The 230686-nt window shown below is 59.8% G+C and carries 192 protein-coding genes, 1 tRNA gene, 1 other RNA gene and 5 pseudogenes (2 of these 199 cut by a window edge); 105 read left to right on the top strand and 94 right to left on the bottom strand.

Annotated elements, in window-relative coordinates; all coding sequences use genetic code 11:
* The 5 genes from HV782_RS10400 to HV782_RS10380 all read right to left on the bottom strand — a co-directional run.
* Positions 1-1964, bottom strand: partial view of a non-ribosomal peptide synthase/polyketide synthase gene (locus HV782_RS10400; RefSeq protein ID WP_186744744.1) — the beginning only. The gene continues 10357 nt to the left of window position 1, outside the view; only the first 1964 of its 12321 coding nucleotides appear in the window; its start codon is at positions 1962-1964; the stop codon falls past the left edge of the window.
* Positions 1965-1977: 13 nt separating this feature from the next.
* The gene (locus HV782_RS10395; RefSeq protein WP_186744746.1) at positions 1978-9807 is read right to left on the bottom strand and encodes a non-ribosomal peptide synthetase; all 7830 of its coding nucleotides are present in this window, start codon (positions 9805-9807) and stop codon (positions 1978-1980) included.
* Complete coding sequence (locus HV782_RS10390) at positions 9804-13205, bottom strand: non-ribosomal peptide synthetase (protein WP_186744748.1); 3402 nt, start codon at positions 13203-13205, stop codon at positions 9804-9806. The genes HV782_RS10395 and HV782_RS10390 overlap by 4 nt, the downstream gene beginning before the upstream one ends.
* A gap of 176 nt (positions 13206-13381) precedes the next feature.
* Positions 13382-14365 carry a TauD/TfdA family dioxygenase gene (locus HV782_RS10385; RefSeq protein ID WP_123463522.1) on the bottom strand — a complete coding sequence of 328 codons (984 nt, stop codon included), beginning with the start codon at positions 14363-14365 and terminating at the stop codon, positions 13382-13384.
* Between the two features lie 39 nt (positions 14366-14404).
* Positions 14405-15145: a thioesterase II family protein gene (locus HV782_RS10380; RefSeq protein ID WP_123463524.1), complete on the bottom strand. Its 741-nt coding sequence runs from the start codon at positions 15143-15145 to the stop codon at positions 14405-14407.
* A 233-nt stretch (positions 15146-15378) separates the two neighbouring features.
* On the opposite strand from HV782_RS10380, the gene HV782_RS10375 reads away from it, so the two are divergent.
* The 3 genes from HV782_RS10375 to HV782_RS10365 all read left to right on the top strand — a co-directional run bounded on the left by HV782_RS10375 (position 15379) and on the right by HV782_RS10365 (position 18778).
* Entirely contained in the window at positions 15379-16179 is an 801-nt protein-coding gene (locus tag HV782_RS10375; RefSeq protein WP_186744750.1) for an SDR family oxidoreductase, read from the top strand.
* Complete coding sequence (locus HV782_RS10370) at positions 16172-17998, top strand: glycoside hydrolase family 15 protein (protein WP_186744752.1); 1827 nt, start codon at positions 16172-16174, stop codon at positions 17996-17998. The genes HV782_RS10375 and HV782_RS10370 overlap by 8 nt, the downstream gene beginning before the upstream one ends.
* A gap of 390 nt (positions 17999-18388) precedes the next feature.
* Positions 18389-18778 carry a hypothetical protein gene (locus HV782_RS10365; RefSeq protein WP_123463529.1) on the top strand — a complete coding sequence of 130 codons (390 nt, stop codon included), beginning with the start codon at positions 18389-18391 and terminating at the stop codon, positions 18776-18778.
* A gap of 111 nt (positions 18779-18889) precedes the next feature.
* Here the strand turns inward: HV782_RS10365 and HV782_RS10360 are convergent, their stop codons facing one another.
* On the bottom strand, positions 18890-19894 hold the full coding sequence (locus HV782_RS10360; protein ID WP_186744754.1) for a GlxA family transcriptional regulator: 1005 nt from the start codon (positions 19892-19894) through the stop codon (positions 18890-18892).
* Positions 19895-19983: 89 nt separating this feature from the next.
* Between HV782_RS10360 and inhA the strand changes: the two genes are divergently transcribed.
* From inhA to HV782_RS10345, 3 genes are all read left to right on the top strand, one after another.
* A complete protein-coding gene (gene inhA / locus HV782_RS10355; protein ID WP_186744756.1) occupies positions 19984-20670 on the top strand; it encodes an isonitrile hydratase in 687 nt (228 codons plus the stop codon).
* 230 nt (positions 20671-20900) lie between these two features.
* A complete protein-coding gene (locus HV782_RS10350; RefSeq protein ID WP_128614661.1) occupies positions 20901-21692 on the top strand; it encodes a CPBP family intramembrane glutamic endopeptidase in 792 nt (263 codons plus the stop codon).
* A 102-nt stretch (positions 21693-21794) separates the two neighbouring features.
* The gene (locus HV782_RS10345; RefSeq protein ID WP_123463537.1) at positions 21795-23360 is read left to right on the top strand and encodes a methyl-accepting chemotaxis protein; all 1566 of its coding nucleotides are present in this window, start codon (positions 21795-21797) and stop codon (positions 23358-23360) included.
* A 256-nt stretch (positions 23361-23616) separates the two neighbouring features.
* Here the strand turns inward: HV782_RS10345 and HV782_RS10340 are convergent, their stop codons facing one another.
* Together HV782_RS10340 and HV782_RS10335 are read right to left on the bottom strand one after the other, a co-directional pair.
* Positions 23617-23982, bottom strand: a complete 366-nt coding sequence (locus HV782_RS10340; RefSeq protein ID WP_128615233.1) for a DUF6124 family protein — start codon at positions 23980-23982, stop codon at positions 23617-23619.
* Between the two features lie 1239 nt (positions 23983-25221).
* Positions 25222-25923: an alpha/beta family hydrolase gene (locus HV782_RS10335; RefSeq protein ID WP_186744758.1), complete on the bottom strand. Its 702-nt coding sequence runs from the start codon at positions 25921-25923 to the stop codon at positions 25222-25224.
* A 94-nt stretch (positions 25924-26017) separates the two neighbouring features.
* On the opposite strand from HV782_RS10335, the gene ccoN (HV782_RS10330) reads away from it, so the two are divergent.
* From ccoN (HV782_RS10330) to hemN, 16 genes are all read left to right on the top strand, one after another.
* Positions 26018-27442, top strand: a complete 1425-nt coding sequence (ccoN, locus tag HV782_RS10330; RefSeq protein WP_186744760.1) for a cytochrome-c oxidase, cbb3-type subunit I — start codon at positions 26018-26020, stop codon at positions 27440-27442.
* A 10-nt stretch (positions 27443-27452) separates the two neighbouring features.
* Entirely contained in the window at positions 27453-28061 is a 609-nt protein-coding gene (ccoO, locus tag HV782_RS10325; protein ID WP_003223389.1) for a cytochrome-c oxidase, cbb3-type subunit II, read from the top strand.
* A 3-nt stretch (positions 28062-28064) separates the two neighbouring features.
* Positions 28065-28262: a cbb3-type cytochrome oxidase subunit 3 gene (locus tag HV782_RS10320; RefSeq protein ID WP_102358145.1), complete on the top strand. Its 198-nt coding sequence runs from the start codon at positions 28065-28067 to the stop codon at positions 28260-28262.
* Positions 28259-29215 carry a cytochrome-c oxidase, cbb3-type subunit III gene (gene ccoP, locus HV782_RS10315; protein WP_186744762.1) on the top strand — a complete coding sequence of 319 codons (957 nt, stop codon included), beginning with the start codon at positions 28259-28261 and terminating at the stop codon, positions 29213-29215. The genes HV782_RS10320 and ccoP (HV782_RS10315) overlap by 4 nt, the downstream gene beginning before the upstream one ends.
* A gap of 500 nt (positions 29216-29715) precedes the next feature.
* Positions 29716-31158: a cytochrome-c oxidase, cbb3-type subunit I gene (gene ccoN, locus HV782_RS10310; RefSeq protein WP_123463551.1), complete on the top strand. Its 1443-nt coding sequence runs from the start codon at positions 29716-29718 to the stop codon at positions 31156-31158.
* Positions 31158-31766 carry a cytochrome-c oxidase, cbb3-type subunit II gene (gene ccoO / locus HV782_RS10305; protein WP_064116879.1) on the top strand — a complete coding sequence of 203 codons (609 nt, stop codon included), beginning with the start codon at positions 31158-31160 and terminating at the stop codon, positions 31764-31766. The genes ccoN (HV782_RS10310) and ccoO (HV782_RS10305) overlap by 1 nt, the downstream gene beginning before the upstream one ends.
* Positions 31767-31771: 5 nt before the next feature.
* Positions 31772-31957 (top strand): CcoQ/FixQ family Cbb3-type cytochrome c oxidase assembly chaperone, encoded by a 186-nt coding sequence (locus HV782_RS10300; RefSeq protein WP_003175465.1) that lies wholly within the window; start codon positions 31772-31774, stop codon positions 31955-31957.
* Positions 31954-32937 (top strand): cytochrome-c oxidase, cbb3-type subunit III, encoded by a 984-nt coding sequence (gene ccoP, locus HV782_RS10295; RefSeq protein WP_123463553.1) that lies wholly within the window; start codon positions 31954-31956, stop codon positions 32935-32937. Before HV782_RS10300 ends, ccoP (HV782_RS10295) begins: the two co-directional genes overlap by 4 nt.
* 528 nt (positions 32938-33465) lie before the next feature.
* Positions 33466-33720 (top strand): type II toxin-antitoxin system Phd/YefM family antitoxin, encoded by a 255-nt coding sequence (locus tag HV782_RS10290; RefSeq protein WP_177490565.1) that lies wholly within the window; start codon positions 33466-33468, stop codon positions 33718-33720.
* On the top strand, positions 33720-34139 hold the full coding sequence (locus tag HV782_RS10285; protein WP_123463557.1) for a type II toxin-antitoxin system VapC family toxin: 420 nt from the start codon (positions 33720-33722) through the stop codon (positions 34137-34139). Before HV782_RS10290 ends, HV782_RS10285 begins: the two co-directional genes overlap by 1 nt.
* Positions 34140-34681: 542 nt before the next feature.
* The gene (ccoG, locus tag HV782_RS10280) at positions 34682-36097 is read left to right on the top strand and encodes a cytochrome c oxidase accessory protein CcoG (protein WP_123463559.1); all 1416 of its coding nucleotides are present in this window, start codon (positions 34682-34684) and stop codon (positions 36095-36097) included.
* A gap of 11 nt (positions 36098-36108) precedes the next feature.
* Complete coding sequence (locus tag HV782_RS10275; RefSeq protein WP_123463561.1) at positions 36109-36648, top strand: FixH family protein; 540 nt, start codon at positions 36109-36111, stop codon at positions 36646-36648.
* Positions 36649-36969: 321 nt separating this feature from the next.
* Positions 36970-39420, top strand: a complete 2451-nt coding sequence (locus tag HV782_RS10270) for a heavy metal translocating P-type ATPase (RefSeq protein WP_186744764.1) — start codon at positions 36970-36972, stop codon at positions 39418-39420.
* A gap of 22 nt (positions 39421-39442) precedes the next feature.
* Positions 39443-39655 (top strand): cbb3-type cytochrome oxidase assembly protein CcoS, encoded by a 213-nt coding sequence (gene ccoS / locus HV782_RS10265; RefSeq protein WP_128615624.1) that lies wholly within the window; start codon positions 39443-39445, stop codon positions 39653-39655.
* The gene (locus HV782_RS10260) at positions 39648-40331 is read left to right on the top strand and encodes a sulfite exporter TauE/SafE family protein (protein WP_123463569.1); all 684 of its coding nucleotides are present in this window, start codon (positions 39648-39650) and stop codon (positions 40329-40331) included. Before ccoS ends, HV782_RS10260 begins: the two co-directional genes overlap by 8 nt.
* A gap of 132 nt (positions 40332-40463) precedes the next feature.
* A complete protein-coding gene (gene hemN / locus HV782_RS10255) occupies positions 40464-41846 on the top strand; it encodes an oxygen-independent coproporphyrinogen III oxidase (protein ID WP_128615625.1) in 1383 nt (460 codons plus the stop codon).
* Here hemN and HV782_RS10250 read toward each other — a convergent pair.
* Positions 41843-42325 carry a hypothetical protein gene (locus HV782_RS10250; RefSeq protein WP_123463573.1) on the bottom strand — a complete coding sequence of 161 codons (483 nt, stop codon included), beginning with the start codon at positions 42323-42325 and terminating at the stop codon, positions 41843-41845. The genes hemN and HV782_RS10250 overlap by 4 nt on opposite strands.
* A 154-nt stretch (positions 42326-42479) precedes the next feature.
* Here HV782_RS10250 and fnr point away from each other — a divergent pair, with 154 nt between their 5' ends.
* Both fnr and HV782_RS10240 read left to right on the top strand, forming a co-directional pair.
* The gene (gene fnr / locus HV782_RS10245) at positions 42480-43214 is read left to right on the top strand and encodes a fumarate/nitrate reduction transcriptional regulator Fnr (RefSeq protein ID WP_025110355.1); all 735 of its coding nucleotides are present in this window, start codon (positions 42480-42482) and stop codon (positions 43212-43214) included.
* Between the two features lie 78 nt (positions 43215-43292).
* A complete protein-coding gene (locus HV782_RS10240) occupies positions 43293-43841 on the top strand; it encodes an adenine phosphoribosyltransferase (RefSeq protein WP_027921719.1) in 549 nt (182 codons plus the stop codon).
* Positions 43842-43976: 135 nt separating this feature from the next.
* Here the strand turns inward: HV782_RS10240 and HV782_RS10235 are convergent, their stop codons facing one another.
* The 5 genes from HV782_RS10235 to dnaX form a co-directional block, all read right to left on the bottom strand.
* Positions 43977-45125, bottom strand: a complete 1149-nt coding sequence (locus tag HV782_RS10235; protein ID WP_186744766.1) for an acyl-CoA dehydrogenase family protein — start codon at positions 45123-45125, stop codon at positions 43977-43979.
* 206 nt (positions 45126-45331) lie between these two features.
* On the bottom strand, positions 45332-45934 hold the full coding sequence (gene recR / locus HV782_RS10230; protein ID WP_186744768.1) for a recombination mediator RecR: 603 nt from the start codon (positions 45932-45934) through the stop codon (positions 45332-45334).
* A gap of 66 nt (positions 45935-46000) precedes the next feature.
* On the bottom strand, positions 46001-47035 hold the full coding sequence (curA, locus tag HV782_RS10225) for an NADPH-dependent curcumin/dihydrocurcumin reductase (protein ID WP_186744771.1): 1035 nt from the start codon (positions 47033-47035) through the stop codon (positions 46001-46003).
* 194 nt (positions 47036-47229) lie between these two features.
* Complete coding sequence (locus HV782_RS10220) at positions 47230-47568, bottom strand: YbaB/EbfC family nucleoid-associated protein (protein WP_003223337.1); 339 nt, start codon at positions 47566-47568, stop codon at positions 47230-47232.
* Positions 47569-47635: 67 nt separating this feature from the next.
* Positions 47636-49714 (bottom strand): DNA polymerase III subunit gamma/tau, encoded by a 2079-nt coding sequence (dnaX, locus tag HV782_RS10215; protein WP_186744773.1) that lies wholly within the window; start codon positions 49712-49714, stop codon positions 47636-47638.
* A gap of 145 nt (positions 49715-49859) precedes the next feature.
* Here dnaX and HV782_RS10210 point away from each other — a divergent pair, with 145 nt between their 5' ends.
* The gene (locus tag HV782_RS10210; protein ID WP_123463582.1) at positions 49860-50609 is read left to right on the top strand and encodes a substrate-binding periplasmic protein; all 750 of its coding nucleotides are present in this window, start codon (positions 49860-49862) and stop codon (positions 50607-50609) included.
* 130 nt (positions 50610-50739) lie between these two features.
* Here HV782_RS10210 and HV782_RS10205 read toward each other — a convergent pair whose 3' ends face one another.
* From HV782_RS10205 to HV782_RS10175, 7 genes are all read right to left on the bottom strand, one after another.
* Positions 50740-51237 (bottom strand): hypothetical protein, encoded by a 498-nt coding sequence (locus HV782_RS10205; RefSeq protein ID WP_186744775.1) that lies wholly within the window; start codon positions 51235-51237, stop codon positions 50740-50742.
* A 119-nt stretch (positions 51238-51356) separates the two neighbouring features.
* An RNA gene (gene ffs, locus HV782_RS10200) (signal recognition particle sRNA small type) lies at positions 51357-51453 on the bottom strand.
* Positions 51454-51599: 146 nt separating this feature from the next.
* Positions 51600-52763, bottom strand: a complete 1164-nt coding sequence (locus HV782_RS10195; protein ID WP_186744778.1) for a zinc-binding metallopeptidase family protein — start codon at positions 52761-52763, stop codon at positions 51600-51602.
* Positions 52764-52877: 114 nt separating this feature from the next.
* Positions 52878-55235 (bottom strand): NAD-dependent DNA ligase LigA, encoded by a 2358-nt coding sequence (gene ligA, locus HV782_RS10190; protein WP_186744780.1) that lies wholly within the window; start codon positions 55233-55235, stop codon positions 52878-52880.
* Between the two features lie 86 nt (positions 55236-55321).
* Positions 55322-56185, bottom strand: a complete 864-nt coding sequence (gene zipA, locus HV782_RS10185) for a cell division protein ZipA (protein WP_123463590.1) — start codon at positions 56183-56185, stop codon at positions 55322-55324.
* A gap of 306 nt (positions 56186-56491) precedes the next feature.
* A complete protein-coding gene (smc, locus tag HV782_RS10180) occupies positions 56492-59980 on the bottom strand; it encodes a chromosome segregation protein SMC (protein ID WP_123463592.1) in 3489 nt (1162 codons plus the stop codon).
* A gap of 2 nt (positions 59981-59982) precedes the next feature.
* The gene (locus HV782_RS10175; RefSeq protein WP_123463594.1) at positions 59983-60642 is read right to left on the bottom strand and encodes a GntR family transcriptional regulator; all 660 of its coding nucleotides are present in this window, start codon (positions 60640-60642) and stop codon (positions 59983-59985) included.
* A gap of 268 nt (positions 60643-60910) precedes the next feature.
* On the opposite strand from HV782_RS10175, the gene xdhA reads away from it, so the two are divergent.
* The 4 genes from xdhA (at position 60911) to guaD (ending at position 67048) form a co-directional block, all read left to right on the top strand.
* Entirely contained in the window at positions 60911-62365 is a 1455-nt protein-coding gene (xdhA, locus tag HV782_RS10170) for a xanthine dehydrogenase small subunit (protein WP_186744782.1), read from the top strand.
* Positions 62358-64757 carry a xanthine dehydrogenase molybdopterin binding subunit gene (xdhB, locus tag HV782_RS10165; protein WP_186744784.1) on the top strand — a complete coding sequence of 800 codons (2400 nt, stop codon included), beginning with the start codon at positions 62358-62360 and terminating at the stop codon, positions 64755-64757. The genes xdhA and xdhB overlap by 8 nt, the downstream gene beginning before the upstream one ends.
* Before the next feature lie 115 nt (positions 64758-64872).
* Positions 64873-65730: a xanthine dehydrogenase accessory protein XdhC gene (gene xdhC, locus HV782_RS10160; RefSeq protein ID WP_186744787.1), complete on the top strand. Its 858-nt coding sequence runs from the start codon at positions 64873-64875 to the stop codon at positions 65728-65730.
* Positions 65731-65743: 13 nt separating this feature from the next.
* A complete protein-coding gene (gene guaD, locus HV782_RS10155; RefSeq protein ID WP_123463600.1) occupies positions 65744-67048 on the top strand; it encodes a guanine deaminase in 1305 nt (434 codons plus the stop codon).
* A gap of 155 nt (positions 67049-67203) precedes the next feature.
* On the opposite strand, the gene HV782_RS10150 is transcribed toward guaD, so the two are convergent.
* Complete coding sequence (locus HV782_RS10150) at positions 67204-67968, bottom strand: GntR family transcriptional regulator (RefSeq protein ID WP_186744789.1); 765 nt, start codon at positions 67966-67968, stop codon at positions 67204-67206.
* Positions 67969-68237: 269 nt separating this feature from the next.
* Here HV782_RS10150 and HV782_RS10145 point away from each other — a divergent pair, with 269 nt between their 5' ends.
* On the top strand, positions 68238-69428 hold the full coding sequence (locus tag HV782_RS10145; protein ID WP_186744791.1) for a benzoate/H(+) symporter BenE family transporter: 1191 nt from the start codon (positions 68238-68240) through the stop codon (positions 69426-69428).
* Positions 69429-69684: 256 nt separating this feature from the next.
* Here HV782_RS10145 and HV782_RS10140 read toward each other — a convergent pair whose 3' ends face one another.
* Positions 69685-70029, bottom strand: a complete 345-nt coding sequence (locus HV782_RS10140) for a YggL family protein (protein ID WP_186744795.1) — start codon at positions 70027-70029, stop codon at positions 69685-69687.
* A gap of 234 nt (positions 70030-70263) precedes the next feature.
* Here HV782_RS10140 and dacB point away from each other — a divergent pair, with 234 nt between their 5' ends.
* Positions 70264-71724, top strand: coding sequence for a D-alanyl-D-alanine carboxypeptidase/D-alanyl-D-alanine endopeptidase (dacB, locus tag HV782_RS10135; protein WP_186744797.1), 1461 nt, complete (start codon positions 70264-70266; stop codon positions 71722-71724).
* A 140-nt stretch (positions 71725-71864) separates the two neighbouring features.
* On the opposite strand, the gene HV782_RS10130 is transcribed toward dacB, so the two are convergent.
* Together HV782_RS10130 and rlmKL are read right to left on the bottom strand one after the other, a co-directional pair.
* On the bottom strand, positions 71865-74246 hold the full coding sequence (locus HV782_RS10130; RefSeq protein ID WP_128614965.1) for a sensor domain-containing diguanylate cyclase: 2382 nt from the start codon (positions 74244-74246) through the stop codon (positions 71865-71867).
* Between the two features lie 145 nt (positions 74247-74391).
* Positions 74392-76662 carry a bifunctional 23S rRNA (guanine(2069)-N(7))-methyltransferase RlmK/23S rRNA (guanine(2445)-N(2))-methyltransferase RlmL gene (gene rlmKL, locus HV782_RS10125; RefSeq protein WP_123463612.1) on the bottom strand — a complete coding sequence of 757 codons (2271 nt, stop codon included), beginning with the start codon at positions 76660-76662 and terminating at the stop codon, positions 74392-74394.
* Between the two features lie 530 nt (positions 76663-77192).
* On the opposite strand from rlmKL, the gene rmf reads away from it, so the two are divergent.
* Complete coding sequence (gene rmf, locus HV782_RS10120) at positions 77193-77408, top strand: ribosome modulation factor (RefSeq protein ID WP_003223300.1); 216 nt, start codon at positions 77193-77195, stop codon at positions 77406-77408.
* Positions 77409-77646: 238 nt separating this feature from the next.
* Here rmf and HV782_RS10115 read toward each other — a convergent pair whose 3' ends face one another.
* Positions 77647-78666 carry a quinone-dependent dihydroorotate dehydrogenase gene (locus HV782_RS10115; protein WP_186744799.1) on the bottom strand — a complete coding sequence of 340 codons (1020 nt, stop codon included), beginning with the start codon at positions 78664-78666 and terminating at the stop codon, positions 77647-77649.
* A 225-nt stretch (positions 78667-78891) separates the two neighbouring features.
* Here HV782_RS10115 and HV782_RS10110 point away from each other — a divergent pair, with 225 nt between their 5' ends.
* The 8 genes from HV782_RS10110 to cobA all read left to right on the top strand — a co-directional run bounded on the left by HV782_RS10110 (position 78892) and on the right by cobA (position 91246).
* A complete protein-coding gene (locus HV782_RS10110) occupies positions 78892-80103 on the top strand; it encodes a CmpA/NrtA family ABC transporter substrate-binding protein (RefSeq protein ID WP_186744802.1) in 1212 nt (403 codons plus the stop codon).
* Positions 80104-80118: 15 nt separating this feature from the next.
* Positions 80119-80694, top strand: coding sequence for an ANTAR domain-containing response regulator (locus HV782_RS10105; protein WP_123463618.1), 576 nt, complete (start codon positions 80119-80121; stop codon positions 80692-80694).
* A gap of 980 nt (positions 80695-81674) precedes the next feature.
* Positions 81675-82886, top strand: a complete 1212-nt coding sequence (locus HV782_RS10100) for a nitrate/nitrite transporter (protein WP_186744804.1) — start codon at positions 81675-81677, stop codon at positions 82884-82886.
* 7 nt (positions 82887-82893) lie between these two features.
* Positions 82894-84564, top strand: coding sequence for a bifunctional protein-serine/threonine kinase/phosphatase (locus HV782_RS10095; protein ID WP_186744806.1), 1671 nt, complete (start codon positions 82894-82896; stop codon positions 84562-84564).
* Between the two features lie 422 nt (positions 84565-84986).
* A complete protein-coding gene (gene nirB / locus HV782_RS10090; RefSeq protein WP_123463624.1) occupies positions 84987-87440 on the top strand; it encodes a nitrite reductase large subunit NirB in 2454 nt (817 codons plus the stop codon).
* The gene (gene nirD, locus HV782_RS10085) at positions 87437-87754 is read left to right on the top strand and encodes a nitrite reductase small subunit NirD (RefSeq protein WP_128616017.1); all 318 of its coding nucleotides are present in this window, start codon (positions 87437-87439) and stop codon (positions 87752-87754) included. Before nirB ends, nirD begins: the two co-directional genes overlap by 4 nt.
* On the top strand, positions 87754-90465 hold the full coding sequence (locus HV782_RS10080; protein ID WP_186744808.1) for a nitrate reductase: 2712 nt from the start codon (positions 87754-87756) through the stop codon (positions 90463-90465). Before nirD ends, HV782_RS10080 begins: the two co-directional genes overlap by 1 nt.
* Positions 90466-90478: 13 nt before the next feature.
* Positions 90479-91246, top strand: a complete 768-nt coding sequence (gene cobA, locus HV782_RS10075; protein WP_128616019.1) for a uroporphyrinogen-III C-methyltransferase — start codon at positions 90479-90481, stop codon at positions 91244-91246.
* 62 nt (positions 91247-91308) lie between these two features.
* Here the strand turns inward: cobA and HV782_RS10070 are convergent, their stop codons facing one another.
* The 8 genes from HV782_RS10070 to ppsA form a co-directional block, all read right to left on the bottom strand.
* A complete protein-coding gene (locus HV782_RS10070) occupies positions 91309-92358 on the bottom strand; it encodes an OmpA family protein (RefSeq protein ID WP_128616020.1) in 1050 nt (349 codons plus the stop codon).
* A 107-nt stretch (positions 92359-92465) separates the two neighbouring features.
* Entirely contained in the window at positions 92466-93056 is a 591-nt protein-coding gene (gene sigX, locus HV782_RS10065) for an RNA polymerase sigma factor SigX (RefSeq protein WP_011333251.1), read from the bottom strand.
* Positions 93057-93143: 87 nt separating this feature from the next.
* The gene (locus HV782_RS10060) at positions 93144-93968 is read right to left on the bottom strand and encodes a mechanosensitive ion channel family protein (protein WP_123463635.1); all 825 of its coding nucleotides are present in this window, start codon (positions 93966-93968) and stop codon (positions 93144-93146) included.
* A 2-nt stretch (positions 93969-93970) separates the two neighbouring features.
* A complete protein-coding gene (locus tag HV782_RS10055) occupies positions 93971-94219 on the bottom strand; it encodes a CrfX protein (RefSeq protein WP_128616021.1) in 249 nt (82 codons plus the stop codon).
* 63 nt (positions 94220-94282) lie between these two features.
* Positions 94283-95278: a divalent cation transporter CmaX gene (gene cmaX / locus HV782_RS10050; protein ID WP_123463639.1), complete on the bottom strand. Its 996-nt coding sequence runs from the start codon at positions 95276-95278 to the stop codon at positions 94283-94285.
* Between the two features lie 25 nt (positions 95279-95303).
* Positions 95304-95795, bottom strand: coding sequence for a ribonuclease E activity regulator RraA (gene rraA / locus HV782_RS10045; protein ID WP_128616022.1), 492 nt, complete (start codon positions 95793-95795; stop codon positions 95304-95306).
* 226 nt (positions 95796-96021) lie between these two features.
* Entirely contained in the window at positions 96022-97011 is a 990-nt protein-coding gene (locus HV782_RS10040; protein ID WP_123463643.1) for an alpha/beta fold hydrolase, read from the bottom strand.
* Between the two features lie 99 nt (positions 97012-97110).
* Entirely contained in the window at positions 97111-99486 is a 2376-nt protein-coding gene (gene ppsA / locus HV782_RS10035) for a phosphoenolpyruvate synthase (RefSeq protein ID WP_186744811.1), read from the bottom strand.
* 174 nt (positions 99487-99660) lie between these two features.
* Between ppsA and ppsR the strand changes: the two genes are divergently transcribed.
* Positions 99661-100479, top strand: a complete 819-nt coding sequence (gene ppsR / locus HV782_RS10030; protein ID WP_123463647.1) for a posphoenolpyruvate synthetase regulatory kinase/phosphorylase PpsR — start codon at positions 99661-99663, stop codon at positions 100477-100479.
* Between the two features lie 121 nt (positions 100480-100600).
* Here the strand turns inward: ppsR and HV782_RS10025 are convergent, their stop codons facing one another.
* Positions 100601-102010 carry an aminotransferase-like domain-containing protein gene (locus tag HV782_RS10025; RefSeq protein WP_186744813.1) on the bottom strand — a complete coding sequence of 470 codons (1410 nt, stop codon included), beginning with the start codon at positions 102008-102010 and terminating at the stop codon, positions 100601-100603.
* Between the two features lie 91 nt (positions 102011-102101).
* Here HV782_RS10025 and HV782_RS10020 point away from each other — a divergent pair, with 91 nt between their 5' ends.
* Positions 102102-103022, top strand: a complete 921-nt coding sequence (locus HV782_RS10020) for a DMT family transporter (protein ID WP_186744815.1) — start codon at positions 102102-102104, stop codon at positions 103020-103022.
* Positions 103023-103055: 33 nt separating this feature from the next.
* Positions 103056-103808, top strand: coding sequence for an alanyl-tRNA editing protein (locus tag HV782_RS10015; RefSeq protein ID WP_186744817.1), 753 nt, complete (start codon positions 103056-103058; stop codon positions 103806-103808).
* Positions 103809-104001: 193 nt separating this feature from the next.
* Here the strand turns inward: HV782_RS10015 and prpD are convergent, their stop codons facing one another.
* From prpD to HV782_RS09985, 6 genes are all read right to left on the bottom strand, one after another.
* Positions 104002-105486, bottom strand: a complete 1485-nt coding sequence (gene prpD, locus HV782_RS10010) for a 2-methylcitrate dehydratase (protein ID WP_186744819.1) — start codon at positions 105484-105486, stop codon at positions 104002-104004.
* Positions 105487-105675: 189 nt separating this feature from the next.
* On the bottom strand, positions 105676-106866 hold the full coding sequence (gene prpF / locus HV782_RS10005; RefSeq protein ID WP_186744821.1) for a 2-methylaconitate cis-trans isomerase PrpF: 1191 nt from the start codon (positions 106864-106866) through the stop codon (positions 105676-105678).
* Positions 106867-106919: 53 nt separating this feature from the next.
* A complete protein-coding gene (gene acnD / locus HV782_RS10000) occupies positions 106920-109514 on the bottom strand; it encodes a Fe/S-dependent 2-methylisocitrate dehydratase AcnD (RefSeq protein ID WP_123463660.1) in 2595 nt (864 codons plus the stop codon).
* A 206-nt stretch (positions 109515-109720) separates the two neighbouring features.
* Positions 109721-110848 (bottom strand): bifunctional 2-methylcitrate synthase/citrate synthase, encoded by a 1128-nt coding sequence (gene prpC, locus HV782_RS09995; protein WP_128615305.1) that lies wholly within the window; start codon positions 110846-110848, stop codon positions 109721-109723.
* A 146-nt stretch (positions 110849-110994) separates the two neighbouring features.
* Positions 110995-111888 carry a methylisocitrate lyase gene (gene prpB, locus HV782_RS09990; protein ID WP_123463664.1) on the bottom strand — a complete coding sequence of 298 codons (894 nt, stop codon included), beginning with the start codon at positions 111886-111888 and terminating at the stop codon, positions 110995-110997.
* Positions 111885-112607: a GntR family transcriptional regulator gene (locus tag HV782_RS09985; protein WP_174377155.1), complete on the bottom strand. Its 723-nt coding sequence runs from the start codon at positions 112605-112607 to the stop codon at positions 111885-111887. The genes prpB and HV782_RS09985 overlap by 4 nt, the downstream gene beginning before the upstream one ends.
* 336 nt (positions 112608-112943) lie before the next feature.
* On the opposite strand from HV782_RS09985, the gene rloA reads away from it, so the two are divergent.
* The 4 genes from rloA to pabB all read left to right on the top strand — a co-directional run bounded on the left by rloA (position 112944) and on the right by pabB (position 118619).
* Positions 112944-113480 (top strand): retropepsin-like aspartic peptidase RloA, encoded by a 537-nt coding sequence (rloA, locus tag HV782_RS09980; protein WP_007916436.1) that lies wholly within the window; start codon positions 112944-112946, stop codon positions 113478-113480.
* Between the two features lie 5 nt (positions 113481-113485).
* Positions 113486-115021, top strand: a complete 1536-nt coding sequence (gene rloB / locus HV782_RS09975; RefSeq protein ID WP_123463666.1) for an osmotic stress tolerance membrane protein RloB — start codon at positions 113486-113488, stop codon at positions 115019-115021.
* Positions 115021-116007: an alpha-L-glutamate ligase-like protein gene (locus HV782_RS09970; RefSeq protein ID WP_123463668.1), complete on the top strand. Its 987-nt coding sequence runs from the start codon at positions 115021-115023 to the stop codon at positions 116005-116007. The genes rloB and HV782_RS09970 overlap by 1 nt, the downstream gene beginning before the upstream one ends.
* Before the next feature lie 1268 nt (positions 116008-117275).
* Positions 117276-118619: an aminodeoxychorismate synthase component I gene (gene pabB, locus HV782_RS09965; protein WP_186748742.1), complete on the top strand. Its 1344-nt coding sequence runs from the start codon at positions 117276-117278 to the stop codon at positions 118617-118619.
* A gap of 87 nt (positions 118620-118706) precedes the next feature.
* On the opposite strand, the gene thrH is transcribed toward pabB, so the two are convergent.
* A complete protein-coding gene (thrH, locus tag HV782_RS09960) occupies positions 118707-119324 on the bottom strand; it encodes a bifunctional phosphoserine phosphatase/homoserine phosphotransferase ThrH (RefSeq protein ID WP_123463671.1) in 618 nt (205 codons plus the stop codon).
* 163 nt (positions 119325-119487) lie between these two features.
* Between thrH and HV782_RS09955 the strand changes: the two genes are divergently transcribed.
* The 3 genes from HV782_RS09955 (at position 119488) to HV782_RS09945 (ending at position 123122) form a co-directional block, all read left to right on the top strand.
* The gene (locus HV782_RS09955) at positions 119488-120222 is read left to right on the top strand and encodes a phosphoadenylyl-sulfate reductase (RefSeq protein ID WP_003223260.1); all 735 of its coding nucleotides are present in this window, start codon (positions 119488-119490) and stop codon (positions 120220-120222) included.
* Between the two features lie 578 nt (positions 120223-120800).
* Complete coding sequence (locus HV782_RS09950) at positions 120801-122339, top strand: NCS1 family nucleobase:cation symporter-1 (RefSeq protein WP_123463673.1); 1539 nt, start codon at positions 120801-120803, stop codon at positions 122337-122339.
* Between the two features lie 54 nt (positions 122340-122393).
* Complete coding sequence (locus tag HV782_RS09945; RefSeq protein ID WP_186748743.1) at positions 122394-123122, top strand: aspartate/glutamate racemase family protein; 729 nt, start codon at positions 122394-122396, stop codon at positions 123120-123122.
* Between the two features lie 131 nt (positions 123123-123253).
* Here HV782_RS09945 and HV782_RS09940 read toward each other — a convergent pair whose 3' ends face one another.
* The gene (locus HV782_RS09940; RefSeq protein WP_128614917.1) at positions 123254-124180 is read right to left on the bottom strand and encodes a LysR family transcriptional regulator; all 927 of its coding nucleotides are present in this window, start codon (positions 124178-124180) and stop codon (positions 123254-123256) included.
* A gap of 126 nt (positions 124181-124306) precedes the next feature.
* Between HV782_RS09940 and HV782_RS09935 the strand changes: the two genes are divergently transcribed.
* A complete protein-coding gene (locus tag HV782_RS09935) occupies positions 124307-125053 on the top strand; it encodes a 3-oxoacyl-ACP reductase family protein (RefSeq protein WP_186748744.1) in 747 nt (248 codons plus the stop codon).
* A gap of 74 nt (positions 125054-125127) precedes the next feature.
* Here HV782_RS09935 and HV782_RS09930 read toward each other — a convergent pair whose 3' ends face one another.
* Positions 125128-125823 carry an HAD-IA family hydrolase gene (locus HV782_RS09930; protein WP_123463679.1) on the bottom strand — a complete coding sequence of 232 codons (696 nt, stop codon included), beginning with the start codon at positions 125821-125823 and terminating at the stop codon, positions 125128-125130.
* Positions 125824-126070: 247 nt separating this feature from the next.
* Between HV782_RS09930 and HV782_RS28800 the strand changes: the two genes are divergently transcribed.
* Both HV782_RS28800 and HV782_RS09920 read left to right on the top strand, forming a co-directional pair.
* The gene (locus HV782_RS28800) at positions 126071-130858 is read left to right on the top strand and encodes an RHS repeat protein (protein WP_217890345.1); all 4788 of its coding nucleotides are present in this window, start codon (positions 126071-126073) and stop codon (positions 130856-130858) included.
* Positions 130848-131162, top strand: a complete 315-nt coding sequence (locus HV782_RS09920; protein WP_186747603.1) for a contact-dependent growth inhibition system immunity protein — start codon at positions 130848-130850, stop codon at positions 131160-131162. Before HV782_RS28800 ends, HV782_RS09920 begins: the two co-directional genes overlap by 11 nt.
* Positions 131163-131409: 247 nt before the next feature.
* Here the strand turns inward: HV782_RS09920 and HV782_RS09915 are convergent, their stop codons facing one another.
* The 11 genes and pseudogenes from HV782_RS09915 to HV782_RS09865 form a co-directional block, all read right to left on the bottom strand.
* Positions 131410-131586 (bottom strand): hypothetical protein, encoded by a 177-nt coding sequence (locus HV782_RS09915; protein ID WP_186747601.1) that lies wholly within the window; start codon positions 131584-131586, stop codon positions 131410-131412.
* A gap of 121 nt (positions 131587-131707) precedes the next feature.
* Complete coding sequence (locus tag HV782_RS09910) at positions 131708-132133, bottom strand: glycine zipper domain-containing protein (protein ID WP_123467331.1); 426 nt, start codon at positions 132131-132133, stop codon at positions 131708-131710.
* Between the two features lie 133 nt (positions 132134-132266).
* Positions 132267-132635: a bacteriocin gene (locus HV782_RS09905; RefSeq protein WP_123467333.1), complete on the bottom strand. Its 369-nt coding sequence runs from the start codon at positions 132633-132635 to the stop codon at positions 132267-132269.
* Between the two features lie 322 nt (positions 132636-132957).
* On the bottom strand, positions 132958-133146 hold the full coding sequence (locus tag HV782_RS09900; RefSeq protein ID WP_123467335.1) for a hypothetical protein: 189 nt from the start codon (positions 133144-133146) through the stop codon (positions 132958-132960).
* 322 nt (positions 133147-133468) lie between these two features.
* Positions 133469-133789 (bottom strand): YbjQ family protein, encoded by a 321-nt coding sequence (locus HV782_RS09895; RefSeq protein ID WP_186747613.1) that lies wholly within the window; start codon positions 133787-133789, stop codon positions 133469-133471.
* 105 nt (positions 133790-133894) lie between these two features.
* The gene (cysC, locus tag HV782_RS09890; RefSeq protein ID WP_186747599.1) at positions 133895-134506 is read right to left on the bottom strand and encodes an adenylyl-sulfate kinase; all 612 of its coding nucleotides are present in this window, start codon (positions 134504-134506) and stop codon (positions 133895-133897) included.
* 110 nt (positions 134507-134616) lie between these two features.
* Positions 134617-136080 carry a hypothetical protein gene (locus tag HV782_RS09885; protein WP_186747597.1) on the bottom strand — a complete coding sequence of 488 codons (1464 nt, stop codon included), beginning with the start codon at positions 136078-136080 and terminating at the stop codon, positions 134617-134619.
* 335 nt (positions 136081-136415) lie between these two features.
* Entirely contained in the window at positions 136416-136655 is a 240-nt protein-coding gene (locus tag HV782_RS09880) for a hypothetical protein (protein WP_186747595.1), read from the bottom strand.
* 479 nt (positions 136656-137134) lie between these two features.
* Positions 137135-138571, bottom strand: coding sequence for a DUF8370 family protein (locus HV782_RS09875; RefSeq protein ID WP_186747593.1), 1437 nt, complete (start codon positions 138569-138571; stop codon positions 137135-137137).
* 175 nt (positions 138572-138746) lie between these two features.
* Entirely contained in the window at positions 138747-139751 is a 1005-nt protein-coding gene (locus HV782_RS09870; RefSeq protein WP_225931085.1) for a phage portal protein, read from the bottom strand.
* 11 nt (positions 139752-139762) lie between these two features.
* Positions 139763-140086, bottom strand: a pseudogene (locus HV782_RS09865) (phage terminase large subunit family protein); the annotation flags it as partial.
* Here HV782_RS09865 and HV782_RS09860 point away from each other — a divergent pair.
* Positions 140077-140982 (top strand): annotated as a pseudogene (locus HV782_RS09860) (contractile injection system protein, VgrG/Pvc8 family); the annotation flags it as partial. The pseudogenes HV782_RS09865 and HV782_RS09860 overlap by 10 nt on opposite strands.
* A 33-nt stretch (positions 140983-141015) precedes the next feature.
* Here the strand turns inward: HV782_RS09860 and HV782_RS09855 are convergent.
* From HV782_RS09855 to HV782_RS09835, 5 genes are all read right to left on the bottom strand, one after another.
* Positions 141016-141459, bottom strand: a complete 444-nt coding sequence (locus HV782_RS09855; RefSeq protein WP_186747589.1) for a hypothetical protein — start codon at positions 141457-141459, stop codon at positions 141016-141018.
* Positions 141460-141653: 194 nt separating this feature from the next.
* Positions 141654-141842: a hypothetical protein gene (locus tag HV782_RS09850; protein WP_186747587.1), complete on the bottom strand. Its 189-nt coding sequence runs from the start codon at positions 141840-141842 to the stop codon at positions 141654-141656.
* A 468-nt stretch (positions 141843-142310) separates the two neighbouring features.
* Entirely contained in the window at positions 142311-143699 is a 1389-nt protein-coding gene (locus HV782_RS09845; RefSeq protein WP_186747584.1) for a KAP family P-loop NTPase fold protein, read from the bottom strand.
* Between the two features lie 407 nt (positions 143700-144106).
* The gene (locus tag HV782_RS09840) at positions 144107-144619 is read right to left on the bottom strand and encodes a zinc ribbon domain-containing protein (RefSeq protein ID WP_186747582.1); all 513 of its coding nucleotides are present in this window, start codon (positions 144617-144619) and stop codon (positions 144107-144109) included.
* A gap of 104 nt (positions 144620-144723) precedes the next feature.
* Entirely contained in the window at positions 144724-145053 is a 330-nt protein-coding gene (locus tag HV782_RS09835) for a helix-turn-helix domain-containing protein (protein WP_186747580.1), read from the bottom strand.
* An 85-nt stretch (positions 145054-145138) separates the two neighbouring features.
* Between HV782_RS09835 and HV782_RS09830 the strand changes: the two genes are divergently transcribed.
* The 5 genes and pseudogenes from HV782_RS09830 to HV782_RS09810 form a co-directional block, all read left to right on the top strand.
* Positions 145139-145351, top strand: a complete 213-nt coding sequence (locus HV782_RS09830) for a DNA-binding protein (protein ID WP_095189087.1) — start codon at positions 145139-145141, stop codon at positions 145349-145351.
* Between the two features lie 29 nt (positions 145352-145380).
* Positions 145381-145854 (top strand): YmfL family putative regulatory protein, encoded by a 474-nt coding sequence (locus HV782_RS09825; RefSeq protein ID WP_186747578.1) that lies wholly within the window; start codon positions 145381-145383, stop codon positions 145852-145854.
* Positions 145851-146141, top strand: a complete 291-nt coding sequence (locus HV782_RS09820) for an Ogr/Delta-like zinc finger protein (protein ID WP_038979812.1) — start codon at positions 145851-145853, stop codon at positions 146139-146141. Before HV782_RS09825 ends, HV782_RS09820 begins: the two co-directional genes overlap by 4 nt.
* Positions 146138-146551, top strand: a complete 414-nt coding sequence (locus tag HV782_RS09815) for a hypothetical protein (RefSeq protein ID WP_225931065.1) — start codon at positions 146138-146140, stop codon at positions 146549-146551. The genes HV782_RS09820 and HV782_RS09815 overlap by 4 nt, the downstream gene beginning before the upstream one ends.
* Positions 146467-146787, top strand: a pseudogene (locus HV782_RS09810) (site-specific integrase); the annotation flags it as partial. The gene HV782_RS09815 and the pseudogene HV782_RS09810, both read left to right, overlap by 85 nt.
* Before the next feature lie 169 nt (positions 146788-146956).
* Here HV782_RS09810 and HV782_RS09805 read toward each other — a convergent pair.
* Together HV782_RS09805 and HV782_RS09800 are read right to left on the bottom strand one after the other, a co-directional pair.
* Positions 146957-147235 carry a hypothetical protein gene (locus HV782_RS09805; protein ID WP_202894577.1) on the bottom strand — a complete coding sequence of 93 codons (279 nt, stop codon included), beginning with the start codon at positions 147233-147235 and terminating at the stop codon, positions 146957-146959.
* Positions 147236-147459: 224 nt separating this feature from the next.
* A tRNA-Ser gene (locus HV782_RS09800) sits at positions 147460-147549 on the bottom strand.
* 295 nt (positions 147550-147844) lie between these two features.
* Here HV782_RS09800 and HV782_RS09795 point away from each other — a divergent pair.
* The 3 genes from HV782_RS09795 to HV782_RS09785 all read left to right on the top strand — a co-directional run bounded on the left by HV782_RS09795 (position 147845) and on the right by HV782_RS09785 (position 150579).
* Positions 147845-148534, top strand: coding sequence for a crotonase/enoyl-CoA hydratase family protein (locus tag HV782_RS09795; RefSeq protein ID WP_123467342.1), 690 nt, complete (start codon positions 147845-147847; stop codon positions 148532-148534).
* Between the two features lie 217 nt (positions 148535-148751).
* Entirely contained in the window at positions 148752-149474 is a 723-nt protein-coding gene (locus HV782_RS09790) for a 1-acylglycerol-3-phosphate O-acyltransferase (RefSeq protein WP_123467344.1), read from the top strand.
* 133 nt (positions 149475-149607) lie between these two features.
* Positions 149608-150579, top strand: coding sequence for a magnesium and cobalt transport protein CorA (locus HV782_RS09785; protein WP_123467346.1), 972 nt, complete (start codon positions 149608-149610; stop codon positions 150577-150579).
* 102 nt (positions 150580-150681) lie between these two features.
* Here the strand turns inward: HV782_RS09785 and HV782_RS09780 are convergent, their stop codons facing one another.
* The 3 genes from HV782_RS09780 to HV782_RS09770 form a co-directional block, all read right to left on the bottom strand.
* Positions 150682-151404, bottom strand: coding sequence for an amidotransferase (locus HV782_RS09780; protein WP_186747576.1), 723 nt, complete (start codon positions 151402-151404; stop codon positions 150682-150684).
* Positions 151405-151498: 94 nt separating this feature from the next.
* Entirely contained in the window at positions 151499-153643 is a 2145-nt protein-coding gene (locus tag HV782_RS09775) for a 3-hydroxyacyl-CoA dehydrogenase NAD-binding domain-containing protein (protein WP_186747574.1), read from the bottom strand.
* Between the two features lie 24 nt (positions 153644-153667).
* Complete coding sequence (locus HV782_RS09770; protein ID WP_123467352.1) at positions 153668-154873, bottom strand: acetyl-CoA C-acetyltransferase; 1206 nt, start codon at positions 154871-154873, stop codon at positions 153668-153670.
* Between the two features lie 586 nt (positions 154874-155459).
* Between HV782_RS09770 and HV782_RS09765 the strand changes: the two genes are divergently transcribed.
* Complete coding sequence (locus HV782_RS09765; protein ID WP_186747608.1) at positions 155460-156281, top strand: c-type cytochrome; 822 nt, start codon at positions 155460-155462, stop codon at positions 156279-156281.
* Positions 156282-156395: 114 nt separating this feature from the next.
* Here the strand turns inward: HV782_RS09765 and HV782_RS09760 are convergent, their stop codons facing one another.
* From HV782_RS09760 to HV782_RS09715, 10 genes are all read right to left on the bottom strand, one after another.
* On the bottom strand, positions 156396-157205 hold the full coding sequence (locus tag HV782_RS09760) for a transglutaminase family protein (protein ID WP_123467354.1): 810 nt from the start codon (positions 157203-157205) through the stop codon (positions 156396-156398).
* Complete coding sequence (locus tag HV782_RS09755) at positions 157202-158152, bottom strand: alpha-E domain-containing protein (RefSeq protein ID WP_123467356.1); 951 nt, start codon at positions 158150-158152, stop codon at positions 157202-157204. The genes HV782_RS09760 and HV782_RS09755 overlap by 4 nt, the downstream gene beginning before the upstream one ends.
* 12 nt (positions 158153-158164) lie before the next feature.
* Positions 158165-159574 carry a circularly permuted type 2 ATP-grasp protein gene (locus HV782_RS09750; protein WP_186747572.1) on the bottom strand — a complete coding sequence of 470 codons (1410 nt, stop codon included), beginning with the start codon at positions 159572-159574 and terminating at the stop codon, positions 158165-158167.
* A gap of 534 nt (positions 159575-160108) precedes the next feature.
* Positions 160109-160456, bottom strand: a complete 348-nt coding sequence (locus tag HV782_RS09745) for a ribonuclease E inhibitor RraB (protein WP_003223226.1) — start codon at positions 160454-160456, stop codon at positions 160109-160111.
* Between the two features lie 210 nt (positions 160457-160666).
* Positions 160667-160900, bottom strand: a complete 234-nt coding sequence (locus HV782_RS09740) for a hypothetical protein (RefSeq protein ID WP_123467361.1) — start codon at positions 160898-160900, stop codon at positions 160667-160669.
* A 175-nt stretch (positions 160901-161075) separates the two neighbouring features.
* Positions 161076-161951, bottom strand: a complete 876-nt coding sequence (gene speE, locus HV782_RS09735; protein ID WP_123467364.1) for a polyamine aminopropyltransferase — start codon at positions 161949-161951, stop codon at positions 161076-161078.
* 237 nt (positions 161952-162188) lie between these two features.
* Positions 162189-162380, bottom strand: coding sequence for a PLDc N-terminal domain-containing protein (locus HV782_RS09730; protein WP_003223221.1), 192 nt, complete (start codon positions 162378-162380; stop codon positions 162189-162191).
* 71 nt (positions 162381-162451) lie between these two features.
* The gene (locus HV782_RS09725) at positions 162452-162982 is read right to left on the bottom strand and encodes a hypothetical protein (protein WP_186747570.1); all 531 of its coding nucleotides are present in this window, start codon (positions 162980-162982) and stop codon (positions 162452-162454) included.
* A 196-nt stretch (positions 162983-163178) separates the two neighbouring features.
* Positions 163179-163697 carry an ankyrin repeat domain-containing protein gene (locus tag HV782_RS09720; RefSeq protein WP_123467368.1) on the bottom strand — a complete coding sequence of 173 codons (519 nt, stop codon included), beginning with the start codon at positions 163695-163697 and terminating at the stop codon, positions 163179-163181.
* 96 nt (positions 163698-163793) lie between these two features.
* The gene (locus HV782_RS09715; RefSeq protein ID WP_186747568.1) at positions 163794-165632 is read right to left on the bottom strand and encodes a long-chain-acyl-CoA synthetase; all 1839 of its coding nucleotides are present in this window, start codon (positions 165630-165632) and stop codon (positions 163794-163796) included.
* A gap of 388 nt (positions 165633-166020) precedes the next feature.
* Between HV782_RS09715 and HV782_RS09710 the strand changes: the two genes are divergently transcribed.
* Entirely contained in the window at positions 166021-166299 is a 279-nt protein-coding gene (locus HV782_RS09710; protein ID WP_123467373.1) for a DUF3509 domain-containing protein, read from the top strand.
* A 95-nt stretch (positions 166300-166394) separates the two neighbouring features.
* On the opposite strand, the gene mtnC is transcribed toward HV782_RS09710, so the two are convergent.
* The 5 genes from mtnC to aroC form a co-directional block, all read right to left on the bottom strand.
* Entirely contained in the window at positions 166395-167078 is a 684-nt protein-coding gene (mtnC, locus tag HV782_RS09705) for an acireductone synthase (RefSeq protein WP_186747566.1), read from the bottom strand.
* Between the two features lie 4 nt (positions 167079-167082).
* On the bottom strand, positions 167083-167628 hold the full coding sequence (locus HV782_RS09700) for a 1,2-dihydroxy-3-keto-5-methylthiopentene dioxygenase (protein WP_186747564.1): 546 nt from the start codon (positions 167626-167628) through the stop codon (positions 167083-167085).
* Positions 167629-167719: 91 nt separating this feature from the next.
* Complete coding sequence (locus HV782_RS09695; protein WP_123467377.1) at positions 167720-168346, bottom strand: methylthioribulose 1-phosphate dehydratase; 627 nt, start codon at positions 168344-168346, stop codon at positions 167720-167722.
* A complete protein-coding gene (locus HV782_RS09690) occupies positions 168343-169488 on the bottom strand; it encodes an MFS transporter (RefSeq protein WP_186747562.1) in 1146 nt (381 codons plus the stop codon). The genes HV782_RS09695 and HV782_RS09690 overlap by 4 nt, the downstream gene beginning before the upstream one ends.
* 34 nt (positions 169489-169522) lie before the next feature.
* Positions 169523-170614, bottom strand: a complete 1092-nt coding sequence (aroC, locus tag HV782_RS09685) for a chorismate synthase (protein WP_003223202.1) — start codon at positions 170612-170614, stop codon at positions 169523-169525.
* Positions 170615-170744: 130 nt separating this feature from the next.
* On the opposite strand from aroC, the gene HV782_RS09680 reads away from it, so the two are divergent.
* Together HV782_RS09680 and HV782_RS09675 are read left to right on the top strand one after the other, a co-directional pair.
* Positions 170745-171698 (top strand): alpha/beta hydrolase, encoded by a 954-nt coding sequence (locus HV782_RS09680; protein WP_186747560.1) that lies wholly within the window; start codon positions 170745-170747, stop codon positions 171696-171698.
* A 99-nt stretch (positions 171699-171797) separates the two neighbouring features.
* Positions 171798-172589, top strand: a complete 792-nt coding sequence (locus HV782_RS09675; protein ID WP_186747558.1) for a hypothetical protein — start codon at positions 171798-171800, stop codon at positions 172587-172589.
* Between the two features lie 125 nt (positions 172590-172714).
* Here HV782_RS09675 and prmB read toward each other — a convergent pair whose 3' ends face one another.
* Entirely contained in the window at positions 172715-173623 is a 909-nt protein-coding gene (prmB, locus tag HV782_RS09670) for a 50S ribosomal protein L3 N(5)-glutamine methyltransferase (protein ID WP_123467384.1), read from the bottom strand.
* A 239-nt stretch (positions 173624-173862) separates the two neighbouring features.
* Between prmB and HV782_RS09665 the strand changes: the two genes are divergently transcribed.
* The 3 genes from HV782_RS09665 (at position 173863) to HV782_RS09655 (ending at position 175535) form a co-directional block, all read left to right on the top strand.
* A complete protein-coding gene (locus HV782_RS09665; protein ID WP_003223193.1) occupies positions 173863-174453 on the top strand; it encodes a cysteine hydrolase family protein in 591 nt (196 codons plus the stop codon).
* Between the two features lie 130 nt (positions 174454-174583).
* Entirely contained in the window at positions 174584-174904 is a 321-nt protein-coding gene (locus tag HV782_RS09660) for a hypothetical protein (protein ID WP_003223191.1), read from the top strand.
* Between the two features lie 73 nt (positions 174905-174977).
* On the top strand, positions 174978-175535 hold the full coding sequence (locus HV782_RS09655) for a Smr/MutS family protein (RefSeq protein WP_123467386.1): 558 nt from the start codon (positions 174978-174980) through the stop codon (positions 175533-175535).
* Positions 175536-175969: 434 nt separating this feature from the next.
* On the opposite strand, the gene HV782_RS09650 is transcribed toward HV782_RS09655, so the two are convergent.
* A complete protein-coding gene (locus HV782_RS09650) occupies positions 175970-176299 on the bottom strand; it encodes a DHCW motif cupin fold protein (protein ID WP_127646917.1) in 330 nt (109 codons plus the stop codon).
* Between the two features lie 367 nt (positions 176300-176666).
* Between HV782_RS09650 and HV782_RS09645 the strand changes: the two genes are divergently transcribed.
* Positions 176667-177323 carry a hypothetical protein gene (locus tag HV782_RS09645; RefSeq protein WP_186747556.1) on the top strand — a complete coding sequence of 219 codons (657 nt, stop codon included), beginning with the start codon at positions 176667-176669 and terminating at the stop codon, positions 177321-177323.
* A gap of 103 nt (positions 177324-177426) precedes the next feature.
* Complete coding sequence (locus HV782_RS09640) at positions 177427-178569, top strand: HNH endonuclease (RefSeq protein WP_186747554.1); 1143 nt, start codon at positions 177427-177429, stop codon at positions 178567-178569.
* A 227-nt stretch (positions 178570-178796) separates the two neighbouring features.
* On the opposite strand, the gene umuC is transcribed toward HV782_RS09640, so the two are convergent.
* On the bottom strand, positions 178797-180074 hold the full coding sequence (umuC, locus tag HV782_RS09635; RefSeq protein ID WP_186747552.1) for a translesion error-prone DNA polymerase V subunit UmuC: 1278 nt from the start codon (positions 180072-180074) through the stop codon (positions 178797-178799).
* Positions 180067-180492, bottom strand: coding sequence for a LexA family protein (locus HV782_RS09630; RefSeq protein WP_186747542.1), 426 nt, complete (start codon positions 180490-180492; stop codon positions 180067-180069). Before HV782_RS09630 ends, umuC begins: the two co-directional genes overlap by 8 nt.
* Positions 180493-180591: 99 nt before the next feature.
* On the opposite strand from HV782_RS09630, the pseudogene HV782_RS09625 reads away from it, so the two are divergent.
* A pseudogene (locus tag HV782_RS09625) lies at positions 180592-180961 on the top strand (SOS response-associated peptidase family protein); the annotation flags it as partial.
* Positions 180962-181079: 118 nt separating this feature from the next.
* Here HV782_RS09625 and HV782_RS09620 read toward each other — a convergent pair.
* Together HV782_RS09620 and HV782_RS28570 are read right to left on the bottom strand one after the other, a co-directional pair.
* The gene (locus tag HV782_RS09620) at positions 181080-181415 is read right to left on the bottom strand and encodes a hypothetical protein (RefSeq protein WP_186747540.1); all 336 of its coding nucleotides are present in this window, start codon (positions 181413-181415) and stop codon (positions 181080-181082) included.
* A gap of 282 nt (positions 181416-181697) precedes the next feature.
* A pseudogene (locus tag HV782_RS28570) lies at positions 181698-181910 on the bottom strand (phage late control D family protein); the annotation flags it as partial.
* A gap of 249 nt (positions 181911-182159) precedes the next feature.
* Here HV782_RS28570 and HV782_RS28560 point away from each other — a divergent pair.
* From HV782_RS28560 to HV782_RS09600, 4 genes are all read left to right on the top strand, one after another.
* Positions 182160-182540: a hypothetical protein gene (locus tag HV782_RS28560; protein WP_264082517.1), complete on the top strand. Its 381-nt coding sequence runs from the start codon at positions 182160-182162 to the stop codon at positions 182538-182540.
* Between the two features lie 47 nt (positions 182541-182587).
* A complete protein-coding gene (locus tag HV782_RS09610; protein ID WP_225931084.1) occupies positions 182588-183331 on the top strand; it encodes a tyrosine-type recombinase/integrase in 744 nt (247 codons plus the stop codon).
* Positions 183332-183353: 22 nt separating this feature from the next.
* Entirely contained in the window at positions 183354-183899 is a 546-nt protein-coding gene (gene folE, locus HV782_RS09605) for a GTP cyclohydrolase I FolE (RefSeq protein WP_019826593.1), read from the top strand.
* A gap of 103 nt (positions 183900-184002) precedes the next feature.
* Positions 184003-184374: a glutathione S-transferase N-terminal domain-containing protein gene (locus HV782_RS09600; RefSeq protein WP_123467388.1), complete on the top strand. Its 372-nt coding sequence runs from the start codon at positions 184003-184005 to the stop codon at positions 184372-184374.
* A 103-nt stretch (positions 184375-184477) separates the two neighbouring features.
* On the opposite strand, the gene HV782_RS09595 is transcribed toward HV782_RS09600, so the two are convergent.
* Positions 184478-185644 (bottom strand): aminotransferase-like domain-containing protein, encoded by a 1167-nt coding sequence (locus tag HV782_RS09595; RefSeq protein WP_186747538.1) that lies wholly within the window; start codon positions 185642-185644, stop codon positions 184478-184480.
* A gap of 82 nt (positions 185645-185726) precedes the next feature.
* Between HV782_RS09595 and HV782_RS09590 the strand changes: the two genes are divergently transcribed.
* The 5 genes from HV782_RS09590 to HV782_RS09570 all read left to right on the top strand — a co-directional run bounded on the left by HV782_RS09590 (position 185727) and on the right by HV782_RS09570 (position 194373).
* Entirely contained in the window at positions 185727-186173 is a 447-nt protein-coding gene (locus HV782_RS09590) for a MarR family winged helix-turn-helix transcriptional regulator (RefSeq protein ID WP_128616531.1), read from the top strand.
* Positions 186174-186488: 315 nt separating this feature from the next.
* Positions 186489-187838 carry an NCS2 family permease gene (locus tag HV782_RS09585; protein WP_027613339.1) on the top strand — a complete coding sequence of 450 codons (1350 nt, stop codon included), beginning with the start codon at positions 186489-186491 and terminating at the stop codon, positions 187836-187838.
* A gap of 89 nt (positions 187839-187927) precedes the next feature.
* Positions 187928-188557 carry a LysE family translocator gene (locus HV782_RS09580; protein ID WP_186747536.1) on the top strand — a complete coding sequence of 210 codons (630 nt, stop codon included), beginning with the start codon at positions 187928-187930 and terminating at the stop codon, positions 188555-188557.
* A 206-nt stretch (positions 188558-188763) separates the two neighbouring features.
* Positions 188764-192282: a calcium-binding protein gene (locus tag HV782_RS09575; protein WP_186747534.1), complete on the top strand. Its 3519-nt coding sequence runs from the start codon at positions 188764-188766 to the stop codon at positions 192280-192282.
* Between the two features lie 183 nt (positions 192283-192465).
* Positions 192466-194373, top strand: coding sequence for a hypothetical protein (locus tag HV782_RS09570; RefSeq protein WP_186747531.1), 1908 nt, complete (start codon positions 192466-192468; stop codon positions 194371-194373).
* A gap of 143 nt (positions 194374-194516) precedes the next feature.
* Here HV782_RS09570 and uraH read toward each other — a convergent pair whose 3' ends face one another.
* Positions 194517-194870, bottom strand: coding sequence for a hydroxyisourate hydrolase (gene uraH, locus HV782_RS09565; RefSeq protein ID WP_003223171.1), 354 nt, complete (start codon positions 194868-194870; stop codon positions 194517-194519).
* Between the two features lie 431 nt (positions 194871-195301).
* Here uraH and puuE point away from each other — a divergent pair, with 431 nt between their 5' ends.
* The 8 genes from puuE to HV782_RS09525 all read left to right on the top strand — a co-directional run bounded on the left by puuE (position 195302) and on the right by HV782_RS09525 (position 203436).
* Positions 195302-196228 carry an allantoinase PuuE gene (gene puuE, locus HV782_RS09560; RefSeq protein ID WP_003223169.1) on the top strand — a complete coding sequence of 309 codons (927 nt, stop codon included), beginning with the start codon at positions 195302-195304 and terminating at the stop codon, positions 196226-196228.
* Complete coding sequence (uraD, locus tag HV782_RS09555) at positions 196225-196740, top strand: 2-oxo-4-hydroxy-4-carboxy-5-ureidoimidazoline decarboxylase (protein WP_186747529.1); 516 nt, start codon at positions 196225-196227, stop codon at positions 196738-196740. The genes puuE and uraD overlap by 4 nt, the downstream gene beginning before the upstream one ends.
* A gap of 87 nt (positions 196741-196827) precedes the next feature.
* Entirely contained in the window at positions 196828-197823 is a 996-nt protein-coding gene (alc, locus tag HV782_RS09550; RefSeq protein ID WP_128616521.1) for an allantoicase, read from the top strand.
* Between the two features lie 121 nt (positions 197824-197944).
* The gene (locus HV782_RS09545) at positions 197945-198448 is read left to right on the top strand and encodes an ureidoglycolate lyase (RefSeq protein WP_016773758.1); all 504 of its coding nucleotides are present in this window, start codon (positions 197945-197947) and stop codon (positions 198446-198448) included.
* Positions 198449-198499: 51 nt separating this feature from the next.
* Positions 198500-199810 carry a urate hydroxylase PuuD gene (locus HV782_RS09540; RefSeq protein WP_186747527.1) on the top strand — a complete coding sequence of 437 codons (1311 nt, stop codon included), beginning with the start codon at positions 198500-198502 and terminating at the stop codon, positions 199808-199810.
* 168 nt (positions 199811-199978) lie between these two features.
* Entirely contained in the window at positions 199979-201337 is a 1359-nt protein-coding gene (locus tag HV782_RS09535) for a nucleobase:cation symporter-2 family protein (RefSeq protein WP_186747525.1), read from the top strand.
* A gap of 155 nt (positions 201338-201492) precedes the next feature.
* Positions 201493-202278, top strand: coding sequence for an outer membrane protein OmpK (locus HV782_RS09530; protein WP_186747523.1), 786 nt, complete (start codon positions 201493-201495; stop codon positions 202276-202278).
* Positions 202279-202650: 372 nt separating this feature from the next.
* The gene (locus tag HV782_RS09525; protein ID WP_123467415.1) at positions 202651-203436 is read left to right on the top strand and encodes an outer membrane protein OmpK; all 786 of its coding nucleotides are present in this window, start codon (positions 202651-202653) and stop codon (positions 203434-203436) included.
* A 137-nt stretch (positions 203437-203573) separates the two neighbouring features.
* Here HV782_RS09525 and HV782_RS09520 read toward each other — a convergent pair whose 3' ends face one another.
* Together HV782_RS09520 and HV782_RS09515 are read right to left on the bottom strand one after the other, a co-directional pair.
* Entirely contained in the window at positions 203574-204746 is a 1173-nt protein-coding gene (locus HV782_RS09520) for a patatin-like phospholipase family protein (protein WP_186747521.1), read from the bottom strand.
* 36 nt (positions 204747-204782) lie between these two features.
* Positions 204783-205715 (bottom strand): lipid A biosynthesis lauroyl acyltransferase, encoded by a 933-nt coding sequence (locus HV782_RS09515; RefSeq protein WP_123467419.1) that lies wholly within the window; start codon positions 205713-205715, stop codon positions 204783-204785.
* Positions 205716-205832: 117 nt separating this feature from the next.
* On the opposite strand from HV782_RS09515, the gene minC reads away from it, so the two are divergent.
* The 8 genes from minC to HV782_RS09475 all read left to right on the top strand — a co-directional run bounded on the left by minC (position 205833) and on the right by HV782_RS09475 (position 213885).
* Positions 205833-206570, top strand: coding sequence for a septum site-determining protein MinC (gene minC, locus HV782_RS09510; protein ID WP_038367080.1), 738 nt, complete (start codon positions 205833-205835; stop codon positions 206568-206570).
* 169 nt (positions 206571-206739) lie between these two features.
* Positions 206740-207552: a septum site-determining protein MinD gene (minD, locus tag HV782_RS09505; protein WP_096822931.1), complete on the top strand. Its 813-nt coding sequence runs from the start codon at positions 206740-206742 to the stop codon at positions 207550-207552.
* A complete protein-coding gene (gene minE, locus HV782_RS09500) occupies positions 207552-207806 on the top strand; it encodes a cell division topological specificity factor MinE (protein WP_003223146.1) in 255 nt (84 codons plus the stop codon). The genes minD and minE overlap by 1 nt, the downstream gene beginning before the upstream one ends.
* Positions 207807-207897: 91 nt before the next feature.
* Positions 207898-208533, top strand: a complete 636-nt coding sequence (locus HV782_RS09495; RefSeq protein ID WP_007960625.1) for an RluA family pseudouridine synthase — start codon at positions 207898-207900, stop codon at positions 208531-208533.
* 116 nt (positions 208534-208649) lie between these two features.
* Positions 208650-209939 carry a M18 family aminopeptidase gene (locus HV782_RS09490; RefSeq protein ID WP_123467421.1) on the top strand — a complete coding sequence of 430 codons (1290 nt, stop codon included), beginning with the start codon at positions 208650-208652 and terminating at the stop codon, positions 209937-209939.
* A gap of 137 nt (positions 209940-210076) precedes the next feature.
* Positions 210077-210253, top strand: a complete 177-nt coding sequence (locus tag HV782_RS09485; protein WP_177490707.1) for a hypothetical protein — start codon at positions 210077-210079, stop codon at positions 210251-210253.
* 77 nt (positions 210254-210330) lie between these two features.
* Positions 210331-212484, top strand: coding sequence for a mechanosensitive ion channel family protein (locus HV782_RS09480; protein ID WP_123467423.1), 2154 nt, complete (start codon positions 210331-210333; stop codon positions 212482-212484).
* A gap of 66 nt (positions 212485-212550) precedes the next feature.
* Positions 212551-213885, top strand: a complete 1335-nt coding sequence (locus HV782_RS09475; protein WP_186747518.1) for an amidohydrolase — start codon at positions 212551-212553, stop codon at positions 213883-213885.
* Positions 213886-214383: 498 nt separating this feature from the next.
* Here HV782_RS09475 and HV782_RS09470 read toward each other — a convergent pair whose 3' ends face one another.
* Positions 214384-215097: a UTRA domain-containing protein gene (locus HV782_RS09470; RefSeq protein ID WP_123467427.1), complete on the bottom strand. Its 714-nt coding sequence runs from the start codon at positions 215095-215097 to the stop codon at positions 214384-214386.
* A 351-nt stretch (positions 215098-215448) separates the two neighbouring features.
* On the opposite strand from HV782_RS09470, the gene HV782_RS09465 reads away from it, so the two are divergent.
* From HV782_RS09465 to HV782_RS09440, 6 genes are all read left to right on the top strand, one after another.
* The gene (locus tag HV782_RS09465) at positions 215449-216516 is read left to right on the top strand and encodes an ABC transporter substrate-binding protein (RefSeq protein WP_123467429.1); all 1068 of its coding nucleotides are present in this window, start codon (positions 215449-215451) and stop codon (positions 216514-216516) included.
* 176 nt (positions 216517-216692) lie between these two features.
* Complete coding sequence (locus tag HV782_RS09460; RefSeq protein WP_123467431.1) at positions 216693-217499, top strand: alkaline phosphatase family protein; 807 nt, start codon at positions 216693-216695, stop codon at positions 217497-217499.
* Positions 217500-217504: 5 nt separating this feature from the next.
* Positions 217505-218341 (top strand): ABC transporter permease, encoded by an 837-nt coding sequence (locus HV782_RS09455; RefSeq protein ID WP_177490697.1) that lies wholly within the window; start codon positions 217505-217507, stop codon positions 218339-218341.
* On the top strand, positions 218328-219128 hold the full coding sequence (locus HV782_RS09450; protein ID WP_186747516.1) for an ABC transporter permease: 801 nt from the start codon (positions 218328-218330) through the stop codon (positions 219126-219128). The genes HV782_RS09455 and HV782_RS09450 overlap by 14 nt, the downstream gene beginning before the upstream one ends.
* Positions 219125-220114: an ABC transporter ATP-binding protein gene (locus HV782_RS09445; protein WP_186747513.1), complete on the top strand. Its 990-nt coding sequence runs from the start codon at positions 219125-219127 to the stop codon at positions 220112-220114. Before HV782_RS09450 ends, HV782_RS09445 begins: the two co-directional genes overlap by 4 nt.
* Before the next feature lie 111 nt (positions 220115-220225).
* Entirely contained in the window at positions 220226-220879 is a 654-nt protein-coding gene (locus HV782_RS09440; RefSeq protein WP_128616332.1) for an HAD family hydrolase, read from the top strand.
* Positions 220880-221022: 143 nt separating this feature from the next.
* Here the strand turns inward: HV782_RS09440 and HV782_RS09435 are convergent, their stop codons facing one another.
* Positions 221023-221985, bottom strand: coding sequence for a zinc-binding dehydrogenase (locus HV782_RS09435; protein WP_123467439.1), 963 nt, complete (start codon positions 221983-221985; stop codon positions 221023-221025).
* A 138-nt stretch (positions 221986-222123) separates the two neighbouring features.
* Here HV782_RS09435 and HV782_RS09430 point away from each other — a divergent pair, with 138 nt between their 5' ends.
* A complete protein-coding gene (locus tag HV782_RS09430; RefSeq protein WP_186747511.1) occupies positions 222124-224208 on the top strand; it encodes a carboxy terminal-processing peptidase in 2085 nt (694 codons plus the stop codon).
* A gap of 134 nt (positions 224209-224342) precedes the next feature.
* Entirely contained in the window at positions 224343-226133 is a 1791-nt protein-coding gene (locus HV782_RS09425) for a bifunctional diguanylate cyclase/phosphodiesterase (RefSeq protein WP_186747509.1), read from the top strand.
* A gap of 19 nt (positions 226134-226152) precedes the next feature.
* On the opposite strand, the gene HV782_RS09420 is transcribed toward HV782_RS09425, so the two are convergent.
* Positions 226153-226569, bottom strand: a complete 417-nt coding sequence (locus tag HV782_RS09420) for a hypothetical protein (protein WP_186747507.1) — start codon at positions 226567-226569, stop codon at positions 226153-226155.
* Positions 226570-230686, bottom strand: the 3' portion of a protein-coding gene (locus HV782_RS09415; protein ID WP_217890344.1) for an RHS repeat-associated core domain-containing protein. The gene runs 665 nt beyond the window's last position; the window shows 4117 of its 4782 coding nt (coding positions 666-4782); its start codon lies off the right edge, out of view — the gene reads right to left on this strand; it ends in the stop codon at positions 226570-226572.

Raw genomic sequence — 230686 nt, 5'->3', positions numbered from 1 at the left:
GAGGTGTAAATCACGTAGGCCAGATTGTCCGGCGTGGTCAGGCACCGCGGGTTGACGTCGTTGCCAGAGGCTGGCGCTTGATGCAGATCGAGGCACGCCAGGCCCGGCGGCACCGGCAATTGCGCCAGCAGGTGACCCTGGGTCAGCAGCAACTCGATGCCGCTGTCTTCGATCATGTAGGTCAGACGGTCGTCGGGATAGCCCGGGTCGAGCGGCACATACGCGCCACCGGCCTTCAACACCGCGAGGATGGCCACGATCATGTCCAGCGAACGCTCGACGGCGACCCCCACGCGCACGTCCGGGCCTACGCCACGGGCGAGCAACGCATGCGCCCACTGGTTGGCGCGGCGATTGAGTTCGGCGTAGGTCAGGCATTGCCCGGCGAAGGTCACGGCGATCCCGTCAGGATGACGCTCGGCCTGCGCTTCGATGGCTTGATGGATGCACTGTTCGGGCGTTTGCGCGACCCGCACCGGGTTCCACTGCGCGAGCAACTGTTGCTGCTGGCCGGCATCGAGCATCGGTAGCTGGCCAATGCGCTGGTTCGGTTCGGCGACAATGGCCTGCAACAGCGCAGTCCAGTGTTGCGCCAGACGCTCGATGGTCGCCGCGTCGAACAGATCGGTGGCGTACTTGAGCACCGCTTCGATGCCGTGCGCCTGTTCGGTGGTGTTCAGGGTCAGGTCGAACTGCGCGGTCTGGCTCTGCCATTCCAGCGGCTCGATGTTCAAGCCGTTGAGGCGGGTTTCGACGCTGGCGCGGCGTTCGGCCTGGTGGTTGAACATCACCTGGAACAACGGGCTGTGACTGAGGCTGCGGCCCGGCTCCAGCGCTTCGACCAATTGCTCGAACGGCAAGTCCTGATGGGCCTGCGCTTCCTGCGCGGTCTGTTTGACCTGACGCAGCAATTCGACAAAGGGCATCTGCCCGTCAATGTCGGCCTTGAGCACCTGAGTGTTGACGAAGAAGCCGATCAGCCGCTCGATCTCGACCCGGCCTCGGTTGGCACTCGGCACGCCGACCCGGATGTCGGCCTGACCGCTGTAACGGTGCAACAAGGCCTGGAACGAAGCCAGCAAGACCACGAACAGGGTGACGTTCTCTTGTCGGGCGAAGGCTTTGAGCGCGTTGCTCAGCGCCGGGTCGAGAATCAGGTTGTGGCTGGCGCCGGCAAAGCTTTGCTCGATCGAGCGCGGACGATCCATCGGCAGTTCCAGCACCGGTTGCTCGCCGCCGAGCTTGTCTTGCCAGTAGGCCAGTTGCCGCGCCTGCTCACCGGCCTCCATCCACTGCCGTTGCCACAGGGCGTAGTCGGCATATTGAATCGGCAAGGCCGGCAGGCCGGCGTCGTGACCGAGGTTGAAACCGGCATAGAGCTGCACCAGTTCCTCGATCATCACTTGCAGCGACCAGCCATCGGAGACGATGTGGTGCAGGGTCAGCACCAGCACATGCTCATTCGGGGTGACTTGCAGCAAGGCTGCGCGCAACAGCGGGCCGTGCTCCAGGTCGAAGGTTTGCTGGCTCTGGGTCTGCACGAACGCCTGGATCGAGGCATCCGGGTCGTTGGCCAGCTCAGCGCCCGGCTGATGGATCTCCAGTGCAAAGGGTCCTGCCGGCAGGACCACTTGCAACGGTTGCCCGGTTTCCTGAGTGAACACCGTGCGCAAGGTTTCGTGTCGTTCGATCAGCGCCTGGACGCTGCGCTCCAGCGCGCTGACATCCAGCGGGCCCTGCAAACGCAGGGCCGTCGGAATGTTGTAGGCGGCGCTGTGCGGCGCCCACTGCCAGAGGAACCACTGGCGCTGCTGAGCATAGGACAGCAGCAACGGCTCTTCAGCCGTGCGCTTGAAAACCGGGGCAATGTCAAAGAGGTTGACGCCTTTCTGCTTGAGCAGAACCGCCAGAGCCTTTCTTTGCTTAGCCGAAAGTTGTCCTACCGACTCGATTAACTCTTGCACGCGTTTTTCCCTCTCAAGAAATCAGTTTTTCCAGATCATCGAGGGATAGACGTTTGAGGGCCTCCAGGGATTTAGCCAATTCATCCTGAACGGGCGACATTTCGACGCGCAAGGCCTCGATCCGCGCACAGAACGCCTTGAGGGTGTCGGTTTCGAACAGTTCCTTGAGCGGCACCTTGTCGCCCAGACGTTCCTTGATCCGGGTGACCACCAGTGTGGCCAGCAACGAGTGCCCGCCGAGCTGGAAGAAGTTGTCCGCGAGGCCCACGCGCTCGACCTCCAGCACCTCCTGCCAGACCGCCGCCACGTCCCACTGCAGATCGCTCTGCGGCGCCTGATAGTGCTGCTGTGTCGGGCTGTCACCCAGCGCCATCAGCGCCTTGCGATCGAGCTTGCCGTTGGGGGTCAGCGGGACGGCGTCGATCAGGTGCAAGTGCCCCGGCACCATGTGCGCCGGCAAGCACGCGGCGAGTGCGCTGCGCAGGCGTTCGGCCAAGGCCGGTTGCCCGGCCACCGCCTGCGCCGCGACGACGTAGGCATGCAGGTGTTTGCCGGCGGCACCGTCCTGGGCGAGCACCACGGCCTCACGGACTTCGCTCTGCTCCAGCAAGCGCGCTTCGATTTCGCTGAGTTCGATACGGAAGCCGCGAATTTTCACCTGATGGTCGGCGCGGCCGATGTACTCGATGTTGTCGTCACTGCCCTGGCGCACCAGATCGCCGGTGCGGTACAGCCGTTCGCCGTTGCTGGCATACGGGTTCGGCACAAAGCGTTCGGCGGTCAGCGCGGCGCGCATCAGGTAGCCACGGGTCACCCCGGCACCGCCCAGGTACAGCTCGGCCGGCACACCTGCCGGCAGTACTTGCAGTTGAGTGTCGAGCAGATAGGCCACGGTGTTTTGCAGCGGCCGACCGATGTTCGCCTGCCCGTGCGGCGTGCGCAGGGTGAAGGTCGAATAGGTGGTGTCTTCCGAAGGCCCGTAGAGGTCATAGACCTGTTGCACCGACGTGCTCGCGTACAAACTGTCCACCAGACTTTGCTTGAGCGGTTCGCCCGCCAGATTGATGGTCGCCACCGACCGCGGAATCTGCCCGGCCCGTTGCAGCGCGGCAATCGCCGACGGCACGGTGTTGATCAGCGTGACCTGTTCGCGCGCCGGCAGCTCGGCCAGCGCCAGCGCGTTGTCCGCCAGCACCAGGCACCCCCCGCAGGCCAGGGTGACGAAGATTTCCCAGACCGACAGGTCAAAGCAGATCGACGTCGACGCCAGCACGCCACGCAGTTGCTCTGCGCGATAGACCCCGGCCGACCACTGAATCAACGCCGACAGGTTGCCGTGGGTAATGGCCACGCCTTTCGGTTTGCCGGTGGAGCCGGAGGTGTAGATGACGTACGCCAGATTCTGCGCGGTGACATTCGCCAGCGGTGCGGTAGCCGGGAGCGCATCCAGTGCACCCTCTTCCACCAACAGCACCTGCGCGCTCAAGGTTTCAGGCAGCAGCGCCAGTGCGGCCGGCTCGGTAAGCAGCACGGCGGCGCGGCTGTCGTCGAGCATGTGCAGCAAACGCTCCTGCGGGTAATCCGGGTCGAGTGGTACATAGGCGCCACCGGCCTTGAGGATTGCCAACAGGCCGACGAGCATGTCCGGTGTACGACGCATGCACACGCCCACGCGAACTTCCGGCCCCACGCCCAACGCTTGCAGCTTGTGCGCCAGTCGATTGGCCCGGGTATCGAGGCTCTGGTAGTCGATGTGTTGCTCGGCAAACACCACAGCCTGCGCGTGTGGCTGGCGCTGCACCTGCGCGGCAATGTGTTCCAGCACCGTGCGCGCATCTGGCGCCGTGGCGGCGGCCTTGCCCCATTCGATCGCTGCTTCGCGTTGCGGCGCTGCCAGCAGGTGCAGCGCACCCAGCGGCTGGGTGGCATCGGCGAGGAACTGCGTCAGCAGGCTTTCCAGTTGCGCGCTCAACGCGTTGATCGTCGTCGCAGCGAAACCGGCCCGGTCGTAACTGATGCCCAGGCTCAGCTCACGCCCGGTGACCGCCACCAGCGTCAACGGGTAGTTGGTCTGTTCCTGACGACGGATCGCCGAGAACGTCAAACCGGTAGCCGGGCCCTGTTGCAGGGCTTCGGCCATCGGGTAGTTTTCGAACACCAGGATGCTGTCGAACAGCGCCCCGTTACCCACACCGGCCCAACGCTGAATGTCGTAAAGCGGGGTGTGCTCATGCTCGCGCAGCGCCAGATTGAGGCCCTGCACCTGTTGCAGCCACTGGCTGACGACGATCTCTGCGGACGGCGCCGCCACCACCGGCAAGGTGTTGATGAACAGACCGATCTGTTGTTCGACGCCCGGCAAGTCGGTCGGACGTCCGGCCACCGTGGCGCCGAAGGCGACGTTGACCTGCCCGGTGTAACGCTGCAACAGCACCAGCCACGCCGCTTGCACCAGGGTGTTGAGGGTGACTTTCTGCTCGCGGGCGAAACGGTTGAGGTCCGCCGTCAACGCCTCGCTGAAGACGTGCTCGTGATCGGTATAACCTGCGGCAAGCGCTTGCCCGCCCGCCACGGCACTGGCCAGACGTGTCGGCTCGTCGAGATCGGCCAGTGCCGCCGTCCAGAATTCGCGACTGGCCTGCTGATCGCGCTGGCCGAGCCATTCGATGTAATCGCGATAGCGTCCCTGTGACACGGCCGGGGTCATACCGGCGTAGCGTTGCAACACTTCGCCGAACAACTGCGAAGTGCTCCAGCCGTCCATGAGGATGTGATGGCAGGTGTAGATCAGGTGATGCGTGGCCTCGTCCGTGCGCACCAGCGTCACCCGCAACAGCGGCGCCCCGGTCAGGTCGAACCCGCTGGCGAGGTCGTCGCCGGCCAGTTGATCCAGCGCTGTGCCAAGGTCAGCACGACCGCGCCAGTCCTGTGTGCTCCATGGCATCTGCGCAGTTTGACGCACCACTTGCACCGCAGCGGCGGCATCCTGTGGCCAGACAAAAGCCGTACGCAGGATTTCATGGGCATCAACGGTGTGCTGCCAGGCCTGACGGAAGCGCTCGGCGTCGAGATGCTGCACATCGACGCGCAATTGGTTGGTGTACGCCGGACTGTCCGGATCGTTGACGCTGTGGAACAGAATGCCCTGCTGCATCGGCGACAACGGATACAGATCGACGATGTCGCGGGCCGGGATCGGCAGTGCCGACAGTTGTGCCTGAGTCAGCGTTGCCAGGCTGAAGTCCGACGGCGTGACAGCGGCCTCGCCACTGTCGCAGCAATGTTCGATCAAACGTTCCAGCTCGCGACGATAGGCCTCGGCCAGCGCCTCAATGGTTTCTGCGCGATACATGCCGGTGCCGAAGGTCCAGGTCAATTCCAGCTCACCGCCGTAGACCTGACCGTCAACGCTCAGCCAGTTACCCAACGGTGCCGCCGCGTCCTGATTGGCGCCGGTGCTTTCACCACTCGGCACGAACAATGCGCCTTCTTCGGTGTTGAACGCGCCGTCGAACTGGCCAAGATAGTTGAAGGTCACACGCGGCTCAGGCAATGCCTGCAACTCGGCGCAACGGCTCAGGTAACGCAGCACGCCATATCCGATGCCTTTGCCCGGCACCGCACGCAGTTGTTCCTTGATTGCGCACAGGGACGCACCGGGCGTCGCCTCAGGTGTCAGGCGTACCGGGAACAGGCTGCTGAACCAGCCGACCGTGCGGCTCAGATCAACATCGTCGAACAGGTCTTCGCGACCGTGTCCTTCAAGCTGCACCAATACCGAAGGCTGCTCGCTCCAGTCGCACAATACCCGCGCCAGTGCGGTCAGCAGCAGGTCGTTGATCTGCGTGCGATACGCCGCCGGCGCCACTTTCAGCAGCTTGTGGGTCAGTGCCTGACTCAGGCGCGAGCTGGCCCGGGCCGCTTGCGCACGCGTCTGGTGCTCTTGCAGGAAGTCTCGCGGCAGCGTTGCGTCGCTCGCCTCCAGGGTCTGGCGCCACCAGGCACCTTCAGCAGCCAACGCCTCGCTCTGCCCGTAACGGTGCAGATGCTCGGCCCAGCTGTGCAGCGAGCTGCTTTTACCCGGCAAGACCAGCGGCGTGCCCGCCGCCAACGCGGCGTAAGCGTGCTGCAGATCTTCCAGCAGAATGCGCCACGACACGCCATCCACCACCAGGTGATGGATGACCAGCAACAGACGTTGTTCAGCGTTCGGCAGGTTCACCAGGACCGCGCGCAGCAAGCGCCCCAGTTGCAGATCCAGGCTGCGCTGGGCTTCGTCGGCGAGTGCCGGCAACGACGCCAGACTGTCCAGCTCGCGCACCCACAGCAATTCAGGATCGCGCTGGCTCTGCGGTAATGCCTGCCAGGTATCGCCCGACAGCTGGAAATTCAGCGCCAACCCATCGTGCTGTTCGACCAGTGCCGCCAGTGCTGTGCGCAGATGCGTGGCGTCGAGCGGCGTGGTCGGCTGCAACATCACCGACTGGTTCCAGTGCTGACGCCGGGCAATCTCCGTCTCGAAGAACCGCGCCTGAATCGGCAACAACGGCAATGGCCCGCGCGCTGCCGGCGCCGCAGTCGTAGCGGGTTTCGCTTCAATCAGTCTGGCCACCGCGGCCAATTGGCCAATGGTCTGTTTTTCGAACAGTTGCTTGGGGCTCAGCTTGATACCCTGGCGTTTGGCCCGGGCAATGATTTGCAGACTGAGGATCGAATCACCGCCCAGTTCGAAGAAGTTGTCGCTGCTGCCCACGCGCTCCAGCTTGAGCACCTCGGCCCAGATCGCCGCCAGCTTCTCCTCGACCTCACCCACCGGCGCGACGAACTGCTGCGTGACCAGCCCCGGCACCGGCAAGGCGCGCTTGTCGAGTTTGCCGTTGGCGGTCAGCGGCAGTTGCGCCAGCAGCACAATCTGCGCCGGCACCATGTACTCCGGCAGGCACGCCTGCAATTGCTCGCGCAGCCCCTGCGCCTGCAGGCTCACACCCGCCACCGGCACACACCACGCCAGCAGTTGCAGCCGCGCCGGGTCATCATCCAGAGCCAATGCCAACACCGCAGCCTCACTGACGCCGTCGAGGCCGAGCAGCACCCGCGCGACTTCCGCCGGTTCCACGCGATAACCGCGCACCTTGACCTGATCGTCGGTGCGGCCGATGAATTCCATGGCCTGTTGACGATTACGCCGCACGCGGTCGCCGCTGCGGTATACCCGCGAACCCGGCGCGCCGAACGGATCGGGCAGGAAGCGTTCGGCGGTCAATCCGGGCTGGTTCAGATAGCCCTGCGCCACGCTGTCACCACCGATGTACAACTCGCCGGCCACCTGATCAGCGACGCTGTTGAGCACATCGTCGAGCACGTAAACCTGCGCGCCCGTCAGCGCCGTGCCAACCGGAACACAGCGCGCATCGGCCGCCAGTTCGCCAACTTCGTGGGTCAACACACCGACCGTGGTTTCACTCGGCCCGTAGTGGTTGATCACGCGGCAGCCCGGTTTGAGCTGACGCACGCGCTCCACCAGAGCTGGCGAGCAGGCTTCGCCGCCGACGATCAACGCGTGTTGCGGCAACACATCGGCGGCCCGGGCAGCTTGTAACAGTGCGGCCAGATGCCCCGGGACGATTTTCAGCATGCCCACGCGGTGAGTGGCCATGTATTCGGCAAACCGGTCCGGGTCGAAACCCAGTTCTTCCGGCAACACGTGCAACAGGCGCCCGGAACACAACGCGCCGAACAGCACGGTAAAGCCCAGGTCGGCGGCGATGGTCGAGACCAGCGCCATGCTGCTGTCCGGCGTCGGTGCCAGGCGTTCCAGCACACCGCGCACGTAACTGCCCAGCGCCCCGTGGCTGACCAGCACACCCTTGGGTTGCCCGGTGGAACCGGAGGTGTGGATCACATAGGCCGGTGACTGCGCGAACAGGCTCACGGCCGGGCTGACGTCCGCCATCGCCTGCCATTGCGTGGGTGCATAAGCGAGCCCCTGACATCCATCCACCGCCAATGCGGACACCCGCGCATCCCCTTCAGCGCACAGCAGCAGCCGCGCCCCGGCACTGCCGAGCATCTGCTGCAGCCGCGCGTTCGGCGCCTTGACGTCAAGCGGCATGTACACCGCGCCGGCCTTGAAGATCGCCAGCACGCAGGTCAGCCAGTCCAGCGAACGCTCCATCAACACCGCCACCGGCTCGCCGATGTTCAGCCCCTGCGCCAGCAGATGATGGGCCAGACGATTGGCCGCCTGATCCAGCGCCTGAAAACTCATGCTCTGATGCAGGTCACGCGCAGCCAGGGCCTCGGGCTGCTGCGCGACTTGTCGATCCCACAGGTGCAACACCGACAGCGCCGGTTCGCCGGGTGCAGCAAGCACCGCTGGCGCCAACGGGGCGACGCTGTGCAACGGCGCTTGCGGCGCTTCCAGCAACTCACTGAACAGGCCGAGCAAGGCCGGCACAAAACCGGCAACAGTCTCTGGACGATAGAGGTCGCTGGCATAAGTCATCTGCCCGTGAATCAAGGTGCCGTCATCGGTGATGTCCAGCGCCAGATCGAAGTGGGTGCCGTCCTTGTCCAGCGGGTATTCCGCCACGCTCAGCCCCGGTAGCGTCATCGAGCGTTGCTTCTGCATGCCGACGTTCTGGTTGAACTTGGCCTGGAACAGCGGGTTGTGACCGAGGGTGCGCTCGGCGACCAGTTCGTCCACCAGTTGCTCGAACGGCAACTCCTGATGCGCCTGGGCACCGAACGCCGCTTCGCGCACCCGCGCCAGCAAGTCGGCGAAGCTGCCGCGCTCATCCACTTCGCAACGCAGCACCTGGGTGTTGACGAAGAAACCGATCAGCCCTTCGACTTCGGCGCGGCCACGGTTGGCATTCGGCACGCCAACACGGATGTCGCGCTGCCCCGCGTGGCGCGAGAGGAACAGCGAGAACCCCGCCAGCACCAGCATGAACAGACTGATGCCCTGGCTGCGGGCAAAGGCGTTGAGTTGCAGGGACAACTGCGCGCCAAAATCGAAACTCAGGGTCTGCCCTGCAAAACTTTGCGTCAGGGGCCGGGCGTAGTCCGGCGCCACTTCCAGCAGCGGCTGTTCTTCACCGAGTTGCTGGCGCCAGTACTCGAGTTGCCGCTCGCCCTCGCCGGCTTCCAGCCAGCGTCGCTGCCAGATTGCGTAGTCAGCGTATTGCAGCGGCAGAGCGGGCAATTGTGGCTCGCGCGCCAGGCTGAAGGCCTGATAGCACTGGACGAATTCCTTGACCATCACGTCCATCGACCAGCCGTCGGAGACGATGTGGTGCATGCTCACCACCAGCACGAATTGTTCATCGGCTACTGCAAACAGGCTGGCGCGCAGCAACGGCCCGTGGCGCAAATCGAACGGCCGCGCCGTGACGGTTTGTACCTGTTGCGCCAGGGCCGCCTCGCGCTCCGACACCGGCAAACCGGTGAGGTCGATGCGCTCCAGCGCAATGGGTTGCTGATCGAGAATCACCTGATACGGTTGATCGCCTTCGGTATGGAACACCGTGCGCAACACTTCATGGCGCATGACCAGATGATCGAAGGAACGTTGCAGCGCCGCTTCGTCCAGGCGCCCGTTCAGACGCAGGCCGGCGGCCATGTTGTACGCGGCGCTCTGCGGTTCGAGCTGCCAGAGAAACAGCAGGCGTTGCTGGGCGAACGACAACGGAATCGGCGTGACCTCGTGCCGGCTGACCGGCAGCGGCAACAGGCTGAAGTCCTTGCCTTCCTCACGCAGTCTGGCCAGAAACTGTCGACGCTGTTCCAGCGGCAAACCGACGAACCTTTTCGCGATGCGTTCCGCCATGGTGCCGCTCATACTTCCTCTCCTTCCAAAGCATTCATGAACTGATCCATGTCGGACCAGTCGTCGTCCGTTGCACCGCCGGCCTGTTGTGCCAGCAGCGCCGCCAGATCGGTCAGTAACGGTTTTTCGAACAGGCTGCGCAGCGGTAACACCACGCCCAATTGAGTCTTGATGCGCGCAATCACTTGCGCGGCCAGCAGCGAATGGCCACCGAGTTCAAAAAAGTGATCATCCAGACCGACCCGCGGCACCTGCAGGACCTCGGCCCAGATCCGCGCCAGACACTGCTCGGTCTCCGTTTGTGGCGCGCGATAGTCGCCCTGCAACTGGCTGGCATCCGGCGCCGGCAAGGCTTTGCGGTCGAGCTTGCCGCTCGGCGTCAGTGGCAGGTTCGGCAACAGCAGCAAGTGCCCCGGCACCATGTAATCCGGCAGGTGGCTTTGCAGCGCGGTGCGGATCTGCTGACGGAATGCCGATTGGCTGGCGGCGCCCGCCAGCACGGCCTGCTCGCCAACCACGTAGGCCACCAGTTGCTGACCGCCGCTGAGCGGCACCGCCAGCACCACGGCTTCACGAACGCCTGCGCACTGTTGCAGGCGTGATTCGATTTCGCCCAGCTCGATGCGGAAGCCACGGATCTTCACTTGATGGTCGACCCGGCCGACATACTCCAGCGCACCGTCAGCGCGCAGTCGGGCGCGATCACCGGTGCGATACAGGCGCTGGCCATCAGCAAACGGGTCTGCGATAAAGCGCTCGGCACTGAGCATCGGCTGACGGTGATAACCACGGGCCAGGCCCGGGCCACCGATGTACAACTCACCCACCGCGCCTTGCGGCAACAGGTTCAAGTCATCATCGAGCACGTACAGCCGACGGGCCTCCAGACCGTGGCCGATCGGAATGCCGCGCCACGACACGGCATCCGCCGTCAGCGCCGTGCAGTCATGAATAGTCGAGACGACTGTGGCTTCGGTCGGTCCGTAGGTATTGAGCAAGCGCACATGGCCCAAACCGGCCCGTTGCCACAGGCGCAAACCGTCCACCGCCATCGCCTCGCCACCGACGTGAATCTGCCGCAGTGCGCCGAAACCGGCCGGCGGCTGCGCCGCGTATTCCTGCACCAGCCAGTACCAGTAGGCGGCCGGCAGGTCGGCCAGGGTGATGCCGTGATCGACAATCACCTGACGCAACGTCGCGCTGTCCCACAACGGCGCATCACGCAACACCACAGCGGCGCCATGACACAGCGGCGGGAAGAACTGCTCGACGAAACCATCGAAGCTGCTGGTGGCGAATTGCAGGACGCGGTCGCCTTCGTGCAAGTCGCTGTAGTCGATGGCGCGAGCGATGAACTCGCTCAACGCACCGTGACTGACCGCAACACCTTTCGGTCGCCCGGTGGAGCCGGAGGTGTAGATCACATAGGCGAGGTGCTGCGCGTCAACGGTCACCGACAGATTGTCGGCGTGGTCACTGTCGTCCAGTTGCTCCAGGCACAGGCAATCGACGCCCCCCAGATCCGGCAGGCTGGCGAGGTTTTCGTGATCGCTCAGCAGCAGTTTCAGGCCGCTGTCATCCAGCACATGGCGCAGGCGTTCGGCCGGGGTTTGCGGGTCCAGCGGCACATAGGCGCCGCCGGCCTTGAGCACGGCCAGCAAGGCCACCGCCAGTTCCAGCGAACGCCCCAACGCCACGCCGACCAGCACGTCCGGCCCGACACCACGCGCACGCAACTGATGCGCCAGGCGATTGCTGCGCGCATTGAGTTCGCTGTAGGTGAGTGACGGTGACGGCGTCGTGGCGAGGAGTACCGCCGCTGCCTGCGGCGTGCGCGCCACTTGCGCCTCGAACAGGGTCTGCACGCTGGCGAAAGCGGGTTCGCTCGCCGTGGCCTGAATCAGCTGTGCGCGCTCGACCTGCGCCAGCAGCGCGACGTCGCCGATCAATTGCTGCGGGTCGCGGCAGACGGACAGCAGAATATTGCGCCAGTGTCCGGCCATCGCGGCGATGGTCGCGGCATCGAAAATATCGGTGGCGTAGGTGAAGGCGGCGAACAGTTGCTCGCCCTCCTCGCGGGTGTCGAGCATCAGGTCGCTGGTGGCGGCATGTTGCCGACCGCTGCCGGCCAGTTGTTCTTCAGTCAGATAGCCGACCTGCAAACCCGACTCCAGTTGCACGTGCTGCAAGTCGGTCACCAGCGGCTGGTGGTTGAACATCACCTGGAACAGGGGGTTGTGGCTTTGGCTGCGCGCCGGTTGCAGAGCTTCGATCAAGGCGTCGAACGGCAACTCCTGATGGACCTGGGCACCGAGGGCGGCTTCACGCAGGCTTTGCAACAGCTCGGCGAAACGGGTTTGCGCGGTGACTTCGCTGCGCAGGATCTGCGTGTTGACGAAGAAGCCGATCAGCCCTTCGGTTTCACTGCGGGTACGGTTGGCAATCAGGCCGCCGACGCGAATGTCGGTCTGGCCGCTGTAGCGATGCAACAAGGTCTTGAACGCGGCCAGCAACACCACGAACAGGGTCACGCCCTGACGCTGGGCAAGGCTTTTCAATTCCTGGCGCAGCGCGGCATCGATCACCGTTTCCAGACGTGCCCCCTGATGACTCGATTGCGCCGGATAAGCACGGTCAGTGGGCAATTCCAGCACCGGATGTTCGTCGCCCAGTTGCCCGCGCCAGTACTCCAGTTGCCGCTCACGCTCACCCGCCTCCAGCCAGCTGCGCTGCCACAGGGCGTAATCGCGGTAGTGCACGATCAGTGCCGGCAGCGACGGTTCGCGCCCCGCCACCAGCGCGTCGTAGGTGCGCATGAACTCGTCGATAAGAATGTTCATCGACCAGCCATCGGCAATGATGTGATGCAAGGTCAACAGCAACACGTGTTCCTGCTCGGCCAGACGCAGCAGGCGCAGGCTCAGCAGCGGGCCGTGTTCCAGATCGAACGCCTGGGTGGCTTCGGCCATCATGTGTTGTTGCGCCAGCGTCCAGCGCTGGTTTGCAGGCACCGCAGTCAAATCGGTAAGTCTCAGTGTCAGCGCCTCGGGCTCGGCGACTCGCTGAAAAGCACGCTCCCCTTCCTGACCGAACGTGGTGCGCAGGCATTCATGCCGCGCCGCCAACAGACTGAAGGCCTGCTCCAGCGCCTGCGCTTGCAACTCGCCCGTCAGGCGCACGGCCATCGGCAGGTTGTAGGCGGCACTGTGCGGGTCCAGTTGCCAGAGAAACCACATCCGCTGCTGGGCGTAGGACAGGCCGTCACGCTCGGCAATGCCCTCACAGTGGGTCATGGGAAGCTGCGCAAAGTCGATGCCTTCGCGGGCCATGCCGGCGAGAAACAAACGGCGTTTGTCCTGGGGCAGTTCGATAAAGCGGCGGGCGAGTTTCTGTGCGTCTGCGGCATTCATGCATGGGGTCCTTGCTGATCGGCGGCGTGACCAGGAGACCCGGTCGTATCAACAAGAACGAATGACCAACGCGATGATTTAGCGCAGCGGCTGCCCGGCGCCCCACCGCCCAGACAAAAATGCCGAAGCCGGTCCAGGACCGGCTTCGGCAGCTTATCGGCAATCACTCGATTGGCTCAGAGCGGGCCCTGTGAATGCCCCTCGGCCATCGCCACGATGACTTTGCGCGGCCCGACGAAGGGCGAGCGCGCATGCGCCGAGAGCATGTTGTCGAGCATCAGCACATCGCCTTCCTGCCACGGAAAACTGATCGCGCATTCGTCGAGCACCGCACGGATCTGCGCCAGCACCTCGTCTTCGATGGCCGAGCCGTCGCCGTAATAAACGTTACGCGGCAAGTCTTCTTCATCGACGATGTCCAGCAGGCTTTCGCGCACTTCCGCTTGCAGGTTGGAGATGTGGAACAGGTGCGCCTGATTGAACCAGACGTGATCGCCGGTCACCGGGTGCACCGCCACCGCCTGACAGGTCTGACGGGTGCGCAACTCCCCGTCATCCTTCCATTCGCAAACAATGCCGTGAGCCTTGCAGTAAGCCTCGACGACCTCGCGATCTTCGGTGTTGAACACATCTTCCCAGGCTACATCCAGGCCATTGCCGAAATTGCGCACATACATCAGGCCTTTGCTGACGAAGCGCTCACGGATCGCCGCCGGTATGCGCCGATAGACTTCACGACTATCGGCAATCGGCGTTTCGCCACCGGATTTCGCCGCGATCATGCTGTAGAACCAGATCTTCATCGGCCAGTCGCGGGAATACGCCTGCTCGTTGTGCAACGGGATGCTCTGGTGCGCCGGGTACTCCGTCGAGGTGTACACCCCTTGAGTAACGTTGGTGCGCGGCGTCGAACCGAACTCGTAGTTCAACAACGGATGGCCAAAACTGGCGGCGAACTGGCGAAACTGTTCGGCACCGTTCAGGCGAAATCCACGAAACAGCACCCCGCCATCGCGCAGCAAATGCTCATCCACCAATGCTTTCAATTCGTCGAACACCGCCAACAGGTCGGTTTGCGCGTCGCTCGCCTCCACCAACAATGGCAGGCGTCCCCGTTGCGGCAGCAGCGGCCGAACGGAAAATTCCACAGCAACAGCCATGACTGGCCTCCTGTAATCACTCGATAAGGGCGCCGTGCGTTATAGCGCCGGGGCCGTCGCTTGGGCATGACGCCGGTGATGGACTTCCAGATGCGTCTTGATCGTGCGGATGACCCGGGCTTCGTGCTCATGAATGAAGAAATGCCCGCCGGTCATCATGTCCACGGAAAAACTGCCCTGGGTTTCCTTGCTCCAGCCAATCAGTTGCTCGGTGGTCGCGCGGTCTTCCTTGCCGCCCAGCACGTGCACCGGGCAATTGAGCGAGGGCCGCTGCGCCGGCGTAAAGCGTCCGCACATCATGAAATCGGCACGCAGCACGGGCAACGTCAGACTCATCAGCTCTTTATTGGCCAGCACTTCTTCGCTGGTGCCCTGAAAGGTGCGCAACTGCTCGATCAGCTCTTCGTCGCTGCGCGCTTCGGCGAACCCACGGTCGTAGTCGCTGCGCATCGTCGGCGCGGCGGTGCCGGAAGCGAACAGCGCCACCGGTTCCGGTGCGCCGAGTTCGCGAAAGGCGTGGGCCATCTCGCAGGCCAGCAGCGCGCCGAGGCTGTGCCCGAACAGCGCATAAGGCGTGTGCAGACCGGGCTTTTGCTCGCGGGCCAGCTGGCGCGCCAGGGCGCGCATGTCGATTTGCAGGGGTTCGTCGAAACGGGCACCGCGCCCGGGCAGTTCTACCGGTTGCAAGTGCAGCCACGACGGCAATTGACGCCGCCAGCGGCTGTAGACCATGGCGCTGGCGCCCGAATAGGGCAGGCACAGCAGTGTCAGCTTTGTCACCGCGTTTACCTCAATGGGTTATCTGTAAAAGAGAACGGATGAGGCGTCGCGCGAATTAGTCCGCCCTTCGCGAGCAGGCTCGCACAGGGGATTTGTGTGCGTCGCAGCCCCCTTGCAGGAGCGGGCCTGCTCGCGAAGAGGTCAGCCCATTCGACGCAGCATCTTGCGTCGAGTGAACTCTCGTCGCTTACCACCGGTCAGCTAATTAAGCCCTCAACCCAGGCCCCTCCCCTATGCACATTTCTCTCGCCGGTCAGGTAGCCCTGATCACCGGCGCCAGCTCCGGCATCGGCCACGCCGCCGCCAAGGCCCTGGCCGCCGCCGGGGCTGCGGTGGTCATCAACTACAACCGCCAGGCCGAGCCCGCCGAAGCCCTCGCCCGGCAGATCGTCGCCGACGGTGGCCAGGCCATCGCGATTGGCGCCGATGTGTCGAAGGAAGACGAGGTCGAACGGCTGTTCGCCCAGACCCTCGACGCCTTCGGCTCGCTGGATATTCTGGTGGCCAACTCGGGTATGCAAAAAGACGCCGCCGCCGTGGACATGACCCTGGATGACTGGAACGCGGTGATCGGCGTCAACCTCACCGGCCAGTTTCTCTGCGCCCGTGCCGCGTTGCGAATCTTCAATCGCCAGGGCATTCGCCGGGGCGTGTCCCGCGCCGCCGGCAAGATCATTCACGTGAGTTCGGTGCACCAGCGCATTCCGTGGGCCGGGCACGTCAACTATGCGGCGTCCAAGGGCGGCGTCGACCAGTTGATGCAGACCCTCGCCCAGGAAGTCAGCCATCAGCGCATTCGCATCAACGGCATCGCGCCGGGGGCGATCCGCACGGCGATCAACGCGGAGGCCACCGAGGGCGACGCGGCGCAGGCGTTGCTCAAACTGATTCCCTACGGCCGCATCGGCGATGTCGAAGATGTTGCCAACGCGGTGGTATTCCTTGCCTGCGACGCCTCCGACTACATCGTCGGCACTACCCTGTTCATCGACGGCGGCATGAGCCTCTATCCGGAGTTTCGCGGCAATGGCTGAGCATCACCTGGAACGACAAAGCCCGATCGACGCCCACGGCATCATCGGCGACATGCGCACCGCAGCACTGGTCAACGACAAGGGCAGCGTGGATTTTTTCTGCTGGCCGGAGTTCGACAGCCCGTCGATTTTCTGTTCGCTGCTCGACAGCCCTGACGCCGGGATTTTCCAGTTGACGCCGGACTTGCCCGACGCCCGACGCGAACAGATTTACCTGCCGGACACCAACGTGCTGCAAACCCGCTGGCTCAGTGAACGGGCGGTGGTTGAGGTCACCGATCTGCTGCCGGTGGCCGACAACCAGGACGACTTGCCGCTGTTGATGCGCCGGGTGCGGGTGGTCAGTGGTGAGGCGACCTTCCATGTGCGTTGTGCCGTGCGTCACGACTACGCCCGCGCCAAGACCCGCGCACAGATGGACCGGCAAGCCGTGGTGTTCAGCGCCGAGGGGCAACCCTCGATGCGGCTGACCTCGGATCAAGCGCTGCACATCGAGAACGATGCGGCGCTGGCCTCCTTTACCTTGAAGCACAACGAGCACGCCGAGTTCCTCCTCGGCGGCGCCGACGACCCGCGCTTTGAACAAGGCGCCGCGCAACTGTGCATGGAGCGCACCTTGAGCTTCTGGCGCGGCTGGATCGGCCAGTCCAACTATCGCGGCCGCTGGCGGGAGATGGTCAACCGCTCAGCCCTCGCGCTGAAGCTGCTGACATCGCGCCAGCACGGCGCAATTCTGGCGGCGGCGACCTTCGGTCTGCCGGAAACCCCCGGCGGCGAACGCAACTGGGATTACCGCTACACGTGGATACGCGACGCATCGTTTACCGTTTATGCCTTTATGCGCCTGGGCTTTGTCGACGAAGCCAATGCCTACATGGGCTGGCTGCGTGGGCGGGTCAGCGATTGCTGCGGCCAGCCAACCAAACTCAACATTCTGTATGCCATTGACGGTCGTCAGGAACTGCCCGAAACCGAACTCACTCACCTGTCCGGCCATGGTGGAGCGCAACCGGTGCGTATCGGCAATGGTGCGTATGAGCAGATTCAGCTGGATATCTTTGGCGAATTGATGGACGCGGTGTATCTGGTCAACAAGTATGGCGACGCCATTTCCCACGAAGGCTGGAACCACGTGCGCGAAGTGGTCGATCAAGTGTGTGAGACATGGCAGACCGCTGATGTAGGCATTTGGGAAATGCGCGGTGAACAACATCACTTTCTGCATTCGCGGCTGATGTGCTGGGTGGCGCTGGATCGGGCCATTCGTCTGGCTTCGAAACGCTCGTTGCCGGCGCCGTTTGCGCAATGGGATCAGACCCGGCAGGCGATCTACGCCGATATCTGGGGCAACTTCTGGAATGAGGAGCGCGGGCATTTCGTCCAGTACAAGGGCGGAACGGCGCTGGACGGTTCGATGCTGCTGATGCCGCTGGTGCGCTTTGTCAGCGCCAAGGACCCGCGGTGGCTGTCGACCCTTGAGGCAATCGAAAAGACCTTGGTGCGCGACGGCATGGTTTATCGCTATCGCAACGACGATGCCAACATCGACGGTTTGACCGGCACCGAAGGCGCGTTTGCCGCCTGTTCGTTCTGGTACGTCGAATGCCTGGCCCGCGCCGGCCAGGTGGAAAAGGCCCATCTGGAGTTCGAACAACTGCTGCGCTATGCAAACCCGCTGGGGCTGTACGCCGAAGAGTTCGACAGCAAGGGCCGGCATCTGGGCAACACTCCTCAGGCGCTGACGCATCTGGCACTGATCAGTGCGGCGAGTTTTCTTGATCGGCGTTTGAGTGGGGAGAAGAGTGTTTGGCAGCCGTAATTTCGTCAGTCTCTGTAGGAAATATGCCGAACTTCAGCGCTTCGCCGGGCTAACCCCTACACAGAAATAAACAGAATCAGATCCCCTCTGGTGAGGGGATTTATCCCCGACGGGCTGCGAGGCGGCCCGGCTCTTTGCCCGCTCGTTTCTTCAGCAGTACCGCATTGCATGGCTTTGCGACTGCTGCGCAGCCGATCGGGGATAAATCCCCTCGCCACAGTTTGTGTAGTTTTTTCCGACTTCGTCTAAACAACACCCAGGTAAATCCCTCCCCGTAACCTGCACTTACACCCTGAAATACCCTGTTGCCAGCTGTTACATCCACCCCTACCATCCACCGCAACGGGCACAGCGGAGCTGTCCAATAAAACCCGAATTCAAGGAACCAGAATGACCCAGCACGTCCACCGCACCATCGGCACGCCCCTGCGCAGCGGCCTGACCCGCACCCAACTCTGGGAAGCCGCCGACCAAGGCCTGATCAAATGCTGGGAAATCGGCCGCCAGCGCGCCACCCGCTTCCCCGACCTCGCGCAAAAATGCCTTGCCGGCGAACTGCCGGTGCTCGGCTGGAAAGGCGGCGTCAGTCGCAGCCTGAAGAAAAACGAAAAATTCGGCTCGCTCAAATACCTCGCGCAGTGGCAAGGATTGCGTGGCGAGGATCTGGATATTGATCTGGGTGAAGAGCGTTCGCTGACCTGCTCGCGAACGAAGATGCGGGTGACGTTTACTCCGGATCGGGCGAAGTATTTCAATCAGCTCGCAGAGGCCGAGGCCTGATTCCGCAAGTGGGTAGCGCTTGTGGCGAGGGAGCTTGCTCGCGCTGGACTGCGCAGCAGGCCCTGTAAAATTCGCGGCGCGTCGCGACTCAGCGCAAGCCCTCGCCACGTTTCAGACTCGTCCGATCACATCAGTGTCGATTGATGAATCTGCTGATGCATGCACCGAAAACCGCTCCCGATAAGCCTGCGGCGTCACGCCAATTGCCCGCAAAAAACTGCGCCGCAACGTTTCTTCACTGCCAAACCCGCAGTTGGCCGCGATGCGTTTGACCGGCAGGCCGGTGTCGCTGAGCAGGCGTCGGGCGGTTTCGACACGAATCAATTCAATCGCCCGTGCCGGGGTCTGGCCGGTGTCGGCGCGGTAGTGGCGGACGAAACTGCGCTCGCTCATCCCGGCCTGTTCGGCCAGGGTCGGGATGCCGAGGTCGCAGGTGAGGTGTTCGGCGATCCACGCGTGCAGTTCATCAAAGCGATTGCCTTGATTTTGCAGCGACAGGGTTACGCTGAATTGCGATTGCCCGCCCGGGCGTTTGAGGAACACCACCAGATGCCGCGCCACGTCCAGGGCGATGTCGCGGCCCAGATCTTCCTCGACCATTGCCAGGGCCAGATCAATGCCGGCGGTGACGCCCGCCGAGGTCCAGACCGGGCCGTCGTTGATGAAAATCGGATTGGCTTCGACCTGCAACTTCGGGTGCTGCTGCGCCAATTGTTCGCAACGGGTCCAGTGCGTCACGACGCGGCGCCCGTCGAGCCAGCCACTGGCCGCCAACAGAAACGCGCCGGTGCACACCGAGGCGACGCGCCGGCATTTGGCCGCGTGTTCGCGCACCCAATCCACCAACAACGCGTCCTCAGCCGCCGGGTAAATGCCCCAGCCACCGGCGATGATCAAGGTATCGCTGGCCTGCTGCGGCAAAGGTTCGGCCAGCACCGCCAGCCCCGCCGAGGACATCACCGCCCCGCCCGCACTGGCAATCACCGACGGCGCATAGGGCAAGGGCAAACCGCGTTGGCGAGCGAGGTCGTTGGCCGAGGCGAACACCTGCAACGGCCCGGTGACGTCGAGGATCTGCATGTTGGCAAACGCGAGTACGTGAATGGCTTTGGGCATTTGGCGTAATTCGTGGGGTGATTGGCGTATACGCCAGAACCTACGCGCCTACAGTGAAGCCGTCCACCCCTTTTCATGGAGCAAGAACAATGACGCTGCAGATCGGTTTTCTGTTGTTCCCGCAAGTTCAGCAACTTGACCTGACCGGGCCGTACGACGTGCTCGCCTCGTTGCCGGGCGTGCAAGTGCATCTGATCTGGAAGGATTTGATGCCCGTTACCGCCAGCACCGGTCTGCTGCTGAAACCGACCACCACGTTCGAGGATTGCCCGGATCTGGATGTGATCTGCGTGCCAGGCGGTGGTGGCGTCGGCGCGTTGATGGAGGATGAGGTAACGCTGGCCTTCATCAAGCGTCAGGCTGCGCAGGCGAAGTACGTGACATCAGTGTGCACCGGTTCGCTGGTGCTCGGCGCGGCGGGCCTGCTGCAAGGCAAACGTGCGACCACGCATTGGGCGTATCACGATCTGCTGCCGACACTGGGCGCGATTGCGGTGAAGGATCGGGTGGTGCGTGACGGTAATCTGTTTACCGGCGGCGGGATCACGGCGGGGATTGATTTCGCCCTGGTGCTGGCGGCTGAACTGTTCGATGCCGACACGGCGCAATTGGTGCAGTTGCAGCTGGAATATGCGCCGGCGCCGCCGTTCAATGCCGGTAGCCCGGACACCGCGCCGGGGGCGATTGTCGATGAAGCTCGCCTGCGTGCCGCGCCATCGCTGAAGTTGCGCACGGAAATCACCGAGCGCGCGGCGGCGAAACTCAATCTGCACTGATTCCCAGCCATCCACAAAATCCTGTGGGAGCTGGCTTGCCAGCGATAGCGGTGGTCCAGTCGATGAGGATGTCGGTTGTGCAGGCCTCATCGCTGGCAAGCCAGCTCCCACAGGTAACGGGGCTGGACACAGGTTTTTGTGCTGCCCCGGTTTCCCCTTTCACCTTCACTTGTCCCCACGCCCCCACCCGTGTAGAAAGCCCTTCCACATATTCTGCACAGGGACTTTCCATGAAGGCGTTGCCATGGCTCTATCTGGCACTTCTCAGCCTCGGTTACGGGTGGGCGCTGAGCTACGGACAGCTCGGCTGGCTGGCGCTGATCAGCATCGGCCTTCTGTTATTTGCCGGATTTGCCGTGCGCCAGCAACAGGTACCGGTGGCGCGGTTTCTCGGTCATGGTCTGTTTATCGTCCTCGCCCTGTCGCTGGCCCTGCACTGGTTACCGGGTTTCTACAATGGTCGCGCCATCGACCCGCAGCGCTTCACCGACAACGCCGTGCCGTTTGCGATGTACCTGAATCTGGACAAACCGCTGATTGGTTTCTGGTTGTTGCTGGTCTGTCCGTGGATTGTCGCGCGGCGGTCGTTGCGCCTGACCGTATACGCCACCCTCCTCGCCCTGACCCTGAGCGCCATCCTCGCCCTCGGCGGCGCGCTGTTGCTTGGCGTCATCACTTGGGCGCCAAAGTGGCCCGACCCGGCATGGCTGTGGGTGTTGAACAACCTGCTGCTGGTGACACTGGTCGAAGAAGCGCTGTTTCGCGGCTATATACAGGGCGGGCTCAGCCGGCGCTTCCAGCACCTGCCCTACGGCGACAACCTCGCCCTGTTGCTGGCCTCGCTGCTGTTCGGCCTGGTGCACGCCGGTGCCGGCTGGACCTGGGTGTTGCTGGCGGGTCTGGCCGGTGTCGGCTATGGTCTGGCCTACCGCTTTGGCGGGCTGGGTGCGGCGATCGCCACGCACTTCGGGCTGAACCTGCTGCACTTTGCGCTGTTCACCTATCCGATGCTGGCGGGTTGAAGCAAGGCCCGTTTTGCGACGCCGTACTTATTACTGAAAAAAAACTTCAATAATTTCCTGACATCGCCGACAACCTTTCAAAGCCTTGCGGATTGAAAAACCATGCGTAACAACCAGCCCATTACACAACGCGAACGGACTTTCCCGGCTCAGCAGCGGTTGATCTCCACAACCGACGCCAAGGGCGTGATCACCTACTGCAACGACGCTTTCGTCGAGATCAGCGGGTTTTCGCGTGAAGAACTGATCCGTGCGCCGCACAACCTGGTCCGTCACCCCGACGTCCCGGCTGCGGTGTTTTCGCACATGTGGGGCACACTGAAACAAGGCTTGCCATGGATGGGCATTGTCAAGAATCGCTGCAAATCCGGTGACCATTACTGGGTGAACGCCTACGTGACACCGGTGTTCGATGGCAGTCAGGTGATCGGTTACGAGTCGGTGCGGATCAAACCCACCGCCGAACAGATCCGCCGTGCCGAAGCGCTCTACCAACGCATCAACCAGGGCAAGTCGGCGATCCCTTCCAGCGATAAATGGCTGCCGGTGCTGCAAGACTGGCTGCCGTTCATTCTGGTCAGCCAACTGAGCTTCGTGATCGGCGCGACCCTCAACTCGCACTGGGGCTTCGCCCTGGCGGCCGGTTTGTCGGTACCGCTGGGCCTGATGGGCCTGCAATGGCAGCAACGCGGGCTCAAGCGCCTGCTGCGCCTGGCCGAGCAGACCACTTCCGACCCGCTGATCGCGCAGATGTACACCGACAGCCGTGGCGCCCAGGCGCGTCTGGAAATGTCGATCCTCAGCCAGGAAGCGCGCCTGAAAACCTGCCTGACCCGTCTGCAGGACACCGCCGAACACCTGACCGATCAGGCCAAACAGTCCGACGCCCTGGCGCACAACAGCTCCAGCGGCCTGGAACGCCAGCGCGTGGAAACCGAACAGGTCGCCACCGCCGTCAACCAGATGGCCGCGACCACTCAGGAAGTGGCGAGCCACGTGCAGCGCACTGCTGACGCGACTCAGGAAGCCAATCGCCTGACCGGTCGCGGTCGTGACATTGCCGGCGAGACTCGCGAAGCCATTCAGCGTTTGTCGGTGGTCGTCGGCGAAACCGGCCTGACCGTGACCCAACTGGCCAAGGACAGCGACGAAATCGGCGGCGTAGTGGATGTGATCAAAGGCATCGCCGACCAGACCAACCTGCTCGCCCTCAACGCCGCCATCGAAGCGGCCCGTGCCGGCGAGATGGGCCGTGGTTTCGCGGTAGTGGCTGACGAAGTTCGCCAACTGGCGCAACGCACCAGCGAATCGACCGGGCAGATTCACGCCCTGATCGCTAAGTTGCAGCAGACGGCTTCGAGTGCCGTGCAAACCATGGAAGCCGGGCATCGCCAGGCTGAAGAAGGTGTAGCGCGGGTGCTGGAAGCGGATCAGGCGTTGGTCGGGATCAGTGAAGCGGTGGCCAACATCACCGACATGACCACGCAGATTGCTGCCGCGACCGAAGAGCAAAGTGCGGTGGCTGAAGAGATCAGCCGCAACATCAGCAATATTTCGGAACTGGCGGATCAGACTTCCGAGCAGGCGCATAACTCGGCGTTGTTGAGTGAAGAGCTGACCAAGACGGCGAATACGCAGTACTCGTTGGTGGAGCGGTTTAACCGCTGATTGAACTGGCGATAACAAAAAACCCGGAGGGCGAGAGCTTCCGGGTTTTTTGTTGTGTCAGTGAATATTTCCCCCTCACCCCAGCCCTCCCGAAACGTCGGACCGCCCCAAGGGGCGCGGGGGAAAGGGAGCCGATCTCTGTGCATTTCAGAATTTGAGTTCGACTCGGTATCTCAAGTCGGTGTACCTCGCACATTCTCCTCGGTCAGTCCCCTCTACCTCTGGGAGAGGGTTAGGGTGAGGGCAGGCCCCATAACTACTGAGGCAACTTCAGCTTATCCAGCAGTCGATTGACCAACAGCTCGTTGAGCATGATCACCTGTTGCAGCGCCAGCAGCGGTTTGCGCTCCGGGCCGCCGATTGAGTTGGCGATGTTGCCGGCCATGGCGTGGGCGTAAGAAAGCGACTCGCTCGCCTCGACCAGCAGGGTTTCGTCGTCCAGAGTGGGGTCGACGAGATAGACGGGGCGAAACTTGGGCGAGCTTGGCGGGGCCGCCAGGTCTTCAGGTTTGAGGTAGTAGTCGAGGGCGCGGTCGGTTGCTTCTTTGACCTTTTGCGAGCTGAGCGCGGGGTCGTGGGGGATTGGGTCTGTGGGTGGTGGGTTTGGTGTGATTTTGAACATGGATGAAGTCTCGTATCGAAATTAATAAAAGCCATCACCCTCGCTACCAAACGATGGGTGGCGGCCATGCGCGGGTTGGTAGACCGGTCGATACGGAAACCCGGCGCTCACGAATGAGCCCCACGCATGTCCACCATAAAAACGCAGCCGCAAAAAGAGGCTGAATAAGGTGGCGCCATACGGCGGTACCGAAGCGGGCTACCAAACCCGATCACTGATTTTCAGTGACAGGGAAACGATACCGCCCGCCCCATAGCCGCGTAAGCCGGCGGATTCTGGCGTACGCGTAGGTAACGGCGCAAGGTGTTGTAGGCTCGATGGCGTAACGTGTTGTGTGATTTAAACGTGCTTGCGCAATCATGTTTACGCACAGGAAATGCTGGACAGTGATCGCTTCCAGTTCTTTATCGTGTCAGCAGAATCGCCCCTCACCCTAACCCTCTCCCCGAGGGAGAGGGGACTGACCGAGGTGTTTGGGCAAGGTACACCGACGTGCGATACCGCGTTGAACTCCAGCTTTGAAAAGCACACATATCGGCCCTTCTCCATCCCAGAGAAAGGTGACTGATCGAGGTGTTTGGGAGAGCTACGCCGACGTGAAATACCGCGTTGAACTCAGATTCTGAAACAGATCAAAAGCCCCTCACCCTAACCCTCTCCCCGAGGGAGAGGGGACTGATCGAGGTGTTTGGGAGAGCTACGCCGACGTGAAATACCGAGTCGAACACAGATTTTGAAAAGCCCACAAATCGGCTCCCTCTCCCTCGGGAGAGGGCTGGGGTGAGGGGTAAATCCACCACAAATCCAAAGCCGAATACCCGTGCTCTTCACCACTCAATAGGCCGAGTGTCAGCTCGCCTGCTTTTGATCTTGATCCTCGGGCGACATCGGAAGGCTGAGTGGAGGGATTGATCCGGGGGTGGGAGCGCAGCGACCGTTTGGCGCAGCCAAACACATCGAGAGGAGGTGCAGCGCAGCAAACCGGAGGCGATGCGCCCGGATCAGTCCCGGAGCGAAGGAACCCCGAGCCCCAGCGAGCGGGCCGCACGTAGGAGCAAGCCTTTTTGGTTACTTTTTCGGCGTCTGGAAAAAGTGACCCGCCGTAAGGGCGGAACCCTAAGTAGCCGTTACCGCAGCAATGGATATGTACCCAAAACGAAGAACTGCAGCGCATCCAAGATCCATCCCCCTCACCCCAGCCCTCTCCCCCATGGGGGCGAGGGGAAAGGGAGCCAATCTTTATGCAGTTCGGAGTCTCGGTGAATCCTTGAGAAACTCGGCCACCTGCTGCGCAGCGCTAGCCAAATGCTGTTCATGGGTAAACCCAGAAACCTTCAACGGCTTCAAATCATGATCCCCAGCCACCAGCCACGCCACCTCAATACTCGGTGACAAGCTGTAAGCCTCAACCGCCTCACGATTGCCCAACGCATCCCGCTCCCCCTGCACAATCAAAGTCCGCGTCTGCAAAGAAGCCAAATGCTCAACCCGAGGCTTCTCCGGCTTCCCCACCGCATAAAACGGATAGCCCAGACACACCAACGCATCAGCCCCCAACTCATCAGCCAGCAGACTCGCCATCCGCCCGCCCATCGACTTCCCGCCAATGGCCAAAACCCCAGCGACATGACGCCGCACCTCGGCATACACCTCACGCCAACATTCCTGCAGCTTCGCAGCAGGATTCGGCGGCCGTTTAACCCCGTCCACCCGCCGCTGCGCCATATACGGAAACTCAAACCGCAACACATTCACCCCAAGCCCGGCAAGACGCCCAGCCATGTCATTCATCCAGTCACTGTCCATCGGCGCGCCCGCCCCATGCGCCAGGATCAACGTCGCCGAAGCCTTACCCGTGGCGGCATCCCACAACCATCCATGATCACGCACACACTGCGCCCATTGATCCCCGTCAATACTGGCCTTGTGCTGTTTGTCCATGCTTGCCTCGCTTTTAGTCTGCCTATAACTCCAGACGAAGGATTCGCGGCGTTCTCGCGCGCGCTCACTTCGGCTGAACCGTGGATGGGGAACCATGAACACTTCTATCAGTACCGCCTACAACTACAAGGTGGTCCGCCAATTCGCCATTATGACGGTGGTGTGGGGCATCGTCGGCATGGGCCTCGGGGTTTTTCTCGCGGCCCAATTGGTCTGGCCTGAACTCAACTTCAATTTGCCCTGGACCAGTTTCGGCCGTCTGCGCCCGCTGCACACCAACGCGGTGATCTTCGCGTTCGGTGGCTGTGCGCTGTTCGCCAGTTCGTTCTACTCGGTGCAACGCACCTGCCAGACCCAATTGTTTGCGCCGAAAATCGCCGCATTCTGCTTCTGGGGCTGGCAACTGGTGATCCTCCTGGCCGCGATCAGCCTGCCACTGGGTTACACCAGTTCCAAGGAATACGCCGAGCTGGAATGGCCGATCGACATCCTGATCACCATCGTCTGGGTCGCCTACGCCATCGTGTTCTTCGGCACGATCATGCAGCGCAAAACCAAACACATTTATGTGGGCAACTGGTTCTTCGGCGCGTTCATCATCACCGTGGCAATCCTGCACATCGTCAACAACCTTGAGTTGCCGGTGAGTTTCACCAAGTCCTACTCGGTGTACGCCGGTGCAACCGACGCGATGGTGCAATGGTGGTACGGCCACAACGCCGTGGGCTTTTTCCTCACCGCCGGTTTCCTCGGGATGATGTACTACTTCGTGCCGAAACAGGCCGAACGTCCGGTGTATTCGTATCGCCTGTCGATCGTGCACTTCTGGGCGCTGATCACCCTGTACATCTGGGCCGGCCCGCACCACTTGCACTACACCGCGCTACCGGACTGGGCGCAGTCGCTGGGCATGGTGATGTCGCTGATTCTGCTGGCACCGAGCTGGGGCGGCATGATCAACGGCATGATGACCCTCTCGGGCGCCTGGCATAAGTTGCGCAGCGACCCGATCCTGCGCTTCCTCGTGGTGTCGCTGGCGTTCTACGGCATGTCGACCTTCGAAGGGCCGATGATGGCGATCAAGACCGTCAACGCCCTCTCCCACTACACCGACTGGACCATCGGCCACGTGCACGCCGGCGCTCTGGGTTGGGTGGCGATGATTTCCATCGGCGCGCTGTACCACATGATCCCGAAAGTCTTCGGCAAAGAGCAGATGCACAGCATCGGCCTGATCAACGCGCACTTCTGGCTGGCGACCATCGGCACCGTGCTCTACATCGCCTCGATGTGGGTCAACGGCATCGCCCAGGGTCTGATGTGGCGCGCAGTCAACGAGGACGGCACGCTGACCTACTCCTTCGTCGAAACCCTGGTGGCCAGCCACCCAGGCTTCATCGTGCGACTGGTGGGCGGCGCGATCTTCCTCAGCGGCATGTTCCTGATGGCTTACAACACCTGGCGCACCGTGCGGGCCTCGCATCCTGCTGACGTCGTTGCTGCCGCGCAGATGGCCTGAGGAGTCCGCCATGAAACACGAAACGATTGAAAAGAACGTCGGCCTGTTGATGCTGCTGATGGTGTTTGCCGTGAGCATCGGCGGCTTGACCCAGATCGTCCCGCTGTTCTTCCAGGACGTCACCAACAAACCGGTGGAAGGCATGAAGCCCTACACCGCGCTGCAACTGGAAGGCCGCGACATCTACATCCGCGAAGGCTGCGTCGGTTGCCACTCGCAGATGATCCGTCCGTTCCGCGCCGAGACCGAGCGCTACGGGCACTACTCGGTTGCGGGCGAAAGCGTGTGGGATCACCCGTTCCTGTGGGGTTCGAAGCGTACCGGGCCGGATCTGGCCCGGGTCGGTGCGCGCTACTCGGATGACTGGCACCGCGCGCACTTGTACAACCCGCGCAACGTCGTACCGGAATCGAAAATGCCGGCCTATCCGTGGCTGGTCACGCAGGCAGTCGACAGCAGCCACACCGAAACCAAGCTCAAGACCATGCGTACCCTCGGCGTGCCGTACACCGACGACGACATCAGCGGCGCGGTCGCCAGCCTCAAGGGCAAGACCGAAATGGACGCGCTCGTTTCTTACCTGCAAGTGCTCGGCACTGCGATCAAGAGCAAGAGGTGAGCCATGGTCATTGAAATGAGTGCAGGCCTGATTCGCGGCCTCGGTACGGTTGTGGTGTTCGTCGCCTTCGTCGGCCTGACGTTGTGGGTGTTCAACCGCAAACGCACCCCGGAATTCGCCGAAGCGCGTCTGCTGCCGTTCGCCGACGAGCCGCAACCCGACACTACCCCCGCATCTGAAACAAGGAGTACCCGGCCATGACCACCTTCTGGAGTACGTGGATCTGCGTACTGACCATCGGCAGCCTGATCGGCCTGACGTGGCTGCTGATCGGCACTCGCCAGGGCGAGACCAAGGGCAGCGTCGACCAGACCATGGGCCACAGCTTCGACGGCATCGAGGAGTACGACAACCCGCTGCCGCAGTGGTGGTTCATGCTGTTCGCCGGCACGCTGGTGTTTTCCGTGGGCTATCTGATCCTGTATCCGGGCCTGGGCAACTGGAAAGGCATCCTGCCCGGCTACGAGGACGGCTGGACCGGCGTCCACGAGTGGGAAAAGGAAATGAACAAGGCCGACGCCAAATTCGGGCCAATCTTCGCCAAATTTGCCGCGATGCCGGTGGAAGAAGTGGCGAAGGACCCGCAGGCGCTGAAAATGGGTGGCCGCTTGTTCGCCTCCAACTGCTCGGTGTGCCACGGCTCCGATGCCAAGGGCGCGTTCGGTTTCCCTAACCTGGCCGACAGCGACTGGCGCTGGGGCGGCAGTGCCGAGACCATCAAGACCACCATCATGGGTGGGCGGATGGCGGCAATGCCGGCCTGGGGCGAAGTGCTCGGTGAGGCGGGGGTGAAGAACGTCGCCGCTTACGTGCGCCACGAACTGGCCGGCCTGCCATTGCCGGCGGACAGTAAAGCTGATCTGCAAGCCGGACAGCAGGCGTTCAGCACCACTTGCGTAGCCTGTCATGGGGCAACCGGCCAAGGCACTGAAGCCATGGGTGCGCCGAATCTGACGCACCCGGCCGGGTTTATCTATGGCACCAGCCTGACCCAACTCGAGCAGACCATTCGCCATGGCCGCCAGGGCCACATGCCGGCGCAGAACGAGTTGCTGGGCAACGATAAAGTGCAATTGCTCGCCGCATATGTATACAGCCTCTCAAAAGATCGTGAGCAATTGAGCGACAAGCTTCAAGCTGAAAGCTCAAAGTAAAATCAACAGCACTGTATACAATCCTGCAAGCGACTTGAACCATCTTGTCGCTTGCAGCTTTCAGCTCGCAGCTGCTTCTTTTTGTCGCACCCCTTAACACCCTCGCCTTTCGAATCCCCCGAATCGGGTCTACGCTTGCTCGATGCGGACTGGCCCGTGCCGGTTCCAGGTCGACCCTGAGCGATGTGTTCGACAAATCGCCTGACTGACAGGGCGCAAAGCCCGGTAGATACCGGCTGTCGCGTCGATGACCGTCCGTCACCCGATCACTGCGTTCGAACACACCCCGTTACAACTGACCTGAACCCCTCACTTTTTTTCGTCCGCTGCGACATTTTGTCCAAGGCCAATTTTGTCCTTACGCGGCGTATGGAAAGGCCGCAGAATCAGCGTTGGAAAGCATTGACCCAGGTCATGGCGCGTTGCAATGACCCCCTGCTCTCTGCATACTTGCGGCCGATTTTAATCCTAATAAAACACCTAAACCGTGGAACCTTAGAATGAGCACAGCAATCAGTCCGACTGCTTATAACTATAAGGTAGTCCGCCAGTTCGCCATCATGACGGTGGTCTGGGGGATCCTTGGCATGGGGCTCGGTGTCTTCATCGCCTCGCAACTGGTCTGGCCGGAGTTGAACTTCGGTCTGCCGTGGACGAGCTTTGGACGCCTGCGCCCGTTGCACACAAACCTGGTGATTTTCGCCTTCGGTGGTTGTGCACTGTTTGCCACTTCCTACTATGTCGTGCAGCGAACCTGCCAGACGCGACTGATTTCCGACAGCCTCGCGGCCTTCACCTTCTGGGGCTGGCAAGCGGTGATCGTCGGCGCGATCATTACCTTGCCGCTGGGTTACACCACCACCAAGGAATACGCGGAACTGGAATGGCCGCTCGCCATTCTGCTGGCGATTGTCTGGGTCACCTACGGGCTGGTGTTCTTCGGCACCATCACCAAGCGCAAGACCAAGCACATCTACGTCGGTAACTGGTTCTACGGCGCGTTCATCGTCGTGACCGCGATGCTGCACATCGTCAACCACGCGTCCTTGCCGGTCAGCTTCTTCAAGTCCTACTCCGCCTATTCGGGCGCGACCGACGCGATGATCCAGTGGTGGTACGGCCACAACGCGGTGGGTTTCTTCCTGACCACCGGCTTCCTCGGGATGATGTACTACTTCGTGCCGAAACAGGCCGAACGTCCGATCTACTCCTATCGTCTGTCGATCGTGCACTTCTGGGCACTGATCACCCTGTACATCTGGGCCGGCCCGCACCACCTGCACTACACCGCACTGCCGGATTGGGCACAATCGCTGGGCATGGCCATGTCGATCATCCTCCTGGCGCCAAGCTGGGGCGGCATGATCAACGGCATGATGACCCTGTCGGGCGCCTGGCATAAGCTGCGCACCGACCCGATCCTGCGTTTCCTCGTGGTGTCGCTGGCGTTCTACGGCATGTCGACCTTCGAAGGGCCGATGATGGCGATCAAGACCGTCAACTCGCTTTCGCACTACACCGACTGGACCATCGGCCACGTACACGCCGGCGCCCTCGGTTGGGTAGCGATGATCTCGATCGGCGCGATCTACCACATGATTCCGAAACTGTTCGGCCGTGCGCAGATGCACAGTGTCGGTCTGATCAACGCGCACTTCTGGCTCGCGACCATCGGTACCGTGCTGTACATCGCTTCGATGTGGGTCAACGGCATCACTCAGGGCCTGATGTGGCGTGCGATCAACGACGACGGCACCCTCACCTACTCGTTCGTTGAGGCGCTGCAGGCCAGCCACCCTGGCTACATCGTCCGTGCCCTGGGCGGTGCGTTCTTCGCCAGCGGCATGTTCCTGATGGCTTACAACGTCTGGCGCACCGTGCGCGCCTCGAACCCGGCTGAAGCCGAAGCCGCTGCCCAGATCGCTGTCGTTGGAGCTCACTGATGAAGCATGAAGCTGTCGAGAAGAATATTGGCCTGCTGGCCTTCTTCATGGTCATCGCCGTCAGCGTTGGCGGCCTGACCCAAATCGTTCCGCTGTTTTTCCAGGACGTCACCAACAAGCCGGTCGAAGGCATGAAGCCGCGCTCGGCGCTGGAACTGGAAGGCCGCGATGTCTACATCGCCAACGGTTGTGTCGGCTGCCACTCACAGATGATCCGGCCGTTCCGCGCCGAAACCGAACGCTATGGCCACTACTCGGTTGCCGGTGAAAGCGTCTGGGATCACCCGTTCCTGTGGGGTTCCAAACGTACCGGTCCGGACCTGGCCCGTGTGGGCGGTCGTTACTCCGATGACTGGCACCGTGCGCACTTGTACAACCCGCGCAACGTGGTGCCTGAGTCGAAAATGCCGGCTTACCCGTTCCTCGTGGAAAACAAGCTCGACGGCAAAGACACGGCCAAGAAAATGGAAGTGTTGCGCACGCTCGGCGTCCCTTACACCGACGAAGACATCGCCGGTGCCAAGGATGCCGTGAAGGGCAAAACCGAAATGGACGCGCTGGTGGCCTACCTTCAAGGCCTGGGCACCATCATCAAAAGCAAACGGTGAATTCGATGGATATCGGGATGATTCGTGGCCTCGGCACCGTTGTCGTGATGGTGGCCTTTATCGGTCTGGCCTTGTGGGTATTCAGCCCCAAGCGCAAGTCGGAGTTTGAAGACGCGACCTTGCTGCCTTTTGCGGATGATCCCGAAGCCATCAAGCACGTCGAGCAAGCTTCTAGGAGTAACAAAGAATGACTACATTCTGGAGTCTGTACGTCACAGTCCTCAGTCTCGGTACGATCTTTTCCCTGACCTGGCTGCTGCTGTCGACCCGCAAGGGCCAGCGCAGCGAACAGACGGACGAGACCGTCGGGCACTCCTTCGACGGGATCGAGGAGTACGACAACCCGCTGCCGAAATGGTGGTTCATGCTGTTCGTCGGCACCATCGTCTTTGCCCTGGGCTACCTGGTGTTGTACCCGGGCCTGGGCAACTGGAAAGGCCTGCTGCCGGGCTACAACTACCTCGATAACGACAAGCAGACCGCGTTCGCCAACGGCCAGACCGGCTGGACCGGCGTGCACGAGTGGGAAAAGGAAATGGCCCGCTCGGACGCCAAGTTCGGTCCGATCTTCGCCAAGTTCGCGGCGATGCCGATCGAAGAAGTGGCCAAGGATCCACAGGCACTGAAGATGGGTGGCCGTCTGTTCGCCTCCAACTGCTCGGTGTGCCACGGTTCCGACGCCAAGGGCGCTTACGGTTTCCCGAACCTGACCGACGCCGACTGGCGCTGGGGCGGTGAGCCGGAAACCATCAAGACCACCATCATGGGCGGTCGTCACGCGGTGATGCCGGCCTGGGCTGAAGTCATCGGTGAGCAAGGTGTTGCCGACGTAGCAGCATTCGTCGTGACCAACCTGGATGGCCGCAAACTGCCGGAAGGCACCAAGGCTGACCCGGCCAACGGCGGCAAACTGTTCGCCGCCAACTGCGTGGCCTGCCACGGTCCGGCCGGCAAAGGCACCCCCGCCATGGGCGCGCCTGACCTGACCCATCCGGGCGCGTTCATCTACGGCTCGAGCTTCGCGCAACTGCAGCAGACCATCCGTTACGGCCGTCAGGGTCAGATGCCTGCGCAGGAACAACTGCAAGGCAACGACAAGGTTCACCTGCTGGCGGCGTATGTTTACAGCCTGTCCCACGGCGAAAAAGCACCCGAAGCGAACGCCGAGTAAGGCAAACGCTTGAAGCAAAAAAAGGCCCCGCCAAGTTGATTGGCGGGGCCTTTTTTCATGCTGGCATTCATGCCTTGAGACATTTGCTCAATAGACCTGAGCAGCGCTGCCCTGTAGGTTTTTGCCACGCCGATGAGCCACATCGGGTCAACCTTCAAGGATGAAGCCTACATGTCAAAAAATGACGAAAGCACAGTACCAAAACGTTTGCAGCCCCACCCTGATCAGGAAGAAACGCCGGTGAAAACGCCTGTGGCGCCCGCACGCTCACCCTCACCAAACCCCGTAGGTCGCCCAGGTAACAGTGGAGGTATGGACGGTCTCGGCGGCGGCAGGTTGCCCTGACAACGGCAGCAAAACACAGCGAATATTCGTCCAACATCCAGCGCCCTGCCCTCTGGAAGAGGCGCTTTCGCCGGTGCCGTTATGACAGTGAACAACCGATCGTGCGCAATCCACCTTTTCGATTGCTGTACAAACTCCAAAGTAGTAACGTTTCTACACCAGAATCACCGGAGGCCGAACATGATGGCCATCACGACTATTTCCAGCCGCGAATTCAACCAGGACACCAGTGCTGCCAAAAAAGCCACGCATCAGGGTCCGGTCATCATTACCGATCGTGGCAGGCCTGCCCATGTACTGCTGAGCATCGAGGAGTATCAGAAACTGACCGGCAGCCAGACCAGCATCGTCGATTTGCTGGTCATGCCGAATGCGCCTGAAATCGAGTTCGAACCCGAGCGCGTCGTCATCACTCCTCGTAGCGTGGACCTGTCTTGATGTTTCTACTCGATACCAACGTAGTTTCAGAGCTGCGAAAACCCCAGGCCGACAAACAGGTGGTGAGATGGGCAAACAGCGTCACCCCGGCCAGCCTGTATTTATCGGCAATCACGGTGCTGGAACTGGAAACCGGCATCCTGCGTATCGAGCGCCGCGACCCGGCACAAGGAGGGATGCTGCGTAACTGGCTCGAGCGTCACGTCAAACCCGCATTCTCGGGAAGAATCCTGTCAGTCGATACCGCCGTCGCCACCCGATGCGCACAGTTGCATGTGCCTGATCGCAGCAATGAGTGCGACGCCTTGATCGCCGCCACCGCGCTTGTACATGGACTAACACTGGTCACCCGCAACGTTGCCGATTTTCAACCCAGCGGCGTTCATCTGATCAACCCATGGGCCGCTGCCAAAAACTGATCATGCAAAGCCCCACCGGATCACTGGCGGGGCTTTTTCATGGGCATTTGGCAAAGGCTCAACGCGATGGTGTCGATCAGCGTTCGATTGCGCCATTGGCTGTTCTTCACCAGATAGGCCTGCAGTCGCTTACGGTCCTCGGTAACACACGCGATCAGGTAGGTTTGGAAACGTCGTCGGGTTCAGTGGATGAGCAATCCGGGTGGTCTATGTCGGCTCGTTGTTGAGTTGAACCCAATGAACTTCGCCAATGTTCTTTGAATAGGCGAGGTTTCCCGCCATGACCAAAAACGGTGATGTCAGCGTTGATCATCAATAGCATTAGCCGTCGGGCCAAAACCGACCATACTCAACAAGTCAATTGACCTGCATCATGCTTTGTTGCATTCGCTACACCATTCAGGTTTTTTACCCAACGCGACCAAAGGTCGCACCCTTGAGCCAGAGCGACAGGCGTATCATTGCGCCACTGCTTTACCCCCTTTTGACCTTGGTTGGCACGTATCGACCGAGGCATTTTTCCACTGCCGTGGGATGCAATGATGAGTAACCAGATTCCGGTACACGACGTCACGCCACCGAGCAAGAACGCGAACAACAGCGTCGATCTTTACGCCTCACGAGAAAAAATCTACACCCGCGCCTTCACCGGCCTGTTTCGCAATCTGCGGATGATGGGCGGCGCCGCGCTGTTCCTGCTGTACTTCGGCACGGTCTGGCTGAGTTGGGGCGGCCATCAGGCGGTGTGGTGGAATTTGCCCGAGCGCAAGTTCTTCATCTTCGGCGCCACGTTCTGGCCTCAGGACTTCATTCTGCTTTCCGGCCTGTTGATCATTGCCGCATTCGGGCTGTTCTTCATCACCGTGTATGCCGGTCGTGTGTGGTGCGGCTACACCTGCCCGCAAAGCGTGTGGACGTGGATTTTCATGTGGTGCGAGAAGGTCACCGAAGGCGACCGCAACCAGCGCATCAAGCTCGACAAGGCGCCGATGAGCGCCAACAAATTCGCGCGTAAATTCGCCAAACACGCGCTGTGGTTGTTGATCGGTTTTGTCACCGGCATGACCTTCGTCGGCTATTTCTCGCCGATCCGCGAGCTGGTGTTCGAGTTCTTCACCGGTCAGGCCGATGGCTGGTCGTACTTCTGGGTCGGCTTCTTCACCCTCGCCACTTACGGCAACGCCGGCTGGCTGCGCGAACAGGTGTGCATCTACATGTGCCCGTATGCACGCTTCCAGAGCGTGATGTTCGACAAGGACACCCTGATCGTGTCCTACGATCCGCGTCGCGGCGAAAGCCGTGGGCCGCGCAAGAAAGGCGTCGACTACAAGGCCCAGGGCCTGGGCGACTGCATCGACTGCACGATGTGCGTTCAAGTCTGCCCGACCGGTATCGACATCCGTGACGGCCTGCAGATCGAATGCATCGGCTGCGCCGCGTGCATCGACGCCTGCGACGCGATCATGGACAAGATGGACTATCCACGCGGGCTGATCAGCTACACCACCGAACACAACCTGTCTGGCCAGAAAACCCATAAACTGCGGCCACGCTTGATCGGCTACGCGGTGGTGCTGCTGGCGATGATCAGCCTGTTGGTCACTGCGTTCTTCATGCGTTCGCTGGTCGGTTTCGACGTCAGCAAAGACCGCGTGCTGTACCGCGAAAACGCCGAAGGCCGGATCGAGAACGTCTACAGCCTGAAGATCATGAACAAGGATCAGCGCGACCACACCTACGTGCTGGAAGCCGCCGGCCTGCCGGATCTGCGCCTGCAGGGCCGACGCGAGATCAAGGTGCCGGCCGGGGAGATTTTCAGCATGCCGGTCGAACTGTCGAGCGCACCGGAACAATTGCCATCGAGCACCAACGAGGTGAAATTCATCCTCAAGGACGCCGATGACGACAGCGTCCACGTTGAAGCCAAGAGCCGATTCATCGGCCCACAAATCCGTTGAGAGAACTGAACATGCCCGCCGCAAACGCCACAAGTCCCTGGTACAAGCACCTTTGGCCATGGATCATCATCGGGATTCTGGCCTGTTCGGTGACGTTGACCCTGTCCATGGTAACCATCGCGGTAAACAACCCGGACAACCTGGTCAACGACAACTATTACGAGGCCGGCAAAGGCATCAACCGCTCGCTGGACCGTGAACTGTTGGCGCAGAACCTGAAGATGCGTGCTGCCGTGCATCTGGATGACGTCACCGGCGAAGTTGATCTGCGCCTCAGCGGTGACAGTCAACCGAAGACGCTGGAATTGAACCTGATTTCGCCGACCCAGCCGGAGAAGGATCGCAAGATCGTCCTGACCCGCAGTGAAACTGAGACCGGGCGTTACATCGGCCAGTTGGGTGACAAGGTTGAAGGCCGACGGTTTGTCGAGTTGCTCGGCAGTCAGGATGATCACGTGTGGCGCATGTTCGAAGAAGAGCTGGTCAGCCATGACAAGGAGCTGTTGCTCGGCGACGAACCCTTGCAAGGCGCCGAAGACCTGAAGAAATGAATCAACCTCAGAAGCCCCTCACCCTAACCCTCTCCCCGAGGGAGAGGGGACTGATCTCGAGCGTTTGCACACTTTGCGTATGCCAGTAACGATGTCGGCGACTGAATCCGTTCTTCCGGTTCGCACCGATCGGCGTCTTCTCCCCGAGGGAGAGGGGACTGATTTCGAGCGCTTGCACGCTTTGCGGATGCCAGTAACGATGTCGGCGACTGAATCTGTTCTTCCCGCTCACACCGATCGGCTCCCTCTCCCCCCGGGAGAGGGCTGGGGTGAGGGCAAGCGGACAACTCCAATGCAAGGGTTTGCCCCCTCGACGATGCCATGACCACCCCACTCCCCTGCTACCACTGCGCCCTGCCCGTCCCGTCCGGCAGCCGCTTCACCGCTGTCGTGCTCGGGGAGTCCCGCGAGTTCTGCTGCCCGGGCTGCCAGGCGGTGGCCGAAGCCATCGTTGCCGGCGGCCTCCAAAGTTATTACCAGCACCGCAGCGAAGCCTCGGCCAACCCCGAAGCGCTGCCGGTGCAACTGACCGATGAACTGGCGCTGTACGATCGCACCGACGTGCAAAAGCCGTTCGTTCGCCATGAAGGCGAACTGGCCGAAACCACCCTGTTGATGGAAGGCATCAGTTGCGCCGCCTGCGGCTGGCTGATCGAGAAACACCTGCGCACCCTGTCGGCGGTGGCCGAGGCACGGCTGAATCTGTCCAACCATCGCCTGCATGTACGCTGGGCCGACGCGCAATTGCCGCTGAGCCAGATCCTCGCCGAACTGCGGCACATCGGTTATGCCGCTCACCCGTATCAAGCCGACCGCGCCAGTGAACAACTGGCCAGCGAAAACCGTCTGGCCCTGCGTCAGCTCGGGGTCGCCGGCCTGCTGTGGTTCCAGGCGATGATGGCGACCATGGCGACGTGGCCGGAATTCAACATCGACCTCAGCCCCGAGCTGCACACGATCCTGCGCTGGGTCGCGCTGTTCCTCACCACGCCGATCGTGTTCTACAGCTGCGCGCCGTTCTTCAAAGGCGCGATGCGCGATCTGCGCACCCGTCACCTGACCATGGATGTCTCGGTGTCGCTGGCCATCGGCAGCGCCTACATCGCCGGGATCTGGACCTCGATCACCGGGGTCGGCGAACTGTATTTCGATGCGGTCGGAATGTTCGCACTGTTCCTGCTCGCCGGGCGTTACCTGGAACGCCGCGCCCGCGAACGCACCGCGGCGGCAACGGCACAACTGGTCAATCTGCTGCCGGCCTCGTGCCTGCGCCTCGACGATAACGGCCAGAGCGAACGCATTCTGCTCAGCGAGTTGCGCCTGGGCGACCGGGTGCTGGTGCAGCCGGGTGCGATCCTGCCGGCCGACGGGAAAATCCTCGACGGCCAGTCGAGCATCGACGAATCGCTGCTGACCGGCGAATACCTGCCGCAACCGCGCACCTTGGGCGATGCGGTCACCGCCGGCACCCTGAATGTCGAGGGCGCACTGACCGTCGAAGTGCTGGCGCTGGGTCAGGACACGCGGCTGTCGGCCATCGTCCGCCTGCTGGATCGCGCCCAGGCCGAGAAACCACGACTGGCGGAAATCGCCGACCGCGCCGCGCAATGGTTCCTGCTGTTGTCGCTGCTTGCGGCGGCAGCCATCGGTCTGTTGTGGTGGCAACTGGATGCATCGCGGGCCTTCTGGATTGTCCTGGCCATGCTGGTCGCCACGTGCCCGTGCGCGCTGTCGCTGGCGACGCCAACCGCCCTCACCGCCGCTACCGGCACCTTGCACAAACTCGGCCTGCTGCTGACACGCGGGCATGTGCTGGAAGGCCTCAATCAGATCGACACGGTGATTTTCGACAAGACCGGTACGTTGACCGAAGGCCGCCTGGTACTGCGTTCGATCCGGCCACTGGCAGCGCTGGACAGCGATCAGTGCCTGAGCCTCGCCGCGGCCCTGGAAAACCGTTCCGAGCACCCGATTGCCCGCGCGTTCGGCCGCGCCCCGCTGGCCGCTGAAGAGGTGCACAGCGCACCGGGACTCGGCCTCGAAGGCCTGGTCGGCGCACAGCGTCTGCGCATCGGTCAGGCTGAATTTGTCTGCGCCCTCAGCGGCGCCGCGCTGCCAGCCATGCCGAGCGAACCGGGGCAATGGCTGCTGCTCGGCGATGTTCAGGGGCCGCTGGCCTGGTTCGTTCTCGACGACCGCCTGCGTGATGACGCGCCGGCCCTGCTCGCTGCATGCAAGGCCCGCGGCTGGCGCACGCTGCTGCTGTCCGGCGACAGCTCGCCGATGGTCGCCAGCGTCGCCGCCGAACTGGGCATCGACGAGGCACGCGGTGGCCTGCGCCCGGACGACAAGCTGCAGGTGCTGCAACAGTTGCATAAAGAGGGGCGCAAGGTGTTGATGCTGGGGGATGGCGTCAATGACGTGCCGGTCCTCGCCGCCGCCGACATCAGCGTGGCCATGGGCTCGGCCACCGATCTGGCGAAAACCAGTGCCGACGCGGTGCTTCTGTCCAATCGTCTCGACGCCCTGGTGCAGGCCTTCACACTGGCGCGCCGGACCCGTCGGGTCATCATCGAGAACCTGCTGTGGGCCGCGCTGTACAATGGCCTCATGTTGCCGTTCGCCGCCCTCGGCTGGATCACTCCGGTGTGGGCGGCGGTCGGTATGTCGATCAGTTCGTTGACCGTGGTGCTCAATGCCCTGCGCCTGACTCGCCTGCCGAGTGCGCCGGCCACCCGCCTCACGGCGCAAACCCGTCCGTTGCCGGCCTGAGCCGCGCGGACCTGGAGTACCGATGCCAGCTCTTTACGTGATGATCCCGGCCGCCCTGCTGATCGTGGCCATCGCCGTGTACATCTTCTTCTGGGCGGTGGACAGCGGCCAGTACGACGACCTCGACGGTCCGGCGCACAGCATCCTGTTCGACGATCAGGACCCGAACCACACCGCGGCGGTGGACGAAGCCAACGCGCACAAACCGGACGACAAGGCGCCACCTCATGCTTGAACTGGCGCCCCTGCTGGTGTCGGCACTGATCCTCGGCCTGCTCGGCGGCGGCCATTGCCTGGGGATGTGCGGCGGTTTGATGGGCGCGCTGACGCTGGCGATTCCCAAGGAACAGCGCAGCCGGCGTTTTCGCTTGCTGCTGGCGTACAACCTTGGACGAATCCTCAGTTACGCAACGGCCGGGTTGCTTATCGGGCTGGCCGGCTGGGCCGTGGCCAATAGTCCTGCCGCGTTGTTTATGCGGGTGCTGGCCGGGTTGCTGCTGATCGCGATGGGCTTGTATCTGGCGGGATGGTGGAGCGGCCTCACCCGTATCGAAAGCCTCGGCCGTGGGTTGTGGCGCTACATTCAACCGGTGGCCAACCGCTTGTTGCCGGTGTCGAGCCTGCCTCGTGCACTATTGCTCGGCGCCTTGTGGGGCTGGCTGCCCTGCGGGCTGGTTTACAGCACGTTGCTGTGGTCGGCGAGTCAGGGCAATGCGCTCGACAGTGCGCTGTTGATGCTGGCGTTCGGGCTGGGGACATGGCCGGTGTTGCTCGCCACGGGGCTGGCGGCGGAACGGGTGACCGCGCTGCTGCGCAAGCGCAGCGTGCGCATGGCCGGCGGTTTGCTGGTGATTGTCTTCGGTATCTGGACCTTGCCGGGGCCGCATCAGCATTGGCTCATGGGCCACTGACCTGTGGCGAGGGAGCAAGCGCCCTCACCACAAAAGCGGTGACTCCTCGCACCCGTTGATGCAAATCAAGAGCCCTCTCGCCGCACCTCGATAGACTCGCCACACTGCCAGCCTATCCGGGGGAATGCCCGCATGCTCGACGCCATTCGTTGGGACACTGATCTGATCCGCCGCTACGACCTGGCGGGGCCGCGCTACACCTCGTATCCGACGGCCGTGCAATTTCACAGTCAGGTCGGCACGTTCGATCTGTTCCATGCCCTGCGCGACAGCCGCAAGGCCCTGCGCCCGTTGTCGCTGTATGTGCACGTGCCGTTCTGCGCGAACATTTGCTACTACTGCGCCTGCAACAAGGTCATCACCAAGGATCGCGGCCGTGCCCTGCCGTACCTGCAACGTCTGGAGCAGGAAATCCAGTTGATCGCCTGCCACCTCGACCCGGCACAAAAGGTCGAGCAACTGCACTTTGGTGGCGGCACGCCGACCTTTCTCAGCCACGACGAACTGCGGCAGTTGATGGCGCACCTGCGCAAGCACTTCAATCTGCTGGATGACGACTCGGGCGATTACGGCATCGAAATCGACCCGCGCGAAGCCGACTGGTCGACCATGGGCCTGCTGCGCGAACTGGGGTTCAACCGGGTCAGCATCGGCCTGCAAGACCTCGACCCGGCGGTGCAGCGCGCGGTCAATCGCCTGCAAAGCCTTGAAGAAACCCGTGCAGTGATCGACGCGGCGCGCACCCTGCAGTTTCGCTCGATCAACATCGACCTGATTTATGGCTTGCCGAAACAGACCCCGGAGAATTTCGCCCGCACGGTCGAGGAAGTCATCAGCCTGCAACCGGACCGGCTCTCGGTGTTCAACTATGCGCACCTGCCGGAACGCTTCATGCCGCAGCGGCGCATCAACGGCAACGAGCTGCCGAGCCCGGCGCAGAAACTGGAAATGCTGCAGCGCACCATCGAACAACTGACCGCCGCCGGTTACCGCTACATCGGCATGGATCACTTTGCCCTGCCCGACGATGAACTGGCGATTGCCCAGGAAGAAGAAACCCTTCAACGCAACTTCCAGGGCTACACCACCCACGGTCACTGCGACCTGATCGGGCTAGGGGTTTCCGCGATCAGTCAGATTGGCGACCTGTACTGCCAGAACAGCAGCGATCTCAGCCACTACCAGAACACCCTCGCCGCCGCGCAACTGGCGACCAGCCGTGGCTTGGTGTGCAACGCCGATGACCGTCTGCGCCGCGCAGTGATTCAGCAGCTGATCTGCAACTTCAGCCTGGTATTCGCCGATATCGAGCAGCCATTCAACATTGATTTCCAGGGCTATTTCGGCGCGCTGTGGCCACAACTGCAAGGCATGGCCGACGATGGCCTGATCAGCCTGCAACGTGAGCGGATCGACGTCCTGCCAGCCGGACGTCTGTTGGTGCGCTCGGTGTGCATGGTCTTCGACGCCTACCTGGAACACCAGAACCGTCAGCGCTTCTCGCGGGTGATTTAGTTTTTCATCAGCAGCGCGGCGGTTTTCATGGTCTGCTCCGGGGTCAGGTTCGACTGGTTCATGACCTTGGACAGGGACAGGTTGGCGGTGATCAAACCGTTGTTCAGTGCCGCGATGGCGCCTTTGAGCGCGGCGAGTTTGGCGAGTTTCACTTCGGTGGACAGGGTCTTGTCGGCCATGACCGCTTTGATCCGCGCATTTTTTTCGGCGATCTGTTGTTGCAACTGGCGGATCATCTTCAGCAATTGCTGAATGTTCTCCGGCAGGCCGCTCTCTTCGATGTCGCGGTTATCGCCGCCGGCGCCGGCGGACTTTTCGATGGCGGCACCGGACAGCGACACTTTGATGCCTTCGACCAAGGTCGGGGTTGCCAATAGCGAGGTGCCGGCCTCCTGTTCGTCGCCGGTCGCGGCTCGCGAGGTGTCCAGCAACGACGCTACGCCACTGCTACCGGGGTTAAGCGTGCCAATGGCGGCCATCGACGGGTTCCTTGTATGCGCGTTGATACCTGATTATCGGCTGCAGGTGCTGCGGCTTTATGGCTGCAGGACAAAGTCGCCTCAGACTGGCCTGAATGTCCTCCCGTGAGTTACCCTTACGGCTTATGTGTGTTTTCCCACAAGGATTTAAGAAATGTCTGAGCCAGTAAAACTGCGCGCTCACAACCAGGCCCATTGCAAGGATTGCAGCCTGGCCCCTCTTTGCCTGCCACTTTCTCTGAATCTGGAAGACATGGATGCGCTGGACGAAATTGTTAAACGCGGTCGCCCGTTGAAAAAAGGCGAGTTCCTGTTCCGCCAGGGCGACACGTTCGATTCCGTTTATGCAGTACGCTCCGGCGCCTTGAAGACCTTCAGCCTGAGCGACACCGGCGAAGAACAGCTGACCGGCTTCCACCTGCCGAGCGAGCTGGTTGGCCTGTCCGGCATGGACACCGAGAAGCACCCGGTGTCCGCCCAGGCGCTGGAAACCACCTCCGTCTGCGAAATTCCTTTCGAACGCCTCGACGAATTGGCCCTGCAGCTGCCGCAGTTGCGCCGCCAGTTGATGCGCGTGATGAGCCGGGAAATCCGCGACGATCAGCAAATGATGTTGCTGCTGTCGAAAAAAACCGCCGATGAGCGCATCGCGACGTTCCTGGTCAATCTGTCGGCACGCTTCCGCGCCCGCGGCTTCTCGGCCAATCAGTTCCGCTTGAGCATGTCGCGCAATGAAATCGGCAACTACCTGGGGCTGGCCGTGGAAACCGTCTCGCGGGTATTCACGCGCTTCCAGCAGAACGAACTGATTGCTGCCGAAGGCAAAGAGATTCATATCCTCGACCCGATCCAGCTCTGCGCCCTGGCCGGCGGCTCGCTCGAAGGCTGATCGCGACCCGCGGCCGAGCGAACCGTTTCAGCCGCGGGTATACTGCGCCGTTTGCAGCCCTGCCAGGACACCTCGACGATGGTCTTCGACTCCTTCGACATCAAATCCTTGATCCGCCCCGTGATCGACTTCCCGAAACCGGGCGTGATCTTTCGCGACATCACCCCGTTGTTCCAGTCGCCAACGGCCCTGCGCCTGGTGATGGACAGCTTCGCCCACCGCTATGTCGAAGCCGACTTCACCCACATCGGCGCGATGGACGCCCGTGGTTTTCTGATCGGTTCGGTACTGGCCTATCAACTGAACAAGCCGCTGGTGCTGTTCCGCAAGCAAGGCAAGCTGCCGGCGGACGTGTTGGCCGAAGGTTATGCGACGGAGTACGGCGAAGCGTTCCTCGAAGTGCATGCCGACAGCCTGTGCGAGGGTGATTCGGTGGTGATGTTCGATGACCTAATCGCCACCGGCGGCACGCTGATTGCGGCGGCCAACCTGATTCGCCGGATGGGGGCGCGGGTGCATGAGGCGGCGGCGATCATTGATTTGCCGGAGCTTGGGGGTTCGCAGCGACTTGAGGACATGGGCATCCCGACGTTCTGCCTGACGCAGTTTGCCCTGACTGACAAGTAAGCGGCGCCCCCACTGACGCCATTGCTGGCAAGCCAGCGCCCACAGTGATTTCAGTCGTTCACAAATATTGTGTACGCGCCAAAACCCTGTGGGAGCTGGCTTGCCAGCGATGGCGCCAGCGGCTTCACCAACAATTCAAAGCCCCATCTGCTTGCTGATGATTTCGTTCATCACCTCCCGCGTCCCGCCGCCAATCGACAAGATGCGGTTATCCCGATACAGCCGCTCCACCAGGCTCTCGCGCATATAACCCAACCCGCCAAGAATCTGCACCGCCTCGGTGGTGATCCGGTCCGACGTGTCCGTGGCAAAATTTTTTGCCATGGAAATCTCCTTGATCACACTCTGCCCCGCCGCCATCTTCGCCGCCTGCAGATAGGTGAACTCCCGCGAGACCTCCAGCGCCGTGGCCATTTCGGCGAGGCGATGCTTGATCACTTGAAACTTGCCGATCGGTTTACCAAACGCCTCACGCTCGCGCGCCCACTTCAGGGCCTCTTCCAGCGCCAGCTGTGAGGTCATGTTGGCCATCAGTGCCAACGCCAGGCGCTCGCTCTGGAAGTTGCCCATGATGCAGGCGAAGCCCATGTTCTCGGCGCCGATCAGGTTCGCCAGCGGCACGCGACAATCGTCGAAAAACAGTTCAGCCGTGTCCGACGCCCACCAGCCCATTTTCTTCAGTTGGCGGCCAACGGTGAAACCGGGCGTGCCCTTCTCGATCAGCAACAGGCTGATACCGCCGAAACCCGGCGCGCCGGTGCGCACCGCCACGGTGTAGAAATCGGCGCGCACGCCGCTGGTAATGAACGTCTTGCAGCCGCTGACGCGGTAGAACTCGCCGTCACGCACAGCACGGGTTTGCAGGTTGGCGACGTCGGAGCCGCCACCGGGCTCGGTGATGGCCAGGGCGCTGATTTTCTCGCCGCTGAGCACCTGTGGCACCACGCGATCACGGACTTCGGGCCGCGCCCATTTGACGATCGGCGGCAAGCCGATATCCAGCGAACCCAGCCCCGCCACCAGGCCGCCAGAGCCACAGCGCATCAACTCCTCACTGGCGGCGACCTTGGCGAACAGATCGCCTTCGTGGCTGCCACCCAGCGCTTCGGGATAACCGATGCCGAGAATCCCCGCCGCCCCGGCCTTCAGGTACAACTCACGGGGGAAGCTTTCGGCTTCTTCCCACGCATCAATATCCGGCAGGATCTCGCGTTCGACAAAACGTCTGACGCTGTCGCGGACCATTTGGTGGCTGGGGTCGAAGTATTCGTGGAAGGCAGGCATGGGCAAACTCCACTAGAGGGTTCGCCGAACTTAACCGAGCGCTTGCTTGGTTTTCAACAAGATTGTGCAAACCAGGGAAACCGGGGGGTCATTGCTGGCACGCCAGCGCCCACAGGTCCGGAGATGTTCACCCTGTTTGGTGATCAACACAAATCACTGTGGGAGCTGGTCCGCCTGCGATGAGGCCAGATCAGGCCATACAAATATCAGAGGGAAATCGGCTTACGCCCGGCAAACGAATGCGCCAGCGTCCCGCCATCGACCAGCTCCAGCTCACCACCCAACGGCACGCCGTGAGCAATGCGCGAAGCGATCAGGCCTTTGTTGGCGAGAAGCTGCGCGATGTAATGCGCCGTGGCTTCACCTTCCACCGTCGGGTTGGTGGCGAGGATGACCTCGGTAAACGTGCCCGCCTCTTCAATTCGCGTTATCAATTGCGGAATGCCGATGGCCTCAGGCCCAAGGCCATCGAGCGGCGACAGATGCCCCTTGAGCACGAAGTAGCGTCCACGGAACCCGGTCTGTTCGACCGCGTAGACATCCATCGGCCCTTCGACCACACACAGCAAGGTGTCATCGCGGCGGGTATCGGCGCATTGCGGGCACAGATCGTCTTCGGTCAACGTGCGGCACTGGCGGCAATGACCGACCCCTTCCATGGCCTGGCTCAGGGACTGGGCCAGGCGCGTACCGCCGCTGCGATCACGCTCGAGCAACTGCAACGCCATGCGCTGGGCGGTTTTCTGACCCACACCCGGCAAAATTCGCAGGGCGTCGATCAGTTGGCGAATCAAAGGGCTGAAGCTCATGGGTAAAAAGTCCGACAAAACAACGAGACGCGGTTTATACCCGCGCCTCTGGCCAGCGTCAAATACTCAGTCTGTGGCGACCTTCACCACCAGTTTGCCGAAGTTGCGCCCTTCCAGCAGACCGATAAACGCCTCGGGCGCCTGCTCCAGGCCCTCGACCACGTCCTCGCGGAACTTCACCTTGCCGTCGCGCACCCACGGCACCATGTGGCTGATGAATTCCGGCTGACGATCACCGTAGTCATCGAACACGATAAAGCCCTGAATGCGCACACGCTTGGTGAGCAACGTGCGTTGCAGCAGCGGCAGGCGATCCGGGCCTTGCGGCGCTTCGGCAGCGTTGTAACCGGCAATCAGCCCGCACAACGGAATGCGCGCCTTGGGATTGAGCAGCGGCACCACCGCGTCGAAGACATGACCGCCGACGTTTTCGTAATAGATGTCGATGCCTTGCGGGCACGCCTTCGCCAGCTGTTCGGCAAAGTCCGGCGCCTTGTGATCGATGCAGGCGTCGAAACCCAGTTCCTCGACCACGTATTTACACTTCTCGGCCCCACCGGCCACACCGACCGCACGCAGGCCTTTGATCTTCGCCACCTGGCCGACCACCGAGCCCACGGCGCCGGAGGCGGCGGCCACCACCAGGGTTTCCCCCTCTTTCGGCTGACCGATGTCCATCAGCCCCATGTACGCGGTCATGCCCGGCATGCCGAGCACACCGAGGGCCATCGACGGGCCCGGCAGCCCGGCAGGGATCGGGATGATGTTGCGTCCGTCACTGATGCTGTGGCTTTGCCAGCCTGTGGCGCCGACCACCAGATCGCCCTTGTGGAATTTCGGATGACGCGAGTCCTCGACACGGCTGACAGCGCCACCGGTCATGACTTCGCCGATTTGTACCGGAGCGGCGTAGGACGGGGCGTCGCTCATACGTCCGCGCATATAGGGGTCAAGCGACAGGTACAGGGTTTTCAGCAGGATCTGGCCATCTTCGAGGTCGGGCAACGCTTCGCGCTCCAGGCGGAAGTTTTCCGGGGTCGGCGCGCCCACAGGACGAGAGGCAAGGACAAAACGTTGATTGAGGGTAAGAGGGTCGGACATGTCAGCGTCTCCTGTGAATGATGAATTCCGGGGTATAGGGAGCAGACCGTTGTGGCAATAGCAGGTTCGATGTTTCTGCTGTGAACCTGGGGCGAGGGAGATCACAAGACGCGCACTCCAGGAGGCGCCAGAAACAAAAATGCCAAGCGCAATGCCTGGCATTTTGTGTAGCTCATCTGCCGCCGTATGGCGAATCAGAATGGCAGTTTCATACCGGCTGGCAGGTTCATGCCAGCGGTCATGCTGCCCATTTTTTCCTGGCTGTTGGCTTCAATCTTGCGCACGGCGTCGTTGACGGCGGCAGCAACCACGGCTTCCAGCATCTCCTTGTCGTCTTCGCTCAGGCCTTCGACCAGGCTTGGGTCGATGCTCACGCTTTTCACGTCGTGACGACCGGTCATCACCACGGTGACCATATCGCCACCGGCTTTACCGGTGACTTCGGCGTTGGCCAGTTCTTCCTGCATCTTGGCCATTTTTTCCTGCATCTGCTGCGCCTGCTTCATCAGGCCGGCCATGCCACCTTTCATCATGGGAATCACCTCAAAAGTACTTGGATCAAAACAGCGTCCGCCCTGTGCGGCCGGACGCCTTCAGTTATTAGCCTTGGGGGACCAAAGCGTCGACAGGTTCAATAGTATCGTGTCGCACCACCGCGCCGAACTGCTGGACCATCTGCTGGATGAACGGATCACCGTGGATCGACTCCTCCGCCTCGCGCTGACGGTTGGCCCGGCGACGCGACGCAGCCTGGGCCGGGGTTTCCTGCTCGGGCTTGATCAGCTCGATGGTCAGGCTCAGCGTACGACCGTGAAACTGGTTCAATGCATCGTTCAGGCGCCGCTGTTGCGTGGCATTGAACAGTGCACTGTGCGCCGGGTCCAGGTGCATCAGCCAGTGATCGCCATCGACGGCGATCAGTGTGCAGTTGGCGGCGATGCTGCCGGTCATGCCAGAGATCGGCAATTGCGGGAACAGCTCCAGCCATTGCAGTGCAAGACCGGTGGCCGGCGCTGCCGCAGGTTCCGGCTCGGGTTCCGGCGCTGGCTCAGCAGCGTGTTCGCTGGCCAGTTCGTCGAGGTAACTGTAGGCCGAATCCATGTCCGGCTCGATGTAATCCTCGTCCAGCGGCGGCTCGTCGTCCAGGTCCATGCCCGGGGTGGCGGCATCGACGTCGGCAACCGACGGCTCGGGAATCGGCGCAGCGGCCCATTCCGGCGCATCCGGGACCACGCTGTCCGGAGTCGGCAGTGGCATCGGCGGCAACTCGGGCTGCTCGGCAGCGGTTTCCAGTACCGGTTCGACGGCGGGTTGCTGCACGGGCTCTGGCTCGGCTTCAACCGGGTCGTTCCACGGCAGGTCGACCACCGCTGCGGCGATGACCGGCTCAGGTTCTGGCTCGGCAACCACGACAGGCGCAACTGGTGCAGCTTCCGGAACCGGTGCCGGGGCCACCACGGGTGTCGGAGCCGGCGCAACAGCCGCAGCGACTACCGGCGCAGGCTTGGGCGCGGCAGCCACTGAGTTTGCGGAATCAACTGTGGCCTGGCTGATCCCCACTGGCTTTAGCGGTTGCCTCGGGGCGTCCGCCGTGTCCGCCGGCCGGAAGGCCAGCATCCGCAGCAGCACCATCTCGAAACCGCCACGCGGGTCCGGCGCCAGCGGCAAATCGCGGCGGCCGATCAGGCCCATCTGGTAATAGAACTGCACGTCTTCGGCAGGCAATGCCTGGGCCAGCGCCAATACACGATCGCGGTCGCCATGACCGTTATCGACGCCTTCCGGCAGCGCCTGGGCGATGGCGACGCGGTGCAGCACGTTGAGGATTTCCGAGAGCACGCCGTTCCAGTCCGGGCCTTGCTCGGCCAGGTGCCGCACGGCCTCGAGCAGCGCCTTGGCGTCGCCTTCGATCAAAGAATGCAGGACGTCGTAGACCTGACCATGGTCCAGCGTGCCGAGCATCGCCCGCACGTCGGTGGCCAGGACCTTGCCCTCACCGAAAGCGATGGCCTGATCGGTCAGGCTCATGGCGTCTCGCATCGAACCGTCAGCAGCGCGACCGAGCAACCACAAGGCATCGTCTTCGAACGGCACGTTCTCGGCGGTCAGAACGTGGGTCAAATGCTCGACCACGCGCTCCGGTGTCATGTTCTTCAGGGAGAACTGCAGGCATCGCGACAAAATCGTTGCCGGAAGTTTCTGCGGGTCCGTGGTCGCCAGGATGAACTTGACGTACGGCGGCGGCTCTTCGAGGGTTTTCAGCAGCGCATTGAAGGAATGGCTGGAGAGCATGTGCACTTCGTCGATCAGGTAGACCTTGAAGCGCCCGCGGCTCGGCGCGTACTGCACGTTGTCGAGCAGTTCGCGGGTGTCTTCGACCTTGGTGCGGCTCGCGGCGTCGATCTCGATCAGGTCGACGAAACGGCCCTCGTCGATTTCCCGGCACACCGAGCACTCACCGCAGGGGCTGGAAGTGATACCTGTCTCACAGTTCAGGCATTTGGCAATGATCCGCGCAATTGTGGTTTTACCCACCCCCCGCGTCCCGGTGAACAGGTAGGCGTGGTGCAGCCGCTGGCTGTCCAAGGCATTGATCAGAGCCTTGAGCACATGGGTCTGGCCGACCATTTCGCGGAACGAGTGCGGACGCCATTTACGTGCAAGAACCTGATAACTCATCGAAAACCGTCGCAACGAAGGAAGCTGAAGCGGCTAATGCTAGCGGAGCAAGGGCAAAATTGCATCCGGTGTGCTCGTCTAATATGGCTAAGCTGCATGAGCAGAGGCTTTTATCGGCTCGGGATGGGGAATTACCGGAGCGTTTATGCGTTGGGCCTTGGCGGCTTTGTTGGGAATCAGCCTGAGCACGTCCGCAGCGGAGCCCCCGCTGCGCTTCGCCATGCCCGACAGCTGGGCCATGCCGATGGTGCAATTGGAACACGGCCGCCCGACCCAGGGCATTCTGTACGACCTCATGCTCAGCCTCGCCACTCAGGTCGGCGTGCCGGCGCAATTCCATGTCCTGCCCCGCGCCCGGGTGCAGACGGCCATGGAACAAGGCGCGATCGACGTGCGCTGCTATGCCGCGCAGTCGTGGCTGCCGAATCAGTCCGGCGATTACATCTGGAGCATTCCGCTGCTGTTTCAGCGTGATCTGCTGGTCAGCCGCAAGGCACCATTGACCCGTGTCGATCCGACCACCCTGCCGCGCCAGTCGATCGGCACCGTGCTCGGCTACACCTACCCGACGCTGCAACCACTGTTCGATGCCGATCAACTGCAGCGCGAAGATGCGCGCAATCAGGAACAGGTGCTGGAGAAGCTGCTGGCCGGGCGTTATCGCTATGCGGTGAGCAACCAGTGGACGCTGGACTGGTTCAATCAGCGGTTGATACCTGAACAGCAGCTGCAAGGCGTGGCGGTGCTACAGGAGCAGAAGGTCGGGTGCTATGTGCGCAATGACCCGAAAGTACCGGTGCAGCGGATCTTGCGCACATTGCTGCGAATGAAGATGTCGGGGGAGATTGATGAGATTATCCGGTTGTATACCGGTCGTGCAGAACCAGGGGCCTGAGCACACACGGCCATCGTAAGCCTGTTCGATAGCTGGCGGCCTGCTCGACAGTTCGTGCAACAAAGCCACAATAAAAAACCACCTGAACAGGTGGTTTTTTCGGGCCCAAACAGCACGTTTTGCTGAATCCTTACGGTTGCAAGAAGCGCCCGGCAAATCGCCAGTGTTGTGGCGAGTGGCGCGTCATCACGATCAGATCGCCTTTTTTGACATTGATCCGGCTTTGCATCGGAATCAGTCGAGGATCCTTTACGACCGTATCTTCAGACGCCACGGTGTAGGAAAACCCCGCCCAACGATGAACACCGTTGTAGAGCTCGCAATCGAGCGAAGGAAATGCGCCCATCTTGCCTACGCACTTGGTGACTTCTTCGGTGTAGAGCGGGGTCATCTTATCCGCGCCGTAGTAGGCAAGAACGTAACCCTCAATGGAGTTCTTCAATTCCAGCGTGGTGTAACCCGCTGAATCGCCGCCATCATCGGTGAGTTCGACCTTGCGCGAAAAGTAGTCGCGGGCCGCTGCGGTTTCCGCATCCTGAGCCTTTTGTTGCTCAGGCGTCAGCGGCGTGGCGCAGGCTGCGAGCAACGTGGATGCCAACAGGCAGAGGAAGAGTTTTGGAAATGACATGAAAAGCCTCCTGGCAACAGCAAAGAATGAAGCGGAAGATCGACAGGCATAAAAAAACCGCAGTGGGCGAAACCCATGCAGTTCTGTTTGAAGCGTTCGATTGTTCGTTAAGGTGGTAACCCCACCAGCCACACCCCGGCACACAATGTTCCCGCTGTGGCTGCTTCCTTCCGGATCTGACCAGGTTCACGGGTAATCGTTGCGGGGGGACCGATGGGGTCACCATAACGACGCTTGCCTGTCGGCGAGCCGCGCCATTGTACCTATCTGAAGCGAAGTTACAACCGTTGGTTGCAGATTAAAAATATGAACGGGTTCAAGGACATGCAGTGACGGCGAAAGACCGCAGCCGGCGCCAGCGCCTACAGGGTCAGGACTTCGTCTGCACGACCGCCCGCCTGCTGGATCACCAGATGAATGAAATGCAGTTTGGCAATCGCCGGCGCCGGCAGCACGAACGGGTAGAAATCCGGCTGCCCCATGCTCCGTGACAGTTCATTGAGCATCCCTGCCAGCTCGATCCAGGCATTGACGAACGACAGGAATGCCGCACCGCCGGGGTGCTCCGGATCGTACAGGGTGCCGGGCGGAAACGGCTGGTAGTCGAAATCCATTTCCCGCGCACTCATGCCGAAGCCCAACGCGGTGTCCACCGCGTCCATCATGTGCAGGTAGTGCGCCCAGGTTTCCGCCCAGTCTTCCCACGGGTGCATGGTGGCGTAGGCGCTGACGTAGCGCTGCGGCCAGTCCAGCGGCGCGCCTTGCTGGTAATGGCGATCCAGGGCCTCGGCATAACTGGCGCGTTCGTCGCCGAACAGATCACGAAACGATCCGAGCCACGGGCCGTTGGCGATCAGGCGATCCCAGTAGTAATGCCCGACCTCATGACGGAAATGCCCGAGCAGCGTGCGATAGGGTTCATGCATCGCCGCCCGCACCTGTTCGCGGTGGGCGTCGTCAGCTTCCTTGATGTCGAGGGTGATCAGGCCGTTGGCGTGACCGGTCATCGGCGCGTTGCCTTCAAGGTCGACGCCGATGAAGTCGAAGGCCAGCCCGGTTTCTTCGTCCACGGTTTTCGAGATGACCTGCAAACCGAGCGTAATCAGTTGCGCGACCAGACGACGCTTGGCGATTTCGACCTTGCGCCAGCGTTCAGGGTTGTCCGGGACGGACAGGTCGGGGATGGTGCGATTGAGGCTGCAGGCGACGCACAGGCGGTCGTGATCGTTGGCCGGCAGCAGCCAGTTACACGCGGCGGGCGTGTCGAGGTTGGCGCAGCGGCGGAAAAGCCCGGCCTCAGGAGCGACGTCCAGGGTCCACGTGTCGGCCAGCAGCCCAGGCTGCAGCGAGGTCAGGCGGCTTTCTTCGGGTTGATAGCCAAGCAACGCATTGCAGGCCAGGCACTGGCTGTTGCGAAAGAACAGCGACTGGCCGCAGCGGCACGGCCAGACTTTACTGTTGCGTGAGGATTCACCCGTGAACGGCGCGACGATGCGCGAACTGAGCTGCTCGAAAAAGCGGTACATGGCGATCTCTCCCTGGGGCTTGCCAAGACTAGATCATTGCCGAGACAACATCGTTCCGAATACTCCACAGCTATTGGCTGATACCACACTTGTGGTGAAGGTTCACCCAATGACTCAGGCGGAGATACCGTGGGTTTTGAGGAAGGCGATAAACGCTTCTTCGTCCATCACTTTCACGCCCAGCTCATTGGCTTTGGTCAGCTTGGAACCGGCCCCCGGGCCGGCAACCACGCAGTGAGTTTTTGCCGACACCGAACCGGCGACTTTCGCGCCAAGGCTTTCCAGATGCTCCTTGGCGACATCGCGGCTCATCAGCTCGACCTTGCCGGTCAACACCCAGGTCTCGCCGGACAGCGGCAGACCTTCGACGACTTTCTTCTCGCTCTGCCAGTGCATGCCGAAATCACGCAGCTGTTTCTCGGCGGACTCGGCGATCTGCCGATGCTCTGCCAATGCAAAGAACTCACGCACCGCGTTGGCCTGTTTTTCCGGCAGCGCCTGACGCATGTCCAGCCAGTCCGCATTCATCACGGCTTCCAGCGAGCCAAACTTGTCCGCCAGTTTCTGCGCACCGCCGGGGCCGACCGAAGGGATGTGCAGTTTGTCGAGGAAACCACCCAGGGTGGTGCTGGCCGCGAACTCGGCGCCCAGCTCACCCTGATCCTGAATCTGCAAACCATGACCGAGCAACTCGCTGATGACCTGCTGGTTATGCGCATCTTCAAAGAAGCTGTGAATCTCGTGCGCCACCTCCAGCCCCACGTCCGGCAGGTAGGTCAGCACTTGTGGCAACGCCTGCTGCACGCGTTCCAGCGAACCCAGCGAACGCGCCAGCACTTTGGCCGTCTCTTCGCCGACGTCGGGAATGCCCAGCGCGTAGATAAACCGCGCCAGCCCCGGCTGCTTGCTGTCTTCAATCGCCGCCAGCAGTTTGTTGCTGGACACTTCGGCGAAGCCTTCCAGATCGACGATGTCGTCGAACTTCAGCGCATACAGATCCGCCGGTGAACTGACCAGACCTTCATCGACCAGTTGCTCGACGCTCTTGTCGCCAAGGCCTTCGATATCCATCGCTCGACGCGAGACGAAGTGAATGATCGCCTGCTTCAATTGCGCACCGCAGGCCAGACGACCGACGCAGCGATACACCGCGCCTTCGCTGACCGTTTCCTTGCCCTTGCTGCGCTTGATCAGTTGCGTACGCTCAACATGCGACCCGCACACCGGGCACGTCTGCGGGATCGCTACCGGCCGCGCATTTTCCGGACGGCGCTCGGTGACCACCTGCACCACTTGCGGAATCACGTCACCGGCGCGGCGGATGATCACCGTGTCGCCGATCATCAGCCCCAGGCGCGCGACTTCATCCATGTTGTGCAACGTCGCGTTGGCCACGGTGACACCTGCGACCTTGACCGGCTTCAGGCGCGCGACCGGCGTAACGGCACCGGTGCGGCCGACCTGGAATTCCACGTCGAGCAGCTCGGTGAGCTCTTCCATCGCCGGGAATTTATGCGCGATCGCCCAGCGCGGTTCGCGGGCGCGGAAGCCCAGTTCGCGCTGATCGGCAATGCTGTTGACCTTGAACACCACGCCGTCGATTTCATAGGCCAGTGAATTGCGTCGTTCGCCGATGTCGCGGTAATAGTCCAGACACTCGCCAATGCCCTTGGCCAGTTTCAGCTCATGGCTGATCGGCAGACCCCACTGCTGCAACTGCTTGAGGTTGCCGATGTGGGTGTCGGAAATATCGTGGGAGACCTGACCGATGCCGTAGCAGCAGAATTCCAGCGGCCGGTTGGCGGTAATCTTCGAATCCAGCTGACGCAGACTGCCGGCAGCGGCGTTGCGCGGGTTGGCGAAGGTCTTGCCACCGACTTCCAGTTGCGAGGCGTTGAGGCGCTCGAAACCGGCCTTGGACATGAACACTTCACCGCGCACTTCCAAGGTCGCCGGCCAGCCTGCGCCGTGCAGCTTCAGCGGAATGTTGCGCACGGTGCGCACGTTGACGCTGATGTCTTCGCCAGTGGTGCCATCGCCGCGTGTGGCGCCGCGCACCAGCACGCCGTCCTGATACAGCAGGCTGACCGCCAGACCATCGAGCTTCGGTTCGCAGCTGTACTCCACCGCCGCGCCACCACCGAACAGATCGCCCGCTGGCAGATCCAGACCTTCGGTCACCCGGCGATCGAATTCGCGCATGTCGGTTTCTTCGAAGGCGTTGCCGAGGCTGAGCATCGGTACTTCGTGACGCACCTGAGTGAACGCGGTCAGTGCCACGCTGCCGACGCGCTGGGTCGGCGAGTCGCTGGTGATCAGTTCCGGGTGGGCCGCTTCCAGTGCCTTGAGCTCATGGAACAACCGGTCGTACTCGGCGTCCGGAATGCTCGGCTCGTCGAGGACGTGGTAACGGTAGTTGTGCTGATCGAGTTCAGCGCGCAGCTCTAGAATACGGGTTTTGGCGGCGGTCATGGGTGTTCTCTCATAAAGCAAAAGAGCAGCCGAGGCTGCTCAATCTATATTGCCGACTGCCTCTTGTGCCGAGGCAATCTTTTCAATCAACGCTTCTGGGTCAGGGCGCGACGTTCGAATTCGACGATGCGCTGACGGTAGTGCTCAATCGTTTGTGCGGTCAGAACACTGCGCTGGTCATCTTTCAGCTCGCCGTTCAGTTCCTGGGACAGCTTGCGGGCTGCCGCCACCATCACGTCGAAGGCTTGCTTCGGATGACGCGGGCCTGGCAAGCCGAGGAAGAAGCTCACCGCCGGGGTGCTGAAATGGTCGATATCGTCCAGATCGAAGATCCCCGGTTTGACCGCGTTGGCCATGGAGAACAGCACTTCACCGTTGCCGGCCATGCTTTCGTGACGGTGGAAAATATCCATCTCGCCAAAACGCAGACCGCTTTCCAGAATGTTCTGCAACAGCGCCGGGCCTTTGAAGCCGGCGGCGTCGCGGCAGATCACGCTGATCACCAGGACTTCTTCGGCTTGCGGCTGGTCCTTGTCGACCACGGCCGGCGCAGGTTTGGTGTCTTCGACGAAATCGTCGTCACGGCTGCTGAAGCTCGGGCCACCGTCCAGATCGAGGTCGAGGTTCAGGTCGCCCTGGGCCGGACCGTTGCTGCCGCGCTTGCCACGCTTGGAGCCGGATTCGCGAGGCTCGCGAGGTTCGCGGGCCGGCATGCTCACCGACGGCAGATCATGCTCGTCCAGTTGCGGTTCTTTATGTGTGTCCAGCACGCGGGCCGGGCCCAACAGCTCAGCGCTGGTGTCCTCGTCCGGCAGGTTGGACAGACTTCGGTCAAGACGGAATTTCAGTTTTCCCTTGCCGCCGCGCATACGGCGCCAGCCATCGAAAAGAATACCGGCTATCACAATGATGCCGATGACGATCAGCCACTCGCGCAGACCGATTTCCATGTAATCCCGTGCCTCTATAAAAAATGCTGAAAAATAAGGGGTTTACATTGTGCAAACCGCTTTAAAACGTGGCGCCAACTCTATGTTCTGACAGGCGTTTTGCCCACGTATACGAAAAATTGACATTAAACTAGCACGACCAAAGACAACTTTACACCGTCTGTCGAAATCGCTGCGCAAATTGTGTCGATTTGCCACTTTCATTCAAATAGTCAGCCTGTTGTCCTCTTTGCGCAGCTCAGCTGCAAGTCGCGAGCTATAAGCCACAAGCTCTTCTCTTGCAGCTTATCGCTCGAAGCTGCGCCGCTAGGCGTCCACCATCGCCATCGCCTCCTCGACATCCACGGCTACCAGTCGCGAACAACCCGGCTCATGCATCGTCACGCCCATCAACTGCTCAGCCATTTCCATGGCGATCTTGTTGTGGGTGATGTAGATGAACTGCACGGTCTGCGACATCTCTTTGACCAAGCGTGCGTAGCGTCCAACGTTAGCGTCATCCAGTGGCGCGTCAACCTCATCGAGCATACAGAACGGCGCCGGATTCAATTTGAAGATGGCAAATACCAGTGCCAGTGCGGTCAGGGCCTTTTCCCCGCCAGAGAGCAAATGGATGGTGCTGTTCTTCTTCCCTGGCGGCTGCGCCATGATCGTTACCCCTGTATCGAGTAGATCTTCGCCCGTCAGTTCCAAATACGCGCGCCCGCCACCGAAAACTTTTGGGAAAAGCGCCTGTAAACCGCCATTGATCTGATCAAAGGTATCTTTGAAACGGTTACGGGTTTCCTTGTCGATCTTGCGAATCACGTTCTCCAGGGTCTCCAGGGCCTCGACCAGATCGGCGTCCTGAGCATCCAGATAACGTTTACGCTCGGATTGTTGCGTGTATTCGTCAATGGCCGCGAGGTTGATCGCGCCCAGGCGTTGAATCCGCGCGTTGATCCGTTCGAGTTCTTCTTCGGCTTCACGTTCACTGGCTTGTGCCGTCAATGTCGCGAGTACGCCGTTGAGATCGTAGCCGTCTTCGAGCAGTTGATCTTGCAAGGCCTTGCGGCGCACGGTCAGGGCTTGCCATTCCATGCGCTGCTGTTCGAGCTGGCCGCGGATCAGTTGCGATTGCTGCTCGGCCTGGGTCCGGCGTTTTTCCGCATCGCGCAGTTCGCGGTCGGCGTCTTCGAGGGCGATTTGCGCGGTCTTGAGTTCTTCGTCGACGGTCATGCGCTTGTCGAGCAACTCTTCAAGTTTCAGGCGCAGCTCTTCCAGCGGTGCCTCGCCCTCCTCCAGGTTCAGACTCAACTGTTCGCGCTTTTCCGTCAGGCGCTCGGCCTGCATTTCCAGACGCTCCAACGCCTGACGCGTGGAGTCATGCTGCGCACGCAACGAGCCGAGACGCACGGCCAACTGATGGGCATGATCCTTGTGCTGCCGCGCTTCCTGACGCACGCGGTCGAGGCGTTCGCGCAGACTGTCGCGCTGGGCCAGCAGCAATTCGCGCTGTTCAGTGTCCAGCGCCATGGCGTCCAGCGCTTCCTGCAATTGCATGCGCGCTTCGCCGATCTGCTCGTGCTCGAGTTCGCGTTGTTCGCCGAGCTCGATCAGTTCTTCATCGAGACGGGTGCGGCGCAAGGTCAGTTGTTCGGCCTTGGCTTTACCAGCGGACAACTGCGCTTTCAATTCGCCTTGCTGGCGTGCTTCGTCTTGCAGCAAGCGACGCAAATGTTCGCGGCCGTTTTCCTGCTGACGCTGTTGCGCGCGCAAAGTTTGCAAACGGGTTTCCATGGCTTCGACCGTGGCTTCGCGCTCTTCGCGTTCGAGATGCAAAGCCTCGATTTCCTGGCCACGGGCGAGCATGCCGCTTTCCGCTTCGCTGGCCCGGCGCACGCGCAGAAAATGCCGACCGACCCAATAGCCATCGCGACTGATCAGGCTCTGGCCGGCGCTCAATTGTCCGCGCAGTGCCAATGCCTGCTCCAGGCTGTCGACCGGTTTGACCTGGCCCAGCCACGGCGACAGATCAATCTGCGCTTCGACTTTGTCCAGCAGGCTGCCCGCCACGCGCACGCCATCGTTGCCCGGACTGAGCAGGCGCAGATCGCCCTGGCTGAACCCGGACAGATCGAAACCGCTGAAATCGTCGACCAGCACCGCTTGCAGATCGGCGCCGAGCACGGTTTCCACCGCCAGCTCCCAACCCGCCTCGACCTTCAGGCCTTCGGCCAGACGTGGGCGCTCAGCGAGATTATGTTCCTTCAACCATTCGGCGGTGCCGGTGCCCGGATCGAGCGCAGCTTGCTGCAAGGCTTCCAACGAAGCCAGCCGGCCGTTGAGGCGTTGCAGATCGCCCTGCGCCTGTTGTTGCGCGGTCAGTGCCTGCTGCAACTCCTGACGCAGTTGCTCAAGCTTTTCGACCTGCGCTTCTTCGCTGGTCTGCAAATCTTCAAGCGTCGCTTCGGACTCGGCGAGTTGCTCGTTGAGCGCCATGATCGCCGCGTCTTCGGGATCGGCCGAGAGCAACGCGCGCTCTTCACCGAGACGCTTCTGCCGATCGGCCAGGCGCTCCATGCTGGTTTCCAGCTGCTGGATGCGCGACTGCTGGACTTCGGCCTGACGTCGCGGTTCAGCGGCGGTCAGGTTGAAAGCGTCCCACTGCTCCTGCCAGCCATGCATGACGCTTTCGGAATCTTCCAACGCAGCAGCGGCTTCTTCGGCGGCAGCGCTGGTGACTTCCTGTTCCGGGGTGAGCATGTCCAGCTCTTCGCCGAGAGTCAGCAGCAACGTGCGGTCGTGCCCCAGGTGCGATTCGGTTTCCAGCCGCGCCCGCTCGGCTTCTTTCAGATCGTCCTGCAACTGGCGCAGGCGTTGCTGACCGTGCTGGATACTCTGCTCGACCCGGGCAATGTCGCCGCCGACCGAATAAAAGCGTCCCTGCACCAGATTGAAGCGCTCGGACAGGTCGTGGTGACCGTCGCGCAGGCGTTCAATGGCGGCATCGGCATTGCGCTGCTCGGCGACCAGCGCCTCGAAACTGATTTCCTGGGTGCCGATGATCGACTCGCGCTGGCCGACCTGATCGTTCAGATCCTGCCAGCGCAGGGCCGACAGTTGCGCCTTGAGCTGACGCTCCTCGGCCTTGAATTCCTGATACTTCTTCGCCGCTTCGGCCTGACGGTGCAAGCGTTCGAGCTGACGCTCGAGTTCTTCGCGCAGGTCAGTCAGGCGGGCGAGGTTTTCGTGGGTGCGGCGGATACGGTTTTCGGTCTCGCGGCGGCGCTCCTTGTACTTGGAGATGCCCGCCGCTTCTTCGATAAAGTTGCGCAGGTCTTCGGGCTTGGATTCGATCAGCTTGGAGATCATGCCTTGTTCGATGATCGAATAGCTGCGCGGGCCGAGGCCGGTGCCGAGGAAGATATCGGTGATGTCGCGACGACGGCATTTGGTGCCGTTGAGGTAATAAGTAGTCTGGCTGTCGCGGGTGACTTTACGGCGGATGGAAATCTCCGCGTAGGCCGCGTACTCGCCCAGCAGTGTGCCGTCGGAGTTGTCGAACACCAGTTCGATGCTCGCCTGGCTCACTGGTTTGCGGCTGGTTGAGCCGTTGAAGATGACGTCGGTCATCGACTCGCCACGGAGGTTCTTCGCCGAACTTTCGCCCATCACCCAACGCACGGCGTCAATGATGTTCGACTTGCCGCAACCGTTCGGCCCGACGACCGCCGCCATGTTACTGGGGAAGTTCACCGTGGTCGGGTCGACGAAGGATTTGAATCCCGCCAGTTTGATGCACTTGAGCCGCACGCTTAGGCGACCGTCAGGGCAGACACCACCAGATCGCAGCTGCGCCGGGCGTAAGCCGTCAGCACGATGCGGATCTGCGGCAAATCACGGGCAAGCACGGCGGCCAGCAGGCGTTCGAACAGTTCGAGGAACTCGCTCATTTCCGCCTTGCGTTGTTCGAGGGCGAGGAAATAGGCACGGCTCATGGCCGGCTGCAGGTTCTCGACCGTCTCTTGCAGGTACGGGTTGTTGGCGAACGGATAAGCGGCGCGCATCACCGCGAAGCTGTCGTCGACAAACGTGCGGATGTCCTGACGCTCGTAGCTGGCGGTCAGGCGCTGCTGGATCTGCACGAACGGCGCCATGTCCGACTGGACTTGCCAGCCATTGGCAACCGAGTTGCCGAGCAGGATGTACAGCTCGCTCATCAGTGTGCAAAGGCTCTGCACCTTGTGCGGCGTGAGTTCGGTTACATGGGCGCCACGTCGCGGCAGGATCGCGATCAGGTGGCGACGCTCGAGGATCAGCAAGGCTTCGCGGACCGAGCCGCGGCTGACATTGAGGGCCAGCGTGACCTTCTGTTCCTGGATGCGCTCTCCCGGCTTCATTTCGCCACGAATGATGCGTTCGGCGAGGTGGTGAGCGATTTGCTCGGCGAGGCTGTCCGGCGCCTTGAACGTCATGGTTGTCCTTCAAACTCTTTCGATCTGCACAAGCGGCGCAGTGTAGCGCAAATGCAGGCTCATGGCGGAGTGCCCACTCAGCGGTTTTTGGCACGAATCCCGCAAAAAAGCAGGGGATCCAATGAGGGTCAATACTGAATAGACACGTTGTCGATCGACGAAATGCATTTTCCTGACCTTTAAGTCAGAAAATCATTGACCGAAAAGTCAGACCTGCTAAATTCGGTTCACGTCGGTTAACAACAATAATGAGTCTGCGAGGCCTTCCGTGATCCAGTTTTTACTTAACCAGGAACTCCGTAGCGAGCACGCCCTGGACCCGAATCTGACCGTGCTCAATTACCTGCGCGAACATGTGGGCAAATCCGGCACCAAAGAAGGTTGTGCCAGCGGTGACTGCGGCGCCTGCACCGTGGTGGTCGGCGAGTTGCAAACGGATGACGACGGCCGCGAACACATTCGCTATCGCAGCCTCAACTCGTGCCTGACGTTCGTTTCGTCGCTGCACGGCAAACAACTGATCAGCGTCGAAGACCTCAAGCACAAAGGCGAACTGCACAGCGTGCAGAAAGCCATGGTCGAGTGCCACGGCTCGCAGTGCGGTTTTTGCACCCCCGGTTTCGTCATGTCGCTGTTTGCCCTGCAAAAGAACAGCGATGCACCGGATCAGGCCAAGGCCCACGAAGCGCTGGCCGGCAACCTCTGCCGGTGCACCGGCTACCGGCCGATTCTGGCCGCCGCCGAGCAGTCGTGCTGCGGCAAGCAACCGGACCAGTTCGACGCCCGTGAAGCCGAGACCATCGCCCGCCTCAAAGCCATCGCCCCGACCGATATCGGCGAACTCAACAGCGGCGACAAGCGCTGCCTGGTGCCGCTGACCGTCGCTGATCTGGCCGACCTTTACGACGCTTATCCACAAGCGCGACTGCTGGCCGGTGGCACCGACCTGGCGCTGGAAGTCACCCAGTTCCACCGCACCCTTCCAGTGATGATCTACGTTGGCAACGTCGCGCAAATGAAGCGCATCGAAACCTTCGCTGACCGTATCGAAATCGGCGCCGCCACCGCCCTCTCCGACTGCTACGAAGCGCTGAACGCCGAATACCCGGACTTCGGTGAACTGCTGCACCGCTTCGCCTCCCTGCAGATCCGCAACCAGGGCACCCTCGGCGGCAACATCGGCAACGCCTCGCCGATCGGTGACTCGCCACCGCTGCTGATCGCCCTCGGCGCGCAGGTCGTGCTGTGTAAAGGCGAAACCCGCCGCACCTTGAACCTGGAAGATTACTTCATCGACTACAAAGTCACCGCGCGTCAGGAAAGCGAGTTCATCGAGAAAATCATCGTCCCGCGTGCCACGGCCGAGCAGCGTTTCCGCGCGTACAAGGTCTCCAAACGTCTGGACGACGACATTTCTGCCGTCTGCGCCGCCTTCAACCTGCGCGTGGAAAACGGCGTGATCAGCGACGCCCGCATGGCCTTCGGCGGCATGGCCGCGATCCCGAAACGCGCCGCCCACTGCGAAGCCGTGTTGCTCGGCCAGCCGTTCAACAACACCGTGATCGAACGCGCCTGCGCCGCACTGGCCGACGACTTCACACCGCTCTCGGACTTCCGCGCCAGCAAGGAATATCGCCTGCTCAGCGCGCAGAACCTGCTGCGCAAATACTTCATCGAACTGCAAACACCGCACATCGAGACTCGGGTGACCGCTTATGTCTAACCATCACGCCGTAGAGAAGACTCAAGCTGAATTGGCTGAACTGTTCGCCAAGGACCTGACTACCGGCGTCGGCCGCAGCGTCAAGCACGACAGCGCCGCCAAGCACGTGTCCGGTGAAGCGCAGTACATTGATGATCGTCTGGAATTCCCCAACCAGCTGCACCTGTACGCACGCCTGTCGGACCGCGCCCACGCGAAAATCATCAGCATCGACACCAAGCCGTGCTACGCCTTCGAAGGCGTGCGCATTGCGATCACCCATGAAGACGTGCCAGGCCTGAAAGACATCGGCCCGCTGCTGCCGGGCGATCCGTTGCTGGCCATCGACGACGTGCAGTTCGTTGGCCAACCGGTGCTCGCCGTCGCCGCCAAGGATCTGGAAACCGCCCGCAAGGCCGCGATGGCGGCGATCATCGAATACGAAGATCTGGAACCGGTGCTCGACGTGGTCGAAGCCTTGCGCAAACGCCACTTCGTGCTCGACAGCCACACCCATCAGCGCGGCGATTCGGTCTCTGCGCTGGCGACCGCTGAACACCGCATCCAGGGCACGCTGCACATTGGCGGTCAGGAACACTTCTACCTGGAGACGCAGATCTCCTCGGTGATGCCGACCGAAGACGGCGGCATGATCGTCTACTGCTCGACACAGAACCCGACCGAAGTGCAAAAACTGGTCGCCGAAGTGCTCGACGTGTCGATGAACAAAATCGTCGTCGACATGCGCCGCATGGGCGGTGGTTTCGGTGGCAAGGAAACCCAGGCTGCCAGCCCGGCGTGCCTGTGCGCCGTGGTTGCACACCTCACCGGCCAGCCAACGAAGATGCGCCTGCCGCGGGTCGAAGACATGCTGATGACGGGCAAGCGTCACCCGTTCTACGTCGAATACGACGTCGGCTTCGACAGCACCGGGCGCCTGCACGGGATCAACATGGACCTGGCCGGCAACTGCGGTTGCTCGCCGGACTTGTCCGCGTCGATCGTCGACCGGGCGATGTTCCACTCGGACAACTCGTACTACCTCGGTGACGCGACGATCAATGGTCACCGCTGCAAGACCAACACCGCGTCGAACACCGCTTACCGTGGTTTCGGTGGCCCGCAAGGCATGGTCGCCATCGAGGAAGTGATGGACGCGATTGCCCGTCACCTCCACCTCGATCCGCTGGCGGTGCGCAAGGCCAACTACTACGGCAAGACCGAGCGCAACGTCACCCACTACTACCAGACCGTCGAGCACAACATGCTCGAGGAAATGACCGCCGAACTGGAAGAAAGCAGCCAGTACCACGAGCGTCGCGAAGCGATCCGGCGCTACAACGCCAACAGCCCGATCCTGAAAAAAGGCCTGGCGCTGACCCCGGTGAAATTCGGTATTTCCTTCACCGCCAGCTTCTTGAACCAGGCCGGCGCACTGATCCACATCTACACCGACGGCAGCATCCACCTGAACCACGGCGGCACGGAAATGGGCCAGGGCCTGAACACCAAAGTCGCACAGGTGGTGGCCGAAGTGTTCCAGGTCGAAATCGACCGTGTACAGATCACCGCGACCAACACCGACAAAGTGCCAAACACCTCGCCGACGGCCGCCTCCAGCGGTGCTGACCTCAACGGCAAGGCCGCGCAGAACGCCGCCGAGACCATCAAGAAACGTCTGATCGAATTCGCTGCGCGGCACTACAAGGTCAGCGAAGAAGATGTGGAATTCCATAACGGCCATGTGCGCGTGCGTGATCACATCCTGACCTTCGAAACGCTGATCCAGCAGGCGTATTTCAATCAGGTGTCGCTGTCGAGCACCGGCTTCTACAAGACCCCGAAAATCTATTACGACCGCAGCCAGGCCCGTGGCCGGCCGTTCTACTACTTCGCCTTTGGCGCCGCATGTTGCGAGGTGATCGTCGACACCCTGACCGGCGAGTACAAGATGCTGCGCACCGACATCCTTCACGACGTCGGCGCCTCGCTGAACCCGTCCATCGACATCGGCCAGGTCGAAGGTGGCTTCGTGCAGGGCATGGGCTGGCTGACCATGGAAGAGCTGGTCTGGAACAACAAGGGCAAGCTGATGACCAACGGCCCGGCCAGCTACAAGATCCCGGCCGTGGCGGACATGCCGCTCGACCTGCGGGTGAAGCTGGTGGAAAACCGCAAGAACCCGGAAGACACGGTGTTCCATTCCAAGGCTGTCGGCGAGCCGCCATTTATGCTCGGGATCGCCGCATGGTGTGCGATCAAGGATGCGGTGGCGAGCCTGGGTGATTACCAGCATCAGCCGAAGATTGATGCGCCGGCGACTCCGGAGCGGGTGTTGTGGGGGTGTGAGCAGATGCGCCAGTTGAAGGCCGTGAAAGCGGTCGAAGCTGAAACCGAGTTGGCTCCCCTCTAAACCGAGGTGCGGTCTTCGCGAGCAAGCTCGCTCCCACATTTGGAATGCATTCTCCTGTGGGAGCGAGCTTGCTCGCGAAGAGGCCCGAACAGACAACAACGATGTCGAGGTGAACATGTACAACTGGATCGACGCCCTCGCCGACCTGCAGAATCAGGGCGAACCCTGCGTTCTGGTGACGATCATCGAAGAACTCGGCTCGACCCCGCGCAACGCCGGCTCGAAAATGGTCGTCAGCGCGAAACAGACCTTCGACACCATCGGTGGCGGGCATCTGGAATACAAAGCCATGCAGATCGCCCGCGAGATGCTCGCCAGCGGCAAGCAGGACACCCATCTGGAGCGCTTCAGCCTCGGTGCCAGCCTCGGCCAGTGCTGCGGCGGCGCCACGGTGCTGCTGTTCGAACCGATGGGCCAGGTGCAGGCGCAGATCGCGGTGTTCGGCGCCGGCCACGTCGGTCGCGCCCTCGTGCCTTTGCTTGCGAGCCTGCCCTGCCGGGTACGCTGGATCGATTCGCGGGAAGAGGAATTTCCCCAACAGATTCCCCACGGCGTCCGTAAAATCGTCGCCGAAGAGCCTGTGGATGAAATCGACGACCTGCCCGCCGGCAGCTATTGCATCGTCATGACCCACAACCATCAACTGGATCTGGAACTCACCGCCGCGATCCTCAAGCGCAATGACTTCACCTGGTTCGGCCTGATCGGCTCGAAGACCAAACGGGCCAAGTTCGAACATCGCTTGCGTGATCGCGGTTTCGACCCCGGCGTCGTGCAACGCATGCGCTGCCCGATGGGCATCGGCGAAGTCAAAGGCAAACTGCCTGTGGAAATCGCCATCTCCATCGCCGGCGAAATCATCGCCACCTATAACGCCAGTTTCGGCCAGCACACCGCCAGCGCCGAACCGATTGCCAGACTGCTACCGGTTTCGCGCCGCAGTCAGGCCGCCACACTCAAAGCCTCAAACTGATTAGAGAACCCTCATGCCTCTGACTCGCAAAGCCTACCGCGCCGCCATCCTGCACAGCATCGCCGATCCTGCCGACGTCGGGATCGAAGCCTCCTACGAATATTTCGAGGACGGCCTGCTGGTGGTCGATGGTGGCAAGATCAGCGCCCTCGGCCACGCCAGCGAACTGCTGCCGACCCTGCCAGCGGACATCGAGATCACGCATTATCAGGATGCGCTGATCACTCCAGGCTTCATCGACACCCACATCCACCTGCCGCAAACCGGCATGGTCGGCGCCTACGGCGAGCAACTGCTCGACTGGCTGAACACCTACACCTTCCCCTGCGAAAGCCAGTTTGGTGACAAAAACCACGCCGATGAAGTCGCGGACATTTTCATCAAGGAACTGCTGCGCAACGGCACCACCACCGCATTGGTATTCGGCAGCGTGCACCCGCAATCGGTGAACTCTTTCTTCGAAGCCGCCGAGAAGCTCGACCTGCGGATGATCGCCGGCAAGGTGATGATGGACCGCAACGCCCCGGACTACCTGACCGACACCGCCGAATCCAGCTACGTCGAGAGCAAGGCGCTGATCGAGCGCTGGCACGGCAAGGGCCGTCTGCACTATGCCGTCACCCCGCGCTTCGCCCCGACCAGCACCCCGGAACAACTGACCCTCGCCGGGCAACTGCTGACCGAATACCCGGATCTGTACATGCAGACCCACATCAGCGAGAACCTCAAGGAAATCGAGTGGGTCAAGGAACTGTTCCCGGAGCGCAAGGGTTACCTCGACGTTTACGACCACTACCAGTTGCTCGGCGAGCGCTCGGTGTTCGCCCATGGCGTGCACCTGTGCGATGACGAATGCGCACGCTTGGCGCAAACCGGCTCGGCAATCTCGTTCTGCCCGACTTCGAACTTGTTCCTCGGCAGCGGCCTGTTCAACTTGCCGATGGCCGAAAAACACAAACTGAATGTCGGCCTGGGTACCGACGTCGGCGGCGGCACCAGTTTCTCGCTGCTGCAAACGCTGAACGAAGCCTACAAAGTCATGCAGTTGCAGGGCGCGCGCCTGAGTCCTTTCAAGTCGCTGTACCTCGCAACGCTTGGCGGTGCGCGGGCACTGCGCCTGGAAGACAAGATCGGCAACCTGCAACCGGGTTCCGACGCCGACTTCCTGGTGCTGGATTACAACGCCACGCCGCTGCTCAGCTACCGCTTGAAGCAGGCCAACAACATTGCCGAAACGTTGTTTGTGTTGATGACGCTGGGCGATGACCGGACCGTGCAGCAAACATATGCGGCGGGTGCGCTGGTGCATCAGCGCTGAGTTTTTCCAAGGCATAAAAAATCCCCCGGAGGTGTTCACCCCGGGGGATTTTTATTGCTTGTCAGATCGCCTTCGCGAGCAAGCTCGCTCCCACATAGGAATGCATTTCAAATGTGGGAGCGAGCTTGCTCGCGAAGGGAGCGACTCGGTCCAGTTTAGAGCTTGGCCACCGGACGCCCCGGTTTCTTGGTCTGCAACAAATGCGAGAACACCGCATGCAGATCATCCGACGCGCCTTCCTCATCGAGGTTGAGCTTGCTGTCGATGTGATCCATGTGATGCATCATCAGGTCCACCGCCAGCTCACCGTTGCGCGCCTCGATGGCGTCGATCAACTGGGTGTGCTCGTCATAGGAGCAGTGCGAACGGTTGCCGCTTTCATACTGGGCAATGATCAGCGAGGTCTGCGACACCAGGCTGCGCTGGAAGCTGACCAGCGGTGCGTTCTTCGCCGCTTCGGCCAGTTTCAGGTGGAACTCGCCCGACAGCCGGATACCGGCGCCGCGATCACCACGGGAGAAGCTGTCGCGCTCGTCGTTGACCATCTGCCGCAACTCGGCGATCTGCTCGGCGGTGGCGTGCTGCACGGCGAGTTCAGTGATCGCGCGCTCCACCAGACGGCGGGCCATGAACACCTGACGCGCTTCTTCAACGCTCGGGCTGGCGACCACAGCGCCACGGTTCGGCCGCAACAGCACCACACCTTCATGGGCCAGACGCGACAGCGCACGGCGAATGATCGTGCGGCTGACCCCGAAGATTTCCCCCAGCGCTTCTTCACTCAACTTGGTGCCGGGCGCCAGACGCTGTTCGAGGATGGCCTCGAAGATATGCGCGTAGACAATATCGTCCTGGGTTCCGCTGCGGCCGGCTTTGCCTGCTCGCGGTTGTTTCTTGAGGGGTTGCAACTGTTCGTTCATGGGCACTCGAGTCGGGAGAACTGCGGCGAATAGACCGTGACTGTAATACGGCACAGTAGGTCGCTGGCAAGTATCGCGTAAAAAACAGCGCGATTGTACACAATGGATGGTGGCAACACGACTGTATGGCCGTTTGTGACCTCGGCTGTATTGCAACGATCCGTTACGATTGAGTTTAGGCTTGATCGCAGAATCCGCCTTCAGCACACAATTCCCTGTAGGGATTGGTCAAAGGGGACATCTTCATCTGTATAAGGAACACCGCCGTCATGAACGACGCCACCTACACCCGGCTGCGCCCTCTGGCCGACACTTCGCCTTCGGCCATCGTCGCCGGTTTTATCGCGATGATGACCGGTTACACCAGCTCACTGGTGCTGATGTTTCAGGCCGGGCAAGCGGCCGGCCTGAGCAGCGGGCAAATCTCGTCGTGGATCTGGGCGATCTCGATCGGCATGGCGGTGTGCTCCATCGGCCTGTCGCTGCGTTATCGCACGCCGATCACCATCGCCTGGTCGACCCCGGGCGCGGCCCTGCTGATCACCAGCCTGGGCGGCGTCACGTATGGCGAGGCCATCGGCGCCTACATCACCTGCGCGGTGCTGGTGACGATTTGCGGGCTGACCGGCAGCTTCGAACGCCTGGTGAAAAAGATTCCGGCTTCGCTGGCGGCGGCGTTGCTGGCAGGGATTCTGTTCAAGATCGGCAGTGAAATCTTCGTCGCCGCGCAACACCGCACCGCTCTGGTGCTGGGGATGTTCTTCACTTACCTGCTGGTCAAACGCCTGTCGCCGCGTTACGCGGTGCTTGCCGCTCTGCTGATCGGTACAGCGCTGTCCGGGGTCATGGGGCTGCTGGACTTCAGCGCTTTTCATCTGGAGGTGGCGACACCGGTGTGGACCACGCCGCACTTCTCGCTGGCGGCGACCATCAGCATTGGCATTCCGCTGTTCGTGGTGGCGATGACCTCGCAGAACATGCCCGGCATCGCCGTGCTGCGCGCCGACGGCTACAACGTGCCGGCCTCGCCACTGATCACCAGCACCGGCATCGCCTCACTGCTGCTGGCGCCATTCGGCTCCCACGGGATCAACCTCGCGGCGATCAGCGCCGCGATCTGCACCGGGCCGCACGCCCATGAGGATCGCAACAAGCGCTACACCGCGGCGGTGTGGTGCGGGATTTTCTACGGGATTGCCGGGGTGTTTGGCGCCACATTGGCGGCGCTGTTTGCCGCGCTGCCGAAAGAACTGGTGCTGTCGATCGCCGCGCTGGCGCTGTTCGGTTCGATCATCAACGGTTTGAGCATTGCCATGACCGAGGTGAAGGAGCGTGAAGCGGCGTTGATTACCTTTATGGTCACGGCGTCGGGGCTGACACTGTTTTCCATTGGTTCGGCGTTCTGGGGAATTGTCGCGGGGGTGTTGACGTTGGTGATTTTGAATTGGCGTAAAGCTTAAGGTCAAAAGCCCCTCATCGGAACGCCGCCCGCCTAGCCCTCTCCCCGAGGGAGAGGGGACTGACCGAGGTGTTTGGAAGACATACGCCGACGTGAGATACCGAGTCGAACTCAAATTTTGACAAGCCCATAAATCGGCTCCCTCTCCAGGGGGAGAGGGCTGGGGTGAGGGGCAGACTCACCACAAATCCCAAACCGAACACCCAAACACCAGACGAAAAAAAACGGCGACCCGAAGGTCGCCGTTTTTTTCAGTATCACTTAGCCGGGTTGATCGGCTTTTCCGGATACCAGACGTCCAGCAGCGGGCTGACAGTCATACCAGTCAGTTCGCTACGGCCTTTCAACCAGGCTTCAACAGCAGCACGCTGCTCTTCGTTCACCGAGCCACGCTTCTGCAGGCATACCAGACCGAAGTCGTCGCCACCAACGTAACCCAGACCATTGGCTTCCATGGCTTCTTTGATGAAGGCTTCGAGGAAAGCGTCAATGGCTTCTTCGGACAAGTCTTCTTTGAAGTCCAGGTTCAGTTCGAAACCCAGCTCTTGAAATTCATCAACGCACAGTTTTTTGCGCAGACGCTGGGAACGGTTAGTCGCCATTGGAACAATCCTCTTAAGTATTAACGGCCGGCACTTTACCAGTTTAAGGCGTCGATTGCCCGACTCTCTGGCCCCTGAAGCCGACCGCCTGTAAAAAAATAACCTATTGGCCGGCCCGGACAAGGCACAAGCTGTAGAACCTTGGGGCATAATGCCGACACTTTCATGACCACTGAGGGCTTTTTTATCCATGTCCTCGTTATTTTTCCCCTCTTCTGCAGGGTTTTATTTCATATGATCAAATCGTTGCGTCCACTGTTTCTCGCCGGCCTTCTTCTGCCGCTGGCCCTGCCTGTTTCCTCCGCCACCCTTAATACCGCCCTCACCCCCAACGTCGAAAAAGCCCTCAAGGCCAGTAAATTGCAGCCAAGCGCGCTGTCGCTGGTGATGATCCCGCTCGACGGCCCGGGCAACCCGACCGTGTACAACGCCGACGTGTCGGTCAACCCGGCCTCGACCATGAAACTGGTCACCACCTACGCGGCGCTGGAAATGCTCGGCCCCAACCATCAGTGGAAAACCGAGTTCTACACCGACGGCGACCTCAGTGGCGGCATCCTCAACGGCAACCTCTACCTCAAGGGTGGCGGCGATCCGAAACTGAACATGGAAAAACTCTGGCTGCTGATGCGCGACCTGCGCGCCAACGGCGTGACCCAGATCACCGGCGATCTGATCCTCGACCGCAGCTTCTTCATCCAGCCACAACTGCCCGAGTTCAACGACGACGGCAACGACGAGAACAAACCGTTTCTGGTCAAGCCCGACTCGCTGCTGGTCAACCTCAAGGCCCTGCGCTTCGTCGCGCGCAATGACGGTGGTCGGGTACTGATTTCGGTGGAACCGCCGATTGCCAGCATCCATATCGAAAACACCGTCAAGGCCCTGCCCTCCAAGCAATGCACCGGCGGCGTGCGCTACAACCCGGTGACGCAGGCCGATGGCAGCGTCAACGTGACCGTGGCCGGCCAGTTGGGCGAAGGCTGCAATTCGCAGACCTACCTGTCGCTGCTCGACCACGCGACTTACACCGCCGGCGCCGTGCGCGCGATCTGGAAAGAACTGGGCGGCAGCATTCAAGGCAAGGATCGTCTCGGCGCGACGCCAGGCAACGCCAAACTGCTGGCCCGTGCGTACTCGCCGGATCTGGCGGAAATCATCCGCGACATCAACAAGTACAGTAACAACACCATGGCCCAGCAACTGTTCCTGAGCCTCGGTCAGCGCTTTCGCAACGACGCCGACGGTGATGACGCCAAAGCCGCGCAGCGCGTAGTACGTCAGTGGCTGGCGAAGAAAGGCATTACCGCGCCGCATCTGGTGATGGAGAACGGTTCCGGCCTGTCCCGTGCCGAACGCGTCAGCGCCCGCGAGATGGCGAACATGCTGCAAGCGGCGTGGCACAGCCCGTATGCCGCCGAGTACATCAGCTCGATGCCGATCGCCGGCACCGATGGCACCATGCGCAAACGCCTGAAAACCACAGCGATGCGCGGCGAAGCCCACGTCAAGACCGGCACCCTGAACACCGTGCGTGCAATTGCCGGCTTCAGCCGCGACGTCAATGGCAATACCTGGGCGGTGGTGGCGATCCTCAACGACAAGGCGCCGTTTGGCGCATCGTCGGTGCTGGATCAGGTGCTACTGGATCTGTACAAGCAACCGAAACTGCCGCAGACCGCTTCGGCGCTCTAAGCCGCCCAAAGCAGGCTGCGATCTTTAGATTTTGTGGGAGCGGGCTTGCTCGCGAAGGCGTCAGTTCAGTCAGTATTTTTGGCGACTGGCACGCCGCCTTCGCGAGCAAGCTCGCTCCCACAGGGGAACCGCGTCGCGGCCTAACTCATCTGCTCGACGCGATCGCGCCCGCGCTGCTTTGCCATATACACCCCCGAATCCGCCCGCAGCAGCAACGCATCCGCGCCCTCCCCCGGCCGCCAGCTGGCGATGCCGAAACTCGCCGTCACCACCCCGACCACATCCACCGGCGCACTGCGCAAGCCTTGCCACAACTCCACCGCCAGCATGTACGCATGCTCACCGTCGATGTCCGGGCAGAGCACCATGAACTCTTCGCCGCCCAAGCGGCAAAACACATCGGTACGCCGCAGGCGATGACCAATACGCTCGCACACCGCTTGTAACACCCGGTCGCCCATGGCGTGGCCATACTGATCGTTGATGCGCTTGAAATGGTCGATGTCGAGCATGATCACCGACAACTCGCCGCCGCCCCGTTCGACGCGAGCCATTTCAGTGGTCAGGCGCTCCTGGAAATAGCGCCGGTTGTGAATCCCGGTCAGCGAGTCGGTTACCGACAGCGCACGCAATTCTTCCTCCACTCGCTTCAGGTCGGAGATATCCGAGATGTAGCCGTGCCACAACACGCCGCCACCCGGCAGTTCCTCCGGGGTCGCCTCGCCGCGCACCCAACGCAGGCCGCGCTCGGGTAATTGCACGCGATACTCCTCGCGCCACGGGCTGAGGCTGTCCGCCGAGGCACGAATCGAGGTGCGTACGCGGGTGACGTCCTGCGGATGAATACGCGTGAAGATTGCCTCGGCATTGAACAGCAACACGTCGGGTTCCAGCTCGTAGATCTCACGGATGCCGTCGCTGGCGTAGATCACGCTGAAACGCCCGTCGAATTCCATCTTGAATTGATAAATGCCGCCGGGCACGTGGGCGCTGAGCTTCTTCAGCAACACGTCCCGCGCCGCCAGCACTTCGTGCACACGCTTGCGCTCGGTGATGTCGATGCAAATCGCCAGATGGCCGACCCACAAGCCCTGCTCATCCAGTACCGGGGTGGCGAGCATGTTAACCGGTAGATGACTGCCATCGCTGCGCACCAGCGTCCATTCGCGTGCTTCGTGGCCACCGACTTCACCGCCCTCGACCAACATCGCATGGCAGGTAGGAATGCTTTTGCCATAACGCGCGCTCAATTCCGCCGCCCGCGCACTCAACTCGCGGGGCAAGTGCAGGTTTTCCAGAGTCATGTGGCCGACGACATCGGCACTGCTGTAACCGAGCATCTGCTCGGCGCCGGGATTGAAGGTGTTGATCACCCCGCGCAGGTCGGTGGCGATAATTGCCACCTGGGTCGCGGCGTTCAACACCCCGCGCAACTGGCCGTGGGTGCCGCGCAACTCCTGTTCGCGCTCGTGCAATTCCTGGGTGCGCAACTGGACCATGCGCAAGGCACGCTGGCGCTGGCTGACCAGCACATACAGCAAGGCGCTGAGCAGCAGGCTGAGCAAACCACCGAGAATCACCACACTGCCGACCGACGAATGGTTGGCCTGCATAAAGGCTTCGCTCGGCAGGATGTCAACCTGGTAATCGTGATCGGCCATGCGCAGCAAGCGGGTGGCCGACAAATCGCTGGCCGCCGGCTCGTTGGTCGATTCGAACAGCACCTCATGCTGATCAGTGACTGACAGATCGAGGATGCGCACCGACAGGTAGTCATGAGACGCATCCGGCAAGCCGTCGGCCAGCAACTGGCGCATGCTGATCACGGCCATCGCGTAGCCGAACGGTCGCGGCTGGCCCTCGCGGCTCACCGGCGCCACCAGCAGCACGCCGCGGGCGTAAGACGGCTCGATGCTGACCAGATGCATCGGTTGCGACACCGCCAGACTGGCGAGCTTGTCCGCGCGCTGCAAGGTGTCGCGGCGCAGCGGCTGGGCCAGCAAATCGTAGCCCAACGGCGAGCCGAGACGGCTCTGGGTCTGGCTGTACAGCACCGGCACGTATTCGTCGCGGATCGCGGCCAGTTGCAACTCGCCCTGGGCATTAAGTTCGCGGATGGTAAACGTGCTCAGGCCTTCGTCACGCACGCGCTGCTCGAACGCGGCGCGCTCGGCACCGCTGACCCGCAGGGCAAACGAATAGGCCTGGGTGCGCAGCAACAGAGGGCGGGTATAACCGTCGAATTCGGCGCGGGACACCGACTCGGAGTTGGCGAAGAAGCGGCGCAGGCCATCCAGGCGTTGCTCCTGATCCTGAAAGCGCTCTTCGATGCGGCTGTAACGTTCATTGGCCAGCAGTTGAAAACGCTGACGCAATTGCTGATGGAACTGGTTGAGGGTGGCCCAGGCGAGCAGCCCCGTGAGAATCCCGCCGGCGAGCAATACCAGCAGCGCGACCAGCCAGGCCGAGACTTCTTCGCTGATAAAACCCAGGATCTTTGGGCGCACGGGGTGCAACGACATAAAGGCAACTCACTACGCCAGTGTTCCGGGGAAACCCCATTGGCCATGAGTTGAGTTATAGCTATTAGCCATTAATTTGGCTAGCACTGAACGGATCCAAGAGCCTTTAAAAATCAAGGCTCTGTGGATCCAACTTTGGCAAGTGTCAACGAGCCGTGATTTTCCAGGCGCGGTGGATCTTGGTGTTGCGGGCGAAATCCGGATCAATGGTTTGCGCGCTGATTTCCTCGACCGCATAGCGCTCGGTCAGGTTTTCCTCCAACTGGAACTTGCGGAAGTTGTTGGAGAAATACAGCACGCCACCGGTTGCCAGACGCGCCATCGCCAGGTCGATCAACTGCACCTGATCACGCTGCACGTCGAAGATGCCTTCCATGCGCTTGGAGTTGGAGAAGGTCGGCGGATCAATGAAGATCAGGTCGTACTCGTCGCGGCTGCTTTCCAGCCACGCCATCACATCGCCCTGCTCCAGACGGTTCTTGTCAGAGAAACCGTTCAGCGACAGGTTGCGGCGTGCCCAGTCGAGGTAGGTTTTCGACAGGTCGACGCTGGTGGTGCTGCGTGCGCCGCCCTTGGCCGCGTGCACGCTGGCGGTCGCGGTGTAGCAGAACAGATTGAGGAAGCGTTTGCCGGCGGCCTCTTTCTGAATGCGCATGCGCATCGGCCGGTGGTCGAGGAACAGGCCGGTGTCGAGGTAGTCAGTGAGGTTGACCAGCAACTTCACACCGCCTTCGCTCACCTCATTGAACTTGCCCTGCGCCGCCTGACGCTCGTACTGCTTGGTGCCACTCTGGCGCTCGCGGCGTTTGACCACCACGCGGCTCTTGTCGACATTCAGTGCCTGCGGGATCGCTGCCAAGGCGTCGAACATGCGCGCCGAGGCTTTTTCCGGGTCGATCGACTTCGGCGCGGCGTATTCCTGGACGTGCACCCAGTCGTGGTACAGGTCGATGGCCATGGCGTATTCCGGCATGTCGGCATCGTAGACGCGGTAGCAGTCGATGCCTTCGCGCTTGACCCACTTGCTCATCGCCTTGAGATTCTTTTGCAGGCGGTTGGCAAACATCTGCCCGCCTTCGCTCAAGCGCGGCTGCTCGATCACCGGTGCCGGAGCGGGCGTCGGTTTGATCGGGTTGCCGTTCTTGTTGAACTTGCGCTCTTGCGGCTCGTCCGGGGTCTGGTCGTATGCCGCTTGTTCGCGTTCGGCCTGACGCTGCTCCGGGGTACGACGCTCGCCAGTGACGAACTGATCCGGCAGCACCTTGATCAGCAGCAGCTTGCACGGCAGCGCGCCGTTCCAGAACGAATACTGTTTGTGGCTGCGGATGCCCATGCGCTTGCCCAGGTCCGGCGCGCCGGTGAACACCGCGGCTTCCCAGTTCAGGCAGGCCTGACGCAGGCGCTCGCCGAGGTTCTGGTAGAGGTACAACAGACTGGCTTCGTCACCCAGACGCTCGCCGTACGGCGGGTTGCAGATCACCAGACCTTTCTGGTTCTGGTCCGGACGCGGCTCGAAGGTCGCGACTTCGCCCTGGTAGATCTTGATCCACTCGCTCAGACCGGCGCGCTCGACGTTGTTGCGGCCCGGCTGAATCAGACGCGGGTCGGCTTCGTAGCCGCGAATCCACAGCGGTGGCTTGGCCAGACCGGCAGCGGCACGCTCGACGGCTTCTTCATGGAGCTTTTTCCACAGCGCCGGGACGTGACCCAGCCAAGCGGTGAAGCCCCACTGCTCGCGGCGCAGGTTCGGCGCCATGTCGGCGGCGATCATGCCGGCCTCGACCAGGAACGTACCGACACCGCACATCGGGTCAGCCAGCGCGCCGCCTTCGGCCGCAATGCGTGGCCAGCCGGAACGGATCAGAATCGCCGCGGCGAGGTTTTCCTTCAGCGGCGCCGCGCCCTGCTGCAAGCGATAGCCGCGCTGGTGCAGGCTGTGGCCGGAGAGGTCGAGGGAGAGGATCGCTTCGCCGCGATCCAGACGCAGGTGAATGCGCAAGTCCGGGTTGAGCTTGTCGATGCTCGGGCGATCGCCCTGCGGGGTGCGCAGTTTGTCGACGATGGCGTCTTTGACTTTGAGGGCACCGAAGTGGGTGTTGTCGATACCCGAGCCGTGGCCGCTGAATTCGACAGCCAGGGTGCCGTCGGCCAGCATGTGATCCTGCCAGTCGATGTCGAGCACGCCGTGATACAGGTCTTCGGCGTCCTTCATCGGGAAACGCTTGAGCACCAGCAACACGCGGTTGGCCAGACGCGACCAAAGGCACAGGCGATAAGCGGTTTCCATGCTCGCCATGCCACGCACGGCGGAAGTGTGCTCGCGCGCTTCTTCAAGGCCAAGCCCGACGGCTTCCTCGATGAGCAGGCCTTCAAGGCCTTTAGGGCAAGTGAGGAAGAGTTCGAAACGGTCGGACATGGTATTTCCAGAGCCTTTGGCTAGTGAATCGGCAACGCATTGCCGATCCGGTTTTCAATCAGGCGCTTTTCTAAAAGAGCGCCCGCGTGGCACGAAGGTGTGCCGTTCCATCCCCGCTGCTCGGGTTAAAGGAGCTTAGATGCCGGGACAGATAAAAAAGTTGATGAAACAAAAAGTCTTAAAGCGACCCTTCGTCGCTTATTAACCTAGCGCAAACGTGGGTCATTCTCACTAAAGGATTAACCCCACCATCCAGCGCGGAGCCGATCATACCGGGGTTTGCGGAAAAAACGTTCATGAAACCCGTCGTTACTTATGGCTGTAGCACTATTTTCGTTACGTCCTTATGACAAAACGATCATTCCCTCGGTGTGACTCATTGGTTAGAACTGACCACAGGTTGACGTCGCAACGGCGTCAACACCTTGGCTCGCCACGCCGGCAGCGAGCCGCACCCCGGCAGAGTTTTCTGCCAGACCTCGGTTGAGGTCAACGCGACACAAACAGTCAACAAGTGAGGGAAACACCCTATGAGAAGACTTAAGCGTGATCCGTTGGAAAGAGCATTTTTGCGCGGATATCAATATGGCGTTGGTGGCAAATCCCGTGAGCTTTGCCCATTTACTCTACCGTCGGTACGCCAAGCCTGGATCAACGGCTGGCGAGAAGGACGCGGCGACAACTGGGACGGTATGACCGGCACTGCGGGAATCCACAGACTCAACGAACTTCACGCCGTTGGCTGACACAGGGCACTGACTGCAACACGACAATCTGAATTTCTAGCGACTTACCATGCACGTCCTTCCCGGACGGCGGGCTACGGCCCAGGGGCTCCTTCGAGGAGCCCTTTTTTATGCCTGTCACATTATTTGTGCTGCACACACCGGTGGGAGCGAGCTTGCTCGCGAAAGCGTCTATTCAGTCAATATCTACAGAGACTGACACACCGCTTTCGCGAGCAAGCTCGCTCCCACAATTGGATCAACGCAGGGCGGCGATGGCGTCGACCGATTCGCGGATCAGCGCCGGGCCTTTATAGATGAAGCCCGAATAAATCTGCACCAGGCTCGCACCCGCCGTAATCTTCTCGGCCGCATGCTTGCCTTCAGTAATGCCGCCGGCCGCGATGATCGGCAACCGGCCACCCAGTTCCGCCGCCAGCACCTTCACGGTGTGGGTGCTCTTGTCACGCACCGGGGCGCCAGACAGACCGCCCGCCTCGTCACCGTGCTCCATGCCTTCGACGCCGACGCGGCTCAGGGTGGTGTTGGTGGCGATCACCGCGTCCATACCGGTCTCGATCAGCGCCTGAGCCACTTGCGCGGTCTCTTCATCGGTCATGTCCGGAGCGATCTTGATCGCCAGCGGCACATGCTTGCCGTGTCGCAGGGCCAGCTCGGCGCGACGCGCCGCCAGATCCGCCAACAATTGCTTGAGCGAATCACCGAACTGCAGGCTGCGCAGGCCCGGAGTGTTCGGCGAGCTGACGTTGACCGTGACATAGCTGGCATGGGCATACACCTTGTCCAGGCAGATCAGGTAATCGTCCACCGCGCGCTCGACCGGGGTGTCGAAGTTCTTGCCGATGTTGATCCCCAGCACGCCCTTGTATTTGGCTGCAGCGACCCGCGCCAGCAGGTTATCCACACCGAGGTTGTTGAAGCCCATACGGTTGATGATCGCTTCGGCTTCCGGCAGGCGGAAGATTCGCGGTTTCGGGTTGCCCGGCTGCGGACGCGGGGTCACGGTGCCGATTTCGACAAACCCGAAGCCCAGTTGCGCAAAGCCGTCGATGGCCGCGCCGTTCTTGTCCAGACCGGCCGCCAGACCCACCGGGTTCGGGAAGTCCAGGCCCATGACCGTCACCGGCACGTGCGCCGGCTTCTTGCACAGCATGCCGTTGAGCCCCAGACGCCCACCCGCGCCGATCAGATCCAGCGACAGATCGTGAGAGGTTTCCGGGGAAAGTTTGAACAACAGCTGACGGGCCAGGGTGTACATGGGCGGCGATGACTCGGGCGGCGAAAAGAGGCGGCGATTATAGCCGGGCAACACCCCGGCGCGCGAGGCGCACGCGCAAATCGCCACGAGTGGCATATGCCTTGCACCTTTCCCCGGTATCAGCCTGCAAGCCAACGACGGCGTGCGGCTCAGGACAATGGCGTCGTCCTCGGTTTTTGCCTGTGCAAAAGCCCGGGACGGCGTTTTTTTTCAAGGTGGCTTTTTATGAATGATTCGTCCGTCGGGCCGCTGGCCTGGGTCAATGGCAGTGATGCCCCGGAAAAAAGCGCGATCGACCTCGGTTTCATGGCCCTGAGCGATTGCGCCTCGGTCGTCGTCGCTGCCACTCAAGGCTTCGCTCAGCCTTATGGCCTGACCCTCAACCTCAAGCGCCAGACGTCGTGGGCCAATCTGCGCGACAAACTGGTCAGCGGTGAACTCGACGCCGCCCATAGCCTTTACGGCCTGATCTACGCCGTCCATCTGGGCATCGGCGGCGTCGCTTCGACGGACATGGCGGTGTTGATGGGCCTGAACCAGAACGGTCAGAGCCTCAACCTCTCCCACGGCCTGCAAAACCTCGGCGTGATCAGTCCTGAAGCGCTGGATCGCCACGTGCACCAAAGCCGCGCAAAACTGACCTTCGCCCAGACGTTTCCCACCGGCACCCATGCCATGTGGCTCTACTATTGGCTGGCGAGCCAGGGCATTCATCCGTTGCAGGACGTCGACAGTGTGGTGGTGCCGCCACCGCAAATGGTTGCGCACTTGCAGGCCGGGCGCATCGACGGATTTTGCGTCGGCGAACCGTGGGCAGCCAGCGCGGTGCAGCAGGATCTCGGTTTCACGATGGCGACCAGCCAGAGCATCTGGCCCGATCACCCGGAAAAAATCCTTGGCTGCACCCGTGAATTTGTCGAGCAGTACCCCAATACCGCGCGGGCGCTGGTGATGGCGGTCCTGGAAGCCAGCCGCTTTATCGAAGAAAGTCCGGAAAACCGCCGCAGCACCGCACAATTGCTCAGCGCGCCGGAATATCTGGACGCTCCGCTTTCGTGCATCGAACCGCGTTTTCTCGGTGATTATGCCGACGGCCTCGGCAATCGCTGGCAGGATCCGCACGCGCTGCGTTTTCACGGCAACGGCGAGGTGAATCTGCCGTATCTATCGGACGGTATGTGGTTCATGACCCAGTTCCGCCGCTGGGGCCTGCTGCGCGAAGACCCGGATTACCTCGCCGTCGCCCGCCAGGTTCAGCAACTGGATATCTACCGCGACGCCGCCACCGCTGTCGGCGTCGCCGCGTGGGGCACCGACATGCGCAGCAGCCAGTTGCTCGACGGCAAGGTCTGGGACGGCAGCGATCCGGCCGGTTTCGCCCGCAGCTTCAAGCTGCACGCCCTGAGCGATGACGCTCCCCTACTCGCCCGCCGCTGACAGGAGACCGCCAACATGTTGCGCATTCTGCTGATCAACGACACGGCGAAAAAAGTCGGTCGCCTGAAAGCCGCGTTGACTGAAGCCGGTTTCGAGGTGATCGACGAATCCGGTCTGACCATCGACCTGCCGGCCCGCGTCGAAACGGTGCGCCCGGACGTAATCCTGATCGATACCGAGTCACCCGGCCGCGATGTCATGGAACAAGTGGTGCTGGTCAGCCGCGACCAGCCCAGGCCGATCGTGATGTTTACCGATGAACATGATCCGGGGGTGATGCGTCAGGCAATCAGGTCCGGGGTCAGCGCCTACATCGTCGAAGGCATTCACGCACAACGCTTGCAGCCGATTCTGGATGTGGCCATGGCGCGCTTCGAAAGCGATCAGGCCTTGCGTGCGCAACTGCAGGCGCGCGACCAGCAACTGGCCGAGCGCAAGCGCATCGAGCTGGCCAAGGGGTTGCTGATGAAGATGAAGGATTGCAATGAGGAAGAGGCTTACACCCTGATGCGCCGCCAGGCCATGAGCCGGCAGCAGAAGCTGATTCAGGTGGCGGAGCAGATCATTGCCATGAGTGAGTTGCTTGGCTGAAAAGCTCTGGCTGCTTGAAAAGCCCCTCACCCTAGCCCTCTCCCGGAGGGAGAGGGGACCGATCGAGGTGTGCTGACGTCAAACATCGACCTGAAATACCGAGTCGATTATGGATTCACAGCAGAAATCACAGGTCGGCGTACTTCGCGAGCATCCCCCAATCAGTCCCCTCTCACTCCGGAGGAGGTAGAGGGGACTGATCGAGGTGTCTGGCGTCACACATCGACCTGAAAGACCGAGTCGATTATGGATTCACAGCAGAAATCACAGGTCGGCGCACTTCGCGAGCATCCCCCAATCAGTCCCCTCTCCCTCCGGAAGAGGGAGAGGGGACTGATCGAGGTGTCTGGCGTCACACATCGACCTGAAAGACCGGGTCGATTATGAATTCACAGCAGAAATCACAGGTCGGCGTACTTCGCGAGCATCCCCTAATCAGTCCCCTCTCCCTCCGGAAGAGGGAGAGGGGATTGATCGAGGTGTCTGGCGTCACACATCGACCTGAAAGACCGGGTCGATTATGAATTCACAGCAGAAATCACAGGTCGGCGTACTTCGCGAGCATCCCCTAATCAGTCCCCTCTCCCTCCGGAGGAGGGAGAGGGGATTGATCGAGGTGTCTGGCGTCACACATCGACCTGAAAGACCGGGTCGATTATGGATTCACAGCAGAAATCACAGGTCGGCGTACTTCGCGAGCATCCCACAATCAGTCCCCTCTCCCTCCGGGAGAGGGCTAGGGTGAGGGGCTTTTGATCTTTCACCTGTTGGCACAAATCTCGCTAAGTAAAACGCACAGGTAACCAACGGCGGTTGCCCCACCCACGACAAAGACGTCGCTCACCCGTTTGCCCCTCATGGCGAAACAGGTAGCGGCGTTTTTTGCGTTTTGGCCCCACAGCCCGGGGCCGGTGGTGCGGCCGTGGTGGCGCCCCACCTGCTGTGACTCCTATCGAGACTCTTTTCAGCTGAGGTGCGCGATGAATTCAAGCTTCTGGAAATCCGGCCATACCCCGACCCTGTTCGCGGCCTTCCTGTATTTCGACCTGAGTTTCATGGTCTGGTACCTGCTCGGGCCGCTGGCGGTGCAAATCGCCGCCGACCTGCACCTGACCACGCAACAACGCGGTCTTGTGGTGGCGACGCCGATTCTGGCCGGGGCGGTGCTGCGCTTTGCGATGGGCATGCTGGCTGATCGTCTGTCACCGAAAACTGCCGGTCTGATCGGCCAGGTCATCGTGATCTGCGCACTGTTCGGTGCGTGGAAACTCGGTATCCACAGTTACGAACAGGCCCTGCTGCTGGGTCTGTTCCTCGGCATGGCCGGTGCGTCGTTCGCTGTGGCCCTGCCATTGGCGTCGCAATGGTATCCGCCGCAGCATCAGGGCAAAGCCATGGGCATTGCCGGTGCAGGCAACTCTGGCACCGTGTTCGCCGCGCTGATTGCACCGGTGCTGGCGGCTTCGTTTGGCTGGAGCAATGTGTTCGGTTTCGCCTTGATCCCGCTGATACTGACACTGGTGCTGTTCGCCTGGCTGGCGAAAAACGCCCCTGAGCGGCCGAAAGCCAAAGCGATGGCTGACTACTTCAAAGCCTTGGGCGACCGCGATAGCTGGTGGTTCATGTTTTTCTACAGCGTCACCTTCGGCGGTTTCATCGGCCTGGCCAGCGCCCTGCCCGGCTACTTCAACGACCAATACGGCCTGAGCCCGGTCACGGCGGGTTACTACACCGCGGCCTGCGTATTCGGTGGCAGTTTGATGCGGCCGCTGGGTGGCGCGCTGGCGGATCGCTTCGGCGGCATCCGCACCTTGCTGGCGATGTACACCGTCGCTGCCGTCTGCATCGCTGCCGTCGGGTTTAACCTGCCAAGTTCCTACGCCGCGCTGGCACTTTTCGTCTGCACCATGCTCGGTTTAGGGGCAGGCAACGGCGCAGTGTTCCAACTGGTGCCGCAGCGTTTTCGTCTGGAAATCGGCGTGATGACCGGGTTGATCGGCATGGCCGGCGGTATCGGCGGATTTGCCTTGGCCGCCGGCATGGGCGCGATCAAACAGAGCACCGGCAGCTATCAACTGGCCCTGTGGTTATTCGCCAGCCTCGGCGTACTGGCGTGGTTTGGCCTGCACGGGGTCAAGCGTCGCTGGAGAACCACCTGGGGTTCGGCAGCCGTGACGGCGGCGCGGGTCTGAGGCGTCGATGGCCCTGCAACTGAGTTTTGCCGAAGCCAGCGCCACCGGGCCGCGTGCGGAGAATCAGGACGCTTTGCGCCTGGTCACGCCCGCTCCGGCGCTGGCGGCGAGCAAGGGTTATCTGTTCGCTATCGCTGATGGCGTCAGCCAGTGTGCCGATGGCGGACTGGCTGCGCGTTCGACCTTGCAGGCGCTGGCGCTCGACTACTACGCCACACCGGAAACCTGGAGCGTGGCCCAGGCACTAGACCGTCTATTGCTCGCGCAAAACCGCTGGTTACAGGCCAACGGCGGCGGGCAACCGTTGCTCACCACTGTCAGTGCGCTGGTCATGCGCGGTCGGCGCTTTACGTTGGCCCATGTCGGTGATTGCCGGGTGTATCGCTGGCACGGCGATAGTTTGCAGCGGATCTCTGAAGATCACGTCTGGGATCAGCCGGGTATGCAGCACGTGCTCAAGCGCGCGCTGGGGCTGGATCAGCATCTGGTGCTGGATTTTCTCGACGGAGAGCTGCGTGACGGTGAAAGCTTTGTGCTGCTCAGTGACGGTATCTGGTCAACGCTGGGCGATACCGCGATTGCAGCGATTCTGCGTGATCAGCCGGATCTGCACAGCGCCGCGCAAACACTGGTCAACGCGGCGCATCTGGCGGGGAGTCAGGACAATGCCAGTGCATTGCTGGTGCGCGTCGATGCGCTGGGTGAAGCGAATATCGGCGATGCGCTGATCCATCTGCAGCAATGGCCCCTGCCGCCGCCGCTGAAACCTGGCCAATCCTTCGAAGGCTGGCAGGTTCAGGGGATTGTCGCTCAGAGTCAGCAATCGCTGCTGTATCGGGTTGTCGATGGACAAGGCCAGACGTGGTTGCTGAAAACCCTGCCGTCGCGCAGCGCCGATGATCCTCACGCCGGGCAAGCGCTGCTGTCCGAGGAGTGGTTCCTGAAACGTGTGGCCGGCCGGCACTTTCCTGAAGTCCATGCCTGCCAGCAGCGTCAGCATTTGTACTACGTGATGCGGGAATATTCCGGGACGACGCTGGCGCAGCTGTTTCAGCAGTACGGCCCATTGCCGCTGGCGCAGTGGCAGGATATTGCCGAGCGCCTGCTGCGAGCGGTGGGGCTTTTGCATCGACGGCAGATTGTGCACCGGGACATCAAACCGGAAAACCTGCATTGGGGTGACGACGGTGAGTTACGTCTGCTGGATTTTGGTTTGGCGTATTGCCCGGGCTTGTCCGAAGACGCGCCGTCAACGCTGCCCGGAACCCCAAGTTACATCGCCCCGGAAGCGTTTCGCGGGGATCCGCCGAGTGCACAGCAGGATTTGTATGCGGTCGGCGTGACCCTGTATTTCCTGCTCACCGGGCATTTTCCCTATGGCGAGATTGAGGCGTTTCAGCGGCCGCGCTTTGGCGTGCCGGTAAGCGCCAGTCGTTATCGGCCGGATCTGCCGGAATGGTTGGCGCAGAGTCTGGAGCGTGGTGTGGCAGCGGATCCGCAGCAGCGTTTTGAAACGGCTGAAGAGTGGTTGCTGGTGTTGGAACAGGGCGAGCGGCGCAGTTTGAGCGTGCGTCCTCGACCGTTATTGGAGCGGGAGCCGCTGAAGGTCTGGCGGACGATGGCATTGGTGGCTTTGCTTGGGAATCTGGTGCTGCTGGTTTTGTTGTTTCACAGTTGAACCGCATCGCGCCATTCGCGAGCAAGCTCGCTCCCACAGGGGATTTGTGAACACCACAGCCCCCTGTGGGAGCGAGCTTGCTCGCGAAGGCGCCCGCCCAATCACCACAAATTCAACTGCCTGAATGCCCCACGAACGAGCAACCCGCTTCGAATCAGTGCAAAAAAACCATCCTCAAAATCCGTCACCCCCAATAAACCCGCCACCGTCCCCACTTGGCACAACCACTGCATTACCCCACTCAACACACACATAAAGCCCAACCTTCAACGACGAAGGCCGGGCTTCCCGAGAGAACGGGACCAGGACAAAGGCGTCCTCGCTAGGCAACTAGCGGGACGCCTTTTTTTTGTTTGCGCAAAATTTCTCGAGCAAGGCCTGACTGCCCACAAGAGGCCAGCCGCCGCTCCCCGGAGACCCTGATGAAAAAACTCAAACTGGTGATGATCGGCAATGGCATGGCCGGCGTCCGCACCCTGGAAGAACTGCTCAAACTGAGCGACGAGCTCTATGACATCACCGTCTTCGGCGCCGAACCGCACACCAACTACAACCGCATCCTGCTCTCGCCAGTGCTGGCCGGTGAGCAGACTTTCGAAGAGATCGTCCTCAACGATCTGGACTGGTACCTGGAAAACAACATCAAGCTGCTGCTCAACCGCAAAGTGGTGGAGATCGACCGGGTCAAACGTCGGGTAATCGCCGAGGACGGCACCGAAGCTGAATACGATCGCCTGTTGATCGCCACAGGCTCGACACCGTTCATCCTGCCGATCCCCGGTAACACTCTGCACGGGGTGATCGGCTACCGCGACATCGCCGACACCCAGGCAATGATCGACACCGCGAAAACCCACAAGCACGCGGTGGTCATCGGCGGTGGCCTGCTCGGCCTCGAAGCCGCCAACGGCCTGATGCTGCGCGGCATGCACGTCACCGTGGTGCACCTTGGTGAATGGCTGCTGGAGCGGCAACTGGACAAGACCAGCGGCCAACTCCTGCAAAGCGCCCTCGAATCACGCGGCCTGCATTTTCGCCTGTGCGAGCAAACCCAGGCACTGCATGACGCCGGCAACGGTCGGGTCGGCTCGGTGCAATTCAAGAACGGCGACATCATCCCGGCCGATCTGGTGGTGATGGCCGCCGGCATTCGCCCCAATACCGAACTGGCGGAAAAAGCCGGCATCCCGTGCAACCGCGGGATTCTGGTCAACGACACCCTGCAAACCTACGACCCGCGTATCTATGCCATCGGCGAGTGCGCTAGCCATCGCGGCATCGCCTATGGCCTGGTAGCACCGTTGTTTGAACAAGCCAAGGTCTGCGCCAACCACCTTGCACAATTGGGATTCGCCCGTTATCAGGGCTCGGTAACCTCGACCAAATTGAAAGTCACCGGCATCGACCTATTCTCCGCCGGCGACTTCATGGGCGGTGAAGGCACGGAAACCATCACCCTCTCCGATCCGATTGGCGGCGTGTACAAAAAACTGGTGATCAAGGATGACGTACTGGTCGGCGCCTGTCTGTACGGCGATACGGCGGATGGCGGTTGGTATTTCCGGCAGATTCGTGAGAATCACGCCATCGGCGAGATCCGCGATCATCTGATGTTTGGGGAAAATGCGTTAGGCGATGTAGGACATCAAGGCCAGGACAAAGCCATGAGCATGGCCGACACCGCCGAAGTCTGCGGCTGCAACGGCGTGTGCAAAGGCACCATCGTCAAGGCGATCCAGGAACACGGCCTGTTCAGCGTCGACGAGGTGAAAAAACACACCAAAGCTGCCAGTTCCTGTGGTTCCTGCACCGGGCTGGTCGAGCAGATCCTGATCAACACCGTCGGCGGCGCGGCGGACGTCAAACCAAAAAGCGAAAAAGCCATCTGCGGCTGCAGCGACCTCAATCACGGGCAGATTCGCCAGGCCATTCGCGAGCAGCATCTGCTGACCATCGCGGGCGTCATGAGTTACCTCAACTGGCGTACACCCAATGGCTGTGCGACCTGCCGGCCGGCGCTCAACTACTACCTGATTTCCACCTGGCCCGGCGAAGCCAAGGACGATCCGCAATCGCGCCTGATCAACGAACGCGCTCACGCCAACATTCAGAAGGACGGCACCTACTCGGTGGTTCCGCGGATGTGGGGCGGCGTGACCAACCCTTCGGAACTGCGGCGGATCGCCGACGTGGCCGACAAGTACAACGTGCCCATGGTCAAGGTCACCGGCGGCCAGCGCATCGACCTGCTGGGGATCAAGAAGCAGGACTTGCCCGGCGTCTGGAAGGACCTCGACATGCCCTCCGGCCACGCCTACGGCAAATCCATCCGCACCGTTAAAACCTGCGTCGGCAGCGAGTTCTGCCGCTTCGGCACGCAGAATTCGACGCAGTTGGGCATCGAACTGGAACACGACCTGTTCAACATGTGGTCACCGCACAAAGTGAAGCTGGCCGTCTCCGGTTGCCCACGCAACTGCTCGGAAGCGGGGATCAAGGACGTCGGCATCATCGGCGTCGACTCCGGCTGGGAGATGTACATCGGCGGCAACGGCGGGATCAAGACCGAAGTCGCCGAGTTTTTCGTCAAGCTCAAGACCGCCGAAGAAGTCCGTGAATACAACGGCGCCTTCCTGCAGCTCTATCGCGAAGAAGCCTTTTACCTCGAACGCACCGTGCACTACCTGCAACGGGTCGGCATGGAGCACATCAAGCAAGCCGTGCTTGAAGACCCGGAGCGCCGCAAAGCCCTCAACGAACGCCTGCAATTCTCCCTGTCGTTCGAACAGGACCCGTGGAAAGAGCGTCTGGCGCAGCCGCAACTGAAGAAAGAATTCGACGTGATTCCCGTGAAAAACCTGGAGGTACCGGCATGAACTGGCTCGATATCTGTGCCCTGGATGAAATCAATGCGCTCGGTTCGCGGATCATTGCTGGCCCCCAAGGCGACATCGCGATTTTTCGTACAAGCGACGATGAGGTTTTCGCTCTTGATGACCGCTGCCCACACAAGGGCGGCCCGTTGTCGCAGGGTTTGATCTACGGTAAGCGCGTGGCCTGTCCGTTGCACAACTGGCAGATCGACCTGCAAACCGGCGAAGCCCAGGCCCCGGACATCGGCTGCGCGCACCATCATCCGGCCCGGGTCGAGAACGGCCGGGTGCAACTGGCGCTGCGGGATGCCGTCTGATGAACCGCCAGACGACCGCCTCGACCTGCTGCTATTGCGGGGTCGGCTGCGGCGTGCTGATCGAACACGACGGCGAGCGCATCCTCGGCGTCAGCGGCGATCCGGCGCATCCGGCCAACTTCGGCAAACTGTGCAGCAAAGGCTCGACCCTGCACCTGACTGGCGACCTTGCGGCGCGCGCGCTGTACCCGGAGCTGCGCCTGGGCAAGGGTCTGGCGCGCAGCCGTACCGATTGGGACACCGCACTGGAACACGCCGCCAACGTATTCGCCGAGACCATCGCCGAACACGGCCCGGACAGCGTGGCGTTCTATATTTCCGGTCAGTTGCTGACCGAGGACTACTACGCCTTCAACAAACTCGCCCGGGCGCTGGTCGGCACCAACAACATCGACAGCAATTCACGGCTGTGCATGTCTTCGGCAGTGGTTGGCTACAAGCGCAGCCTCGGTGCCGACGCGCCCCCGTGCAGCTACGAGGATCTGGAACTCAGTGATTGCGTGATGATCGTCGGCAGTAACATGGCCTACGCACATCCGGTACTTTTTCGTCGGCTTGAAGAGGCAAAATCCCGCCGCCCACAGATGAAGGTCATCGTCATAGATCCCCGCCGCACCGACACCTGCGACTTGGCGGATCTGCATCTGGCCATTTTGCCGGGCACCGATGTCGCTTTGTTTCATGGGATTTTGCATCTGCTGTTGTGGGAAGACTGGATCGATCGCGACTTCATCAAGGCGCACACCGAAGGCCTTGCCGAGTTGAAGAACCTGGTGCGCGATTACACCCCGCAAATGGTTGCGCAACTGTGCGGGATCAGCCTCGAGCAATTGCAGCAATGTGCTGAATGGGTGGGCACGTCAGCGAGTTTTCTGTCCTTGTGGTGCATGGGCTTGAACCAGTCCACGGCCGGCAGCGCGAAAAACAGCGCATTGATCAATCTGCATCTGGCCACCGGGCAGATTGGCCGTCCGGGAGCAGGACCGTTCTCCCTTACCGGTCAGCCGAATGCCATGGGCGGGCGGGAAACCGGCAGCCTGGCGAATCTGTTGCCCGGCCATCGAGAGGTCGCCAACCCGCAACACCGCGCCGACGTGGCGCACTACTGGGGTGTAGAGCGGCTACCGGAAACCCCCGGGCTCAGCGCCATCGAACTGTTCGAGCAGGTGCGCAATGGCAAGATCAAGGCGCTGTGGATTGCCTGCACGAACCCGGCGCAATCGCTGCCGGATCAGAGCGCGGTGCGGGCAGCGCTGCAAGCCTGCCCGTTTGTCGTACTGCAAGAAGCCTTCCGCACCACCGAAACCGCTGCGTTCGCCGACCTGCTCTTGCCCGCTGCCAGTTGGGGCGAGAAGGAAGGTTCGGTGACCAATTCCGAGCGCCGTATTTCCCACGTGCGCAAAGCCATTCTCCCACCCGGTGAAGCGCGAGCGGATTGGTCGATCACGGTGGACTTTGCACAACGGCTGGAGAAACGCTTGCGCCCCGAGGCGCCAAGCCTGTTTGCCTTCGATCAATCCGCGCAGTTATTCGATGAATACAAACTGCTGACGTGCGGTCGGGATCTGGACTTGTCCGGAATCAGTCACGCCTTGATTGATGAGATCGGGCCGCAGCAATGGCCCTTCCCCATCGGCGCCCGAAAAGGGACGGCGCGCTTGTACGCAGACGGCATTTTTCCTACGGCCAACGGGCGCGCTCAGTTCATGGCCGAGCCTTACCGAGCTGCCAAAGAGCAGCGTGATGCGCGCTTCCCGTTGACATTAATCACCGGGCGCCTGCGTGATCAGTGGCACGGTATGAGCCGTACCGGTACGGCTGCTCAATTGTTTGGGCATGTCAGCGAGGCGCAGTTAAGCCTGCATCCGGATGAATTGCGTCGGCATCGCTTGCAGCCAGGCGATCTGGTCAACCTGAAAAGCCGCCGGGGCGCCGTGATCGTTGCTGTTGGAAGCGACGACAGCGTGCGTCCGGGACAGGCGTTTTTACCCATGCATTGGGGCGATCGTTTTCTCAAGGGCGGTGTGAACAATCTGACCCAACCGGCGTTCGACCCGTTGTCGAAGCAACCGGAGCTCAAACACAGTGGCGTGCGCCTGGAGAAAGTGGACTTGCCGTGGCAACTGTTCGCCCTGATCGAGGGCGATGTTCAACGGCATATCGAGGCCCTACGCCCTCTCTGCGAGGCGTTTTCCTACGTGAGTCTCAGCCTTGTCGGACGTGAACGATCAGCATTGCTGATACGCGCAGCCAGCCACGAGGCACCGGATGCGCCATTGCTCGGTGAAATCGACCGATGCCTTTCGCTCAGCGACGGCCCGGTATTGGCCTACGACGATCCACGCCGTGCCATTGGCAAGCGTGTGCGCATTGAAAACGGCCGGATCACGGCGATTCGCCTCGCCGGCGAAACCCTCGCCCAGCATTGGCTGCAAGGGTTGTGGCTGGAAGGCCGTGCGGATGAACAACTGCGGCGCTGGCTGCTGGCGCCCATGAGCGCGCCGCCGGGCAGTGCCGGGGCGCAAATGGCCGTGGATAAAACCCTGTGCAACTGCAAAAACGTCAGCCTCAACGCGGTCTGCGCCGGCATTCGCCGGGGCTTGGATCTGCAGGGTCTGAAGAGCCAGCTGGGCTGCGGCACGCAATGCGGCTCGTGTGTCCCGGAAATAAAACGCTTGCTGGCTGCCAACCTGCAGCCAGCCGTCATCTGATGAGGAACACACCATGAATGCGAAAGTCTGGCTGGTGGGTGCAGGGCCGGGTGATCCGGAACTGCTGACCCTCAAAGCGGTACGCGCCTTGCGCGAAGCCGATGTGGTGCTGATCGATGACCTGGTCAACGGCGCGGTGCTGGAACACTGCCCTGCCGCGCGCATCATTGCGGTGGGCAAACGGGGTGGATGCCGATCGACACCGCAGGCCTTTATCCATCGACTGATGCTGCGCTATGCCCGCCAGGGCAAGTGCGTGGTGCGGCTCAAGGGCGGCGATCCGTGCATTTTCGGACGTGGTGGTGAAGAGGCACAGTGGCTGCGTGAGCGTGGCGTTGAAGTGGAATTGGTCAATGGCATCACCGCCGGGCTGGCCGGGGCGACGCAATGTGATATTCCGCTGACGTTACGCGGCGTGGCGCGTGGGGTGACACTGGTGACTGCACACACGCAGGACGACAGCCAGTTGAACTGGCAGGCACTGGCGCAGGGCGGCACCACGCTGGTGATTTATATGGGCGTGGCCAAGCTGGGCGAGATTCGCGATCAACTGTTGGCGGGCGGGATGGCGGCGGATACGCCGGTGGCGATGATCGAGAATGCGTCGTTGCCAGCGCAGCGCGAATGCCGGAGCAATCTGACGTCAATGAGTGACGATGCGTGCAGGTTTGAACTCAAGAGCCCTGCCATTCTGGTGATCGGCGCAGTGGCGGCTGTTGTTGAAGATCAAAAGATCGCAGCCTGCGGCAGCACCTGCACAGGGACCGCGTGCGTCTCGTAAGCCCAAATCGCAGGCAAAGAAAAGCCCGGCCTGAGCCGGGCTTTTCTCGGAGCGGCAGCTAATTACTTAGCTTGAGCTTCAACCTGCGCTTCTACGCGACGGTTTACAGCACGGCCAGCTTCAGTTTTGTTGTCAGCAACTGGGCGGGTTTCGCCGTAGCCGATCGACTGAACGCGGGACGATTCAACACCGTACTGGTTGGTCAGAACTTGCTTAACGGCGTTTGCACGACGCTCAGACAGTTTCTGGTTGTAAGCGTCAGGACCGACGGAGTCAGTGTGACCTTCAACAGTGGTGTGAGTGGCTGGGTACTGCTTCATGAAGTCAGCCAGGTTCTTGATGTCAGCGTAGCTGTTTGGCTTGACGACCGACTTGTCGAAGTCGAATTTCACGTCCAGCTCTACACGAACAACTTCAGCAACTGCTGGGCAGCCATCAGCGTCAACAGTTACGTTGGCTGGGGTGTCCGGGCACTTGTCAACGTTGTCGCAAACGCCATCGTTGTCGCTGTCGGAGCAGACTTCAGCCGGAGCTGGAACTGGAGCAGCAGCTGGCTTGCCGCCGCCACCGAAGTTCACACCCAGACCAACCGATGGAGCGTAGTCCCAACGGCCGTTGTCCAGTTTGTAGTCAGCTTCTACGCCAGCACGGGCGAAGAAGTTTTCGGCGAAGTAGTACTTAACGCCAGCGCCTGCAGTCAGGAAAGTCGACTGGTCGCGACCGGTGTGGCCGTCAGCTGCTACGTTGGTCAGAGTGCCGTGCTTAACGCCACCTTCAACGTATGGACGCAGAGCGTCGCCAGCGTTGTTGAAGTGGTATTGAGCGGTCAGACCAAAGTTGTCGCCTTTGATTTTCTGGCTGCCGGTGCCATCGTTCGAACGGGTGTGGTTGTTACGATCCCAGCCGAAGTTGATCGAGACGTCATCGGTCAGGAAGTAACCGATTTTGGCGCCTGGGTTGAAGCCGTCTTCGACATGATCAATGCTGTCGTTGTACTGCTTCTTGTAGTTGATCTCGCCTTCAACTGCGCCTTGGCCTTGTGCCAGTGCGCCGAACGAAGTAGCGGCAATAAGAGAACCAATGGCCAAGCCCAAGGTGTTTTTCAGTTTCATCCGTTAAATCCCCATCTGGTGATTGTGAAGCAGTCCCGCAAACCGGGGGACAACTCGGCGGCAAGTCTATCAGAACTTGCCTACACGTAAGAGATATTTGCGCTGAACTAAGTTTCAGCAATGCCTGCAAATTTCTCACGCAATTTATCTAGAGCACGTTTGTACCGCATTTTTGTCGCACTCAAACCCATGTGCATGATGTCTGCGATCTCCTGAAACTCCAGTTCTGCGACAAATCGTAGCACCAGAATTTCACGGTCAATCGGGTTCACATACACCAGCCAGCGATCGAGTCCGCCCTTCTCCTCGGGTTTCGGCGCCTTTTCTTCCGACGCTTCTTCCAGGGGGTCCAGACTCAAAGCGTCCATCAAGCGACGCTTGCGCCGTTCCTTCCGATACTGCGTGATGCATTCGTTGTAGGTGATGCTGTAAAGCCAGGTTTTGAACTTCGATTTCCCCTCGAAGTTCTTCAGGCCGTACAGCACCTTCAACATCACTTCCTGACAGACATCGTCTGCGTCGCGATCGTTCCCAAGATATCTCGCACAAACGTTAAATAATGTTCGCTGGTAACGCCGCATCAGCTCTTCATAGGCGCGCGTAACGTGAAACAGCTCGGTATGCGAGCGCGCGACCAACTCCTCATCAGAGAGCTCACGGGGGTCATAGCGCGTGGATAGCGTTTGGGCTTTATTCAAAACAAGTCGTGCCGACAGTCAGGTCAATGTCCGCCGCTACCCTCTCAGGGCATTTTGCGGCGGCATACATTAGCAGGGTTTGCCGGGTTAGCGGCTACTCACATGCTGTTCCAGCAGGATCCGATTGGAGAGTGAGACTAGCTCACCCTCATCGGTCAACAATGTGGTTTTAACCGTGCCGATCTCCTCGATCTGGCCTTCGACCTCACCAACACGCACTTGTTGCCCAACCTGATACAACTCACGCACATAGATTCCCGCAAGAATCTGACCGGCAATTTCCCGGCTGCCCAGCCCCATTGCCAGCGCAACCGCCAGACCAACGGTAATCAAAACGATGACGATCACATGGTTCAGCAGGTCGGTCTTGACCTCGAGCTGGCTGATTGCGACCGAGATGCTGATGATGATCACCAACCCTTGGGCAATTCGACCCAAACCCGAAGCGTAGTCCAGCCCTACGCCTTCTGCCGCCCCGCGCACCAGCCCGTTGGCCAGCTGAGCGAGCAAGACACCCACCAGCAGCACCAGGCCAGCGCCGAAAACCTTCGGCAAATACAACGCCAGCATGTCGAGCGTAGCTGAAACTCGCTCAAGCCCAAGAGACTCTGCCGCAGAAACCAGAAAAATCAGCAGAACGAACCAATAGACGATTTTGCCGATCAAGGTCGAAATCGGTACCTGCAAACCCGCCCGCGACATCAATTTGGTCAGTCCGGTGCCGCCCATCAGGCGATCAAGGCCCAGTTTGGCGAGCAATTTGGACAGCAAGGTATCGAGCAGCTTCGCCACCACGAAACCCAACAGCAGCACCACCAGGGCGCCGAACAGATTCGGAATGAAGTTGGCGACTTTGGTCCACAACGCAGTCATTGCAGTGACGAGGCTCTGAGTCCAGAGATCAAGTTCCATATTCAATCAGCCTTATCAGCAGTGCGGTCAGCAGGTTTACGAAGACGGGAAACCGGCGAGACGTGGGCCGATCCGTTATTCAGGGCGATCATCAGCGCGGGCAGCCAACGGCCCAGCAGGCTGAACAGATCACCGGCGCCAACCTGGCGGTTGGCGGTTTTGAGTACGCGGCCCAGGCACGCGTCGTCGTCGCGGCCGGACGGCGAGGCGTTGAGCATGTCGCGCAAAGACTGTTCAAACGGATCGTGCATACGCACCTCTCGTGATGTCTGTGAAAGACGCGGGCAGATTTGGTCGGGTCACATGCGCCATCTTCATACCCAGCGCAAACGACGGAATAACCACCACTGACCGCAGGCCAGGGCGAGTACCGTCAGACAGGCAATCAGGAAACCATAAGGGCTGCTGGAGAACGGGATACCGCCGACGTTTATGCCCAGCAGACCGGTGATGAAACTCATCGGCAAAAAGATGCAGGTGATGATCCCGAAGCGGTACATGGTGCGATTCATGCGCTCGCTCAAACGCCGGTCTTCGGCCTCCAGCACAAGCCCCACGCGCTCTCGGGTCAATTCGAGCTCTTCGAGATAGCGGGTCAGGCTGTTGTTGAGTTCGTTCCAGTAATCGGCATCGTCATCGACAAACCACGGCAGTTTTATCCGCGTGAGTTGTCCGAAAATATCCCGCTGCGGTGCAAGAAAACGCTTTAGTCCGGCCGCCCGACGACGGATGTGCAAAATGGCGCCATGCTCGGGAGTATACCGTTCGTCGGCATCCATCTTTTCTTCTTCCTCATCGGCGATTTCCGAGAGGCAAGTGACCAGATCCTGCACCTTGTTGGTGAGGAACTGCGCCAGATAAAGAATGAGTTCGGAGGAAGTTTTCGGGCCTTTGCCGTCCGCCAGTTGAGCCAGCAACTCATCGGTGGCACGCAATGGACGCAGACGCAGGGAGATCACACGTTGGGCGCTAGCAAAAATCCGCACCGAAACCATGTCTTCAGGTTCAGCCCCCGGATTGAGATTGACCCCGCGCAGAAACAGCAGCAGCTCGGAATCGGGCAACGGCAACAGGCGCGGACGGGTGTTCTCTTCCAGCAGCAGGTCGCAGGTGAACTCGTTGAGTCCACTGGACCGACGCAGCCAGGTCTGGGTTTGCGGATGGCTGCGATCCCAGTGCAGCCACAGGCTTTCATGCGCCTGCAGCTGCAAATCGTCGAGCTCGGTCCGGGCTATCGAACGCGCACCGCCTTTACCGTCCAGCACCAGGGCGTGCACCAGCCCCCATTGCGCGTTTTCTTCCTCGAACATCCGCATCCCTTGGTCGTACCGCAGTTTATTCAGGCATCTTCAGCGGACTCGGCGAGACGATCACGCCGTTGTTGTCCGCATAAATGTACTGGCCGGGGTGAAACGTCACGCCCGCGAAGGTCACCGGGACGTTGAGGTCGCCGATGCCGCGTTTTTCAGTCTTCTTTGGATGGCTGGCCAGGGCCTGAACGCCCAGATCGGTCTGCGCGATCACGTCAACGTCACGGATGCAGCCGTAGATCACCAGCCCTTCCCAGCCGTTTTTCGCAGCTTTCTCGGCGATCATGTCGCCCAGCAGTGCACAACGCAGCGAACCGCCGCCATCGACCACCAGCACCTTGCCATTGCCCTGGTGTTCGGCTTGTTCTTTGACCAGCGAGTTGTCTTCGAAGCATTTGATGGTCACGATTTCGCCGCCGAAGGAGTCACGGCCGCCGAAATTGCTGAACATCGGTTCCAGCACCTGCACCAGCTCCGGATAGGCGTCGCACAGGTCAGGCGTGAGGTAATGGTTCATCGAAAAACTCCTGTAACAAGGAAGACGATCAAGGATGTCGCACTCTGTTGAAACGAGTCCCGGCGGTCGCTGTTTACCTTAGTTCATGCAATGGTCGCTGAACGAACCTGAACAATTGCTGAAACGTAATAGCTAAACAGCCACTAAATATGACCAGAATTGCACAATGCGTCATATCTTAGCCGCAAGCCGATCTGAACGAAATGGCCTTTTCAGCGCCTGCAGCTCAAACCGCCGCGGCCAGGTCCGGTTTCTCGCCCAGCAGTGGCGTGTGCTGATCCTGCAGCCAGCGCGCAACCAGTGGCCAGACTTCGGCCTGCGCCGCTTTGCTGACCAGCATCTCGACATGCCCGAAGTTGTCGCTAAAGCCCTGCTCACGCCCCAGGTTGACGAACTGTTTGTGCTCGGAACCGATTTGCTCGAACAGCTTGCGACAGGCCCACGCCGGGTCCTGATGATCTCCCGCTGCCGTCACCGCCAGCACCGGCACCTGAACCTCGGCGAGACCGGCCCACCAATCCTTGTCCTTGTCGCCAAAACGGCCGAACAGGCCGTACCAGCGCATGCTTTCCAGCGCCAGACCGATCGGCTCGTCTTCCGGACCGCGCTTGAGACGCGAGCCGGACAATTGCGCGAAACGCTTGAGAATGAAGCGCCCGCTCCACTCCACTGGCGGGATCTTCAGCGGCCAGTAGGTGCGGCTGACCTGGGTACCGAAAAACGCCGCCGAGGCCACGGCCGGCTCGCCAAGGTATTCGCCGCCGAGCGCCGCCGCCAGGGTGATGCCGCCCAGCGAATGGCCGATCCAGTGCGGCACCTGCCCGCTCTGCTCGCGCACGAACGCGGCAATCGCCGGCAGATCGTAACGGGCGTAGTCAGCCACACGATTGCGACGGTAATCCTCATTGCGCTGCGACAGGCCGTGGCCGCGCATCTCCGGGATCCACACGTCGTAGCCCAGACGCGTGAGATACGCGCCCAATCCCAGGCCCTTGGGGGAAAACCAGAAACGCCGGTTGGAGAAACTGCCGTGCAGCAAGATCACCGGCACGCCACGGGACGCCGGTTCATCGGCCATGCCCAAGCGGGTCACGGCGATTTCCACGGACCAGTCCGGGCTGTTACCGGGTTTCAAGCGATACACGTCTTCGCTCAGATCACCGCGACGTTCGGCGCTGATCAGGGCGACGGGAAATAGGTTGCTGCTGCTTTGCATAATGCTCTTGCACAAAAAAGGGCGGCATCTACAGGAGCCCGCCCTACTTGAATTTCAAGGCTCCGCCCCCCCGAAGGGAGCGGGCCGTTCACATACTGATCAGGCCTGCGCCTGACCTTCCGCCAGGAAGAACCAGGTTTCCAGCACGGTGTCCGGGTTCAGCGACACGCTTTCGATGCCCTGCTCCATCAGCCACTTGGCCAGATCAGGGTGGTCGGACGGCCCCTGACCGCAGATACCGATGTATTTGCCGGCCTTGTTGCACGCAGCAATCGCATTGGCCAACAGCTTCTTGACCGCCGGATTACGCTCGTCGAACAGGTGCGCGATGATACCGGAGTCGCGGTCCAGGCCCAGTGTCAGCTGAGTCAGGTCGTTGGAACCGATCGAGAAACCGTCGAAGAATTCGAGGAATTCCTCAGCAAGGATCGCGTTGGAGGGCAATTCGCACATCATGATCACGCGCAGACCGTTGTCGCCGCGCTTCAAGCCGTTTTCGGCCAGCAGATCGACAACCTGGCTCGCTTCGCCGAGGGTACGGACGAACGGCACCATGATTTCGACGTTGGTCAGGCCCATCTCGTTGCGTACACGCTTCAGCGCGCGGCATTCGAGTTCGAAGCAGTCACGGAACGATTCGCTGATATAACGCGAAGCGCCACGGAAGCCCAGCATCGGGTTCTCTTCTTCCGGCTCGTAGAGCTTGCCGCCGATCAGGTTGGCGTATTCGTTGGACTTGAAGTCCGACAGACGCACGATGACTTTCTTCGGTGCAAACGCAGCCGCGAGGGTGCTGATGCCTTCAACCAGTTTCTCGACATAGAAGCCGACCGGATCGTCGTAACCGGCGATACGCTTGTCGACGCTGTCCTTGATTTCCTGCGGCAGACCGTCGTAGTTCAACAGCGCTTTCGGGTGGACGCCGATCATGCGGTTGATGATGAATTCCAGGCGGGCCAGGCCGACACCGGCGTTCGGCAGCTGCGCGAAGTCGAAGGCGCGGTCCGGGTTGCCGACGTTCATCATGATCTTGAACGGCAGCTCTGGCATGGCGTCGACGGAGTTCTTCTTGATGTCGAAGCCCAGTTCGCCTTCGAAGATGTAACCGGTGTCGCCTTCGGCGCAGGACACGGTCACGCCCTGGCCATCCTTCAGCAACTGAGTGGCGTTGCCGCAACCCACGACCGCCGGAATGCCCAGCTCGCGAGCGATGATCGCTGCGTGGCAGGTACGACCGCCACGGTTGGTGACGATGGCGCTGGCGCGTTTCATCACCGGTTCCCAATCCGGGTCGGTCATATCGGACACGAGGACGTCGCCCGGCTGGACTTTGTCCATCTCGGACACGTCCTTGATGATGCGCACTTTGCCGGCGCCGATGCGCTGGCCAATCGCACGACCTTCGACCAGCACGGTGCCGGTTTCTTTCAACAGGTAACGTTCCATGACGTTGGCCTGGGTGCGGCTCTTCACGGTTTCCGGACGGGCCTGCACGATGTACAGCTTGCCGTCGTCACCGTCCTTGGCCCACTCGATGTCCATCGGGCAGCCATAGTGCTTCTCGATGATCATCGCTTGCTTGGCCAGCTCGCTGACTTCAGCGTCGCTCAGACAGAAACGCGCGCGCTCGGCCTTGTCGACATCGACGGTCTTGACCGAACGACCGGCCTTGGCCTCGTCGCCGTAGATCATCTTGATCGCCTTGCTGCCCAGGTTGCGCCGCAGGATCGCCGGACGACCGGCCTCCAGCGTGCCCTTGTGCACGTAGAATTCGTCCGGGTTCACCGCGCCTTGTACAACGGTTTCGCCCAGGCCGTAGGCGCCGGTGATGAACACCACATCACGGAAACCGGATTCGGTATCGAGGGTGAACATCACGCCGGCAGTGCCGGTTTCCGAACGCACCATGCGCTGCACGCCAGCCGACAGGGCGACCAGTTTGTGGTCGAAGCCCTGGTGCACGCGGTAGGAAATCGCACGGTCGTTGAACAGCGAAGCGAACACCTCTTTGGCAGCGCGGATAACGTTTTCCACGCCACGGATGTTCAGGAAGGTTTCCTGCTGACCGGCAAACGAGGCATCCGGCAAGTCTTCGGCGGTGGCGGAAGAACGCACGGCCACGGCCACGTCAGGGTTACCGGCCGACAGCGCGGCGAACGCGGTGCGGATCTCGGTGTTCAGTTTTTCAGGGAATTCGGCGTCCATGATCCATTGGCGGATCTGCGCGCCGGTCTTGGCCAGCGCATTGACATCGTCGACGTCCAGGGCGTCGAGAGCCTTGTGGATCTGATCGTTGAGGCCGCTCAGTTCGAGAAAGTCGCGATAGGCCTGCGCGGTGGTGGCAAAGCCGCCGGGGACCGACACACCGGCACCCGCCAGGTTGCTGATCATCTCGCCCAGGGATGCGTTCTTGCCCCCCACATGCTCAACATCGTGTTTGCCGAGCTTATCGAGGGAAACTACGTACTCTACCAAGGTGATCTCTCCACTAACTGTGTTGGAAAAGCTCAGAAACCGGCAGCTCGGGGGAGCGTTGGCCGGTTGTATGGCCTGGACCTGGAAAATAAGTGAGAATGCGGGCCAATGGCGGCCGACAAATCGCGCCTATCATATCCAAGATTGATGACTAGCTTAAGGCCCAAGGTGCAAATGAAACGATCTGCTTTCTTTATCTCCGATGGCACCGGCATCACCGCCGAAACCCTGGGTCAAAGCCTTCTGGCGCAGTTCGAAAACATTACCTTCACCAAGCTCACGCGGCCGTATATCGACAACGCGGACAAAGCGCGGGCCATGGTACAACAAATCAACAAAGCCGCTGAAACCGACGGCTTTCGGCCGATTATCTTCGACACCATCGTCAATCAGGACATTCGTGAGATTCTCGCGACCTCCAATGGTTTCATGATCGACATTTTCTCGACCTTCCTCGCCCCTCTCGAACAGGAACTGACCGAGCATTCGTCCTACACCGTCGGCAAGTCCCATTCGATCGGGCACAACTCCAATTATATGGAGCGCATCGAGGCGGTGAACTTTGCCCTCGACAATGACGACGGCGCGCGTACCCACTATTACGACAAGGCCGACCTGATACTAGTGGGCGTGTCGCGTTGTGGTAAGACGCCGACGTGCCTGTACATGGCGATGCAATTCGGCATCCGCGCCGCCAACTATCCGCTGACCGAAGACGACATGGAGCGCCTGACCCTGCCGTCCGCGCTGCGCGCCCACCAGCACAAGCTGTTCGGCCTGACCATCGACCCGGATCGCCTCACCGCAATCCGCAACGAGCGCAAGCCCAACAGCCGCTATTCGAGCTACGCCCAGTGCGAATTCGAAGTGCGCGAAGTGGAAAACCTGTTCCGCCGCGAGAACATTCCGCACATCAACTCCACGCATTTTTCGGTGGAAGAGATTTCGGCGAAGATTCTGGTGGAGAAAGGTGTGGAGCGGCGCTTCAAGTAGTTTTGTCGTGTCTGACAAGACGCCATCGCGGGCAAGCCACGCTCCCCCAGGGCTTTGTTGTGAATACAAAACCTGCAGGCGCCCAAAACCCTGTGGCAGCGGGCTTGCCCGCGATGAACGATTACACGGTCTCGGTCAATGCCCTGGCCAGGGCCTCGAACCCGCCGAGCAACAACCGATCATCCCCCACCGAATTGCACACACTCGCCCGAATAAACTGCGGCACTGCGGCATGCCCGACCGCAAACGCCTCGGCGGTGGACACCAAATAACTGTTTTCCTTCAGTTCCGCCGCAATCTGCGACGCGCGCCATGCCTCTGGCACTTCGATCCAGAAATGCGGGCTGTGGACGTGAGTCCGGTACACCAGGTCGGTCAGTGCGGGGCTGACCAACGCCTTGCGCCGGCCGATTTCACTGATTTGTTCGTTGAGCAGTTGGGTGGCAATGCCGCTTTCGATCCAGCGGCAGGCCACTTCCATTGCCAACGGATTGGCCATCCAGCACGTCCCGCGAATGGCTGAATTCAATCGCCCGAGCAACGCGTGCGGCGCGTGCAGGTAACCGACACGCAGCCCGGCCGAAACTACTTTGCTCAGGCTCCCGATCAGCACCGAGCGTTCTGCGGCAAACGCACTCAGGGGCAACGGTCGCTGGCGATCCAGCAGCGCATGCGCCTCGTCCTCGAAAATCAGCAGATTGTGTTGCCGGCAGATTTCGGCAATGGCTTCGCGCCGTGGCACCGACATCACCGCCGCCGTAGGATTCTGGATGGTAGGCGTGCAATACAACGCCGACACCCGATGCTGTCGGCAGACGTCCTCCAGCGCTGACGGCAACAAGCCTTCGGCATCCATGGCGACACCGATCAGTTTGATCCCGAGTTGGCGTGCGACGCTGATCAACCCCGGGTAGGAAAGATGCTCGGTGACCACGGTGTCACCGGCCTTGAGCAAGCCCATCAAAGCGCACAGCAGTCCGTGCTGACCACCGTTGACGCACAGCACCTGGTTGGCATCCGCCTGAAATGCCCCATGGCTCAGCCAGTAAGCCCCCGCCTGCCGATGCCGGGGCAAGCCGCTCTCGGCGGTGTACCCGGTCAACTGCTGCAAGCTGTGCGAATCGTTGGCCAACGCCTGCAGCGTCAGACTCATGAACGCGCTTTCCTGCCCGGGAATTGGCTGATTCCGACTCATGTCGAAGCAGGCCCGCGGCTCTTCGCTGACATTGCGAAACCCCTTGTCCCGCAAACGCTCCAGGCCGCGCTCACGCACGTAAGTGCCATCGCCGACACGCGCCACCACCCGCCCGACCCGCTCCAGCTCGCCATAAGCGCGACTGATGGTGCCGATGGTCACACCCAGGCTGTCAGCCAACAGCCTGTGCGGCGGCAATTTCGCGCCGGCGGCGATCACGCCTTCGGCTATGGCGCGTTCCACCGCATCCGCCAGCCGCTTGTACTTCACGCCGACGCCATTGGCGAGACCGTCACGCAGGATTGACACCGTGGCAATACTTATTTTGACAGTCATTGTCGCCCCGAATAGCGTGCTGAAAACAGGTGCAATCAGGGATAGCCCTTTTCACCCACGAGGTCAATTCCTCTGCTGCGGAGCACAATGCATGTCGACTGTCATCAGCACGCCATTGAATGCCAGCAAACCCTGGCTCGCCGGATTGTTCACCTGCACGCTGTTTCTGATCGTCTGCCTGAGCTGGGGTACCACCTGGCTGGGGATCAAGATTGCCGTGGAAAGTGTGCCGCCGCTGACGGCTGCTGGCCTGCGTTTTCTGATTGCCTTTCCGCTGTTCCTGAGCTTTGCCGTGTGGCGCAAGGAGCCGCTGCTGTTCCCACGGCAAAGCCGCTGGTTTTTCCTGTTTGTCACGCTGTCGTATTTCAGCCTGCCGTACTACTTGCTCAACTACGGCGAGTTGCATGTTTCGTCGGGCCTGACCGCGCTGCTGTTCAGCTGCATGCCGGTGTTTATCCTGGTGTTTTCCTCGCTGTTTCTGCGCGAGAAAATCCTCCCGACACAAATGCTCGGTATCGCCATCGGTTTCGCCAGCCTGTACATGATCATTCGCAGCCAGGGCCTGCATCTGGATCAAGCGGAATGGCTCGGCGTACTGGCGATTCTGTGTGCGGCGATCCTGCATGCGCTGTGCTACGTGGTGACCAAGCAACACGGCAGCGCAATCAGCGTGATCACCTACAACACCCTGCCGATCGGCATCGCCGGACTGATGTTATTGATTGTCGGATTAAACCTGGAAACACCGGTCTTCAAGGACATCAGCGCACGCTCCTGGGGCGCCCTGCTCTACCTCGGACTGGTGGCGTCGGTAGGCGGCTTTATCGTGTATTTCATCCTGCTCAAACGCCTGAGCCCGGTGCTGCTGTCGTTCGTGTTCATCATCTTCCCGGTGTTCGCCCTGCTCATCGGCGCCAGGTACGAAGGCACGCCGATCTCCCGGGACCTGATGCTGTACTCGGCAATCCTGCTCGCCGGTTTCGCGATCACCAAGCTGCCGCTTAAACGCTGATTCCCCCACAATCATTGAACATCGGAGGTTCAAATGTCGGTCCACACCCTGGAAACCCTGAGCCTGTTTAACGCAGAACCTTATCGGCGCGATTTCAGCGCGCGGGTGATCGCTGTGGTCGATCAGGCTGTGGTGCTCGAACATACGCTGTTCTATCCCAGCGGTGGCGGGCAGCCGGGAGACAGTGGCCACTTCAGCCTCGCGGACGGTACCCGGATTGATGTCACCGGCACCCTGCGCGACCCGGCGCTGCCGTCGATCATCTGGCATCAGGTGGCGCAATGTCCGCCGCACCTTGGCGTCGGCACCCAGCTCAACGCCAGCCTCGACTGGCAGCGGCGTTACCAGCACATGAAAATGCACACTTGCCTGCATCTGCTGGGCGCGCTGATCAATGCGCCGGTCACCGGTTGCAGCATCAGCGCCGACAAGGGCCGGCTGGATTTCGACCTGCCGGACATGACCCTCGACAAGGACCGCATCACCCACGATCTCAACGCGCTGATCGCACAGGCCTGCGCGGTCAACGTCCTGAGCCTGCCGGCCGCGGAATATCCTGCGCTGCTGGAAAGGATCGGCAGCAAGACCACCCGGCCAGCGGCGATCCAGGGCGATCTGCGGGTAATTGAGGTGGCGGGCGTTGACATTCAGCCGTGTGGTGGCACACACGTACTCAATACCCGCGAAATCGGCCGGGTGTATTGCGAAAAAATCGAGAAGAAAAGCCAACACAACCGCCGGGTGATCCTGCGTTTTGCCACCGATGACGCGGCATCCTCTGGATGAGAATTTCTTCACTCAAAACCGACACAGTCTTTACGTCCTTGTAACATCTGGAAATATGCAATCCGCGCAAGCAGCGCATGCGGACTACCCCCCCCCGATGCGCACGCCCTCCCGGCCTGTCGAAAGCAACAGGCCGTTCAGCCTGGAGGATGCCGAGGGCTGCCTTTAGCCCTCGGCAACTCTGGCGCCGCACCTAAATCACAAACAGATCGACAAAGCGATTGACCGGGGTGGCTTCGAGCATTGGCTGATCCTTGCACAGGGCGAAGATCTGGTGGCTGCGCTGACCGGTGAAGCGTGTTGCCAGGTTGGCCTTGAACTTGTCTTCCAGTAACGGAATGCCTTCGGCACGACGGCGACGGTGGCCGATCGGATATTCGACCACCACGTTCTCGGTGCTGGAACCGTCCTTGAAAAACACCTGTACCGCGTTGGCAATCGAGCGTTTGTCGGGCTCCAGATACTCGCGGGTGAAACGCGGGTCTTCGACGATGACCATCTTCTCGCGCAGCACGTCGATGATCGGGTGCGCGGCGTGGAAGTCGTCCTCGTAATGCTCGGCCACCAGATTGCCGAATGCCAGTGGCACGGCGGTCATGTACTGGAGGCAGTGATCGCGGTCGGCGGCGTTGGCCAGCGGCCCGACCTTGGAAATGATGCGAATCGCCGACTCGTGGGTGGTGATGACGATGCGGTCGATGTCATGCAAGCGGTTGCGCACCAACGGATGCAATGCCACCGCCGCTTCGCAGGCCGTTTGCGCGTGGAACTCGGCGGGGAAGCTGATCTTGAACAGCACGTTTTCCATGACATAGCTGCCGTAGGGTCGCGAGAAACTGAAGGCGCGTCTGTTCTCAGGCTTGAGCGCCAGATCGTTATTGGTGTGGCTGAACGACACGTCATAGAAGCCCCACTGTCTGGCCGTCAACACCCCGGGAATGCCCATCTCACCTCTTAGGGCGATGTCGGCCAGACGAACGCCACGACTGGTTGCATCCCCTGCCGCCCAGGATTTGCGCGAACCGGCATTTGGCGCGTGGCGATAGGTGCGCAGCGCCTGGCCATCGGCGAAGGCATGGGACAACGCCGACAACAATTGCTCGCGATTGGCGCCCATCAGTTTCGCGGTGACGGCGGTCGAAGCGACTTTCACCAGCAGAACGTGGTCGAGTCCGACGCGGTTGAAGGCGTTTTCCAGGGCGATCACGCCTTGAATCTCATGGGCCATGATCATCGCTTCGAGCACGTCACGCATTGTCAGCGGTGCCTCACCGTTGGCAATGCGCTTTTGCGACAGATGATCGGCCACCGCGAGAATTCCGCCGAGGTTGTCCGACGGATGCCCCCATTCGGCCGCGAGCCAGGTGTCGTTGTAATCGAGCCAGCGCACGATGCAACCGATGTCCCACGCGGCTTTCACCGGATCGAGGCGATACGACGTGCCGGGCACGCGCGCGCCGAACGGCACGACGGTGCCTTCGACGAGCGGGCCAAGGTGTTTGGTGCATTCGGGAAAACGCAGCGCCAGCAGGCCACAGCCCAGGGTATCCATCAGGCAGTTGCGGGCGGTGGCGAGGGCTTCGGCAGACTCGATGTTGAAGGTGAGGACGTAATCGGCGATGTCCTGCAGGACACGGTCGTAGTCGGGGCGGTTGTTCAGGTCGACGTTGGCGCTCATGTTCGATTCACTCTGGCAGTGTTCGTTGATGGGACCTCGGTTCAGGGCTAACTGTTTTCTTATGGTTGAAATGCAATCCACTGCAGGAGTGAGCCTGCTCGCGATGGCGCTGTGTCAGGCAACGTTGACGTTGAATGTCAGTCCACTATCGCGAGCAGGCTCACTCCTGCAGTTTGGTTCGGTGTTGGCTCAGAAAGAGTCGCCGGGGATGCGCACGTAGCCTTCCATCAGCACCCGTGCACTGCGGCTCATGATGGCTTTCTTCACCACCCACTCACCGTTTTCCAGACTGGCCTCGGCGCCGACGCGCAGGGTCCCGGACGGATGACCGAAACGCACGGCGTTGCGTTCAACGCCACCCGCTGCGAGATTCACCAGTGTCCCGGAAATCGCCGCCGCCGTGCCGATCGCCACCGCCGCCGTGCCCATCATCGCGTGGTGCAACTTGCCCATCGACAGCGCACGCACCAGCAAATCCACATCAGCGGCCGCAATCGCCTTGCCACTGGACGCAACGTAATCCGCAGGCTTGGCGACGAACGCGACTTTCGGCGTGTGCTGCCGCTTGGCGGCCTCATCCAGACTGGAAATCAGGCCCATGCGCAGCGCACCGTAGGCGCGGATGGTTTCGAACATCTGCAGCGCTTTCGGATCGCTGTTGATCGCGCTTTGCAGCTCGGTGCCGGTGTAGCCGATGTCTTCGGCGTTGACGAAAATCGTCGGGATCCCGGCGTTGATCATGGTCGCCTGGAACGTGCCAATGCCCGGCACCTCAAGCTGATCGACCAGGTTGCCGGTGGGGAACATCGAACCGCCGCCGCCCTCTTCTTCCGCCGCCGGGTCCATGAATTCGACCTGCACTTCGGCCGCCGGAAAAGTCACGCCGTCGAGTTCGAAATCACCGGTTTCCTGCACCTCACCGTTGGTGATCGGCACGTGAGCGATGATGGTCTTGCCGATGTTGGCCTGCCACACGCGCACCACCGCCACGCCGTTGTACGGAATGCGGCTGGCATCGACCAGACCATGGCTGATGGCGAACGAACCGACCGCCGCCGAGAGGTTGCCGCAGTTGCCGCTCCAGTCCACGAACGGCTTGTCGATGGACACCTGACCGAACAGGTAATCGACGTCGTGATCGGCCTTGATGCTTTTCGACAGGATCACGGTTTTGCTGGTGCTCGAGGTGGCACCGCCCATGCCGTCGATCTGCTTGTCGTACGGGTCGGGGCTGCCGATCACCCGCAGTAGCAAGGCGTCGCGGGCCGGGCCGGGAATCTGCGCGGCTTCAGGCAGATCCTTGAGGCTGAAAAACACGCCTTTGCTGGTACCGCCGCGCATGTAGGTGGCGGGGATTTTGATCTGTGGTGCGTGAGCCATGGTTGCTCCTCAAAAGACCAAGGGACTTATCATCCCTCGGTCGCTTAACTGGTTTAAACGGCAGCCGCCGACTCTTCGAGGAAGTCCTGGGCGAAGCGCTGCAACACGCCGCCGGCCTCATAGATCGACACTTCTTCAGCGGTATCGAGGCGGCAGGTCACCGGCACTTCGACACGCTCGCCGTTGTTGCGATGGATCACCAGCGTCAGGTCGGCGCGTGGCGTGCGGGCGCCGATCACGTCGTAGGTTTCGCTGCCGTCGATGGCCAGGGTGTGGCGGTCGGTGCCGGGTTTGAACTCCAGCGGCAACACCCCCATGCCCACCAGGTTGGTGCGGTGGATGCGCTCGAAACCTTCGGCGACAATCGCTTCAACGCCTGCCAGGCGCACGCCCTTGGCCGCCCAGTCACGGGACGAACCCTGGCCGTAATCGGCACCGGCAATGATGATCAGCGGCTGCTTGCGCTCCATATAGGTTTCGATGGCTTCCCACATGCGCATCACTTTGCCTTCCGGCTCCACTCGCGCCAGGGAACCCTGTTTGACCTTGCCGTTTTCCACGACCATTTCATTGAACAGTTTCGGGTTGGCAAAGGTCGCGCGTTGCGCAGTCAGGTGGTCACCCCGGTGCGTGGCGTAGGAGTTGAAGTCCTCTTCCGGCAGGCCCATTTTCGCCAGGTATTCGCCAGCGGCGCTGTCGAGCATGATCGCGTTGGAGGGCGACAGGTGATCGGTGGTGATGTTGTCCGGCAGCACCGCCAGCGGGCGCATGCCCTTGAGCGGACGGGCCCCGGCCAGCGCGCCTTCCCAGTACGGCGGACGGCGGATGTAGGTGCTCATCTCGCGCCAGTCGTACAGCGGCGTGACTTTCGGGCCGGTGTCTTCGTGAATGGCGAACATCGGAATGTAGACCTGACGGAACTGCTCCGGCTTCACCGACGACTTCACCACCGCGTCGATTTCTTCGTCGCTCGGCCAGATGTCTTTCAGGCGGATTTGCTTGCCGTCGACCACGCCCAGCACGTCCTTCTCGATGTCGAAACGGATGGTGCCGGCAATGGCGTAAGCGACCACCAGCGGCGGCGAAGCGAGGAACGCCTGCTTGGCGTACGGGTGAATGCGGCCGTCGAAGTTACGGTTGCCGGAGAGCACTGCAGTCGCGTAAAGATCGCGGTCGATGATCTCTTGCTGGATCACCGGATCGAGTGCGCCGGACATGCCGTTGCAAGTGGTGCAGGCGAACGCGACGACACCGAAACCCAGTTGCTCCAGCTCCGTGGTCAGCCCCGCTTCATCGAGGTACAGCGCGACGGTTTTCGAGCCCGGCGCCAGCGAGGATTTGACCCACGGCTTGCGGGTCAGGCCGAGTTTGTTGGCATTGCGCGCCAGCAGGCCGGCGGCAATCACGTTGCGCGGGTTGCTGGTGTTGGTGCAACTGGTGATGGCGGCGATGATCACTGCGCCGTCAGGCATTTGCCCCGGCACGTCATCCCACTGCCCGGAGATGCCTTTGGCCGCCAGATCCGCCACCGCGACGCGGGCGTGCGGGTTGCTCGGGCCGGCCATGTTGCGCACCACCGACGACAGGTCGAACGTCAGGCCGCGCTCGTATTGCGCGCCTTTCAGGCTGTCGGCCCACAGGCCGTTGAGCTTGGCGTACTGCTCGACCAGTTGCACTTGCTGATCTTCGCGACCGGTGAGTTTCAGGTAGTCGATGGTCTGCTGGTCGATGTAGAACATCGCCGCGGTGGCGCCGTATTCCGGGGCCATGTTGGAGATGGTCGCGCGGTCGCCGAGGGTCAGCGCCGAGGCGCCTTCACCGAAGAACTCCAGCCAGGCACCGACGACTTTCTGTTTACGCAGGTATTCGGTCAGTGCCAGCACCATGTCGGTGGCGGTGATGCCCGGTTGCAGCTTGCCGGTCAGTTCGACGCCGACGCTTTCCGGCAGGCGCATCCACGAGGCGCGGCCGAGCATCACGCTTTCGGCTTCGAGGCCGCCGACGCCGATGGCAATCACGCCCAGCGCATCGACGTGCGGGGTGTGGCTATCGGTGCCGACGCAGGTGTCAGGGAACGCCACGCCGTCGCGCACCTGGATCACCGGGGACATTTTCTCCAGGTTGATCTGGTGCATGATGCCGTTGCCCGGCGGGATCACGTCGACGTTCTTGAAGGCCTTTTTGGTCCAGTTGATGAAGTGGAAACGGTCTTCGTTGCGCCGGTCTTCGATGGCGCGGTTCTTCTCGAACGCCTGCTTGTCAAAACCGCCCGCCTCCACCGCCAGCGAGTGGTCGACGATCAGTTGCGTCGGCACCACCGGGTTGACCTGCGCCGGGTCACCGCCCTGCAAGGCGATCGCGTCACGCAGGCCAGCGAGGTCGACCAGTGCGGTCTGGCCAAGAATGTCGTGGCACACCACGCGCGCCGGGAACCACGGGAAGTCGAGGTCGCGTTTACGCTCGATCAGTTGTTTGAGGGAATCGGTGAGCGTGGCCGGATCGCAGCGACGCACGAGGTTTTCCGCCAACACGCGGGAGGTGTACGGCAGGGTGTCGTAGCTGCCGGGCTGAATCGCCTCGACCGCCGCACGGACGTCGAAGTAATCCAGGGAACTGCCGGGCAGGTTCTTGCGGAATGCTGTGTTCATCGGGTCAGGACTCGGGTCACGGTGGTTTCAAGAGGTGGGGCCGGACACTGACCTTGAAATTCACACTGAACCCTGTGGGAGCTGGCTTGCCAGCGATAGCGGTGGGTCAGTCGACATCAATGTTGGATGTGACTCGGTCATCGCTGGCAAGCCAGCTCCCACAGGGTCTTCGGTGAACATCGAGATTAGTGATCGGCCCTCACCATTCAGCGACGTTCGATTGGCACGAACTTGCGCTGTTCTACGCCGATGTACTCGGCGCTCGGACGGATGATGCGGTTGTTGGCGCGCTGTTCGAACACGTGGGCGGCCCAGCCGGTCAGGCGCGAGCAGACGAAGATCGGCGTGAACAGCTTGGTCGGGATGCCCATGAAGTGGTACGCCGAGGCATGGTAGAAGTCGGCGTTAGGGAACAGTTTCTTCTGCTCCCACATGGTCTTGTCGATGGCTTCGGAGACCGGGAACAGCACCTTGTCACCGACTTCGTCAGCGAGTTTTTTCGACCAGCCCTTGATCACCTCGTTGCGCGGATCGCTGTCCTTATAGATCGCGTGGCCGAAGCCCATGATCTTGTCCTTGCGCTCAAGCATGCCGAGGGTGCCCTTGATCGCCTCTTCCGGCGACGAGAAGCGTTCGATCATTTCCATCGCCGCTTCGTTGGCGCCGCCGTGCAGCGGGCCACGCAGCGAACCGATGGCGGCCGTGACGCAGGAATACAGGTCAGACAGGGTCGACGCGCAGACCCGGGCGGTAAAGGTCGAGGCGTTGAATTCATGTTCGGCGTAAAGAATCAGCGACACGTTCATCACTTTGACGTGGAGTTCACTCGGCTTCTTGTCGTGCAGCAGGTGCAGGAAGTGGCCGCCGATGGTTGGCTCGTCGCTGACGCAGTTGATGCGCTTGCCGTCGTGGCTGAAGCGATACCAGTAGCACATGATCGCCGGGAACGCCGCCAGCAGGCGGTCGGTCTTGTCGCGCTGTTCGGAGAAGTCTTTCTCCGGCTCGATATTGCCGAGGAACGAGCAACCAGTGCGCATCACGTCCATCGGGTGGGCGTCGGCGGGAATGCGTTCGAGCACCTCTTTCAGTGCTTGCGGCAGGTCGCGCAGCTTGCTCAGCTTTTGCTGGTAGGCGTCGAGTTGTGCCTGGGTCGGCAGCTCTCCGTACAGCAGCAGGTAAGCCACTTCTTCGAACTGCGCGTCTGCCGCCAGTTCACGCACGTCGTAGCCGCGATAGGTCAGCCCGGCACCGGCCTGGCCCACGGTGGACAGTGCGGTTTGCCCGGCCACCTGGCCACGGAGCCCGGCGCCACTGAGTACTTTTGCTTCGGCCATTGCTGTCTCCAATCTTCTTGAATTTGTAGGGAAACTTGTAGGAGCGAGCCTGCTCGCGAAGGTGGCTGGAACACCTCGGCACATCAGGAACACCGCGTTATCGTTAACGCCCATCGCGAGCAGGCTCGCTCCCACAGGGGTGTTGGTCAGCCTTTCTTTTGTGCAAACAACGCATCGAGCTTCTGCTCGAAGGTGTGGTAGTCGATGCGGTCGTAAAGCTCCATGCGAGTCTGCATGGTGTCGATGACATTCTGCTGCGTGCCATCACGGCGGATCGCGGTGTAGACGTTTTCCGCCGCCTTGTTCATCGCGCGGAACGCCGACAGCGGGTAAAGCACCAGCGACACATCCGCTCCCGCAAGCTGCTCGGTGGTGTACAGCGGCGTCGCGCCGAACTCGGTGATGTTGGCGAGGATCGGTGCCTTCACGCGGCTGGCGAACAGTTTGTACATCTCCAGTTCGGTGATGGCTTCCGGGAAGATCATGTCGGCGCCGGCCTCGATGCACGCGGCGGCGCGATCCAGAGCCGATTCCAGGCCTTCCACCGCGAGCGCATCGGTACGCGCCATGATCACGAAGCTGTCGTCGGTACGGGCATCGACGGCGGCCTTGATGCGATCGACCATTTCCTGCTGGCTGACGATTTCCTTGTTCGGACGGTGGCCACAGCGCTTGGCACCGACCTGGTCTTCGATGTGAATCGCCGCCGCGCCGAACTTGATCATCGACTTGACGGTGCGCGCCACGTTGAACGCCGACGAACCGAAACCGGTATCCACATCCACCAGCAGCGGCAGGTCGCAGACATCGGTGATACGACGCACGTCGGTCAGCACGTCATCCAGGCCGGTGATGCCCAGGTCCGGCACACCGAGCGAACCTGCAGCGACGCCGCCACCGGACAGGTAGATCGCTTTGAAGCCGGCGCGCTTGGCCAGCAGCGCGTGGTTGGCGTTGATCGCGCCGACCACTTGCAAGGGATGCTCGCTGGCGACCGCATCGCGGAAACGCTGGCCTGGAGTGTTCTGCTTGGAACTCATGACTCACCTCGTTCAGTGGCTGTCTTATTGTCGGCGCCGTCCTGGTAATGACGGGCGATGTTGCGTTTCGAGGCGCCGATGTGGCGGCGCATCAACAATTCCGCGAGCTCGCCGTCACGGTCGGCGATGGCATCGAGAATCCGGTGGTGTTCGGCAAAGGCCTGACGCGGGCGGTTCGGCGTGGTGGAAAACTGGATGCGGTACATGCGCACCAGTTGGTACAACTCGCCGCAGAGCATCTGGGTCAGGGTGCGATTGCCGCTGCCCTGGATGATCCGGTAATGGAAGTCGAAATCGCCTTCCTGCTGGTAGTAGCCGACGCCGGCCTGAAACGCCGCATCGCGCTCATGGGTTTCCAGCACCCGGCGCAGTTCGTCGATGTCTTCGACGCTCATGCGTTCGGCCGCCAGACGGCAGGCCATGCCTTCGAGGGACTCGCGGATTTCGTAGAGTTCGAGCAGTTCGGCGTGGCTGAGCGACACCACTCGGGCGCCGACGTGCGGTACCCGCACCAGCAGGCGCTGGCCTTCGAGCCGATGAATGGCCTCTCGCAGCGGCCCACGGCTGATGCCGTAGGTGCGCGCCAGCTCCGGCTCGGAGATCTTGCTGCCCGGGGCGATCTCACCCTTGACGATGGCCGCCTGGATGCGTCGGAAGACGTTTTCCGAGAGCGTCTCGGAATCGTCGCCGCTGATGACCGGGGGATCGAGTTGATCCAGCATGATTGTCGACACCTTTAAATCCAATGCGGCAAAAACTAGCCAATTCACCCGCATCCGTCAAAGGATAAATACACATTGTCGACAATCGTCTAATAACCACAGCCAATGGTCCTTGTGATCAGCCAATCACCTGTGGGAGCAGAAGCCCCAGGGTTATAGACCGCCGCAGGCGCTGGCGCCATAAAACCACCGTGCTAGAATGCCGCCCGCATTTGCTGGCCATTTGTACGGCTTGTCATAAAAAGCTGATAGGCACACGAAGGTGCTGGCGCAGGCAGGAAAGCCTGCTGCCAAGCCCTTGAACCGAGAACGGAACGCTGCGCACCAGGATTTATGAGACTCAAGCCCTTCCCCACCTTTTTTGCTCTGTTTTGCCTGCCCGGCCTCGCCGCAGCGGGGGAAAAAACCGTGTACGGCCTTAACGAATACGCGTCGCTCGATGGCATCAATCTGGAAGTCGCGGCCAAACTCGACACCGGTGCGAAAACCGCATCACTGAGCGCCCGCGACATCAAACGCTTCAAACGCAACGGCGAGTCGTGGGTACGCTTTTATCTGGCGATCGACGCCGCGCATTCGCACCCGATCGAACGGCCGCTGGCGCGGGTCAGCAAGATCAAGCGCCGCGCCGGCGACTACGACCCGGAAGAAGGCAAAAAGTACACTGCCCGCCCGGTGATCGAGCTGGACATCTGCATGGGTTCGGCTTTGCGCAGCATCGAAGTGAACCTGACCGACCGTAGTGCGTTCCAATACCCGCTTTTGATTGGCTCCGAGGCGCTGAAACGCTTCGATGCGCTGGTCGATCCCAGTCTTAAATACGCTGCCGGCAAACCCGCCTGCACCATCGCCGCTCATACCGCCGAGTAATTTCCATGCGTTCTCTAACCTTCCACCTGAAAATCCTGATCACCATTCTGGTGTTGCTGGGCGTTTCGGTTACGGCCTATCAGATTTTCGTGCTCGGGATTCCGGTGACCGAAGACGCCACCGACGACTTGTGGAACATCGACGCCAAGGTCGAGTTCGTCGCCAGCACCAAGGATCCGGTGAAGATCCAGATGTTCGTGCCGCCCCTGAGCCGCGACTACGTCAGCCTCAACGAAAGCTTCATTTCCAATAACTATGGCGTCGCCGTCAACCGCGTCGACGGCAACCGCAAGGTCACCTGGTCGGCGCGCCGGGCCAAGGGCAACCAGACCCTTTATTACCGTCTGGTGCTGACCAAGCGCTACACCGCCGAAAAAACCAAGATCAAAGGCCCGACCTTCCGCGACAGCATCGCCATCGAAGGCCCGGAAAAAATCGCCGCCGAAGCCCTGCTCGCACCGATCCGCCAGCACTCGGCCGACGTCGAAACCTTTATTGGCGAGGCGATCAAGCGGGTCAACAACGTCAACGACGACAACGTCAAACTGCTGCTGGCCGGCGACCCGTCGACGCCACACAAGGCGAAGATCGTCGAGTTGCTGCTGTCCATCGCCCACGTGCCGGTGGAAAAAGTCCACACCATCCGCCTCGTTGCCGATCAACCGCAAACCCCGGAACTGTGGCTGCGCAGCTTCAACGGCAACGACTGGCTGTACTTCAACCCGGAAACCGGCGAGCAAGGCCTGCCGACCGACCGTCTGCTGTGGTGGACCGGTGACGAGAACCTGATTACCGTCGACGGCGGCAAGAAAGCCAACGTGACCTTCAGCCTGAACAACAGCGAGATGAACGCGATTCGTCTGGCCAAGCTGACGGACGAAAACACCGACGCCAACTTCCTCGAATACTCGCTGTACGGCCTGCCGCTGCAGACTCAACAGACGTTCATGATCATGGTGATGATCCCGATCGGCGTGCTGGTGATCCTGATCCTGCGCAACCTGATCGGCCTGCAGACCCTCGGCACGTTCACCCCGGTGCTGATTGCCCTGGCCTTCCGCGAAACGCAGCTGGGCTTCGGCATTCTGCTGTTTACCGTGATCACCGCGCTGGGCCTGTCGTTACGTTCGTATCTGGAACACTTGAAGCTGCAAATGCTCCCACGCCTGTCGGTGGTGCTGACCTTTGTCGTGGTGTTGATCGCGGCCATCAGCCTGTTCAGTCACAAGCTCGGCCTGGAGCGCGGCTTGTCTGTTGCGTTGTTCCCGATGGTGATTCTGACCATGACCATCGAACGCCTGTCGATCACCTGGGAAGAACGTGGCGCCAGCCATGCGATGAAAGTGGCGATCGGTACGTTGTTTGCCGCCTCGCTGGCACACCTGATCATGACCGTGCCGGAGCTGGTGTACTTCGTGTTCACCTTCCCGGCGATCCTGCTGATCATGGTCGGTTTCATGCTGGCGATGGGTCGCTATCGCGGCTACCGCCTGACTGAACTGGTGCGTTTCAAGGCATTCGTCAACAAGGCTGATCACTGATGTTCGGTTTCTGGAAGACCTGGAAGGCTCTGGAGGCGCGGGGCATCATGGGCATCAATCGGCGTAACGCCGACTACGTGCTCAAGTACAACAAGCGCAGCCTGTACCCGATCGTCGATGACAAGATCATCACCAAGGAGCGCGCCATCGCAGCCGGCATTCATGTGCCGGAGCTGTATGGCGTGATTTCCACGGAGAAGGAAATCGACAAGCTCGACGCGATCATCGGCGGGCACAATGACTTCGTGATCAAGCCGGCCCAGGGTGCCGGCGGTGACGGCATCATCGTCATCGCCGACCGCTTCGAGGGCCGCTATCGCACGGTCTCGGGCAAGATCCTCGCCCACGAAGAACTCGAGCACCACATCTCGAGCATTCTCACCGGTCTGTATTCGCTGGGCGGTCACCGCGACCGTGCACTGATCGAATACCGAGTGACCCCGGATCAGATCTTCAAAAGCATCAGTTACGAAGGCGTGCCGGACATTCGCATCATCGTGCTGATGGGCTACCCGGTGATGGCCATGCTGCGCTTGCCGACCCGCCAGTCCGGCGGCAAGGCCAACCTCCACCAGGGCGCCATCGGCGTCGGTGTCGATCTGGCCACCGGCCTGACCCTGCGCGGCACCTGGCTGAACAACATCATCAACAAACACCCCGACACCACCAACGCGGTGGATGGCGTGCAACTGCCCTACTGGGACGGTTTCATGAAACTCGCCGCCGGCTGCTACGAGCTGTGCGGGCTGGGTTACATCGGTGTGGACATGGTGCTGGATCAGGAGAAAGGCCCGCTGATTCTGGAGCTGAACGCGCGGCCGGGGCTGAATATCCAGATCGCCAACGATTGCGGGCTGACCCAGCGTACGCATGCGGTCGAGGCGCACCTGGAAGCGCTGAAGGCGCGTGGGGTGACGGAGTCGGTTGAGGAACGAGTGGCGTTTACCCAGGAAATGTTTGGGCATATTCCTGCTGTGGAAGGCTGAAAAGCCCCTCACCCTAGCCCTCTCCCAAAGGGAGAGGGGACTGACCGAGGTGGATGCTGGAAATACGCCGACCTGAAAGTCTTGAGTCGAACTCAAGCTTTGAAAAGCATGAAGATCTGCTCCCTTCCCCCTCGCCGCCTTGAGCGAGAGGGGACTGACCGAAGTGGATGCTGGAAATACGCCGACCTGAAAGTCTTGAGTCGAACTCAGGCTTTGAAAAGCATGAAGATCTGCTCCCTTCCCCCTCGCCCCCTTGAGCGAGAGGGGACTGACCGAGGTGGATGCTGGAAATACGCCGACCTGAAAGTCTTGAGTCGAACTCAAGCTTTGAAAAGCATGAAGATCTGCTCCCTTCCCCCTCGCTGCCTTGGGGAAGAGGGGACTGACCGAAGTGGATGCTGGAAATACGCCGACCTGAAAGTCTTGAGTCGAACTCAAGCTTTGAAAAGCATGAAGATCTGCTCCCTTCCCCCTCGCCGCACTGAGGGAGAGGGGACTGACCGAAGTGGATGCTGGAAATACGCCGACCTGAAAGTCTTGAGTCGAACTCAGGCTTTGAAAAGCATGAAGATCTGCTCCCTTCCCCCTCGCCGCACTGAGGGAGAGGGGACTGACCGAGGTGGATGCTGGAAATACGCCGACCTGAAAGTCTTGAGTCGAACTCAGGCTTTGAAAAGCATGAAGATCTGCTCCCTTCCCCCTCGCCGCCTTGAGGGAGAGGGGACTGACCGAGGTGGATGCTGGAAATACGCCGACCTGAAAGTCTTGAGTCGAACTCAGGCTTTGAAAAGCATGAAGATCTGCTCCCTTCCCCCTCGCCGCCTTGGGGAAGAGGGGACTGACCGAAGTGGATGCTGGAAATACGCCGACCTGAAAGTCTTGAGTCGAACTCAAGCTTTGAAACGCATGAAGATCTGCTCCCTTCCCCCTCGCCGCCTTGAGCGAGAGGGGACTGACCGAAGTGGATGCTGGAAATACGCCGACCTGAAAGTCTTGAGTCGAACTCAAGCTTTGAAAAGCATGAAGATCTGCTCCCTTCCCCCTCGCCGCCCAAAGGGAGAGGGGACTGACCGAGGTGGATGCTGGAAATACGCCGACCTGAAAGTCTTGAGTCGAACTCAGGCTTTGAAAAACATGAAGATCTGCTCCCTTCCCCCTCGCCCCCTTGGGGGAGAGGGCTGGGGTGAGGGGGTAGGCTTTTGATTTTGATCTGACAGCGGAGAGGACTACAATCCCTACCCCGCCTCGATGGCCGATCTGCCCCGCCCATGTTGACCTGTTCCGTACACCCGCTGCCTTACCGCGCCAATCCCGCCGACTACTTCGCGGCCATCCGTCATGCCCCCGGCGCCGTGTTGCTCGACAGCGGCCGGCCGAGTGCCGACCGTGGTCGCTATGACCTGCTCAGCGCCTGGCCGCTGGCACAACTGGCGGTGTTGCCCGACGAAAGCGGCAGCGTTTTCCTGCAACGCCTGCGGGACAATCTGACTCGTCTGGGCCAGGCGCAGCTGCCGGGGGAATATGAGCTGCCGTTCGCTGGCGGCCTGATCGGCTATCTGAGTTACGACTTCGGCCGGCACCTGGAACAGCTGCCGAGCCAGGCCCGGGATGATCTGCAACTGCCCGACGCACGCTTCGGCCTGTACGACTGGGCGCTGATCAGCGATCACCAGACGGCCACCAGCCAACTGGTTTTTCACCCGTCGTTGGCCGACAGTGAGCGGCAACGCCTGATCAGCCTGTTCAGTCAATCGGCCGCCGCCACGCTGACGCCGTTCAAGCTGAACACGCCAATGACCGCCGACCTGTCGGCCGATGACTATCGCCAGGCACTGGAACGCATTCATCAATACATCCAGGCCGGCGACTGCTACCAGGTCAACTTCGCCCAGCGTTTCCGCGCAACCTGTCAGGGCGATCCGTGGCTGGCTTATTGCGCTTTGCGTGAAGCCTGCCCGACGCCGTTTTCCGGCTTCCAGAGCCTGCCCGACGGCGGCGCGGTGCTGAGCCTGTCGCCGGAGCGTTTCGTCAAAGTCAGCCAGCGCCAGGTCGAAACCCGCCCGATCAAAGGCACCCGCCCCCGCGGTCTGACGCCCGCCGAAGACGCGGCCAATGCCGCCGAACTGCTGGGCAGCCCCAAGGATCGCGCCGAGAACCTGATGATCGTCGACCTGCTGCGCAACGACCTCGGCCGCACCTGCCGCATCGGCTCGGTGCGGGTGCCGGAGCTGTTCAGCCTGGAAAGCTATCCCAACGTGCATCACCTGGTCAGCAGCGTGACCGGTGAACTGGCGCAGGATTGCGACGCTCTGGACCTGATCGCCGGCAGCTTTCCCGGCGGCTCGATCACCGGCGCACCAAAGATTCGCGCAATGCAGATCATCGACGAACTGGAACCGACCCGGCGTGGATTGTATTGCGGGTCGCTGCTGTATCTGGACGTGCGTGGCGAGATGGACAGCTCCATCGCCATTCGCAGTCTGCTGGTCAAGGATGGGCAGATATGTTGCTGGGGCGGCGGCGGGATCGTGGCTGATTCGGACTGGCAGGCGGAGTATCAGGAGTCGATAACCAAAGTGAAGATCCTCCTGGAAACCCTGCAAAACCTTTAAAAGCTATCGCGAGCAGGCTCACTCCTGCATTTGGAATGCGTTCCCTTGTAGGAGTGAGCCTGCTCGCGATGGCGTCTTTTCAGACGACTACAAACTCAACTCTCTGTTAGAAGCTTTGAGGAATTCCTGCTTCAACTCGGCAAACGTATGCACCGCCGGAAACTGCGGGAACTCCCGGATCACGTTGTCCGGCGCGTGGAACAGAATCCCGGCGTCCGCCTCACCCAGCATGCTCGTGTCGTTATACGAATCCCCCGCCGCAATCACCCGGTAGTACAGGCTCTTGAACGACAGCACCGACTGACGCTTGGGATCTTTCTGACGCAGTTGATAGCTGGTCACCCGCCCGCTGTCGTCAGTGATCAGACGATGGCAAAGCAAGGTCGGGAAGCCCAGTTGTCGCATCAGCGGCTGGGAGAATTCGTAGAAGGTGTCCGAGAGAATCACCACCTGAAAGCGCTCGCGCAGCCAGTCGACGAACTCCACCGCGCCGTCCAGCGGCTTGAGCGTGGCGATCACTTCCTGAATATCCGAAAGCTTCAGACCGTGCTCGTCGAGGATGCGCAGACGCTGTTTCATCAGCACGTCGTAATCGGGAATGTCCCGGGTGGTGGCCTTGAGGGAGTCGATTCCGGTTTTTTCGGCAAAGGCGATCCAGATTTCCGGTACCAGTACCCCTTCAAGATCCAGGCAAGCAATTTCCACAAGACACTCCCGTTTGTATTGATTATTGAATCGAGCGAGCCCGAACTCTAGCGACTCCCCCGCCACGGCGCAACGCAGCGACCACCCCGTACCCCGCCGCTTTTTGTTAACATCGCCGCCATATAGAGCGCCCAGCGCCACCGACCTGTAGGAAGCCGCCCTGATGAGCCCAACGTTCGACGTCGTGGAACTCGCCACGACCTATGCCAACAAATCCGCGCAGGACATCCTGAAACTCGCGTTTGCCGAGTTCGGCGACGAGCTGTGGATATCTTTCAGCGGCGCCGAGGATGTGGTGCTGGTGGACATGGCCTGGAAGCTCAACAAGAACGTCAAGGTGTTCAGTCTCGACACCGGCCGCCTACACCCGGAAACCTACCGGTTCATTGATCAGGTGCGCGAGCACTACAAGATCGACATCGAACTGGTGTCGCCGGACTACACGAAACTGGAACCGTTCGTGAAGGAAAAAGGCCTGTTCAGTTTCTACAAGGACGGCCATGGCGAATGCTGCGGCATTCGCAAGATCGAGCCGCTGCGCCGCAAATTGTCCGGCGTCAAAGCCTGGGCCACCGGCCAGCGCCGCGACCAGAGCCCGGGCACCCGCAGCGCCGTGGCGGTGCTGGAAATCGACACCGCGTTCTCTACGCCAGAACGCACCCTGTACAAGTTCAACCCGCTGGCACAGATGACCAGCGAAGAGATCTGGGGCTACATCCGTATGCTTGAGCTGCCTTATAACAGCCTGCATGAACGCGGCTTCATCAGCATCGGCTGCGAACCCTGCACCCGTCCTGTGCTGCCGAACCAGCACGAACGCGAAGGCCGCTGGTGGTGGGAAGAAGCGACGCAGAAAGAATGCGGTTTGCATGCGGGGAATATCATCAGCAAGGCTTAAATTCCCGCCTAAATGATCTCCCCTTGTAGGAGCGAGCCTGCTCGCGATAGCGGTGTGTCAGTCCAGGCATTTCTCGGCTGACACACCGCTATCGCGAGCAGGCTCACTCCTACAGTGTTGTGCGGAAACCTCAAGAATGTGTACACACAAATGTCACCGTCGGTGCCATTTATGTGTGCACTTTTTTGTTTCCACGCCCTGAAAAGTTACATCCCGCCTGAAAATCCTTTCTCGTCACTCGCTGGCGAAATCCCCCGCCAAAAATAAATACCTGTTCATTCGGTCAATTTTTAACCACTTATTTTCAAACACTTAGCGCTTGTCGATAACTTTTCGAAATGAGCACTGCTACGCATAGATCGCTAATTGGCACAGATCTGGCTTTAGTGCATACATGTTTTGTATACAAAACTGCAAAACATGACCCCACACTTTCGATCCGCAAGCCTGAAGCGCCCTATCCCGTACAGACTGCAGATGCCCCGTAACCAGTGATGTTTGCTGGCCGCGACGAAGATTTGTCGAGCCCCGGGCTCATGCACAGTCATCGCGGCCCCGTCCATCAGGAGCCTGCCGGAATGCGTACAAGTCTCTCCAACAACATCGCGCTGAATCTGCCCGCCTCTGCCCTCGATCAGCCATTGCCCGACGATGGCCTGACCGAACCGTTACAACTGAGTCCCCGCCTGCACAACAGCGATCTGGCACCGACCCGGGCCGAAGGTCGGCGCTGGGGCAAATACAGCATCTTCGCCCTGTGGACCAACGATGTGCACAACATCGCCAACTACTCGTTCGCCATCGGACTGTATGCGCTGGGCCTGGGGGGCTGGCAGATTCTGCTGTCGCTGGGGATCGGTGCGGCGCTGGTGTACTTCTTCATGAACCTGTCCGGCTACATGGGACAGAAAACCGGGGTGCCGTTTCCGGTGATCAGCCGGATCAGTTTCGGCATCCACGGCGCACAGATTCCGGCGCTGATCCGGGCGGTGATCGCCATCGCCTGGTTTGGAATCCAGACGTACCTGGCGTCGGTGGTGTTTCGCGTGCTGTTGACGGCGATTCACCCCGGCTTCGCCGAGTACGACCACAACTCGATCCTCGGATTGTCGTCCCTGGGTTGGGTATGTTTCGTAGCGATCTGGTTCGTGCAACTGGCGATCCTCGCCTACGGCATGGAAATGGTTCGTCGCTACGAAGCCTTCGCCGGGCCGGTGATTCTGCTGACCGTCGCCGCCCTCGCCGCGTGGATGTATACCCAGGCCAATGCAACCATCGCCTGGTCGATCCGTGAACCACTGACCGGTGGCGAAATGTGGCGCAACATCTTTGCCGGCGGCGCGTTGTGGCTGGCGATCTACGGCACGCTGATTCTCAACTTCTGCGATTTCGCCCGATCCTCGCCGTGCCGCAAGACCATCAAGGTCGGCAATTTCTGGGGCTTGCCGGTGAATATTCTGGTGTTCGCGGCGATCACCGTGCTGCTGTGTGGCGCGCAGTTCCAGATCAACGGTCGGGTGATCGAGAGCCCGACTGAAATCATTGCGTCGATTCCCAACACATTCTTTCTGGTGCTCGGCTGCCTGGCGTTTCTGATTGTCACCGTCGCGGTGAACATCATGGCCAACTTCGTCGCCCCGGCGTTTGTCCTGAGCAATCTGGCGCCAAAGTACCTGACCTTCCGCCGCGCCGGGCTGATCAGCGCGACCATCGCCGTGTTGATCCTGCCGTGGAACCTTTACAACAGCCCGTTAGTGATCGTGTATTTCCTCTCCGGCCTCGGCGCCCTGCTCGGTCCGCTGTACGGAGTGATCATGGTCGACTACTGGCTGATCCGCAGAGGCCGGATCAACGTCCCGCAGTTGTACAGCGAAGATCCCAACGGCGCTTATTACTACAGCCGCGGGGTGAATATCCGTGCCGTGGCGGCGTTCATTCCCGCGGCGCTGATCGCCATCGTCCTGGCGCTGGTGCCGGGTTTCCACAGCATCTCGCCGTTCTCCTGGCTAGTGGGCGCCGGCATTGCCGCGATGCTCTACCTGATCATCGCCCAGCGTCAGCCGCACTACGCCGACGTCAGCGGCGAAGCCATCGCCGTCGACAACGTCAGCCATTAACTTCCTCGCGGCCCGGTTTTCGGGCCGCAGAACTGCCCGCTATAAGGACTTCCCATGCGCATTCTCGTGGTCAACGTCAACACCACCGAATCGATCACCCAGGCCATCGCCCGCTCGGCTCAGGCTGTCGCGTCACCCGGTACGGAAATCATCGGCCTGACACCGTTCTTCGGCGCCGACTCGGTGGAAGGCAACTTCGAAAGTTACCTGGCTGCCATCGCCGTGATGGATCGGGTGATGTCTTACGATCAACCCTTCGACGCGGTGATTCAGGCCGGCTACGGCGAGCATGGCCGTGAAGGCTTGCAGGAATTGCTTAACGTGCCGGTGGTGGACATCACCGATGCGGCAGCGAGTACGGCGATGTTTCTCGGCCACGCCTACTCAGTGGTGACCACTCTGGATCGCACGGTGCCGCTGATCGAAGACCGGCTGAAGTTGTCCGGCCTGTGGGACCGCTGCGCATCGGTGCGGGCCAGCGGTCTGGCGGTGCTGGAACTGGAACATGAGCCGCACCGCGCACTGGAAGCCATCGTGCATCAGGCCGAGCTGGCGGTGACGCAAGACAAGGCCGAAGTGATTTGCCTGGGCTGCGGCGGGATGGCCGGGCTGGATGAGCAGATTCGTCGCCGCACCGGGGTGCCGGTGGTCGATGGCGTGACGGCGGCGGTGACCATTGCTGAATCGCTGGTGCGGCTGGGGTTGTCGACGTCGAAGGTGCGAACTTACGCGACGCCGAGGCCAAAAAACATTGTGGGCTGGCCGGGGCGGTTTGCTCGCTAGACCGCGTTATCGTTCATCGCAGGCAAGCCACGCGCCCACAGGGTTCGCGTTGTTCACCATTATGTGAACGACAAAGAACCTGTGGGAGCGTGGCTTGCCCGCAATGGCCGCAACTCGATCAAAAGCCAAACTCAGAAAGCACTGAACCGCCGAGCCAACCCCCGCTCCGCAAACTGCTCAATCACAAAATCGACAAACGCCCGAGTCTTGCCCGGCAACAATTTATGTTCGGCGTAGTAGATCGAAATGTTGCCGTCATCGATGTACCAGTCCGGCAGCACGCGCTGCAACGTGCCCGCCTCGAGGTAACCCACGGCAAACGGCATGCTGACCAGCGCGATCCCCAGCCCTTGTGCTGCCGTGGCGCAGGCGGCTTCGGAGTCACTCATGGTCATTCGCGTTTTGAGAGTCAAGGGCTGACAGAGCTGACTGCCGCTACTGATCAACTGCCAGGAGCGCACCCGGCCGGTTTGCGGCGAACGAATCAGGATCCCATCGTGACGTTGCAGGTCATCCGCTTCGACGATTGCCTCGTGCTTCTGCAGGTAGTCCGCAGACGCCACCAACACGCGATGCGCGGGTGCCAATTTGCGTGCGACGACACCTTGGGGCAATTCGAAGCCCCCGCCAATCGCCGCATCGAACCCCTGCCCGATCAGATCGACCTGACGGTTATCAAAATGCCAATCAGGGTTGATCGCCGGAAACCGACGTAGAAACTCTTGCAACAACGGCACGATGTACAAGCGCCCGAATACCGTGCCCATGCTGACTTTCAGCGTCCCCGCCGGCAGTCCCTCCACACTCGACAGATTGGCCACAGCATTCTGAATCGTCGTCAGACTGCCACTGACCTGGCTCAAAAACAGCTGACCGGCCTCGGTCAGCGTCAGGCTGCGTGTACTACGCTGGAACAGCCGTACACCGAGCCGCCCCTCAAGCTTCGCGACACTCTTGCCGACGGCTGCGGGGGTCAGGCTCAAGCGCCGCGCGGCCTCGGCAAAACTGCCGACTTCGGCGCTGCGCACGAAGCATTCGATACTGCTGAAGGTTTCCATGATCGCCACTATAAACTTCTGGTTTACACAGACTATAGCAATCAGGGTCTACACGGTTGTCGATGCGAGGCCGATACTCGGCTCCAACACCAAGGCATTCCGCCTTCAACTTTCTGGAGATCGAACATGACCACTCAACTCCTCAGCGGCAAAGTCGCTCTGATTCAAGGCGGTTCCCGTGGCATCGGCGCTGCCATTGTCAAACGTCTGGCCGCCGAAGGCGCTGCAGTCGCATTTACCTACGTCAGCTCCACCGCAAAAGCCGAAGAACTGCAGAACAGCATCACCACCACTGGCGGCAAAGCCATGGCGATCAAGGCTGACAGCGCCGACGCCGCCGCCATCCGGCATGCCGTCAACGCCACTGTCGAAGCGTTTGGTCGCCTCGACATCCTGGTCAACAACGCCGGCGTACTGGCCGTAGCCCCCCTGGAAGATTTCAAACTGGAAGATTTCGACCAGACCGTGGCAATCAATATTCGCAGTGTCTTCATCGCCTCCCAGGAAGCCGCGAAACATATGGGTGAAGGCGCACGCATCATCAACATCGGCAGCACCAACGCTGACCGCATGCCCTTCGCCGGTGGCGGTGTGTATGCCATGAGCAAATCGGCGCTGGTCGGTCTGACCAAAGGCCTGGCACGTGATCTTGGCCCTCGCGGCATCACCGTCAACAACGTGCAGCCCGGCCCGGTCGACACGGACATGAACCCGGCGCACGGTGATTTTGCCGAAAGCCTGATTCCGTTGATGGCTGTCGGTCGCTACGGTAAAGCCGAAGAGATCGCCAGTTTCGTCGCTTATCTGGCAGGGCCCGAAGCCGGCTACATCACCGGTGCCAGCCTGACGATCGACGGTGGTTTCGGCGCCTGATCCTTCTGAGTCGCCGGTAAAAAAAACGCCGCCCCTCCTACAACAGAGGGGCGGCGTTTTTGTTCACAGCCTGATCAGGCCCAATCCAGCGCCGGCAAGCCACAGGCACTCGGCGTGAACGCTTTCAACGACCGGAGAATCCCGTCGGCGTGGGCGTATTTCTCATCGGCCATGGCGGCATCGGGAATGGCGATGGCAGTCATGCCCGCCGCTTTGGCGGCGGTCACGCCGAACGGTGAATCTTCAAACACCAGACAATCTTCCGGCGCGACACCCAGGCGACGGGCCGCCGTGAGGAAAATATCCGGTGCCGGTTTGGCCGCACCGACTTCCGGATCGTCCGCTGTCACAATGAAGTCGAACAGCGCGAACCAGTCGCGGTGCAGCGTGGTTTTCTGGCCGAACGACTGACGCGAGGAACTGGTGCCCACGGCAATAGGAATGTTGTGCGCCTTGAGGTGACGAATCAGCTCTTGCGCGCCCGGCATGGCCTGGGCCTTGGGAAAACGCTCGCGCATCAGTGGCTCGCGGATCAGCAGAAACTCTTCGGCGGAGATCGGCAGATCCAGCGCCTGCACCACGTAGTTCGCCAGATCGTTGGCACCGCGACCAATGATGTTCTGTTTAACGCTCCAGTCGAAGGTTCGCCCGTAGCGTTCGGCAATCAACGAGGTGACCTCGGTGTAAATGCCCTCGGTGTCCAGCAGCAAACCGTCCATATCGAAAATCACGGCCTTGATCGGGCCGAACGTCTTCAGCGGTGCATTCATCATCGGATCCGTTATCAAAGACATCCCGGGCGGCAAAGGGCATGCCGCTGCTCGGATCTGATTAAAGGGTTCAGCAGCATAACGAGCACAACCGACATTGAGCAACGGGCAACGCTCTCTGCGGCGATGAACAACTCGCATTAATTTGGCGAAACGTCCTACAGATATTGCCTACTTGCCCGACTTCTTTCCCTTCTGATCCCCCGCAAAGTCCGCGCACCTCTTTCACGTGCGCGAGTGCCTGCGAATGTTCCAAACCGATCGGCTTCTGGCCCTGAACAACAGCATCGGCCTGCTGGTGGTTGCCGCCCTGAATCCGGACCGTCCGGATTTTGAAAATCTGATCCGCGAGTTTCGCCTCTGCCTCAACCACTACGAGGCCTGGGCCGAGCAGTTCTGGACCGGATCGGTGCTGGATATCGAGCAGGTGTTCACGGTCGGCAACGATGTACGCCTGAGTGCACCGATCAACCGTCGAGAGCCCATCAGTTCATCCGTAGTCATGTGCCCCGCCGCAGGCCCGCTGACCCTGGTGCATATGTTCGAAGCCGCACGCTTTGTCCCGATCGGCGATACCCCGGTGATGCTCGAACCGGTGATTGCCGAAGTCGACGGGGTGCTGAGCTTCGGCGAACCGCTGCGCCATACCATCGGCCCGAGCGGCATTCTGGAGGTGAGCGACTGCGACCGGGGCCAGCGTTATCGCATCACCTTCTTTCCCGATGTTTCTACCGCCCATGTCCGCGCACTGTATGCCTCTTATGAAGGCATTCTCGACGAGCTGGAAGGCTGGTTACGCTCGGAATGGGCAGGCTTCCAGCCACTGTGGGCGGAGTTTTCCAGCGCCGGGTTCGCTGAGCGTTATGGCCAGTTGCAACAGGCGGACTGGCGTGGATTCGAAAATGCTCTGCAGCGGGTATGGGATGACATCAAACAAGTCTTCGCCCTCCTCGCCGATCTGCAGGCCAATAGCCAAAAGCTGCTGGAGTACCTGACCGATGCCGAACTGGACGCGCTGCTGCAAGCCTCCAGCGAAGCCATTGCCAACGGCCTGCTGCTCCTCAGCGACGAACCGCTGCTGTTCATCCATCTGGCCGCGTTCACCAGTTGGCTGAAGATGTTGCCGCCGCAGCACCTCGCCGAGGTGGTGGCGGAGGTGCGGGTCGAACTGCTGATCAGTTTTCTGTTGGTGCGCGTGTCCGGCGGCGTCGGTGTGTCGCTGCGCTTGAGCAACAAAGTGCTGGCGAAGATCAAATCGCCGCGGACGCGGGAATGGCTGGCGGCTTCTGCGTTGCGCCTGGCTGAGCTGACCGCCACCAGGGACTTGAACTCGCATGCAGGCGTGCTGAAACCGTTGGTGGTCAATGTGCGTGATGTGCCGTTGAAACCGACGGCGTCGATCCCGCTGAACATCCGCCAGGCTGATTCGCTGGTCTTGTCGGTGCCCAATCCGGCGCCGCTTGCGCGAGACAAGTCCCGTGGCATGAGCCGGATGGAACGCCATGAACTGCATGATGACGCCCCCGCTCAAGCGAAAAACCCCAACGGCGACAGCGCCGATTGCGTGTCGCGCACCTGCACCAATGGTTGTCCGGTGTCGATGGTCACCGGCGAAGAACTGCTGACCCTGACCGATGGCACGCTCGATGGCTTGCTGCCGTTCGAGTTCACCCGGTTGTACCGCACCAGCGCGGTTGAGAACGATGTCGGCCTGGGCTTTGGCTGGAGTCATTCACTGGCGCATCGGCTGGAGTTCGATGGCGATGTGGTGGTCTGGGTCGATCACGAAAACCGCCGCACGCGGTTTCCGTTGCCCAGCGTTGAACGGCCGGCGATTCACAACAGCCTGTCGCGGGCGGCGATTTTTCTCGGCGAAGAGCCGGAGGAGCTGATTCTTGCGCTGGCGGGGGAAACGGCGCGGTTTTATCACTTTCGGGCGGGGCGGCTGACGGCGGTCAGCGATTCGTACGACAACCGGTTACGTGTTTTACGGGATCGGTCTGACAGGGTTCAGCGACTGGATAACGGCACGGGTCGGTCGCTGCTGTTGCGCTATGAGCGTGCGCATCTGATCGCCGTTGATTACCAGGTGTTGGCTGGCGATGTCTGGCGCACCGAGCAAACGTTGGTCAGTTATTGCTACGACGCCCAACAGCGATTGATCGAGGCGACCAACGCCGCCGGCGACAGCGAGCGTTACGACTACGACGATCAACACGTCATCCTGCAACGGCAATTGACCGGTGGCGCCAGTTTCTTCTGGGAGTGGGAGCGGTCCGGCAAGGCGGCCCGCTGCGTGCGCCACTGGGCGTCGTTCTCGCAGGTGGACACGCGTTATGTCTGGAACGACGACGGCAGCGTGGCGGTGCATTACGTTGATGGCACCGAGGAAACCTACGTCCACGATGACCGCGCACGCCTGGTGCGCAAGGTCGAGGCCAACGGTGGCGAACAGCTCAAGGCCTACGACTCCTCGGGGCGCTTGGTCGCCGAGCAAGATGCGTCAGGTGCGATCACCGAATACCGCTACGACGAGGCCGGACGGCTGGTGGCGCTGCTTGCGCCGGATGATGAGCCGACGTCCTACGAATACCGTAACGGTTTCCTGCACAGCCGTGCACGGGGCGAGGCGGTGTGGACCTGGCGGCGCAATGCCCAGGGCGATGTCACCGAGGCGGTCGATCCTGACGGCCATGTCACCCATTACCACTACGACGCCCGTGGGCGGTTGCTGTCGATCCGTTACCCGGACAGCAGCCGCCATGTGCGGGTCTGGAACGACCTCGGTCAGCTCGTTGAAGAAACCTTGCCCGACGGTGGCGTGCGGCGCTTTTCCTACGATGCGCTGGGGCGACGGACCACCACGTGCGACGAACATGGCGCTGTCACGCGTCAGCAGTGGGATGCGCTGGGCCGGCTGGTTCAGACGACGGCGCCTACCGGTGCCACCCGCGCCTACAGCTACGGCGCCTACGGTCAGGTCACCGCCGAGCGTGACGAACTCGGGCGCATCACCCGTTACGAGTATGACGATGACCTGCACCTGGTCTCGCGCAAGATCAACCCCGACGGCACGCGGGTGCAGTACCGCTACGACCATGCGCAGTTGTTGCTCACCGAGATCGAGAACGAGTCCGGCGAAACATACCGCCTGGACTACACGTCCACCGGATTGATCCGACAGGAAACCGGCTTCGACGGCCGCCGTACGGCGTATGCCTATGACCTCAACGGGCATCTGCTGGAAAAGACCGAGTTCGGCGATGACGGCTCGACGCGGGTCACAGCTTACGAGCGCGATACCGCCGGGCGCCTGCTGATCAAGACCCTGCCCGACGGGGTCAAGGTCGAGTACCGCTACGACCGCCTCGGGCGTCTGGTGGGCGTCGATGACGGGCAAAAACATTCGCTGGCCTTCGAATACGACCTGCAGGATCGGCTGATCACCGAGCATCAGGGCTGGGGCACCCTGCGTTACGCCTACGACGCCTGCGGTCAGCTCAAGCGCCAGCGCCTGCCGGACAACAGCAAGCTCGACTATCACTATGCCAAGGGCGGCGCGCTCACCGCCATCGACCTCAACGGCGCATCGCTGACCCGCCACGTCTACCAGTCCGGTCGCGAACAACAACGTCAGCAAGGCCTGCTGCTCAGCGAATATGCCTACGACGACCAGGGCCGTTTACTCGCCCACGCTGTAGGCCATCAGCACGCTTCGCTGTACCGCCGCGATTATGCCTACAGCGCCAACGGCAACCTCGAGCACATTGCCGACAGCCGCCACGGCCAGCGCACCTACGGCTACGACGCCCTCGACCGCCTGATCCGCGTGCGCCACTCGCGCGACGAACTGCCGGAAACCTTCGCCCACGACCCGGCCGGCAACCTGCTGATGCAGGACCGCCCCGGCCCGACACAAATCAGGGGCAACCGCCTGCTGATGCAGGGCGACCGCCATTACGACTACGACGCCTTTGGCAACCTGATCCGCGAACGCCGTGGCCGCGACCAGCAATTGGTCACCGAATACCGCTACGACAGCCAGCACCGCCTGATCGGCCTGACCCGCCCCGACGGCAAAACCGCCAGTTATCGCTACGACGCCTTCGGCCGACGCATCCGCAAAACCGTCGACGGCGTCAGCACCGAGTACTTCTGGCAAGGCGACCACCTCGTCGCCGAAAGCAGCAAAACCCAGCACCGCAGCTACATCTACGAACCCGGCACCTTCCGCCCGCTGGCGCTGCTCGACGGCAAAGGCCCGAAAAAGGCCTGCCCGTTTTACTACCAGCTCGACCACCTCGGCACGCCGCAGGAACTGACCGACTACAGCGGCGAAATCGTCTGGTCGGCGCAATACGACGCCTACGGCAAAGTCGCGGCGATCACCCTGGCCGGCGAGGACTACCTGGACCAGCCGCTGCGGTTTCAGGGGCAGTATTTCGATGCGGAGAGCGGACTGCATTACAACCGGCACCGGTATTACGACCCGCGGCTGGGGCGGTATCTGACGCCCGATCCGGTGAAGCTGGCCGGAGGGTTGAATCAGTACCAGTACGTGCCGAATCCGACGCGGTGGGTGGATCCGTTGGGGTTGACTTGCACTCCATGTCCAGGAGCAATACAGGCTGACGGCCCATTTAGTGAGATAGTCCCCGGAGGTGGGTTAAACGCTCACGAGTCTCGAGGTGGGCATGTGATAGCGAAGCATGTAGAAAGGTCCGAAGCTCAACTGCGAGCTAGACTACAGGCAGAACCGAATATACCAATCGCATCAACATTTCCTGATCGTTTTGAAGCTGAAGCCGCACTGTCAAATGTCATGAGAAATAATCAGAAAAAAATTGATGAGTTTTTAAAAGGCAAGGCGCAGAGGTTTGTTATCAATGAGAGGGTTTCGGCTCCCGCTGGCGTGGGTATTGTGCGAAAGAGTGGCAAATTAGAGCCATTATTCAGCATCAGGTTAGTGCTTCAGCGAGAGGCGAAGTCGCCGCTCGGATACTTTATTTTGACGGGATTTGTAAATGACAAATGAAGAGTTTCCTCAGCTATTTCAATTCCTCGGAGCTTATTTTCATGAAGACTGGATGAGTGAGTTTGATGTCGCTGATGACGTCGTTAAATCGTTCATTGCTGATTCTGAAGCTTGCGTAATTCTGGATGTAATAAAAGAAACTGAAGCTGTATCGGCGCTTGATCTAACAGAAGAACATATGCGAGATTTTTTATTGAAAGAGATGGGGTGCAGTTACTGTTATTGGCACGAATGGCAAGATGGAGTTACGTGGTTGAAGCATGTACTTGTAATGCTCCGCCAGCCCCCAAAAATTAATATCTGAATATTGAGGAGAGGCTGAAGTCGACGCAGTTGTTCCCTCCTGATCACAACGCCTGTGCCTGCGCATCCTCCAACCTCAATTCATCCTGCCCTAACAGACCCGCAGGCGAAGGCGATGGATACTCCGTTTTTCATCGACATCATCGTCCTTCTCACAACCCGTCCCAAAACGTCCAAAGGGCCTGACAGAATCCAGGCCCCGAAAATGAAAAAGCATCACTACCAGCTTGTATCAAAAGAACAAGCAATCACTGCTCTTCCTCTTCCTCTTCCTCTTCATACTCCTCATCTAAAGCATCATCGGAATCATTCAACGGCACCGTTGCATCGTCCATCAACGACCCCGGGTCCTCGTTCCCCGGATCATTGATAAACGGCAACCCGCTCGGGCCCTTCTCTTCCTTGCCTTCGGTTTCGGGAGTCATGGCAAACCTCTGCGTCTGGTGAGTGTATTACCTTCGAAAAGCCCTACAGCCAATCGTTCCAGCATCCGACCGCCAGAAACGAAAAACCCGGCGCCGGGCCGGGTTTGTTTTCGATATTCGATCAATGATGTCGGTTTTTATGTTTGTACTTATTGTGCTTGTGGCCACCACCAGAATGGGCTTTTCCGCCGTCATCACCCATGTTGTTGCCCACTGCACCACCGGCCGCGCCGCCCAAACCTGCACCGATGGCAGAACCGGTGGAGCCGCCCAGGCTGTTACCCAGCACTGAGCCGCCCGCTGCGCCGAGGCCACCACCAATGGCAGCTTCGGTGCGATTGTGTTTATTCGCTCCGACCGCGCTGCCCGCCGCGCCACCGACACCTGCGCCGACCGCTGCACCGGTGCTGCCGCCGAGCTGGCCACCGACCACGTTACCAAGCACACCGCCCAGTCCGCCACCGACGGCAGCGCTGCCATCTCCGGCGGCCATTGCGCCTTGAGCGATCACTAATCCGAAAAACAGTGCAGATAATGACAAACGCATTTGAACCTCACAGTTCCCGAACCGGGACGGTATACCCACAGGGCTTATGTCAATTGGAGACATTTCCCGGGAAAACGTTCAGCCACGAAAAAGCCCGACATTGAGTCGGGCTTTTTCTGACAAGCGTTCACTCTCAGTGACGCTTGTGACCTTTGGCCAGGTTGGCGCCCACGGCACCGCCGGCAGCACCACCGAGACCGGCACCAATGGTCGCGCCATTTCTGCCGCCCAGGCTGTTGCCGATCACCGAACCACCGGCCGCACCGACACCGCCGCCGATGGCAGCTTTGGTCCGGCTGCCCTTGCCAGCGGCCATCGCACTGCCCGCCGCGCCTGCGACACCGGCGCCAATTGCTGCGCCGGTGCTGCCGCCCATTTTCTGGCCGACGACATTACCCAGCGCACCACCCAGACCGCCGCCGAGCGCAGCAGTGCCTTCGCCGGCGACTGCACCTTGAGCAACCAGAAGCCCCAGAACCAGAGCAGGCAGAGTTAAACGCATGACAAACCTCACAAATCGGGATGACAAAAAAGGGCCAGGATTTAATGCCGGATGAACGCAAAAGTCCAGACGAAATCCGGCAGCCGCGCGCACTTGGCGCCGATTGGACAGCGATTCTGGAAAAGGTTTTATCGCAGGCAAAAAAAAGCCCGCTGGGGAGACGGGCTGGAGACTTGCTTTCTAACGGATGGCTTCACCCTACTTTGAGCGGCGTGAAAAGTTTGTGAAAAGCCTTCAAACACTTCAACCATCTGTAGGACCTTTCCCTGGACATACATAAAACGCAAAAACCCCGTTCATGACGGGGTTGTTCGCGGTCGGACTATTTTCGGGCGCGGTTCGCAACCCGGGGTAAAAATTTCGCCTTCAGCCCCTTGGGTGCCGTCGCCTTGATCTTGCCAGTCTGCACCGGGTCTTCACCGAATCCCGACTGATATTCCGTCTGGCCGCATCGCACACAGTTGTTGAACGGGAATTCAGCGCCATCGTCTTCGATATACGGATCAGTCATACCTTCGCCCCTTCGTAACGTGTCGACACCGGCAAAAACCCTTTTGCCTGAAAAAATATCGACCTCCAAGACTTTTGAGACTAGCCGGTCATTACCGGACTTGTGATTCAGATCGACTGATGCCCGACGAATGGCCCGCGAAAATTCAAAAAAATGGAGGGCGCTCGCAGTTGCAGTTGAGCTATTCAGGCACTCCCGCCTCACTGCGAAGGATTCGCGAACATGTCCAGGAGAACCGGTGCCCTACCGCTTTCAGCTCTGATGATCAGTGGCTGCGGGACATGAATGGCCATGACGAAACCTACCAGGCACAAACTTCACATCAGCGCAGCTTCACCGCCGTCCCGGTCGCAAACACCACAACCATGCCGCCCATGCCGGCCGGCATACTGATCTCGAAATCCAGCCCGACCACCGCATCCGCCTGCAACGCACGGGCTCGCTCCTTGATCTCTTCGGTCGCCTGAATGCGCGCCTCCTTCAATGCCCGCTCCAATGTCTGAGAGCGACCACCGAAAAAGTCGCGCATGCCGGCAAACATGTCCCGGATCACATTGACGCCCTGCACCGATTCGGCGCTGACAATATCCAGATAGGCGGTTATCTGGCGCCCCTCGATTGAATGGGTTGTAGTGGTAATCATCTGACCAATCCCTGTGGAGTGTGTAGAAAAAAAATGGCGATCAACAAAAGCGAGCCTGTGCTCAGCCTTGCAGATCGCCACTTCAAACAACTGAAAATGACTTCGTTATTGCGCACAATTCCTGGCTTTGGCGACGATTGCCTCAACGCAGTCTGCAATGGAGCGCTCACTTGCATCCAGAACCAGTGCAGGAGCCTCAGGCACTTCATAAGGCGCAGACACGCCCGTGAAATCAGGAATCAACCCTGCTCTGGCCTTTCGGTAAAGCCCTTTCGGATCGAGACGCTCACAAACATCCAGCGGCGTACTCAAATAAACTTCCAGAAAACGTTCATCACCGATGATTGTTCTGGCCTTCTCGCGACACTCACGCGTCGGGGAGATGCATGCCACCATCACCGTGACGCCAGCCTCATTCATTAACCGCGCCACTTCGGCGATTCGACGAATATTTTCCGAACGATCTTCTGCGCTGAACCCCAGATCCTTGCAAAGTCCGTGACGCACATTGTCACCGTCCAGAACGTATGCAGGCTTTCCACCCTCGATCAGCAACTTTTCAATGGAAAATGCCAGCGTCGACTTACCGGAACCGCTCAGCCCGGTAAACCAGATAGTGAAGGGCTTCTGAGCAACAACACGCTCTCGGTCGACTTGTGCAACCTGAGTCGGGTGCAGCACGATATTTTCCCGGGGATTGATTTTTTCTGTTGCCATACCTACACCTCATCTCGGGTAGAGTCTGAGTCCATACACTTCAGCCTGAGTGGCCATAGACCAACCGGCCACGCGTGGGTTGCAAATCAACCAGCCATCAAGCCAATTGATTATTCAACAGACCGGGTAATGGTAGAGCCAATCCAGCGAACTCCCAACGAACCGCCAAGATGCGGCAATCTGCTCGCCTCTACGTTGATGAGCAATTTATTGTTCAAATAAAACTCCAGACCCGCTGCGCTCGCGACCACGCGTATGTCGCCGCTATAAGGAAGCCCCGAAAGGCCCACGTCCGGCTCCGGCATCCAGCGCGCTCCGTCGTTTGTCCACAGGACCAACCCGGCCTCGATATCATTGATCGGCTGAATCAACAGGGCACTCATGTCGGTGTCGCCACCATTGCCTTGATAGGTCACCACCGCCACGTGGGAATCCGTGGAAGGCGTATCCAGCGAGTAGCTGAACGCCAAAGTGCGCTGTTCCTGTGCCGAGTCATCTATTTGCTTGATCAGGCAAAGATTGCCGAGAATGGCTTCTTTACCGCCGTCCTCCAGCAACTTCGGCACGCCGTAGACGAGTTCTACTCCCGCCCACTCCTGTTGAATCCTCTGCGAACGCTGGAAAGCGCTTAACCGTTCTTCCGATTTGCGATTGAACAGGCTCCTTTCGTACAACTCCGAGACGAAAGGAAAGGTATGGCCGTGGTGCGCAAAGTCCTTGACGTTCAACAACCGGACTTCATTGACTGCGCCGTAAGGGCCGAGGCAAATGTAGTCCAGCGGCTTATAAGTATTGCGCTCCAGAACCCACAACCCGCTCATGGAACTGCGACGCAGATCCCGTCCGGTCATCTGGCTTTCCCCCACCAGCATGACATCGGACGACACCGCCAGGCCTCGCGTGTAGATAGGACTGCCGGATTCCCAGATGACATCGTTGGTATCCAGGTCGATCAGTGCACCAATGTTGCTGTGGCAGGCAATTTTCTGCCCTTCGTCCGACACCCACACGTTGTGCAGGCCCGTACGCCGTTCGATCGGCGTCAGACTGACCAGCTCCAGCCCCGGATAGGTCAGAACTGCCAACAGCGAACCGTTGTGGTGACCGTGGGCGATGACATACAAGTGCCCGTCTTTTTCGAATACGGAATTGAGATGATCGCCGGTGATTTCTTCCAGCGACAAACGATCCCAGCGCACGTTGCTCAAACGTTTTTCCTGGTAGTGCCCAGGTTTTGCCAGATCGACCACCGTGATCGCGTTGCGCCCGGTGTTGGTGCAAACCACCCGACCATCAGATGCACAGAGCACCTGGTGCGGTTCCGACAGGAACGTTTCGGACTGGAAAGAGCCGTGGGAGAGGAAGCCTACTTCAGAGGTCGCGTAAGTCTGAATGTCCTTCAGTTTTACGTTATCCAGCCCTGAATGGGACAAGACAAAATCCTTGCTGCCGGGAAACCACGAAACGCCGTAGTATTCAGTGCGCTCATTCTCAAGCGGGATAACCTTTCGAGAGTGCACCTCAACCAACAGCAAATACCCTGTCGTCGCGACGACTGCAAATAGTGGTTCCACTACTTTCTACCTCAGTAATGCCAATCTCGACCCTTCGATGCAGCGCGTAACGCAGAGCCATTCGTGTGCCGATTTTAACTGCTTGGTTAAATTATTCAACGAAAGCGGCCCGTGATCGGCCTGCGCCGATAGGGCGTAGAGCGACGACCTGCGGTCTCGCGGATGCTTAGACAGAAGCCCAGGGCTATTCAGGTGCGAAAAACAAGAAACCCCGACCTCTTTCGAGATCGGGGTTTCTTGAGAATCGAATTTGGCGGTGAAGGAGAGATTCGAAACCGCCCGATTGCGATTTTCGCGAAGTCAGGGCGCGGTTTATAAGGGGTTCAGGCCGATAGTTAGTGCGCAAGCGTTACCATGGTGGTCCCATGAGTTTGCGCGGAAGTCGAACACGCAAAGGGCCATAGAGGGATATCCGTTTTTTCGGGAACGGCATCGGAAAAAGGTAATTTCGGCAACTTGATCATCCGACCGGACTGAGAGCCTTGATTTAACTGGCCTGCAAGGGATCGGCCCAAGGTAATTTTTAAGTAATGTAGAGGTAAGGTAATTACCTTTTGAGGAAGTAATTTTTCCATTTATTCACCCCTTACAAATCAATCACTTACGTTCAAATCACCTTTTTCATTACTCAAAACTACTTTCTGAAGTAATCCCGCAAAGCCAAGGAATACGGGGCTTTCAGCGGTATACCGATATCCGAATTACCACATTACTTTTTCCCGACTCCGCTCCTGAAAATCAGCGCCTGACGGTGCCTCATGTCTGACGAACAAACGAGCCAGGAAAATGCATCGGGGTGCCCTACCCTTCGCAGGGATTCGCAGGCTTTTTGTCTCATTCATTCAGTATTACAAAGCCCAGCCGTGGCTGCGCTCAGCGCATCGCAGGGCTGCGGAAAAAAAGACCCATTTAGCCCGCAGGCGAGGTGGGGGGACGACGGCGCGCGCCAATTCTGCCCACCTTTGACTGAATCAATCCTTACAGGAAACGGAGACAGTTGAGATGAATCCGATTAAGAGAGGCTCATACCCTTCACAACATACTCCTCAAAAAACTAGTTAATCAGCTCCATGAACTTATTGCGAAGTAGTTCGTACGCTAGTAGACCGTCGACTTTATTTCGCTCATCCAATAAAGCGAGGACGTCATGATCATCCAACACTAAGATATATCCTCTGGAATCTCGTGCTGTATCTTTGCACCTAGCAGTCAAACGAACTTTGTCCTGAATATTCCTACAAGTTAGTATTCCCACAGTGCCTCGACGAGGTGAAAATCTTCCAGAGAGTTGATCTACCTCTGGATTGCCAACCTCTTTCCCATAATTTTTGCACTCGACAAAAATCAGTGACGAGGGATAGTGGGTACCTATCCAATAGAAAAAACCACTTTTCGCTTCGTTTGTGTATGTGATATCTATTCGTTTTCGACCATCATGAATATTATGTTGTTTTTTTGGGTTACACAGAGACGGGTAAAATAGCGCCGAAAATATTTTCTCTATAACATTTTCATAAGCACTTGCAGCATCATTACCTGGAGGAATGGCCAATAACTCTTTTTTTAACAAATCCCAATCTGGCTTATCCACCTTTTCAATATCCGCAATATCTTCATGACTAAGAGGCAAAGGGGTTTTATCTCTCTTAGCAATACGATAATCTTCTAAAGCATGCGGATGCCTTATTGTCATATTTACAACAGCCAACTTATCCTTACCATATTTCCCCATCAGAGCTTTTTTTGTTACTCGGCGGCTGCCATCCTTCAAAACTTCGACAAGCGGTGTTTGCGCTTTCAGCTCCGAGAGCTGCATCTCCGGCAGTAAAAAATGTCTATAATATTCATCTACCCGGTATGATAATTTTTGTCTTACTAAAAGCTTAGGAACAAAGATCACTTTCCCATATTTACCAGCAACAGGAAGCGTAACAAAATCATTGTCCCATATTCCTTTAAGCGGGTTCCATAGGGGGCCTGACACAACACCCGCAGTCATTGGAATGCCATAATAGACACACATATCCTGCGTATACTTTATTAGCGGACCACGTAAAATATTGCTTACCGCATCAGAAATCATGTCCGAACCAATCCCTTCAATCAGTAGACATGTGTCTTCCAGATCCTCTAACAACCCTGTTAATGAGGCATTACTTTTAAAGAGTGCTCCCCAAACACTTTCTGCAGACTTGGTCCCAAACGCATGACCTTGAGATTTCCCACTCGAGTATCCCAAGTGAAACTCATTGCGTTCGCTGAGAGACGCCAACAATGCTTGAGCCGCTTTGTGCTTGCCATTTTTTATGTGATTTAACACAGTTTCAAAGAAACTTTGAAGCAGCGACGAAAGTTCGTTACCCCAAGGTGACTCAAGTGATTTAATTGCTGTAGGATCAAGAAATACGGGGACATCCGTATCCAACCTTACATCAACAAAATCCAACTCAGATTGCTTTCTACCCAAATTATAATATTTAGATACATGCATACATATCAACTCTAATATCTAACAGTAATAATCTTCAGCAACAAGCTGTAGATCTCCCTGTCGCAACCCTGCCATTCCAATGGGCAGATAAAACAGTGACTTTAGCTCAAAGATATTACTTCGCCATCATTAAGTCTACAAAAAATACAATCACCACTTACGGCAAATAGAAAATTTAAAAATTCACTCGAAAGGTAATCACCTTTTTTCCGACCCATTCATTAACCTGCTCAAGACGTGCCTGAATTGGCTCCAACTCATTAGCGATCCGAGCGTCTGTAGCGTCTGTAGCGTCCTTGACAGACCCAAACCCACCCGCGTTCTGCGGAACGATGCCCATCAACTGCGGCGGAATACGCAGGCTTACCAATACGTCATCCCGCGTCTGGTTCTTGATCGAGTTGAATTCATCCTTCGCCGCCACCTCGCTCACCGGTATCAGCTGGATCCCGTCCTTCTTGCCGGTCGGCGAGTAGACAAACAGACTCCGAAAATTCCCCGGCCCCTTCGATTCCTTCAGCGCCTTGCGTAGCGCATCGATGTCGGCCTCAGTCTGCGCCGCGTCTGTCATGTACAAGATGAAACCGGCATGGCTCCCGTTCTCGTAGTACTTGCGCCGGAACAAGGTTGCAGCCTCGTTCAGCAACGCTGACTGCAAAGCACTAATCCACTCCGGCAACCCATAAATATCCTGATGCAGATCTGCCTCACGCAGGTGAAAAATACTGTCCGGTTCAAACGCGTGTTCATCCTTCCACCCGCGCACCTGGTAAAACTGCCCGTCCGGCCCCGCACACATGTATTTGGCCAACGGTGTTTCCAGTTTGCGCACCCCACCCAACCGCGAACGCCGCCCTTCAAGGTAACCATTGCCCAAGCACAAGAAGTCCAACGCAAACTGCTCAAACGAAGCCCGCGAAAGCAGCGGATGCGGGATAAACGTCTTGCTCAACAAGTTGCGCTTGAACATCAGCCCTGAGTGCAGATGCACGCTCGCCCCCACCGACCGGGTTAGTCCATCCAACGACAGCGGCGGCTCATACCACCGCCCGTTAAACCAGCACTCCAGGTAATCGAAAACCTCCCGACCACCCAGCACCGGCGTCGGCTCGCCGAAGGAAAACACCTGCGTTCCCGCGCCGGTGGTAGATATGGTGGCGGGTAACGTCTGGTTGGCCATTTGCTCGGTCATCAGTAAATCTCCATGCGCCCGGTATTGGCAGTGGTCTGCCCCTCAAGCGGTTCGTGGTGCAATGCGTGAAAGAGTGCCCAAGCAAAGTCGGCGTGGCCGGTATTGTCGTTGCGGCCGGCGGTGTAGGTGTATTGGCGTCCGCCCGCAGTGATGGTCTTGCGGATCGCCATCAGCGACTGGGCCATGTCCGTCCAGCCGGCATCGAATTCGAGCCGGCCCTTGTGGATCACGTCGTAGGCCTTGAGTACCAGGCGGGTTTTGACTTCGGGCGAGTAGCTGAAGGTGGTCACCGCAGGGAAGAACTGGCGCACCAGCTGACCTGCGCAAGGGCCTGAAGACCAAGCGCGAACGTAGCTGGAGCAACACCACGCTCGGAGACGTGTTGGGAGATATCGCACTGGGCAACGGCCTGACCGCAACCGTCGCCGGCGCCCTCGACGGCTTGCCCATCCTGCAACTGGACCAGGCCAATGAATCCGACGCCAACCCGATCAGCCGTGTCGGCGAAGAGTTCGACGCCGTGGTCACTGTCAAAGCCGGTTGCCTGCTGTGCCTGACCGCCGGCGGTGGCAAGACCGCCAGCGGCGCCGAGCTACCCCACATCACGCTTACCCGCGCCGATGGCGATCAGCACCGCTACCTGCAAGCTGACCGCGATAGCTACGACGGCGTGCGTGCCTACTTCTACGACGTGAACAGCGTCAAGAAACAGGAAGCCATCGCCGGCGGTGGCGAGAACCTGAAGGATCTGCGACACACCTACAGCGACCGCCAGTCTGCCCTGCGCGCCGCGCGGGCCGAGTTCAACCGCCTACAATGTGGCAGCGCGACGCTCAGCTATACCCTGGCCATGGGCAGGCCGGATCTGATACCTGAGCTGACCTATACGTTGGAAGGTGTGAAGCCTGAGATAGACGAAATCATCTGGTACGGCGGGAATGTGCAACACACGTTCAGCGCGGATAACGGTTACACCGTCAGCTTGGAGCTTGAGAGCAAGCTTCCCGAAGACACTGTTGAAGACCTGGCGGAAGAGAACAAGGGTGACTTCACGGGGATCATCGCGTACTACCGCGACAAGAAGACCGGGAAGGAAAAGACGGTGGCGGCTGGTGATCAGAGCAAGCCACGGAGATTGCGGTGGTTGTACGCCACGGAAAAAACAGCGAAACGGGCGGTGGATAGAGAGTGGAAGCGAATGCAATCGGAGAATGAATAAGCCCGGCATAAGCCGGGCGAATTTGTTCAAAAGTCAGGATAGGTCTTTGTCTTTCGCGCGCTGTTGTTCTTTCAGCTTGTCTTCCTGTTGTTTCTTTTTCTGTTCCTTCCTACGCTCTTGCGTGGCGTCGTGGTCGGCTTGGGCAATGTCCGCTAGGGTCTTGTTAGCCGTGGCAACCATCCCGGCACCGACTAGACCAACCAGAATCTCACCGAAGAACCAAAGATTGTTCAACGACAAAGGTTCATTCAAATCCGCCTGTGCAGCCAATTCCCAGATAGAGCTCAGCACAGGAAATTGTGTATGAGAATAGACGGTACCGACGAGATTCTTGAGCCAATTCATCCCGTGAAATTCAGCGTAGCCGAAGAGCGACAGCAGAAACGAGACCGTCACAAATACCAGGCTCACTACCGCAATAAGCAGACCCCACATTTTCAACCGTTTTGCTGCTTTGGTTTCTTGATCAACGTCCAAAAATACTTACCTTCCATTAGTCGATTAGCATCTGAGGCTTTACGCTTTGACTTTGTACGATCGCAGCAATGCGTTCGATACTGCCTGTCTCGGAATTAGCCTCCCTCTCTGAAGCTGTCGACAGATAATCAGTTTTCTTGAGCCACTACGAAAAAAACCGGCACTAGGCCGGTTTTTTTGGCAACTTGATACCGCTATACCCAACCAAAGCCTTTTGCCATAAGCGCGGCCAAGCCCAGAGCAGTGGTGATCAATGCACCGAACAGGATACGAAAATCTGCACGGGTCTCTTTGCGATGCTCGTGTACGTCTATACGCACAGCATCAAGATCACGTCGGATGTATTCGACGTGCGTTTCAAGTTTCGCTACGCGTGCTTCCATTTGGTTATCTCCCGGTGGTCCCGGTGGTGTGCTGCTGCCATTATCATCTCCCCGACCACGTCTGTCACCCGGGAAACGATTAGGGAATCGGTCTTTGAGACTGACCAGCTCAAAAGGCGCCGTCATACCTGAGACCCCTTCCCTGGACCTACTTCGATTACGTCAGTTTCCACCAAAACCCCATCCAGAGCTTCCAATGCGTGCATACGCACGAAACCGCAGTTTTTGCAGTACAGCATAACCGTCTGCATCCCAACCATTGCGTATTCCTGGCCCACTGCCCAAGGCAGAGCAACGCCTATGGAACCTGGCGGCAACGGGAGAGCCCAATCCTCACTCTCACAGAAGGGGCACTGAGGATGCTTGATTGTTTCCTTGAATATCTCAGCCAAGCGATCAGTATCGAGACCGAATGTAGAACTAGGCATGACTCATCCTTTTATCTATCTGAATATAGTATATCGTTATTCAGGATACTCTATGAGCAAGTTCAACTATTTTTCTATAAGACAAGAAGATCTCTCTGTGATCACTCACTGCACTTATAACTGACAAACGCCACCCCTCTGAGTTATTAAACAAACCTCTAAGCTCATCCTGAGTAGCATGCAATATCCGAGCATAATATCTAGCCACTTCTGCAATTGATTCATGACCACTAGGGAACGCATAATTTACCGGCACAGCCTTATCATCGTCAAAACTTTCAATTGCACCTGATGCCTTTTCAGGATTTGCTAAATCCTGATATAAGTCTTCATCAGCTGACTTTGAGAAAATCAGATATGCAGCCCAAAAATAATGAAATTCGTGCTCGGGAAGGGCACTAGCCATGCTCTTTATCTGTTGAGCGTAACGGAGCATTTCCCTAAGCTCCACTTTAAAGTATCGCGCCATACCGACTAATAACAAAGCATGTTCTGGAAACGATTTTTCCTTAACAAAAATAGTGTTATTTTTCGGCTCAACTCTTTGGTTTCTGCCATCCGTACCAGCGACACCAGAAATCCTTATGTGCAGACGCACACAGGTATATTCAAAACCATGCTGTTTAGCTACGCCAAATATATTGGAATTGTCCAGCCTAAATTCAGCATCAAAAAAACGACTCAAATATCTTTCAGAAGAAAATTTCTCACCATAAACAGCCCTTACCGAATGAGCTAATTGGGTGGAATCAGAAGCGACAATAAACCGGCAATCTTCCAATTCAAAGAAATGCTTTACCCTTTCCAACAGCTCAATTGCATAGGTCGGCCGACACCTGTCCAGCTCGTCGATAAATATAAAAGCCGGTTTTTTTAGGTTGTTATTTTCGGCCGCACTGGACAGTTTCTCCAAAATTGCGGATTTAAATTCGTCAACATGCAATTCTGTTTTAGACTGCTCTTTTATAAGATCTTCAACAACGTCTTTAGCAAAATCCCCTGCCTGCTCATCGCCGTCCTTTCCTAGAATGCCATCAACTTCAATTCCAGTAAACTTTTTCACCAGCCCCTTTGCGATTAACGGCGCCGCTTTTCTCATTAAGGTGGTGGTGGTCGTAATTACGTTCTTACCTGCACTTGTCGACCCCAATGAAAGGCCATCCATTGTCTGCTGCTCTATGCAAGTAATCAACGCCACTAAAGGCTCTGCGGAATAATCATTTTCCCACGCATTAAAAAATATACAAACATGCTCCCTTCCAAGTTCGGCCCTCCATCTGTTTAAAAAAAATGACTTACCCGCACCCCAAGGAGAATTTACATTCAGGACTTTTATATGAGGATTCGCCAACAAATATAAGGTTAAAAATTTAGCGCTTGGCGCACGCTCCATAAAATCGTCGTCCCAAACATTTATTTCGTCCTTCATTATCTCGCCCTTCAATCCCAAGATTCACTTCGACTATGAGCCCCAGCTATTCGCTGGGGCCGTTTCTTTGAAGCTTACTTCGATGACTGCACAAGCGCCTCCATGATCCTCAACACATCCTGTCGTTGTTGATCTTCCAACTTCGCGAGAAGCTGCAAAAAGAGATGCTCCAATGGGGTAAGGTTTTCCATCCTGCGTACTCCATTTCCTTGTGAAGGGCGCGGTGGTTTCGCACCACCTTCATCGCCCGGGAGTCACCCATCCTCAGCATATTTTTGCGTGCCACCAGCCTCTTCATGAAAAATCTAGAGACCGGATTGAATGAGATCGCCGCACAGACGACCACCCCTCCTGAAACCACCACTTCGGAAATGTAAGTACTGTTTACCCGACGAAAAACGCGTCTTTTAAAGCTGCCCAGGCTCAGCACGGACGGCCAGCACTTTACTGTCCTGCGTACTGAAGTCGCATTCATAAATATGCTTTTGGTAGGCGCCGAAGCCATTCTGAAACTCGATCTTGTCTCCGATGAACGTCACTATTCCCTGCCCCTTGTCCCGCCAGCGGAAGTGGCTCATTTTTGGTTCAAACGTTCCATCTGTCCATCGGGCAGAGTATTGACCTAATCGCGTAATAGGGTCCTTGCAATAGACACCTGCTGCTACGGTGTACTTGTCACCCATGCACTGAAGATCCTTGCGGCAGGTAGCCTCATCAACCTTCGCTGTTTTTTGTTCTGCTTCGTCTTTGCCGCCACCTGAGCACATCGAAAAACCCACCGCGACGATGATGCCAAGGATGACAAGACCACCAATGGTTTGCCCCTTTGTCACGCCAGGGTTTGCTACACCACAATTTGGGCAAGTTTTTGCTGAGGTATCTACTTGATGCTTGCAAGATTTGCAGGGCTTCAACGCCATTCGTATTGCTCCTTTCAATTTCCATGAAAAAACCGGCCATCGTAGCCGGCGTATTGCATCCACTGACTTGAGTTTTATTTCCTCACGTCAGTTGTTTTCCTTTGTCACGCCACGCTCGCGGCTTTCGCAAAAGCCGAGGCCATGCGAAACAGAACATCTCGATCTGGTTCGCCAATGTGCTGATAGACCTCAAGAAACTTTTCCGCCTCGGTACTGATACTTCCTGCGGCGGTAGGTTTGCGCTCACCTGTTACGACATAAAGAACATCTACCCCCAATTCGGCAGCGGCAGCCAGGTACTTGGCGTCGGGACTACCCGAACCCTTTTCATAATTTATTTGAGTGGTTTTACCGACACCGCCAGCAGCACCTAAATCAGTCTGGCTGAGGCCTAGACGCGACCTTTCTTCCTTCAGCCGTTCACCGATGGTCATATTTTTTGAACCTCAAGCGTTTTAAGGCTCAAATTAATGAACCAACATCATCAAACCATTACGCGAAATCACACGAATTTGAACTATGCACGCCACCTACGCACCCGAGCAAGCCTGCCAGGCCGCTAGAACGCGGCTGGAACGTAAAGGCATGTCCGTAAAGGACTTTGCCCTTCAGAACGATCTGCACCCCTCAACCGTTTACGCGGTGTTGAACGGCCAGAAGAAGTGCCTGCGGGGCGAAGCCCACCGCGCCGCAGTACTTCTCGGAATCAAAGACTGCGTGATTGAAAACTAAGCCTGTTGGCTCAGGGAGGAAACCAGAAGATGAAACGTCCAGTTCTAGCCAACAGGAAAGACGTGGTCAGCACAGTAATCGGTGCTTATCAGGGAGGCCGCATCTACGCCGCTGCAGACTTGGGAATGCCACTGAAAAAGTTCGACAACCAGGCTTACGAAAACGCCGGCAGCCGACCACTGAGTGACGACCACATTCATCGCCTCGAACAGGTAGCAGGAACGACCTTCCTGCCGGATTACATCGCAGCCAAATACGGCGGCATGTTCGTCCCGCTGACAGCGTCGGCGGATCTGGACAACGTTGAGTTGTACAACCGGTCAGTCAAAGCCGCCGCCAAGCGCGGGATGGTTGATCAGATCATTGCCAAAGCACTCGACGACGGTGTCATTGAGTCCTGCGAAGCCCAGGCCATCATTAACGCCCTGATGCACTACATGTCCGCCCGCTACGCCGAAGTGCTGGCCACCATTCAATTGCACGGTCGGGGGATCGCTGGGTGAGTACATACAAACTGGTTTGCCCGCACTGCCTCGGCCGCATGCGCATCCGCACCAGCGAAGGCACACACATTTTCCTGCGCGTGGCCTACCTGCAATGCACCAACGAGGCCTGCGGCTGGTCGGTGCGTGCCGAGTTCGAAATGACTCACGAAATGAGTCCCAGCGGCATGGCCAACCCATCGGTGCGTTTGCCCATTGCCGACATCGCCCTGCGCCGCGCCGCGATGAAAACCGCCAACGATCAACCCGACCTGCTCGACCAAATGGAAATGGAGTGTGCGCAATGAATCACGATCAGTTGACCCACGACTACCGAAGCAGCATGCAACGCGCCGCCTTTGCTTACTTGCAACGGCACGAAGCGCAGTACCTGGTGGACTCGGACCTGCTCTATGAAAACTGCGTTAGCCACCTGGCCACGTCGCTGGAGGTGCCTGTCTTCATGGCGGAGCGGCTAGCGCACAACGCCTGGACTGAATTGCAGGTGATCAATCAGCGCAAGTGGATCGGTGTGGACTGGGGCAACAGCCCCGGCTGCACCGTCGCGCACTTGATCGACACCCGTGCCGATCTGCGCTTCCCGGTACCGGCGAGACTGCTGCCGCGGACCTTAACAAGACAGTCCGCAAGCACAAGCTGCACTTTGTATTCCTCAACACGAAAAGCGGCCTGCCGCACGTCAGCGACTTTGTCGTGAGGGACAGGTTCTTCAAAGCGCACTTGAAAGCGGCCGGCGTTCGGTATCGCGGGCCTGGCCAGTGTCGCCACACCTATGCCAGTCAGTTGCTGACCACCGGCGTAACATCGGTTGACTGGATTGCGGAGCAGATGGGGCATACCAGCGCGAATATGATCCGCCAGCACTATGGCATGTGGATCAATGAGGACGGCCCGGATGTCATCGGCATGCTGCAGCACGCGCTGAACCTATGACAACAATCCAAAGCGTCGGTGTTCAGCTGAATGACCGTGGGCTCCCGCAACAAAAACGCCGTTACAAAAGAAGGGTAACGGCGCTTCGACTTTGAAGGACTGCAGTTGATAAGAGATAAGGCATCAGCACAGATCAAAAAACAACTACTCGTCTTACGAAAGAACCTTTCTATTTATCCGCATCTACCGCCCTGACAAGAAGCTTCCACTCCATAGATCCGGGGCGGCAGCTGCTGCAAGGTGGCAGCGATTCGCACTCGCGATTGATCACATCTTCAAAACCGCATTTTTGGCATTTGTAGATACCTGGATACTCAGGTTTATTGCCAGGTTTCCATTCTTTTACGAACTTAGCGGCAGTCTTGTCGCCCGTCCTTTGCACGCTTTCATTATCCCGATACCAAGCCATAAAACCGCTTCCATTTTGTGAATGACAGCGAAATGCCATCAACCACCTCTTGGATAAGGGCCGAATGTGCACTTTTCAAGTGCATCGTTTCGCTGGGCTGTTATCACACCTTGGCAAAACGCCCTGAAGGCACTCTAGGCAACTGTCTGCCAACTGAACACCTGTGTTCCCACGGATGTTCCCATATGGGCCTTTTTTGATTCCCAGAAAACACAAAACCCCTGAAAATTTTAACGTTTTCAGGGGTTTAGTCGTTTCAAATTTGGCGGTGAAGGAGAGATTCGAACTCTCGATACAGTTTCCTGTATACACACTTTCCAGGCGTGCTCCTTAAGCCACTCGGACACTTCACCGTATCTCTTCAAACATGTTCTGTTTGTCGAGGCGCGCTAATGTAGTCGAAAGCTTTGCCGATGGCAAATTTTTTTTCAGAATTTTCATGCGGTTAAGAGATAACGTCGTTCGCCGCGCCGACGGGCCATGGCAAACCGGCCAATCTTCGGTAAGCGCTGCCCTTCTATATAGAAGCAGAACGGCGCGCTATACCGGATTCCCTTGCAAACGGTGACTGGCGGGTCAGTCACGGCGCTTTACCTGGCCTGCGGTGGTGGGTAACGTCTGCGCATCTTTCTTACAAGGAATAGCGTCATGAGTGAGTTGATTTCCTACCACCTCGAAGACGGTATCGCGACCCTGACCTTGAACAACGGCAAGGTCAATGCCATTTCCCCGGACGTGATTGCGGCGTTCAACGCGGCGCTGGATCAGGCAGTGACTGATCGTGCCATTGTGATCATTACCGGCCAGCCAGGTATTCTGTCCGGCGGCTATGATTTGAAAGTGATGACCGCCGGCCCGAAAGAAGCCGTGTCATTGGTGACCGCCGGTTCGACCCTGGCCCGCCGTCTGCTCTCTCACCCGTTCCCGGTGATTGTCGCTTGCCCGGGGCACGCGGTAGCCAAGGGTGCGTTCATTCTGTTGTCCGCTGACTACCGCATCGGTGTCGACGGCCCGTTCAGCATTGGCCTGAACGAAGTGCAGATCGGCATGACCATGCACCATGCCGGTATCGAACTGGCCCGAGATCGCCTGCGGCGTTCGGCTTTCCACCGCTCGGTGATCAACGGTGAGATGTTCGATCCGAAGAGCGCGGTGGATGCAGGTTTCCTCGACAAAGTCGTCGCTGCCGAGGAGCTGCAAGGTGCCGCTCTGGCCGCTGCGCGTCAGTTGAAGAAGATCAACATGACTGCGCACAAGAACACCAAGCTGAAAGTACGCAAAGCGCTGCTGGAAACTCTGGATAACGCAATCATCCTGGACCAGGAACATCTGGGCTGATCTCTGGCCCGCAGCAACAAAGCAAAGCCCGACCGCCGTGTCGGGCTTTTTCTTGCGCACGCGGTTGAAAACGCCGTGGTAGCTCTAGGACGCGTCTGACAAGCCATTCGGAAACATGCGCTTAAACATCGGCTATCTCCGGACTCTATAGCGACAATTGCCGAAAACAGTGCACATCCGTACACTGCGCCACCTTTTGTCCCGGTGGGGCCTGAAAATGCTGTTCGTGTTTCGTATGTTATTGATGGGCCTGCACTTTATTCTGGCTGGCGTGCTCGGAGTGATCCTCGGGTTGTGCCGCCCCTTCAACCCGGACAACAGCCGGTTGTGCGCGCGCCTTTACGCTTTGCCGGCGATGTGCATTTTGCGCCTGCGCGTCAAATCCGACGTCAGCGCCTTGATGAACAAGCCGGACAGCTGCGTGATCATTGCCAACCATCAATCCAACTACGACCTGTTCGTGTTCGGTAATGTCGTGCCACGCCGTACGGTGTGCATTGGCAAGAAGAGCCTGAAATGGGTACCACTGTTCGGCCAGTTGTTCTGGCTGGCCGGCAATGTGTTGATTGACCGTGGCAACGCCCACAAGGCGCGCCAGTCGATGCTCACCACCACCCACACGCTGCAGAATGAAGACACGTCGATCTGGGTGTTCCCAGAAGGCACGCGCAATCTGGGCGAGGAGTTGCTGCCGTTCAAGAAAGGCGCGTTCCAGATGGCAATTGCCGCCGGTGTGCCGATTGTTCCGGTGTGTGTCAGCAGTTACATCAAGCACATGCGCCTGAATCGCTGGCAAAGCGGGAAAGTTCTCATACGCTCGCTGCCGGCAATTCCTACAGCCGGGCTGACCATGGACGACATGCCCATGCTGATCAACCAGTGTCGCGAGCAGATGCGCGAGTGCATCGACTCGATGGATCGCCAGCTCCAGGCGGCGTGAAAAAGAAACCCGCCCCGTGCGGGTTTTCTTTTGCCGGTGAACTGTGCAGATTTCACTGACTCTCAAGCAACGACACGGCTAAGCTGAGGCCTTGTATTCCCCGTCACCTGCCAAGAAGAAGTGAACCACCATCATGGGTCGAGTTGTTGCTGCTGCGGTCTACAGCGCGGGTAAAAAAGTCTCCAATATCACGCTCGATGAAGGCGCTGCCTGGGCCGCCAAGACTGGCCATTTTGTCTGGATCGGCCTCGAAGAGCCGAACGCACAGGAACTGTCCAACCTGCAACGTCAGTTCAACCTGCACGAACTGGCGATCGAGGATGCCCTGGAAAAACACAGCCGGCCGAAGCTGGAAACCTTTGGCGACGCTCTGTTTATCGTCACCTACTCGCCTGTCCGTGAACATGGCGTCCTGCAGTTCATCGAGACGCATATCTTCGCCGGCAAGGGCTACATCATTACCGCACGCAACGGCCACTCGGCGTCCTACGCCCATGTCCGTCAGCGTTGTGAGGCGCGTCCGCTGTTGCTGGAGCACGGGGAAGATTTCGTCCTGTATGCGCTGCTCGATTTCGTGATCGAAAACTATCAACCGGTGGGCGAAGCGATCCACGCCGAGATTGATGAGCTGGAGCGCAATGTTCTGTGCAGTGCACTGAACGAGCATGACATTCAAAAACTGCATGGCCTGCGGCGCGACGTGTTGCGCTTGCGCCGCTACGCAGCGCCGATGGTGGAAATCGGTGAAGAGCTGCAGAAGCTGAGCTTTCCGTTCATCGACAAGAACATGCGCCCGTATTTTCGCGATGTGCAGATTCATGTCACACGGCAGATGGAAGACCTGACCACACTGGCGGACATTGCCAGTCAGACCATCGAGATTGGCGTTCTGCTGGAGGCCTCGCGACAGAGCGTGGTGCAACGCAAGTTTGCCGCGTGGGCGGCGATTCTGGCGTTTCCGACGGCGGTGGCGGGGATTTACGGGATGAATTTCCAGAACATGCCGGAGTTGAGCTGGCATTACGGCTATTTCGGCGTGCTGGGGTTTATCGCTGTGGGGTGTGTGGGGTTGTGGGCGAGTTTCAAACGATCCGGGTGGTTGTAACTGGGACCGCGCTGTCCGGACAATTAGCGAGCAGGCTCGCTCTCACATTGATCCTTGTCGATACGAAGATCCAAGTGGGAGCGAGCCTGCTCGCTAAGCTTTTCAGGCAGTTTCTGGCTTGTGCGCCACAAAGCGCATCATCCATTCCGCAACCGTGGTGCCGTGGTGTTCCTGCTCCAGACTGGCCACGCCTTTGCTGTAAATCTGCGAACCCAGCGCCTCCTGACGCAGCTCCAGCAGCGCCCGCGAGTAATCGTGTATGAATTCCGGATGCCCCTGGAAGCACAGCACCTGATCATTGATGTGATAGGCGGCAAACGGGCAGAAATCGCTGGAAGCGATAACCGTGGCGTTTTCCGGCAGCGCAGTGACCTGATCCTGGTGGCTGATCAACAACGTCAGTTCCTCCCGTACCGGGTTCATCCACGGTGCCTTGGCCGCCAGTTTGTAGTTGTGGGTGCCAACGCCCCAGCCCTGGGTGGCGCGCTCGCTCTTGCCACCGAGCAGCAGCGCCAGCAGTTGATGACCGAAGCACACGCCGAGCAGTTTGTCGCCACGCTCGTAACGGGTCAGCAGGTATTGCTTGAGGGTCTGGATCCACGGATCGGTACCGAACGAGTCGGCCTTGCTGCCGGTGATCAGGTACGCATCGAACGTCAGGTCGTCGCTTGGGTATTCGCCCTGCATCACGTTGTAGACCGTGAACTCGGCGGCTATCGGTTGCTGCGAGAACAGACGCTGAAACATCTGCCCGTAACCCTGATATTGATCGACCAGTTCCGGACGCAGGATGTCGGTTTCCAGAATGCAGATGCGTAGCGACATAAAAAATACCTGACACGTGATGGGAATAATGAACACCCAGAGCCTGCCCTGAAACACCCCGGCAAGGCAAGCCCCTCGGCGTTCACCCGATCACTTAAAACAGCTCGCCTTTCGCAGCCTTTTCCAGCAGCAACGCCGGTGGGGCAAAACGCTCGCCATATTGCTCGGCCAGGTACTGCGCACGAGCGACGAAATCCTGCACGCCGTATTGGTTGATGAACTGCAACGCACCACCCGTCCACGCGGCGAAACCAATGCCGAAGATCGAGCCGACGTTGGCATCCGCCGTCGAGGTCAGCACGCCCTCCTCCACGCAGCGCACGGTTTCGATGGCTTGCACAAACAGCAGACGATCACGTACATCCTTCGGTGAAATCTGGCCATCAGCCTTCTCGAAGCGCGTCTTCAATTCCGGCCACAGATGTTTCTGAGCACCGGCCGGGTAATCGTAAAAACCACCGCCTGCGGCTTTGCCCGGACGCTTGTATTCGTTGAGCAGCAAGTCAATCACAGCGAACGCCGGGTGCTCAATCAGTGGTTTCCCTTCTGCCTGTAGGTCCTTGGCCGTCTGCTGGCGGATATGGCTCATCAGGCTGAGGGAAACTTCATCAGAGATCGCCAGAGGCCCGACCGGCATCCCGGCCTTGCGCGCCTCGGTCTCGATCATCGGCGCGCTCACGCCCTCGCCGAGCATAGCGATGCCTTCGTTGGTAAAAGTGCCGAATACCCGCGAGGTAAAGAAGCCGCGACTGTCGTTGACCACAATCGGGGTTTTCTTGATTTGCAGGACGAAATCGAAGCCGCGCGCCAGGGTTTCATCACTGGTCTGTGCGCCTTTGATGATTTCCACCAACGGCATTTTTTCCACCGGGCTGAAGAAATGCAGGCCGATGAACTTGCTTTGATCCGGCACTGCCTGCGCCAGCCCGGTGATCGGCAAGGTCGAAGTGTTGGAGGCAATCACCGCCGCGCTACCGACCACTTGCTGTGCCGCTGCCGAGACTTTGGCTTTCAGTTCTCGGTCCTCGAACACCGCTTCGATGATCAAGTCGCAGCCGGCCAGATCGGCATCGCTTTCACTGGTGTTGATCCGCGACAGCACCGCTTCGCGCTGCTCAGTCGTCATCTGGCCACGGGCAACTTTCTTGTCCAGTAAGGCCGCCGAGTGAGCCTTGCCTTTCTCGGCCGCTGCAAGGTTGATGTCCTTCAGCACCACTTCAATGCCGGCCGAGGCGCTGACGAACGCGATCCCCGCGCCCATCATGCCAGCGCCCAGCACGCCGACTTTTTGCGTCTTATACGGTGCGTAACCCTGCGGCCGTGAGCCACCGGCATTGATCTCGTTGAGCTGGAACCAGAAGGTACCAATCAGGTTTTTCGAGATCTGGCCGGTAGTCAGCTCGGTGAAATAGCGGGTTTCGATCAGGTGCGCGGTGTCGAAATCCACCTGAGCGCCCTCCACCGCCGCACACAGAATCTTTTCCGGTGCCGGCAGCGTGCCCTGGGTTTTCGTGCGCAGGATCGACGGCGCAATGGCCAGCATCTGCGCAACTTTCGGGTTCGACGGTGTGCCACCGGGAATCTGATACCCCTTCACGTCCCAACGTTGCACCGCTGTCGGATGGGCGACGATCCAGGCGCGCGCCTTGGCCAGCAGTTCATCGTGATCGGCGGCCAGTTCGTCGATCAGACCGGCCTGCAACGCCTGTTGCGGACGCACTTTCTTGCCCTCGAGCAGATACGGCAGCGCCTTCTCGATACCGAGCATGCGCACCATGCGCACAACTCCGCCACCGCCCGGCAACAGACCCAGGGTCACTTCCGGCAAGCCGAGTTGTACCGAAGCGTCGTCAAGTGCCACCCGGTGATGACAGGCCAGGCAGATTTCCCAGCCGCCGCCCAGCGCCGCCCCGTTGATGGCCGCAACCACCGGTTTGCCCAGGGTTTCCAGCGTGCGCAACTGCCCCTTGAGGGTCAGCACCATGTCGTAGAAGGCTTTGGCTTCGGGCTTGCCGACCTTGATCAGCTCATTGAGGTCGCCGCCGGCAAAGAAGGTTTTCTTCCCCGAAGTGATGATGACGCCAGCGAGGTGGTCTTTGTCCGCGACCAGTCGCGCAACGCACGCGGCCATGGCTTCGCGGTACACGGCGTTCATGGTGTTGGCGCTCTGGCCCGGCATGTCGATGGTCAGGACAACGATGCCGTCCTGAGCTTTTTCGTAACGAATGGCTTCGCTCATAACAAGGTTCCTTGAATTCGGGGCTCAGAGGCGTTCGAGGATGGTGGCAATGCCCATGCCGCCGCCGACGCACAGCGTCGCCAGGCCATAGCGCAGATGCCGCGCTTCCAGTTCATCGAGCAACGTGCCAAGGATCGCGCAACCGGTGGCGCCCAGCGGATGCCCCATGGCGATGGAGCCGCCGTTGACGTTGACCTTGGCCGGATCGACGGCCATGTCCTTGATGAACTTGAGCACCACCGAGGCAAACGCTTCGTTGACCTCGAACAGGTCGATGTCTTCAACACGCAGCCCGGCCTTGGCCAATGCCTTGCGCGTAGCCGGTGCGGGCCCGGTGAGCATGATGGTCGGATCGGTGCTGGTGACGGCCGTGGCGACAATCCGCGCCCGCGGTTGCAGGCCCAGCGCCCTGCCCTTGGCCTCGGAGCCAAGCAACATCAGCGCCGCGCCGTCGACGATTCCGGAACTGTTGCCTGGCGTATGAACATGGTTGATGCGCTCGACATGGCTGTACACCCGCAGTGCCGTCGCGTCAAAGCCCATCTGGCCGATCATTTCGAAACTGGGCTTGAGTTTGCCCAGCCCTTCAAGGGTCGATTCGGCACGAATGAATTCATCGTGATCGAGCAGGATGATGCCGTTCTGGTCCTGCACCGGCACCAACGACTTGTTGAACGAACCATCGGCCCGGGCCCGTGCGGCTTTCTGTTGCGAATGCAGCGCATAGGCGTCGACGTCGTGACGGCTGAAACCTTCAAGGGTGGCGATCAGGTCCGCACCGACGCCCTGCGGGGTAAAGTGGCTGTGCAGATTGGTCTGCGGGTCCAGCGCCCAGGCGCCGCCGTCACTGCCCATTGGCACGCGCGACATCGACTCGACGCCACCGACCACCACCAGGTCTTCGAACCCCGAGCGCACTTTCATCGCGCCGAGGTTCACCGCTTCCAGTCCCGAGGCGCAGAAGCGGTTGATCTGCACACCCGCCACGCTGACATCCCAATCAGCCACTTGCACCGCCGTCTTGGCGATGTCCGAGCCCTGATCGCCAATCGGCGTGACGCAACCGATGACCACGTCATCGACCTGGCTGGTGTCGAGCGACGTGCGCTGCTGCAGTGCGGTCAACAGACCGGCCAGCAGATTCACCGGTTTGACGCTGTGCAAAGCGCCATCGGGTTTGCCTTTGCCACGCGGCGTGCGCAGCGCATCGAATATCAAAGCCTGGGTCATGACGTCCTCGAACCTGTGCGGTGAGTGATTGCTCGTGCCTCCACTCTTGGCCCGGACGCTCATGGATTCAATGACCACAGTGCTCAATGGCGTTGACGCACACGCTCAGACGGACGGTCATTGAACAACGGGTGAACCGGTTCAGGTGCGCGAGTTGTCTAGCCAGCGGGCGGCAAAGAAGCTGGCAAAACGCCTCATGCTTTTTTAAGCATATTCGGCAGCAAATTCATATGAAATGGATCTAAGCCAAGCGTGACGCGGGCCCTAAGGTAGAACATGTACGTCATGGTCGTCGGGTTTTGCCGAGGCCGACGTTCTTCAACAGGAAGTGCAGCGTTTGCCGTCATGGATATGCAGGCAAACATCAGGAAATAACAATAAAGGCGGTCAAGCCATGTTCAAACAACCAAAAGTTCGTCAAGCAGGGCTCATTCTTTTCGCCACGACGCTGTTGCTGATTTTGCCGAACCTGACCAAGGTCATTGGCTGAATCAAGCGACCGGCGCCCGTCATCGCCCATTAAAAATGTGCGTGGCCCGCTATCCGGGCCAGCATGGCTGTGCCAACCTTTGTGCACTTCCACGACATGGACGGCGATCATTTGAAGAATCTCATTGCGTTCGGGGCCTTGCTGCTGAGCCTGCCCTTGTCTGCCGCTCAGTTGGATCTGCAACTGGGCGCCCACACCCGCACCTGGCAGACCGAGGAGCTGCTCAAGCATCCTCTAGTGCAAACCCTGACGATCAAAAACGATGTGTCCTACAAAAAGGACATGACCTATCGCGCCGTGCCCGTGGCCGCGCTGCTGACCGGCATCAAACCTGACGATCATCTGCAAGCGGTAGCGCTGGACGGGTTTGCCGCCGAGCTGGCGGCCGCGCCGTTGCTCAATAGCAAAGGTGCACGGGCCTGGCTGGCCATTGAAGACCCGGCGCAGCCGTGGCCGCCGCTGTCGGCGGGCAAGCACAGTGCTGGACCGTTTTATCTGGTATGGACGGATCCGCAGGCCGGTCATATCAGCCCGGAGCAGTGGCCGTTCGAAGTGGCGAGCATCAAGCGCATGGCTCCGGTGGCGGAGCGCTTTCCGGCGCTGTTGCCCGATGCCAAGCTGAAAGCAGATGACCCGGTGAATCAGGGGTTCGCCCTGTTTCAGAAAAACTGTCTGGCCTGTCACCGCCTGAACGGTGCGGGGGATGCGCAGTTCGGGCCGGATCTGAATATTCCGTATAACCCGACGGAGTACTTCGGCGCGGATTTCCTCAAGCGGTATATCCGCGATCCGCAGAGTTTGCGCCAATGGCCGCAGGCGAAGATGCCGGGGTTTTCGGCAGATGTGTTGCCAGAGAAGGATCTGCAGTTGCTGATCGGCTATTTGCAACACATGGCCGGGCGCAAGGTTAAGCCATAAGCAATGGGGTATTATCACTGACCGCTTCGCTGGCAAGCCCCACAGGTTATCCGCCGACTCTGAAGCCGCGGTAATCTTGTGAGAACTGGCTTGCCAGCGATAGCGGTATTGCAGTTATTGCTGTTGCACGGAGATAACCGGCGCCGGGGTGGGCGACACGAACACCTTCGCATGCATCTGTTCACAACCCCCGCCCCGACGCATCCCGCGTACCGGGCAGGCGTCCAGGTAATCGAGGCCTACCGCCAGTTTCAGGTGACGCTCAGGGCGCGCCAGTTCATTGGTCACGTCAAAGCTGTACCAGGCGTCATCCAGCCAGGCTTCTGCCCAGGCATGGCTGGCCAGATGCTCGCAATCCTCGCTGTACAGATAACCCGACACATAACGTGATGGCACCCCGAGACTGCGCGCACAGGCCAGAAACGCGTGGGTATGGTCCTGACACACGCCAGCACGTCCGGCAAACGCATCCGCAGCCCGCGTGTCGACTTCGGTGGAGCCCGGCGTGTAAGTCATGTGTTGATTCAAACCGTGCATCAGATCAATCAGCGCCGTGCGATCACGCCGCTGCTTGCAGGTTTTCGCCGCAAACGCACGCAATGCCTCGTCCGCCTCGGTCAACCGGGTAAAACGCAGGAACGGCAGCGCCGACTGACTCTCATGTTCGGCCTCGCGCAATTCGTCGATATCGACCTGCCCTCGCGCGCCGATGATGATCGCTTCATGCGGCTCGTCCATGGTCAGCACGTGCAGGATGTTGCCGAACGGATCGAGTTGCGCACGCACCGGACGCGGCAGGTCGAGCTGCCAACTGAGTACATGCTGGCGCTCGCTGTCGTGGGGGGTCAGCCGCAGGTACTGGATGCTCGCCCGCACCTGATCTTCGTAGTGATAGGTGGTCTCGTGGCTAATGGAAAGTCTCATGCAGCCTCCAGGTAGGAACTGTGAATGGCGTTGCCCAACTGGCGCACCAGCGGGATGAATTCGGTCAGCCACGCGTGCAGGCCTTCCTCGAGAATTTCGTTGATGCCGGTGTAGCGCAGACGTGCGTCCATTTCCGCCGCCAGCCGTTGCGCCGGTCGACCGTTGGCGCCGGGCAATTGCGCGAGGATCTGGTCGATCTCCTCGGTGCACGCACGCAGCGACCGCGGCACATCGGCGCGCAGCAGCAGCAACTCGGCGACATGCCGGGCGCCGGGGGCATCGCGGTAGATTTCGGTGTAGGCCTCGAACGACGACAAGGCCCGCAGCAATGCACTCCACTGGTAATACGCGTGGGCGGTGCCGTCGCTGACCGCTTCGGCCTGATCCCCGGCCATTTCATAACGCGCATCGAGCAGGCGCAGCGTGTTGTCGGCGCGCTCGATAAACGTGCCCAGACGAATAAAGCGAAACGCATCGTTACGCATGATCGTGCCGTAGGACGCACCACGGAACAGGTGCGAACGCTCCTTGATCCACTCGCAGAAACGGCTCATGCCATAGCGGCTCAGGCCTTGTTCGGCGATCCCGCGAATTTCCAGCCAGGTGGCGTTGATGTTTTCCCACATGTCGGCGGTGATGCGCCCACGCACCGCATGGGCACTGGCCCGCGCTGCGCCGAGGCAACTGTAGATACTTGCCGGGTTGGCCGCATCGAGGGCGAAAAAGTGCAACAGGCGTTCGGCGTGCAGTTCGCCGTGACGCTCCAGGTAATCGTCGAGGGTGCCGGTGATCAACAGCGGCATGGCCAATTCGTGCAGACCATCGCCGCGACCGTCCTGCGGCATCAGCGACAACGAGTAACTGACGTCGAGCATCCGCGCGAGGTTTTCCGCCCGCTCCAGGTAACGCGACATCCAATACAGATCCGAGGCAGTTCTACTTAACATGGCAAGCTTCCTTCAATCCTCGACCACCCAGGTGTCCTTGGTTCCGCCGCCCTGGGAGGAATTCACCACCAGGGAGCCTTCGCGCAGGGCAACACGGGTCAAACCGCCGGGCACAACCCGGGTTTCGCGACCGGACAAGACAAATGGCCGCAGGTCGATATGGCGCGGCGCAATGCCGTTTTCGACAAAGGTCGGACAGGTCGACAGCGACAGCGTCGGTTGTGCGATGTAGGCGTGCGGCTTGGCCTTGATCCGCTCGCGGAACGCGTCGATTTCCGCGGTCGTTGATGCCGGCCCGACGAGCATTCCGTATCCACCGGAGCCCTGGGTTTCCTTGACCACCAGCTCCGGCAGATTGGCCAGTACGTGGGACAGTTCGGACGGGTTGCGGCATTGCCAGGTCGGCACGTTCTTCAGGATCGGTTCTTCGTCGAGATAAAAACGGATCATGTCAGTGACGAACGGATACACCGATTTATCGTCCGCCACCCCGGTACCGATGGCGTTGGCCAGCACGACATTGCCGGAGCGATAGGACGACAGCAGTCCCGGTACACCGAGCATCGAGTCGGGGTTGAACGCCAGCGGATCGAGGAACGCGTCGTCGAGGCGACGGTAGATCACGTCCACCGGTTTTGGCCCGTCGGTGGTGCGCATGAAGACTTTGTCGTCGCGCACGAACAGATCCGCGCCCTCCACCAGCTCGACGCCCATCTCCCGCGCCAGAAACGCATGCTCGAAGAACGCACTGTTGAAGCGCCCCGGCGTCAGCACCACCACGCTCGGGTCGTCGATGGGGCTGGAGCTTTTCAGGGTGTCGAGCAACAGATTCGGATAGTGGTCGATGGGCGCGATGCGCTGGGCGGCGAACAGCTCGGGGAACAGACGCATCATCATCTTGCGGTCTTCGAGCATGTAGCTCACGCCGCTCGGGGTCCGCAGGTTGTCTTCGAGCACGTAGTAAGTGCCGTCGCCATCGCGCACCAGATCGACGCCGGAAATGTGCGAGTAGATATCGCGGTGCAGATCCAGCCCTTGCATCGCCAACTGGTATTGCTCGTTGGCCAGCACTTGTTCGGCGGGAATGATCCCGGCCTTGATGATGCGCTGCTCGTGATAAAGGTCGGCGAGAAACATGTTCAGCGCCTTGACTCGCTGGATACACCCGCGCTCGACAATCCGCCATTCGCTGGCGGGAATGCTGCGCGGAATCGTGTCGAAAGGAATCAGGCGCTCGGTGCCCTGCTCGTCCCCGTAGAGCGTGAAGGTGATGCCGGCACGGTGGAACAGCAAGTCAGCCTCGCGTCGCCGTTGTGCCAGCAACTCGTCAGGCGTGTCGGCCAGCCAGCGCGCGAACTCCCGGTAATGCGGGCGAACCAGGCCGCCGGCATCGTACATTTCATCAAAATAGGTGCGGATCATGCCGTACTCCTTGTCACCCGGACCTACAGGCCTTCGCAAGGCCCGTGCCATCGGCATAAACGCTTTGATTTCAATCGGTTGGATAATGACGCCGCAGGCACCGCACCATTCCTGTGCGGCAAATGCCCCAACCTGATTGCCCCCGCTTCATTGCGACGCATTGCAGCGCCTATCACCAGCATAGTCAGAGTTGATTTCACTGCCCGGTGCCGGCTGCGGATAATCCGCGCATCCGCTGCACAATTTCCCTGGTGAAATGTTCAGCCCAACCAATCCGGACTGTGACCGCAGTCCCGCAGGCCTTAACCCTGACCGGTTTCCCCGGCTTATCGGTCTTCCCTTTCAGCCACCCTCTGCGGTGGCTTTTTTTTGCCCGCTTGAAATGTTTTGAAAGTAAAAGCAAAAGATCAAAGCCTTTGGCCGTTCCTGCGGGTGACTGTTGCAGGAGCTGCCGAAGGCTGTGATCTTTTGATCTCTGGAAACGACAACGGCCGACCCGAAGGTCAGCCGTTGCCCGATACCTGTAACCGGAGATCAGTTCAGACGATAGCGGTTGCGCACCTCCTGCTTGACGCCCCAGCCTTCGATGATGCCGCCCAGCGGCTCGACCACGGCAGAGAAACCCTGCTCGAAATCGCCAATGTCGTCATACGTTGCATACATCACTTTGCTCAATTCCAGCGACCAGGCGCCATCGTCGCGCGCACTGACCTGAGCATTGATGGATTCACCGCGAAACTTGCCTGCCGCCCTGCGCGCCCGCTCCTCGTCCGGGAAAATGGCGTAGAACTCGATGGGATGAAAACGGGAAAAATCGAACCCGCCTTCTTTCATGCGGCGCAGAACATTGCTGCTGATGTCTTCTTGATAGGCTGTGCTCATGAATCGTCCCCCTCAGATAGATGGATAGACTTTCCGTATTCCCGCCCCGGGCCTCTGGCCAAAGTACTGCGGCAACGTGGTTGCACGCGGGAAACAAGCATGTAGCTGACAAGACCAGACCTTAGCGATCCGTTCGCTGATCTCGCTTGCAGAGTAGCCCCAAGATAGAGCCGCTGCCAAGGCCTGGTGCTTCAGGTGACAAGAAGAATTTCAGATTGGCGTGATGCTACGGATTTCGATGCTGTTCTGGCTTTTCAGGCTTTTGACACCAGCATCGGCGGTACGCCCTTCCAGATCGTTCAGATCCAGTTCGGCGGCGACAGGAAGCAACCGCGCCTTGACCATTCGAGCGGCCTCGTCATCACTGGGGCATTCTGCCTGCTCGAACACCTCATCGACAATTTCACCATGATCGTCCACGAAAGTGACTTTCCACTTTTGCATCGGTGCCTCCTCGATCAAACCCGTAAATGGGCTTACTTCTATCTCGACTTTTCGCGAGATTGATCGTTCAAAAGGAATACATCTGCCGAACATGAAAAAAACATCACGTTGGGGGTTGGAAAACTTTTGGGCCGAGGGGACTTATCCCCTCGCCACAGACAATCCCTTCACTCAGTCAGTCGTTGCTTGGCTTGTTGATCGCCTGCAGCACGTACTGCGGCAAGGCGAACGCGCCGATGTGGATTTCCGGGTTGTAGTAACGAGTGACGATGCCGCTGCCAATGAAGCGCTGTTGCAGGGTTTCACGGCTCAACCTGCGGTAGGCCGGGTTGGTCGAGCCCCAGGCGAAGGTCATTGAACCGCCGATGTAGGTCGGCACGGCGGCCTGATAGAAATGCCAGTCCGGAAACAGGCTGCGCAGGCGACCGGCGGTGGTTTTCACTTCGTCGATCTGCATGAACGGCGTGCCGTTCTGGGTCACCAGGATGCCGCCCTCGTTCAGGCAACGGTGGCAGGCCTGGTAGAAATTCTCCGAGAACAGCACTTCGCCCGGACCAATCGGGTCGGTGGAGTCCGAGATGATCACGTCGAATTTTTCCGTGGTGGTGGCGACGAAACGCATACCGTCGTCGATCACCAGGTTCAGCCGTGGATCGTCGTAAGCGCCTTTGGAGTGGTCCGGCAGGAACGTTTTGCACATGTCGACCACGGTGCCGTCGATCTCGACCATGGTGATGTGCTCGACGCTGGCATGTCGGGTCACTTCGCGCAACATGCCGCCGTCGCCGCCGCCGATGATCAGCACGCGCCTGGCGGTGCCGTGGGCGAGGATCGGTACGTGGGTGAGCATTTCGTGGTAGATGAATTCGTCGGCTTCGGTGGTCTGGATCACGCCGTCCAGCGCCATCACCCGGCCCATGCGCGGGTTCTGGAAAATCACCAGGTGCTGATGTTCGGTGCGCACTTCGTGCAGGAGTTTTTCCATGCGAAAACGCTGGCCATAACCTTCATAGAGGGTTTCCAGGTATTCGCTGGTCTTGGTGACGGTCATGGTCAGGTGCTCCGAGGAATGCGCAGGCGCCCATCATGCTGACGATTGCCCGGGAAAGGCGCGCATTTTACGTTGCCAAAGATGACAGGTCGAACCTCGGCTGATCGGCAATCTGCATAACCTTGTGGGAGCTGGCTTGCCAGCGATGCAGTCAACACGGTCTCTGCGTGACACCGCTGCGATGCTATCGCTGGCCAGCCAGCTCCCACAGGTTCTGGGGTGATTTCAACGTTGTGGCTAGATCCGCACGTTGCCTCGTGGCCCGGCTATGGCCCAGATGATCAGGCCCAGCACCGGCAGGAGGATGATCAGCAGAACCCAGAGGATTTTCATCCCGGTCTCGGCGCCGCTTTTCAGCACGTTGATGATGGCCCAGATGTCGAGGGCAAGAATGATCAGGCCGATCAGACCGTTGAACGTGGAACCCATGGTGTCGCTCCAGAATAGTGGCATGCACTTTTAGGATAGACGGTCGCGCGCAGGGTTCCCTTTTATTGCGTTCAAACGTGAATGGCGACTTTCAAGGCTTCCAGTGACGGCGCGGCAGCAATGCCAACCTCGGCACACAACTCCAGCACCCGAGGCACGTCGTTGCCGTAGACCAGCACCACTTGCAGCTCGTCGTCGAGCAACTGGCTGAAGTTCATCAGCGTGTACCCGCCGTTCTCCTTGTTCAGGCTGCTCATCTGCACCTGGATGCGATTGAGTGCGGTCAACGCTTCGGTCTTGGCCAGTTGCTTGGGCTTGAGGCTGAAGTCCACACCCGGGCCGAACGACGCAACGATCTGCGCGAACAGGTCGACATAGGTGTCGGCCTGGAACAGCACGGTCTCCGGCAGGCTGCCGACCACTACCCACTCGCCTAGTGGAATCGGGAAAGTGTCGTCGTAGTTGATGTCCGGGTTGGCGGCCAGAAAAGCGTCGGCATCGGCGTAGGCCTGAGCGGCTTCGTCGGCGACGTTCAGGATCTCGTCCTCGCCCATGCAGCCGGAGCTGATTTTGCTGATGAGTTCAACGAGCGCGGCTTTCATGGAGGCGGATCCTGTGGAAGGAGAAATTTGAGGGCGCGAAGGATAGCGCATTCTTTAGCGTACCCGACACCTGTGACGAAGGAGCTCGCTCTCGCTGGGGTGCAGAGCAGCCGAAAAAACAGTGGGCTCACCCTGTTTGCCAGCGCTGCGCACCGGAGCGGGAGCAAGCGCCCTCGCCACCGAGTCTCGACTGTCCTCAGGCCAGCAGTTTTTCCAGCTGCGCCGTGGTGTCGACCGCGCCCATGGTCCGGGCGGCATCCAGGGCGGTGATGCCATTGGCATCCTTGGCTTTCGGATCGGCGCCTTTGCCGATCAGGTAATCAACGATTTCAACACGGTTGAACATCGCGGCCATCATCAGCGCAGTCCGGCCATCAAAGGACGAACCTTCAATCTCGGCACCCGCCTCGACCAACGCCTTGACCACCGCCAGATCGCCCTTGAACGCCGCACCGGCAATCGGGCTCTGGCCGTTGCCATTGCGCAGTTCCGGATCGGCCTTGTGTTTCAGCAGCACCTGCACCGCCTCGATATGGCCGTAGTAACTGGCCAGCATCAGCAAGGTGTCGCCCTTGCTGTTTTTCAGGTTCACCGGCAAACCCGCGCCGATCAGTCGATCAAGCATCAGCGCGTCACCTTCGCGCGCCTTGTTGAAAACCTGCTCGGTAAATTCGGCAGCTTCTTCTGGGGTCATCTGGCGGCTTTGGTCAGACATGGGCAACTCCACTTTCGGTCAATCAGAAAGGCGACAGTTTCCCGAGCGTGACGAAGCCTGTCACCCCCTTTTTCTCAAGATTACCTATAGCCAGAATCAATAGCGGTATTTGCCCTGATGAATTCCAGCCAACACTTCATCGGTGACCTGCACATAGGTATCGGTGCCGGGCAGCCAGGCAAAAACCGGATCATCGCCCGTCTGGCCGGGATCGAAGCCTTCATTTTTCAGGCGGGTTTTCTGGTACTTGAACGTGCCGGTGGTTTCCATTTTCACCTTCACCCGCAGGAACAACGGTACCGCGTAGGCCGGCATGCGCTGACGGGCAAACGTCAGTAACTCGGCGAAATCCAGGGTGGCGAGGGATTCTGCCGGGGTAATCGCAGCCATGCCGGCGCGACCGTTGGTGTTGCGGATTTCCACGCCATAGGCCACGGCCTCGGAAATGTGCGGATGTTGCAGCAGCAGGTTTTCCACTTCGGTGGTCGAGACGTTTTCACCTTTCCAGCGATAGGTGTCGCCCAGACGATCGACAAACTGTGCATGACCAAAACCGATATTGCGCAAAAGATCGCCGGTGTTGAAAAAACGATCACCCTTGCTGAAGACATCGTGCAGCACAACCCTGGCGGTCTTCTGCGGATCGGTGTAGCCATCCAGTGGCGCTTTTTCGTCGATGCGCGCCAACAGCAGGCCCTGCTCGCCCTTGCCGACCTTGCGCATGAAACCGTCGTCGCTGCGCAGCGGCTCGCCGCTGTCATGATCGTAGGCTACCAACTCCCAGGCCATCAGCGAGAAGCCGATGGTGTTGTCGAAGTTGAGGATGTTGGTGAAGCCGATATTGCCATCGCTCGCGGCGTACAGCTCGCAGATATGCTCAACGGCGAAACGTGTCTTGAACTCGGCCCACGCCCCGGGGCGCAAGCCGTTGCCGATCATCTTGCGCACGTCGTGGCGACTGTCATCGTCGCTGGGCGGTTGATCGACCAGATAACGGCACAACTCGCCGACGTAGCCAAGGGTGGTAGCCCGATAACGGCGCACATCGTTCCAGAACTGGCTGGCGCTGAATTTGCGCCGGATCGCGAAGCCCGAAGCGCCATTGATTGCCGAGCCCCAGCACACGCAGAGGCCGGTGGCGTGGTACAGCGGCAGTGTGCAATACACCACGTCGTCGGGCTGCATGTTGAGCGCGATCATGCCGAAACTGGCCGAACTGCGCATCCAGCGCCCGTGTTTGAACACTCCGGCCTTGGGCAAACCGGTGGTGCCGGAGGTGTAGATATAGAAACACGGGTCGTCGTAGAACACTTGCTGGCTGCTCGGCGGATTGACGCTGGAGGCGTCAGCACTGGCGCTGATCAGATTGACGTACCCTTCGGGCGCAATACCCGGATGGCTGTAGGTGTCCTGATCCGCGACAAACCAGGTGCGATGCGCGGCGATTGATACCTGTGCGCGTATGGCGGCGAACGCCGGCAGCAACTCCTCGCCGACGACAATCGCCACCGGCGTCACCAGATTCACGCTATGAATCAGCGTGTCGCGGGTTTGCGAGGTATTGAGCAACGCGCTGACGGCACCGACCTTGGCCAGGGCAAGAATGGTCACCAGCAATTCCGGGCGGTTGTCGATGAACACCGCCACCACGTCGCCCTTGCCAATGCCCTGCCCGCTCAGATAATCGGCGATGCGGTTGGCCCACTGGTTGACCTGGGTGTAGGTCAGCAGCACGTCGCCCTGCATTAACGCCGGGCCTTCGGGATTGCGCAGGGTCGCTTGTTCGAACGTCCAGCCCAGGCCACAGCTTTGGGTCGGGTCCGTGACGTTGGCCGCCTTCATGCCCTTGACCACCCGCGGGATGGCCTTGGCGATCATTGGCAGTTTGCGGAGCATCATGCTCCAGGTAATCGTGTCGCTTGGCGCGTGACGCATGGAAGCTCCCCGTTCGGCCTTTGGCGCTGGCCGGTATTTTTATTGTCGGGCAATCGCTTGCTCTGACCGCCGCATTCGAACGAGGGTCGAGGCTGAAAATACGTCAGCGCTTCTCGGGCTGTACACGCGGTTTTTGCAATGTTTTGTATCCGCAACCGCGAAAGAGACGGCCGTGATCCTGGTACACCCGATTGGTTCCATTGGATCGTGCAAGATCCCGCAAAATGCAGGATGCACGATGGCCATTCATGCAGATTGCACGACGCCAGGAAATTTTATTATTTATAAACTACTGATTTATAAAGGATTTTATTTTTATAAATACTGGCACAATCACTGCAACCTCGTCTGCATGCTTGCCATTCAAGTGCATACGGAGCTGAAAGACATGAGCCTGATCCAAGAAAAATTTTCCTCGCTGTTCTCCAACTTCGAAGTCGCCACCGCGCCACGTCCCGATGGCGGGATTCTGCTGACCCTGCGCAGCAACGACGGCAAAGTGTTCAAACGCGCACTCACCTATCAGCAAATGCATAACGCCGACCAACTGTCTTGGGCCATCAGTGCCATTCGCCGCGATCTGGCGGAACAGGCCAGCGAACTGCCGCAAATTGCCATGCTGCAGAGCCAGCAGCGTTTCGCCCTGCCGACGTATCACTCGCTGTAAACATTCAAACGCATTAAACAAAACAGGCCGGGCAGCTTTCACTGCCCGGCCTGTTTTTGTGCTCGATGCAAAAAACCTGTGGGAGCGCTGCGTGCTCAGAAGGCTTCCGGTTCGATGCCGGTGAAGCTGTCGACTGAGACGTGTCCTTCCAGCTCCCCTCCCTCGCGGGCCAGGCCGCAGGTCTGCAAACCGGCCGCTTGAGCAGCGTCGAGCTCCTGGACGATGTCAGACAGGAACAGAATCTCCCCCGGTTCAACGCCAATCGCCTGTTGAATATTCGTGTAGGACTGCGCCTCGCGCTTGGGCCCCGAGGTGGTGTCGAAGTAGCCACTGAACAGCGGCGTGAGGTCGCCCGCCTCCGAGCAGCCGAAAATCAGTTTCTGCGCCTGGACCGAGCCGGACGAATACACGAACAGTTGATAGCCCGCCGCGTGCCATCGTTGAAGTGCTTCAACGGCATCCGGGTAAACGTGGCCCTTCAACTGCCCGGCCTGATAACCCTGCGCCCAGACCATGCCCTGCAACGCTTTGAGTGGCGTGGCCTTGCGGTCTTCGGCGATCCAGCTCAAGAGAATTTCAATCACCCGTTCAACATCGGCCTCTGGCTCGTTGCTGTCACGGCGCACGGCGGTGATCTGCTCGGCGACATCGGCGCGCCCGGCGTTCTGCCGCACAAAGTCCGGCAGGTGCCGGGCCGCGTACGGAAACAGCACGTCGAACACAAAACTCACCGCACTGGTGGTGCCTTCGATGTCGGTAAGGATGGCTTTGATCGACATCGGTTCAATCCTCCAGGCGCGGGAAGCGCCCGGCGATGTCTTCACCAGTGAAATTCGCTACCCAGCCTTCCGGGTTGTTGAACAGGCGAATCGCCACGAAATGCGGGTGCTCGCCCATGTCGAACCAATGTCGGGTACCCGCCGGCACCGAGATCAGATCGTTCTTTTCGCACAGGACGGCGTAGACGTAATCGTCGATGTGCAACGTAAACAGTCCACGGCCAGCGACGAAAAAACGCACTTCGTCTTCGCCGTGGCGATGTTCTTCAAGGAACCTGGCGCGCAGTTCGGCTTTTTGCGGGTGATCGCTGTTGAGGCTGATCACGTCGACGGTGATGTAACCGCGCTCGGTCATCAGTTTGTCGATCTGTTCCCGATAGGCGCTGATCACTTCTTCCTCGGTCGCCCCCGGCTGGATTTTCGCCGCCGCTTGCCAGCGGTCGAAACGCACGCCCTGCTCGGCGAGCGTCGAGGCGATGTCTTCGAAATGGGTCAGCACCTTGTTCGGAAGGTCAGGGCTGGAAACGTGATAGACGGACAGGCTGCTCATGGGCAATTCCTCGGTATCGGCCTTGCCGTCCGGTTCTTGCAGACCGGTCGGGCAGTGCATTTCATCAGGCGAAGGGCTGCTTCTGGTGAAGTCAGCCTTGGCGGTTCATGACGCTGCGGGTTTTCAACTCGCATTCAAACAGGAATTCAAAGGCCTCGATCTGCCGCAGCGCGTCGCTCATCTGCGCGCCCCAGGTGTAGAGGCCGTGGCCGCGAATCAGGTAACCGACGCAATCGGGATGGGCGTCGAGCCAAGGCTGCACCTTGGCGGCGAGGCGCGCAATGTCCTGATCGTTGTCGAAAATCGGCACGCGCAGCCGGGATTCGTGGGTCGAAATGCCGCTGAAGGCTTTTTGCAGTTCGTAGTCTTCGAACTCGATGAAGTCTTGCGGCGTCAGGCGCGACAGCACGGTGGCGTTCACCGAGTGGGTGTGCAATACGGCGCCGATCTCCGCGCGCCAGCTGTAGAGCTGGGTGTGCAGCAAGGTTTCAGCGGACGGCTGTTTGCCCGGTTCCAGACTGTTGCCGGACAGATCGGTGGCCAGCACGTCGTCCAGCCCCAACTGGCCCTTGTGCTTGCCGGATACGGTCAGCAAGGCTTCGCTCGGCGACAGGCGCGTCGAATAATTGCTGCTGGTGGCTGGCGACCAGCCGCGACCATAAAGAAAACGCCCGGCATCGACGATTTGCCGGGCGAGCTGTTCACGCGTAAGGCTCATGACCTGTCCTCTTGCATTCGTATGGCAATGATAACGGCAGCAGCGAGCGCCGCGAGGCTGGCGATACTAAAGGTTAATGTCGCGCCGAGGACGTTCCAGCTGTAGCCGGAATACAACGCCCCCATTGCACCGCCGGTGCCGGCCAGCGCTGCATACAGCGCCTGGCCCTGCCCTTGCTGGCGCGCACCGAAGCTACGTTGCACGAACGCGATGGCAGCCGCATGAAAGCTGCCGAAGGTCGCCGCGTGCAACACCTGCGCGAACAACAGCACCCAGAGAAATTCGGCGAACGAACCCAGCAGCAACCAGCGCAGCGCCGCCAGCAGAAAACTCGCCATCAGCACCCGGCGCAGGGAAAACCGCGCGAGAATCCGGCTCATGAACATGAACATCGGCACTTCGGCGACCACGCCCACGGCCCAGAGCATGCCGATCACGCCACGGCTGTAACCGAGCCGTTCAAGGTGCAGGGTCAGAAAGGTGTAATAAGGCCCATGGCTCAACTGCATCAGCGCGACGCAGCCGTAGAACGCCAGCACGCCAGGATTGCGCAGTTGCTTGAGGAAGCCCTCCCCGCTCGGGCGATTGCCTTGCGGCGGTTGCGCGTTAGGCACCCACAGGCTGCTGAGGACGATGCCGGCCATGATCAGCACCAGCGCCGCCGGGTAGATGTCGAGGCTCAGCCACTCGAACAAGCGCCCCAGCGCGACCACGGTGATGATGAAACCGATTGAACCCCACAGACGAATCTGGCTGTAGCGAGACGTCTGCCCCTGCAAGTGCGCGAGGGTGATGACTTCGAATTGTGGCAACACCGCGTGCCAGAAGAACGCATGCAGCGCCATGACCATCGCCAGCCAGGCGTAGGTCTTGCTGACGAAAATCAGCGAAAACGTCAACAGCGTGCACACCGCGCCGAAGCGCACAATAGCCAGGCGTTTGCCGGTGTAATCGCCGAGCCAGCCCCAGATGTTCGGCGCCACACAGCGCATCAGCATCGGGATGGCGACCAGTTCGCCGATACGTGCAGCGCTGAAACCGAGATGATCGAAGTACAGCGCCAGGAACGGCGCTGTCGAACCGAGCAAGGCGAAATAGAACAGATAGAAACTGGACAGCCGCCAGTACGGGAGCGCCGCCACGCCGGTTATGCCGCAGCGGCTTTGAGATCACCCATCAAAGCTGACCCAGCACCGGGGTGCTCACGCGCACATCGGCGTTCTGCCCACGGTGGCGCAGCAAGTGGTCCATCAGCACGATGGCCATCATGGCTTCGGCAATCGGCGTGGCGCGGATACCGACGCACGGGTCGTGACGGCCCTTGGTGATCACGTCCACCGGGTTGCCGTGGATGTCGATCGAACGGCCCGGCGTGGTGATGCTCGAGGTCGGCTTCAACGCCAGATGCGCGACGATCGGCTGACCCGAGGAGATGCCGCCGAGGATGCCGCCAGCGTTATTGCTGAGGAAACCTTCCGGGGTCAGCTCATCGCGGTGCTCGGTGCCGCGCTGGGCGACACAGGCGAAACCGGCGCCGATTTCCACGCCCTTGACCGCGTTGATGCTCATCAGCGCGTGAGCCAGTTCGGCGTCGAGGCGGTCGAAAATCGGCTCGCCGAGGCCCGGCATCACGCCTTCGGCGACCACGGTGATCTTCGCCCCCACCGAGTCCTGATCGCGGCGCAACTGGTCCATGTAGGCTTCCAGCTCTGGCACCTTGTCCGGATCCGGGCTGAAGAACGCATTCTCTTCCACCGAATCCCAGGTCTTGAACGGGATTTCGATCGGGCCGAGCTGGCTCATGTAGCCGCGAATGACGATGCCCTGGGTGGCCAGAAACTTCTTCGCGATCGCACCCGCTGCCACGCGCATCGCAGTTTCGCGCGCCGAGCTGCGGCCCCCGCCACGGTAGTCGCGCTCGCCGTACTTGTGGTGGTAGGTGTAGTCAGCGTGAGCCGGGCGGAACAGATCCTTGATCGCCGAGTAGTCCTTGGACTTCTGGTCGGTGTTACGGATCAGCAGGCCGATCGAGCAACCGGTGGTGCGCCCTTCGAACACGCCGGAAAGGATTTCGACTTCGTCGGCTTCCTGACGCTGGGTGGTGTGGCGGCTGGTGCCAGGCTTGCGACGATCGAGGTCGCGCTGCAGGTCTTCCAGCGAAATCTCCAGGCCCGGCGGGCAGCCGTCGACAATGGCGACCAACGCCGGACCATGGCTTTCGCCCGCGGTGGTGACAGTGAACAACTTGCCGTAGGTATTGCCGGACATGCAGGACGCTCCGTGAAATCAAACCCAAATTCGTGATGCGCGCCAGTATACGCAGGCTAACCGAGTAGTTCATCCTCGAACCTTAGTGGTGCTGGCGAGTCCAACCGGCACCTTGGCGAATGATGGCGTGATGATGCTGCGAGTTTTGATCTTGAGTCTTACCCTGATTACGGGCTTTGCCCACGCGACGGTCCTACAGCGCCCGGTAACTTTGGATACAGGCACAGGCGAGCTTTTCGGTTCGCTGCTGCTGCCAAAGTCCGACACGCCAGTGCCGGTTGTCCTGATTATTTCTGGCTCGGGTCCTACGGATCGTGACGGAAACAACCCCGATGGCGGACGCAACGACAGTCTCAAGCGACTGGCGTGGGTGCTGGCCAAACACAACATTGCCAGCGTGCGTTACGACAAGCGTGGCGTGGCCGCCAGCCTGGCGGCCACGCCGGATGAGCGCAATCTGTCGGTTGAGGCCTACGTCAACGATGCCGTGGCCTGGAGCCAGAAGCTGAAAAGCGATCCGCGTTTTGGTCCGCTGATTCTGCTCGGTCACAGTGAAGGCGCCCTCATCGCCACCCTCGCCGCCCCGCGCGCCGACGCAGCTGCGCTGATTTCCCTGTCCGGCAGCGCCCGGCCGGTCGATCAGGTGATCCGCGAGCAGTTGGCCCGCAGCCTGCCGCCTCCGCTGATGCTGCGCAGCAATGAACTGCTCGACAGCCTCAAGGGCGGCCACACGGATACCAACGTGCCGGCGCCGCTGCAGCCGATTTTTCGGCCAAGCGTGCAGCCGTACCTGATTTCGCTGTTCCGGCAGGACCCGGCCAAGGCTTTTGCGCAGCTGAAGATGCCGGCACTGATCGTTCAGGGCAGCAACGACATGCAGGTCGGCGTGGGCGATGCCCAGGCGTTGAAAGTCGCCAAACCCGACGCCGAGCTGGCGGTGATCGACGGCATGAACCACGTGATGCGCATCGTCCCGGCGGATGTGAAGCGGCAATTGGCGTCCTACAAGGATCCGAATTTGCCACTGGCAGCGGAGCTGGGCGGCAAACTGATCGAATTTATTGACGGACTTCGCACCCGTTAAGGGATTTTTGCCCTCTAGTCCTGCAAAAAACGGCCGATAAGCCTTTGTCGCCAGCGTACTGGCTGGCGACAAGCAGCGCTTGGACAGGATCTCGCCGTTATGACTGATACCCCGACTTCACCCGACACCACCGCTGAAAAAGACACACCGCCAGCGGTTGAGCTGCCATGGGCGGACGTCAGCGTCGAGCACCACAAGATGCTCCGCCTGGCCCCGCTGCAGACTGACCGGCACACCGGCGGCCGGCCGTTGCGCTTTGTCGAATTCGGTTACGCCGAGCGCAACAGCAAAGAACACAGCCTGATGCGCATGGCAATCAAACTGCCAAGCCAGCGTGTGCGCAAAGAACAAAACCACCTCGACGTGTGGGTCAATCACACCACCAAGCGCGTGAGCTTCGGCCCGGACAGCGGCTTGCAGATCGAGCCGTTGAACCGCGGCATCGGCCGTTTCATGGCCGCGCAAGGCATCAATTGGGCGAAAAAACGCTGGCCCACCTACACCGTTGACGGCATGGACCTGAACAACAAGGACGCGCTGAACGAAGACACCCGCCTGCGTCGCGATCACTTCCTGCGCGTGCACGGTTTCGATGTGGCGTACGCCGACGCCCAGCATTTGAAAGGCAGCATCAAGGACGCGCAGGTTGGCGATTTGCTCGGTGACTGGAACAGCGAAAAGCTGCAGATCGTCGAGATTCTTGAAGCGGCGGCGATGTTGCAACAGGCCGAGCAGAACCTCGCCGAGCAGGAAGTGAAGCTGAAGAAGCAGGAAGAGAAAGTCAGCAAGTTCAAGCGTGAAGACGCTGGTCTGCGCTTCACCATTACTTGCCTGGTGGCGTTTGCGGTGTTTCAGGCGGGATTGTTGATCTGGATTGCTACACATCGGTAACAGATCGAGACCGAGGCGTTCCCATCGCGGGCAAGCCACGCTCCCACAGGTTTTGCGTCGTACCCGAATATGGCGGTACACACAAAAACCTGTGGGAGCGGGCTTGCCCGCGATGCTTTTAAGGCTTAAACGCGGGAGGCGAACAGCGCTTGATGGTCGCGGCACTGCTCCGCCGTCAGCATGAACACGCCATGCCCGCCACGCTCGAATTCGAGCCAGGCGAAGTCGACTTCCGGATACAGCGCTTCAACGTGCACCTGGCTGTTGCCCACCTCAACGATCAGCAAGCCCTTCTCGGTCAAGTGATCCGCCGCCTGCGCGAGCATCCGTCGCACCAGGTTCAGACCGTCGTCACCGCAGGCCAGGCCCAGCTCCGGTTCGTGCTGATATTCGTCCGGCATGTCAGCGAAATCTTCCGCGTCAACGTACGGCGGGTTAGACACGATCAAGTCGAAGCGCTGCCCCGGCAGACCGTCAAAACCATCGCCCTGCACGGTGTACACGCGCTCGTCGACGCCGTGACGCTCGATGTTCTGATTGGCCACTTCGAGCGCTTCGAACGACAGATCCGCCAGTACCACTTCCGCGTTCTGGAACTCGTAGGCGCAAGCAATGCCGATGCAGCCGGAGCCGGTGCACAGGTCGAGAATCCGCGCAGGTTCGTTGCCGATCCACGGCGCAAAACGGTTTTCGATCAGCTCGCCAATCGGCGAACGCGGGATCAACACGCGCTCGTCAACGATGAACGACATGCCACAGAACCACGCCTCACCGAGCAGGTAAGCCGTCGGGATGCGCTCCTCGATACGGCGCTTGAGCAGGCGTTGCAGGTTGACCAGTTCGTCGTCTTCCAGGGCGCAGTCGAGGTAGCTGTCGGCGATTTCCCATGGCAGGTGCAAAGCTCCCAGCACAAGCTGCCGGGCTTCATCCCAGGCATTGTCGGTGCCATGGCCAAAAAACAGATCCTCCCCATGGAAGCGGCTGACGGCCCAACGGATGTGGTCGCGCAGGGTACGAAGTCGGGAAGTGATCACGGGGCAGAACTCCAGAAAAAACGACTGGCGATTCTAGCAGCCAAAACGCGCCACGACGACGCAGGAAACACAGGTGGGCGATGGTAGGAGTTTTCTGATTTTTACATCAGCTATTGAACAGAACGTGTAACTTGACAACGCTGCAGGCCAGTAACGACGGTGCCTACGATGGTAGCGATTCACAGAACCGCTCAGCCAGAGGACAATGTCGCAAAAGCCCCACCCCAAGGAGCCCCAGAATGTCCGTTCCAAAAACGATGTTTCAACTCAGCGGCCGCGGTTACGCAGCGGCCACATTGAGCCATGCCACCGTGGTCATCATTGATGCCCAGAAAGAGTATCTCAGCGGCCCGCTGGCCCTGAGCGGCATGGACGCGGCCGTCGCGAACATCAAACAACTGGTCGCTGCGGCCCGTGCAGCCGGTCGGCCGATCGTGCACGTGCGTCATCTCGGCACCGTCGGTGGCCTGTTCGACCCGCAAGGCGAGCGCGGCGAATTCATCCCCGGTCTTGAGCCACAGGGTGACGAAACCATCATCGGCAAACTGTTGCCGAGCGCCTTCCACGGCACCGAACTGCTCGACCGCTTGCAGAACCTCGGCTCGCTGGACCTGATCGTCTGCGGTTTCATGAGCCACTCCAGCGTCAGCACCACCGTACGTGCGGCGAAGAACCTGGGGTTCCGCTGCACGCTGGTCGAAGACGCTTGCGCCACCCGCGACCTGCCGTTCAAGGGCCGTGTGCTCAGCGCCGCTGTGGTGCAGGAAGCGGAAATGGCGATCATGGCCGACAACTTCGCCACCCTCGCGCTGACTCAAGACCTGATCTGATCTGCGCTGATGAGCGGCTCACGGCGCCGCTCATCCACAAAAGCCTCGCATTTGCTTCAATTGCCTTAGCCTCAGGAACAACCCGGTCAACTCCCGGTCGAAGGGCCGATACCCATTGAGGAAGGTCGGAATGAAGTTATCCGATGGATTTGACGCACGCCGCTTGCGGCCCAAAGGCCAAAGCAACTGGCGTTTTCGATTTGGCGCAGCGATCGCCGCCATTCTGGCGACGTTCGGTGTGCTGCTGGCGATGGCCGGGGCCGCCAGCCTGCTGGGGCGCCCACCGGCCCTCGGCGACCTGAATGCCACGCCGACGGGTTCGGCGATCATCCTGGCGGTCGGCTTGTTGTTCCTGTATTTCGGCGTGGCGTTGTGGCGTCGTTGCCGGCGTCGCGCCCGGCAATCGCGGGAACTGAACATGTCCCCGCACCTGATGAAAAAACACGACTGATCAATGGCCTGGCTTTTTGCCGGGCCGTTTTGTTTCGACTTGGGTAAACTGGCCGCCCTTCGCGGAGGCTGACATGCAAGACGACGATTTTTCCCTGTTCAAAAGTGCGATCCAAGGCGTCAAGCCGATCAAGCACGACCGCGCCGACACCGGCAAACCCAAGGCTGACCGCGCCCAGATCGCCAAGCTGCGCCAGTCCGCCACCGTGCGCACCGACACCACTACCGTGGATGGCCTGTCCGATCAGTTCGTGATCGACGTCGGTCCTGAAGACGAGTTGATGTGGGCCCGCGACGGGGTGCAGGAAAGCCAGATGCGCAAGCTCAAGATCGGGCAGATCCCGTTCGAAGGCAGCCTCGACCTGCACGGCATGAACGTGGAAAAGGCCCGGGAAACCCTCTGGGCGTTTCTGGCAGAAGCGACAAAATTCGAAATCCGCTGCGTGCGCGTCACCCACGGCAAGGCTGTGCGGCTGGACGGCAAGCGACCGATGATCAAAAGCCACGTCAATACCTGGTTGCGTCAGCACGCGCAGGTCCTGGGTTTCTGCTCGTGCCAGGCCAGACATGGCGGTGCCGGCGCGGTATATGTGATGCTCAAACGCACCATGATGGAAGGCCGCGACGAATAATCCCGTCACACCGAACTTGCAGGGTTGTGTCCGCCACCGTACCCTTGCCCTTTGCGAAAATCCCCACAGGTAGTTTCATGTCCCTGGAACAGAATTACACCGCGATGTGTCGAGGTGTTCGGTATGTTATCAGGGGTAATAAAATCAAAGGGTTAGCTCCGAGAGCAACCTGATATTTCATACCAATACACGGTTACTGGTACGGAAATTGGTACAAGATCTGCGTCCACGAAACATCGAAAAAGCCCCCTCATCGTCAGTGACGATACGGGGGCTTTTTGTTTATCGAAGACAGATCAGTGCACCTTGTAGAAAGTTCGCTTTCGGCCAGAAGCAGTCGTACGCACAGGTATAGGTATATTTCAGGTCCCAGATTGCGGGAGCATCAACTGCCAACGGATTGGAGGGGGGCGTTTTACAAGTCGTCCCTACGACTAATCCACAATGAACAACTTCGCCCCGATCGTGGTGAATGAACGATGTCCCTCAGCATTATTGCCTACCTGATAGCTCATACCTGGCGTCAGTGAGAACTGACGACCATCTTCCAGTTCTGTATGCAACTGACCCTCCAGGCACAACAGTATGTGCCCCCTCCAACACCAGTGATCAGCCAAATATCCAGGGCTGTATTCGACCATCCGCACACGCGCTGATCCAAACTGGCAGGTACGCCAATAGGCTGTGCCTGTCTGACCGGCATGCGCCACCGGCTCTATCGTTGACCAATCGGTGATACCAAATGGGATTGCAGTGAGATCCATTTTTGCCTCATCGATATGCAATAAATGCAGACCGTATCATTCGGGCGATGCTGCCGACAGATACAGACGGCCCGCATTTATGGGATACAGAGAGGGGGAAACTGCCTTGGGATAAAAGGGAACGGATTTGATTTCTCGACCCAAAACTTCCGCTCTTGCCGATAGCGTACGCCCACCTAAGTCTGCTTACGGCCAAAAGCAGTCACTTGCGAACGATACTGAATGACGCAGACCCACCGGTCACCGGTCGATAGCTGAAGAGTAAAAGCTGCTAAACGCTACAGCAGTGACCTAGAAGATTGTGACAGGCGTTTCCAGAGGTTACTCTTGAAATAAACCTGTATAGCTAGCGAAAGGATTTGCAGACATGGCTCGTTTGGCTCACGATTTCAACTCAATACTCGGAACCATTGTTACCACTTTGCGAAAGTGCATCCAGGAAGGCACGTTTGATGCCAATGTGGTTTATTCGGCTACAAACAAACTTGCAGAGCATCGTTACAAGTACGACACCGAATTGTTCCCAGCACTCCCTTCTGACTATCCTTGGGCTATCCCGGAACTTTCGGCACCCGAGTCGCTGGCGGAGGCCTTGCTATGGAAGATGGGCAAATGGAACATATACAAGTCTTTTGCGGCTTACTACAGCAGCCCGTCGAGTTTGCCGAAGAGCACTGACTCTGTCTTTTACGCATTTGCTAAACATCTTCAGAACCCTGAAAACCCAATCTACGACCAACACGCACTGCGTGCGCTTTGGGCCATAGATGCCAAGCTAACACCGGATCAGGCGAACATCTGCTACAGCCTATTAGTCAAGAGAGACGGCACATGGAAGCCTATCATCAGTGGATCGAAAACGAAGGCTGGATACGATCTATACATTGAACGCATCACTGCGCTAGTGAAAGATGGTGTCACGCTAGGTGAATTGGACAGGCTACTCATGCCGCTCGGCCAAGCATTGAAAGGCAACATGGCAAATGTATCCGAATTTCGCAATCTGGTAGGCTTTCGCGACTGAGTTTTTGCCGAAAATAGCCAGAAAAAATAGCGCTGACTTATTGCACATCACTGTCTAGTGGACGCAATGAACAGTCGCCATATTCAATACATGAGATTAATTCATGAAATGCATTACATGCAATAAAGAAAAACAAGCACATGAGTTCTCGCTAGAGCATATATTCCCCCAAGGCTTAGGCGGAGCACAATGCTCCGAAGAGTTCAAAACCCGCCGTGTATGCCGAGACTGCAATTCGACAATGGGGCTTTTTGTGGACGCTCCGTTGATGAAAGGATTTTTGGGGCAAAACAACATGGCAGAGGCTGCCCTACACTATTTCGACCCAGACAACCTCAGAGTCATACCTCTTCGATATTTTGGGCATGTCAAGAATCTGCTTCTAGACGAGCAGTTCACGTGTGAGCTTTGGTTAGGAACAATTGGAGGGCTAGCTTATCATCGGCGGAAAAGCTCAGATCCAAAGTACGATTGCTACGCTGGAGGAAACCCAATTAACCTTAAAAAATCTGGAGGCGAGGTTTACGTATTTACTCAGCATCAAGATGAATTCTGGAATATGATGTTTCTTGTCTCTGTACGAGAAAAATTCAAGACTTCAAGATTGATATCTGGAAACGTGAGCCTGCCCGCCGATCCAGATTATTTTTCACCCCCTACAAACTATGAAAAAAAATTCCTAACTCAACTTCAGCCCAAGCAGGGAAAAGAACACGAAGTCAGTATCAAAATACAGCAGGGCTTTGAGCAAAGATTTCTGTGTAAATTTGCACTAACATACGGATACAATAGGCTCGGCGATGAATTTATTGATAGCGCTCATGCTTTAAATTTGCGCAATGCTTTGTGGGAAATTAATTCAGACAAAAGAAGATCTTTTGGTATCGCTTTTAGCGAACCAGTATCAGTGGACGATGACGAAGAATGGGGGCACCTTGCTTGGCCCGGCGTACACACAATTACCATACTGCCTGAGCCAGATAGATTACTAGCATTGATTTATTTGTTTGGTAGGCAACTCATGACAATAACCGTATCAGATGCACCTGGCTTGTGGCGGGAAAAGATAGCTGCTTCAGAAGTTCATGTAATCTGCCAGACTCTTGGTCATTATGCCGGGCCTTTTTCAGTAGATGATTTTGTGGCCCACCGATTTGACGGAAAAAAAATCCCTACCCTTTTGGAAATTGATTCGAAAGAGTTTGATATTGCAACACTCCCCACTTTCGACGATCTTCAAAGTTAAATATTAAAAATAGAAAGCTAGCAAAGCGATTCGGTAAATCAAACCGGAAACTGTGTTCCTTAAGCAGTTGTTTGCGACTACCAGCTTTTTTGAACCCCTACCGATTGAATTGCTCACGTAGGCACTTATTCTGGTTGCTCTTACCCGATTCTGCCATTCCTAGCGTGCGCTTCGGGTTGGAAGTGGTCGCTCACGAATGTCCGCTTTTGGCCGAAAGCAGACACTCATCAGCTGCAGTTAACTGTCCAGAGTTGATCCAGGCGCGTTGTATAGCTTTGGCTCATCATTTCCCGCCGCATACCCCAATCGGGATTGATCGGCACACTCGCAGCCCGAAGCGTCCCCCTCCCCCATCGTCCATTGATTTCATCCAACACCGCCATCACCCTTGTCGCCTCCGTCGGCTGAGAAATGGCGAACAAATCGTCCGTGTATTCACCCGGCTGAAATAGATTCAGTAGCATGACTTCCGCTTTGCTGTAACTGAAACCAGGACGGAATACTCGATCGAGTGCATCCACAGCAGCCGTGGTCAACAGCCGAACATCATCCGTTGGGTAAGGCAGATCCACCACGACCCCATTCGCGTATTTGGCCTCATCGGGATTGAACATTCCGGTGCGGATGCTGACCCGAATCTTCTTGCACAGCGACTTTTGTGCCCGGAGCTTTTCCGATGCCCGCATCATGTAGGTTGCGACTGCCTCCTTGATCGGCGGCAGCTCTTTCAGCCTTTTCCCGAACATCCGGCTGCTGCAGATCTCCTGCTTGGGTGGATCCGGCTCGTTCAGTTCTAGGCATGGCGTGCCGGCTAATTCCCGAGCAGTTTTCTCGATCACCACGCTGAAGTTTTTTCTCAATGTCCACGGATCCGCTTTGGCCAGATCCATGGCGGTATTGATGCCCATGGCGTCCAGGTGCATTTTCATGCGCCGCCCCACTCCCCACACCTCCGCCACGTCCGTGTTGCGCAGCACCCAATCTCGCTTGACCGGATCACAGATGTTCACGACGCCACCCGTTTGCGCCTGCAGGCGCTTGGCGGTGTGATTGGCCAACTTGGCCAAGGTTTTGGTGTGCGCAATGCCAACACCGACGGGAATACCGGTAAAACGCAGTACCTGGCTACGGATGTTGCGCCCGAGGCCATCCAAGCCACTGATGCCGGTGAGGTCGACGAACGCTTCGTCGATGCTGTACACCTCGACGGCTGGCACCAGCGATTCGATCAACATCATGACACGCTCGCTCATGTCGCCGTACAGCGCATAGTTCGAGGAGAAAGCGACGATGCCGTGCTGCTTCAGCTTGTGTTTGATTTGAAAGTACGGCTCGCCCATCTTCACGAACGGCTTGGCATCGTAGCTTCGAGCAATCACACAGCCGTCGTTGTTGGACAGCACTACGATCGGCACTCTCGCCAGATCCGGACGGAATACCCGTTCGCAACTGGCGTAGAAGCTGTTGCAATCAATCAGGCCGAATACCGGCGTTACTTTAGACATGGCTGCGTACACTGCCGATGATTACGCCCCAGATGGCTAGCTCATCACCTTCCAGCACATAGCGAGGCGGATACTTGGGGTTCTCAGACAAAAGGATCACGTCCTTTCCCCGAATGCACAGTCGCTTGCACAGCGGATCGTTGTTCAGCAGCGCCACCACGATGTGGCCATGGGCCGGCTCCAGCGAACGGTCTACAACCGCTAGGTCTCCGTCAAAGATGCCCGCGCCCTGCATGCTTTCCCCGGTGATTTTCACCAGGTAGACATGCGGGGCACGGATGTTGAGCACCTCATCTAGGGAGATGTGTGCCTCAATGTGATCAGCAGCCGGCGAAGGAAAACCAGCGGGTACCTGGAACAAACAAAAAGGCAGCTTCAGGCCGACCTCGGCAATTGGGCCTAAAATTGAACAGCTCATGACGCACGACCTCCAATACTGTACGAACATACAGTTAACTTTTTGAAAGCCTGGCGGTCAATTTCTGTAGGAATTATCAGATCGGCGGGCAGGCAGGCAATGTGCGGACGACTCTCGCAATACGATGGCATTCACGACTTTGTTGCCGCCTTGAGCATGCCCAATGCACTCGTCAACCACATCGGGGATCTGCCGCTCGAACGCTACAACGCAGCACCCACCACGCTGCTTGTGCTGTTTCACCAGGAAGAAGGACTTCCGCATGCGGACATGGTGCGCTGCAATTGAACAATATCCAATCGCCTGAAAAGAACCCTCCGAGCATGACGGCTTCGTGATCATCACCGCCGACAGTTTTGGTGGGATGGTGGATATCCATGACCGGCGGCCGGTAGCGCTTTCGCCTGAACTGGCGCGTGAATGGCTCGATCCAGCAATCCCCAAAGAGCTCGCCGAAGAGATGGTGCTGCACTAGGGTGTACCGACAGACGCATTGAGTGGTTCAGCAACGGTTCGCGGTGTTGTTCGGCCCTGGTGGGGATTCCTCGGAGTCAGTGAACGGCCAGGACAGCACCGCCGTCAGGTCGTCACACACTCACGCGCGAAACGCGAAACTGCTTGTAGCGGCGGCGCAGACCACGGGCCCTGCGTGCAGCAAACACCCCCAGCAGACCCAGCAAATACACTGGCCACAGCGTGATCAACACGACAGACACCCAGACGTCGAAGGCATCGCCACCCTTACGGAAAAACAGGCGCAGCACCCATGACATCAGCGGGTTACGCACAATCGGCTGGGCGTGATCATCCATCCAGTTCCATAACTGCCGCCATACTTCCGCCAGCAGCAACGCCACGCACCAACTTACGAAAAACACCACGCTCAACCGCACAATCCAGTCCATCGGTTCCATCGTTCCCATCGCTTACTTTTTCCACTCCGCACACACGGCCACAGGGGGGGACGTCCATGGGACGTAATCAGAGTGTCATTCTAATATCAAAACTCGCCAGCGACTACCGGGCTAGGATTTCTTTAGTACGAGGTAACGCCCTGCAACTTCTCCCGGCCGCTCGGAATCATCAGCCGCGCACTTCACGGCCCAACTGCTCCCATTCGGCACCGTTCATGCGGTTGCTGTTCAGTGATGGACATACAAACTCCAGACGTAAAAAAACCGCACTCAGGCGGCGATAGGATGCGGCTACTGCTTCTCGACGTTCACAACCTTGAGTGGCGGTTTCGCTGCTTTCTTTTTCTTGTCCTTACCCTTGGATTATCCAGCCTTGCCGGCATTGCATTCGACGGTGGTCGACCAGCCGGATTGGGTGAGCACCTGTTCAACCGAGTCCGCCAGATACTCACCGTCAAGCCCGACCTTGAAGCCCTAGGCGAGAATCGGTCGCTCGGCAAAGATACGGGGAACAACACCCAAACCACAACCGCTTTGCTCCGCAAGGAAATCAGCGTCGACACGCTTGAAACAAACAGTCTCTGCTGCGAAGCAGCAGGCATTATTGCTCCTTCCAGCAGCACCACCGATGCGCTTATACCCCACGAAAAGCTGCGCGAGGCAGCAACACCCAATGCAACGCTAATCGCTCAGAATCGTCCGCCCGGGCAGATTATTCAGGGGTATAAGCGTCCTTCATTGGAGGCCGCGTGAATGAGCTGGCTCTTTTCGCAGGCGCTGGTGGCAGAATACTCGGCGGCCACCTCCTCGGCGGGCGCACCGTCTGTGCCGTTGAGCGTGATGCCTAAGGCTGCCGCCGACTTACGCTCTAACGTAACCAGCCTGATCAAGCAAGACGTGCTGGATGAGCAGCGCTATGCCGAACTGTTCCCCAACTCCACCTATGCCAACTACTCGGCGACTCCCCGTTTCGGGGAGTACGCCCAGGAGTGGCTCAACAGTCGCGAGATCGTGGCCGGGACACGCAGGAACTACCTTGGCTCGCTCAATCTGTACTGGATGCCTTATCTGGCAATGCTGCCCATCGACAGCATCACGTCTGTGATGCTGCGTAAGGTGGTGGCCAATACCTAATGGCCGACCCCGGGTGTTAGCGTGCGGCGATCCAGCGTTTGACCACGGTGTTCGGTACCGCAGTGAAAGACGGCCTGATCATCCGTAACCCGGTAGAGTCCATCGAGCTGCCGGTAAAGACCAAAAAACCCAACGATCCGTTCACGGTAGGCGAGGCCAACCAAATCGTCGAACACCTATATAAGACGCTGACCCACCCGATGCGGATCTACGCGGCCGACTTCGAGTTCGCCTTCTACACCGGTATGCGCCCCAGCGAGATCGCGGCGCTGCGCTGGGAAGAGGTCGACAAGGAAAAGCGGCTGGTGAACGTGTGTCGGATCGTCGCGAACTACAAGATCGAGAAGCGCACAAAAAACTGGAACGTACGTCAGGTCGTGCTCAATAGCCGCGCGCTGCACGCCCTCGAGCAAGCCGAGCTGGAAGCACAGCAACGCGCCGGGCAGAGCCGCCGCAAACGCGCCGATTTGCCCTGCGTGTTCCCGCTAACCAAGAACCTCGAGTTCATTCAACAATCGAGTGTGACCGACAAACACGTCCAGGCTGCATTGACCGAATTGGGGATTCGCGCCCGCCGGCAATACAACTGCCGACACACATACGCTACCATGTGCCTCATGGCGGGTATGAACCCTGCGTTTATTGCCACTCAGCTCGGTCATAGCGTTCAGATGTTGCTATCGACTTACGCCCGATGGATCAACTCCAGCACTGACTGGGGTGAACTCGGTAAGCTCGAAAACAGCTTGATTGGTACAAAATTGGTACAGACAGAAACAGTACCCCTCTGAAACCCTTATGGAATCAGCCCCTGTGACACTGGAACAGAACTACACCGCGATTCTCGGCCAACTGGGCGAGGACGTGTCCCGCGAGGGCCTGCTCGACACGCCAAAGCGTGCCGCCAAAGCCATGCAGTACCTCTGCCGCGGTTATGAACAGACGCTCGAAGAGGTCACCAACGGTGCCCTGTTCAGCTCCGACAATAGCGAAATGGTGCTGGTCAAGGACATCGAGCTGTACTCGTTGTGCGAACACCACCTGCTGCCGTTCATCGGCAAGGCCCACGTCGCGTACATCCCGAGCGGCAAAGTGCTGGGCCTGTCGAAGGTCGCGCGAATCGTCGACATGTACGCCCGCCGCCTGCAGATCCAGGAAAACCTCAGCCGCCAGATCGCCGATGCGGTGATGCAAGTCACCGGCGCGCTGGGCGTTGCCGTGGTGATCGAGGCCAAGCACATGTGCATGATGATGCGCGGTGTCGAGAAGCAGAATTCGTCGATGATCACTTCGGTGATGCTCGGCGAGTTCCGTGAAAACGCGGCGACCCGCAGCGAGTTCCTCAGCCTGATCAAGTAATCGGCGACACAAAAAAACCGGCGTTGATCGCCGGTTTTTTTCGTCCGTGAAAAATCGGGTAAGCTGCGCGCCTTTCTCCTATTTACACCGTGAGGCTTTCAACGTGTTCGTAAAAGCGCTTCGTGTCGGCCTTGGCCAACTGATCATCTTCATCGACTTCATCACCCGTCCAGGCAAGAAACAGCGCCCGGCCGAAACTCAGGCCCAGGTCAACGTTGCTGCAAAAGGCCTGACCCTGTATCAGTTCCACGCCTGCCCGTTCTGCGTGAAGACCCGCCGCACCCTGCGTCGCCTGAATGTACCGGTGGCGCTGAAGGATGCGAAGAACAACGCGCAGGATCGCCAGACGCTGCTGGACCAAGGCGGCAAGATCAAGGTGCCGTGCCTGCGCATTGAAGAAAATGGGCAGACCACATGGATGTATGAATCCAAAGTGATCATTGATTATCTGGACAAGCGTTTCGCTGCAGTCTGATGGATTTGTGCCGGGGCTGATGGCCTGCTCGCGAAGAGGCCCGACCCGTCACCATAAAGTCCAGACAAAAATAAACCGGCCCTCAAGCCGGTTTATTTGTTTTTCACGCCGCTTTGTCTATCTGCGCCTGCCGCACCACCGCCGCCAACCGCTTCAGTCCTTCATCCAGCCGCGCCGGATCGATGTGGCTGAAATTCAGCCGCAGATGCCCAAGATTTTTATCGGGATCGGGAAAGAACGGTTCGCCCGGCATGAACGCCACGTCGTTGGCCAGCGCCTCGTTGAGCAAGGTGCGCGTATCCAGCGGTTGCTTGAGCGTCAGCCAGAAAAACAACCCGCCCTGCGGCATGTTCCAGTCCGCCAGGTCGGAAAAATGCGTTTCCAGCGCTGACTGAAAAGCATCGCGGCGCTGCCGATAGAAGCCGCGCAACTCACTCAAGTGCTGCTGATATTTCTCACTGCCAATCCACTGCAGCGCCTGCCATTGACCGATGCGATTGGTGTGCAGATCCGCCGATTGTTTGAGTTTGAGCAGGTGCGGGAACAGGTCCGGGCTGGCGATCAGGTAGCCGACGCGCAACCCCGGCAGCAGGGTTTTCGAGACGGTCCCGGTGTAGATCCAGCTGGCTTTTTGCAAACGTCCGGCAATCGGTTTGGCGCTGCCGCCATCGAAGGTCAGTTCACGATAGGGTTCGTCTTCAATCAGGGTCACGCCGAACTCATCGAGCAATGCCGCGACGGCGGCGCGTTTGGCTTCGCTGTAGCGCACGGCGGACGGGTTCTGGAAGGTCGGAATCAGATAGATGAATGCGGGCTGATGCTGTTCAAGGCGACTGCGCAACTGCACGAGATTCGGGCCATCGGATTCTTGCGCCACGGTCAGGCAATCGGCGCCGAATAACTGGAAGATCTGCAACGCCGCCAGGTAAGTCGGCGCTTCCAGCAGAATTTCGGTGCCTTTGTCGATGTAGAGCTTGGCGGCCAGATCCAGGGTTTGCTGGGAACCGCTGACCACCAGCACCTGACTCGCCTCACACGCCAGGCCGAGCGCCCTCGCCTCTGCCGCCAACGCCTCGCGCAACGCCGGCTCGCCTTCGCTCATGCCGTATTGGCCGAGCGACAGCGGCATGTCATCCCATTCGACCTTCGGCAGCATGGCTTCAGCCGGGAGGCCACCGGCGAACGACATCATTTCCGGACGCTGGGCGGCGGCGAGGATTTCGCGGATCAGAGAACTTTTAAGGCGCGAGACACGTTCGGAAAAAGCCATGGTGGTCACCGGTAGCAAGGCAGGGAAAAAATGAGTCAAACTGGTTGACTGAAATTACGACAGCTTGAGCGAGTACGTCAATATGCTTGACCTTAAAAATCCAGCTAGCCAGCAACAAGCGATGGAAGCGTTTTTCTTCGGCTATCAGGCCTTCACCGCCAAGGCCGATGAAATGCTCGAGCGTCGCGGCCTGTCGCGGGTGCATCAGCGCATCGTGTTTTTCATCGCGCGCTACCCGAATCTCAGTGTGAAGGAATTACTGGGATTGCTTGGAGTGAGTAAACAGGCGCTGAACATGCCGTTGCGTCAGTTGCAGGAAATGCATTTGGTGGACAGCGTGGCGTCCGAGACCGACAAGCGGAAACGTCTGCTGGCGTTGACCGCTGAAGGCGCCAGGTTCGAGCAGGCGTTGCGGCGTGAACAGGTGAAACTGCTCGAGCGGGTGTTTGCCGAGGCTGGGGAGGCGGCGGTGAATGGATGGTTGGCGGTGAATATGGCCCTCGGGAACACTCAGTCACATCTTGATTGACTGAACCGGCCGCATCGCTGGCAAGCCAGCTCCCACAAAGACAATGGCGTCCGCAGATAGGGAGAAACCCGCAAATCCTCTGGGAGCTGGCTTGCCAGCGATGGGGCACTTGAGGGCGATATATCCCTATCGCCTGATCTTTCGTAAACAAAACCAAAAACAATATTTGCTTTATTTGTACACAAAAGCATAATCCACAGCGTGCGAGTTCCTGACCGCATGGTCAACAAATTCGCGTATGCCTCAAAGGGCCGCTGCCACCCCTCATGGGTCCGGCCCTGGAAATAACAATAAAACTCTTGAGGAGTACTCGCTGTGGAAAGCCGCAAATCCGAAGCATCGACGTTGGAACTCTCACCGCCCTTACGCACCGGCGTGCTGGAGCGCATCTTCAAACTCAGCTTGCACGGCACCACGGTGAAGACCGAACTGATTGCCGGTCTGACAACCTTCATCACCATGGCTTACATCATCTTCGTCAACCCGAACATCATGGCCGATGCCGGGATTGATCACGGTGCCGCGTTCGTCGCCACCTGCATCGCCGCCGCGTTGGGCTGCCTGCTGATGGGCCTGTACGCCAACTGGCCGGTGGGTCTGGCCCCGGGCATGGGCCTCAATGCGTTCTTCACCTACACCGTGGTCGGCACCATGGGCTACAACTGGGAAACCGCGCTGGGTGCGGTGTTCGTCTCCGGGGTGCTGTTCATGATCCTGACCTTCTCGCGCATTCGCGAGTGGCTGCTCAACAGCATTCCAGTCAGCCTGCGCTTTGCGATGGGTGCCGGTGTCGGTCTGTTCCTCGGGCTGATCGGCCTGAAAACCGCAGGCATCGTCGTCGATAGCCCGGCCACTCTGATCAAGCTCGGCTCCCTGCGTGAACCCGGCCCGCTGCTGGCGGCGATCTGCTTCCTGATGATCGCGATCCTCAGCTACCACAAAGTCTTCGGCGCGATCCTCATCAGTATCATCACCGTGACCCTGGCCGGTTGGGGCTTGGGCATCGTGCACTACGAAGGAATCATGTCGACCCCGCCAAGCCTGGCGCCGACCTTCATGGCGATGAACGTTGCCGGCGTGTTCAACGTCAGCATGATCAGCGTGGTCCTGGCTTTCCTGTTTGTGCACATGTTCGACACCGCTGGCACCCTGATGGGCGTTGCCCAGCGCGCCAATCTGGTCAACGCTGACGGCCGCATCGAAAACCTCTCCCGCGCAATGAAAGCCGACAGTGCCTCCAGCGTGTTCGGCGCCGTGGTCGGTGTTCCTCCGGTGACAAGTTACGTGGAAAGCGCTGCCGGTGTAGCCGCTGGTGGTCGGACTGGTCTTACCGCCGTCACCGTAGGTGTGCTATTTATAGCGGCAATGTTTTTCGCACCGCTGGCCGGCATGATTCCCGCTTACGCCACCGCCGGCGCCTTGATCTACGTTGCGATGCTGATGATGGGTGGCATGGCCCACATCGAGTGGGACGAAGCCACCGATGCCATCCCGGCGATCGTCACCGCGATCATGATGCCGCTGACCTTCTCGGTCGCCGACGGCATCGCGCTGGGTTTCATCACCTACGTGGCGTTGAAGGCCGGTACCGGCAAGTACAAGGAGATTTCCGTCAGCCTGTGGGTGCTCTGCGCGATCTTCATCGCCAAGTTCATTTTCTTGTAAGCGTCACGCGGTTCACGTTTCAAATCAGCCTCACCCCACCGGGTGGGGCTTTTGCACATTCTTGAGTACAACAAAAAAGGAGCAAAGTGATGAGTCTGGAAACCTGGCTGCTGTTCAGCGGCGCTGCGCTGGTGGTGATCCTGATTCCGGGACCCCTGTCATTGCTGATGATCAGCAACAGTCTGAATTTCGGTTTGCGCCGTTCTTACCCGGCCTTTCTCGGCGGGGTCACCGCGTCGATCTTCCTGCTCAGCGCTTCGGCATTGGGCCTCGGCGCCCTGCTGCTGGCGTCGGAACAGCTGTTCAGTGCGCTGAAAATCGTTGGCGCCCTGTACCTGTTCTATCTCGCCTGGCAGAGCTGGCAGCAATCGCGCCAGCCCTCGGTCGGCGCCGAAGTGCCACAAGCGGCGCCTGTGCCGCGGTTTCGCGCATTGTTCGGGCGCGCATTCGTGCTCGGCGCAAGCAACCCGAAAGACATCCTGTTCTTCGCCGCCTTCCTGCCGCAGTTCCTCAGTGCCGAGCAACCGTTCCTGCCCCAGTTGCTGATCATGATCGCCACCTGGACCTTGCTGGATCTGCTTTGCAAACTGGCGTACGGCCTGGGTGCCCATGGCGCCGCGCGTTACCTGCGCAGCGGCAAAGGACAAAGCTGGTTCAACCGGATCAGCGCCGGACTGTTCGGCGGTGCCGGCACAGCCTCTTTGCTCAGCAGCCACTGACCGGTTGATATCCAGACAAGCCATCCCGACCGACGGGATGGCTTTTTTGTTTCTGCGACCCCCCTCCATCCGGGCACTTGAAACACCCCGGTCGCCGCCACGTGCGCAATACATCGCAACAACCCGCCGATGTACATCAGCTCGAAAATCCCGCCACCATAACCTCGCTTCATTCACACCCATTTGCCAGAACAAGGATGTTCACAATGGCCGCTCTTATCCAGGATGCCTCGATACAAGTTGACGCTGTGGTCGTCACCGACATGGGCTTTCACGCCAACGCACGCACAGCTTCGACCCTCGACCTGAACCGTGTCCCCCAGTCGCAGGCAGGTACAAAGAACAAAAACCGCATCAGGCAATTGCATGTGGTCGACGATTTATTCGGTCCGCTGCACATCGGCTCAGCCTCAGTCACGCGCGCGTATCTTCACGCCCTGGGTGCGACGATTGACGGGCTGCCACTGAATGGCAGAAACACCCTCTTTCGAATTCCCGGACGCGCCTTCATCAACGCGTTGCAATTCAGTCCAGCCAAAATCGAAGCGCAGATAAAGTCCGCCACGGCGCTGAACAGTGACCGACTGTCGACCCTGCTGTTCGAGATCGCCAGCCAGCGCCCGCTCAGTGCACCGCTCATGATCAGGGAAGGCCGCGCCACCCGTCTCGATCGGGAGGGCCATTACCGCAAGCTCGCAAAACTTCTGGATTGCGCACAAAAACTGGACCTCAGCCACGCCCGCTTACCCCGGCACACGCCACGCTGGGTGGCGCGGGCCAAGACCTTTGGCGCCTTGGGTTCCAGTGTCGGCGTTCAGTCGTTCGGCATTTTCATGGGGCTGCGCGGTTTGGTCTCGGCGATAAAACTCAATGATCGCGCCGAGATCGCAATCAACACGGCCGGTCTGCTTTCAGAGGCTGGCTCCATCGCCGCCGACATCACCATCACCCAGATCGCGACGCAAATGATGAAGGCCGGACAAGCCGGTTACCGCGACTTCGCCAGAACCCGATTCGCCCTCCGGCTGAGCCGCTCCGGTGGTCTGATCGGCGGCGCGCTGACCCTGCCGTTCGATATCTACACGGCGGTCAGGGCGTTCAATTCGGCCAGCAACGCAACCGGGAAAGCGGCCATGGATCACTATGTGGAAGCCGGATTGAGCATCACCAGCGCTGCCATGACCGTGATCCTCGGTGCTGCGGCGATGGCCGGTTTTTCGTTTGCCGGTCCCGTGGGCCTCGCCGCCGGCCTGATGCTGGCGGTCGGCTCGCAGATTTATGGGGCGGTACGGCTGGTGGATGACATTGATGACTACATCGAACTCAGCGACGAGGAGCGTTGGCGTACCGGCTGGTTCACCTTCTGCTTCATGAGTCCCGACGCAGAGGTCCAGGATCGCTACACCCTCGCCAAAGCGCGGGTCGAACACGCCAGGCAACTGAAGGCCACGGCCAGAAGACTGCTCGATGGCGAACTCAAGGACAGTACCGAAGCCATCGTCAACGGTGCCTGGGACGTGGAGTTGAAACCGACCCGGGTGTGGACGCGTAACTGGTGGACCAAACAGGACGCCTGGGAAACCGTCAACGTTCCACAGATCAAGGACGGAGACGACACCCTCGACGCTCGCGCAGGCGTCACCGACAAGACGCCCGGCGCCGAACTGGGTACGGCGGGACAGCACAAGGGTGTCCTGTGGTTCATCGGTGACGGCCGGGATTCGATACAGGGCGTCGAAAAGAAGTCGAACGCCTTCCATTACAAGGCGGGTGTCAAAGACCTCACAGGCGGTGAAAAGGATGACCGCTTTGTCTTCGAGGGCGCCGCCAATCAGCTCAAGGACACCAGCGCGATAACCGCACCTTCGATACTGAAGGGCGGTGCAGGTGAAGACACGTTGTCACTGGGCGGCGCTCACCCGATACGCGCCAGAGGCGAAGCCGGCTACAGCGTCCATTTATCGGCGGGGACATTGCACACGATGAACCCGGACCCCGCTGACCCAGGCCGCAGAAAACGCGTTTTGCACAGTCGCCTGGACAGTATCGAAAACGTGGATACCGTGCCGTTCGGCGCAAGCCACGTCATCGGCTCCGACCAACGCAACATCATCAAGGCCCGCGGCAAGGATTCGATCAACGCAGGTGCCGGAAACGATCAGATCCATCTGTTGCACAAAGAGGTCGCGGCAAACGGCGGCGCTGGCACGGATGAGTATTTCATCGCCCATGAGGCGGCTCGCGTGTGCATCACGGAAGACGGGGAGGAGGAAAGTTTCATCGTCCTTAACTGGCGAATGGACCTGATCAAAAGCTGGTTCATCAAACGCAGTACGCTGGTGATCACCTCTGGCTTCGATTTTCATGATCAGGCCAAAAGCGTGGTCTTCATTCACGACGTCTACCGGAAAGTCGATAAGCAGTGGCGCTTGAAGAACAACAAACTGATCTTCATCACCCGAGATGGCTACCATCTGACCCCTGAGCTGCCGGAGACCGCCAGCGACGACACGTTCGTCGAAATCGAAATGGTCATTACCAAACCGGGCCAACCCGAGCGGCCGATTATTCTCTATGACGCCGAATGCATCATTCAACACCAGAACGACGCACGCTATTACCTCCCCAGAGTGCAGCAACACATTGCTTTCTATTCGGTAGAGCGCGCCAATGCGGTGACAAAACTCTATCTGGATTACTCCAGCAGCGAATTGACCAAAGCCGAAGCGAACTTCCTTGCAACACTCTCGGAAAAAGAGGTTCCTGACGTGATTGTCGGGTGCGACCTGACCTACCACTTCGGTCAGAACACACTGACCTTGAAGAGGTTCTCCCATGCTCGTGGTGGTCAGGACCCCATGAATGTCATCAAGATTCTGCGCACCATGGCCATTCGCAACCAGGCCAGATACGTGCTGATTTTCAACGACGGTGTCGCCCTCAACCCCCAACTCACCCCGGAAACCGACGCGGCACCGGTCAATGCGCACTATAAAGTGCATGCCCACACGCACTGGACTACGCCCATGTCGTTGCCGCTGGAGTGGCGATCCGCGCGGTTTGCCTTTGAATTGCCCGCCAACGAAGCCCATCACCTCGGCGCAAGAGACGCTTGCGCCAAACTCACCTCTTACCCTGAACAAACGGCCATGGAGCATCTGGTGGGACAAGGTTCTACCTACCTTGTCCACCTTGCCGCCGATACCACCCTCAAAATCAAAACCCCTGGCGCCCTGGCCAGCGCTCCTGTCAGGCTCCCCTTCGCTTCCACCTGGGAGTTCGATGCAACCGCCTTGGGAAATGCCCGGATAACCCTGCAAGACAATCAGCTGCGGATAGGCACGTGTACGGTTCATCTGCCGGAATATGAAAGCGATGACCTGATTGATCAGGTGCGGGTCATATCAGCCAATGGCCTCGTTCACACGATCGACCTTTCCTTCGACAGGGTGTATGTCGAGGGGCTCGATGCAAGATTCTTTGCAGTCCCGGATTCGGCAGTGCCCTTGCCCGAAGGGTTAAGCGCGGTGGCCGACAAACAACTCAAGGTCAGAAACATCGCGCCGCTCGATAACAGCGCCGGAACGCTGACCTACAGCTTCCCCTTGCAGGGCTGGTTGCTCGACTCCGCCCCTATCGAATACTCACAGTTAAAAATCACCCACCGCTGCAGCCATCAACTGCCCGCCAGGCCCGTGTCCCCCATCAATGTGCCCGCGGCATAACGCGTCCACCTCGCCGGTACGCCGGCGAGGTCCCGGAACCTGCGTAACCCCTCGCATCATTTGAATTCCGCGCAAGACACATATACCGCACGGCACCTCGCCTTTCTGCCGAACATCAACATTGCGCAAGCCACACAGGGCTACCGCGCTTTTTACAACTGCACATGATCAGAGAAAAAATGAATGGCCAAACCACCAAAATCCATTGCCGGTGTGCGCCCGCACGATGCGCCCCCGCTGCAGCGGACGGCGCTCGAACCTTCCTCGAGCCGTCATCTAAACGCCGCAGGCTCCGACGCGATGATGCCGGGTCGCGATCCACTGCCGGGGCCCTCTTCCAGTGCGTCGGCGAGTCATATCGCGCCTTCGTCTTCGGTCACTGTCAGCACAATGCCTGACCCGATCGCTGCCATGCTGGAAAGCAACCTCAGAGCCATTTCCTTGCCGGCGGAGCAGGCTGACCGGTTGCGACCTTCTGCAACCGTTGACGGGCTCTACTCAGACCCGCTGGGGCAACGCTATGCTCGCCTGGAAGACGGCGTTTATTACCGGGCTGAATTGAAGGCCAATGGCGATGTCGAGATCCCCTGGCCCTCTGCGCCGGGCGTGTCGGCGCCGCTGTTGCGAAAGATCGAGGGGCAGCCACGCTGGCGCCTGGAAGCGGACTGGTACTCGCACCCGCCCGTCACTGCAACCTGGATCGCGTCTATCCCTGACTCCGCCCAGGCACATCCCCCGGTGTTCCTCGCTCCCCAGTTGAGCGCGCAGCTGACCAGTGCGCACGACACACTGGCCGGCGTGCGCTACGACAAACGCAAGAAAACCTATGTCGATATGGCGGAAGGAACGGTCATGGTCGCCAGGAACAGTGAAGGACACTTCCAGCAGACCTTCGCCAGCGAGCTGACACCTTCCGGATTCCTCGTGGAGCCAGTCCCCGGGACGACGCTTTGGCGACGCAAACCGCAAGGTGTTGCAGGCCGCCAAGAGCCCTCGTCGACAACAACCCGTCGCCTCAGCCGTGTCCCGGATGAACGTCAGTCAGGCACGGGCAAACGCCAGCGACGGGTTGAAACAGACGATATCCACCTTGCGTCTACGCCCCTTGCCAACGCTGACTGGCATTCGTGGGGACATGCCACAAAACCGCAATTGGGCGATTCCATCGAAATCGACGGCAGCCACTATGCGATTGTCGACCAGAACGGCCACCGCAGTGACGCGCGGGTGTTTATCAAGCATCCGCAATTTTCCGCCAGCGATTTCAACGCCTTCGAACAGACACTGGGCAACACACCGCACCTGCAACCTCGGAGCGCAGTGAAACACAAAGGCCCCGGGGCAGACGGTCCGATCGACACCTGGCGCGTCGACGACGGCCTGCCGTTCAGACAAACCCTGGCCCGATACGTCAGCGATACGTTTCCCTATATCTGCGACCACTCGGCCAGCAGGATCGCCCATGCCATGTTCAATCGAGCCAATCACGCCGAAGCGCTCAATGGTTACGGGCTTAACGATCTGTCTGAAACCTTCCGGCATTGGGCGCAGAGGTCGACAAACCTGTCCGAGCAAAAGGCCAGCCGCCCGGATCTGGTCGATCCGTTGATGTTACTGCCCGCGCTTGCCAGAACCGGCGAGCGCTACATCCCCAAACCCTCCGTCTCCGGCGAGGGGCTTCAGCGGATCGACTTCGATCTCCAGCGCATTCCCCCGCAATGGCGCACCATCGGTGACTCGTATCACATCAGCGAACTGCGGGCGCTGTTCGAGCAGGTGCTGAGGCATCAGGGCTACCACGTCTCCCCTTCATTCCGGGCGGCACCGGCGCAACGGGATGCGCTGATAATTCAGCGTCAAGGCGTCGATCAGGTATTCATCATGCTGTTCCCGACCTTGATGCAGGGCCATTACCTGGAGTTCGCCAGCAGGACCTGGCTGCGCACCCGAGCCTTGACGAACAAACATGATCCCGCCGACAAGACACTGCTGAACAAGGCGCTCGCCGAAAACAACGTTATCTTCCTGATGGGCGACCTGGAACGGGAGCCGCATGGCCAATCGCGTCTTTTTATTTTCCGTCAGCAATAACCGTGCTGCCAGGCTGGAACCAGCGGCCTGGCGAGCCGCACAGCCCACTCATGCAGACGAAAAAAAGCCCGCAGTGTGAGCGGGCGAAAGACCAAAGAAGCTATATGCGCAGTCGCTTCCCGGTGGGGGCAGCTGCTTGGGGGTCAGCTGCCCCGGTATGTGGAATAGCTGTATGGCGAAATCAGCAATGGCACGTGGTAGTGATCCTGTTCGGCAGAAATGCCGAAACGCAGCACCACCACGTCCAGAAACGCCGGCTCCGGCAACTGCACGCCACGGGCGCGGTAGTAATCACCGGCGTGGAACTGCACCTGATAGACCCCGGTGCGGTAGTCATCGCCTTGCAGCAGCGGCGCATCGACCCGGCCATCGCTGTTGGTAATCGCACTGGCGACCAATTCCAGATGCGAACCTTCAACGCGGTATAGCTCGACCTTGATCGAACTGCCCGGGCAACCGTGTGCAGCGTCCAAAACGTGTGTTGTCAAACGTCCCATTGATTCTGCGCGCCTGCCTGCGTGGAAGCAGTCAGACTTCGCGCCTCCCGAAGTCAGTTGAAAAGGAGACCGCACCGATTCGGAGCACGAAACGCTGCGGCGAGCGATTGATTAAGACACTTTTAATAAAAATTGTACACAATAAAAACGACATTTTTCACTTCACCCCCGCCATTCGGGCGTTTACCTCTTATTGGCTGCTTAAGCGCCTGTCTATTGAACCTGCGATCCATTAGCTGACTGATCAGGCAGGTTTCTTGCAGGCTCACGCCCTTAACAGCAAAAGATGACAGTCGGTGAAAAATGCGAAAATTCAGGCTTACAAATTGCGAATAAAGTTGTATACAATCAGCCCATCGCTGTGACGCCAGCCTGCTTACTCACCGCCAGGCCGCCACACCCTCTGTCAACGAACAAGAAGGAAGACTGCAGTGAGCGCTGACTACCCACGCGACCTGATCGGTTACGGCAGTAACCCTCCTCACCCCCACTGGCCGGGCAATGCCCGCATCGCCCTGTCGTTCGTGCTCAATTACGAAGAAGGCGGCGAGCGCAACATCCTGCACGGCGACAAAGAATCCGAAGCGTTCCTCTCCGAGATGGTTGCCGCCCAGCCGCTGCAGGGCGCGCGCAACATGAGCATGGAATCGCTTTACGAGTATGGCAGCCGCGCCGGTGTCTGGCGGATCCTCAAACTGTTCAAGGAATTCGACATTCCGCTGACCATCTTCGCCGTGGCCATGGCCGCCCAGCGTCACCCGGACGTGATCCGTGCGATGGTCGAAGCCGGTCACGAGATCTGCAGCCACGGCTACCGCTGGATCGACTACCAGTACATGGACGAGGCGCAGGAACGCGAGCACATGCTCGAAGCAATCCGTATCCTCACCGAACTCACCGGCGAGCGCCCACTGGGCTGGTACACCGGTCGCACCGGCCCGAACACCCGTCGCCTGGTGATGGAAGAAGGCGGTTTCCTCTACGACTGCGACACCTACGACGACGACCTGCCCTACTGGGAACCGAACAACCCGACCGGCAAGCCGCACCTGGTGATCCCGTACACCCTCGACACCAACGACATGCGCTTCACCCAGGTGCAGGGTTTCAACAAGGGCGACGATTTCTTCGAATACCTCAAAGACGCATTCGACGTGCTCTACGCCGAGGGCGCTGAAGCGCCGAAGATGCTTTCGATCGGTCTGCACTGCCGCCTGATCGGTCGTCCGGCGCGCCTGGCGTCGCTCAAGCGCTTCATCGAATACGCCAAAAGTCATGAACAGGTGTGGTTCAGCCGTCGCGTCGACATCGCACGCCACTGGCACGCAACCCACCCGTACCAAGGGGCCGCCAAATGAGCCGCTTTCAAACCCTGCAACCGTCGAGCCTGAGCCGCGACGCCTTCGTCAACGCCTTCGCCGACATCTACGAACATTCGCCATGGGTGGCCGAGAAGGCCTACGACCTGGGCGCGGACGCTTCGATCGACGAGATCGAAACCCTGCACCAGCGCATGAGCGACATCCTGTTGAGCGCCGATCACGCCAGCCAGCTTGCGCTGATCAACGCTCACCCGGACCTGGCCGGCAAAGCTGCCGTCCAGGGCCAGCTTACCGCGGCCAGTACTGAAGAACAGTCTGGCGCGGGGATTCACCAATGCACGGCCGAAGAGTTCCAGCGCTTCACCGAGCTGAACGACGCCTACAAGGCCAAGTTCAAGTTTCCCTTCATCATGGCGGTAAAAGGCAGCAACCGGCATCAGATCCTCGCGGCGTTCGAAACGCGCATTCACAACTCGGTCGACACCGAGTTCAAATGCGCGCTGGCGGAGATCAACAAGATTGCCCTGTTCCGTTTACTGACCCTATAGCGAGCCTGACCCGAGTACATCAAACGCGGAGAGTACCCAGGGTCTTGCAAGCATCCCCAGCCACTTATTTAAAGGCAGACAAGAAGAATGAAAGCTTACGCCGTACCTTTCGAGAAGTTCGTCAACCTGGCCGATGCCCGTCTGGGCACCAAAATCATCTCGGTCACCGATGACTGGTTCGCAGACGCCAATCGTCTGTTTCAGCCGACCCCGGCCGTGTGGAAGGAGGGTGTGTTCGACGACAACGGCAAGTGGATGGACGGCTGGGAATCGCGCCGCAAGCGCTTCGAAGGCTTCGACAGCGCCGTAATCCGTCTGGGCGTACCGGGCTCGATCAAAGGCGTGGACATCGACACTTCATTCTTCACCGGCAACTTTCCGCCGTCGGCCTCGCTGGAAGCGTGCTTCCTGGCCTCGGGCGAGCCGGACGAAAACACCCAGTGGACTGAAGTGCTGTCGGCCGTCGAGCTGCAGGGCAACAGCCACCACTACCACGAAATCAGCAACGACAAAGCCTTCAGCCACCTGCGCTTCAACATCTACCCGGATGGCGGTGTGGCCCGTCTGCGCGTGTACGGCATTCCGTTCCGCGACTGGTCGGCGGTTGGCGACAACGAGCAGGTTGACCTGGCTGCAGCCCTGAACGGTGGCCGCGCCCTCGCCTGCTCCGACGAACACTTCGGCCGCATGAGCAACATCCTCAACCCGGGCCGCGGCATCAACATGGGCGACGGCTGGGAAACCGCACGTCGTCGTACTCCGGGCAATGACTGGGTGATCGTCGCACTGGGCCACCCGGGCGAGATCGAAAAAATCATCGTCGACACCCTTCACTTCAAGGGCAACTACCCGGACACCTGCTCGATCCAGGGCGCGTTCGTGAAAGGCGGTACTGACAGCCAGATCGAAACCCAGTCGCTGTTCTGGCGTGAACTGCTGCCGAGCCAGAAGCTGGAAATGCACGCCGAACACACCTTCGTCGAGCAGATCAAGGCACTGGGTCCGATCACCCACATCCGCCTGAACGTGTTCCCGGATGGTGGTGTGAGTCGCCTGCGTGTATTGGGCAAGGTCGCTAAATAAGCAGTGAGGCCATTCGCGAGCAAGCTCGCTCCCACATTTGGAATGCATTCCCCTGTGGGAGCGAGCTTGCTCGCGAAGGCGTCGGTACAGTCAACACAGAATTTTGGATAAGAAGAACAGCATGCGCACACTGACGATTGAACCGCTGACCAAAGAAGCCTTCGCCCCCTTCGGTGACGTGATCGAAACCGACGGCAGCGATCACTTCATGATCAACAACGGTTCGACCATGCGCTTCCATAAACTGGCGACGGTCGAAACCGCTACGCCTGAGGACAACGCGATCATCAGCATTTTCCGCGCCGACGCGCAGGACATGCCGCTGACCGTTTGCATGCTGGAACGCCATCCGCTGGGCAGCCAGGCTTTCATTCCGCTGCTCGGCAACCCCTTTCTGATCGTGGTCGCGCCAGTTGGCGATGAACCTGTATCAGGCTTGGTCCGCGCCTTCGTCACCAACGGCAGGCAGGGCATTAATTACCATCGCGGCGTCTGGCACCACCCGGTGCTGACGATCGAAAAGCGGGATGACTTCCTGGTGGTTGATCGCAGTGGCACAGGCAACAACTGCGATGAGCATTTTTTCAAAGAGGATGAGCGTTTGATCCTCGCCCCCCACCAATAAGAGAAGGTCTGATCACCCGACAACAAGGGTGACAGGCGAGAGGTAAAGACTGTGGAAGCACATCTGTTGGAATGGCTGAACCTGAGCGTGCGCTGGGTTCACATGATCACTGGCGTGGCCTGGATCGGCGCGTCGTTCTACTTCGTCTGGCTGGAGAACAACCTCAACCGCGTCAACCCGAAAACCGGTCTGGCCGGTGACCTGTGGGCGATCCACGGTGGCGGTATCTATCACCTGGAAAAATACAAACTGGCCCCACCGTCGATGCCGGAGAACCTGCACTGGTTCAAATGGGAAGCCTACTTCACCTGGATGTCGGGGATCGCGCTGCTGTGCGTGGTGTTCTACTCCAACCCGACGCTCTACCTGCTGGCTCCGGGCAGCACACTGAGCGGCCCTGAAGGCGTGGCCATCGGTATCGGCTCGCTGTTCCTCGGCTGGTTCATCTACTCCTTCCTGTGCGACTCGGCACTGGGCAAACGCCCTGCTCTGCTCGGCTTCATTCTGTTCGTGCTGATCATCGGCGCGGCGTATGGCTTCAGCAAAGTGTTCAGCGGTCGTGGTGCGTACCTGCACGTCGGCGCGATCATCGGCACCATCATGGTCGGTAACGTGTTCCGCATCATCATGCCGGCGCAACGTGCACTGGTTGCCGCGATTGCCGAGAACCGCACGCCGGATCCGGCGCTGCCAGCCAAGGGTCTGTTGCGTTCGCGTCACAACAACTACTTCACCCTGCCGGTGCTGTTCATCATGATCAGCAACCACTTCCCGAGCACTTACGGCAGCCAGTACAACTGGTTGATCCTCGCCGGGATCGCGGTGTTGGCGGTGTTGGTACGTCACTACTTCAACACTCGTCATGACAGCCACAAGTTTGCCTGGACCTTGCCTGTGGCAGCGGTGGGCATGATCAGTCTGGCGTACGTCACCGGCCCGATGCCAATGTCGACCGCGCCGGAAGTGGCCAAGGCACCAGCCAAAATCGAGTACCAACCGCTGCCGGAAACGGCACTGGGCGGCGGCGCCAAACCGGCTGAAGCGGCGGCACCTGCTGCACCCGCAGCCCCTGCCGCACCGGCGCAAGCCTCCAACGCGGGTCCGGCCTTCGACAAAGTGCACAACGTGATTCAAGAACGTTGCGCGGTCTGCCATTCGGCCAAACCGACCAGCCCGTTGTTCAGCGCGGCGCCCGCCGGGGTGATGTTCGACACCCCCGAGCAGATCCGCCAGAACGCGGCACGCATCCAGGCGCAAGCCATCACCACGCAGATCATGCCACTGGGCAACATCACGCAGATGACCCAGCAGGAACGTGACCTGATCGGTGCATGGATCGCCCAGGGAGCGCAGACCAACTAAGCAGTAAAAGCATCGCTGGCAAGCCGGCTCCCACAGGGTTTTGCACTGCCTGTGTGGGAGCTGGCTTGCCAGCGAGTGGCCGCAACGCGGTTGACCTGATGCAAAGAAACAGCTGTGAGCAACCCGGCAGCTGTTCAATCACAAGAATAAAAAGATCCGAGGTGTTGCATGTCCGAGCTGTCCAAAGCGCGCATCCCCGACGCACCCGCCATTCAGCGTTTGCCCCTTTTGCAACTGATCCTGGTCGGTTTGCAACATGTTCTGCTGATGTACGGTGGTGCCATCGCGGTGCCGCTGATCATCGGACAGGCCGCTGGCCTGAGTCGTGAAGAAATTGCCTTCCTGATCAATGCCGACCTGCTGGTCGCCGGTGTCGCCACCATCGTGCAGTCCTTGGGTATCGGCCCGATGGGCATTCGCATGCCGGTAATGATGGGCGCCAGTTTTGCCGCCGTCGGCAGCATGGTCGCCATGGCCGGCATGCCCGGTATTGGCCTGCAAGGCATCTTCGGTGCAACGATCGCCGCCGGTTTCTTCGGCATGCTCATTGCGCCTTTCATGTCCAAGGTCGTGCGCTTCTTCCCGCCGCTGGTGACCGGCACGGTCATCACCTCGATCGGTTTGTCGCTGTTCCCCGTGGCCGTGAACTGGGCCGGAGGCGGTGCCGCCGCTGCGCAATTCGGTTCACCGATTTACCTGGCCATCGCCGCACTGGTGCTGGCGACCATTCTGCTGATCCACCGTTTCATGCGCGGTTTCTGGGTCAACATTTCCGTGCTGATCGGCATGTGCATCGGCTACGTGCTGTGCGGCGCGCTCGGCATGGTCGATCTGAGCGGCATGGCCAACGCGCCATGGATTCAGTTCGTCACCCCGCTGCATTTCGGCATGCCGAAATTCGAACTCGCGCCAATCCTGTCGATGTGCCTGGTGGTGGTGATCATCTTCGTCGAGTCCACCGGGATGTTTCTGGCGCTGGGCAAGATCACCGGCCAGGAAGTCTGCCCACGGATGCTGCGTCGCGGCCTGCTGTGCGATGCCGGCGCCTCGTTCGTCGCCGGTTTCTTCAACACCTTCACCCACTCCTCGTTCGCGCAGAACATCGGCCTGGTGCAGATGACCGGCGTGCGCTGCCGCTCGGTGACCATCGTTGCCGGCGGCCTGCTGATCGTGTTGAGCCTGCTGCCGAAAGCCGCGTTCCTCGTCGCGTCGATTCCGCCGGCGGTGTTGGGCGGCGCGGCGATCGCGATGTTCGGCATGGTGGCCGCGACCGGAATCAAGATCCTCCAGGAAGCCGACATCGGCGACCGTCGCAACCAACTGCTGGTGGCGGTGAGCATCGGCATGGGCCTGATCCCGGTGGTGCGTCCGGAGTTCTTCGCCCACCTGCCAATGTGGATGAGCCCGATCACCCACAGCGGCATCGCCATGGCCACGCTCAGTGCGCTGACGCTGAACCTGCTGTTCAACATTCTCGGCGGCAAAGAGCGCGCGGCGATCAACGACTGCCACGCACACCAGCACTAACGAAATAACCCTGTGGGAGCGAGCTTGCTCGCGAAAGCGGTGCGTCATTCAACAGTGATGGCGACTGACACGCCCTCTTCGCGAGCAAGCTCGCTCCCACAGGGGGCAAGCAACAGCTCTGCGCCTCAAACAATAAAAACAAGAGGGAGCACCAGATGATTCGCACGCAAACCAACGTTCTGTTGAGTGGCGGCCTGCTGGCCGCGAGTCAGGCCATGGCCGGCGATTTACTGCTGTGGCAAACCAACAGCCTGAGCTATCTGTATGGCAAGAACTTCGCGATCAACCCGTCGATCCAGCAGACGGTGACGTTCGAACATGCTGACAAGTGGAAGTACGGCGACAACTTCCTGTTCGTCGACAAAATCTTCTACAACGGCCAGGAAGACCGCAACAAAGGCCCGCATACCTTCTACGGCGAATTCACCCCGCGTTTCTCGTTCGGCAAGATCTTCGACCGCAAGCTCGAATTCGGCCCGATCAAGGACGTGCTGCTGGCGATGACCTACGAGTACGGCGAAGGCGAGAGCGAGGCCTACCTGATCGGCCCCGGTTTCGACCTCAAGGTGCCGGGCTTCAACTACGTGACCCTGAACATCTTCCGCCGCCAGACCGAAGGCCCGCGCCCCGGCGACGGCGTCTGGCAGATCACCCCCGGCTGGTCCTACAGCTTTCCCCTGGGCAATTCCGATGTGCTGATCGACGGCTATCTGGACTGGGTGGTCGACAACGACGAGAACTCGCGCGGCACCTACCACGCCAACCTGCACATCAATCCGCAGATCAAGTACGACCTGGGCAAGGCCTTGGGCTGGAGTCAGAAGCAGCTGTATGTCGGTACCGAATACAGCTATTGGAAGAATAAATACGGCATTGAAAGCAGCCACAACTTCGACACCAACCAGAACACCGCCAGCCTGCTGGTGAAGGTGCACTTTTAAGATGGCCCGCAACCGTGCCCCATACCTGTCGTCGGTGCTCTGTTGCGGGGCACTTGAGAGCTGGCCGAGGAGTCAGTATTCTCCGCGGCCTCTTGAATTCGGTCTAAAAAAAAGCCCGGATTTAATTCCTGACCAGCGGGCCAACTTATCCCGGCCCCGGTCAGTACCGAGGCATCCCGAAAACACGCTCAATCGACTGTTTTTCAGCAGCCGATCGGGCGTTTTTTTGCTTTTCGAACGCCTTGGCTCAGCTCTTGCTAACAGCATCAAAGCTGACCGGTCGGATGACTTTTACATCAATGAAAAAAGGTGCCACACCAGAGCGCCGATCTTAAAAAAAATAAACGTAGAACCTACTTTGGGAGCAACCGAATGAAACGTATGTGCACCAGCCTGATGCTCGCGGGATCGATGTTGGCCGGCGGCCAGGCCATGGCCGACGGCCTGCTGCAATGGCAGAACAACAGCCTGACCTACCTCTACGGCAAAGACTTCAAGGTCAACCCGGCGATCCAGCAGACCGTTACCTTCGAGCACGCCGATGGCTGGAAGTATGGGGACAACTTCCTGTTCGTCGACAAGATCTTCTACAACGGCAAGCCGGACGGCGGCGTCGGCAACAACACGTACTACGGCGAGTTCAGCCCGCGCCTGTCGCTCGGCAAGATCCTCGACCAGAAGATCGAGTTCGGCCCGATCAAGGACGTGTTGCTGGCGATGACCTATGAGTTCGGTGAGGGCGATGTCGAGTCTTACCTGATCGGCCCAGGCTTCGACCTGGCGATCCCGGGTTTCGACTACTTCCAGTTGAACTTCTACCAGCGTCACACCGAAGGTTCGCGCCCGGGTGACAACGTCTGGCAGATTACGCCGGTGTGGTCCTACACCATCCCGGTCGGCGACTCGAATATTCTGATCGATGGTTTCATGGACTGGGTGGTCGACAACGACGTCAACAGCAAGGGCGAATACCACGCCAACCTGCACTTCAACCCACAGATCAAATACGACCTGGGCAAGGCGCTGAATTTCGGCGAGAAGCAGCTCTACGTCGGTGTTGAATACGACTACTGGAAAGACAAGTACGGGATCGACGACACCCGTGCATTCACCACCAATCAGAACGTGACCAGCTTCCTGGTGAAGTTCCACTTCTGATGCAGGTGTAGTTGGCGTCTGTGAGGACGCCATCGCTGGCAAGCCAGCTCCCACAGAGTTTTGTGTCGCACACAATTATTGTGTTCACCCAGAAACCTGTGGGAGCTGGCTTGCCAGCGATTTGCTTCACACAAATCTCAGACTGAAACCACCGACCGGGATATCCCCAAAAACCGGCACAACTCCTCACGCTTGGCCAACGCATCCCTTCGCCCCAGATCAATCAGCTCGCTGCAATACCCCGCCTCGAACAGCAGATAACTCAACACCCCTGCCCCACTGGTCTTGGTCGCCCCCGGTCCGCGCAAGAACAGGCGCAACGCCGCCGGCAATTCCTGACGATGCCGCGCCGCGATCTCATCAATCGGCTGACTCGGCGAAATCACCAGCACCTCCACCGGCGCCACGCCCAGCGTACGGGTCGGCGTGCCTTCGGGCATCAAATGGCTGAACTGGTTGAGACGCTGCAGCAGTTCGATATCGCTCTCCAGACTGTCAATAAACGTGCTGTTGAGCATGTGCCCGCCGATCTGTGCCAGCGTCGGCTGTTGCCCGGTGTAGGCGCGCTCCAGCGGCTGCTGCGGATCGAAACCGCGCGGGTTGCCACTGACGCCCACCACCAGCACCCGGCTCGCGCCCAGATGCAGTGCCGGGCTGATCGGCGCGGACTGGCGCACCGCGCCATCACCAAAATATTCATCGCCGAGTTTGACCGGCGCGAACAACAACGGAATCGCCGAACTGGCAAGCAGATGCTCCACCGTCAGTTGGGTCGGCACGCCAATACGCCGATGCCGCAGCCAGGCGTCGATCTTGCCGCCGCCCTGATAGAACGTCACGGCTTGCCCCGACTCGTAGCCGAACGCCGTCACCGCCACCGCATGCAACTGCTTGCGCGCGATGGATTCGGCGATACCGGGCATGTGCAGTTTTTCTTCGAGTAAATCGCGCAAGGGCGAACTGTTGAGCAGCGCCACCGGCAATTGTCGACCGAGGCCGAGCAGGCTGTGGCTGACAAAACGACTGGCCTGATGAATGACGCCGGGCCAGTCACTGCGCAGCACACGATGACTGCGAAAGCCTTGCCAGAACAAAGTGAGGCGTTCGATGGCGGCGCGAAAGTCAGTGGCACCGCTGGCCAGACTGACGGCGTTGATCGCCCCGGCCGAGGTGCCGACGATCACCGGAAACGGATTGTCCGCGCCCGACGGCAGCAACTCGGCAATCGCTGCCAGCACGCCCACCTGATACGCCGCCCGAGCCCCGCCGCCGGAAAGAATCAAACCTGTAACCGGTTCAGCTGGGCTCATCGCAACACTCCGGGGTGCTTGAAGGGATGGGGGCAATCAACCGCGTTTGGCGTACAGCTTCGGCTCGCCGGGCGGGCGGCTCTTGAAGCGGCGATGTGCCCACAGGTATTGCTCGGGACAGGCTCGCAGGGCACTTTCCACCCACTGGTTGATGCGGATGCAATCGGCTTCTTCGGTCTCGCCGGGAAAGTCTTCCAGCGGCGGATGAATCACCAAGCGGTAACCGCTGCCATCGGCCAGACGTTCCTGAGTGAACGGCACGACCAGCGCCTTGCCCAGACGGGCAAATTTCGTCGTCGCAGTAACGGTCGCCGCCTGAATGCCGAACAGCGGCACGAAGATGCTTTGCTTGGCGCCGTAGTCCTGGTCCGGTGCGTACCAGATTGCCCGTCCCGAGCGCAGCAGCTTGAGCATGCCACGCACATCGTCGCGCTCCACGGCCAGCGAATCGAGATTGTGCCGCTCGCGACCACGACGCTGAACGAAGTCGAACAATGGATTCTTGTGTTCGCGGTACATGCCGTCGATGGTGTGTTGCTGGCCGAGCAGCGCAGCACCGATTTCCAGCGTGGTGAAGTGCGCCGCCATCAGGATCACGCCCTTGCCTTCGCGCTGGGCCTTCTGCAGATGCTCAAGGCCTTCAACGTGGGCCAGTTTGGCCAGGCGCTCGCGCGACCACCACCAGCTCATCGCCATTTCAAAAAAAGCGATGCCGGTGGATGCGAAGTTTTCCTTGAGCAGGCGTTTGCGCTCGGCGGCGGATTTTTCCGGGAAGCACAGCTCAAGATTGCGCTTGGCGATGCGCCGCCGGTCGCCGGCCACGCGATACATCAAGGCGCCCAAAACTCGACCGATGGTCAGCAACACCGGATAAGGCAGCTGCACGATCAGCCACAAAAGCCCCAGACCGCACCAGAGCGGCCAGAAGCGTGGAGAAAGAAATGTTTTTCGAAAACGCGGGCGATCCATTAAAGCTTCCGTAAATACAGTGGCCGCGCATTCTACATCGTTCGACCCGGCTTGCGGCCTGCGGGCGTTCTCGTTATAAGTCTCGGCACTTTTAGTGACAAGCCGTTGTATGCCGACATGAGCCAAACCGAACCGTTAGACCAAGATCCCGTATTCCAGCTCAAGGGCAGCATGCTGGCCATTACTGTGCTGGAACTGGCCCGTAACGACCTCGAAAGCCTCGATCGGCAATTGGCCGCCAAAGTCGCCCAGGCGCCGAATTTCTTCAGCAATGCGCCGCTGGTTCTGGCGCTGGACAAACTGCCGCCGAGCGAAGGCGCGGTCGATCTGCCGGGGCTGATGCGCGTTTGCCGTCAGCACGGCCTGCGCACCCTGGCGATCCGCGCCAGCCGTATCGAAGACATTGCCGCGGCCATCGCCATCGACATCCCCGTACTGCCGCCGTCCGGTGCCCGTGAACGGCCGCTGGAAACCCCGGAAGCGGAAGTCAAAAAGAAGCCGGAAAAACCGCCAGAGCCGACCATCAAACCGACCCGCGTCATCACCACGCCAGTACGTGGTGGCCAACAGATATACGCCCAGGGTGGCGATCTGGTGGTGGTGTCGTCGGTCAGTCCGGGGGCGGAACTTCTCGCCGATGGCAACATCCATGTATACGGCCCGATGCGTGGCCGTGCGCTGGCCGGCGTCAAGGGCGATACCAAGGCACGGATTTTCTGTCAGCAATTGAGCGCTGAACTGATCTCCATCGCAGGCCATTACAAGGTTTCCGAGGATTTGCGTCGTGATCCGATGTGGGGCTCGGGCGTACAGGTCAGCCTGTCGGGCGACGTGTTGAACATCATTCGGCTTTAACGGATACTGCCGCATTTTCCAAGCATCTCTAAAACGTAGCGAAAACGGCTCAAACGAAGTAGGAAAAAGGCCAAAAGCCGAATTCCAGCCAAGGCTGTCCGACTGCAGTAGTTTTCAAGAGATGTTTTTCAGGGGCTAAAAAGTCCTTCTTCCTTAGGGGTGAAACACCTTGGCCAAGATTCTCGTGGTTACATCCGGCAAGGGTGGTGTGGGTAAGACCACCACCAGCGCCGCTATCGGTACCGGCCTCGCTCTGCGCGGCCACAAAACAGTGATCGTCGACTTCGACGTGGGCCTGCGTAACCTTGACCTGATCATGGGTTGCGAACGCCGCGTGGTGTATGACTTCGTCAACGTGGTCAACGGCGAAGCCAACCTGCAACAGGCGCTGATCAAAGACAAGCGTCTGGAAAATCTTTACGTGCTGGCCGCCAGCCAGACCCGCGACAAAGACGCGCTGACCGTCGAAGGCGTGGAAAAAGTCCTGATGGAGCTCAAGGAGCAATTCGAGTTCGTCGTCTGCGACTCCCCGGCGGGCATCGAGAAAGGCGCACACCTGGCCATGTACTTCGCTGACGAAGCGATCGTCGTGACCAACCCGGAAGTGTCCTCGGTACGTGACTCGGACCGCATGCTCGGCCTGCTGGCGAGCAAATCGCGCCGCGCCGAACGTGGCGAAGACCCGATCAAGGAACACCTGCTGATCACCCGCTACCACCCGGAGCGTGTTGAAAAAGGCGAGATGCTGGGCGTTGAAGACGTCAAGGAAATCCTCTCGGTAACCCTGCTCGGCGTGATCCCGGAGTCCCAAGCGGTGCTCAAGGCATCCAACCAGGGCGTACCGGTGATCCTCGACGACCAGAGCGATGCTGGCCAGGCTTATAGCGATACCGTCGACCGCCTGCTGGGCAAAGACAAAGCACACCGGTTCCTCGATGTCGAGAAGAAGGGATTCTTCGAGCGCCTGTTTGGAGGTAGGTAATGAACCTTTTTGACTTCTTTCGTGCCAACAAAAAGCCAAGTACCGCCTCGGTAGCGAAAGAGCGTCTACAGATCATCGTGGCGCATGAGCGCGGCCAGCGCAGCACGCCGGATTACCTGCCAGCCTTGCAGAAGGAACTGGTCGACGTGATCCGCAAGTACGTCAACATCGGCAACGACGACGTACATGTTGCACTGGAAAGCCAGGGCAGTTGCTCGATTCTGGAACTCAACATCACCCTGCCTGATCGCTGAGTCGATCCGGCAGGAACGACGGCGGTTCAGGGCCATTCCCATGCGGGAATGGCCCTGAACCGCCGTTGGCATTTGTTACGAGGCTGTTTTAATGCCGCTGTCCAACATCCGCATCATCCATCAGGACGCCGCCGTACTGGTGGTCGACAAACCGACCTTGCTGCTCTCGGTGCCCGGCCGCGCCGACGACAACAAGGACTGCCTGATTACCCGCCTGCAGGAAAACGGCTACCCGGAAGCGCGCATCGTCCATCGCCTGGACTGGGAAACTTCCGGCATCATTCTGCTGGCGCGTGACGCCGACACGCATCGCGAACTGTCGCGGCAGTTTCACGACCGCGAAACCGAAAAGGCCTACACCGCCCTGGCCTGGGGTCAACCGGAACTCGACAGCGGCAGCATCGACCTGCCATTGCGCTACGACCCACCGACCAAACCGCGTCATGTGGTTGATCACGAGTTCGGCAAACACGCGCTGACCTTCTGGCGCGTGCTGGAACGCTGCGGCGACTGGTGTCGCGTCGAGCTGACGCCGATCACTGGGCGTTCGCATCAATTGCGCGTGCACATGCTGTCGATCGGGCACCCGTTGCTCGGTGATGGCCTCTACGCCCACGAGCAGGCGCTGGCGGCATGGCCACGGCTGTGCCTGCACGCGAGCATGCTCAGCTTCACCCATCCGCAAACCGGCGAACGCCTGCGTTTCGAGTGCCCGGCGCCGTTCTGACCAACACCGCAGCCCCCTTGTAGGAGTGAGCCTGCTCACTCCTACAAGGATCCGGTGCAGATTCAATTCCCTGGCCGATGCGTTAAACTCCCGCCCATTGCTGTCTGGAGCTTCTTATGCGCGAAGAGTTGAACCAAGGTCTGATCGACTTCCTCAAGGCCTCCCCTACCCCGTTCCACGCCACCGCCAGCCTTGTTCAGCGTCTGGAGGCCGCCGGTTACGTGCGCCTCGACGAGCGTGAGCCGTGGAACACCGAGGCCAACGGCCGCTATTACGTCACCCGTAACGACTCCTCGATCGTCGCGATCAAAATGGGCCGCAACTCGCCGCTGTATGACGGTATCCGTCTGGTCGGCGCCCACACCGACAGCCCGTGCCTGCGGGTCAAGCCGCAACCGGAACTGCAACGTCAGGGCTTCTGGCAACTGGGCGTCGAAGTCTACGGCGGCGCACTGCTGGCACCATGGTTCGACCGCGACCTGTCGCTGGCCGGCCGCGTGACCTTCCGCCGCGACGGCAAGGTCGAGAGCCAGTTGATCGACTTCAAGGCACCGATCGCGATCATTCCCAATCTGGCCATTCACCTCAACCGTGAAGCCAACCAGGGCTGGGCGATCAACGCACAGACCGAACTGCCGCCGATCCTCGCGCAGTTCGCCGGTGACGAGCGTGTGGATTTCCGCGCCGTGCTGACTGATCAACTGGCCCGCGAACACGGCCTCAACGCCGACGTGGTGCTCGATTACGAGCTGAGCTTCTACGACACGCAAAGTGCCGCGGTGATCGGCCTGAACGGTGACTTCATCGCCGGTGCCCGTCTGGATAACCTGCTGTCCTGCTACGCCGGCCTGCAGGCCCTGCTGACCGCCGACACCGAAGAAACCTGCGTGCTGGTGTGCAACGACCACGAAGAAGTCGGTTCCTGCTCGGCCTGTGGCGCCGACGGCCCGATGCTCGAGCAAACCCTGCGCCGTCTGCTGCCGGAAGGTGACGAGTTCGTCCGCACCATCCAGAAATCCCTGCTGGTGTCGGCGGACAATGCCCACGGCGTGCACCCGAACTACTCGGAAAAGCATGACGCCAATCACGGCCCGAAACTCAACGCCGGTCCGGTGATCAAGGTCAACAGTAACCAGCGCTACGCCACCAACAGCGAAACCGCCGGTTTCTTCCGCCACCTGTGCATGGCCGAAGAAGTCCCGGTGCAGAGCTTCGTCGTGCGCAGCGACATGGGCTGCGGCTCGACCATCGGCCCGATCACCGCCAGCCACCTGGGCGTGCGCACGGTCGACATCGGCCTGCCGACCTTCGCCATGCACTCGATCCGCGAACTGTGCGGCAGCCATGACCTGGCGCACCTGGTCAAAGTCCTGAGCGCGTTCTACGCCTCCCGCGACTTGCCGTAAGCCCCTGCTGTGTGGCGAGGGAGCTTGCTCCCTCGCCACACGATCAGCGCAAAACCGGCTCTATTCTGATACACATCAGCCCGGTGCAGCGAAAACCGACCTAGACTTGAATCATTCCTTTCGACAAGGCAGTCACCATGATCTCGATGTCTTCATTCCACGCCATGCTCGTGCCCATCCTCACCGGGATGATCATGCTGGCCATCGGCTTCAACTTCCGCGACAAGAATGCTGGCGTCTTTGCCATGTGGGTCGGCATGCTGACGATCCTCGCCACCGTGGTCTACAAGATCCTCGCCAAACTCAACGAATAAATCCGCGCCCGGCTCGCATTGATAATGACGGGCTCGTACACTCCAGCGAATCCGCCCCTTGCGAGGTTGACCGCCTAGTGTTTGCTCGTCTTTTTGCTTTGCCCTGCCTGTTCCTCGTTTGCCTGATGACGCTGCTGCCGCTGGCGCCGGCCCATGCGGTCGGCCTGCCCGGTCTGCTCAACACCAGCAAAGCCCAGCCCGAAGCGCAGGAACCCCTCGGCCAGTCCCTCGACGAAGTCATCAAGTCGCTGGAAAACGACAAGCAACGCGCGCAACTGCTGACCGATCTGAAGAAGCTGCGCGACGCCACCAAAAAAGCCCAGGCCAGCCCCGAAGAAGGCGTGCTGGGCCTGATCGGCGGCACCCTGGCCAGTTTCGAAAAACAGTTCACCGGTGCCGACAGCCCACTGACTCGCTGGGGTAACGAGTTCGACCTGGCCAAGGACGAACTCGACAACCTGATGTTGCCGGCCAGTGAATGGCTGCCGATCATCTTCGCCTTCGCCGTGATCCTGATGGTCTGGAGCCTGCTCGCCGCTGCGCTGATCTGGCTCGGTCACCGGGTGCGCATGCGCTTTGGTCTGACCGAAGAACTGCCCCAGCACCCCAGGGCTCTCGACATGCTGCGCTTTGCCCTGCGCAAGCTCGGGCCGTGGCTGATTGCACTGGTCATCACCGTCTACATGAGCTACGCGCTGCCATCTTCATTGGGCAAAAGCCTGGCGATGGTGCTGGCCTATGCCCTGGTGGTCGGCACCTGTTTCTCGGCGATCTGCGTGATCGCGTTTTCGCTGCTCGACGGCCCGCACCGGCACCGGGCGCTGTACATCCTGCGCCATCAGGCCTTCCGCCCGCTGTGGCTGATCGGCAGCTTCGCCGCGTTTGGTGAAGCGCTGAACGACCCGCGCCTGGTGGACAGCCTCGGCGTGCACCTGGCGCACACCACCGCGACCATTACCAATGTCCTCGCGGCGCTGTTCACCGGCCTGTTCATCCTGCGTTTCCGTCGGCCGATCGCGCACCTGATTCGCAACCAGCCGTTGTCACGGCGCCTGACCCGCCGGGCGCTGAGCGACACCATCGAAATCCTCGGCACCTTCTGGTATGTGCCGGCGCTGGTGCTGGTCGGCATCTCGCTGTTCGCCACCTTCGTCTCCGCCGGCGACACCAGCACCGCCTTGCGCCAGTCGCTGATCTGCACCGTGCTGCTGGTCATGTGCATGGTGATCAACGGCCTCGTGCGCCGGCATTCACTGAAACCGCAGCGCGGGCCGAAACGCCATGCGCTTTACTCGGAACGCCTGAAAAGCTTCTTCTACACCCTGGCGCATCTGTTGGTGTGGCTGGCCTTCATCGAACTTGGCCTGCGCGTCTGGGGCAAATCGCTGATCGGCTTCACCGAGGGCGAAGGGCATGACGTCAGCGTCAAATTGTTCAGTCTGATCGGCACGCTGATTTTCTCCTGGCTGATCTGGATCCTCGCCGACACCGCCGTGCACCACGCCCTCACCCGCTCGCGCAAAGGCCTGGCGAATGCCCGCGCACAGACGATGATGCCGCTGATCCGCAACGTGCTGTTCGTGGCGATTTTCATCATTGCGCTGATCGTCGCCTTGGCGAACATGGGCATGAACGTCACGCCGCTGCTGGCCGGTGCCGGTGTGATCGGTCTGGCCATCGGCTTCGGTGCACAGTCGCTGGTCGCCGACCTGATCACCGGTCTGTTCATCATCATTGAAGACTCGCTGGCGATCGACGACTACGTCGACGTCGGCGGCCACCTCGGCACCGTCGAAGGCCTGACCATCCGCACCGTGCGCCTGCGCGACATCGACGGCATCGTCCACACCATCCCGTTCAGCGAAATCAAAAGCATCAAGAACTACTCCCGGGAATTCGGCTACGCGATTTTCCGCGTGGCGGTGCCGTACAACATGGAAATCGACGACGCGATCAAACTGATGCGCGAAGTCGGCCAGAAAATGCGCACCGATCCCCTGCAGCGGCGCAACATCTGGTCGCCACTGGAAATCCAGGGCGTGGAAAGCTTCGAGTCCGGCAGCGCGATCCTGCGCGCCCGCTTCAAGACCGCGCCGATCAAACAATGGGAAGTTTCCCGGGCGTTCAACCTGTCACTCAAACGCCACCTCGACGAGGCCGGCCTGGACCTGGCAACGCCGCGCATGAGCGTGCAAGTGATCACCGCCGGCGGTGGCCAGCCCAAGGAATAGCACTTGGGCGCGAGGTGCGGGTCACAGGCATGGAAGCCAGAACAACAATAACCAAGGAGAAACCCGATGCAGCTCACCCGCCTGACCCAAGCCCTTCTACTCAGCCTTGTCGCCGGCCACGCCGCTGCCGCCACCCTGGACAGCAGCCGCGAACACATAGCCGCGCAGGCCAAGGCCCTTGAACCGGAACTGCTGGAAACCCGCCGCGACCTCCACGCCCACCCGGAACTCGGCAACAGCGAAAAACGCACCTCGGAGCTGGTCGCCAAACAGCTCAAGGCGCTGGGCCTGGAAGTCAAAACCAACGTCGCCCGCACCGGCGTGGTCGCCGTCCTCAAAGGCGCCCTGCCCGGCCCGACCGTGGCCCTGCGCGCCGATATGGACGCACTGCCGGTCAAGGAAGTCGCCAACCTGCCGTTCGCCTCGCAAGCCAAAGGCACCTATCTGGACAAAGAAGTCGACGTGATGCACGCCTGCGGCCACGACGCCCACACTGCGATCCTGCTGAGTACAGCGAAAATTCTTACAGGCATGCGCGACACCTTGCCCGGCACCGTGGTGTTCTATTTCCAGCCCGCCGAAGAGGGCCCGAGCGACTTCATCCCCGACGGCAAAAACACCTGGGGCGCGAAAATGATGGTCGAGGAAGGCGTGATGAAATCACCGAAACCCGACGCCGTGTTCGGCCTGCACGTCTGGGCCGGCGTCCCCGCCGGCCAGATCGCCTACCGCCCGGGCGCCACCCTCGCCAGCTCCGACGACCTGCGCATCAAAATCCTCGGCAAACAAACCCACGCCGGCCGCCCCTGGGACGGCATCGACCCGATCACCGTCGGCGCGCAAACCATCGTCGGCCTGCAAACCGTGGTCAGCCGCCGCACCGACATCTCGTCCTATCCGTCAGTCGTGAGCATCGGCACCATCAACGGCGGCACCCGCTACAACATCATTCCCGAATCCGTCGACATGAGCGGCACCATTCGCTCGTACGACTACGGCATCCGCCAGAAACTGCACGCAGACGTGCGCCAGACCATCGAAAAAATCGCCGAAAGCGGCGGCGCGAAAGCCGACGTGACCATCATCGAAAAATATGACCCCACGATTAACAACCCGGCACTGACGGAGAAAATGCTGCCGACGTTGAAATGGGCAGCCAAGGATGACGTGGTGAATGCACCGCTGGTGGGGGGCGCGGAAGACTTCTCGTTCTTTGCCAAGGAAGTGCCGGGGCTGTTCGTGTTTCTCGGGGTGACACCGCGGGATCAGGACATGAGCAAAGCCGCGCCGAATCACAATCCGGGGTTCTTTGTGGATGAGTCGGCGCTGGTGGTGGGCGTGAGGACGATGGCGTCGTTGGCGACGGATTATTTGTATGCCAATGCGGGGGCAGGCAAGTAGGTTTGAGGTGACTGTGGGGGCGCTTTCGCGAGCAGGCTCGCTCCCACATTTGGACCGTGTGCAGCCTGCCAGAAATTGGTCGGCTGTCAGGCCGCCATCGCTGGCAAGCCAGCTCCCACAGGGATTGAGTTCACCGTTAGATATTCGTATCGCTTCGGCTTCTCACCACTCAACACAATGAGCGTTAGCTCGAGTACCGCTTTTGATCTTGATCCACGGGCGACATCGGAAGGCTGAGTGGAGGGATTGATCCGGGGGGTGGGAGCGCAGCGACCGTTTGGCGCAGCCAAACACAGCGAGTGGAGGTGCAGCGAAGCAAACCGTAGGCGCTGCGCCCGGATCGTTCCCGGAGCGAAGGAACCCCGAGCTTTAGCGAGCGGGCCGGACGTAGGAGCAAGCCTTTTTGGTTACTTTTTCGGCGTCTGGAAAAAGTGACCCGCCGTAAGGGCGGAACCCTAATCAGCAACACCCGAAGCAACGGATATGCCCCCAAAACGATCAAACCACATCAACCGATACGTGAATCGCATCATGCCGCCAAAACTCCAGATCACAATCAATCAACCGCTCATGCTGATCATAATTGACCCGAGCAATCCTCAACCCCGGGCTCCCGACAGAAACACGCAACGCCGCCGCTGCATCCACCGACAATGAAGTCGGCACAATCTCGAACCGCACCCGCCCATAGTGCAAATCGTAATGCCGCGCATACAACTCGGTGATCGACTGATTCAAATCAAACCCCAGAATCCCCGGGAAAAACTGCGGATTCAGATAGTGCTCCACATACAACACCAGCCGCCCGTCAATCCGCCGTGACCGGCAAATCTGAATCACGCTGGACAGCGCCGGCAACTGCAACCACTCACACACCGCCGCCGACGCCGGTTGCAGGCGCGCCGAAATCACCTCGGTCGACGGCACCCGCCCCTGCGCACTGACCATCGCGTGAAAGTGACTGCGCTGCATCAGGTTGTACGCCAGGCGCGGCGGCGAAACGAACCAGCCACGCCGCTCCTCACGATAAATCTGCCCTTGCGCCTCCAGTTGCAACAACGCCTCGCGCACCGTAATCCGCGTCGTACCAAACAACTCACTGAGCTTGCGCTCGGCCGGCAACTTGCTGCCGGGCGCGAGAAGTCCGTGGTCGAGTTGCTCCTGCAACACCTGACCAATGGCTGTCACCGCTTTTGTTGCCTCATCGCGCATCAACGTTACCTATCTGGACTAGACCAGCACTGTTTCGGGGCAAAACCTGGCGGCCAATGAACCGTTTCCGCGTGTGGAAAGCCTAGGCAGTGCAGATGACCGAAAGATGACAAAGCTGCCGAACGGTCGTACTCACGGCTTGCAATACATCGGCCAAGTCCCTTGCCGGCCGGGCCTTTGAGCCTGGTCTACGCTTACGGGGCAGTCACCGATCAAGCGCAATTAAAACGCCTGAAGCAGGGCCGCCGACATCAAAGTGTCATCCAGCCCCCTTAAATTGGCTCAGGTATTGCTGACCTAGACCAACACAAACCGCAATCGCAGCGTTGAACACGACCAAGGAGCTTCGGAATGAAACAGCTTTTCCTGGCAACACTGTTAGGCTCGACCATTGCAATGTGCACCGCCGCCATGGCGGCCGACACCGACCTCAAAACCCTCGAAGCCGCTGCGAAAGCGGAAGGCGCCGTCAACAGCGTCGGCATGCCCGATGACTGGGCCAACTGGAAAGGCACCTGGGAAGACCTGGCCAAGACCTACGGCCTGAAACACATCGACACCGACATGAGCTCGGCCCAGGAAATCGCCAAGTTCGCCGCTGAAAAGGACAACGCCACCGCCGACATCGGCGACGTCGGTGCCGCCTTCGGCCCGATCGCGGTCAAGCAAGGCGTGGTGCAACCGTACAAGCCAAGCACCTGGGAGCAGATTCCGGCATGGGCCAAGGACAAGGACGGCAACTGGGCGCTGGCCTACACCGGCACCATCGCCTTCATCGTCAACAAAAAGCTGCTGCACGGCTCCGAAGTACCGACCAAATGGGCTGACCTCAAGGGCGGCAAATACAAGGTTTCGATCGGTGACGTGAGCACCGCCGCGCAAGCCGCCAACGGTGTACTGGCCGCGGCCCTGGCCAACGGCGGCGACGAGAAGAACCTCCAGCCGGCCCTGCTGCTGTTTGCAGACATCGCCAAGCAGGGTCGCCTGTCGATGGCCAACCCGACCATCGCCACCATGGAAAAAGGCGAGATCGAAGTCGGTGTGGTCTGGGACTTCAACGGCCTGAGCTACAAGGCCAAGATGGCCAACCCGGATGACTACGTGGTGCTGATCCCGTCCGACGGCTCGGTGATCTCCGGCTACACCACCATCATCAACAAGTACGCGAAAAACCCGAACGCCGCCAAGCTGACCCGCGAATACATCTTCAGCGACGCCGGCCAGACCAACCTGGCGCGCGGCAACGCCCGTCCGATCCGCGCCGAGCACCTGCAACTGCCGGAAGACGTGAAAGCCAAGCTGCTGCCGAACGAGCAGTACAAGAAGGTCACGCCGATCAAGGACGCCGACGCGTGGGAAAAAACCTCCAAGGCCCTGCCGCAGAAGTGGAACGAAGAAGTCATCGTCGAGATGAAGTGATGGCTTGACCCACTGTTTGATCCGACAAAGATTCCTGTGGGAGCGAGCTTGCTCGCGAATGCGGTTATTCATTCAGCATTGATGATGGCTGACATGACGCCTTCGCGAGCAAGCTCGCTCCCACAAGGGATTGAGTTGATTCCGGAATATTTGAATTTCGCGGAGTTGTTGCCCCTATGAAACACAACGTCATCCTTGTCGTGCTCGACGGCCTCAACTACGAGGTCGCACGTCACGCCATGGGGCATCTGCAGGCTTATGTTGGCGCAGGACGCGCCGCGCTCTACCAGTTGGAGTGCGAGCTGCCGGCCCTGTCCCGACCGCTTTACGAATGCATCCTCACCGGCGTACCGCCAATCGACAGCGGTATTGTCCACAACGATGTCTCGCGCCTGTCCAACCAGCGCAGCATCTACCACTACGCCCGCGACGCCGGCCTGAAGACCGCCGCTGCGGCCTATCACTGGGTCAGCGAGCTGTACAACCGCTCGCCATTCGTGGCCGCCCGCGACCGTCACACCGACGATCCGGCGCTGCCGATCCAGCACGGACATTTCTACTGGAATGACCACTATCCGGATTCACACCTGTTCGCCGACGCGGAAAACCTGCGCCTGCGCCATGCGCCGAACTTCCTGCTGATCCACCCGATGAACATCGACGATGCCGGCCACAAGCACGGCCTCGACACCCCGCAATACCGCAACAGCGCCCGCTTCGCCGACATCATCCTGGCCGACTACCTGCAAGGCTGGCTCGATGCCGGCTATCAAGTGCTGGTGACTGCCGACCACGGCATGAACAACGACCGCTCGCACAACGGCCTGCTGCCGGAAGAACGCCAAGTGCCGCTGTTCGTCCTTGGTAACGCCTTCAGCCTCAACACTGACGCCGCACCGAAACAGATCGACATTTGCGGCACGGTCTGCGAACTGCTCGGCGTGCCCCACGACAAACCTGTGTGCCGGGAGCTGCTCAAGTGAATGCCATGACTCGCGGCAAATGGCTCGCGGCCCTGTGCCTGGTGCCCTTCGCCCTGTTCTTTATCGTGTTCGAAATCGCCCCGCTGGTCTGGGTGATGATCAACAGCCTGCAGTCGGAAGAGTTCGGCTGGGGCTTCGCCAACTTCAGCAAGATCTTCAGCTCGAAGTTCTATTTGCAGGCGATCCAGTACAGCCTCGAGATCAGCTTCTGGTCGAGCGTGTTCGGCATCATCATCGCCGTGCTCGGTGCGTATTCCCTGCGCCGGGTCGATTCGAAACTGCGCAACTTCGTGAATGCCTTCGCCAACATGACCAGCAACTTCGCCGGCGTGCCCCTGGCCTTTGCGTTCATCATTCTGCTCGGGTTCAACGGCAGCATCACCCTCATGCTCAAGCAGGCCGGAATCATCGAGGATTTCAACCTGTACTCGAAAACCGGCCTGATCATCCTCTACACCTATTTCCAGATCCCGCTCGGCGTGCTGCTGCTCTACCCGGCCTTCGACGCCCTGCGTGAAGACTGGCGCGAATCCGCCGCGCTGCTCGGCGCCAACGGCTGGCAGTTCTGGCGCCACATCGGCTTGCCGGTACTGACCCCGGCCCTGCTCGGCACCTTCGTGATCCTGCTGGCCAACGCCCTCGGCGCCTACGCCACGGTGTACGCGTTGACCACCGGCAACTTCAACGTGCTGCCGATCCGCATCGCGGCGATGGTCTCCGGCGACATTTCGCTGGACCCGAACCTGGCCAGCGCGCTGGCCGTGGTGCTGGTAGCGCTGATGACCATCGTCACCGTCGTGCATCAACTGCTGTTGAAGAGGAGCTACCATGTCTCGCGCTGAATCCGGCCCGGCCGGCGTCTACCACCGCGTCGTGGTTTATCTGCTGTTCGCGATCCTGTTGCTGCCGCTGGCAGGCACGCTGATCTACTCGATCGCCAGCAGCTGGTCGGCGACCATCCTGCCCAGCGGCTTCACCTTCAAGTGGTACCTGCAGTTGTGGAGCGATCCACGCTTCCTGCACGCTTTCGGCCAATCGTTGCTGGTGTGCGTCGGCGCGTTGGTGCTGTCGGTGGTGCTGATTCTGCCGCTATTGTTCGTGGTGCATTACCACTTCCCGAAACTCGATGCGCTGATGAACATCCTGATCCTGCTGCCCTTCGCAGTGCCGCCGGTGGTGTCGTCGGTGGGGCTGTTGCAGCTCTACGGTTCCGGACCGCTGGCGATGGTCGGCACGCCATGGATCCTGATCGGTTGCTACTTCACCGTGGCGCTGCCGTTCATGTACCGCGCGATCACCAACAACCTGCAGGCGATCAACCTGCGCGACCTGATGGACGCCGCACAACTGCTCGGCGCCAGCACCTTTCAGGCGGCCTTCCTGGTGGTGCTGCCGAACCTGCGCAAAGGTCTGATGGTCGCGTTGCTGTTGTCGTTCTCGTTCCTGTTCGGTGAATTCGTGTTCGCCAACATCCTCGTCGGCACACGCTACGAAACCCTGCAGGTGTACCTCAACAACATGCGCAACAGCAGCGGTCACTTCACCAGTGCGCTGGTGATCTCGTATTTCTTTTTCGTGCTGGTCCTGACCTGGATCGCCAACATCTTGAACAAGGACAAAAGCGAATGAGCTATGTCAGCGTCCAGAACCTGAAGAAAAACTACGCGGGCACCACGGTGTTCAGCGACATCAATTGCGAAATCAACAAGGGCGAATTCGTCACCCTGCTCGGCCCGTCGGGTTGCGGCAAGTCCACGCTGCTGCGCTGCATTGCCGGCCTGACGTCGGTGGATGGCGGCAAGATCCTCCTTGATAACGTCGACATCGTGCCACTGAGCCCGCAAAAACGCGGGATCGGCATGGTGTTCCAGAGCTACGCGCTATTCCCCAACATGACCGTCGAGCAGAACGTTGCCTTCGGTCTGCGCATGCAGAAGGTCAATGCCGACGACAGCCATAAACGCGTTGCCGAAGTGTTGAGACTGGTTGAACTGCACGACTTCGCCAGCCGCTATCCGCACCAGCTCTCCGGCGGTCAGTGCCAACGTGTCGCCCTCGCCCGTTCGCTGGTGACCCGCCCGCGTTTACTGCTGCTGGATGAGCCGCTGTCGGCCCTTGATGCACGAATTCGTAAACACCTGCGTGAACAGATCCGCCAGATCCAGCGCGAACTCGGCCTGACCACAATCTTCGTCACCCACGATCAGGAAGAAGCGCTGACCATGTCTGACCGGATTTTCCTGATGAACCAAGGGAAAATCGTCCAGAGCGGCGACGCCGAAACCCTGTACACCGCGCCGGTCGATCTGTTCGCCGCCGGCTTCATCGGCAACTACAACCTGCTCGACGCCGACAGTGCCTCGAAACTGCTGCAACGGCCGATCAACCACCGCATCGCGATTCGCCCGGAAGCCATCGAATTGAGCCTCAACGGCGAACTGGATGCGCAGATCCGCAGCCACAGCCTGCTCGGCAACGTCATCCGCTACCGGGTCGAGGCGCGCGGCGTGGAACTGGTGGTGGACGTGCTCAACCGCTCGGCGGCGGATCTGCACCCCGACGGTCAGCGCCTGGCGCTTTCCATCGATCCGACAGCCCTGTGTGAAGTCGCTTGAAAGCAGCTGCAAGCTTCGAGCTACAAGCCTCAAGCTGTAGACTGCGGCGAACCTGATTCCCATTCTTGCAGCTCGAAGCAAGTAGCTCGCAGCTGTTCTCGGAGAGAACCGATGGCTTTGGCAATTTTTGATCTGGACGAAACCCTGATCCACGGCGACTGCGCCACCCTCTGGAGCGAACAGATGGGTCGCCTGGGCTGGGTCGATCCCGAGTCGTTCATGCGCAAGAACAACGAACTGATGGACGCCTACAGCCATGGCAAATTGCGCATGGAAGAGTACATGGCGTTCAGCCTCGAGCCGCTGATCGGTCGCCCCCCGGAAGAGGTCGAACATCTGGTCGGTCCGTGGGTGGAAGACTTCATCGAACCGATCATCTTCAGCGACGCGACCAAAACCATTGCCGCCCATCGCAAGGCCGGCGACCGGATCCTGGTGATCTCGGCCTCGGGCACGCACCTGGTCAAACCGATTGCCGAACGTCTGGGCATCGACGAGATTCTGGGCATCGAACTGGACGTCGCCCATGGCGTTTACAGCGGTCAGACCGTCGGCACCCTGACCTACCGCGAAGGCAAGATCACCCGCTTGCTGGAATGGCTGGATGCCGAGGAAGAGAACCTCGAGGGCGCAAGCTTCTACTCCGACTCACGCAATGATCTGCCGTTGCTGCTGAAGGTGGATTTCCCGCACGTGGTCAATCCGGATCCGGTGTTGCTGGAGCATGCCGAAAAGGCCGGTTGGCCGATCCATCTGTGGAAATGACAAAGATTTAATCTGCACAGGCAGGCTGATATTCCAAACCTGAGTTCGACCCGATGCATCAGGTCGATCTAGCCCAGCAGAACAACCCGGTCAGTCCCCTCTCCCTATGGGAGAGGGTTAGGGTGAGGGGCTTTTCCCTGCTGTCAGCTCAGACTTTCGTCAATCACCAACACCAATTTCCCGGAAACCGTATTACTCGCTAACTCCGCAAACGCCGCCTCGGCATCCTTCACCGGGAAAGCCTTGGCCAACTGCGGACTCAAGCGCCCCTCTGCAAACAACGGCCACACCTGCTGGCCCAGATCACTCAACAAATCCGCCTTGAACTGATCATCGCGACTGCGCAACGTCGAGCCCAGCAGTTGCACACGCTTGGCCAAGACCTGCGCCAGATCCAGTTTTGCCTCACGGCCGCCCATCAAACCGATCAATACCCAGCGTCCATCCAGCGCCATCAGCTTGAGGTTGAGCGCCGAGTAGTTGCCCCCTACCGGATCGAGAATCACATCGAACGGGCCGAAATCGCGCAGGCTTTCCAGATCGTCGGTACGCACGACCCCGCCCTGGGCCCCCAGCGCCTCACAGTAAGCCAGCCGCTCGGCAGAACCGACGCTGACCCAGCACGGATTGCCAAAGGCTTTGCACAGCTGAATGGCGGCTGAACCGATTCCACTGGCGCCAGCGTGCAAGAGAACTTTCTCACCCGGCTTGAGCGCCGCAAGTTGAAACACATTCAGCCAGACTGTTGCATAAACCTCAGGCAATGCGGCGGCCTCGATCAACGACACGCCTTCGGGCACGGGCAGCACATGCCGTCCGTCGACGACCACCTCTTCGGCCATCCCGCCCCCGGCCAACAAGGCGCAAACCCGATCGCCGACCTGCCACGAACTGCCCGCGCCGACCTCGCTGATCACCCCCGAGCACTCAAGGCCGAGCACTTGGCTGGCGCCAGGCGGTGGCGGATAGAGCCCGGCTTTTTGTAATAAATCGGCGCGATTGAGGCCGGCTGCTGCCACGCGGATGCGGACTTGTCCTACATCACATGTAGGACTCGGCTCTTCAACCCATGCCACTTGACCTTCAACGCCTTGCAATGCCTTCACAGTGCCTCCATAGTGAGTCTGGACTGAGCCCGAAGCTGTAGCGCCGGGCTTTTTGCATTATGCGACCGGCTCTCGTAGAACCGGCGACTTCAAAGACGGCCTAATATGCGTTATCAATTGTCCCCGCGTCGAATCAGCATGAAGCATTTGCTCCCCAGCACCGCCCTCGCTCTTTTCATCGGTATCGGTTTGTTGCCGGTGTCGGGCACCACATTCGCAGCCAACAGCTGGGACAAGTTGCAGCCTGATCGCGATGAAGTCATCGCCAGCCTGAACGTCGTCGAGTTGCTCAAGCGTCACCACTACAGCAAGCCGCCGCTTGACGATGCGCGCTCGGTGATCATCTACGACAGCTACATCAAGCTGCTGGATCCGTCGCGCAGCTACTTCATGGCCAGCGACATCGCCGAATTCGACAAGTGGAAGACCCAGTTCGACGACTTCCTGAAAAGCGGCGACCTCAACGCCGGGTTCACCATCTACAAGCGCTATCTGGACCGCGTCAAGGCGCGTCTGGACTTCGCCCTTGCCGAGCTGAACAAAGGCGTCGACAAGATGGACTTCACCACCAAGGAAACCTTGCTGATCGATCGCAAGGACGCCCCTTGGCTCAAATCCACCGCCGAACTCGACGACCTGTGGCGCAAACGCGTCAAGGACGAAGTCCTGCGGATGAAGATCGCCGGCAAAGAGCCGAAGCAGATCCAGGAAACCCTGACCAAGCGCTACAAGAACCAGTTGGCGCGCCTGGACCAGACCCGTCCGGAAGACATCTTCCAGGCGTACATCAACACCTTCGCCATGTCGTACGATCCGCACACCAACTATCTGTCGCCGGATAACGCGGAAAACTTCGACATCAACATGAGCTTGTCCCTCGAGGGCATCGGTGCCGTGTTGCAGAGCGACAACGACCAGGTGAAAGTCGTGCGTCTGGTGCCGGCAGGCCCGGCCGACAAGACCAAACAGGTTGCCCCGGCCGACAAGATCATCGGCGTTGCCCAGGGCAACAAAGAAATGGTCGACGTGGTCGGCTGGCGTCTGGACGAAGTGGTCAAACTGATCCGTGGTCCGAAAGGCACTGTGGTCCGCCTGGAAGTGATTCCGGCGAGCAATGCGCCGAACGACCAGACCACCAAGATCGTGTCGATCACCCGTGAAGCGGTGAAGCTCGAAGATCAGGCGGTGAAGAAGTCCATCCTCAACCTGAAACAGGACGGCAAGGACTACAAGCTCGGCGTCATCGAGATCCCGGCCTTCTACCTCGACTTCAAGGCGTTCCGTGCCGGTGACCCGGATTACAAGAGCACCACCCGTGACGTCAAGAAACTGCTGACCGAACTGCAGAAAGACAAAGTCGACGGCGTGGTCATCGACCTGCGCAATAACGGCGGCGGTTCCCTGCAGGAAGCCACCGAGCTGACCAGCCTGTTCATCGACAAGGGCCCGACCGTGCTCGTGCGTAACGCCGATGGCCGTGTCGATGTGCTCGAAGATGAAAACCCGGGCGCATTCTACAAAGGCCCGATGGCATTGCTGGTCAACCGCCTGTCTGCCTCGGCTTCGGAGATCTTCGCCGGCGCCATGCAGGACTACCATCGTGCGCTGATCATCGGTGGCCAGACCTTCGGCAAGGGCACCGTGCAGACCATCCAGCCGCTGAACCATGGCGAGCTGAAACTGACCCTGGCCAAGTTCTACCGGGTGTCCGGTCAAAGCACCCAGCATCAGGGCGTCCTGCCAGACATCGACTACCCTTCGCTGATCGACACCAAGGAAATCGGCGAGAGCGCCCTGCCGGAAGCCATGCCGTGGGACACCATCCGCGCGGCGATCAAACCGGCGGCTGATCCGTTCAAACCGTTTCTGGCCCAGCTCAAGTCCGAGCATGACACCCGCACCGCCAAGGATGCCGAGTTCGTGTTCATCCGTGACAAGCTGGCGCTGGCGCAGAAACTGATGGAAGAGAAAACCGTCAGTCTCAATGAAGCCGAGCGTCGTGCCCAGCACACCGACATCGACGCCAAACAACTGGCCATGGAAAACATCCGTCGCAAGGCCAAAGGCGAAGAACCGCTCAAAGAGCTGAAAAAAGAAGATGAAGACCTCATCGCGGCTGCCGAACCGGACAAGGTCAAACCGGAAGACGATGCCTACCTGAGCGAAACCGGGCGCGTGCTGCTGGATTACCTGAAGCTGAGCAATCAGGTGGCCAAGAAGTAAGGTGATGGCAATTTAATGGTGATGATCCCGGGATCGTCATCAAACAGTCATCATTCTGTCGTGCAATAAAGGACTGGGAGCCATTCTCTTCATCGAGAGCGCTCCCAGTCCTTTTTTTATCGCCAGAGATTGCCATGACCACGACCGAACAGCTGAGTGCCCTGAGCTCGATCTTGAGTCAAAGCGGCTTACACAGCCTGTTCCAGCCAATCATCTGCCTCTCTGAGCGACGCATACTCGGTTACGAAGCCCTCACCCGTGGCCCGTCCAACAGTCCGCTGCACTCACCCATTGCCCTGTTCGCCGTGGCGCGTCAGGCCGGGCGCCTGAGCGAACTGGAGATTGCCTGCCGACAATCGGCCTGCCGCCGTTTCAATGAGCAGCAACTGCCGGGCAAACTGTTTCTCAACGTCTCGCCAGAGTCGCTGCTCGAAGCTGCCCATCAACCGGGGCGCACCCTGCAGTTGCTGCAAGACTTCGGTATTCCGCCGAGCCAGGTTGTGATCGAACTGACCGAGCAGACACCAATCGATGACTTCCAGTTACTGCAAACCGCGCTGCATCACTACCGGGCGATGGGCTTTTCGATTGCGCTGGATGATCTCGGTGCCGGCTACTCCAGCCTGCGCCTGTGGTCGGAGCTGCGTCCGGATTACGTGAAGATCGACCGCCACTTCATCGACGGCATTCATCAGGATGCGTTGAAACGGGAGTTCGTCGGTTCGATCCTGCAGATCGCCAAAGCCTCACGCGCGCAGGTGATTGCTGAAGGCATCGAACTGCCAGAGGAGTTGGCAGTGTTGACCGAAATGGGCGTGGATCTGGTGCAAGGATACTTGCTTGGTCGCCCACAAGAGCACCCGCCCCGCGACGCCCGTGCGATGATGCCCAAACATGACAGCAGCACCGTCGCGCTGAACGACGAAGGCAGCGACCTCAGCGCCCTGCTCAACGACCAACCGGCTGTGGGGCGCGACACGCCAACCGCTACGGTACTGGAAGCGTTTCGCCGTCAGGCCAATCTGAACTCGCTGGCCGTGCTCGACGAACAAGGCCAGCCGTGCGGCATCGTCCACCGCCATTCCTTGTCCGATGCCCTGCTCAAACCCTTCGCCACCGACCTGTTCGCGCGTAAACCGATCAGCCGCTTGATGAACGACGACTTCCTCGCCGTGGAAATGAGCCAGTCGCTGCAACAGGTCAGCCGCCTGATCACCAGCCGCGCTCGCCAGCGCATCGAAGAAGACTTCATCATTACCCTCAACGGCAGCTACCTCGGCCTCGGTCGGGTGATCGACGTGCTCAAACTGATCACCGAACTGAAGATCCAGCAGGCCCGCTACGCCAACCCGCTGACCCTGCTGCCCGGCAATGTACCGATCCAGCAATGCCTGACCCGTCTGCTGCAACAGGGCCGCGAATCGGTCATCTGCTACGTCGACATCGACAGCTTCAAACCCTTCAACGACATCTACGGCTACGGCCGCGGCGACGAAGTCCTGCTATGCCTGGCGCAATGCCTGAACGAACGCGTCGACCCGTCCCGCGACTTCGTCGGCCACATCGGCGGCGACGACTTCCTCCTCGTCCTCGGCCCGGAAGACTGGCGCAAACGCCTCAACCAGTTGCTCGACGACTTCCAGAGCCAATGCCGCCGCTTCTATCGCCCCGAACACCTCGATGCCGGCTGCTTCATCGCCCCGAATCGCCAGGGAATACGGCAGGAGTTTCCGCTGTTGTCATTGTCCATCGGCGTGGTGCACCTGCATCCCGAAGCCTGCGCACAGCTGGACGCCAGTCAACTCGCGGAAATGGCGTCGCAGGCGAAGCATCATGCGAAGAATGTTCCGGGGTATAGCGTGCATGTGATTGATAGCATGAAGGCGCTACCTTTTACCGAAGTACTCGTTTCAGGCCATCGTTGATGTTTTCAAATAATCGAAACTACCATGTAGACCGATCTTCATTAGCGGCTTTTGCAAGATCCAGCTCCCAAACCTCTTTCGCCAACTTATGAATATCTTCGAAAAAACCGCGAGGATTTTCTAGGGAATCCCATTCTCCACGAGGCCAACTTGCGGCTTCGCACGGGTCGATCTCGAACAAGTGCTGAAAGTCATATGCTGGATCCGCAAGTTTTACTTCCAAATTTTCAAGTAAGACCAGTTTGTGCCTATGAGAGAGGTACGGCAGATCCAGACAATACTTTCGGATCAAAGCCTCCCGTTCACCAGGGTCTTCGGGATTGTAAACCCCGAGTTCTACTCCTCGAGTTTCTTCCCGATCATAAACATCTAACACACCAATAAACCACATTAACCCCGGTTCAAAAGGTTTATTCAAAAACGGATCTTTCAACATTTACTTACCCTCAGCAGGAAACCCCGTAAACGGCTTCTGTGTATTTCCTTGATCGAATTTCACTTCAAACCAATTCATATCCTCATTGAGGCTCGGATCTTGCTGATTCATTTTATTTGGCCTATACCCACGCCCAGCCCCAGGTAGCTCCAGCCTAACTATTGGATTACCTTTTTGATCTTTCCCTGTGTGCATAATTAAACCATCTTTATCCTTTGTCATCGCTTTATTCAACGCGCCCAGATGCATGCGCCAGTTATGGAACTGAGAGCTAAGATTTCCTCTGGCCCGTAGCGGGACAATCCCGGTGTGAGGATCAGCACCATTTATGCCACGCTGCTTAAGGGCTCGATCAGGAATTTCGGAACTGTGTTTTTTTACGGTGTGCATGTCATAAAGATCTTCATATTCATGTACCCGACGCTTCGCATTCTCCTCAGCCACCTCATCAAGCCTCGCCCGCCGCTCCTGCGCCGTCATCTTTGGCAGCGAAGGCGCTCCCTCTTCGACGACCACGCCACCGGCCTCGTACCGCATTGGACGTCGTGGCTCCGGCGGCGGGCAACTGCAGCTCAACCCCAACGGATCCACCCACCCCGTCGGATTCGGCACGTACTGGTACTGATTCAACCCTCCGGCCAGCTTCACCGGATCGGGCGTCAGATACCGCCCCAGCCGCGGGTCGTAATACCGGTGCCGGTTGTAATGCAGTCCGCTCTCCGCATCGAAATACTGCCCCTGAAACCGCAGCGGCTGGTCCAGGTAGTCCTCGCCGGCCAGGGTGATCGCCGCGACTTTGCCGTAGGCGTCGTATTGCGCCGACCAGACGATTTCGCCGCTGTAGTCGGTCAGTTCCTGCGGCGTGCCGAGGTGGTCGAGCTGGTAGTAAAACGGGCAGGCCTTTTTCGGGCCTTTGCCGTCGAGCAGCGCCAGCGGGCGGAAGGTGCCGGGTTCGTAGATGTAGCTGCGGTGCTGGGTTTTGCTGCTTTCGGCGACGAGGTGGTCGCCTTGCCAGAAGTACTCGGTGCTGACGCCGTCGACGGTTTTGCGGATGCGTCGGCCGAAGGCGTCGTAGCGATAACTGGCGGTTTTGCCGTCGGGGCGGGTCAGGCCGATCAGGCGGTGCTGGCTGTCGTAGCGGTATTCGGTGACCAATTGCTGGTCGCGGCCACGGCGTTCGCGGATCAGGTTGCCAAAGGCGTCGTAGTCGTAATGGCGGTCGCCCTGCATCAGCAGGCGGTTGCCCCTGATTTGTGTCGGGCCGGGGCGGTCCTGCATCAGCAGGTTGCCGGCCGGGTCGTGGGCGAAGGTTTCCGGCAGTTCGTCGCGCGAGTGGCGCACGCGGATCAGGCGGTCGAGGGCGTCGTAGCCGTAGGTGCGCTGGCCGTGGCGGCTGTCGGCAATGTGCTCGAGGTTGCCGTTGGCGCTGTAGGCATAATCGCGGCGGTACAGCGAAGCGTGCTGATGGCCTACAGCGTGGGCGAGTAAACGGCCCTGGTCGTCGTAGGCATATTCGCTGAGCAGCAGGCCTTGCTGACGTTGTTGTTCGCGACCGGACTGGTAGACGTGGCGGGTCAGCGATGCGCCGTTGAGGTCGATGGCGGTGAGCGCGCCGCCCTTGGCATAGTGATAGTCGAGCTTGCTGTTGTCCGGCAGGCGCTGGCGCTTGAGCTGACCGCAGGCGTCGTAGGCGTAACGCAGGGTGCCCCAGCCCTGATGCTCGGTGATCAGCCGATCCTGCAGGTCGTATTCGAAGGCCAGCGAATGTTTTTGCCCGTCATCGACGCCCACCAGACGCCCGAGGCGGTCGTAGCGGTACTCGACCTTGACCCCGTCGGGCAGGGTCTTGATCAGCAGGCGCCCGGCGGTATCGCGCTCGTAAGCTGTGACCCGCGTCGAGCCGTCATCGCCGAACTCGGTCTTTTCCAGCAGATGCCCGTTGAGGTCATAGGCATACGCCGTACGGCGGCCGTCGAAGCCGGTTTCCTGTCGGATCAATCCGGTGGACGTGTAGTCCAGGCGGTATGTTTCGCCGGACTCGTTCTCGATCTCGGTGAGCAACAACTGCGCATGGTCGTAGCGGTACTGCACCCGCGTGCCGTCGGGGTTGATCTTGCGCGAGACCAGGTGCAGGTCATCGTCATACTCGTAACGGGTGATGCGCCCGAGTTCGTCACGCTCGGCGGTGACCTGACCGTAGGCGCCGTAGCTGTAGGCGCGGGTGGCACCGGTAGGCGCCGTCGTCTGAACCAGCCGGCCCAGCGCATCCCACTGCTGACGCGTGACAGCGCCATGTTCGTCGCACGTGGTGGTCCGTCGCCCCAGCGCATCGTAGGAAAAGCGCCGCACGCCACCGTCGGGCAAGGTTTCTTCAACGAGCTGACCGAGGTCGTTCCAGACCCGCACATGGCGGCTGCTGTCCGGGTAACGGATCGACAGCAACCGCCCACGGGCGTCGTAGTGGTAATGGGTGACATGGCCGTCAGGATCGACCGCCTCGGTGACATCGCCCTGGGCATTGCGCCGCCAGGTCCACACCGCCTCGCCCCGTGCACGGCTGTGCAGGAAACCGTTACGGTATTCGTAGGACGTCGGCTCATCATCCGGCGCAAGCAGCGCCACCAGCCGTCCGGCCTCGTCGTAGCGGTATTCGGTGATCGCACCTGACGCATCTTGCTCGGCGACCAAGCGCCCCGAGGAGTCGTAGGCCTTGAGCTGTTCGCCACCGTTGGCCTCGACCTTGCGCACCAGGCGTGCGCGGTCATCGTGGACGTAGGTTTCCTCGGTGCCATCAACGTAATGCACCGCCACGCTGCCGTCGTCGTTCCAGACATAACGCGTGTCCACCTGCGAGAACGACGCCCAGTGGCGCACGCAGCGGGCCGCCTTGCCGGACCGCTCCCACTCCCAGAAGAAACTGGCGCCACCGGTCAATTGCCGTTGCAGGATGACGTGTTGATCGTCGTAGTCGTAACGCTCGCTGTCGCCGGCGGCGTTGGTCGCCTCGATCAATCGCTGTTGGGCGTCGTAGCAATAACTGACCAACGTTTGCTCGGTGCGCCAGACATCGCCAGCCAACACCTGGTAATCAACGGCGATCAGATGCGCACGCTCATAGCGCAACAGCAGCGACCGACCCGTGCCGTTATCCAGTCGCTGAACCCTGTCAGACCGATCCCGTAAAACACGTAACCGGTTGTCGTACGAATCGCTGACCGCCGTCAGCCGCCCCGCCCGAAAGTGATAAAACCGCGCCGTTTCCCCCGCCAGCGCAAGAATCAGCTCCTCCGGCTCTTCGCCGAGAAAAATCGCCGCCCGCGACAGGCTGTTGTGAATCGCCGGCCGTTCAACGCTGGGCAACGGAAACCGCGTGCGGCGGTTTTCGTGATCGACCCAGACCACCACATCGCCATCGAACTCCAGCCGATGCGCCAGTGAATGACTCCAGCCAAAGCCCAGGCCGACATCGTTCTCAACCGCGCTGGTGCGGTACAACCGGGTGAACTCGAACGGCAGCAAGCCATCGAGCGTGCCATCGGTCAGGGTCAGCAGTTCTTCGCCAGTGACCATCGACACCGGACAACCATTGGTGCAGGTGCGCGACACGCAATCGGCGCTGTCGCCGTTGGGGTTTTTCGCTTGATCCGGCTTATCGTCGTGGTGCTCGCCTTTCTTCAGCGAGGTATTGCGCCGGGCATTCCAGCGCAGTTGCATGCGACCCTTTTTCACCCCTGCGACGATGCCGCGTGCGGCGACGGTTTTGTATTGATCGACGTACTTGATGAACCCGCCGACGATGCCGAACAGCGCCTTGACCAATCGCATCACCGCCGACAGCAGTTGCACCGCACGATCCGCGAGTCGCAGCGTCAGATAGGCGATCCCGGCACCACCACTGGCGAAGGTCAGGACGATACTGATCAGCACATCGAGCAGCAGTTGCACGATCATCATCGACGCCGCTTCAGCGGTCTTGCCGGCAATTTCACTGGGCGGCAGCATCTCCAGCCAAAGACTGGCCGTGCGCAGCAGCAAACACAGCGCCGCCTCATCACTGACCAGCAACTGCAACTGTTGCATGACCTCGGGAGCCGTCGCGGCCAGATTCATCAGATCG

Origin of the sequence: Pseudomonas monsensis (assembly GCF_014268495.2) — a bacterium.
GTDB classification, from domain to species: Bacteria; Pseudomonadota; Gammaproteobacteria; order Pseudomonadales; family Pseudomonadaceae; genus Aquipseudomonas; species Aquipseudomonas monsensis.
The sequence above is the reverse complement of the archived record's forward strand: the minus strand, read 5'-3'. Positions and strand labels throughout refer to the sequence as shown.

What these genes read in the sequence shown, in the direction of transcription:
- HV782_RS10395 (WP_186744746.1), bottom strand. Translation starts at nt 9,807, where the DNA reads ATGAGCGGCACCATGGCGGAACGCATCGCGAAAAGGTTCGTCGGTTTG.
- HV782_RS10390 (WP_186744748.1), bottom strand. Translation starts at nt 13,205, where the DNA reads ATGAATGCCGCAGACGCACAGAAACTCGCCCGCCGCTTTATCGAACTG.
- HV782_RS10385 (WP_123463522.1), bottom strand. Translation starts at nt 14,365, where the DNA reads ATGGCTGTTGCTGTGGAATTTTCCGTTCGGCCGCTGCTGCCGCAACGG.
- HV782_RS10375 (WP_186744750.1), top strand. Translation starts at nt 15,379, where the DNA reads ATGCACATTTCTCTCGCCGGTCAGGTAGCCCTGATCACCGGCGCCAGC.
- HV782_RS10370 (WP_186744752.1), top strand. Translation starts at nt 16,172, where the DNA reads ATGGCTGAGCATCACCTGGAACGACAAAGCCCGATCGACGCCCACGGC.
- HV782_RS10365 (WP_123463529.1), top strand. Translation starts at nt 18,389, where the DNA reads ATGACCCAGCACGTCCACCGCACCATCGGCACGCCCCTGCGCAGCGGC.
- HV782_RS10360 (WP_186744754.1), bottom strand. Translation starts at nt 19,894, where the DNA reads ATGCCCAAAGCCATTCACGTACTCGCGTTTGCCAACATGCAGATCCTC.
- inhA (WP_186744756.1), top strand. Translation starts at nt 19,984, where the DNA reads ATGACGCTGCAGATCGGTTTTCTGTTGTTCCCGCAAGTTCAGCAACTT.
- HV782_RS10350 (WP_128614661.1), top strand. Translation starts at nt 20,901, where the DNA reads ATGAAGGCGTTGCCATGGCTCTATCTGGCACTTCTCAGCCTCGGTTAC.
- HV782_RS10345 (WP_123463537.1), top strand. Translation starts at nt 21,795, where the DNA reads ATGCGTAACAACCAGCCCATTACACAACGCGAACGGACTTTCCCGGCT.
- HV782_RS10340 (WP_128615233.1), bottom strand. Translation starts at nt 23,982, where the DNA reads ATGTTCAAAATCACACCAAACCCACCACCCACAGACCCAATCCCCCAC.
- HV782_RS10335 (WP_186744758.1), bottom strand. Translation starts at nt 25,923, where the DNA reads ATGGACAAACAGCACAAGGCCAGTATTGACGGGGATCAATGGGCGCAG.
- ccoN (WP_186744760.1), top strand. Translation starts at nt 26,018, where the DNA reads ATGAACACTTCTATCAGTACCGCCTACAACTACAAGGTGGTCCGCCAA.
- ccoO (WP_003223389.1), top strand. Translation starts at nt 27,453, where the DNA reads ATGAAACACGAAACGATTGAAAAGAACGTCGGCCTGTTGATGCTGCTG.
- HV782_RS10320 (WP_102358145.1), top strand. Translation starts at nt 28,065, where the DNA reads ATGGTCATTGAAATGAGTGCAGGCCTGATTCGCGGCCTCGGTACGGTT.
- ccoP (WP_186744762.1), top strand. Translation starts at nt 28,259, where the DNA reads ATGACCACCTTCTGGAGTACGTGGATCTGCGTACTGACCATCGGCAGC.
- ccoN (WP_123463551.1), top strand. Translation starts at nt 29,716, where the DNA reads ATGAGCACAGCAATCAGTCCGACTGCTTATAACTATAAGGTAGTCCGC.
- ccoO (WP_064116879.1), top strand. Translation starts at nt 31,158, where the DNA reads ATGAAGCATGAAGCTGTCGAGAAGAATATTGGCCTGCTGGCCTTCTTC.
- HV782_RS10300 (WP_003175465.1), top strand. Translation starts at nt 31,772, where the DNA reads ATGGATATCGGGATGATTCGTGGCCTCGGCACCGTTGTCGTGATGGTG.
- ccoP (WP_123463553.1), top strand. Translation starts at nt 31,954, where the DNA reads ATGACTACATTCTGGAGTCTGTACGTCACAGTCCTCAGTCTCGGTACG.
- HV782_RS10290 (WP_177490565.1), top strand. Translation starts at nt 33,466, where the DNA reads ATGGCCATCACGACTATTTCCAGCCGCGAATTCAACCAGGACACCAGT.
- HV782_RS10285 (WP_123463557.1), top strand. Translation starts at nt 33,720, where the DNA reads ATGTTTCTACTCGATACCAACGTAGTTTCAGAGCTGCGAAAACCCCAG.
- ccoG (WP_123463559.1), top strand. Translation starts at nt 34,682, where the DNA reads ATGAGTAACCAGATTCCGGTACACGACGTCACGCCACCGAGCAAGAAC.
- HV782_RS10275 (WP_123463561.1), top strand. Translation starts at nt 36,109, where the DNA reads ATGCCCGCCGCAAACGCCACAAGTCCCTGGTACAAGCACCTTTGGCCA.
- HV782_RS10270 (WP_186744764.1), top strand. Translation starts at nt 36,970, where the DNA reads ATGACCACCCCACTCCCCTGCTACCACTGCGCCCTGCCCGTCCCGTCC.
- ccoS (WP_128615624.1), top strand. Translation starts at nt 39,443, where the DNA reads ATGCCAGCTCTTTACGTGATGATCCCGGCCGCCCTGCTGATCGTGGCC.
- HV782_RS10260 (WP_123463569.1), top strand. Translation starts at nt 39,648, where the DNA reads ATGCTTGAACTGGCGCCCCTGCTGGTGTCGGCACTGATCCTCGGCCTG.
- hemN (WP_128615625.1), top strand. Translation starts at nt 40,464, where the DNA reads ATGCTCGACGCCATTCGTTGGGACACTGATCTGATCCGCCGCTACGAC.
- HV782_RS10250 (WP_123463573.1), bottom strand. Translation starts at nt 42,325, where the DNA reads ATGGCCGCCATTGGCACGCTTAACCCCGGTAGCAGTGGCGTAGCGTCG.
- fnr (WP_025110355.1), top strand. Translation starts at nt 42,480, where the DNA reads ATGTCTGAGCCAGTAAAACTGCGCGCTCACAACCAGGCCCATTGCAAG.
- HV782_RS10240 (WP_027921719.1), top strand. Translation starts at nt 43,293, where the DNA reads ATGGTCTTCGACTCCTTCGACATCAAATCCTTGATCCGCCCCGTGATC.
- HV782_RS10235 (WP_186744766.1), bottom strand. Translation starts at nt 45,125, where the DNA reads ATGCCTGCCTTCCACGAATACTTCGACCCCAGCCACCAAATGGTCCGC.
- recR (WP_186744768.1), bottom strand. Translation starts at nt 45,934, where the DNA reads ATGAGCTTCAGCCCTTTGATTCGCCAACTGATCGACGCCCTGCGAATT.
- curA (WP_186744771.1), bottom strand. Translation starts at nt 47,035, where the DNA reads ATGTCCGACCCTCTTACCCTCAATCAACGTTTTGTCCTTGCCTCTCGT.
- HV782_RS10220 (WP_003223337.1), bottom strand. Translation starts at nt 47,568, where the DNA reads ATGATGAAAGGTGGCATGGCCGGCCTGATGAAGCAGGCGCAGCAGATG.
- dnaX (WP_186744773.1), bottom strand. Translation starts at nt 49,714, where the DNA reads ATGAGTTATCAGGTTCTTGCACGTAAATGGCGTCCGCACTCGTTCCGC.
- HV782_RS10210 (WP_123463582.1), top strand. Translation starts at nt 49,860, where the DNA reads ATGCGTTGGGCCTTGGCGGCTTTGTTGGGAATCAGCCTGAGCACGTCC.
- HV782_RS10205 (WP_186744775.1), bottom strand. Translation starts at nt 51,237, where the DNA reads ATGTCATTTCCAAAACTCTTCCTCTGCCTGTTGGCATCCACGTTGCTC.
- HV782_RS10195 (WP_186744778.1), bottom strand. Translation starts at nt 52,763, where the DNA reads ATGTACCGCTTTTTCGAGCAGCTCAGTTCGCGCATCGTCGCGCCGTTC.
- ligA (WP_186744780.1), bottom strand. Translation starts at nt 55,235, where the DNA reads ATGACCGCCGCCAAAACCCGTATTCTAGAGCTGCGCGCTGAACTCGAT.
- zipA (WP_123463590.1), bottom strand. Translation starts at nt 56,185, where the DNA reads ATGGAAATCGGTCTGCGCGAGTGGCTGATCGTCATCGGCATCATTGTG.
- HV782_RS10175 (WP_123463594.1), bottom strand. Translation starts at nt 60,642, where the DNA reads ATGACGTTCAAGGCGCCGGACAGCCTCGCCGAGCAAATCGCTCACCAC.
- xdhB (WP_186744784.1), top strand. Translation starts at nt 62,358, where the DNA reads ATGTCTAACCATCACGCCGTAGAGAAGACTCAAGCTGAATTGGCTGAA.
- xdhC (WP_186744787.1), top strand. Translation starts at nt 64,873, where the DNA reads ATGTACAACTGGATCGACGCCCTCGCCGACCTGCAGAATCAGGGCGAA.
- guaD (WP_123463600.1), top strand. Translation starts at nt 65,744, where the DNA reads ATGCCTCTGACTCGCAAAGCCTACCGCGCCGCCATCCTGCACAGCATC.
- HV782_RS10150 (WP_186744789.1), bottom strand. Translation starts at nt 67,968, where the DNA reads ATGAACGAACAGTTGCAACCCCTCAAGAAACAACCGCGAGCAGGCAAA.
- HV782_RS10145 (WP_186744791.1), top strand. Translation starts at nt 68,238, where the DNA reads ATGAACGACGCCACCTACACCCGGCTGCGCCCTCTGGCCGACACTTCG.
- HV782_RS10140 (WP_186744795.1), bottom strand. Translation starts at nt 70,029, where the DNA reads ATGGCGACTAACCGTTCCCAGCGTCTGCGCAAAAAACTGTGCGTTGAT.
- dacB (WP_186744797.1), top strand. Translation starts at nt 70,264, where the DNA reads ATGATCAAATCGTTGCGTCCACTGTTTCTCGCCGGCCTTCTTCTGCCG.
- HV782_RS10130 (WP_128614965.1), bottom strand. Translation starts at nt 74,246, where the DNA reads ATGTCGTTGCACCCCGTGCGCCCAAAGATCCTGGGTTTTATCAGCGAA.
- rlmKL (WP_123463612.1), bottom strand. Translation starts at nt 76,662, where the DNA reads ATGTCCGACCGTTTCGAACTCTTCCTCACTTGCCCTAAAGGCCTTGAA.
- rmf (WP_003223300.1), top strand. Translation starts at nt 77,193, where the DNA reads ATGAGAAGACTTAAGCGTGATCCGTTGGAAAGAGCATTTTTGCGCGGA.
- HV782_RS10115 (WP_186744799.1), bottom strand. Translation starts at nt 78,666, where the DNA reads ATGTACACCCTGGCCCGTCAGCTGTTGTTCAAACTTTCCCCGGAAACC.
- HV782_RS10110 (WP_186744802.1), top strand. Translation starts at nt 78,892, where the DNA reads ATGAATGATTCGTCCGTCGGGCCGCTGGCCTGGGTCAATGGCAGTGAT.
- HV782_RS10105 (WP_123463618.1), top strand. Translation starts at nt 80,119, where the DNA reads ATGTTGCGCATTCTGCTGATCAACGACACGGCGAAAAAAGTCGGTCGC.
- HV782_RS10100 (WP_186744804.1), top strand. Translation starts at nt 81,675, where the DNA reads ATGAATTCAAGCTTCTGGAAATCCGGCCATACCCCGACCCTGTTCGCG.
- HV782_RS10095 (WP_186744806.1), top strand. Translation starts at nt 82,894, where the DNA reads ATGGCCCTGCAACTGAGTTTTGCCGAAGCCAGCGCCACCGGGCCGCGT.
- nirB (WP_123463624.1), top strand. Translation starts at nt 84,987, where the DNA reads ATGAAAAAACTCAAACTGGTGATGATCGGCAATGGCATGGCCGGCGTC.
- nirD (WP_128616017.1), top strand. Translation starts at nt 87,437, where the DNA reads ATGAACTGGCTCGATATCTGTGCCCTGGATGAAATCAATGCGCTCGGT.
- HV782_RS10080 (WP_186744808.1), top strand. Translation starts at nt 87,754, where the DNA reads ATGAACCGCCAGACGACCGCCTCGACCTGCTGCTATTGCGGGGTCGGC.
- cobA (WP_128616019.1), top strand. Translation starts at nt 90,479, where the DNA reads ATGAATGCGAAAGTCTGGCTGGTGGGTGCAGGGCCGGGTGATCCGGAA.
- HV782_RS10070 (WP_128616020.1), bottom strand. Translation starts at nt 92,358, where the DNA reads ATGAAACTGAAAAACACCTTGGGCTTGGCCATTGGTTCTCTTATTGCC.
- HV782_RS10060 (WP_123463635.1), bottom strand. Translation starts at nt 93,968, where the DNA reads ATGGAACTTGATCTCTGGACTCAGAGCCTCGTCACTGCAATGACTGCG.
- HV782_RS10055 (WP_128616021.1), bottom strand. Translation starts at nt 94,219, where the DNA reads ATGCACGATCCGTTTGAACAGTCTTTGCGCGACATGCTCAACGCCTCG.
- cmaX (WP_123463639.1), bottom strand. Translation starts at nt 95,278, where the DNA reads ATGTTCGAGGAAGAAAACGCGCAATGGGGGCTGGTGCACGCCCTGGTG.
- rraA (WP_128616022.1), bottom strand. Translation starts at nt 95,795, where the DNA reads ATGAACCATTACCTCACGCCTGACCTGTGCGACGCCTATCCGGAGCTG.
- HV782_RS10040 (WP_123463643.1), bottom strand. Translation starts at nt 97,011, where the DNA reads ATGCAAAGCAGCAGCAACCTATTTCCCGTCGCCCTGATCAGCGCCGAA.
- ppsR (WP_123463647.1), top strand. Translation starts at nt 99,661, where the DNA reads ATGAAACGATCTGCTTTCTTTATCTCCGATGGCACCGGCATCACCGCC.
- HV782_RS10025 (WP_186744813.1), bottom strand. Translation starts at nt 102,010, where the DNA reads ATGACTGTCAAAATAAGTATTGCCACGGTGTCAATCCTGCGTGACGGT.
- HV782_RS10020 (WP_186744815.1), top strand. Translation starts at nt 102,102, where the DNA reads ATGTCGACTGTCATCAGCACGCCATTGAATGCCAGCAAACCCTGGCTC.
- HV782_RS10015 (WP_186744817.1), top strand. Translation starts at nt 103,056, where the DNA reads ATGTCGGTCCACACCCTGGAAACCCTGAGCCTGTTTAACGCAGAACCT.
- prpD (WP_186744819.1), bottom strand. Translation starts at nt 105,486, where the DNA reads ATGAGCGCCAACGTCGACCTGAACAACCGCCCCGACTACGACCGTGTC.
- prpF (WP_186744821.1), bottom strand. Translation starts at nt 106,866, where the DNA reads ATGGCTCACGCACCACAGATCAAAATCCCCGCCACCTACATGCGCGGC.
- acnD (WP_123463660.1), bottom strand. Translation starts at nt 109,514, where the DNA reads ATGAACACAGCATTCCGCAAGAACCTGCCCGGCAGTTCCCTGGATTAC.
- prpC (WP_128615305.1), bottom strand. Translation starts at nt 110,848, where the DNA reads ATGGCCGAAGCAAAAGTACTCAGTGGCGCCGGGCTCCGTGGCCAGGTG.
- prpB (WP_123463664.1), bottom strand. Translation starts at nt 111,888, where the DNA reads ATGAGTTCCAAGCAGAACACTCCAGGCCAGCGTTTCCGCGATGCGGTC.
- rloA (WP_007916436.1), top strand. Translation starts at nt 112,944, where the DNA reads ATGAGACTCAAGCCCTTCCCCACCTTTTTTGCTCTGTTTTGCCTGCCC.
- rloB (WP_123463666.1), top strand. Translation starts at nt 113,486, where the DNA reads ATGCGTTCTCTAACCTTCCACCTGAAAATCCTGATCACCATTCTGGTG.
- HV782_RS09970 (WP_123463668.1), top strand. Translation starts at nt 115,021, where the DNA reads ATGTTCGGTTTCTGGAAGACCTGGAAGGCTCTGGAGGCGCGGGGCATC.
- pabB (WP_186748742.1), top strand. Translation starts at nt 117,276, where the DNA reads ATGTTGACCTGTTCCGTACACCCGCTGCCTTACCGCGCCAATCCCGCC.
- HV782_RS09955 (WP_003223260.1), top strand. Translation starts at nt 119,488, where the DNA reads ATGAGCCCAACGTTCGACGTCGTGGAACTCGCCACGACCTATGCCAAC.
- HV782_RS09950 (WP_123463673.1), top strand. Translation starts at nt 120,801, where the DNA reads ATGCGTACAAGTCTCTCCAACAACATCGCGCTGAATCTGCCCGCCTCT.
- HV782_RS09945 (WP_186748743.1), top strand. Translation starts at nt 122,394, where the DNA reads ATGCGCATTCTCGTGGTCAACGTCAACACCACCGAATCGATCACCCAG.
- HV782_RS09940 (WP_128614917.1), bottom strand. Translation starts at nt 124,180, where the DNA reads ATGGAAACCTTCAGCAGTATCGAATGCTTCGTGCGCAGCGCCGAAGTC.
- HV782_RS09935 (WP_186748744.1), top strand. Translation starts at nt 124,307, where the DNA reads ATGACCACTCAACTCCTCAGCGGCAAAGTCGCTCTGATTCAAGGCGGT.
- HV782_RS09930 (WP_123463679.1), bottom strand. Translation starts at nt 125,823, where the DNA reads ATGAATGCACCGCTGAAGACGTTCGGCCCGATCAAGGCCGTGATTTTC.
- HV782_RS28800 (WP_217890345.1), top strand. Translation starts at nt 126,071, where the DNA reads ATGTTCCAAACCGATCGGCTTCTGGCCCTGAACAACAGCATCGGCCTG.
- HV782_RS09920 (WP_186747603.1), top strand. Translation starts at nt 130,848, where the DNA reads ATGACAAATGAAGAGTTTCCTCAGCTATTTCAATTCCTCGGAGCTTAT.
- HV782_RS09915 (WP_186747601.1), bottom strand. Translation starts at nt 131,586, where the DNA reads ATGACTCCCGAAACCGAAGGCAAGGAAGAGAAGGGCCCGAGCGGGTTG.
- HV782_RS09910 (WP_123467331.1), bottom strand. Translation starts at nt 132,133, where the DNA reads ATGCGTTTGTCATTATCTGCACTGTTTTTCGGATTAGTGATCGCTCAA.
- HV782_RS09905 (WP_123467333.1), bottom strand. Translation starts at nt 132,635, where the DNA reads ATGCGTTTAACTCTGCCTGCTCTGGTTCTGGGGCTTCTGGTTGCTCAA.
- HV782_RS09900 (WP_123467335.1), bottom strand. Translation starts at nt 133,146, where the DNA reads ATGACTGATCCGTATATCGAAGACGATGGCGCTGAATTCCCGTTCAAC.
- HV782_RS09895 (WP_186747613.1), bottom strand. Translation starts at nt 133,789, where the DNA reads ATGATTACCACTACAACCCATTCAATCGAGGGGCGCCAGATAACCGCC.
- cysC (WP_186747599.1), bottom strand. Translation starts at nt 134,506, where the DNA reads ATGGCAACAGAAAAAATCAATCCCCGGGAAAATATCGTGCTGCACCCG.
- HV782_RS09880 (WP_186747595.1), bottom strand. Translation starts at nt 136,655, where the DNA reads ATGGAAAAATTACTTCCTCAAAAGGTAATTACCTTACCTCTACATTAC.
- HV782_RS09875 (WP_186747593.1), bottom strand. Translation starts at nt 138,571, where the DNA reads ATGCATGTATCTAAATATTATAATTTGGGTAGAAAGCAATCTGAGTTG.
- HV782_RS09870 (WP_225931085.1), bottom strand. Translation starts at nt 139,751, where the DNA reads ATGGCCAACCAGACGTTACCCGCCACCATATCTACCACCGGCGCGGGA.
- HV782_RS09850 (WP_186747587.1), bottom strand. Translation starts at nt 141,842, where the DNA reads ATGGAAGCACGCGTAGCGAAACTTGAAACGCACGTCGAATACATCCGA.
- HV782_RS09845 (WP_186747584.1), bottom strand. Translation starts at nt 143,699, where the DNA reads ATGAAGGACGAAATAAATGTTTGGGACGACGATTTTATGGAGCGTGCG.
- HV782_RS09840 (WP_186747582.1), bottom strand. Translation starts at nt 144,619, where the DNA reads ATGGCGTTGAAGCCCTGCAAATCTTGCAAGCATCAAGTAGATACCTCA.
- HV782_RS09835 (WP_186747580.1), bottom strand. Translation starts at nt 145,053, where the DNA reads ATGACCATCGGTGAACGGCTGAAGGAAGAAAGGTCGCGTCTAGGCCTC.
- HV782_RS09830 (WP_095189087.1), top strand. Translation starts at nt 145,139, where the DNA reads ATGCACGCCACCTACGCACCCGAGCAAGCCTGCCAGGCCGCTAGAACG.
- HV782_RS09825 (WP_186747578.1), top strand. Translation starts at nt 145,381, where the DNA reads ATGAAACGTCCAGTTCTAGCCAACAGGAAAGACGTGGTCAGCACAGTA.
- HV782_RS09815 (WP_225931065.1), top strand. Translation starts at nt 146,138, where the DNA reads ATGAATCACGATCAGTTGACCCACGACTACCGAAGCAGCATGCAACGC.
- HV782_RS09805 (WP_202894577.1), bottom strand. Translation starts at nt 147,235, where the DNA reads ATGGCATTTCGCTGTCATTCACAAAATGGAAGCGGTTTTATGGCTTGG.
- HV782_RS09795 (WP_123467342.1), top strand. Translation starts at nt 147,845, where the DNA reads ATGAGTGAGTTGATTTCCTACCACCTCGAAGACGGTATCGCGACCCTG.
- HV782_RS09790 (WP_123467344.1), top strand. Translation starts at nt 148,752, where the DNA reads ATGCTGTTCGTGTTTCGTATGTTATTGATGGGCCTGCACTTTATTCTG.
- HV782_RS09785 (WP_123467346.1), top strand. Translation starts at nt 149,608, where the DNA reads ATGGGTCGAGTTGTTGCTGCTGCGGTCTACAGCGCGGGTAAAAAAGTC.
- HV782_RS09780 (WP_186747576.1), bottom strand. Translation starts at nt 151,404, where the DNA reads ATGTCGCTACGCATCTGCATTCTGGAAACCGACATCCTGCGTCCGGAA.
- HV782_RS09775 (WP_186747574.1), bottom strand. Translation starts at nt 153,643, where the DNA reads ATGAGCGAAGCCATTCGTTACGAAAAAGCTCAGGACGGCATCGTTGTC.
- HV782_RS09770 (WP_123467352.1), bottom strand. Translation starts at nt 154,873, where the DNA reads ATGACCCAGGCTTTGATATTCGATGCGCTGCGCACGCCGCGTGGCAAA.
- HV782_RS09765 (WP_186747608.1), top strand. Translation starts at nt 155,460, where the DNA reads ATGGACGGCGATCATTTGAAGAATCTCATTGCGTTCGGGGCCTTGCTG.
- HV782_RS09760 (WP_123467354.1), bottom strand. Translation starts at nt 157,205, where the DNA reads ATGAGACTTTCCATTAGCCACGAGACCACCTATCACTACGAAGATCAG.
- HV782_RS09755 (WP_123467356.1), bottom strand. Translation starts at nt 158,152, where the DNA reads ATGTTAAGTAGAACTGCCTCGGATCTGTATTGGATGTCGCGTTACCTG.
- HV782_RS09750 (WP_186747572.1), bottom strand. Translation starts at nt 159,574, where the DNA reads ATGATCCGCACCTATTTTGATGAAATGTACGATGCCGGCGGCCTGGTT.
- HV782_RS09745 (WP_003223226.1), bottom strand. Translation starts at nt 160,456, where the DNA reads ATGAGCACAGCCTATCAAGAAGACATCAGCAGCAATGTTCTGCGCCGC.
- HV782_RS09740 (WP_123467361.1), bottom strand. Translation starts at nt 160,900, where the DNA reads ATGCAAAAGTGGAAAGTCACTTTCGTGGACGATCATGGTGAAATTGTC.
- speE (WP_123467364.1), bottom strand. Translation starts at nt 161,951, where the DNA reads ATGACCGTCACCAAGACCAGCGAATACCTGGAAACCCTCTATGAAGGT.
- HV782_RS09730 (WP_003223221.1), bottom strand. Translation starts at nt 162,380, where the DNA reads ATGGGTTCCACGTTCAACGGTCTGATCGGCCTGATCATTCTTGCCCTC.
- HV782_RS09725 (WP_186747570.1), bottom strand. Translation starts at nt 162,982, where the DNA reads ATGAAAGCCGCGCTCGTTGAACTCATCAGCAAAATCAGCTCCGGCTGC.
- HV782_RS09720 (WP_123467368.1), bottom strand. Translation starts at nt 163,697, where the DNA reads ATGTCTGACCAAAGCCGCCAGATGACCCCAGAAGAAGCTGCCGAATTT.
- HV782_RS09715 (WP_186747568.1), bottom strand. Translation starts at nt 165,632, where the DNA reads ATGCGTCACGCGCCAAGCGACACGATTACCTGGAGCATGATGCTCCGC.
- HV782_RS09710 (WP_123467373.1), top strand. Translation starts at nt 166,021, where the DNA reads ATGAGCCTGATCCAAGAAAAATTTTCCTCGCTGTTCTCCAACTTCGAA.
- mtnC (WP_186747566.1), bottom strand. Translation starts at nt 167,078, where the DNA reads ATGTCGATCAAAGCCATCCTTACCGACATCGAAGGCACCACCAGTGCG.
- HV782_RS09700 (WP_186747564.1), bottom strand. Translation starts at nt 167,628, where the DNA reads ATGAGCAGCCTGTCCGTCTATCACGTTTCCAGCCCTGACCTTCCGAAC.
- HV782_RS09695 (WP_123467377.1), bottom strand. Translation starts at nt 168,346, where the DNA reads ATGAGCCTTACGCGTGAACAGCTCGCCCGGCAAATCGTCGATGCCGGG.
- aroC (WP_003223202.1), bottom strand. Translation starts at nt 170,614, where the DNA reads ATGTCCGGCAATACCTACGGCAAGTTGTTCACTGTCACCACCGCGGGC.
- HV782_RS09680 (WP_186747560.1), top strand. Translation starts at nt 170,745, where the DNA reads ATGATGCTGCGAGTTTTGATCTTGAGTCTTACCCTGATTACGGGCTTT.
- HV782_RS09675 (WP_186747558.1), top strand. Translation starts at nt 171,798, where the DNA reads ATGACTGATACCCCGACTTCACCCGACACCACCGCTGAAAAAGACACA.
- HV782_RS09665 (WP_003223193.1), top strand. Translation starts at nt 173,863, where the DNA reads ATGTCCGTTCCAAAAACGATGTTTCAACTCAGCGGCCGCGGTTACGCA.
- HV782_RS09660 (WP_003223191.1), top strand. Translation starts at nt 174,584, where the DNA reads ATGAAGTTATCCGATGGATTTGACGCACGCCGCTTGCGGCCCAAAGGC.
- HV782_RS09655 (WP_123467386.1), top strand. Translation starts at nt 174,978, where the DNA reads ATGCAAGACGACGATTTTTCCCTGTTCAAAAGTGCGATCCAAGGCGTC.
- HV782_RS09650 (WP_127646917.1), bottom strand. Translation starts at nt 176,299, where the DNA reads ATGGATCTCACTGCAATCCCATTTGGTATCACCGATTGGTCAACGATA.
- HV782_RS09645 (WP_186747556.1), top strand. Translation starts at nt 176,667, where the DNA reads ATGGCTCGTTTGGCTCACGATTTCAACTCAATACTCGGAACCATTGTT.
- HV782_RS09640 (WP_186747554.1), top strand. Translation starts at nt 177,427, where the DNA reads ATGAAATGCATTACATGCAATAAAGAAAAACAAGCACATGAGTTCTCG.
- umuC (WP_186747552.1), bottom strand. Translation starts at nt 180,074, where the DNA reads ATGTCTAAAGTAACGCCGGTATTCGGCCTGATTGATTGCAACAGCTTC.
- HV782_RS09630 (WP_186747542.1), bottom strand. Translation starts at nt 180,492, where the DNA reads ATGAGCTGTTCAATTTTAGGCCCAATTGCCGAGGTCGGCCTGAAGCTG.
- HV782_RS09620 (WP_186747540.1), bottom strand. Translation starts at nt 181,415, where the DNA reads ATGGGAACGATGGAACCGATGGACTGGATTGTGCGGTTGAGCGTGGTG.
- HV782_RS28560 (WP_264082517.1), top strand. Translation starts at nt 182,160, where the DNA reads ATGAGCTGGCTCTTTTCGCAGGCGCTGGTGGCAGAATACTCGGCGGCC.
- HV782_RS09595 (WP_186747538.1), bottom strand. Translation starts at nt 185,644, where the DNA reads ATGGCTTTTTCCGAACGTGTCTCGCGCCTTAAAAGTTCTCTGATCCGC.
- HV782_RS09590 (WP_128616531.1), top strand. Translation starts at nt 185,727, where the DNA reads ATGCTTGACCTTAAAAATCCAGCTAGCCAGCAACAAGCGATGGAAGCG.
- HV782_RS09580 (WP_186747536.1), top strand. Translation starts at nt 187,928, where the DNA reads ATGAGTCTGGAAACCTGGCTGCTGTTCAGCGGCGCTGCGCTGGTGGTG.
- HV782_RS09575 (WP_186747534.1), top strand. Translation starts at nt 188,764, where the DNA reads ATGGCCGCTCTTATCCAGGATGCCTCGATACAAGTTGACGCTGTGGTC.
- HV782_RS09570 (WP_186747531.1), top strand. Translation starts at nt 192,466, where the DNA reads ATGGCCAAACCACCAAAATCCATTGCCGGTGTGCGCCCGCACGATGCG.
- uraH (WP_003223171.1), bottom strand. Translation starts at nt 194,870, where the DNA reads ATGGGACGTTTGACAACACACGTTTTGGACGCTGCACACGGTTGCCCG.
- uraD (WP_186747529.1), top strand. Translation starts at nt 196,225, where the DNA reads ATGAGCCGCTTTCAAACCCTGCAACCGTCGAGCCTGAGCCGCGACGCC.
- alc (WP_128616521.1), top strand. Translation starts at nt 196,828, where the DNA reads ATGAAAGCTTACGCCGTACCTTTCGAGAAGTTCGTCAACCTGGCCGAT.
- HV782_RS09545 (WP_016773758.1), top strand. Translation starts at nt 197,945, where the DNA reads ATGCGCACACTGACGATTGAACCGCTGACCAAAGAAGCCTTCGCCCCC.
- HV782_RS09535 (WP_186747525.1), top strand. Translation starts at nt 199,979, where the DNA reads ATGTCCGAGCTGTCCAAAGCGCGCATCCCCGACGCACCCGCCATTCAG.
- HV782_RS09530 (WP_186747523.1), top strand. Translation starts at nt 201,493, where the DNA reads ATGATTCGCACGCAAACCAACGTTCTGTTGAGTGGCGGCCTGCTGGCC.
- HV782_RS09525 (WP_123467415.1), top strand. Translation starts at nt 202,651, where the DNA reads ATGAAACGTATGTGCACCAGCCTGATGCTCGCGGGATCGATGTTGGCC.
- HV782_RS09520 (WP_186747521.1), bottom strand. Translation starts at nt 204,746, where the DNA reads ATGAGCCCAGCTGAACCGGTTACAGGTTTGATTCTTTCCGGCGGCGGG.
- HV782_RS09515 (WP_123467419.1), bottom strand. Translation starts at nt 205,715, where the DNA reads ATGGATCGCCCGCGTTTTCGAAAAACATTTCTTTCTCCACGCTTCTGG.
- minC (WP_038367080.1), top strand. Translation starts at nt 205,833, where the DNA reads ATGAGCCAAACCGAACCGTTAGACCAAGATCCCGTATTCCAGCTCAAG.
- minE (WP_003223146.1), top strand. Translation starts at nt 207,552, where the DNA reads ATGAACCTTTTTGACTTCTTTCGTGCCAACAAAAAGCCAAGTACCGCC.
- HV782_RS09495 (WP_007960625.1), top strand. Translation starts at nt 207,898, where the DNA reads ATGCCGCTGTCCAACATCCGCATCATCCATCAGGACGCCGCCGTACTG.
- HV782_RS09490 (WP_123467421.1), top strand. Translation starts at nt 208,650, where the DNA reads ATGCGCGAAGAGTTGAACCAAGGTCTGATCGACTTCCTCAAGGCCTCC.
- HV782_RS09485 (WP_177490707.1), top strand. Translation starts at nt 210,077, where the DNA reads ATGATCTCGATGTCTTCATTCCACGCCATGCTCGTGCCCATCCTCACC.
- HV782_RS09475 (WP_186747518.1), top strand. Translation starts at nt 212,551, where the DNA reads ATGCAGCTCACCCGCCTGACCCAAGCCCTTCTACTCAGCCTTGTCGCC.
- HV782_RS09470 (WP_123467427.1), bottom strand. Translation starts at nt 215,097, where the DNA reads ATGCGCGATGAGGCAACAAAAGCGGTGACAGCCATTGGTCAGGTGTTG.
- HV782_RS09465 (WP_123467429.1), top strand. Translation starts at nt 215,449, where the DNA reads ATGAAACAGCTTTTCCTGGCAACACTGTTAGGCTCGACCATTGCAATG.
- HV782_RS09460 (WP_123467431.1), top strand. Translation starts at nt 216,693, where the DNA reads ATGAAACACAACGTCATCCTTGTCGTGCTCGACGGCCTCAACTACGAG.
- HV782_RS09455 (WP_177490697.1), top strand. Translation starts at nt 217,505, where the DNA reads ATGACTCGCGGCAAATGGCTCGCGGCCCTGTGCCTGGTGCCCTTCGCC.
- HV782_RS09450 (WP_186747516.1), top strand. Translation starts at nt 218,328, where the DNA reads ATGTCTCGCGCTGAATCCGGCCCGGCCGGCGTCTACCACCGCGTCGTG.
- HV782_RS09445 (WP_186747513.1), top strand. Translation starts at nt 219,125, where the DNA reads ATGAGCTATGTCAGCGTCCAGAACCTGAAGAAAAACTACGCGGGCACC.
- HV782_RS09440 (WP_128616332.1), top strand. Translation starts at nt 220,226, where the DNA reads ATGGCTTTGGCAATTTTTGATCTGGACGAAACCCTGATCCACGGCGAC.
- HV782_RS09430 (WP_186747511.1), top strand. Translation starts at nt 222,124, where the DNA reads ATGAAGCATTTGCTCCCCAGCACCGCCCTCGCTCTTTTCATCGGTATC.
- HV782_RS09425 (WP_186747509.1), top strand. Translation starts at nt 224,343, where the DNA reads ATGACCACGACCGAACAGCTGAGTGCCCTGAGCTCGATCTTGAGTCAA.
- HV782_RS09420 (WP_186747507.1), bottom strand. Translation starts at nt 226,569, where the DNA reads ATGTTGAAAGATCCGTTTTTGAATAAACCTTTTGAACCGGGGTTAATG.